Below are 230,686 nucleotides of genomic sequence, written 5' to 3'. Positions count from 1 at the left end.
GTCGCGATGCGAGCAGCTTGGTGGGCAAAGTGCTACTGCCACCTCCAACGAACAAGACAGGAGATGCCAGATTGAGATCGACGTTCACTCGGTCCCAGATCTATTGTTCATAAGGCATCACCAAATTGGACTATGTCGTTCTAGGAGGTTTAGTCGGTAAGATCTTTTTGCGACGCTTGTAAGGTGCGCTCTGCAGCATTCCAGCCACTACTCGAGCACCCATTACAGAGAGCAGTCCCATGACCGTCGGGGATGATGCCATTGGGACAGTCATCACGACAAGCGCCGCTCGCACATTATTGATCGCAGCCTTGCACTCGTATTTTGCGACAAGGCTTCGCGCGCGCTGACTGAGGAAACCCGGCGAGGAAGGTTGCGATGACTGCAACCTATGTCACCAATGGGGTGTCGAAGAACGGGGCAATTACACGGCCTGCGGTGACCTCAAGTATTAACCCTATGGCAGCCCAAAAGAGGATCGAACTGATTGTGAACAAGAATATCAATGCGATCCAGTCAAAAGCCACCTTAATTCGCGAGTTGCTCCTGAGTTTCAGGTTCTCTGCGTATCGATCTATTGTTATGCCGGTAAAAAAGAGTTTCGGAATACTAGCAGAATGAGAAGTCCACTGCGACTGAGCTTCGCAAGGGTTGTCATTGCCCGCGCCTACGCAGCGTCATGTTTTGTATCTAAGTGATTTTCTTTTCGCTCTTTCAGCAGGTTCGTCAACCAATCCGGGTCCATCTCGGGAACCGAACTTAGCAGCAGCTTTGTATAGTCCGGGAAGGGTTCGGATAGAACGGTATTCTTCAATCCCTGCTCGACGACTTGACCATTCAGCATCACAACAATCTCGTCCGAAATAGCCTCGACCGTGGCAATGTCTTGCGTGATGAACAGATAGGAAATTCCGCGCTCCTTTTGTAGGCGCATCAGCAATTGCAGTATGCCCTCCTGCACAATCTGGTCCAGTGCGGACGTCACTTCGTCACAAATAATCACCTCAGGGTCGGCGGCCAGAGCGCGAGCAATGCAAATTCTCTGTTTTTGTCCGCCGGACAATTCGCTGGGAAAACGATCATAGAAGTCTTCCGACAACTCGATGGCTTCAAGCAGTTCGATGACCCGGTCCTCCTGCGCCCGGCCCCGCAGACCATGATAAAATTCCAGCGGACGTCCAATGATTTCACCTACAGTTTGACGCGGGTTCATCGCGGTATCGGCCATCTGATAAATCATCTGAATTCTGCGCAGCTGATCACGGCTGCGATTTTTCAGTTCGTTTGGCAGGACCTCGCTATTGAACGTGACCTGCCCGCTTGTGGCTGGCAGCAAGCCGGTGATCACCCGCGCCGTGGTCGATTTACCAGATCCGGATTCGCCGACAATCGACACCGTGCGCCCCCGCGGCAGGCTGATTGACACATTGTGCAACACCTTGGCGCTCTTGCCATAGGCCGCATCCACACCGTCAATTTTAAGGATGATATCATCCGAAGTCTCGGCTTGTTTTTGCAACAGACGCACGGACCAGAGGGATTTGGTATACTCTTGCTCGGGCGCAGACAGCATTTTGCGCGTTTCCGCCTCTTCTACCTCTTCTCCATAGCGCAGCACCTTGATCCGGTCCGCCATCTGCGCGACCACCGCCAGGTCATGGGTTATGTAGATTGCGGCGGTATGAAATTCTTCGACGATCCGGCGCATAGCAGTCAGAACTTCGACCTGGGTCGTCACATCCAGCGCAGTTGTCGGTTCGTCGAAAATGATCAGATCGGGACGGGGTGACATCGCCATGGCTGTCATGATCCGCTGTAACTGGCCACCGGAGACCTGACGCGGATAGCGGTCACCAATCGTTTCGGGATGCGGAGGCATAAAGCGCGCGGGCATCCTCACGCGCGACATTCTCGGGTTGCAGTCCCTCGCGCACCGTTGCAGCAACGGTCTGATCCAACAACTTATGCGCCGGGTTGAACGACGCAGCCGCCGATTGGGCCACATAGGCTATCCGCGATCCCCACAGATGCTGCAGCGCGTGGTCGTCCAGATCCCGCAACTCCTGCCCCTTGAACCGGATCGAACCGCCCGTGATACGACAGCCGGGCTGCGTGTATCCCATAGCCGCTTTGCCCAGCGTCGACTTGCCCGCGCCACTTTCGCCTATCAGGCCCAGCACCTCACCGCGCTTCAGGGTCAGGTTGACACCTTTGATGATCGGATTCCACTTTTCGTCCGAGAACCCCTCGATACGGATGTCGCGCATATCCAGCAGAAGGTCAGTCTCAGTGTTCATCGCGTAATCCGCTTGTTTTGTGCAAGAACCAGTCGACGACAAAGTTGACCGCCACAGTGATCAACGCGATCGAGGCAGCGGGCAGCAGTGGCGTGATCCCGGCCTTGAAATCATATTTGGCGAACTGGATCAGGTTGGCGGTCTCGCGCACCATGGTGCCCCAATCGGCGGTGGGGGGCTGAATACCGACGCCCAGAAAGCTGAGCGCAGCGATGGTTAGGAACACGAAACAGAATCGCAGCCCGAACTCGGCCACCAGCGGAGGCATGATGTTGGGCAAAATCTCGCGACGCATTACCCAAGGCAGTTTTTCGCCGCGCAGCCGGGCTGCCTCGACATAATCCATCACTGCCACGTTCACCGCCACAGCGCGAGTCAGGCGGAACACGCGGGTTGAATCCAGAATCGCAATAATCAAAATCAACGACAGCGCCGACGAGCCGAAAATCGACAGCAGCATCAGCGCGAAAATCAGGCTGGGAATGGCCATAAATACATCTACGCCCCGGCTGATCAATTGATCCAGCCAACTGCGGTTAATCGCAGCGATCAGCCCCAGACCGCCTCCGATGAAGAACGCCAGCAGCGTAGTGACAAAAGCGATACCAATGGTGTTGCGCGCGCCATAGATCAGCCGCGACAGGATATCACGCCCGATCTGGTCGGTACCCAGCCAATGCTCGGACGACCAGGGTGCGTAAGGCGTCGGGAATACCTCGGCCTCACCATAAGGCGCGATGACCGGCGCTCCGATTGCCATGATTAGATAGAACAGGATCACAAACATGCCGAAAATTGCTGTCGGCGGCGCTTTCTTCAGCTCGATCCAAATACGCTCGCGCTTGCTGCGACGGGTCCGCACGCGACCCACCTCGGCGGCGGCTGAATATGTCTTGCTTGTCTGGCTCATTTTGGGTGCAGAAGCCTCGGGTTGGTGACGATTCCAATGATGTCGGCAATCAGGTTCAGAAGGACATATGTGGCGGCGAATATCAGGGCGCACGCCTGAACCACCGGGATATCGCGCGAGCTGACAGCATCGACCATCAGTTGGCCGACGCCGGGATAGACGAACACCACCTCGACCACGACCACTCCAACTACCAGATAGGCCAGGTTGAACGCGACCACCGTTGAAATTGGCGCCCACGCATTGGGCAGCGCGTGATGCAGAACCACGCGGCGGGCGTTCTCTCCTTTCAACCGCGCCATCTCGACATAGGGTGAAGCTAGAAGACTGATCAGCGAAGCCCGCGTCATACGCATCATGTGCGCGACGATTACAAGTGTCAGTGTAAGCGCAGGTAATATGCATTTGACGATCCGCTCGACCAGCGGCATCCCTGGCTCCACATTGGCCAACGACGGCAACACCGGCCATAGCGTTCCGAACAGCAAAATCAGGATATAGGCCACGAAGAACTCGGGGAACGAGATCGCCGTCAAGGTGCTGGCGCTGGCCAGCTTATCATAGCGCGAATTGCGCCACAGCGCGGTGGTGATACCCAGAAACAGCGCTAGCGGAACCGAGATCAGCGCCGCCATACCCGCAAGAAACAATGTGTTCCATAAGCGCGGTGCGACCAGTTCCACTACCGGACGTGATCGATCCACACCCGAACTCGCCCGACCTGAGAACGACGTTCCCAGATCCCCGGTCGCCAACGCACCGATCCAGTCGAAATATCGGATATAGGCAGGTTTATCGAGGCCAAGCTCGGCCCGGATCACCTTTCCTGTCCTCTCAGATGCAGAAACTGCAGAGCGGCCGGATTTCGCGTCGTATCTTCATATCAAGCGCTCTGGCTGCGGGCCTTGCCATTCCGGCGGCACTGAGCCTATCCGGACAAGCACTTGCGCAGGTCCCTAAAAAAGGCGGAGCGATCAAATTTGGCTTTGGCAGCGGTTCGACTACCGACTTTTTAGACCCAGCAACCTATGAAGGCACGATCAAAACCGCTGTCGCCTATCTGTTCGGCAACAACTTGGTCGAATTAGACGCAAACGGAAATTTAGTGCCCGAACTCGCGACCGAGTATTCCTCGAACGACGCAATCACTTGGGTATTCACCCTGCGTGAAGGGGTCGAGTTCCACAACGACCAAACCCTTACCCCTGCCGTTGTCATCGCCACAATCGACCACCACTGTGGCGAAGGATCGAAATCTGCGGTGAACGGTTTGGTTGCCCAAATCAAATCGATGCGCGCCGATGGCAACAACGTGGTGTTCGAGCTGGATCCGGCAAATGCCGACTTCCCATCATCCTGTCTGGCTATCACTTGGTCATTATGCCTTCGACCGATGGCAAATTGACCGACCCACAATCCGGAATTGGCACCGGTGGCTAATTCATTGAGGTGTACGAGCCTGGCGCACAGGCGAAGCCGCCGATCGCTTCAACGCCATCGTGGTCGAGGCCCGCGCAGAGCTGGACGACGCCAAACGCCGCACACTGTATGCCGAGGCGCAGACTTTGGTTCATGATGATGGTGGTGCGATCGTTCCGATGTTCGCCAATCATATCATGGGTGTTGCCAAAACCGTCGCCCAGGGCGAGATCGCCGCGAATTGGGAAATGGATGGTGCCAAAGCCCCTGAACGCTGGTGGCTTGCCTGATCGAGCGCTCGCCGTCTGACGGCCCGTTTCGGCAGATTTCGGGCCTGCTACGCCGAAAGATGTCGCTTGCAGGCCTTTCTGTCGTAATCCAGCTTGCTGCCGCTATCTTGAAACTGCACATTTCGCCCATGACACAGACTGACATTCCGAATCCTACGGACCGCCGCGCAACCGGCTGTGATCTTGTGATCCTTGCATAAAGCAGGGCCTCGGGCCTTTTGCTTTACGCTGCGATTACAGAAATTTCGGAAGACCTCATGACAACTCAAACGCTGCGCCTGGCCATCGATATTGGCGGCACCTTCACCGATACGGTCCTTGTCTCTGGCGAAGAGACAATCCTGGCCTCCACCAAGACCCTGACCACCCATCAGAACCCCGCCGACGGCGCGATGGAGGGCGCCGCGCGGGTGATGCAGCAATCGGGCCGGACGCTGGATCAGGTGACCGGCTTTATCCACGGCACCACCCTTGCGACCAATGCGCTGATCGAACGGCGCGGCGCGGTGGTGGCGACGGTGACCACCGAAGGTTTTCGCGACATCCTGGAAATCGCGTATGAGCGGCGCTATTCGCAATACGACATCAACCTCGAAAAGCCCGATCTACTGGTCCCGCGTGAACGCGCGCTGACCGTGCGCGAACGCGTCTTGGCGGATGGCGGCGTGCTGATCGCGCTGGAAGACGAAGCCATCGACGCGCTACTGGCCGATATCGACGCCAGCGGGGCCGATGCCATAGCGATCTGCCTGATGCACGCCTATGCCAACCCCGCCCACGAGCGCCGCCTGCGCGATGTGCTGGCTGAGAAGCGGCCCGGTCTGACCGTCTCGATCTCGTCCGAGGTCAGCCCCGAGGCGCGCGAGTTCGACCGGCTGTGCACCACCGTCGCCAACGCATATATCCAGCCGCTGATGCAGACCTATCTGACCCGTTTCGTCGACCGGTTCGAGGCCGAGGGCGTCACCTGTCCGATCCTGATGATGACGGCGGGCGGCGGCATGTGCACCGTGCGCACCGCCGCGCGTTTTCCGATCCGACTGGTGGAATCCGGCCCCGCCGGAGGGGCCATTCTGGCCGCCCGCATCGCCGCCCGCACCGGGCTGGATCAGGTGCTGTCCTTTGACGTTGGCGGCACCACCGCTAAGCTGTGCCTGATCGACAAGGCCCGCCCGCAGACCTCGCGCCAGTTCGAGATCGCCCGCGCCGCGCGGTTCATAAAGGGCTCGGGCATGCCAGTGCGCATCCCGGTGATAGAGATGATCGAGATCGGCGCGGGCGGTGGCTCCATCGCCGGGGTGGATCGGTTGGGGCGGCTGACCGTGGGGCCGAAATCGGCGGGGTCTGAACCCGGACCCGTGGCCTTCATGCGCGGCGGCACCGAGCCCACGGTGACAGACAGTGACATTACGCTGGGCTACATCGTGCCCGACACATTTGCCGAGGGGCATATCAAGCTGGACCCCGAAGGCTCCAAACAGTCGCTGAGCCAGTTGATCGGGTCGAAACTAGATCTCGATGCCGTTGGCTCAGCCGACGGCGTCAGCCGCATCGTCGACGAAAGCATGGCCAGCGCGGGCCGGATGCACGCGGTGGAATCGGGCAAGGATCTTGGACCGCGCACGATGATTGCCTTTGGCGGCAACGGGCCGTTACATGCCAGCCGGGTGGCACGATCCGCCGGGGTCAGCCGCATTGTAATCCCGCCCAATCCGGGCGTGGGGTCTGCCGTGGGCTTCCTGTTCGCACCCGTGTCGTTCGAAATCGTCCGCTCGCGCTATTCGCTGTTGGACAGCATGGACATGGATGAGATCAACGCTCTGTTCGACGCAATGATTTCCGAAGCCAAAGGCGTGGTTGCCCAGGGCGCGGGCGATGCCCCGACCGAAACCCACCGCACCGCCTTCATGCGCTACAACGGTCAGGGCCACGAGATCGAGATCACTCTGCCCGACCGGCATCTGACGGCAGACGATATTGCACCGCTGACCACCGCCTTTGAGGAAGAATATCGCAAGCAGTTCTCACGCCCGGTGCCGGGGATGCAGATTGAGATTCTCAACTGGGCGGTGCGCGTCGCGACCCTTGACAGCGCCGTGCCACCAGTGCCCGCTACACCTGCATTGACGACCTTCACCGCACCCGACACTCGCCCGATCACCTGCGATGTGGACGGCGCGCTGAAACAGGCCGCCTTCGTGGCGCGGGCCGATCTGAAGTCCGGCGACCATGTGCGCGGCCCGGCGCTGATCCACGAGCCGCAGACCACCACGCTGGTCTCGACTGATTTCTCGGCCCATGTGGATGCCATAGGAAACCTCGTCCTGGTTCAGGACCAGAAAGGAGGCGCATGATGACGACCGATCTTTCCCCCGCCCGCCTGCAAGTGATGTGGAACCGTCTGCTGGCGGTGGTCGAAGAACAAGGCCAGACCCTGATACGCGCCGCCTTCTCCCCCATCGTGCGTGAGTGCGGCGATATCTCAGCCGGGATTTTCGACGTCAATGGTCGGATGCTGGCACAGGCGGTAACCGGCACGCCGGGCCATATCAACACCATGGCCGAAGCGGTGCAGCACCTGCGCGCCGCCTTTCCGGTTCAGACCATGAAACCGGGCGATATCTACATGACCAACGACCCGTGGCTGGCCTCGGGGCATTTGAACGACTTCCTGCTGATGATGCCCGCGTTCAAGGATGGCAAGGTTGTGGGCTTCACCTCGTGCACCTCGCATCTGGTTGATCTGGGTGGTCTGGGCATGGGGCCGGAAGGCTCCGACATCTATGACGAGGGGCTGCTGATCCCGCCCTGCAAACTGGTCGAGGAAGGCATCCCCAACGCGCTGCTGCTGGACATCATCCGCGCCAACAGCCGCGAGCCCATCGCCAACGAGGGTGACATCTATGCCCTGATCGCCTGTTGCGAGGCCGGGGTGAACCGGCTGGTTTCGATGATGGAAGAGTTCGGCCTGACCGATCTGGATGCGCTGGGGTCCTATATCATCGACACTTCGCGCCGTGGCACGCTTGAGGCCATCGCCGAGGTGCCCGAAGGTATCTACAAAAACGTCCTGAAAATGGACGGCTATGAGAATGAGCTGGAACTGCACGCCGCGCTGACCGTCAGTAAATCGGGGATGCATGTGGATTTCACCGGCACCTCGGGCTGTTCGCGCAAGGGCATCAACGTGCCGCTGAACTATGCCACCGCCTATACGGTGTTCGCGCTGCGCTGCATCGTCGGCTCGGACATCCCCAACAATGCCGGATCGCTGGAGCCGTTCACCGTCGACGGCCCCAAGGGCTGCATCCTGAACGCACAGCGCCCGGTGCCGGTGGCGATGCGGCACACGCTGGGTCAGGTGACACCCGATCTGGTGCTGGGCTGTCTGCATCAGGCACTACCTGATGAAGTGCCCGCCGAGGGCGCAAGCTGCATGTTCGACCTGCCCATGCGCCACGCCCCCGAGGTGGCCCGCGATGGTGGGCGCGAATTCGCAGTGGAACCGGTACATAATGGCGGCACCGGTGCACGGCCGCATGCGGATGGTCTGTCAGCCACCGCCTACCCCTCGGGCGTGTTCGGTTCGCAGGTGGAGATCACCGAAAGCGTCGCGCCGGTGACCATCTGGCGACGCGAGCTGCGCGCGGATTCCGGTGGCGCGGGCAAGTATCGCGGCGGGCTTGGGCAGCGGATCGAGATGACATCGGCCAACGGCGCGCCCTTCATCGTGTTCCTGTCGGTCGAGCGGCTGAAATTCCCCGCCCTGGGCCGCATGGGCGGCCAGCCCGGCGCGCCGGGGCGCATCCGGTTCCGTGATGGCGACAGCGACATTCCCGGCAAGGGAGAGCTGCGGGTCGAAGGTGGCGATTACCTGATCTTCGACACCCCGGGCGGCGGCGGTTTCGGCGACCCGGCAGACCGTGATCGGGACGCGCTGGCGCTGGACCTCAAACGCGGTCTGGTCAGCGCCGAGGGCACCAAAACTTACGGAGGTGACGCATGATCCGTCCGGTTTCTTATGTCGGCGCCATGGGTGCCTATGCGCTGGCCGATCTGGGTGGAGAAGGCACCGTCTCGCTGGCGCAGAACGAAAGCGCCTTTCCGGCCAGTCCGTCCGCCGTGGCGGCCGGGCAGGCGGCGCTGGCTGATCTGACGCTATACCCCGATCCCGAATGGCCCGACATGCGCGCGGCCATTGCCGGGGTACACGGGCTCGACCCGGCGCGGGTGCTGTGCGGCGCGGGCTCGATGGAGCTGATCGGCTGCCTGATCCGCGCCTTTGCCGGACCCGGCGATCAGGTGCTGGGCACGCAATATGGTTATGCCTTCGTCGCTTCGGCCACAGCACAGGCGCAGGCCGAATACGTGGCCGCGCCCGAGGTCGATCTGACCGTCTCGGTCGATGCGCTTCTGGCCGCCGTCACCCCGGCGACCCGTATCGTGTTTGTCTGTAACCCGGGCAATCCCACCGGCACCCTGATCCCGAATTCCGAGATCCTGCGCCTGCGCGACGCCCTGCCCGGCGATGTGCTGCTGGTGGTCGATCAGGCCTATGCCGAGTTCGCCGACCAAGCCAACGATCCAGCAGAGATATTCGCGCTGGCTGATCGGGGGGATACCGTGATCACCCGCACCTTCTCCAAGGCTTACGGGCTTGCCGGGGCGCGCGCCGGGTGGGGCCATTTCCCCATGGGTATCGCCGGAGAGCTGCGCAAGCTGCTGAACCCCAATAACATCTCGATCGCCTCGCAGGCTGCGGCAGCGGCGGCGATGCGCGATCAGGCGCATATGCGGGACGTGGTCGCGAAAACGGCAACCATTCGCGATCGGTTCGCGGAGGACTGCCGCGATCTGGGGCTGATCGTGCCGGACAGCCACACCAATTTCGTGCTGATCCACTTTGCCTCGACCGAGCAGGCGCAACAGGCCGACGCTGCGCTACGGGCCGAGAAACTGCTGATGCGCGGTATGGGCGGCTATGGTCTGTCCGACTGCCTGCGCGCCACGATCTGCAACACACCGGTGATGGATCGCTGTCTGGCCGTTCTGAGAAAGGTAACGTCATGAGCCACGAAACGCGTACCCGGGCCAAGATCGGCGTTCTGGTGCCCTTCACCAACACCAACCTCGAGGCCGATATGGCCTTGATGCGCTGCCAGGACACCACCGTGCATTTCCAGCGCATGGGTGGTTATGATGTCGATGAAATCCCCGGTTCTGACCAGATGGCGGGGCTTGGGGCCTCGGACATCAGCCACGATTTGCGGATGATTTCGGGCGTGCGGCCAGATGTGGTGCTGTACGGCTGCACCTCGGCCACGCTGACCCATGGGCCGACTTTCGACGCCGATCTGGCGCAGCAGATCAAGGCCGGATCGGGAGCGCAATCGCTGACAGCCGCCGGATCGCTGATCGCCGCCATTCAGGCGCTTGGGGTGACGAAAGTGGGCTTTTCCTCGCCCTATCTGGGCGAAATCAACACGCAGGCGATGGAATTCATGGCCGCAAACGGCATCGAAACCATGCGTTGCGCCGATGTTGGCCGCGAGCTGGGCAATTACGGGCAGGGAGAGCTGACCCCGGACGAGGTTTACGACCTCGCCTGTGAGGCAGACCACCCGGACGCGCAGGCCATCGTGCTCAGCTGCACCGACATGCGCGCGGTCGAGGCGGTCGCGCAGATTGAGGACACGCTGAACAAGCCCGTGGTCACCTCGAACCAGGCAATGATGTTCTGCATGATGCGGGCGCTGGGTCTGCCACGCCACGAGGCGCTGCCGGGCCGGTTGTTCGATCTGCTGTAACCGAACCGGGGCAGCGGTCGACCCCCCTGCCCCGATATTCCATCAGGGTTCGCCGCTGCCGATCTCTTCCTTGCGTTTGGCGATATAGGCATCCAGCTCCTCACGCACGGAGGGGTCCATCTCGGGCATCTGATACTCGCGTAGCGCCTGCTGCCAAACCTCGGTGGCGCGTTGCAGGGCGTCCTTGGCTCCGGCCGCCTCCCAGTTTTCATAGTTCTGCCAGTCGGACAGCATCGGTTTGTAGAACGCGGTTTCATAGCGTTCCATCGTGTGATCGACGCCAAAGAAATGGCCGCCAGTGGGCACCGATTTGATGGTGTCCAGGCCCAGTTCATCCGTGTTAAATTTCATCGGTTTGAGGAATTCCATCATGTTCTGGATGATCTCGATATCCATGACGAATTTCTCATAAGATGCGGTCAGCCCGCCCTCAAGCCAGCCGGCGGCATGATAGACGATATTGGCCCCTCCCAGAACCGCGCCCCAGGTGGCCATCATCGTTTCGTATGCCGCCTGCAAATCCACCACGTTGGATGCATTTGCGTTCGATGTCCGGTACGGAATGCCATAGCGCCGCGCCAGCTGCCCGCCGACAATATTCGCCTTGGCATTTTCCGGTGTGCCAAAGGCCGGAGCCCCGGATTTCATGTCCACATTCGAGGTGAACGAGCCATACATGACAGGCGCTCCCGGGCTGACCAACTGCGTCAGCACCACACCGAACAGTGCCTCGGCGTTCTGTTGCGCCAGCGCGGCAGGCAGCGTGACCGGTGTCATGGCCCCCATCAGAGTGAACGGCGTGACCGTCACCGGTTGACCATACTCGGCCATCGCGATCAGGCCGTCACCCATGGCATCGTCGAACAGGCGTGGAGAGTTCACCGAAATGATTGTGATCACCCCCGGATCGCCGCGCAGGTCCTCAGGTTTCTGACCGCGCGAAATCGCCATCATGTTGATGCCATCCATCGCCCGCCCGCGCCCGATAGCGGTGCAGTGAAAGCTCAGGTCGCTATAGCTTAGGTTGGCGTTGTAGGTGTCCAGATGACGGTTGTTGGCGGGCATTTCGATCGGGGCCATCACCTGATTGCCGATCAGATGGATAGCGTTGAAATGATGCGCCAACCGGATGAAGTTGCAATAGTCATCATAATTACCCTGACGGCGGCCATTGATACAGTCATGTACGTTCGGCGGCCCGGCAACCAAACCAAAATTCACATGATCGCCGCCCAGCGTAATCTGTTTCGCGCGGTTGCGAGAGGTCAGCGTGAATTCCGAGGGCACCGTTTTCAACGCTTCGGCGACAATGGTTTCGTCCATACGGATGGTCTTGGTGTCGCGGTCTACGATGGCCCCCGCGCGTTCGAAAATGTCCATAACATTGTCGCCCATCACCCGGATACCGGCCTCGGACAGAATGCGCATCGAGGTTGTATGCAGCTGATCCATCTGTTCAGGGTTCAACAGCTCGAACGGCGGATAGCTGTTGCGCACCTGTTGCCAGAGCAGCTGTTCGATTCCCGCCGCCGCGCGCCCGGATTTGCCGCGTCGCCCGCCGCTGCGTCTGTCTCGTGCCATTGACCTAGTATCCCCGTTGTGGATTTACGATGTTGTTCAGCACCTCGCCCTTGCGATAGCGCATCAGGTTCTCGGAAAACATGCGGACCGATTTCAGATCCCAGCCGTCATAGACCGAGCTGCAGTGCGGTGTGACGATCACGTTGTCCAGTTCCCAGAACCTGTGCCCCTGAGGCAGCGGTTCGGTAACGAACACGTCCAGCGCCGCGCCTCTGATCCGGTTCTGTTCCAGCGCGGCCAGTAGAGGTGCTTCGTCAATTACCCCACCTCGCGAGACGTCGATTATCACCGTCGTCGGTTTCATGGCGGCAAAAGCCTCCGCCCCGACCAGACCGCGCGTGCTGTCCAGCAGTGGTACGCAAACGACGATAAAGTCAGCGCGTGGCCAGAGATCAGGCAAAGCCTCCATCCCGTGTACCTCGTCCACGTTGGGGGTCGGTTTCGGGCGGGCCCGTACACCGATTGTGTTCAGCCCCATAGCTTTGGACCGTGCCGCAACAGCCTCTCCGGTTTTGCCAAGGCCGATGATCAGCACCGTCTTGCTGTCGATGGGCTCGACTTTGCCGCCGATCCAATCCCGCCGCGCCTGCGCGGCACGAAAGCCCGGGAAATCCAGCGTGAAATGCAGCATCGCCCCCAGCGCATATTGTGCCATCATATCGGCGGCGACCCCGGCGGCATTTGTCACCGTTACCTCATCAGGGTTCCAAGGGTTCAGGTGATCGGTGCCCGAGCCGCCGACCGAAGCCCATTTGATTTGCGGGTTCTCGACCAGTGCTGCGCGTGGAAAGCCGGGGGTGCCCGCAAAGCGAACGGAATAGACAACCTCAGCCCCTGTATCCTCGATCAAACCCGTGAGCGCCTCGTAGCTGTCGCTGGTGTGGATCGGCAGATCGGGATGACCCTCAGCAAGAACCGCACGGGCAGCGTCGGGGTTATCGGTGTGCAAGATCACGGTGGGGGATTTCATGCGGGTACCTCCGGTTGGAACTCGGCGCTGGCAATGGCTACCGCGTTGGCGAAAAAAGCAGTGGCGGCGATGTCAAAAAGGACATCGAACCCCACACCTTTGCGGTCGTTGCGCCATGTGATTGCCTCGACATAGCCCACGCGGGTCTGGGCGATCTTTCCCACTGGAAAGGCACCGGGCGACAGGTCGACCGTGCAAATCTTGGCCAGCAGATTGAACAGGCGCGGGCCGGTCAGGTGCATCATGGCCCAGGTTTCCTCGCGCCAGGAATAATAGCCCTTTGGCGTGGCGGCGACTTGCCACCGGGCATACAGGTCGGCAGGCGCATCCAGTACCACCACCTCTTCCTGACCCAGACGCAGAAGGCCATCGGCGGTTTCGTTGACGTCTGACACCTTTAGGCCCCGCGATTGCAAAAACGCCACTGTGCCTCGGCCCTTGAGGCCAAAACGCGGCGTATGGGTCAGGTCCTGCAGGAAAATCTGCCCGGAAACCAGCGGTGTGTCTTCAGCAGCGCCCTTTGGGTCAAGCGGATAGGTTCGCATCATCACACCTCCTGCCGTTTGTTTTCAGGATCAAAAAAGGTTTGGCCGCGCACAGTTGTAACGACGCGCTTGCCATTGCGGCACTTCACCGTGACCTGCGATCCTTGTGTAGCGTCATCGCCATGCACATATGCCAGCGCGATATGGGTGTTCAGCGTCGGCGACCACAGGACCGAGGTCACATGCCCCACCGGTACATCGTCCCTCAGTACCAGACAGCTTTCCCCCGGTACATCTGGCCCGTCGAATGTCAGCCCGACCAGCTTGCGCGGCAGGCCTTTGTTTCGGCGCATCTCGGTTGAGCGCTTGCCCACGAAAAACGGCTTGGTCTTCGAGATCGCCCATTCGAACCCCAGCTCATCCGGCGAGGTCAGCGCGTCGGTGTCCTGACCAATCAGGATATGGCCTTTCTCCAACCGCAGAATCCGGCTGGCTTCCAGCCCGTAAGGGCGCAACTCGTGCGCGTGACCCGCCGCTATCACCGCATCCCACAGGGTGTTGGCATAGCTGGTCGGGCAGTGCAGCTCGTAGCTCAACTCGCCGGTGAACCCAATCCGCATGGCGCGCACCGGCACCCCGGCCACCATGCCGCTACGCCCGTCGAGATAGGCAAAGCCATCGCGCGAGAAATCGATGTCGCTGTCCAGCGCTTCGACCACGGAGCGCGCCTTGGGACCGGTAATGTTGAAGCCCGAGAAGGCCGAGGTGACGTTCAGCACATCCACATCCAACCGCCACTGCGCATTCCAGAACAACATATCCGAATAAACCCGCGCCACGGCCCCGGTGGTGGCGGTGACATAGAACAGATCCTCGGCCAGTCGATACGCCACGCCATCGTCGATCACCGTGCCCATTTCGTTTGTCATCAGGCAGTACCGGCAGCGGCCCACAGGCTGCTTTTTATAGGCCATGGTGTAAATGCGGTTGAGGAATTCGCCCGCATCCGGGCCACGCACCTCGAGCCCGCCCAGAGTTGAAACATCCAGCACGCCGACCCCATTGCGCACCGCATGCACCTCTTCTTCGATAAGGCGCTTGGCGTCTTGTTTGGGGCCGTAGAAATAAGGCCGCCACCACGCTCCGACCGGGCGCATGTCCGCCCCCAACCGGATATGTTCGTGATGCAGCGCGGTGCGCCTGTCTGCCGGGTGATGATGACCAGACAGCACGCCCAGCGTTTCGGGGCCAAAGGGCGGACGGGCGGTAGTCACGCCGATCTGCCCGATTGTGCGGTCGGTCGCCTTGGCCACCACCCGGGCGGTGGCCAGCGCCGAGTGCCGCCCTTGTGACGGCCCCATACCAACTGTGGTAAAGCGCTTGATCAGCTCCAGCTCGCGATAGCCTTCCTTAACCGCGTTTTGCAGGTCCTTGATCTGAATATCCTCGTCCCGGTCGACAAAATCCTTGCCCTTGGGATGCCCGGCGATTGCCGGTTCGAAATTCGTCAACGCAGCCTCGACATCTTCAACCTGCGCGATGTCGCGGGTTGGCAGCCCCAGACGAGTCAACGCCGTCTGTGCCGCGCGTTGCGCATCGGCCACCACCGCATCAGGCGCAAAGACCCCGGCAACACCCCCGGCAATGCCCAGCGGAGCGTCTGGCAGAGACAGGGAAAACCGCGCCGCCGTTTCATTGTACCCAAGGTTCGCGCCAGCATGACAGGGCAGTTGCCACATTGGCGCATAGCCGACCGAAATTACCAACAGATCGCAATCTAGCCAGTCGCCTCCGACCTTTACGCCGGTAACATGGGTCTTGCCACGCGCCTCGCCCACGGCGCCGTGAATGACACGCGTTCCCCTTGTTGCCAGTTGCTGGCCAAGCTCACTGCCGCTGCCGCCGGGGCGCGGATCAACCACAGCCGCCAGTTCTACGCCTGCGTCCAACAGATCCAGCGCCACCCGATAACCGTCGAGATTGGCGGCCAGTACCACCGCGCGCTTGCCCGGTTTCACACCATAGTGCCGCATAAGCCGTTGCGCGCCAGTGCCCAGCAAGATGCCCGGCAGGTCATTGTTTCGGAAGATCGCGGGCTGTTCGATGCAGCCGGTGGCCAGCAGAACCTCGCGCGCGCGCGTCTTGAACAACTTGTTGCCCCGGATCAGCGGCAGCCAGTTGTCCTCGAACCAGCCGTTCACCACTGTATCGGTCATGATGCGAAGGTTCGGCAGACTTTGCACTTTCGCCAGTAGGTCGGACAGCCTGTCGACATCGCGGCCATAGGTCAGCGCGCCGCCCAATACCGGCTCCTGCTCGGCCAGGATGACGTCAGCCCCGGCTTCGGCGGCTTCGATGGCGGCGGTCAACCCGGCCAGCCCCGCGCCGACGACCAGCAGGTCACAAAACAGGTTGGCCTTTTCGTAGTCTTCATTCGGTGCGTTGATATCCAGAACGCCCAGCCCAGCCTTCTTGCGGATCAGCGGCTCCCACAGTTTCAGCCAGCTATTGCGCGTCGGGCCCATGAAGGTACGATAATAGAACCCCACCGGCATGAATCGCCCCAGCTTGTCCATGAATGCGTCGCGGTCTCGCGCCAGTGATCCGTTGACGTTCTGCGCCTTAACTTGCAGCCCTGCCGAAATCGGATGCCGGTCGGCCTGCACGTTCGGGTCCGAGGGCAGTTGCACCAGCGTATCGGCCTCGGTGCCCGCCATCGACATCGCACCGCGCGGTCGGTGGTATTTGAACGAGCGCGACAGCATCCACTTCCCCTTCCCGGCCAAAGCCGAGGCGATCACATCACCTTCGTATCCCTGAAACGCCTGCCCTTCAAAGCTGAACGATACCGGCGCATCTCGATTGATCCTGTTGCCCCAGGGTGCGGGAAGTCGGGCCATCACCTTTGCTCCAGCTCTGAGGGGTCAAAAGTGCGGATCACCTCGTTCGTGGTGGCGTTGCGCTCGGCCAGAAAGAAATAGTTCGAGGGCACGTGCCGCCACCATTCCACCAGCGTTCCGCGTGAATTGTTGGCACGGAACAGGTGACGTGCCCAGTCCTGATCGCTGGTTGCATCCGGGTCGGGGTTGGCGCGCAGAGGGCCGAAGCTCTGGAATTCATTAATATTGCGGGGCCCGTTCATCGGGCAGATCAGGATCTTCATGTCAGTGGCTCGCGGCAGTTGCGCCCATTTCATTGAGCAGATCAAAGGTGGCGAAACGCTCCATTGTGAAGGGTTCGAGTATCGGCGCGACCTTCTGGTTGGCGATGGACTGCGCCATGTACTTGCCCGCCACCGGAGTGGCTTTGAACCCCCAGGTGCCCCAACCGCAATCTAGCCATAGGTTGGACAATGGGCTGGCACCCATGATGGGTGAGTAATCGGGCGTCATGTCGGTAATCCCGGCCCATTGTCGCAGCAAGCGCACCCTGTGCAGGAACGGGAACAAATGCACCGCGCCTTCGGCCAGTTGTTCCTTCATGTCCAGTGTCGAGCGGGTGGAATACAGCTGATAAGGGTCCGAGCCACCGCCGATCACGATCTCGCCTCGCGATGACTGCACCAGATAGGTGTGCAGGCTGACCGAACTGACCAGCGTGTGCAGCCACGGTTTCAGCGGCTGCGTGACCATCGCCTGCAACGGATAGCAACGGATCGGCAATTCTACCCCGGCTTTCATCGCCATATCGTAGTTCATGCCCCCGACAGCAATCATCACCTGCCCGGCACTGATATCACCGCGATTGGTGCGCACTTTTGTGATCTTGCCGCCGGCAGCGTCGAACCCTTCAACCTCGGTACGTTGATGAATTTCCACCCCGCGCCTACTGGCTTGCGCCGCATAGCCCCAGGCCACCGCATCATGCCGCGCAGTGCCTCCATCGGCGTGCCACAAACCGCCGATGATTTCCAACCGCCCGCCCTCATCCATATTCAGATGCGGAGACAGGTCCTTGACCGTCTGCGCATCAACGACCTCGATCCGGGTGCCCGCGTGTTTACCCATCTCGGCCCGCAGATGGAACGAGCGTAGCGTCGCCTCGGTATGCGCCAGCGTCAGTTGACCGCGCTGGCTGAACATAACGTTGAAATCCAGCTCTTCGCTCATCTCCCCGTAAAGCTGCACACCTTCCTTGTAGAACGCGATGCCCTCTTTGGTGATGTAGTTCGAGCGGATGGTAGTGGTGTTCCGCGCGGTGTTGCCGCCCGCCAGATAACCCTTTTCCAGCACAGCCACATTGGTGATGCCGTGATACTTTGATAGGTAGTGGGCACAGGCCAGTCCGTGGCCGCCACCACCTACGATGACCACATCGTAACTGGATTTAAGCTCTGGCGTGGCCGGAATGTCTCCGGTGACAGGGTAATCGGCGGATAGCCCGTATTTCAGCAGCCTTAGCGGCATTTTTGTTGTCCTGATTTCAGCGGTTGTCAGCGGCGTCATAAATCAGCGCGCCGAGATCCGAGAATTTGGCGTCCGGCGACTGCAACCCCAGAACCGCGTCGCGTATGGCGGCGGCACGGCTGACCCCCAGCAGTGGAGTGGCGAACTCCATGAACTTGGCGATCACTTCGTCACGGTCCATGGGTGCCTCGGGCCCGCCGCGCGCGTGGACGTCGCCCGACGCCAGTTCCCGCCCATCCGTCAGGGTCATGACGACATCAGCAACGCGGCTTTGAGGAAAGCGGTCGGAATGGCGCGCGGTCTCGACCACCGAGATACGGTCGACAATCGCCGCGACCAGCGGATCGGAGAGGCCCGCGCCGGTGATATGCTCGACCCCGATACGGCCGTGCGCCACCATCGTCGCCACAGCGAAGGGCAGCGAATACTGCGCCTTCGAAGTGTCATCCGGCATACCCTGAAACAGGCAGGCACTTTCGTGGAAAGTGTTCACCTGAATCGCGGCAATGTCCTGATGAGACGGGCCATATTCACGCATCAGCGCCCTGGTGGCGTCGATCGCTGCATGGGCCCAACGACAGATCGGATAGGGCTTCACATATTGATGTTCCATCTGCCAGAAGCTGCCCAGATCCCGCCAGTGATGCGCGACCTCATCCGCCTCTATGGTGATCGCCGGCGCGCCGGTAAATCCCTTCTCGGCCAGCACTGCCGAGGATACACCCACCAGCGCGCCCCAGCCCGAGCCGTCATGCAGCATGGTGGGGTTGGCAATCTCGCGCATCATTTGACTGCGAGGCCCGTGATATTCGGCGATGCCCATGGCCTGCCGCATCCGTTCTGCACTCAGCCCGCGCAGACGGGCGGCAACGGCCACAACTCCCAACGCGTTCCATGCGCCGGAAGTGTGGTAGTCGCTGACTGTGTCATGCAACGAAATCCCGGCGCGCCCGGCGATTTCGTATCCAATAGTTACGGTCGCCAACGCCTCGGGGCCGGAAAAATCCGCGACCGTTTCCGCCAAAGCCGCCAGAGCCGGCACAACGGCAACACCGATATGGCCCTTGGTGGGGTTATAGCCGTCATGGCCATCCAGATTATCGGTCTGAGTCGCAGCGGCATAAGCCGCTCCGGCAACGCTAACCTTGCGGCCATCGAACAGCATCCGTGCGCTGAGGCCCGGATCGCCCGCACCGTAAAGCGCCATAGCGCTGTCACGCGCGATCTGACCGGCCTGCATCGGTCCGGACCCGATGGTGATCCCCAGCGTGTCCAGCAGCATCAGTGCTGCCGCTTCGAGCGCGCTGTCGGGGAAATCCTGCACCCTTCGATTTAGCGCAAACTTTGCGATAGTTTGAAATGTGTTGGTCACGATGCCCTACAGATGAGGTTTCGGGTTCGGCCAAAACCTAAGTGTGTTTGCCCATCGCAGCACGAAAACAATACGAGGGCAATGGCCCCGGAAAATTTGTAGCTTTGGCTCCGCTCCATTGTAGCATATGAACCAGATCAATTCCCGCCGCGAAACAGGATTCCCGGCGCACCACCCATCCGCCCGCCCAGGAATATGTCGCCATGATGAATCTGCCCCACCTGATCTTCCTGCGCTCCTTCGAGGCCGCCGCCCGGTACCTCAGCTTTACCAGCGCGGCAGATGAGCTGAACTGCACCCAATCGGCCGTCAGCAACCATGTGCGTTCGCTCGAAGAGTTTTTGCAGCGGCCTCTGTTCGTGCGCCATGCCCGATCATTGTCGCTGACCGACGTGGGCGAGGCGTATCTGCCTTCAGTGCGGCATGCTCTGCATGAGATTGACGTGGCCACACAATCGGTCATCCAGCGGTCACACACCCGCAAAGTCGTCGTGTCTTGCCCGGTCAGCCTGGCCGAGAATTGGCTACCGGACGTAATCCGGGGCTTTAGCGACCAGCACCCGGATATCGACCTGACGGTACACGGCACCGTCTGGATTGATGTCGAGCCGAACGTCTCGGACATTTCGATAACGGTCAATCATATTGACGATGTGACGGTGGGCGCGCGGCAGCTGTGGGCCGAAAAGCTTGCGGTCGTGTGCGCGCCCGAATTCACAGTCAATGGCGCCCAGCTGACCGATCCGGCGCAACTGCAAGAGGCACCTCTGATCCATATTCTGGGTCGTCCAGCTTATTGGGAACGGGTCGCACGCCATTTTGATCTGGCAGACCTGAACCAGAAGGAAGGGCTGCGAACCAACGCTTCAAATCTGGCAATGGAGATGGCGGCGAAGTCGTTGGGCTGCGTCGCCCTGCCCCGCTCTCTGGCCGGGTCTTATGTGGACCGGGGGCTGCTGATCGAACCGTTCGAATTCGATTTGGACAGCCCATGGGCCTATTTCGTGCGTCTCAAGGAAAAACCCGTTTCACCGTCGGTCAGGCTGTTTCAGGACTGGCTGCTAAACGCCGCCGCCAGCATGAACCGCTGACCTGCAACGGGGCTGCTCAGGCAGCCCCTTCCAGTGCCGGTTTAACATCGCGCAGGCGGTTTCCATCCGGATCAAAGGGAGGCTCGGACAGGATTTTCGCTTTATGGGGCTTGCCAAGGATGAACACTTCGACCGTATCACCAGGTTGTGCGACCTCAGGGTTTATATAGCCAAGCGCTAGCGATTTGCCGACCGAATAGCCGTATGCACCGGATGTCACGCGGCCAACCGGGGTACCATCCGGGGTAAAAATCGGCTCACCGCCGGTCGCGTCGGCATCCTCGGAGACTTCGACCTCGAAGATTGACAGCACTTCGCGCGCGGCGTTGTCCTTGACCGACAGATACGCATCCTTGTGCAGGAAATCCTTGTCTAGCTTGATCAGGCCCGCCAGCCCGACCTCTTGCGGCCAGTATTCCTGCGAATACTCACGGCCCCATGAGCCATAACCTTTTTCGATCCGCAACGACCCCAGCGCGCGGCCGCCAACGGGGCCGCCATCCAGCAGCTTGGCCGCATCCAGCAGCGCAGCGTACAGGCGGGTCTGATCTTCTTCGGCGCAGTGCAACTCCCACCCTAGATCGCCGGTAAAGCTGACGCGGATGGCCAGACAGGTGACACCTGCAACCTCGATTGTGGCCGAGCGCATAAAGCGGAACGCCTCGTTCGACAGGTCTGCATTGGTCAGCCGCTGCAGCAGGTCACGCGCTTTCGGACCGGCGACGTTGAACCCTGCTATGCGGTCGGTGGCGACTTCGAAGGTTGTGTCCTTTGGCAGGTCGATCATGTTGAAAAAGCGTTGATGATAGCGCTCGGCCATGCCCGATCCGATCATCATGTATTCGTCATCGGCCACCTTGGTTATGGTGAAATCTCCAGCCACGCCGCCACGGACAGAGATCAGCGGCGTCAGGCAAGACCGCCCGATCACGGTCGGTACGCGGTTGGCGACCAAGCGATCCAGCCAATCTTGCGCACCGGGTCCTTTGATGATGTAGTTCGCAAAATTCGATATGTCGATGACGCCCACATTCTCCCGCAGCATCTGTACCTCACGTCCCACCGGCTCCCACCAGTTCTGGCGTGTGAAGCCGTTGGTTTCCTGCACGCCGGGCTGATCGGCGAACCATAGGGGATGCTCCCAGCCGCAGTTCAGACCAAAGACACAGCCCATGTCTTTCTGCATTTCAAAGGCAGGGCGGACTCGGGCGGGGCGACCTGCACTACGCTCCTCGTTCGGGAAGTGGATGGCAAAACGGTGGGTATACTGGTCCTCAACCCGTGCCTTGGTGAATTTTTTGTCGGCCCAGTCGCCGAAGCGGGCCAGATCCCATGCAAACATGTCGTATTGCGGCTCGCCCTCGATCATCCACTGCGCCGCCAGCAGGCCCAGACCACCCGATTGCGAGAAACCCGGGATCAGTCCGCCGCAGAGGAAATAGTTCTTCAGTTCGGGCACCGGACCCCACAAGGCGCTGGAGTCCGGAGACCAGATCATCGGCCCGTTGATCACCCGTTTGACCCCTGCGGTGGCGGCAACTGGCACACGTTCGGTAGCGCGGATCACGTTTTCCATGATCCGATCCAAATCGTCGGGGAACAGGTCATGGGCAAAGTCCAGCGGCGTGCCGTCCTCGGCCCAGAACTTCATGTCCTTCTCATAGGCCCCGATCAGCAATCCGTTGCCTTCCTGACGGAAATAGTACTCGCCATCCCGGTCTGCAATTGACGGAAGGCGACGGCCCAGATTAGCAACTTCTTCGATGGATTCAGTCACGAAATACTGGTGCTCGGTCGGTTGCAACGGCAGAGTCAGCCCCGCCAGCGCCGCAACTTCGCGGCCCCAAAGACCAGCGGCATTCACCACCCATTGCGTGTGAATATCGCCCTTTGCGGTACGCACGATCCAAGACCCGTCGGGTTGCTGATCCGTACCTAGTACCGGACAGAACCGTTCTATGGTTGCTCCCATGGCGCGGGCACCGGCAGCATAGGCGTGGGGCACGCCCGAGGGATCCACATTGCCGCCATCGGGTTCATACATGATGCAGCGGATATCGTCGAACTGCGCCAGCGGGTGCAGTTCCTTGGCCTGCTCGCGACTGACCTCGTGGAAGTTCAAACCATAGAATTTAGCCTTGGCTTCCTGTAGGCGCAGCTGATGCTCGCGTTCTTCGGTTTGCGCTAAATAGAGCGAGCCGGGCTGGAACACGCCGCAGCTCTGACCGGTTTCCTGTTCCAGCTCTTTATATAGATTCATCGTATAGTGCTGGATGCGGGTGATATTGTTGTTGTCATGCAGCCCATGAATGTTGGCCGCCGCGTGCCAGGTCGAGCCGCTGGTCAGTTCGTCCCGCTCTAGCAGGACCACATCGGTCCAACCCAACTTGGCGAGATGATACAGAATTGAACAGCCGGCTAGGCCACCGCCGATTACAACCGCTTGTGCATGCGTTTTCATGTGCTTCCCCTCTCAAATGCCTCAGGCGGCGATGGTTTTCATTGCACCCAGAAACTGGGCCACTTCGGCGACGCTGTTGTAGTGGCACATCGAAACACGCACGCAGCTGTCCATGCCAAGCGGTGTCAAGATGTTGCCCGAGTAGTGATCGGCCTTGCGCAAATGCGTACGGATGCCTTGTTCGTTCAGTTGCTTGACCACATCGACCGACGGCACGCCCTCGACCTGCAGTGACACCAGCCCCTCGCGTGCAGGGTTATCGACACCGCCCAGAATGGTCACCTTCTCCATCTCGGCCAGCCCAGGCAGGTTGCCGGTTCCGCGGATCATCGCATCAGTCAGCGCTTTTTCCTGCTCATGGATCGCCTCTCCGGCAGCGACGAATTTTGCGCGCCGGTCGGTGGCGTCGCTGACCTGTGCGCCCAGCCATTCGAAATAGCTGATTACGTCAGACATTGTAGCGTAAGAGCCGGTATCACGCGTCCCCATTTCCCAATTGTCGGCGGGGCCGTCGATCAAGCTGTTATGTGGCAGCTTGGTCAGCCGGTCAGAAATCCAGGCCACCCCGTAACCATGGCGCGAGAACACCTTGTAAGGCGAGATCACATAGCCATCGACATCATAGGCGGTTAGGTCGATCCGGCCATGCGCGGCGTGCTGGATACCGTCGATTATGATGAAGCAATTGGGCGCAACGGCGCGGATCTCGGCAGCCACAGCCGCTACATCCACGCCCATACCGGTCACCGGCGAGGTGTGCACGATAGTCGCAACCTTTGTGTCCGGCGTTACCTGCGCCGCATAAGCATCTGCTGTGACGGTGCCTGTGGCGTCGTCATGGACCACCAGAACATGATCTTGCCCGGCCACCCCGGCCCAACGCGCGCAAGCGCTTCGGGTCGCGGGATGTTCCAGCGTTGTGCCAAGTACCCGACCGGTGGCGGTGCCCAGACAGGCGTTCATGATCAATCGAAACAGCAGCTCGGTCCCGCTTTCGCCGACAAAGAACTGGCCACCGGGGGCGTTCATGAACACGGCCATATCTTCTTTGGCCTTGTTGATTACCCGCACCAGTTCGTGACTTCCCGGGTTGTCGCGGCCCTGATTGTCAGGGATCGCAGCATAAGCCTGCGAGGTGCCCACAACCGAATTCAGCGTCAGCGCCCCACCCGCGTTTTCAAAGAAAATACGCGGTCCCTGCTGCGGGCAGTGGTCAACCTGCGCAAATCGGGCACGGATTTGTTCAAGCAATTCTGGAGTGATCTTGGTCATCGGGAACCATTCCTGCGAAAATGTCATTCTGGCAAGATATATGCGCCCTTTTGCAAAACTACTCACAAAAAAACTTGGGGCATTGTGGGTGGAAATTGAGACCATCGAGCCAAGAGAGCTCAGCCACAAGAACAATATGGTTCGCGAATTTCAATTTCGTCGGCCCGATCACACCCTCACGCATGCCTTCGCTCGGTTGCGAAACCGCTAGTCAGGCCGACGGTTTGTAACCTGAGCGTTGTTCTAGAGACATCGCTTTGCAAAAGAAGTTTGAACTAATGCAGAACGGCCTGGATCCTACGAAGCTACTTATTGCAACTGTCTTGGACACCAATCGCAGTGGCCATGCAGTTTTAGTTTATCGCTCGAGTGAAGGCGATTTGATTCTGGACAATGTCACCAACAGGATCAAATCTTGGAAGGAAACGAGGTATCTTTTCCTACGAATACAGGACCCAAATCACCCTGATCGTTGGGTACAGGTTTCTAGCGGCTAAAGACAATGTGGCGCGCCCTAGAGACGCGCCACAATAAAATTTTGGTCCTGCGACTACTGGTTGTTTCGCGGCAACCCAAGTTTAGGACACTGCTTCAAACTTTGGTCAAGCTTTCGCAGCGTTGTACAAACGCGGAGTCACCAGACCTGTACTGTTCAAACCGCGCATTGCCTTGGCTGCCGCAAGCACTGCCAGATCAGCAATCGGCTCAATGACGATTACCAGCATATAAGCGCCGCCAAAGGACAGAACCGACGCCATGGTTTCTGCGCCGAAACCCTGGCCGTAGAAGGCCCAGAACCCAACCCATGCGACTACTCCTCCCTGATACGTCGCACTTAGGGCAAGAGCTTGGCCATATTTGAGGTCAACATATGCTGTGCCGGGTGCGATGATGCGGCTGGCCAGTGCCTGTAGCGCAAATAGCGGCACCAGCAGAGTGGTCAGGTTGATGAAGTACTGCGGAAGATCGAACGGGGCAAAAAACACACCCTGAATCAGGAGACCAGCTGCCAATCCAAAAGCCGCGGGTGCAGCACCGAGAAGCAGAAACAGCGTCGACCCCAGGATGAAGTGGACTTCAGAGACACCAACCGGGAAATGCGGCAGGACTTCGAAGAAAAGGAAAACCCCAACGGTGGCGAGCACCGAGCGCATAACAAAAGATGCAGGTCCATTCGCACGCAATGTGGAAAACGTTTCTTTCGCTGCGTAAGTAGCCGCACCTGCGGCGGTAACATAGGAAAGCGCGATTTTGGCACCATTCACGATGCCCGGTTCGATATGCATGTTTTTTCTCCCTACCGCCTCACCCGGCGGCTTGTCAGGTTGAATCGACCGTAAGGCCGACAGGTTCAGTCTGGGCATAGCCCGGCGCTTTACGGCAGGTCTCCTGACTCGCGGGTGCTCGCTCCGCCAACCTTCCCGGTTCCATTACGAACCAGTGGTGTCTTGGCATCGCTCTCCGCTCACAGTTGCGGGGGCAGTTACGGAATTGGCGCCATTGAAAACACCGAACCGTATTCCCTTTTAATCCTTTTGGCTTCCGCCATCAGGAACCGAAAACAATTCACCGCTACAATGGCGGCTTCGCCTGTGTCAATTGTCTTTGCGACCTATTCCAATGTAAACTCGACCGAAGCAGGATTCACGCAACCGGTCACTTGATCGACAGGGTAAACCAAGCGTTACCTGAAACCTCTTGAAGCTCTAGCTGCTAGAGGCTTTAAGAATCGGATTAATTCGCGATAGTGCGATCCAAATACGTTAAACTTGTGAACCAGGACGAGACCTATGCTTACAAGGCGCCATTTCATTCAATCCACCACAGCGCTGTTCTCGGCGTCTGCGGCCAGTCCATTGATCGCCAAAACCTGGCCAACCGCATCGCAGAAGACCTATTGGGACAGTCAGGTCACGCCAATTGGTTACGATCCAATGACCTCAAATCCGTGGGGTGTTCATGACCGTTTTTTACCAAGACGCGTCGCGGCAAATGATGGTTTGGTTCCAGGTGACATCCATGTGGATGCCGTCGCGCGCTATCTCTATCATATCGAAGAAGGCGGGACCGCAATGCGCTATGGCGTAGCGATCGCGCGCGGGAACCTTTACGAGCCCGGCACCTATGTTATCCGCCGAAAGGTCGAATGGCCACACTGGACACCAACCGCTTCAATGATCGAGCGCAACCCCGAATACGCGGAATTCCGGAATGGCATGGAGCCCGGGCCGAATAATGCTCTCGGCTCTCGTGCCCTTTATCTATACGTTGGAGACCGAGACACATATCTCAGAATTCACGGCACGCCTGAGCCAAGAAGCATCGGCGGTCGCGCAAGTTCTGGATGTGTGCGAATGATCATGGCTCATATCAATGACCTCTACCCAAACGTGAAAACCGGCTCGACCGCTTTCCTATACTCTGCCGAAGATAGCGTCACAGCCCGCTCATGAATATTGGGCAGCGTACAAGGACGTCGCTGCCCTCATTTCGATCAGGCGTCGCGCGCAATGCAGATCGGAGCGCCATTCGTCGCGCGCAATGGTACCAATGTCGTCTCGACGGGTCCGCTGTGCTCATACCAAAAGCAATTATCTTCTGGCAAAAGGCGTGCCGTGGTCAAATCCTGCGCCGGCCCTGCCAGCGCTACGACCGAATCTGGCACGTTGCCTGGTTCAAGTGCCTTGCTTTTGGCTCCGGTGAACTGGGCTGAGCAACCAGCCGTAATCGAGACTAACGTGATGGTAATTGCGATCCGTTTCTGCATTGATCTGTTCCAAATTTTTTGCGTCATCTGCAATTAGATTGCATCCACACGGCCGGCCCGCAAGACGAAATGAACTAACAATATCGCAGGCAAAGAACCCGGATGAAAAAAATATAAAAGGTATTGAAGCTCTAGTTACTGTAGGAACTATTTACAAAGGACCATAGAGATTCTTGAGGTCCAATCATGTCATCCGATACCCATAGCCACGACCATGGCCACGAAAACAAACATGGTCACCACGCATGCGGTAGTGGCGGGTGTGGCGACATCGCCCCCGCCGGTCCAATTCCTGAAGGTGGTAGAAGCTTTCAGGTCTCTGGCCTTGATTGCGCCGAAGAGGTGGCGATCCTGAACCGTGTCGTCGGCCCGAAAGCAGGTGGTGAAGAGCATCTCGCATTTGATGTGATCAACGGTCGGATGACGCTTCTTGAAAGTGCTTCCAAGTTATCTGACGAAGATGTCATGCTGCTGGTTGCGAGTACTGGTATGACCGCCAAACCATGGGATGACGGAAATGCCGCCCAGGACCAGGCGGCGCATATTGCACGTCAGCGGCGGTTCACCACTCTTAGCGGAGGGTTTTGGGCAGCAGGTTTTGGCTGGCACATTTTCGAAACCGGCATGGGCGGTGCGCTCGGGCTGTTCTCGGGACATGGTGAGGTTCCGATGCCTTTGCCCGAGGCAGCTTTGTTCGCAGTCGCGATCTTGTTTGGCGTCTGGCTGGTGTCCCCTAAGGCCTGGTCTTCGGCGCGTCGACTTTCGCCTGATATGAACCTTTTGATGGTTGTTGCCGTCGCCGGTGCCATCGCTCTGGGTGAGTTTTTTGAAGCGGCAACTGTAGCATTTTTCTTTTCGCTCTCTCTTTATCTGGAAAGCTGGAGTGTCGGACGTGCTCGGAACGCGGTGTCCGCGCTGCTTGATCTGGCCCCCCCGACGGTTCGGCTGGTTCGTGCTGACGGTTCTGAGGCAACGGTCCCGGCGGCGGATGTCTTTGTCGGTGACACCTTCATCGTTCGAGGTGGGGATCGCATTCCACTTGACGGAGAAGTCATCGAAGGGGCCGGTGCCGTTGACCAGGCTCCAATCACGGGTGAAAGCGCGCTGATTCCCAAAGAGCTGGGTGATGAGGTCTATGCCGGCACAATCAATGGTGAAGGCACCCTCAAAATACGTGCGACGAAAACAGCGTCAGACACCGTGCTTGCCAAGATCATCCGGATGGTCGGTGATGCTCATGCGCGCCGCGCGCCGGTTGAGCAGTGGGTTACAAAATTTGCGCGGATCTATACGCCCATCGTTATGGTCGTCGCAGTGGCCATCGCCCTGATCCCGCCGCTTGCATTTGGCGCATCGTGGGGCTTCTGGTTTTACAATGCGCTTGTTCTGCTGGTTATCGCCTGCCCCTGTGCGCTCGTAATTTCCACACCGGTTTCAATCGTTGCGGCTTTGACCGCTTCGGCCCGGGCTGGGGTTCTGATTAAGGGCGGCGCATATATCGAGGCCCCCGGGCGTACCACCGCACTAGCCATGGACAAGACAGGCACGATCACCATGGGTGAGCCTGAAGTGGCCAATGTCTATCCGCTGGGCGCCGCATCCGAGCAGGAGCTGTTAGCGAGCGCTGCCAGCCTCGAGGTTCGGTCTTCACACCCGCTGGCCCGCGCCATTTTGACCCGGGCAGAACAGACCGACATTTCGATATCGGCGGCTGAAGACATCCGAACCGTTCCCGGTCGTGGTCTGGAAGGCCGTACCGAGCGTGGAGATATCTGGCTTGGCTCTGACCGCTTCGCTGTCGAGAAAGGCTTTGGCGCGTCCATCCCTGCCGAGTTGCGCAACCAAATCGAGAGCGCGGGAAGCACACTTGTTGTTGTCGGGGATGAGAACGGGTTAACCGGTTTGCTTGAGCTGCGGGACCGCATTCGCCCCGAAGCCCGAAGCATCGTTGCCCGGCTTCATGCGCAGGGCGTGAAGTCAATCATCATGCTGACTGGTGACAACGAACAAACAGCGAGAGCGGTAGCAGCCGAAGTCGGCATCGACGAAGTTCGGGCCCAACTTCTGCCGGAGGACAAAGTCGCTGCGATTGAGGAACTGGCAGAACAGCACGAGATGGTTGCGATGATCGGCGATGGCGTCAACGACGCGCCTGCGATGGCTCGGGCACATTATGCAGTTGCGATGGGTGCAGTTGGATCTGATGCTGCTATTGAGACTGCAGACATTGCTCTGATGACTGATGACATCGGCAAAGTACCCTGGCTGATCGATCATTCACGTCGAACCATGTCGATCATCCGTCAGAACATCGGGTTCTCACTTGCGACCAAAGCACTGTTTGTGACCCTTACCGGTTTTGGATTGGCATCAATGTGGGGAGCAATCGCCGCAGATGTCGGAGTGTCCTTGCTGGTCGTAGCCAATGCCTTACGGCTTCTGAAAGCTCCGGAAGATCACACCGCCCAGACTGCGGCAAATACCCTTGGCTCGCAGGGAATAGGCGCTGCGACCACATAAGAGGGGAAGCCGGACTTCAAGGTGTCCGGCTTTCGCCTCGCTTACTGGCGCGTTACATCAAGCGCACAACTGTGATCGAAAGGAAAAACGCCACCAGGCCAAAAGCGATGGCATATCCTGCGGCGTACTGAAGAATATCAAGGCTGTTGCCATTCCGGCGCTTTGCCAGGACCCTACCCCAAACGGCGCCAACCAAGGCACCCGTGATTGCCATCATCTTACATCCTCTGATTTTGTTCATTTGCGGTGCAGTTCACTTCAGGCGTTCAAACCGTCAAACTGATAGCCGCGCGTCTGAAGGCGTTCTGAAAGAACTCTCACGAGTTAGCTTCGCGTTTCTTGGCAGTGAGATCGCCCAGCTGCTTCTCAAGCTGTGCCCGTGCACTACTTAATCGCTTTTGCGCTGCTTCGTTTTCTACCTTGTCATTCGCAGCGGCAGCAAGTCGATCGTCAGATAGCGGGTCTGTCGGGCGCCCGTCGACCAATACTTCATAATGAAGATTTGGGCCGGTCGCGGTGCCGGTCGACCCGACACGACCAACCACCTGGCCCGCCTCCACGCGCTGACCTTTGGTCAGACCATCGGCGGTTGCGCTAAGATGCGTGTATCGCGTGACCGTGTCCGATCCATGAGCGATTTCGACCACACGCCCATACCCCCCGCGCCAACCAATATAAGACACGCGGCCCGGGGCCGTCGCATGCACCGGAGTACCACGTGCGGCAGCAAAATCGACACCTGTATGCATCCGAACATTTCCGTAGACCGGATGTTTTCGCCGACCAAAGACTGAACTCAGGCGCGCGCCCTCGACTGGCTGCGAGAAGACGCGAAGAAGCTCACCATCGACATAGATTGTGGCGCGGCCATTTTCGGCATCTGGCCATGCTATTTCATAAAGTTGGTCATCAACCTCCAGCGCCGCAAAAATGAGTTCTGGCTGGCCTGTTCTCTCGCCATCGATGCTCTTTTCGCGCCAGAGAAGACGGAGAGCTTCACCACCTGTCAGATCCCTCCGAAAATCCACTGTCCCGCTCAGCATCTGCGCCAGATCCACCGCAAAACGAACCGGGATCTTTGCGCTACTCAACGCATTTGAAATCGAAGTTTCGATCTCTGTTTTGCGGGCCAGAATGACGGTGTCGGGTTCTGGCGAGACCACGCGCGTGGACAACGTTTCGCTGAGTAGCACCTCGATTCTTACACCATCTTCCACCGCAAGCTCCACGCTCTGCGGTTGATCCGCTGCGGTTGTAACGACTGTTATCGAGTGGCCCGGGCGCAAACGCTGCAAATCATATTCAGCGCCAAGCGCAAGTGCGATTTCGGCCCGATCGGTTGCGTTGATCCCGGCTTTAGACAGCAAACTGTCGAGCGTGTCACCCAACGCAAGTTCGCGTGTCCATGTCCGTGAAGGTGGTTCAACAGGTGGCAAAGGTTCCTCTGCCTGAATGGGTTCCGGTTGAGCAGGTCGAAACGAAACGGGGCTTGGAGCGAGTTCTGCTGATGGTACGTTCAGCAACGGAGCCGATGTGATCTGCGGTTCCGCAGGAAGCTTGGGCACCGGAAAGACCGTGGGCGCAGGCGCCGTCACTTCAGACCTGTTCGAGGCAATGAACACGATCGAAGCAATTGAGACGCTGCTGATCGCGATTGCCGAGGTTGCTAGAAACCGTGCGTTCATAATGTTTTATCCGCTCCACTTTTCAAAGCACGACGGATCTTGGGCACAGCGAATTCTCTCTGCTCATGATAGTCGATGGTGCTGACAAATTCGCCTGTGGGGCTAAACAGAAATACACTTGCAGTGTGATTCATTGTGTAGTCGCCATCTTCCATTGGAACTTTTTCATAAGTGGCGCGAAAATCGTCTGCGGCCTGAGCGATTTGGCCCGAAACGCCGACCCACCCTCGGACAGCGGGATGAAAGTAGCTGACATAGTCGGCCATAGATTCGACTGTGTCTCTTTCAGGGTCTACGGTTATGAACACGACGTTCAATTCATCCGCGTCATTGCTCAGATCATCCAGCCAGAGGGAAATATCCGAAAGTGTCGTCGGGCAAACATCCGGGCAGTAGGTAAAGCCGAAGAACACCATTGTTGCACGTCCGACGAGCGATTGCGGGGTGACGGTGGTCCCTTCGTGATCAACCATGCGAAAGTTCATATCTGACAACGCAAGGGGACGAAGGCGATCAGATTGAGCCGCTCCCGGCCCATCCACTTGCCACCATCCGGCAAAGAGTGTCAGCCCGATTGCACCAAGTCCAGCAGCCCCGAATGTGAGAACGCGTCGCCGCTGCATCAGTTCTCGGGGCCTCGCGCAGCAATACCAAATATCGGCACGTTGACGGTCTTTTCTGTACCATCAGCAAAGATCAGAGTCAGCGCAAAACTCTCGCCTTCAGTCATAGGGCGTTGCAGCCGCATGAGCATAGCGTGGAGCCCGCCCGGCTCAAGCGCTACGGAACCACCCGGCGCAATTTCCAGCTCGCCAGCTGGTGCCATGGAACTGACGCCCTCTGCATTGGTCGATGTCTGATGGATCTCGGGCATCATCGCAAGATCGGTGCGGATAGACGTCAGCGTGACGGCCTCATTGCCGGTGTTGCTGATCGTCATGTAAGCGACGCCAGGTCGGTTGGTGCCAATTGAAGCGCGCGACCAGGCATCTTCAACGACAACATCGCCGCCCCCTGCCAGTGCAGGTGCCGATAGAATGGCAGTGGTGCCGAATGCGGCAAGCACACCTGCCAGAAGTGTATTTTTTGCAGTGAGTCTCATAGTACCTCTCGCTACTGCTCAGCTTTGCAGTGCTGCAACTTCTGCAGCGACCAGGCGTCTCAATTCAGCCTCACCAAACGGATCCAGAGCTTTGCCATTGACGAAGAATGTCGGAGTTTGCCTTATACCGACCGCTTCGACATCAGCGCGATCCTGATTGAGAACACCAACTGTCTGGGGCGCAAGCATTTGTGCCTGCGCTGCCTCGGCATCCAGTCCCGCCGCTGCTGCAATTCGAATAATAAGACCAGGCTCAGGCGCACCATGCGCGGCCCATTTGGGCTGCTCTCGCAGCACGGCTTCCAGGACCGGTTCAAAGACCCCCTGCATGCGTGCCGCTTCAAGCACGCGGATCGCCTCCTCTGAGCCTTCGCCATGGAAAGGGGTGTACCGGATCACAACGCGCACGGCGTCTCCATGCTGAGCCATTATGTCCTTCACGACCGGATGAAAGGCACGGCAGGCTTCACAAGCCGGATCGAAAAATTCGACGATTGTAACCGGTGCGTCCTTTGGGCCGAGAACAGGCGAGTAGGAACGGATAAGTGTTTCAGCGATTTCGGGTGCAACAGGCTCGGTATTGCCTGAAGCAGCCGGACGGTTCACGTACCAGGAAGCGGCTCCGAATCCGGCACCACCGAATGCGAGAACGGACAAAATCAGGCCACGTCTGTTCATACTTGTTTCTCCTTGAGTGAAAGGGCGCACAGAACGCCGATTAGCGCGAATGAAACGAGCGCCATCAGCGGAATCGGGATGCCCAAAACAGTTTGATTTGCGTCCGTGCAGGACGGACCACTGGCCGAGCATGGTTGGATTTTTTCGGGGATTAGACCAGCATACAGGCCCATGTGCCACAAGGCGACAGCAGCGCCCCCCAATGCCAGTGCTATCCCATATCGGCCCACGTTCTGGTCCTGCCACCACAGGCCAAGCCCCAGTACGATCGCCAATGGGAACATGAACGCACGCTGGAACCAGCACAGCACACAGGGCGTCTGCCCCAGGATCTCTCCAATGAACAGAACAGAAAGAGAAGCAACCAAGGCAATCGCCCAGGCCAGGCCGAGAAGTGTATCTTTGAAAAACCGGGTCATGGTGCTCAGAGTCTCTGTTTCAGATCCGCAAGAATTTCTTCGGCAGGCGTGCCATATGACCAGGACTGGACGAATCCAGCGTCCTTGTTGAACAGAAACAGATGAGAGGTATGCCCCATCGTATATCCATCCGGCGCAGTGGCTTGTTCGATCCGTTCGTAGAATATCGGGAAGGTCTTGGACGTTTGCGCAATTTGTTCTGGCGTGCCTGTAAGCCCAATGATCCCCGCATCGAAAAGTGGTACATACTCGGCCAGGACGGCCGGAGTGTCGCGCTCGGGGTCGATGGATATGAAGATAGGTTGCACTTGGGTTGATTGATTTCCCAGACCTTCCTGCACTGCTGCCACCTCGGACAGTGTTGTAGGGCAAACGTCGGGGCAGTTGGTGAAACCGAAAAACACCAACATCCACTTGCCTGCAAAGTCGTTCTGGGTACGGACAACACCAGAGTGATCTGTCAGTTCGAACCTGGCTTCGAACGGAACAGACCCCTCCTCAATCCGCGCAGGTCTATATTCTGACCACAGCATCAAATAGGCAAATGCCGCCGTTGCGACACCAGCCAGTACCCATAAGATTTTTTGAAATACGGTCAGTTTCAAAGTTAGCCGTCCGCCTGTGATTCTTGGTTCAGAACGGCATGTACACCCTCTACCTGCTAGAGGTTCAAAGGGGATTTTGAGCCTGCGGCTGGGTGTCACAGGTCCACCGGCTGGAAGGTTCTATTGTGCGGCGTCAACCCGAGCCTACATAAGCTGTAGCTTTGTAAGGAGACCCAGATGCTGACGATCGGAACGCTTGGAAAAAAGACCGGAACCAAGGTTCAGACGATCCGCTACTACGAGCAGATCGGACTTATGCCGGAACCGGGGCGCACCGAAGGTGGCCAGCGGCGTTATGGCCATACCGAACTGGATCGCCTGGCTTTTATCCGTCACGCCCGCCAATTGGGGTTTTCGCTTGAGGCGATACGCGAACTGCTTGATTTGTCCGACGATCCGGATCGCCCATGTCATGAAGCCGACAGTATTGCGCGCCGACAACTCAAACAAATTGAGCAAAGAATGGCGCGGCTAGAAGCGTTGCGAACCGAGCTGGAGCGCATGGTGCATGAATGCAGTGGCGGCAACGCCTCGGATTGTCGTGTACTCGAAGTTCTACGCGATCATTCCGAATGTCTTACTGATCACGAAGACATCGGCGCGTAACCCTGGGCAGCGTTGTTGCGAACTGGAAATAGCCTCTTGAAGCTACAGTCACTGTAGCAATTACAAGTCTTTCTGAGTTGATTCGACGAGAGACCAAATGCTGAACCGAGACCCGTTGTTAACCGCCACACCTCTGCTTGATTTTGAAACACCCGCAATTTCTGGGCTCATAACGGAACGGCGCTGGCCCGATCTGCCTATCGGGGATCGAATTGGCGCTATTTATGATTTCGTTCGTAACGAGATTGCCTTTGGTTACAACCGTGCAGACGATATCCCGGCATCAGAGGTGCTCGCCAACGGCTATGGGCAATGCAATACCAAGGGTACGCTTTTGATGGCACTATTTCGCGGCAGCGGTATCCGATGCCGTTTACATGGCTTTACGATCCACAAAGAGTTGCAGAGGGGTGTGGTCCCCGAACTGATTTATCCGCTGGCGCCAGAAGAAATCTTGCATTCGTGGGTCGAAGTCGAAGTAGACGGTCGTTGGGTCAACCTCGAAGGATTTATTCTGGATCAGCCATACCTGGAGGCCTTGCAGCATAACTTTGCAGAAACAGAAAGCCTGTGCGGTTATGGGGCGGGTACCCGTTGTTTGAGCACCCCTCAGGTCGAATGGGAAGGTCGTGACACGTACATTCAGAAAACCGGAATCGTGAAGGATTTTGGCGTTTTTGATAGTCCGGATGCGTTCTATGCTGATCATGCGCAAAGTTTCGGCAGCATTCGGGGTTGGCTTTATCGCTTCATATTCCGTCACTGGATGAACGCACGCGTTCGATCCCTCCGCAATGGGAAGCTGAAGGCTCGAATGGCGGCCACGCATACACACGGAAATACATAGTGGGGCCTCAACTGAAGCGCTTTTGCAAGGCCGTATTCAGTGCCTCTGACAATAAAACCAAAACGATGATTGCCAACGTCACGGTCGCAGCCTTTTCATACTGAAACGACCGTACGTAGGTTTGTACATACAACCCGATGCCACCGGCACCGACAATGCCCAGTATCAGGCTTTCGCGCAGATTTAGCTCAAACCGAAATACGGTATCGCGCATGATCACAGGCGCCATCTGCGGCCAGATTGCCCAACGCAACTGTTGAATTCTGTTGGCCCCTGCGCTTTCAAGCGCCGCCACAGGAGCGGTGGCAACATTGTCGATGGCTTCTGCATAGAACTTTGCCAACATGCCGGTCGCGTGAAATGTGATTGCCAGTATACCGGGAAGCGGGCCCAACCCAACAGCGCCCACCATTAGCATAGCGACCAGGATCAGTGGGATCGACCGGATAACCGCAAGCAAGGCACGGACGGGACGCCAGATCGCTGTTGGTACCATAGTTTCAGAAGCCAAAACGGCCAGTCCCGCCGACAGGATCACGGCAAACAATGTTCCCAGAATGGCGATCCTCAGAGTCTCCGCCAGCCCGGTCAGAACCTCGCGCCAAACGGACAGGTCAGGTGGGATCATGCGCCCCAAAAACTCTGCCAGACGGGGTCCCGCGCCTGGCAGCTTGCCCAATCCCATATCCCCGCTGGTCAGCGACCACAGGATCGCCAGTACCAGTATGATCCAAATGACGGATCGACCCATCAACTGACTACCCGCAGCCCCGATGTGACACCGGCACCGTGATACAGTTCATCGATGTCCCCGCTGGTCAACTGAGCCGACGGTTTGTCGAACAATACCACGCCATCTCGCAGGCCTATGATGCGCTCAGCAAAGCGGCGTGACAGGTCGGGCTGATGCGAGCTGTAAATGACGCCGATTTCGCGACTACGTGCAGAGCTGGTGATCAAGCTCAGAATGCGTTCGGCGTGAGCAGGGTCCAAATTGCTGACGGGCTCATCCGCAAGGATCAACTCGGGTTCTTGTGCCAGACATCTGGCAATCGCAACGCGCTGCCGTTGTCCACCCGACAACTGATCGGCACGGCGGCTTGCCAGATCGGACAGCCCCGTATCCTGAAGCGCTCGTGTCACGCACATATGGTCCTCTTCCCGAAACCGACCCCAGAGTGAGGACCAGATATTCATCCGGCCCATCCGACCGTTCATCACATTCTGATAAACACTCTGCCGATCAACCAATGCGAATTCCTGGAAGACAAAGCCAGTATTGGCACGGTCCTCGCGGGATGGAATCCCAGTTGCCAAATGTGGCTTGCCCAGCACCTGTGCCTCGCCCTGCCATCCACTCAAACGACCATCCAACAACGCCAGCAACGTTGATTTGCCCGCACCCGAAGGACCGAGTAGCGCGACGCTTTCACCGGGCTGCACCGACAGCGAAACATCTGAAAGAGCTGCCGCACTGGCAAAGTGCTGCGATACCGCGTTGAGTGAAACTATAGGGTTCATTTCAGAAACCCATAGCGCCGCGCAGTCTCGCGCACGCCTTCGTAAACCGAAGGATCAGCAGGAAGATACCCGTCCGGGCCATAGAGGTAAGCCAGCAGGTGACGGTTCTCACTCTCGTTGAGGCGCAGCATGGTTTTAATGAACTTCGCCTGCAGCCCGGCGTCCAGATCAGGGCGGGCAATGATTGCGTGGCTGGGAATTTGTTCTGATTCCGCCAGCACCTTGACCTCGGCCTGCTGATCCGGAGTCAGATAGAGATCTGCATACTGGCTCGCGCCCGCAGCATCGACCAGCCCATTGGCCATGGCCTGCATCGCTTGCTGATATCCGCCAGCAAAGAATTTTTGCCCGAAAAAGCTGTCGGCATCGCCCGTGCCCGAGAACAGCCCGGCGCTCACAAACAGATCAAGGGGATAGATGTAACCGGATTCCGAGACCGGATCGGAAAAGGCGATGTCACGTCCCCGGAGATCTGCCAGCGTTTCGATTCCGCTGTCACGCCGCACGAAGACCCGGCCCGAATAGCTGGGTTGCCCGCGATAAACCTCGGACAATAGCGGTACGGCGCCGATCTGGTCTTCGGCCAACACAAAGGGCAACGCTCCCATGAACGAGATATCGGCATCACCGTTGCGCAGCGCCTCAACGGCAGCAGCGTGGTCGAACGTGACAAACCCCGTGACCGGGACGCCCATCTGCTCTGAAAGCCAGCCGGTGATGACGTTGATGTCACCCAACAGCTTTTCGGGGTTCTCCTGCGGGATGAAGGCCAGCTTCAGCCCCCGGTCAGTTGCAGCCATTACGGGCAGGGCTGCAGATGCGGCTGCAGCGACCAGAAAATTGCGGCGCGACAACATCAGAACATCCTCTCGTCAATTTCGGCCTGCATGGCCTTGAACAGTTCCCACTGGCGGGTGGCTTCGGTCCAGTTACCTTCGGCGCTGGCATCGCCAACCGCTCGCAGGATCGCGGCGAATTCGTAGATTTCGGGCTTGGCGTTCTGATTGACCATGACACTGGCATCCGCGGCCAGATCAGGAGCTACTGTGTCGATCAGAACCGCTATGTTTTCGGCATCCTGCATCGGCAGCAGGGTATCGAGCGTGCTGGCGAATGTTGTCAGCTCCTCCCAGGACAAGCGGAATACGCTGTTGCGACCCTCGAATACTTGATAGGGGTCTTCACCGTCTCCGACAGCTTCGACATAGGCCGTCAGATCTGCGCGCTGTGCTTCGTCCAACCCCAAATTTTTGGTGTCATTGAACCAGTCAACAACGCTGGCCAGCGTCGGCAGCGATCCGTCATGCATGTAAGGTGCAGTGAAATTGACGTTGCGCAGTGTCGGGGTTTCGAACGCGGTAGCCGTGCCGCCGGGGAATGGTGGTTCCGCGCTGCCGATGTCGTAGGTCAGACCATCGCGGAACTGACGGTCAGGCGTGTGACACGAAGCGCAGGATTTGTCACCAAGTCCGGCAAATTTGGTGTTGAACAGCACCTCCCCGCGCTTGGCGGCATCTGACGCCAGATCGGTCAGCTTGCCGGACCGGTCGATCTTTGGGTTGGGAAGAAAGTCGAACTGTTTGACATAGGCTTCCAGCGCATCCAGTTGGAACGGTGTTGGTTCCTTTCCGGCGAATTCAGTCACAATCACATTTCGGATGAAGCGACGTAGGCTGGGTTCGCGCCCGTCGCGGCCATAAGGTGCGGTAAAGCGGATGCCACGCATAGAAGGCGTGTCCAAGTGATCATCGGTCCGGTCATTGAACATTGGATTGAAGAACGAACCGTCCACATCCATCCCACCCGGATGGGATGACAGGCCCGGTATGAAGAAATCCCGGTTCACGTCGGAGCGGTTGTGGCAGGTCGAGCAGGCGATGCCTAACTCGCGCGCCGGGCCGCCGAAGATTTCAGGGCTGTCGAACAGCATATCGCCATAGGCCACCAGCGGTAGATTGGCTTCATCCTCACCCGCCTCTTCAAACTGAAGAACCAGCCGCGGCAGCTGCGCCTGATCTCCGATGTTCGACCCTGGCGGCAGCGTGGCGGGCATGGTGATTTGTTCGCCGGAAAGCACAACTGTTTCAGGCAGCGGTGTTAACTTGTCGCGTTGGGCATACTCGGATGGCAGATAGTTGGCACGAATATAGGCAGCGACAATGGCCTGAGCTTCCGCAAATTGGTCGGCATCCACCGTTTGTGCACCATTGCCCAGTACTCCTGCGCTGCCAAGGGTAGAGTTCAGAACCAGCCATGCCCGGCCCAGATCGCGAGCCGCCGACGCATCCGCAGCCTTGATACCATCTTCGAATGCGCGGAACAGAGCTGCCGCTTGTGCAACCTCGCGTGCCGCTTCAGGCTGACCCAACGCGGTCTTTGCGACATCCAGATGGCGCAGGATTCCCTCAGCAATGGCAATTGTGCTTGCTTCGAACAGCGCCTGGAGATCTTCGGCTTGCATAGCTTGGTTGATCGCAAGCGCCTCTTTGTCGGAAACGCGTGACAATGGAGCGACCTGAATGTCACTGACAGGTGCGGGCGAGGTCCAACTCCTCTCAATTTCATCCCAGGGAACCGGGGTTAGATTTCCCATGAACAAGGTCAGTCGATACGCGGCAGCGCGCGGAGCCCAAGGAGATTCTTCAATCGCCGTGGCATCGGCGATCACTGGCAATGCGCAAAGAAGTGTGGACGCTATTAGATATTTCATAGCTCTGTCTATTAAAATTAGCCTTGTCTAATTTATTGATGAAGGCATGCTCATTGTCAAGTTCGGCTTTCAGGTGCATACACTAGTGACTGGATTAACGACCTAATCGTGAGCCGATGACTGAAACGACACCGCAAGATTCAGATCGTAGTATTGATACCCAGGCGAGTGGATTTGAGGCTGTGCGACAGGCCCACCAAAGCGAAATGGTTGAAGACTACGTTGAACTTATTGCAGAGTTGATCCATCAGAATGGCTCGGCGCGCCCGGTCGAAATAGCAGAGCGGTTGGGCGTAACCCAACCTACGGTTTCGAAGAATTTGGCCCGTTTGAAACGAGAAGGTTTCATAGAACAAATTCCCTACCGCTCACTTCAACTGACCGATGCCGGGCGTCAATTGGCGGAAGCTTGTAGAAGGCGTCACCGGATTGTCGTGGAGTTCCTGATCGCCTTGGGCGTTTCACCGGAAGTCGCAGAGCATGATGCTGAAGGCATTGAGCATCATGTAAGCGAAGAAACTCTTGCAGTTTTTAAAGGATTCGTTGGGCGGACTGAGGAAACAAAGTAGAAGCTGGAAACTTCAATTTTACTGGCGAAATTTGGTATATCTAATTTCAAATAGACAGAGATTGTCTTAAGCTAAAGCTAGATAGTGACACTATCTGAGGGTGTGTGGCCCGGCGCGAAACAACGTGGTACCAGAAGATTGATACAGATGCCGACGCAGAGAACGCAAAGTAAATGAACCCTCAAAAAACAAGAAGCCAATTCGGTAGTCGATCTGGCCCAATTAAGAATCGGCGTTAAGATTTCCAGCGACAAAAAGCCCGACTACAGCAACTACCCTCAAACTGAACAGACGAACAAATTCTGTCGCAAACTCCATCCCCACCTGTCAGATCGAACGCAGTTCTGCTAACGTGGGCTGGAATATGACAGCAGCAGGCCGTGACGATCTCAATTAAGGGTGCGCATTTTTCGAAAGACGTGATTTTGCACGCGGTTTTCTTCTACCTACGCTGCGGTGTTTCATACCGTGACCTGGAGGAAATCATTGCGGAACGCGGCGTTAATCTGGATCTTGCAACACTGAACCGCTGGTTCAGTCAATATGCTGGTCTCATTTCGGACACAGCGCGTTATAGAAAGCATCCGTCGACGTTTGTGGCGAATGGATGAAACATATGTGCGGGCCAAAGGGAAATGGATATATCTTTATCGAGCGATCGATAAACACGGCAAGACCCTTGATTTCATGCTGTCCGAGCACCGGAACAAAGCTGCTGCGACGAGGTTTTTTGCCCGCGCACTTGAGGTGAACGGTCCACCGCGCAAGATCGTTATCGACAGTAGTTTTACCAACATGGCCGGCATCAAGGCAGTTAGTAATATACTCAAGAGCTTCAGTTGTCCAATCCCGATTGAGATGGTCAAGCGCAAATACCTCAATACCATCATTGAACAAGATCACCACTTCATCAAACGAAGGATCAGATTCATGCTGGGCTTCAAATCTTTCGCTTCGGCAGCATCTGCCTTGGCAGGTATAGAATTGGTCAAAATGATCCGCAAAGCTCAATTCACGCCCGGACTCTGTCCATTTCAGCAATTTATCCAGCTGGCGGGATAACCCGGGACCAAGCGCCACGTGGGTCTTACCGGTGTCGCTGGCGCCGAGAGCGATGACGTTCTCGCAGCGGTCGATCCATTCGCAGAGCGCCAGTTCCAGCACCTGCATCTTGTTGAGGCTCGGGATCGCGGAGAAGTCAAAGCTGTCGAGACTATTGGTCGCTGGGAACCGAGCCGCCTTGATCCGGCACTCAATCATCCGCCTTTCCCGGTCAAATAGTTCGAGCTCGATCAGCCGGGCCAGGAACTGAACATAGTCGCGGCCCTCGGAGGAACACTGCCGAGCCCGTTTGTCGTATTCCCGCAGGATGGTCGGCAGCTTCAGTTTTTTTAGTTGATGGTTCAGCAGGACCTGTGGCGTCTCCGTCATGTCGAAGCAACTGTTGTCAGGCACATGTAGCTGGCCAGAGATGTCGTCGCCACCTTGGCCTGCGGCAGGTACGGATAGACATTCAGATCGAGCCTCGGCGGCCGCCGCTCCACTTGACACAGCACCGGTTGTTTCACGGCATCAAACTGATCACCCCATCTGGATAGCCGTATTCACTGCAGCATGAATCTCCTCCATTTCGAAGCTTTCGAGCAGCCGTAGGACCTGCACGTATTCGCGCCTTCCGGCTTTCAGCATGCGTGTCTCCATAATCTTATTGAGAGCATCGAACCTTGGGAAGCTCCCATCCGGCTAGCGGAGCTGCCTGTTCGAAAACGGTTATGTTCTTCTCGATCAGCGGCAAGTAATGAACCGGATCGAAGACCATGTCCTCACGGTCGTAACTGCGAATTTGTCGCGCGATGACCTCACCACCACATCCGATCACCACCCGGTCAACATAGCCACGGATCCAGACATCTCTATGCCCGTAGGCGCCGGAAAGTAATAATCATTGGTTTTGTAACGTACCAACGCGAGCGAATTGACCCGGCCTGTTGCCTAGTTACAGGCTTCGAAGGGCGTGGTCGTTAAGGCAGCCATCACGTCCAGGTCATGCTGAAGCCGCTCGCCAATCGTCGCGGTATGCCCGCGCTTCTTATCCGCCTGTCGTTTTGGCACTGCCTCTCAAGCCTGTCGTTGAAGGCATCCCAGGTTGGAAAGTTCGGGATCGGCACCATGAAATTGCGCCGGGAATAACCACCAGCCCTTCGACGGATCCCTTGTCGTTGCCCATACCAGGACGCCCCGTTGCGGACCTGGATCACGTAGTGGGACAGCATTTCGCTTAACAGCCGCGCACGCCTGCGAGTTCCGTCGGGCTCGATCTTTGCTACAAGGCACCGGTCGTTATCGTAAAGGATCGACCGCGGAACGGCCCCGAAGAACCTAAAGGCACGGACGTGCCCGTCCATCCAGGCCTCGGCAGCCGCCGCAGGATAGGCGCGGATGTAGCAGGCATCGCTTTACGGCAGATCCAAGGCAATGAAGTGAGCCTTCTGCTCAATGCCACCGATCACCACCATTGCTTCGCCGAAATTGGCCTTAGCATAGCCGGATGCATGGTCAAGCGGTAAGAACATCTCGCGATGCTGTCGACCATGCTCCCGAACATAGTCCTTGATGATGGTGTAACCACCCTCATCCCGCTACTGTTCGAAGATCCGCTTGACCATATGCCGCTGTTTGCGCGGTCGCTGCCGATCCTCCGACAACCATTGATATTGGAAAATGCACGCCTTTCAAAGTGATCGTCACAGTTTGCTCCTGTCACGTCCCAGCCCGCGTTAACAGGGCTGCGTTCGATCTGACAAGTGGGAGCAGAGTTTACGACAGAACCACCGCCTGTTCAGCCCAGGAAACTTGCGAAGAAGAATGCCGCCGAAATCACATTCTCTTACTGCATGAAACTGCAGACCGACAGAATTAATAATAGTAGTTATTAGTACATTTTGCGCACTACTCACACACGATGCTCTCTATTGTCGATCATTCAACCGATCGCCGCGCTTTCTCTGGCAAGCCACGGCACGTTCATACCAATCATTGATAGGTACTCACCGCCACACCGTTGTATGCTCAAGTGCTATGAATATGTTACCGCACGCCAAGATAGTTCTCCTGATGAAAAGCAGCGGCGGTGCGCACGAAGATTGAGGCCGTGGCGTGGTCCCTGCCCTATCCCATAGACTGTGCATCAGTTCCGCCGTGACAAACTAAATAATTTGCAGATCACCTGCCCCAGTTTAACATCAATGCGGCGCGACGCCTTATATTAATTAACTGGACTTGATGTCATCGCCTCTGCTCGGAATGCAGCCGTCCGAAGCACAAAACAAGCGTTTGAGTCCGGGTGGTACGATCAAATGGTTCAGATGACCTCGTGAGGTTCTGACTCAAACAGCTGTCCAGTTTGTGCAAAAAAACGGCGCTGAAATTAACCAGCGCCGCGCTTCGGATCTATCTCGCTAAGCCGGTCTTACCCGTGGGTAAGATCGTCTTCTTCTCGCAGATCCTCGATCAAAGTGGCCACAGCACGTTCTAATTTAGCCCTATCGACACGGGTAAAGTCGAGATCATAGCGAAGTTCGATCCTTCCGCTGGATGCAGAACATTTTGCAATCCCTGCCCTGCCCCTTACCTGAAACGTTGTCTTCGCGCGGCGTGGTTTACCTACGGCTTCAGCCTTTGGCTTAGCGGCGGTCGCATTTTCGATTGTGAGAAAATCGCGAAGAATGGCCACTTCGCGCACGCTGTCGCGATTTGGTTCACTCACCAAAGCCGCACTGACTTGTCGGATCAATCCAGGATCAGAGTCGAGCTTTCGTTTGAGTTCAACGCCCACATTCCGTGGAATGTCGTTTGGGTGCATAAGAACCTTTTCCAACATGGCCAGCAAACTCGCAAACGCCCGTATATAGCTGCGCTTGGTATAGCTTGCAGATTTAAACAAGGTTGAAACCGCTTTGTCGACATCCGGACAATCATTGGCGGGGTCTTGCGCATAGGCACGCGCAAGCGCGCCCATTTCCGCAAACGAGATATCCTTTCGGATCAGGTTTTCATCGACCATGCGACGATAGCTATCATCCAGCTCTGCAACGTCAGAAACACCGGCCGGAATCGTCGCAAATCGCGCGTCGCCAGTTTCCTCAAGTAATGCGCGAAATGCCGATAATCTGCGCATTCCTTGAATTAACTCAAAGCGTCCATCGTTGCGACGCTCGACCCGGATCGGGTTCGAAAGACCCACATCCTGAATAGAAGCCTTCAACTCATCCAACTCAGGATCAGGGCCAGGCTTGCGGTCGCGCGTCAGGCGCTCGGTAACAACATCCGCCAATGCGATCTGTTCAGTAACATACCCTTCTGAACGTAGTCGTACAAGCTCGTGCGCTAACCTGTCATTTTCGACTCTGATTGCATCTTCGGTAGTTTGCTGGTCGCGTAGCGCATTAGCGTTCTCGGAGATTGCAGTAGCCATTGGTCCGCGCCTTTTCTCAAGCGCTTTATCCGGAACCTTGCCAACCGGGATTTCTTCCATCGCTGGCATATCGATATCGAACATTCTGCGTTTTCGGCTCATACGTCATCCTCCAGCTTGTCCCAGGCCGATAGCATGACGCCCCGGAATTCATCATAAACATTATCAAATGTCGAACGCGCGCGACGCCAAGTTTCCCTCGTCATCTCACGGTAATCCATCTCATAAACTGAACTCAGGAACCGACCAGATTGCTCGACCGCACGCGTCATCTCGACCGGGTGCTCGGCGAGGTGCTCACCAAAGACTTTGCGGAATGCGTCATACATCGCTGTGTGCAGTGGGTTCCCCGGTTCGTAGCGCGTAAGCAAAAACCGAATTTCGCAGAATGTCTTGGGTAAACCAATCTTACCCGTGGGTAAGGTCTTGTCGAAACCATAGGCCAGATCTTCGAGGGCTTCAGCCAACTGTCCAATGAATGAGGTGGTTGAATCGTATTCCCAGTATCCGGGCCCCGACGGGATATACAACATGTCTGCTGCGAACACCGCATTCATCGATTGGTATCCTATCGCAGGCGGGCAATCGAACAGGATCAGGTCATAAGCATCATTCGGTATTTGATCCAGATAGCGGGACACAGCTGCAAAAAAAGACCACTCAGGATTCAGGTGCCGATATTGTGCTGATGCGAATTCGACGAAAGCAGCGTTGGCGCAAGAAGGGATCGCATCAATCGTTGACCATGAGGTCTGCTTGATAAAATCAGAAATGCGCAGTTCGCCGAGGCCCATATCCGTTATAGAAGGTGGTAATTCTCGGCGGGGCAGGGCGGTTCCTGACTCCGCAGCCGCAGGGCGGTTATTCATGCGCTCGGTTTCACGGATTAGATCCCGCGCCATGATACCCCAGACGGTGAAATCTTCAGCAACATCGGTCAGACCCATCGAATGGCTGAGCGTCGCCTGAGGGTCAAAATCCACCACTAATACTCGGTAGCCGTCCAGAGCAGCGGCGTGCGCAAGATGCAACGCCACGGTCGACTTGCCGGCCCCCCCTTTGAAATTGGCAACAGCGGCCCGAACCGCCCGCTTGCCCGCAGGGCGTGGAGGAGTGAGCGCTTTGCGATTAACCTTAAGCCGCCGCCTGAGCTCATTTACCTCTTCCAGACTAAACCAACGCTGCCGCCCATCAGGCTCGACCTCGCCTCCCGGCAATGAAGGATCGGCGGCCAGCTTTCCTCGGAAAGTCGATTGGTTCACCTTAAAGATCAGTTCGGACACCTCCCAGCTTGAGAACCGCCTTAGCGTCTTCTCCATCTCAGGGCTGAAAGTCTGCTGGCGAATCCAGCCCTGCAATTTCAGGGACTGGGTGCGCAATGCATTCAGGTCTTCGTGCGTGTACATGCCTCAGTTCTCATTCTTCTGGACGTTATTTTTCTCTCTTTTGTTATTTACGCCCGATTTGCATATTTGGCAAAAGAAAATATTGTAAGGTTGTGATGTTACCCACGGGTAAGAAAATATGGCCGTATCTAGTGCTGACCGATTCGGAACGCTGCTGCTCTCTGCAATCGTCCTTACTTCGGATATCCTGCCAGATTTAGGGGGACACATCTCAAGCAAATACGGCATATAGGGGGACATTGTTGCTCCATAAGGGGACACCCAATATGTCCCCCATCACCATAACTTCACCTATTTCTTCTATTTTTTGATAGCTAATAGCACCTATCAAATAGCGTGATCTCAACGAACTCTTGACAGAATCGAAGTATTGGACGCTAATCAGTGAACAATCACGAAAAGCGTTGGGAAACGGCGCGATTACGGCGGGATCAACCCGCATGAGGCAAAAAAGAGCGGTGAGGAAACGGATGCGGGTGGCGAAACCGGTCGGGCGAAATGCGCCTGCACTGAAGTACGATATCTTGTCGGCGCTCGCCGTTCACGCCTTATCAGGTGACAAGCATCGTCATCGCAGTGTTCTTCGCATCATGACATTAATTACCACGCGCTATAACTGGCGCTCCAATGAACTGTCGATCGGCCGGGAAGAGATCGCTCGGTTGTGGTCCGTGAACGAACGCACAGTTAAACGTGAGATGGCTAAGCTGCGCAGCGCAGGCTGGATTGCGGTCAAACGACCCGCCGCTCGGGGTCGGGTTGCGGTTTATGAACTCGACCTCAAGCAGATCATGCTGGACACAATGGAAGCCTGGCCCGTGATCGGAACGGATTTCCAGGAACGAATGCAGCAGAAGCCAGAGCGCGATACCAATGTTGTGCCATTTCAGTCAAAGCCATCGATCCCGCCGCCGCAGGGTGAAGACGTTTGGGCACAGGTTCAATCGATCCTACATGAGCGTGACCCAGAACTTTGGTCCAGTTGGTTCAAGCATCTGAACGAAGCCGAAAGGGCAGGGGGCCTGGCGACTCTGATTGCACCAACGCGTTTTATGGCGGATTACATTGCACAGAAATGGTCGGGGAGGGTTTTGGCCGCTTATTCACGTGTAGACCCTTCGGTTCGAACAATTCGCATTGAAGCGGCAGAATAGGGCGCGGGCTTGCTCAACTGGCAACAGGCGACTATCTAGCGGAAACTGTTTATGAGCGCGTCAGATGTGACATAGCTCGATCCTGATCACAGTGGACATGTGCATTGCAAAAGATCAAATCAAAATTTGCGGCCGTATTGAGTGATTCCGTCCTGTGGCGACTGCTCTCCGAAAATATGCGCGAGCAAGCGGTCCCTTATACAATCGCGATCATCGCGATGGTATTTGTTGCGGCAACCACTGCAGGTATCGCCTTTATCATGCGTGATGTGGTGGATTCGCTGTTTGACAGTGAAAACTCAGCCAAGATTTTCGGCGTTTCGATGGCTGTATTCTCGATCTTCCTGGTCAAAGGGATTGCGACTTACGTCCAGATTGTGGCTCTGACCCGTGCCGGTAACCGGATCGTCTCGAAACAGCAGATCAAGCTTTACGACAAACTTTTGCGGCAAGGGGTGTCATTCTTCAATTTGACCGAAAGCTCGGATCTGTTGTTGAAGGTGACACAAACCGCCCAGGCTGCGCGCACGGTGATCGAGATCATGGTGACCACGGCGGTGCGCGATATGCTTACATTGATTGGTCTTTTGGCCGTGATGTTCTACCAGCAACCGATCTTGTCTTTGTTTACGCTTATCGTCGGCCCTTTGGCGATCTTGGGTGTTCGCATGCTGCTTCGCAAAGTGCGAGAGATTGCGGATATGGAGCTGCAATCGATGGGCGCGATCATGAAGGTCATTCAAGAAACCTCGGCTGGTATACGTGTGGTCAAGTCCTTCGGATTGGAAGAGCGCATGGCCCTCGAAATGAATTCGGCGGTGAAAAGCGTTGAGAAGCGCCGCAACAAGCTTGCGCGTTTGCAAGCTGCGACGAGCCCGCTGACGGATATCCTGGCCGGGTTTGCAATTGCCTCGGTCATCGGGTTGAGCGCTGGTAAGCTGTTTGGCGCTGCAGCGTCCACTCCGGGTGAACTGATGTCGTTCGTGACCGCTGTGATGATGGCCTATGAGCCCGCGAAGCGCCTGACGAAGGTGCGGGTGAAGATGGAGCTGGGTCTGCGCCGGGTGCAGATGTTGTTCAATATGTTGGACGAGCCTGAAACTCTGCCGGAAGAGGCCAATCCCAAAAGCCTGCCTGATGGTCCGCGAGAGGTGGTGTTCGACGCCGTCACTTTCGGCTACCGTCGTCGCGATCCGATCCTGAAAGGGCTTTCGTTGACGTTCGAAGCTGGCAAGACCACCGCTCTGGTTGGTCTGTCCGGCGGCGGCAAGTCGACCATTTTGAATTTGGCCCTGCGCCTTTATGACCCGAGCAGTGGTTCGGTATCGATCGATGGTCAGGATATCAAGTACGCCTCGTTCAAATCACTGCGCCAGAACATGTCGTTCGTCGGGCAAGAGACGTTTCTGTTTTCGGCCTCAATCGCCGACAACATCCGTTTTGGCCGTGAGGGTGCCTCGCAAGACGACGTGATCGAGGCTGCCAAGGCCGCGAATGCCTATGACTTCATCATGTCGCTTGAGAAAGGCTTTGACACTCTGGTTGGTGAAAATGGTGCCTTCCTGTCCGGTGGTCAAAAACAGCGCCTTGCGATCGCGCGCGCGCTTCTGCGCGACAGCCCGATCCTGCTGCTGGACGAACCAACTAGTGCGCTGGACTCGCGGTCGGAACATCTGGTTCAGGAAGCCTTGGGCCGCCTGACCGAAGGGCGTACGACAATCATCGTGGCTCACAGGCTTTCAACCATCATGCATGCGGACAAGATCGTGGTGATTGAGGCTGGTGAAGTTCTTGAGCAGGGCAGCGCCCAACAGTTGCTGAAGAAACCGGGGCCATTCAAAACCCTGTATGACCATCAGTACTCGAACGCCGTCAATGCCGAATGATCCCGACGTGATCCAACGGCCTGACATTACACCGGCGCGTTCGTCCCTGAGCGCGTCAGTGATCATCCCGACCTATCAAAGCTGGGACCAATTGCAGCTTTGTCTGGATGGGCTCGCCTCTCAGACACTGAACACAAACCAGTTCGAGATACTTGCAGTCAACAATGACCCGACCGACCCCATGCCCAACGGGTTTCGCCTGCCCGCCAACGCCCGCATTCTAAGTGAGGCAAAACCCGGCTCATACGCAGCGCGCAACCGAGGAATCGAAGAAGCCGCCTCGGAGCTGCTGTTTTTCACCGACTCCGATTGTCAGCCTGACCCGCTCTATCTAGAGGCCGGGTTGAAAATAGCCGAAGACCACCCCGAGGTTAATCGCTTTGGCGGCAATGTTGTGCTGATCCCGAACGGGCAGGATTGGAAGACGACCGAACTCTATGATGTTCATTTGGGGTTAGAGCAAAAAAAATGGGTGGAACGGGGGCGCGCGGTTACGGCCAATCTGATCGTACGGCGGGAGCTTATGGATCGCATCGGTCGGTTCAACGACACGGTGTTGTCCGGCGGGGACATGGAATGGAATGATCGTGCTCAATCTGCGGGCGAAGCGATTGTGTTTGCCGAAGACGCCATCGTTCGTCATCCGGCGCGCGACAGTCTTGAGGATCACATCACCAAAGCCCGTCGTATTGAGGGGGCTAGGCTACGCCGCAATGCCAAGCGCGGCATCGTAAATTACATCCCGCCTGTGCAGAAATTGATCCCTTCCTTCAAGACGTTAACAAATCTTCTGAGGAATCAGGATCTGTCAACCAAACAGGCTTTTGGTGTGTGGGGCGTTCACTATGTGATCCGCGTTGCAAAAATTACGGAAACCATTCGGCTTCTCTGGCTGCGGAGGCCTGACCAGCGGAAGTAGTGGCCACTGGCAATGATAAACCACTTTCAGACCATGACGCTACGCGGTCTGGTTCGGCTTAATTCAAGTTGATCCTTACCGTAGGACTCTTGGACAAGTGACTGCGGCACACTCTGTGTTCGCCGCTCGACCAACTAGCTTTGTTTAACATGGCGCTCTGGAAATCAATGTACTCTAGCTTTGAGCTTTTTCATCACAGCTGGTGGCACGATTAAAGTCGATCTCCGCGTTCGCGTATACTTATGGTCAGTACTTTGTTCATATCCGATCACGCTGATCCAGGTACCGATTGCACAGGGCGTTGACCGTTGTGTGCAGGATGATGGTAAGTACCGCCAACACGATCAGAGCGGCGAACATCAGGTCCGTTTTGGCACGTCCATTGGCCAGCAACATCAGATATCCCAGCCCACGCGACGCTCCGACCCATTCACCAATGACGGCACCGATGGGAGCATAGACAGCAGCCAGACGCAGGCCGCTGGCAAATCCGGGCAGAGCAGATGGAATACGGATGTGCCACATTACTCGGGCGGGCGACGCCCCCATGACCCGAGCCAGATCCAGCCAGTCGCGATTACTGCGCATCAGTGCATCAAAGAAAGACGAAGTGACCGGGAAATAAATGATCAGCAGAGCCATAGCGATCTTAGCCTCGAGCCCGAAGCCAAGCCACAGGGTCAGAATCGGTGCGAGGGCAAAGACGGGGATGGTCTGGGAAAACACCAAAATCGGTCGCACCAGCGCGCGTGCTAGCGGTGAGGCGGCAAGGCCGATGGCCGACAGCCCGCCCAGCACTGCGCCAAGGGCCAGCCCGATCAGCACTTCGGTCGCGGTGACCAGCCCATGCTCCAGCAGAAGGTTGCGGCTGTTCCAAATGGTTTCGGAAACCAGCGCTGGCGGAGGCAAGATAAAACGCGGCAAGCCGGTGGCCCAGACCACCAGTTGCCAAAGCGACACTGCCACTGCGACTGCAGCGATTCCTGCGGACCAACCTGTCATCGGGCAACCGGGAATCCTGCCCATGCGGCATCGAAAAAGGCGCGCTCTAGGGCCACGGCTTTTTCGAAGGTGGCGGCAACCTCGGTTTGCGCCTGGTCCGAAAGGGTCGGCCAGATCGCATCCAATTGCTCACGCAGATAGGCCACCACACTTTCGAACCCGTCGCCGGAGTGCAGGGTGATCCATTCACCCAGCCAGAACGGCAGATTATCGGCGCGGTTTTCGACCGGGCTAGCCCAATCCAGATAGACCCATTCCGCGACCACCAACACCGCCAGCATCCGCTCATAACGCCCTGATGCACGAGCCTCGTCCATCAGGGCTTGAAACGCCAGTGTTTCGGGTGCGGCTTCGCTTGCCTGCGGCACATCCAGCGCGCTGAATGCACGCAAAAAATAGGTGTTCTCCGGCCCGCAGATCTGACCTAGAAACTGTGCGCCCGGCACAGCATCGGCGAGGTTGGGTGCATGCGCCACTGCTGAGGCCAGCAGCCGCACAAAGCCTTCCACGAAAAGGTAATCCTGCTGTAAATAGCCAGCCATTTTGTCGTGATCGAGCATTCCGGTTGCCAGCGCATTGGTAAAGTCATGTGTCGTGGCCGCTGTCCAGTTGTCCTGGTTCAGCGCCCTGAGAGTTTCGCTTGCGCTCATCTGTTCGTCCTGAGTTGTTGAAGCAGCGCGGCCTGGATGCCCAGCACACCCGGATCATCAACAGGGCGCGGGATGCTGCCCATTGGAGTTTCGACCGGGTGCAGCCCGTCGCGCGTCATGATCATGATGTTCTGCCCCAGCCGCGCCACTTCGGCCGGGTCATGGGTGATAAGCAGCACCGTACGTCCCTTCAGCAGATGTGCGGTGAGGTCCTGCATATGCACCCGAGTCAGGGCATCAAGGGCTGAAAATGGTTCGTCCAGCAACACAATGGGGCGGTCTTCCATCAGGGTTCGGGCCAAGGCCACGCGCTGTCTTTGCCCACCGGAGAGCTTTCCCGGTTTCTTGCCCAGATGTGTGCCTAGCCCAACTTGCTCCAGTACCTGCTCGGCCCGGCCCCGATCGAATTTCTCGCCGCGCAATCGTGCCCCTATTGCCACATTGTCGAGCGCTGATAGCCAAGGCAGCAACAAATCACTCTGCGCCATTAAGGCCACCCGCCCGGCCAGCGCGCCACCGTCCGAGGCCCAGATTTCACCGTCCAAAGAAACATGGTCTCCCAGTCCGGCCAGCAGCTTGAGCACTGTGGATTTGCCCACACCACTGGCCCCCAGAAGACAGGTCCACCGCCCTGCATCAAGTCGCAGATCAATGCCGCGCGCGATGGATGTGTCGCCAATCGACAGTGATCCGCGCAGATATAGGGCGGGGGCCGGGCTCATGGCTGCGATGCCATGCCCCAAAAGCCGACCTCAAGCTCGGTCGCCTTGTGGAAGCGGTCGCAAAGATTTGCCCAACGTGGGCAGTTTTGCGGGTCATCCCCGATGCGCCGCGCTACCACGCCATCGATCAGCGCGCCAACATCGCAGCAGACCTGTTGGTAATCTTCCCCGCCATAAGTGTTGATCCAATCGGCATAGGTTTCCGACGTCTTTGTCGCCGAAAGCTCCGCCCCGATCACACCATAGCCCATGACGCAGGGGGCCAGTGTGGCCAGCAGATCAAGCATATCCCCTGAATGCCCGGCATCCAGCACATAGCGTGTATAGGCAAGATTAGCCTGACGCTCTTGCGTTGCAATAAGTTCTTCCTCGGAAATCCCAGCCTTGGCACAGATGCCGATATGCAGGGCAAGCTCGCCATTGATCAGTGCATTCACGGTCCCCGCGGCGAGGCGCATATCCGCGACGGTCTCGGCCTTGGTCACCACCAGCGCCCAAGCGCGGGCGAAATGGATCAGAAAGACATAATCCTGCTTGAGATAGTGCAGAAACGCTGCGCGCGGGAGGGTTCCATCACCCATGCCCCGCACGAATTCGTGGCGGGTATAGGCAGGCCAGGTTTCCCCGGCCGCCGCTCGCCACGCCTCAAATGAGGTACCGTAGTTCATTGTGCCCCCAGATCGACCGCGATTTTCGATACTGGGCGGGTGCCCTCGACCAGGCCGCTTCTGGCCAGAAATTCCTCGAAGCGGATATAGCGGCCTTCGTCCAGCGCCTCAGGACGCAAGGCAAAGCGGGGTAGGGTGTCGACCCAGGCCTTTGCATTCAGCTCGTCGTCCAGCTCTTCCGCGTAGCTTTTGAAAACCTCCCAGCTTTCATCCGGGTTGTTGACGATGTATTGCGTGGCCAGCTCGGTGGCGCGCAGGAAGCGGCGCACCTTGTCCTTGTCCATCAGCTCGGGGTTGGCGACATAGATCAGCTCGTCATATGTCGGCACGCCTTCTTCTTCGACATAGAAGCATCGGCCTTCGATGCCTTCGATTTCCATCTGGTTCAGCTCAAAATTGCGATAGGCACCGATCACCGCATCGACCTGTCCGGACATGACCGACGGGCTGAGCGAGAAGTTGACGTTGATCATTTCGATCTCGTTCAGCGCGACACCGTGCTTGCCCAGCATGGCACTCAGCACCGCTTCTTCTACGCCGGCAACTGAGAACCCGATCTTGCCGCCCTTTAGCTGGCTGATTTCCTGGATTGGGCCGTCCTTCAGCGTCAAAAGGCAGCTGAGTGGTGTCGCCACTAACGTGCCGACACGCATCAGCGGCAGACCTTCGGCTACCTGTAGGTGCTGGTTTGGTTGGTAGCTCACGGCGATGTCACCCTGCCCAGCGGCCACCAGTTTCGGTGGGGCCGAGGGATCAGCAGGCGGCACAATCTCGACCTCAAGATTCTGGTCTGCGAAATAACCCTTTTGCTGCGCCACGATGATCGGACCGTGATCAGGGTTCACGAACCAATCCAGCAGCAGAGTCATCTTGTCTTGTGCCAGCGCCGGTGTAGCCATCAGCATCGCCGCTACGGTCAGAAAATGTTTCAATTCGGTTTCCTCGTTTCAGTTGTTGTCACCTAGGGCCAGAAGTTTGATTTCGGGCCCGTTTTTCGTGGAAATCCGCATCGCCGCCTGCCAGGCCCGAAGACCGGAACGGCAGGCAAGGATGAGGCGTCTGTTGTTTTGCAAAAGGGGGTCACGCGGATCGATTTCATCGACACTGAGGCGCTGAGCCCCGGCCAGCTCCGGGCCAGTTTCATCTGCGGCGCGTAGGTCGATTACCAGATCGTCGGCCCGAAGCATCTCTTGCGCTATGAAGTCCGGCTCTGGTGCGGGATCCGGCGCGCCGTCAAAGCGAAAACCGCCAAAGCGCATGCTGGTGGCCTCATAGGTCACCAGACGCCCCATTGGCGTAAGGTCCCCGCTCAGCACCGCAACCGCGATCTGCGCTTGCAGACTGCCGATCATACCCACCGTCGGGCCAAGCACGCCATCGGCGTCACAGGAACCCAGCCTTGCAGGCAGATCCGGGAACAGCGCGCGCAGACCCGGAGCCTTGTGGCAGAAGCCCCCGACATAGCCCTCCGAGCCCACCACGCTGGCGCTGATCAGCGGCAAATCGGCATCAAGGCAAACATCCGAGGCCACATAGCTGGCGGCAAAACTGTCGGCACAATCCAGCACCAGATTGATGCCCTGACAAAGTTGCGAGGCATTGGCCGGATCAAAGCGGGTTTCGACCGGTTCGATCCGCACCTCATCATTCAGCGCCATCATTTCACGTGCTGCCACCTGCACTTTGGATTGCCCTATGTCGCGTTCACGGAACAGCGTTTGGCGGTGCAGGTTCGACAGGCTGATCTTGTCAGCATCAACCAAACGGATACGTCCCACACCGGCCCCGACCAGATATTGCAGCACTGGTGCGGCAAGCCCTCCTGCGCCAATCACCAGTACATGCGCGGTGCGCAGGTTTTCCTGCCCCGACGCGCCAAAGCCAAGTACAGCAATCTGGCGTGCATAGCGGCTCATAGGCAGATCCTTAGCCATTCGCGTACACGGGCTTCTGGGTCGTCCTTCAAGGTGATGTCGGTCACGGCGGACACGATGTCGGCCCCGGCGGCGAACGCACCCTGCGCGCGCTCGACCGACATGCCACCTATCGCCACAAGCGGAATAGGTCCGATCCGCGCCTTCCAGTCGGTCAGCTTTTCGACACCCTGCTGGTGCCATTTCATCTTTTTAAGAATGGTCGGATGAACGGGCCCGAGTGCCACATAGTCAGGCCGCAAAGCCAGCGCACGCTTAAGCTCTGCTTCGTCATGGGTTGAGACTCCAAGTTTCAATCCAGCAGCTCGGATCGCGTCAAGGTCAGCGGTATCCAGATCTTCCTGCCCTAGGTGCACCCAGTCGCAGTCTAGCTCAATCGCCAGTTCCCAATAGTCATTGACCACCAACAGAGCGCCGTGGTCGCGGCACAAATCCCGCGCCTCCGCCAACTGCGCGCGCACCGCATCCAGGGGATGTTCCTTGATGCGCAGCTGCACCAACCGCACCCCGAGCGGCAGCATTCGGCGCAGCCATGAGATGTCATCGAAGATCGGGTAGAACGACGGCAAGATCACAACATGGCCTTTCCAAAAACAGGGGTCGAGGGCGCGGCCATGTCGCGTGGTTCCATCGCATCGGCACCGAATGCCAAAGCCCCCGCTTCGACCGCGCGCGCAAACGCTTCGGCCATCGCCGCCGGATCACCTGCCTTAGCGACCGCCGTGTTCAGCAGCACCGCGTCATAGCCGATTTCGATGGCCTGTGCCGCCTGCGACGGCAGACCCAGCCCTGCATCGACCACCAGAGGCACCTCGGGGAAATGAGCCCGGACCGAGCGCAGGCCGTAGAGATTATTCAGCCCCAATCCGGTGCCGATCGGCGCACCCCAGGGCATCAGTACCCGGCAGCCTGCCTCGATCAGTTTCTCGCACAGCACCAGATCTTCGGTGCAATAGGGGAAGACGTCGAACCCATCGTCGGCAAGGATGCGCGCCGCCTCCACAAGGCCGAACGGGTCGGGCTGCAGAGTGTCGGCATGGCCGATCACCTCAAGCTTGATCCAGTTGGTCTCGAAAAGTTCGCGCGCCATCTGCGCCGTAGTGACCGCTTCGCGTACTGAGTAGCACCCGGCGGTATTTGGCAACACCTCGACACCCAAATTACGGATCAGAGACCAGAAATCCTGCCCGGCCCTTTCACCACCCGCCTCGCGACGCAGCGACACCGTGGCAATGCCTGCGCCCGAACGTCGAAACGCATCGGCGAGCACTGCGGGCGACGGATACTGCGCGGTGCCCAACATCAGGCGCGACGCTATTTCCTTGCCGTAGAATTCCGGCATGTCAGCCCCCCTGCCGCGGCGAAACCAGCTCGATCCGGTCCCCATCGGAAAGCATGTGCGCCGCACGTGTTGATGCCGGAACGAACACCTCGTTCACCGCCGTGGCCAGTTTGTCGTTGCCTTTGCCAAGTTCGATCAGAAGATCGGCAAGGCTGGGGCCCTTGGCCTCGGTGACCTCACCATTCACCATCAGTTTCATGTGGTTCTCCCCAGCGTTTCATACGCGCTTTTCGTGCCTTCGCAGTTCTCGTACCAAAGCGCGGGCTGCGTGCCGCAGGTCACCAGATCTGCCACCATCCCCGCCAACGCCGGAGCAAGCAGATAGCCATGCCGGAACAGCCCGTTCACCATGATGCGATCTTCGAAATGGCGGATGCGCGGCTGATTGTCCGCAAAGGCCGGGCGGGCATCGACGCCAATTTCCAGCAGCTCGGCCTCACCAAATGCCGGGTGCAGCGCATAGGCCGCATTCATTAGTTCCATCACGGATCGCAGGCTTGCGCGGGTGCGCTGCCCACTTTCGATCTGGGTTGCGCCCAACATGAATACGCCATCGCCGCGCGGTACAATGTAGAGCGGGAAACGAGGATGCAGCAGCCGCACGGGACGCGACAGCGACACATCCGGGCAGCGCACGATGAGCATCTCACCCTTTACCCCGCGCAAATCGCTCAGCCGATCCTGCGCGGCCAGACCACGGCAGTCGATGACCTGACCCAGCGTTTCGCTTGTGGTCAGAAACTCAACGCCCGAGGCCACCAGCTGCGCATGCAACCCGGTCAACATCGGGCGGGGATTGAGATGCGCTTCACTCGCGATGAACAACGCCTTGCCGAATTGCTCGGCCAGATGTGGCTCATGGAGGGCGATGCCCTCACGGTCCAGCCATTCCACGCCTTCGGCGCGCCGTGCAAACGTCGTCAGCTCGCTCTGATCCCGGCCCAGAGCGACAACCATGGTACCGTTCCGGTTCACATCCTGACCGAACTGCGCCCCCTGCTTTTGCCACCAATCCGCTGCTTTACGCCCGTGTTCCACAACGGGCTGTTCGGCGACTGCGCCCTCGCATTCTGGTGCCAACATGCCACCGGCCCACCAGCTGCAGGAATGCGTATTCACGGGACCTGCCGGGTCGATCATCCGTACGGAAACACCGCGTGACACCAGCTCGGCTGCAACGCAAAGCCCGGCAACCCCTGCACCCAGTATGGTGACAGCGCTCATGCCCACATCTCGTGAAAATGATGCACCGGGCCGTGTCCTTGTCCAATCTCCAACCCGTCGGCACGTTTTATTGCAGCGTGCAGCCAGCCATGCGCTCGCCGCACCGCAGTCTCAAGATCCATGCCCTGAGCAAGGCAGCCCGCAATTGCTGCGGAATAACTGCAGCCAGTACCATGCGTGTTGCGGGTCGCGATCCGCGGTGCCCCCAGCGTGACAACGAACCCTGACTTTGCCAGCACATCAAGGCACTCAATGCCATCGGCATGGCCGCCCTTGATTAGAACCGCCTTAGGACCTAGCGCTAGCAACGGCGCAACCAGTCCGGCACTGTCGCCCTTATGGGTTTGTCCCAGCAGCTTATCCGCCTCGGGCAGGTTCGGTGTCAGCAGGTCAGCGCGCGGCAGAAGATACCGCTTCAGCGCGGCAATCGCTTGATCTTCAAGCAGGGCGACCCCGGATTTCGCCACCATGACGGGGTCTAGGACGACAGGTCCGGAAAAACCTTCCGTTGCACGGGCCACTGTTTCAACCAATGATGGCGTGCCCAGCATTCCGATCTTGATGGCGTCTATGCGGATGTCGTCTAGGACCGCCTTGATCTGAGCCGCGACCACATTGTCGGGTACCGGATGTACTGCGGTCACGTCACAGGTATTCTGCGCGGTTATCGCGGTGACCACGCTGCAACCGAACACGCCCATTGCGCCGAATGATTTGAGATCCGCCTGAATTCCCGCGCCGCCCCCACTGTCGGAACCGGCAATCGTCAATGCAGTCGCAACCATGGCACATCCTTCGTTGTCATGGTCAGGATGTGCGTGGAAAGACCCAGAGCCTGCGAAGTGACACGAGTTGTGACACGGGGCGCCCGGTATGCCTGTTTCCTCCGCCGGTCCTAACCGGGTCAGGTTCAATGGGTTTGCATGTCTGCATCTCAGCCCCGAGGGGCACCCCAACAGATGGTTACCGATTATTGATGAGATCAGGTCTCGTCAACAGTTTTGTTGCACACCGTATGATGGGTGCGGCTTCGCTTTGAGCTTTGCAGTTAACTCGGGGTGTCGCCGGTGTCGCAAAATGGTGGTGTTTCCAGATGCTATGACCGGAAAACGGCACAATAAGACAGGGACATACAGCGCCGACATCGTGGTCGTTGACCCAGCCCCGCGATCCGAGATTGAAGGCAGAAACAGTTCTTTGAGGTCCTGTCACAAGTTCCCGTCCGCAGATGCACATAGTTGCAACGAATAAATTGCTATGGGCAAATTCAGGTCACAAGTCGGCTAAACGTTTCATTTCAGGGCGCTCAACTGCCTTGGCCAATTCGCATAGTTCGAAAATGCTCGTCTCAATGACGCGGTTCAGCCAAGATCTCGTGTGCAGGTCCAAACAACCCTCCAGGACAAATCGTCCAGCCGTAGAAAACCCGCGTTCGAAAGAATCCTTTTACAGGCCCGGACACCTTTGTGCCCATAAATGAGGCGATGGAATTCAATAACAATGGCTCGAATGCCCGACAGGTCCGCATTCCTCAAGAAATCCAGTTCCGCCCCCTCAATATCCATCACAAGAACCGTCGGAGCGAACTCTCGTTTCACCGCTTCGAAGTCCGCTTTAGCTACGCGCACTGATGTTGTTGATTCACCTTCATTATCAAAAACTGAAGACCCTAGATATGAAGCGTCAATATGAAACGGAATAGAGTCGGGATCCTTTGGATTGGCGCTTAGTATCGCATTCCGGACTTCGATCCGGTCTGAAAGCCCATTTAGGGCATGTAAACGACGGATGTGTGGAATTAGATTTGGATTGGCTTCAAAACTGAGAATAGCCTCTGGTTTGTTCTCGAGCGCGACAACACCACTCACGATACCCAGCCCGGCGCCCATTTCCAGAATACGATCCTCAGGTTGAACGACGCTCAAAGCGCCATCCATTTCCCAGCTTTCATAATTGTCCTGCTCGATCAGATTTATAATCGTTTCGTCCAGAAATGGCGATGAAGGTATCTTCAATCCACGGTACTGGATCGCAACATCAGGGTTCGTTTCGGTCATTCTTGCTCCATTCCAAGGATGAGCGGTCGGTAGAGCATGTTTTGCATAAGGTCAGACTATTTGCATCAAACATCATGTCGGTAATCTCGCATAGAGGTCCGACATATTCATCTTCAGAACATCGTTGAACCACTCAACCGACAAGTCAAACTCGTGGTCAGGATAATAGGAATCCAAACCCCGGAAAGGGCGGACCTGCACATCATCGAGAAGACCATGACCCCTTAGTCTTTCTTCGGTGTCCTTGTCGTATTTTCGGATAATGTCATGAAGCTCTTGAACAGCATTCAAAGAAGATGAATTTTTCAGGAATTGGACCTGTTCATAGCGGAAATCGTTGCTGCCCTTAGGTGATTCATATGTTCCCATATCATGATATCTCAGCAATTTGAGCATCCAGTGAATTTCGGTCAGTCCGTCAAAGTGACAAATGACCGATTGTTGAGAAACATGTCGCTTGATGTTGCCTCTCCACCGCTGTGGCGCATGAACACCTAACTTGATGTTCTTCCCCGTTCGGGTGGCGCTTTTTCCGAAACGATGCGCACAAAATCCTCTGTCGCTGTATTTGAGTCGTTCTTCTCCGAATAAGCTTCGGGCGACATAGCCGCGGGTGTGCTTAGGCTTCAGCATAAGACCACCAAAAAGTCCGGGTGTGGTGTCCTCGGTTGAAAACACACGCTCGCCATTAGGAATTGAAATCGTATCAACATCCGAGGGCAGGTCAGCAAGCTCTTGTGCAAAATCATCGGCTTGCAGATACTCGTCCGCATCGAGGAAAAGCATCCAATCGACTTTTGCTTCTCGATAGGCTTTTGTCGCTATCAGCCTTTGGCGTCTGAAACTGTTTTCTGGATAAGCACAGTCCCAGTTTCTTCGAAAAAACGTGTCATCCATCACTTCAACGCGACAGTTCGGTATCTGAGCCAGAAGTTGCCGCGCTTTCGGATCATCACCATCCAGAAAGATAAAGATCTCTTGCGCGCCGAGTGACGCATAATAGGAAGCAAATATAGCCACCAGCTCTGGCGGCTCTTTGACCATGGTAACGACACCCCAGGTGGCCATTTTCAAAGGATTCCTGTGTTTGGGAAGGGCCAAAATCGCTGATTGCACGTCTTTAGAGTCACCGGCTTCCTCTATTGCCCAGTAAGTCTGGATTTGTGGCAACCTTGATCGGTGAATTTTCCGCCTTAAGCAAGAGCATCCTGAGGTCTTATTGGACGATCCGATTTAAGACAGTTTGGGTGATCTTACGACCTTTGTCGGGGAGGACTGAGAAAACTGGACCAAAGTTGAAGTAACCAAACAATTACTGCTTATTGCGAGCCCCTAAAGTTTGATCGTTACCGCTCGTTCTTTTTCGCGAAACACAAAGGTGCGAGAATTCTGACTAACGGACCTGCGCTACAGACAGTTCATATTGGACGGTTGGGTCACCATCACAATTGCGCTTGTATCGGGATCATTAAACCAGTGGATCGAATACCGGAGCCATGCTAATGCGGAGCAAGCGAAAAATATAACGGGCATTGATCCAGCATGGAAATTTCTCCAGTAATTTCATCGTTTTGGCATGGATCCAGTCTGACTTTTTTCGAGCAACTCTGCCTCAAAAGCTTTGTGGATCACGGCCATAAGGTCAAGTTGTACTCTTTGAAAGAAATCACGAACACACCACCGGGCGTTGAAAATGCGGATGCACGTATTTTTTTGCCTGACCACCTGAAAATATGGCGAAACGAAAAGCGAAACAGCGCTTATGCCCCGTTGTCGGATTTTTTCAGGATCAACATGCTTCGGGAATCCGACGAAATCTGGATGGATTGCGATATGTTGTGTATGCAGCCGATCCCCGACATTCCGTATATTTTCGCAAAAGAGAAACGCTATTTTAACAATGCGGCTCTCCGGCTGCCGCACAGTTCTCCAACATTGCAGGGTATGCATGACTTTATGAACGGGTCCGAGATCGTGATCCCCAATGACTGGCCGTGGAAAAAAAATATTGATGTTTCCATCGGCAAGTCCAATGAAGACGGCTCTTTCTCGGTACCGTTGGAAAACCTGTCGCAGCTGCCATTTTATACGTTCGGGCCTCAGGCTATCTCTTATTTTTTGGGCAAAAACGGTGAAGTTAAACACGCCCTGCCACCCGAGTCATTCTATTCCCAAGAACCTACGGCCATGCGCTTGAATTATTTCCGGCCGCGGTTTTCCCGCATATCGCTCGATGAAAACGCGTTGGGGGTTCATCACATTGGCGGCTCAAGCATGCGCAAGAAATACAATATGGATGGTGGGTTTCCTTTGCCGCATCCCAACAGCCAGGTCGCCAAGCTATGCAAGAAACATGACATCGATCCCTCTAAGGCGATGCCACAGGATGTGCTGAAGTCTGTTGACCAAGATTAAAATGTCTGGGCAAGTCAGAAGCGCCAGTATGTGTCCAAGTTTCGGACGATCGGAATCAAAAACACTAGGCGTCATCTGCTAACACCGTAGTGCCAAGTTGTTCGGCAGACAGTTCCCCAACCGGCCACTGTATTGAGTACAACGTGCAACAACTTGGCAATCAAAGTAATGGCGGTCGCTTCAGGCAAGGATGATAAACTGCGACACTCTCAACATATTCGATTGTCTTCCTACGGACAGAGCCTTTACTTTTTCTGGCGTAGAAATTTCACTACGATTACTTGCAGCGGCGCAGGTACGGCCATATCAGAATACTGGGGTGAATAGGGCCGAATGTTATGAAGCCCGAACACAGATCTTGGATTAATCTGGGGTCCAGTTTATGGGATAGGCGAATGTCAAAGAAGCTGGCTACAGATCACAAGGATATTCGCCGATCATCTATCCCGGCCTTTAACACCAGAAGACCGACTAAAAGCATGTCTTTGTCGACCCGGTCGCTCTGACCGGGTGTGAACAAAGATGTCTACGCTTAACGATAATGATCTGAACCAACCTCCTCAGCCTGATCAAGGATGGTCACGTGAACTTGTTGCACTTGAGCGGGCTATTGTGGTTCCGCCCGCAGTCTCCGATACGGTGCAGGAAGCCGGTGTTCTGACTGAAGACCGGGAATATTGCGCGCATGGGGCGCTTTGGCGGGGAAAGCGTGCCATGACCACCCAACCGGTATCGCCAACAGACCCTTTGCCGCAATTGTCGGGTCGCTGGCTTTATGCCGGGCTGTTATGGGTACACTTTGGTCATTTCCTGGCTGAAAGCACCGCACGTCTTTGGCCGCTGCCGGCAATCGCGAAGGATATTGATGGGGTCCTCTTTACCCCCAAGCGACCCGCCAATGGGGGTGAAACACGCCCCATGCAGCATAGTTTTTTTGCGCTTCTGGGTATTGATCTGCCAATCAAAGTGGTGACCGAGCCAACTCAGGTAGAACATCTGCAGGTGCCCGGTCAGGGGTTTGGGCTGGGCCCGATTGTGGCGGGAACGCCTGAATATCGTGCCTTGATCCATCAAAATTTTGGCGCCGACGTTCCCCCTGATGGACCGGAGCGGCTTTATATCTCGCGCGCAGGTCTTGGAATACGGCGGGGTGGCGTTATCGGAGAAGAGTTTCTCGAAGAGAATTTGCGCCAGAACGGTTACGAGATTTTCTATCCGGAACAACACCCGATGGAAAAGCAGATCGCGCGTTACAAAGCCGCCCGTCAGATCGTTGCACTAGACGGGTCGGCACTGCATCTTTTTGCTCTGGTAGGCCGTCCAGATCAGCAGGTTGCAATGATCCCGCGCCGCACTTCTTCGGTGCATCACAATATCTCAGCTCAGCTAGCGGCCTTTTGCGGGCAAGAGCCTTTTGTCGCCAATGCCATTCGCACTGATTGGGTATTGGCTTCGCGCGGTCGCCCCAACCGCCATTCACTTGGAGAGCTTGACATGTCCAGATTGCATAAAATGCTTGCCGATGCAGGATTTGTCTCACCTGATCTGGCCTGGGAAGAAATGTTCTGGCGGCAGCGGCGGCGAACCATCCGAAAACTGGAAAAAGCCCTTGGCGACCAGCTGGTTCCCATCCATCAAGAGCCCGCTGACTAATGCAGCTAATCCTGGATATACGCGACACAGCTCGGGATCAGGCGCGCCAAGCCAATGGGGTTGCGTCTGTTTTGAGTATCGATAATGCGGATTTGCAGCAGCAACTGGTTACGTTTGCGCAGATTACACGGCGAAGACGTGCAAAGGCCGAGCCGCCCGATTTTTTGCCCGCACTCGCCAGTGCGATTGCTAATGAGCGACCGCGGTTCATGCTTTTGGCCATGCCAGGGCTAGCAGAAAACCTCACCACGGAAGTCTCTGTTGGTCGAGTCCACGAAGTTTTGGGGCAATTGGCGGCCGACATCCTGATTTTGACTGATCTTGATTCAGGATCTGATCGCGCCAGAATTTGGGCCACACAATTTGGTGCCGATGCGATAGTTAACCGGATTGAATGGCCAGATGATCTGACTGCGCAGCCTCCTGCATTCTCTACCCTGGCCTCCTCTGCAAAAGAAGAATCCACTCTAAAAGAAGTGCCGCCATTTGCCCGTCGCTTCTTGCCGCGCAATGACCTGACAAGTTTTGACGAAAGTCGACCCATGGGTGACACGGTGCCGGTGGACCTCAGGCCGCCAGAGGGTACCAGCGGCACGGTGCTGATCGGTTGCATGAAAAACGAAGGCCCTTTCCTATTGGAATGGATTGCATACCACCAATCGATCGGTGTGCATCACTTTGTTATCTATACCAATGGCTGCGAGGATGGCACGGATCTGATGCTGGATGCGCTGGCCAAAACCGGTCTGGTCACGCATGTCGACAACAACAAATGGAAGGGCAATTCCCCGCAACAGTGGGCTCTGAACCAGTCTGCAAAGCTCAAGGTGGTCAAACGTGCCGATTGGGTTATCCATATTGATGTGGATGAGTTTATCAACATCCGCTTTGGTAACGGGACACTGCCGGAACTTTATAAGCGCCTGCCCGAGGGGGTCAGCAATATTGCCATGACCTGGCGGCAATTTGGGTCGGCCGGGATAAAGACCTACGAGGACAGGCCGGTCATTGCGCAATTTGACCGATGCGCTCCGTCATATCTGCCCAAACCGCATACCGCTTGGGGCTTCAAGACCGCCACCAGGAATATTCGTGCCTATCGTAAACTAAGCTGTCACCGGCCAAATAAGCTGAAAGAAGCAAAAGCCGAACAGGTGCTATGGGTCAATGGATCGGGTCAGGATATCACGCACAAAGTGGCAAAGAATGGCTGGAGGTCCGATATCAAGACCATCGGCTATGAGCTGGTCCAGCTAAACCACTACGCACTAAGATCTGCGCAGTCTTTCTTGGTCAAGCGCCAGCGTGGACGGGCCCTGCATGTGGATCGCACTGTCGGGCGCAACTATTGGATACGGATGGATTGGAACCAGTATCAGGACGTCACTATCCAACGCAACCTGGCCAGATTGTCAGTGGCGATGGAAGCGTTGCTAGCCATTCCCCAGATTGCGCAGCTACACGAAAAAGCTGTTGCCTGGCACCAAGCTAAGATTGAGTTTTTGATGGATGAGCTCGAGTTTCGCAACCTTTATGACGAGATCACCGGCATCGAACTTGAGGATTTGCAACGGATCCGCGCCATCATAGATGCGGATATGCATAGCTGACAATGGAATACCCCATTTGATTTGAACCACCGTTATGATTGAAAAGCGGAGGATCGAGAATTTCGATCAAGAGACACGAGGCAGAGGAAATAGATCAGAAACTGCGACAAGTTGATGTGCTTGTTGGTTAGGGAATGATGCGTGCAGATGCGATCTGCGAGGTTCGCATAACGGAACAAACCTACTACCGGTGGCGTAAGCAATATGGTGGGATGGGAGCCGATCAACGAAAGGAACTCAAGCGTTTGCAGAAGGAGAATGAGCTTCTGCAGAAGGCCGTTTCTGACTGACGACAAGCCCTTTGTTCCAAACTGGCAAAGTGCGCGAATGGCAGGTAAGTGTAGCGTTTCTATGACTTACCATCCGATCCACCATGTCCGCACACACCGTCAAGCCGGCGTTGACAAGGGACTATATCACGAGTTGCTGTGTCGCCTCTGAAGTCTGCTACGAACCCAAAGCAACCGTCGATTTGGCGTCTATTCTTTTTGAGTTCGGCCCGTCGCGAACCTAATAATCCAGGCGCTCAATGCCAGGTAACGAATGGCGGTTGATCGGACAAAGCATCCTTTCACTGGAAGTAGCCCAATGGCAGTCATATGTTCATTGCGTCAGCTTTTAGATGAAAAACACACATTTTAACACCGCTTCAGTCTATTTTCAGTACAAGAAGCCAATCTATGCCAATTTTCGTGTGGAGTTCCTCACAATCAGTTCAGCCTGAAGAAGTTTCGATTTAGGAACGGCTTGGTTTTCCAACCACTCAACTATCGCTGCGGCAGTGGCTTCACCCATCCGTGTGACGGGCAAATGCACGGTCGTGATTTCAGGAAAGGTGCAGGATGAAGAGGGCAGATCGTCGATGCCAACAATTGACATTTCATGAGGCACTTTTACCCGCTTTCTTTGCAATTCAAAAAGAGAGCCCATCGCCAAGACATCGGAAAAACAGAGAATTGCAGAAAAGGCCGTGTCCCCTGCAAGAAGATTCTGTGTTGCGACGCAGCCACCTTTTATTGAAATTTCCGTTTCGTACATTTGCAGGGTGTGGTTCACATCCGGATTCTTCAAACCATCAAGCCGTGCCAGCGTCCTATCGTTGTTTTTTGTTGGCCCGTGAATCACGGCAATATTTCTATGCCCAGCAGACAGAAGAAAACTGAGAGCGGTGCAAGAAGCGCCGGCGTTATCATAACCGATGGTCGGAAAATGGTGGTCCCTTTCATAGTAGGAGGTGGCGATCACGGGGAGGCGTGTCCGTTCGATGATCTTTTCGAAGTCTTGACTGTGTGTGATGCCGGAAACAATCAGTGCTTCTGCACCAATATCAACCAGACCTTGCGCTTTATTCGTTTCTATGTCCGGGTCGCCATTGGTAGTTGCGACTACGAGTGACAAACCATTTAGTGCCAAACCTTTTTCAAGCGCCGCTAGAAATTTTGAGAATATTGCGTTGTCCAAAGTTGGAACCATGGCCCCAACGACTCGGGTTCTCCCGGAATTGATCGCACGGGCTGCAGCACTTGGTACAAAATGCAGCTTCGAAATAACATCAAGCACACGTCGGCGTGTGTCTTCAGACACGGTTTTCGGAGAATTCAGTACGCGCGACACCGTCGCAACAGAAACATCTGCTGCCTTGGCAACATCCCGAAGGTTCGCGCGCTTCTTATTTTTCTGCTCGGTCAATTCCTTTGAATTCCTTGGATATCCTCGATCTCGCGACAGTTAACTTGACACATGTAACTAGTTTCATCAAGATAATGTAACTAGTTACAATAAGCGACTCACTTTGGAATACGATGCGCGATTATTCGATACTACATGAGTTCAGCAATAGCGGTTACATGACGCCTGGACGCTTTTACCCAGGGTTTCAGAAGCCGTCGCACGGAAAAACATATACGCTAGGTCCGCGCGAAGTACTGAATGTTATCATGCGACCAGGTGATCTTCTGTCGGTGACAGGCAATTGGCCTAAAAACCAACTGCAAGTCATTGCTTTTGACGAAGTGGGCGGAGATGCGCTTGTGTCGCTAGCGCTTATTAAAGCAGGAGTTTTGGATTTCTCCAAAGTAGATGGCGAAAAACTGATCAATTGGATTGCAGCTCAGGGAGGTAAACCAGAATCCGAGATTGGTATCGCTTACCTTCCTGAAAACGATGATCTGATCGTTCTAAAAGCCAGTGCTACAATTTCTGCTTGGATCATGCGGGCTATGGATCGTGATCAACTGGCAACCGGGTCCAGAGGCGGATCAGTCAGTATCTCTCATCAAATGGCAAATGCCAGTAGTTCGATATTGCCCGAACCCCTGGGTGATGTGCGAAAAGAATTCACCGTAAAGCGCGGCACTGGATTGTCATATGAAGTTAAGCAAGGCGAAATAGTCCAAATCATTGATGTCGAGGGCCAACAATGCTCGGACTTTATCGCAATGCGAGCAGATAAACTCGAAAAAGGTGAGGAATGGCTGATCGACAGTACCGCAACTCGGTCTTTGGTCCGGCGCGCTTATCCTGGCCCTGGTATGCTCGACAAGTTTTTCGATAGTGACATGAACCCGCTTCTAAATGTCGTTCATGACACTTGCGGACGACACGATACTTACGGGTTGGCTTGCACCGCACGGGGATACGCTGAGCGAGGTTTTCCAGGCCATGTCAACTGTTCTGACAACATTTCTGAAACACTGGCGCAATATGGAGTTAGACGCCGCGCGGCCTGGCCTGCAGTTAATTTCTTCTGGAATACTTGGATTGATCAAAATTCCCACGAACTGCTGGTAGATGAAAGCTATTCGCGCCCAGGCGATTACGTCGCAATGCGGGCAATGGAAGACTTGGTATGCGCTTCCACGGCGTGCCCAGACGACATTGACCCGATAAATGGCTGGAATCCCACAGATGTGCACGTGCGGATCTACCATCCAGACACACCGATCCGCCGTGCGGTCGCCTACCGGGAAAAGGAAGATGCCCCCATGTCCATTAGTCAGGAATCGGCTTTTCACGAACGTCTGGAGCCACTGACCCAACATTTTGCGCCTGCACGGGACTTGTGGGCACCTGTTAGTTTTCCGTCATATGGAACATTGGGCGAGTACTGGGCCTGCAGAGAAGCGGTAACTTTGCAGGACATGAGCGGGTTGCGCAAATTCGACATCATTGGGCCAGACGCTGAGAAATTGTTGCAGCTTGCAACGACACGCAATGTTGCCAAGCTACCGGTGTGGCGCGGGGCTTATACGCTGATGTGTGATGATACCGGCGCGGTAATAGATGACGGCACTTTGTTCCGGCTCGCAAATGACCTGTTCCGCTGGTGTTGTGGCACCGAAGAGAGCGGACGAGCATTGCAGTCCTTGGCGGAGGAACGCGGGTTTCAGGTGCGAATCCATGATCTGCGGAATTCGCTGCCAAACCTGGCGTTGCAAGGGCCTAATTCCCGAAATGTACTGCGTAAAATCGTTTTCACGCAACCACATGTGCCCTCCCTTGAGCAGCTAAAATGGTTTGGCTGTACTGTTGCCCGACTAAATGGTCGCGAAGGGGCGCCTTTTATGCTGTCCCGCTCTGGCTACACTGGGGAGCTTGGATACGAGATTTTCTGCTCAAAGGCCGATGCTGTCGCCCTTTGGGACGCAATCATGGAGGCGGGTGAAGATTTCGGGATTACCCCGATGGGGTCAGCCGCCCTGGAGATCATCAGGATCGAAGCGGGCTTGGCGGCTGCAAATGCCGAATTTGCGCCAGGCATCGACGCATTCGAGGCCGGTCTGGGCTTTGCTGTTGATCTGACCAAAGCTGAGTTCATCGGCAAGGCAGCACTGGAGCGTAACAGGCAGAGCCCACGACAAGTCCTCAAGGGTTTAGTTTTAGAATCCGACGATATTCCCATGCATGGAGATGCGGTATTTGCAAAAGAAAGACAGGTCGGGGTGATTACCTCTGCAACCAAGTCTCCTTTGCTTGAGCACGGTATCGCGATCGCACGCCTTTCGGTGGAACACTCGAAAACTGAAAATAGGCTGGAAATCGGGCAGCTTGACGGGCGCATGAAACGCCTTGGTGCGAAAGTCACAGAAATTCCATTCATAGACCCGCAACGAAAGCGGGCGCGCGCATAAGAATTCAACTTACCAGCAGGAGAGTTACTATGAATATAAGCATGAAATCCCTGACAGTGTCAGTCTCGCTGGGCCTCTTGGCCCTGCCCGCCGCTGCGGCTGAAGAGGTAAAAATCGGAGTCCCATCCTGGACTGGTGCTCAGGCAATCGCACATCTTCTAGGCGCGGTTGTCGAGATGAGGATCGGAGGCACAGTCGAGTATGTACCCGGCAATAACGCTACGATTTTCCAGGCGATGGACCAAGGTAAGGGCGACATCGATGTTCACCCTGATGTTTGGCTACCTAATCAACAAAGTTTTACTCAAAAATACGTAGATGACGCGGGCACGGTCACCTTGTCGTCCAACCCTTACGAAGGTAATCAAGGTTTCTGTGTATCCAAGGACTTTGGTGAAGCGAACAACATCACCGATATTGCCGATCTGGGTCGTCCTGATGTTGCCGCACTGATGGATAGCGACGGCAATGGCCGTGGTGAAATGTGGATCGGTGCTCCAGGCTGGGCTTCAGCAAATGTAAACGAAGTCAAGGTGCGCGACTACGGCTTGTTGGACTTTATCGAACCGGTCCGTGCCGAAGAAAGCGTTAAAACAGCGCGTATCAAGGATAGCATCGCCAAGGGCGAGGGCTATGCATTCTATTGCTATAAACCTCATGCAGTTTGGTACATGTTTGACGTGGAAATGCTGTCGGAGCCCACATTTGACCCCGAAAAATATGTGATGGTGCAGCCGTCGGATGATCCCGATTGGTATGAAAAGTCGACAGTTGCCACCAAGGACGCGCTTAAGAACGTGCAGATCGCATGGTCCAACTCGCTGGTTGACCGTTCGCCGGCTATTGCTGAGTTTTTTGCCAACTTTCAGTTAACAGCTGATGATGTTTCAGCCTTTGCCTTCGAAATCAGCGCCAATGGCCGCGACCCGGCGGACGTAGCAAGAGAATGGGTCGAAGCGAACCCCGAGCGTGTGGATGGTTGGCTGGGTCTTTGAACCCAAGCTGAAGAAATGACCATGGTGGCAGTTCCATTTCGCTGCCACCCTGAGCCAACTAGGCCCATTCCGAGGCCGCTGGGGGACGCATGGGTGACGATACAGTTATTAAAATATCGAATGTCTGGAAGATTTTTGGAGCGAAACCCGAAGTCGCATTGCAGGCAATCCGTGAGCGTGGGCTGAGCAAAGCTGAGGTACTAGCTGAATTCAACTGTGTTGTCGGCGTGGCTGATGTCAGCCTTTCTGTGAACCGCGGTGAGATATTCTGTATCATGGGCCTGTCTGGCAGCGGCAAGTCCACGTTGGTGCGCCACTTCAATCGGCTTCTGGAACCTACCGGTGGCAAGATTGAGATCGAAGGAACCGACGTTATGGCACTGGGGCCGCAAGAGCTTCAGCAGTTCCGTAACAACAAAATCGGTATGGTGTTTCAGAACTTCGCTCTAATGCCGCACCGTTCGGTTTTGGACAACGTCGCCTTACCGCTGGAAATCAGACAAGTCAGCAAAAATGAACGTATGCGACAGGCTGCCGCCATACTGGACATCGTCGAGTTGGGGGCCTGGGGATCGAAATTCGCACACGAGTTGTCCGGTGGAATGCAGCAGCGCGTGGGTTTGGCGCGCGCATTGGCTGCGAACCCGGATGTGCTGTTGATGGATGAGCCGTTCTCGGCGCTCGATCCGCTCATTCGACGACAATTGCAGGATGAATTTATTCGGCTCAGTAAGATTTTGAAGAAGACTACCATCTTCATTACGCACGATCTGGACGAAGCGGTGCGTATCGGCAATAGAATTGCGATCATGCGCGACGGCAAAGTGGTTCAGATCGGCACTGCCGAAGACATCGTTATGAACCCTGCCGACGATTACGTGGCAGACTTCGTAGCGGGTATCTCGCGCCTCAAAGTGGTGCGCGCGCACGCAGTGATGCAACCAATTTCAGACTATGTAGCCACCCATGGCCCGTTGGACGCAGATGCACCGCGCGTCAATGAGGCGGAAAATCTTAGCACTCTGATCAATTTGGCGATTGACCACAGCAGCGCCATCCTGGTGGAGGACGGCGGCAGGGATGTGGGTTTGATTACCCGCGCCGATTTGCTGCGCACAGTAATCGAGGGGACGGAAGTATCATGAGCACATCCGACGCGAACCCTGATGGCGTAAACCCCCTGGAAGATACCGAAAGCGAAGCTGCTCTGGCCTATGCTGAAGAGCGGCGCGAGAACATTCGCACATTTGTACGTACTAACCCCGATTATTACATCAAAAACTTTGACAAGATCGGCGCGTCCGCTCGCTTTACGGCGACCTTCAATCTGATGGCCGGGATTTTCGGTCCAATCTGGTTCGGAGCGCGTGGCTTGTGGTCTTGGGCACTCCCATTCCTGATCATCGAAACACTCGCCTATGTTCAGATTGCCCGCGGTCTTTTTGGAGACCTCGCAGCCGACGCGATGGCTCGTATCGCTTCAATTGAAGGAACATTGGAGTTGCGTCGTCAGCAATTGGCTGCTGCGATCGAAGCAAATTCCGACAAGATTGATGTCTACCAGCGTACTGTCGAATCTCTTGAGGCCAATATCGGCGGTATACGAGCCGAAGCCGAAGCATTGGCCGCCCAAGGCCCCGCGATCATATTGTCGGGCCTTATTATTCTGTTGGTCATAAAAGCGGTGCAATCGGTTGTGGCAAACTGGGCGCTTGAGGCACGGTTTTCAGAATGGATTTCGGATCGTTCGATACGTTCAGCTATGCCTGTTTCAGAGATCGTGTTCAGCACAATTTTCATGGCGTTAATCGTAACAGCGGCAATGTTGCACTACAGCTTCCCCGGGCGTTTTTCATTGCTCAGTCACTTTCCAACAGATCCCGATATCCGTTTGACCGGCATCACTTGGGTGGAAGATTTCATCGCATTTTGTGTCCGCAACAGTGAAGCTTTTTTTGATGGGCTGACGATTGGCATCCGCGCGTTGCTCGATGCCTTGGAGGTCATACTTGTCCAGACTCCTTGGATTGTAATTGCATGCCTGATCATTCTGCTAACATGGCTAACGGCAGGTATCAGCACGGCCATCTATTCAGGAGCCTTCCTTGCCTATATGGGCCTTTTGGGCTTCTGGGAGGCGGCAATGACGACACTTGCTTTGCTAGGCACTGCTGCTTGTCTCTCAATCGTGATAGGCATTCCACTTGGAATGTTCGCCGCACGGCGCCCGCGTTTTTATGCTTTCATCCAACCAATTATGGATTTCATGCAAACCATGCCGGCGTTTGTCTTCATGGTGCCTGTGATCGCGTTTTTTGGCGTCGGCAAGCCCGCAGCCGTTATTGTCACGATGATTTTCGGCGGTACTCCTGTGGTACGCCTGACCGTACTGGGCCTGCGCGGCGTGCCTGAAAGCGTGCGCGAAGCGGCAATTAGTTTTGGCGCAAACAAATGGTACTTGCTCACAAAGGTCGATCTGCCCCTGGCTAGCCCCTCGATCCGGGCAGGAATCAACCAAACCATCATGCTGTCGCTCGCCATGGTCGTGGTAGCTTCGTTGATTGGCGCCAAGGGTCTGGGCGAAGACGTGCTTGAGGCGCTGCAATACGCCAATGTCGGGCAGGGAATCCTTGCAGGTTTTGCCATCCTATTTTGCGCCATGATACTTGACCGAATTGTGCAGGGACAGCGAAAGTGAGGCCGCTTGTCCTAGTCCATGGTTTCATGGGTGGAGGCGCGCAATGGGCACCGCAACAGCACCAACTTTCAGAAACCCAAAAGCTGATCACGATCGACTTGCCTGGGTTCGGACAGAATGCAGGCTTACCTAGCATCGACACGATCGGCGGATTTGCTGATTGGGTCCTGGAACATCTATTCCACCTTGGCGTCGAACAATTCAACCTCTTGGGACATTCGATGGGCGGAATGATCGCGCAGGAAATGATACATCGTGCCCCGCAACGGATAGGTGGGTTGATCCTTTACTCCACTGGCGCGGTTGGCATCCTGCCCGACCGTTTCGAGACAATCGAGGAAAGCAAACGGCGTGCCCAAACCGAGGGTTTCCAGGAAACAGCTCGCCGCATCGCTGCGACATGGTTCTTGGATGGCCGGTCTGCTGAAGCTTACTCAGACTGCGCTGAGATTGCAGCGCAATGTACACCGGATGCCATGCTCAAGGGGCTGGACGCAATGCGCGCTTGGCGCGCCGATGATTATCTCTCTGCCATCAAAGCTAACTCTCTGGTGATCTGGGGTGACATGGACCGCACGTATTCGTGGACACAGACCAAACAACTTTGGACGTCGATCAATCAGGCTGAGCTTTCCGTCGTTCCCGGCTGCGCCCACGCGGTACATCTGGAAAAACCCGATATCTTCAATGTTGTGCTGTCGGATTTCTTACGCCGGACTTAAAAAGATGCTTGTGCAGATAGCGTTGCCGATTTTAGCGTCTCTGCGGCGTAGAAGATATTGCACACCCGATCTTAAATGGCCGATATATCAGATTGGAGGAGTTGCCATCGCAGATGCAGCGAATGGCCGATACTAAGGGCTAAATCGCAGCAATGGCAACCATAGGTGAATGGTAATAACGGTCCGTTAATGTGTGAACCCAATAGAGGGCTTCAAGATCGGAAGCCGATTCTATTTGGGCACTCGTCCAAACTGACTGGACACGCAACGGGGATCACATGTGCGTTTCAAGATCATAGTCGATCCAGGCGAAACCGCGAGTGCGGGAGAGGTGTTTCTTATTCGCCCGCAGCGACGGCCTCGCCTGTCGAAAATAGCGCGGCAAGCATCGCCTCACTTCCAGCCAGCGCGCCCTTGCGCACGGTCGCAAGAACAAGTTTCCGAGCCGACGATTGTGGGGGACAAATACTTTTGACGTCGTCAGACCGGTACCGCAAAACATCGGGGACAGGCAGAAGCGTAAATCCCAGGCCTGCCGAAACACATTCCATAATCGCTTCAAGGTTATCAAGGACAATGGTTTCGGAATCCTTCGGTCTTTTGTGCTTAAGCATCTCTCCAGCAATGAGTTTTCCGATCCCGGTGTCGGGCATAAAATGAAAGAAGGGCTGCGCATTCAATAAACCCGCGAGGCCGTCTTTCAGCAATTTCTTATGGGCTGCAAAGGCAAAGGGTTCCTCTCGAAGCACCTCTTCCGCAAGCGTGTCAGGAACACCTTCTGCATCTGTAAGAAGGGCGGCATCAAGCTGACCGCTTACAACCTTTTCTTGTAGAACCTTGGACAGGCCGGTTTCGAATGAGAAGGTCGCTTGCGGTGCTTGACGTTTTGCGTTGTTCAGGAAGTTCGGCAGCAAGCGAACGGCAGCAGTTGTGACAAATCCTATTCGGAAATGCCCGACAAGCGTGTCTGTCGGGCGACAGATTTTGAGAAGGCTGTCTTCGTGCTGCAGGAGCGGGATCGATGCCTCGACGACGCTCCGGCCGATTGGCGTAAGTCGCGGTGGTCGTACGGTACGGTCAAAGAGGTCGACGCCAAGCTCCACCTCAAGCGCCTTCATCTGCATTGAAAGTGCAGACAATGTCATGTTTTGCTGCTCGGCCGCTTTCGCAAAGGAGCCGACATTCGAGACCCGTATGAGGGTTCTGAGAGAACGTGTCTGCATAAGTTAAGGTATATTGGATTAGATATCCATTTTTATTCGATTGTGTTGTATTACTGCAAGCGTATTCTGTTAAGAAACAGAGACGAGGGACACGCATGCCGCATCCGCTTGTGAACGTTGCGAAAGAACTGGCCCCAGAATTTGAGAAACGTGCCGCAGATTGGGACAGATCGCGCAGGTATTGCTGGCAGAATGTTGGCGAATTGGCCGATGCTGGCATCATGGGTATGACCATTGCAAAGAAATATGGTGGGCAGGGCGCGAGTTTTCTGGACGTCACCATGGTGGTCGAAGAGATCGCGAAAGCCTGCACCCTGACCGCCCGCATCGTTGTCGAGGGCAACATGGGCGGCATCAGTGCGGTCATGGGGTACGGCAATGATGAGCAGAAGGCTTTTTGTGCTCAGCATGTCCTGGCAGGAGATAAGCCTGCGATCTGCATAACCGAACCTGACTCGGGAAGTGCCGCGACCGAAATGCAGACTACCGCGCGGAAACAGGGTCGCACATACATCCTCAACGGGTCCAAGCATTGGATCACTGGTGGAGGGGTCTCGAAGCTGTACCTGATCTTTGCCCGCGTGCTCGATGAGGCAGGCGTCGATCAGGGGATTGGCGGTTTCATTCTGTTTGCCGACCCGATGTCAGGAGATACGCCCAAGGGGTTCACCGTGGTGGGTCGCGAATACACGATGGGCCTTTGCGGTATGCCCGAAGCAGAATTGCGGTTCGAGAATGTCGAGATCAACGAGAAATGGCTGGTCAAACCGCCTTCAGGATTGAAGCGTGGCTTTGCCGACCTGATGAACGCTTACAATTCGCAACGCGTCGGTGCGGGAGCAGTTGCTATGGGTGTTGCGGCAGGGGCACTTGAACATGCAAAACGCTACCTCGTTCAACGTGAACAGTTCGGGCGCCCGCTTGCAGAATTCCAGGGGCTTCAATGGATGCTGGCCGATATGGACACGCAAGTTCATGCAGCCAGGCTGCTGCTCCAAGAAGCGGCACGATCGCGTGGCCCAAACGGCAGTCAGTATCCCGATATGACCATGGCCGCCCGCGCCAAGCTTTTTGCGTCCGAGATGGCTATTAAGGTGGTCAGCGATGCGCTGCAGATGTTCGGCGCGCGCGGCTACAGCGATCGTGAACCTCTGGAGCGGATGTATCGCGATGTGCGCATGTTCACTATCGGCGGCGGGACCGCACAGATTCTCCGGACCCAAATCGCCGGAAATATTCTAGGCATTAAAACACCACAGACGCGGGACGGATATACGCGCCTTGCCGACATGGAGCGTTACGCGGCTGAATAGAAGACCCTATAAAAATTGAAAAAGGACTTTCGGGCCGCCGACTTTCTTGTGCCGCAGCCCTACGCGTCTGCGTGCCGTCACGCCTTCGGCATGCTCGGCCGACGGTTTTTTCGCGTTAATCTAGTTGCCTAGTTAGCCAACTTAGCTGCGCAAGAAAGGCGCTGTATTCATGCGCCAGAGAAGTTTGCGACCGAGCCAGCGAAACAAATGCAATTTTACGCTGCGTAAAATGGCGGGGCTATTTTTCGACAATAGTAAACTTCCTAAATGAGATTTGCCTAGGCAGGCAAGTTTAGCGTGTACGCCAAGCAATTACTTCGATTCCCGAAAGGAAAGCTGCGATGAAAAAGTTCATTTTTGTTGCTCTCATCAGTCTTACCGCATGCACTCAGTACCCGATGCAGAAGCCACTGATGGTTGACGGAACCAGGAATGCGAGCTTCTACACAGATGAGGCTGAATGCCGATTGATGGCCGCGAGTTTCAATCCTGGGCAGCGTAAAATGGATGCTACGTTCGGCGCTATTGATGGCGCGGTTACTGGTTGGGTTGTTGGCGAGAAGGAAGATGTCATCGGAGGTGCGATCGCAGGTGGCATAGTCGGATCTGTGCGCGGCCAGTACAATGACGAAATGGCGCGGCGTCATGTGCTTGTGAACTGCATGCAGGTGCGTGGTCACGGTGTGGTGGGCTAGTAATGGCTGCAGATTACTCAGTGGTTTATCGAAAGGGGCCTTGGCCTTGACTCAAAAAAGGGCCCGAACAGAGTTCGTAATTTGGGGTAAATTCTGACCAGAGAAGGAGTGCTCTGATGCCGAATAAACGTTTCAGTTGTAACAGTTAAAGAAACCTGCCTGATTGGGTGGGTGAACAGTGTCGCGCAGATCTTCCAAAGATGCGTCTCGATTGCCTTGCATGTTGGCGCATCGAATTGACATATCCCACCCAGAAGCGCGCTTCTTTCAGGCTACAGGTGATCAACTTCCGCATGTTGAGCACCGATGAGCAAAGTGTTTTGCAATGCCGAAACTATGTAAAAGGCCGTCCCAAAAAAACGCCAACTCTGACAAACCATCCCAGATATGGACCGGCAGCGACCGTTGGCCCGCTTGCGTGAAAGCTAGAAAATCGAACGACGATCTGATGATATAAAGTCAGCCATCTGACGTGGTTTACTTATTGCTGCGTACAAGGGTGATGCGATTCCAGATAACTGTGAAACCCACCGATGAATAGGTGTGCGGAAACTGGATAAGCCGGTCAAGAATCTGACAAACCAGCCTTCTGGAGGCTGGCCAACAGGTTCTCCTTAAAAGTGGCGTCAAGTTGCCAAATGGCAAGTATATCCGATGCAACAGATGAAAAATCTGGGCGTAGAACCAACAAGCTGCGTAGAGCCGCCTGGGCCTGTTCCCCATTTCCCAGTTTGCTGTGTAGCGCGGCCTGCCATAGATGGGTCCAGAAGAAACTTGGCATATCGATTTGTTCCAATTGTGCCAGCGCCGCTTCATAGTCGCCCCGGTCGAACTCGTAAAAAACCCGCGGAAACAGATACCACTGAGGATGCACAGGGTTCAGAGCGATTGCCCGGTCTACAGTAGCAAGTCCTTTGTCCCATTCGCCACTGAACGCCAGACGCATCCCGTAATGGGCCAGAATGTCGGTGTCATTCGGATTCAGGTCAATCGCCCGTTGCCCGGCCTCTCGGAACCCGGCAAAATCACCGAGCACGAACCGCATATTGGCCATCATCAGATGTCCCGCCGCCAGATTTGGGTCGATCTCGACCGCCCGGCGTGCTGCGGCATCGGCTGCGGCCAGAATCTGTTCGCGATTTCCGCCCAGCCCAAAACGTATCTGTTGCAGATACAGGTTCGACAGCACCGCCCAGGCCTCGGCATAATCCGGAGCCTTCTCGAGCGCGTTCAGGATGCAGGATTTGATTTCGGCATGGCGATCCAGATTGATGGTTACCTGATAGCTGTAATAACCAAGCACACAGTCAAAAGCATCGCGATTGTTGGGTGGAATTCTATCGGCATCTCGCATCGCGCCAAGCGTCAGTAGCCCGTATTTCCCGGCCAGTTTACCCATTACATCTCGGATAATGCTGTCCTGTACCGCATAGATCTCCTTGGAGGTATCGCTGACCTCATAGCTTTGCGACCAGATATATCTTCGGTCTTTCAGATCAATGAGGCGTGCGGACAGGCGCAAGGTGTCACCCCTGTCCATCACATTGCCTTCCAGCGCGAAATCCGCGTTGAATTCTGTACGCAAGCTTGCCGTATCAATCTCGGTTTCACCAGAATGCAGTGTGCTGCCAAGGGGCAAGACCCAGATGTCCCGGAACAGGATCAACTCGGTCGTCAACTGCCGGGTAAGACCATCGGCGAGGTACTCGGGGCCCTCTCCCAGAGTTTCAAAGGGCAGTACAGCCACGACGGGCCCTTTGGGCAAGCTGTGATTTGCCTGTTCCTCTGGCGTCCCTGAACGGGTCAATCCCCAGATTAGCCCAAACAATGCCAGGCCAAAGGCGACAGCCAGTCCAATCCCAGCGCGTCGTCGTCCGCTGAACCCGGCATTTGGCCGGGCGTCAGCAGGTGCCTGATCAGGGCTGGGCAGTGAAGATTTTGCGAACCGCGGCGCGTATCCTCCTTTGGGTATGGTGAGACGTATCGGATCGCCCCGACCGGGCCCGGCATAGTAGGTGTCAATCTCCTGCCGTAGTCGCCGCGCCTCAAGTCGGACAATCGGATCGACCTGCTGGTCGAAGCTTTCGTCGCGGTCAAAGACGGACATGGCAATCGACACGCCTTTGATCTGATCTGAACGACCGTCCAGATATTCCTCGATGATATAGTTCAGAAATGCGCGGCGTTTGGGGCTGGCGGTGAAATCCGGATGATCCAGGATACGTTGCATCTGTACCCGAATTTCGCGCTCGGTAGTATCCACTTCAATATCCCTCTGCCTCGGGAAAACCAAGGAAAACCATTATGTTGGCCTCGTTGATACATGCGTTTTTCGACAGGTGGCAACATGTTTGCACTTCTCGGGAAAAATTCTGCGGATAAGAGGGCCGCACTGCTGGTCGTACAGGCAGGCACCCGGCTTCCAAAAGATCGCGCATCTCGGCACTTCTGGACGTCAATGCACCGGCGGGACGAATTTCAACCTCGTGGTTCGTCCCGTCAGACCTCCTGCGCTGCGACCTCTTTTGAAGCGTTCATGATAGGAACCGATTATATATGCCACGCCGAACCACCTTACTCTTGACCGTCACCTTTTTGACGCTGACCTCAGGTCTTGCCGTCGCGCAGGATGATAGTCCTCAGCACTTTGACCCGAAGGGCAAGTTGCCCTCGGATTACACGATCGAATTCCAGCAAACCCAACGCAATAACCTGCCGTTCGATGACGAGCGTGACTTTGAAGAAAGCCGCAAGGGGCTAATTGCGGTTCCAGAATACCGCCAGATCAAAACCGAGGATGGCACCGTCGCCTGGGACATCGGCAGCTATGACTATCTGCTCGAGGGCAAAGAGTTCGACTCGATCCACCCGTCGTTGCAGCGTCAGGCGATCCTGAACATGAATTTCGGCCTGTACGAGATTCTCGACGACAGCATCTATCAGGTGCGTGGCTTCGATCTGTCCAACATCACTTTTATTCGTGGCGATACCGGCTGGATCATCTTTGACCCGCTGGCCTCCAAGGAAACTGCCGCTGCAGCGCTGAAGCTGCTAAACGACACCGTGGGCGAACTTCCTGTCAAGGCGGTTGTCTATTCGCATTCCCACGCCGACCATTATGGCGGTGTGCGCGGGGTGATCACCGATGAGGACGTGGCAAACGGCGTGGAGGTGATCGCGCCCGAAGGTTTCATGGAATATGCGGTTTCCGAAAACGTCTATGCGGGCAACGTGATGAACCGCCGTCTGTTTTTCCAATACGGCGTATTGCTGCCACGCAGCCCGTTCGGCCATGTGGATCAGTCCATCGGCAAAAACATCTCGGCTGGCACCACGGGCCTGATCGAACCGACCCGCTATGTCTCGGACGCGTATGAAGAGATCATCGTAGACGGCGTGCGTATGATCTTCCAGAATACACCGGGTACTGAAGCACCTGCTGAGATGAATACTTATTTCCCCGACCTCAAGGCATTCTGGGCGGCGGAAAACATCACTGGGACAATTCACAACATCTATACCTTGCGTGGCGCACTGGTGCGCGATGCGCTGAGCTGGTCCAAGCATGTCAATGACGCGCTGTACAAGTTTGGGCAGGATGCCGAGTTGATGTTCGCCTCTCACTCTTGGCCCCGTTACGGAAATGAGCGCATTCAAGAAGTGATGCGTGCGCAGCGTGACACTTACGCCAATCTTAACAACGGGGTGTTGAATCTGGCCAACAAGGGCGTGACCATCAATCAGATTCACAACGTCTATGACGTGCCGGAAAGCCTGCAGCAGCAATGGGCCGCGCGCAGCTATCATGGCTCGGTCGAGCATAACAGCCGGGCGGTGATAAACCGTTATCTGGGCTACTGGGATGCCAACCCCACCACGCTCACACCTCTGTCGCCAGAAGACAGCGCGCCGCTGTTTATCGAGATGATGGGCGGCGCCGAACCGATCCTGTCGAAAGGGCAGGAATTGGTCGACACCGGCAAATACCTTGAAGCGACCGAGATTCTGAACAAACTGGTCTACGCCGAACCACAGAACCAGGCCGCCAAGGACCTGTTGGCCGACGCGTTCGAGCAGATCGGGTATCAGAAGGAAAGCCCTTCGGTCCGCAACTCGTTCCTTGGTGCGGCGTTCGAACTGCGCAACGGTATTCCGCAGGGCGCTACCATCGAGACCACCGGTCCCGATACGATAAAGGCGATGCAGACCACGATGTGGCTCGACTTTCTGGCCATTCGCGTCAATAGCGCCAAAGCCACCGATATGGAGTTCACCATCAACCTGTCGATCCCCGACCGGGACGAGAACATCGTTGTCGAGATGAGCAATGCCACTCTGACTCATATCGTCGACCAGGTGGCGGAAGACGCCGATCTTTCGATCAGTCTGAGCCGCACGGACTTGGAAAAGGTCATGACCGGTGAGCGCAGATTGACCGAGATGCTCGCTGATGGCACCGCGCAGTCTGAGGGCAACGCCGAGATCGTAGCGCAACTGGCTTCGACCCTGGATCAATTCGATTTGGGTTTCGAGTTGATGCCCGGCACCGGTGCGCAGGATTTGACACCACCCGCCAATGATTTTGCCCAGCCCGGGTTAGCAAACTCGAGTGGCGGCTGAGGCGGGACCGTCCGATTGAAAGCTGGCTCAGGGTTTTGCTGCCCTGGGCCTCTCTCTTTCTGACTATTGGACCGGGAGAAGTTTTCGACCAGTAGTGCTGGTATCGGAGCAGCAGAATGCCCCGCCCGAACGACTGCTGGATTGTTACCGCCGTGCGTGGACTCTTTCATCCGTGGTGTCAATGCGGGATCAGAATCTTCAGCCTAAGAAAGCCAAAGCGCATGACGCAAAAATCAAACTGGGATGTTCTGAAACTTGCAATTTGTGAACATCAGCCAAGATATCAAACTACCTAGAGGTCCCGATCCGTAGATTTCAATTCACTCCTGGACCCCGTCCCGTACAACGATTCAAAGAACTGGCTGCTTAGCGCCGCGGGTCGGATGGGTATCTTCGAACTGGAGGAAGCTTCACAACCCAACTGTCGAATGTGAAGTGGTCAGACCTTAGCTGCGATATGCTATGATCGCTTCCAAATTTCGATAAGACACTGTGTGTCGCAAATCGAAGTATTTAGTGTAATCATTAATGTCTTTGCGGAAACGGCAGCCTTCAAAAAGATCATACGTAAGACCGTTCTGAGAACTACCTTAGCGAAACGAATACCTCAACGGGCTGTTTGGTCAGCCCGAACCCATATCTTGCGACACTTCTCAAGTCGTGAGACGAAACTGTATTTCAGGTTCATTGGACCGAAAGTAGTAACCTGATGTTAGAACAGTGGGACGATTAACTGGGCCAGAAATGCTTGTTCTCTGAAGAAGCACCCGTCACACTGTATTTTTCTTCAAGCCAAGGTACTAAATTTGGGTTAGAACGCACATTCTAACCAACGCTTCGCGACATTCTACAAACAGGAAATTCCTTGCCAAGTGGACTAGCCCCTGCCGAACTGATCGCAATCCTAATCGCCGTGACTGATGATCAGCCGCGTGTCATGACCTTGCGTGGCGGTAACGCGCTACCTTCGGGACCGTTCGAATCTTCACACCGCAGCTTACAAAGCGGCTTGCGGGCCTGGATTGAGGCGCAGACCGGCCATCCGGTGGGATATCTTGAACAGCTTTATACCTTTGCAGACAGGGATCGCGATCCACGCTCGGGTTATGCCGACAACTCTCAGCGTATCTCGATCAGCTATCTCGGTCTGGTGCGGGAGCAGGATACTACCGGTGCTGGACGTCCGGCATGGCGTAGCTGGTATCAGTACTTCCCATGGGAGGATCATCGTGATCGCAGCCCAGAAGAGCTACCGCAAATTATCAAACGTATCTCAGCTTGGGCAGGAAGTGATCCGCTAAAACTGCAGCGTGTGGACTATCTGTTTGGTTTGAATGGGAAGACTTGGAACGAAGAACTGGTTTTGCAACGTTATGAGCTGATGTACGAAGCAGGGCTTGTTGACACTCCTGAATTCGGTCGTCACATGGAAGCGGACAACCGTCGCATTCTCGCCACCGGCATATCTCGCTTGCGGGCCAAGATAAAATACTCTCCGGTGGTGTTCGAGCTCATGCCCGAAAGCTTCACCTTGCTGCAGTTACAGCGCACAGTCGAAGCGCTGTCTGGTCTACACCTGCACAAACCCAATTTTCGCCGCCAGATTGATCAGCAGGAATTGATTGAAGATACCGGCGAAATGTCCAGCGGCACCGGTGGTCGCCCGGCGCGCCTGTTCCGATATAGGCCGGCCATTCTAGAGGCTCGCATGCTGTCGGGCGTCAGATTACCTCTCTCCCGGTCCTGAACCTCGCTTGACATAATCTCGAATCGAGAATAAGCATGGCCTCAATATACTCGATTCGAGTATAAATGGAGAAGCCAATGAAAGATTTTCGCCTTCCAGACCTCTACGACCGGGTAAAGCAGATCATCCCGCAACCCGAATGGATGCTGTTTGAAGATGATCTGGAAGCCATCCTTGATCTCAAGCGTGAGAGGAATGCGGTCATCCTCGCCCACAATTACCAAACGCCGGAGATCTTCCACGGAGTTGCCGATATCGTGGGCGACAGCCTTGCGCTTGCGCGCGAAGCTGTGAAGGTTGATGCCGATGTCATTGTGTTGGCTGGTGTGCATTTTATGGCGGAAACTGCCAAGCTGCTGAACCCGGAAAAGACGGTACTGATCCCAGATTTGGGGGCGGGGTGTTCACTGGCAGATTCCATCACACCCGAGGATATTGCGCTTCTGCGCGAAGCCCATCCCGGCGTTCCGGTGATCACATATGTAAACACTTCGGCAGCGGTGAAGGCGGCATCGGATATCTGCTGCACGTCGGGCAACGCAGTAAAGGTGGTGGAATCCCTCGGAGTGCCGCGCGTGTTGATGATCCCGGACGAGTATCTCGCCAAGAACGTCGCCAAAGAGACCGATGTCGAATTGATCGCATGGCATGGACATTGCGAGGTGCACGAACTGTTTACTCCAGCCGATATACGTGAAATGCGCGAAGCGTGGCCGGGTGTTACGGTCCTGGCCCATCCTGAATGCCCGCCCGAAGTGGTTGCCGAAGCAGATTTTTCTGGCTCTACCGCAGTCATGTCGGATTTCGTCGGTGATAAAAAACCGACGCGGGTTTGCCTGCTGACCGAATGCTCGATGAGCGACAACGTGGCGCTGAACCATCCTGAGGTGGAATTCGTGCGCCCCTGTAACCTGTGTCCACATATGAAGCGCATTAGTCTGCGCAACATTCGCAGCGCATTGGAACTGGGCCATCACGAAGTCACCGTCGATCCGGCCATCGCCGAAGATGCGCGCCGCGCGGTAGAACGGATGCTGGCAGTGAAATGATCGGGCTCGAAGGGCTTCATGGTCGAACTGCCATCATCGGTGGCGGCATCGCCGGGCTGACGGCTGCGCTGGAACTGGCTCCACAACCCGTAGTACTAATCACCCGTGCAGGGCTGGGCCAGGAATGTTCCAGCGCTTGGGCTCAAGGAGGGGTTGCCGCCGAACTAGGCGCGGATGGTGATCCTGCGCAACACTTGGTCGATACTTTGCGGGCCGGCGACGGGTTGTGCGATGAAACCGTGGCGTCGGCCATTCTCTGCGAAGCGCAAAAGGCGATCACTGGTTTAGAGAAACATGGCGTTCGTTTCGATAGAACCGCCGACGGCAGATATGCCTTGGGGCGCGAGGCCGCGCATTCCCGCCGCCGCATACTGCATGCAGGCGGCGACCGCACCGGAGCCGAAATCGCATCGGCCCTTGCGCGTGCTGTGTTGCAATGCCAGTCGATCACTTGCTTGACCGGAGTCGAAGCCCGACGGGTGTTGACGCTAGACGGACACGTCACAGGCGTTCATCTGCAAAAAGATGCCCAAGCAGAGGTACTGCGCACATCTCAGGTCGTTATGGCGACAGGCGGTTGCGGCGGTTTGTTTGGTGTCAGCACCAACCCTTCAGGTAATTTCGGCCAGGGTGTCATGATGGCCGCCCGTGCCGGGGCAGCCTTGCGCGATATGGAATTTGTCCAGTTTCATCCCACAGCGCTGGATGCCAAGCAGACACCACTGGCATTGGTCAGTGAAGCCGTCCGGGGCGAAGGCGCAATTCTGATTGACCAAACCGGCAAGCGCTTCATGTCGCATATTCCGGGGGCTGAACTGGCCCCGCGCGACGTGGTGGCTCGTGCCGTGCATCAGGTCATATTGGAAGGTGGGCGAGTGTTTCTTGATGCTCGTGCCGCGCTTGGTGCCGAATTTGTCCAGCGGTTCCCTGGCATCCATGCATTGTGCGCAGCAAGCGGAATTGATCCGGCGCGCGATCCCATACCGATACTTCCGGCTGCGCATTACCACATGGGCGGTATCGCCGTTGATGAGTATGGAAGAAGCACTCTGTCAGGCCTTTGGGCCATAGGTGAATGCGCGGCCACTGGCCTGCATGGTGCCAATCGCCTTGCTAGCAATTCACTGCTGGAGGCGGTGGTGATGGGATGCCGCGCCGCAAATGATGTTGCCAAGGCAGAAATGAGAAACCTGTCATTTGTGCCTACAGTTACCGCTCTGCCTCGTTCTGACCCTAGCTCTGTCCGGCCTTTGGCTACAAAATTTCTGGGTTTGATCCGCGACGAGGTGGGATTGCGTCAAGTCATTTCAAAGTTATCTCCGTTGGTCGAAACCGCTGCCTGCGCTTCTGACCCGGCACTAGTCGCGCTTTCGATCGCGGTCTTTGCCGATCTGCGCCGAGAATCGCGTGGCGGACATTACCGAAGTGACTTCCCTAATCCTGAGGCGAACGCGCAATCTCTTTTGATGACTCTGACCGAAGTACTTGCTCATGCGAGTTTGAACAGTCAGGAACCCTTTTTGAGGACTGCTTGAGAAATGACTATCATGCCCCTAGCCCCGTTGCCCCGAACGATGCTGGAGCCGGTGATCCGCCGCGCACTTGATGAAGATTTGGGCCTCGCCGGAGATGTCACCTCTTCGGCTGTTATTCCTTCGGATCATGTTTCCGAAGTTGTGGCTTGCGCGCGTCAATCCGGATGTATTTCCGGTCTGGATTGTGCTGAATTGGCTTGTGAGCTGATAGATCCGGCGATCAAAGTAATCCGTCATGTCGAGGATGGTGGGACAGTCGCGCCCGGCACAGTGATCGCTACCTTCAAAGGGCCGTCGCGCAGTCTGCTGATTGCCGAACGTACGGCGCTCAACTTCTTGGGTCATCTATCGGGTATTGCAAGTGTGACTGCCGATATGGTTCGCCGCGTCGAAGGCACGCGTGCTGCCATCGTCTGTACCCGAAAAACAACGCCCGGTTTGCGGGCTTTAGAGAAATACGCTGTGCGATCAGGCGGCGGCATGAACCATCGCTACTCCCTAAGTGACGCGGTGCTGATCAAGGACAACCACATCGCTATAGCCGGGGGTGTCCGCCCAGCCTTGACGCGGGCCAAAGAGACAGTCGGTCATATGGTCAAGGTCGAGATCGAGGTCGACACGCTGGAGCAGCTGGCCGAAGTTCTGAAAATCGGTGTTGATGCGGTGCTTCTGGATAACATGGATCCAAGAACCTTAAGCGAAGCTATAGGCATGATTGATGGTCAAGCCATTGCCGAAGCTTCAGGCGGGATAACCCCAGATAATGTGCGGGCTGTGGCGAACACCGGTGTTAATTTGATTTCTATGGGCTGGATCACCCACAGTGCACACTGCCTCGATATTGGTCTGGATTTTGTGCTCTAACAGCACCAAGAGTAAACCAACAGTTACGACGCTCATTGCCCAAATTGTCGAAATCAACGGCCTTTCCAAAAGATTGCCAACGGCAAGAGCATCGCGCGTACCATAGGAATCAAGGCAATCAAAAGGTGCGCGGCGGCGCAGCCTGCCTGTTCAATCTTGTCACTCCGTTAGCCAGCTAAGCTGGGCAAGTTTTAAGTCGCATTCATTCGTCAGAGAGTTGGCGACCGAACCTTTCGTTCTCGCCCACACTCGATTTCTTATGCTGCTTAAATAAGCAGGCCATGACATCTCAATTCGGAGAAACCGCATCGTCGGCGTCATTGCCTCCGGACGTTTTACCCTCATGGCCGAAGAAAGTCGGATCAGTCTCAAAATCAGGCGCAAGGAACTCGGACATCTGGTCAGGGCTGTCTGTTTCTATATTATATATCAATAATTTATCCGGTTGGTCCTTAAAAAATTCGGGCACCTCCTGATGATGCCGGTCCCATTCTTCTGACCAATGATCAATTACCTGATCAACCGACTCGAAATTCATACCCTTACGATAACGCTCGGCATAAAACCCATTGCCATGGTTTCGGCGACTTGCGATCCACCTGTCTTTGTCTCGAGTGTTCAATATGAAATAGGAATTGGGATAATATGCCGCGAGTTGACGAAAATAACGGCAACCTTCAATCACGCGTGAGCCGCTCACCATCTGCATGTCGGTGTAGCCGACCCAACGGTCAATGCCATTGAGCGGCGCATAGCCATACTTAAGATTGTTAGCGAGCGCGCGGGCAAGATTGCCACGCTTGAAGTGAACCGTCGGAATGCCGTTGTTATCTAGAAAGGCGGAAATCGACCTTGTGCCGCACTTGTTGAAACCGACCTGAAATATCCGCCGCGTACGTCCTGCATGGGTAGACAGATATTCAGGATGGGTTTTTGATGATTGCGGCACGAAGTAAGGCTCCTACTCGGACTCTGCGGCGGCTTTCTGGTTCGCGCGCATGGCAACTGAAATAAGCTGACGGGCCGTATGCTCCGTCAGAGGTGTGGTTTGGCCAGCCATCATCAGGCGAGCAAAAAACGCGCGTTCAGGTTCTGACTCCAAAAGTTCCTTAAATCGCTTGTGCCGCCATTCGCAGGCCTTGTCATGTAGCTTCTTCAGTGTGGCATCTGATTTTAGCTCGGTAACCCGAGCAGCCCGTGCCGATTGGTAGTGGGAAATAGAGACGTCCTGATCGCTGTTAAAGTTGTAATCGACCCAATAATCCATGCCGATTTTCTCTTTGAAATGCACCCCACGTCCACGCGCACGTTTGAGCAGAAAGGAGTCCATCGCGCCCAAAGCATAATGGTTAAGCTGAACCCTCATGGTCGTATCTTGGGTATAGTTGGAAAATACCCGCTGGCGGCGATGATCGCCACCAAGCAAACGGCCTGATCCATCATACCAGCGCGCCTCATCCACGCGGGTCTGATCAGGCGAAATTGGCCGATGAATGCCTGGTTTACGGTAAATCCCGTTGTTGCGATAAAGCGTTTTGAACATCGAGGCGCGCCACGGCCAAAGGATGGGTTTGGGGGCGCACGAAGTGAACTGTTGGGTCACCGGCGCATCTTCAAAATAAACGATCCCTGCATTTCCGAATAGCCGCCAGGTGAGCGTGATCGCATCCGCCTCGGGGAGGCTATGGATGAGCGCGTTTAATGAGCCGTCGCCAATATGGATATTTACAAACTCATCAATATCGAGCGCCAATATCCAGTCTGCTTCTTTCAATAGAGGATGTTTGGCGGCTTGTTTCATAGCCTGCCACTGTACGCTCTTATCAGGCTTGGCTTCATGGCTGATATGAGTGATTTGCCCCATCTCTTCGAGTCGGTGCAACATCAGATCGGTGCCATCCGCGCAATCATTTGAGAAGATCAGAAAATCAGTGAATCCAACCATCTGATGATGGGCGAGCCATTCCAACAGGAACGCGCCTTCATCTTTGACCGTCAGGATCGCTAGCTTTCGTGTCATTCTATTCCTTTGATCCGACGCTTCAGTCTGGTCATCTGCCAGACCGCATGTCATGTGGTGCTCATTGAGAATAACGGTTTTGCGGATGTTCTGAACTGCGAATTTCGCGTAGGAACGAAAAAAGTACGGCGCGGCATCATGTTGCCAACTTGGGCGATTTCCAACTCGGTGGTAGGTGGATCTAAAAGGCTGAGAGTGAACCGGATAGATGCACTTATTGTTCAATTAGCCGTCTTAGCCCGACAGCTCCGTTTGCAAGTGCAGATCGGCGGTAAGACTTCAGTGCTACCTGCAGATCGCCGAGTTCTGCATCACTCGCCCCTGAAATGCGGGTCAGGCTTGCCTCCAACCCATTGTCAGCAATCAGCATTGGTGGTCGGTAACAGGCCTCTGACCAGCGGTCCATGACGATCGGCACACAGAATCCACCCGAAGAGGACAGGGCAGATGTGATCTTGATCCGTTGATATTGTTCATAGTCAAATGGCATGAGCGGATGTATCACCTGAGCGCCCGCCAGTGCGTTAAAATACGCGGCATGCCCCACCTGCCCGCTGTCGTCCAAAGGCACGCACGTAAAACGCGCGTCAAGCTTTCGGTCCTGGATCTCACTTTCAACCTTGGCGCGATCTCCGCCTCCTGACGGCAGAATGAAATGTAGATTCTGAAAGGCGTCCGGTCGATTGCCAAGAAGATCCAGCAGGCCAGGGTAATCACGTGTCCGCATGTTAACGTTGCCGGGGATCACGACCTGACGCGGCTGGCCCAACTTTGGTTCCGGATCATCGATCCAATAAAACGGCTCCAACGTCGCGATCCTGTCCATATGGGCTTTGCCCACCCGGCTGATCCATTCAGCCGTGACATGTGCACTCAGGCTGATGTAGCGCGCATTTGGCATCTGAAGCGTCTCGCGCAGGGGTGCCATATGGTTGAACTGATCCAGATTATGCAGGACCATGATCAATGGCTTCTTCACTCCATGCGCCCAGCTTGCCGCTTTTGGACGACTCAAAGAGGCCATCAGGACGAAGTCATGTTCGGCCGCTTCAATTGCAGCCATAGTAGACTTGATATGTTTTGGTGCATCCGCAGCCCGGTAATCCGGTGTGCTCAAAGGCACATACTCAACATCAAATTCCAATCCCGGCACCAAGGCCATGATATCTCCGCGCAGCTTTAAGATCCGGCGATGCAGAAAGATTCGTGGTCGGTACCCGTTGGCATTACAGGCGGCCACCAAGCTGGGGATGACTTCTTCATGGCGCGGTTCAAATTGTACAATTGCACAGCGCTTCATAGTTTCTTCCTGTTGCCTGGGTTGCCTCGGGCCCTCGTTTTCGGTTTGACCCTGTGGAAGTTGTCTATCGATAGCTACACTTGCCGTCTACATCCAACGCCGAACAGGCCGGATCTCAGACCAGTTTGTTTGAGCGGAGGTATCCGGTGTGATGGTATTTCCCAGCGTTGCGGTTTCGTTCACTATTCCGATAAAAAGCGGGTTTTAGCAGATCATCACAATCTGGGTCTGTAACTCCGCGGGTCTCGCGTAGATGACTGGCGTGTGATTTAGGGAATAAGGGCTCAAGACGCGCTTTATGTGCGCCAGCCAACCAATATAAGTCAGACATCTTCACCGCTCGATTTCGAACCGTGAATCGCGCTAGCAAGGTCCGTTCGCTGGGTCGGGATTTGCTGCAGGGTTGCTCTATCAAAGCTTGGTCGTAATGGGCTTGGGTTTCTGCCGAACAGAAGCGGTTTAAGCCCTATCTTCTGTAGGTTTGAAGCGAATGATGACGCAGCATTGTCAAAACGTGAAGCGAGAAGTTTCCAATCTCTTAGTTTACAAGCGGGATATCAATGCAGTTTCTGCACCTGCTATGTCGATTGCGAGCTGCGATGCGGGTGGGAAATCAATGGGTTCTGGTTTTGGGTCCACGTGTTTCGATGCGGCGTTTGCCTGCGATGTTGTAGTAGGGGATCTGGTCCAGATCGCAGAGAAAGGTGCCTGGAGCGGCAACGGCTTTCACGTCGCTTGCGATGGGTTGGAAATCCGCCCGGAAATGTGTGGTGCTTTTGACACAGATCACTGAATAGGATGTGGGATTCAGGCCGATATGGGTGAAATGAGCGCGGTCTAGGCATTGGTTGCGCACACTGGTGACGACCAAGTCTATCTTCGCGCCAGACTCTATCATCCTCAGAGCGGCCGTTTTGCCAAGCGTCGCGATGCCGCCTCCGTACATCTCACCTGAGTATCGGCAGATGCCATCTCCGATGGCCAGAACTTCGAACTTTGCCTCAACGGGGTGGAGCCCGGGCAGACCTGATTTTCCGCCGATGGCCAGGTTCAGTTTTGCGCCTTGGCCTGCACGATGCGCTTTCTCTGCGCTTTCGGCGTCGTGGAAGAGACCCATCAAAACCTCCTGCGCTTCCCCCTCGATCAAAGCGGCCAGAAGTCCGGTGGTATCGGATGTGCCGCCTGCGCCTGCGTTGTCCTGTACATCCGCTAACACGAGCGGTTTGTCGCGATGCGAACGACAGGCCAGAACGGCTTCGTCCAACGACAACATAGAGCAGTCCACATCAGGTTCGCGGGCCAGAAAAAGGTCGACTATTTGATCTACTGCGGCGGTCGCTTGCGCGGCACTGGTCGCGTAGGCAACGCAGGACGGACCAGTATCGGGATAATCTGCCGCTGTAAAACCCAGTGCGATTTCTGCATAGACATGGGCCTGTTCGAACCGGGTGGGCAACTGATAAATCTCATCAAACGGTGCGGCCCAGGTGTATTGCGCATGCAATGGGATCAGATAGGGCACCTGCCGGAAGGCTTTGTGCAGCTTTTCTCCTGCCAGTAGCCTTTGCAGAACCGGTACGCATCGTGCACCGGTTTCGCCCATATCGAGGTGCGGGTACGTGCGGAAAATTGCCAGATAGTCCGCCTGCGAGATCATCTGGTCAGAGATATTGGCATGCAGGTCCAGGCTCGCCACGACCGGAACGTCCTGCCCTACCAGATCACGTACTCGGCGCAACAGTTCTCCCTCACCATCGGCAAGGCTTTCAGTCACCATGGCACCGTGCAGGTCGAGATACACTCCGTCCAGCGGTCCCGCGCCGCGAAGGCCATCCAAGATCATAGTACATATCTTCTCGAACGCGTGATCCGTGACATGAGCGCTAGGTTCTGCCGCACACCACAGGATTGGGAAAAGCTCGAAACCTGCCTGGTTCGCGGCGGAAGAAAACCCGGCGATGGGTAGGTTCATGCCTTTGGTGTCTGCGATGACACGCGCGCCATGCAACATTTCGGGCCAGGAATCTGCCATCTCGAACTCGGGCAGACCCGCTTTGGTCGCTCCGAAGCAGTTGGTTTCGTGTTGAAATCCGGCAATGGCAATGCGTTTCGCTGTCATTCTAAAACTCCAGTTCTTTTCTGGATTTGGTGGCGCCAAACACAATCTGTCCTCGCCGGATGGTTGCAACAATTGATGTGTCGAGCAGCCGTTCAGGATCATCTAGGGGATTGCGAGAAAGGATGGCGAAATCTGCCAGTTTTCCGGGCTCAATCGAACCGCGCTGATCTTCTTTAAACACTTGCCACGCCGCATCGATGGTTTGTGCCCGTAGCGCAGACAGTACGCTGACCTTTTCCTTTTCACCCAGTTGCCGGCCGGATGCAGTCAGTCGATTCACCGCGCAATGCGCCAGATGGATGGGCCGCGTTGGCGTAACCGACGCGTCATTGTGGATCGTATAGCGTACACCGTATCGTTCCGCAGTTGCGGCTGGCGAAATCCGTTCAGCGCGTTCCGGGCCGAGGAAGGTATCGTAGTGTCGGTCCCCCCAGAAATGCACATGTGCTGAAAAGAAGCTGACAGTTATTCCAAGCCGCGCCATGCGGTCCAGTTGATCGTCGCGCAGAACCTGGCCGTGGATGATGGTATGGCGGTGATCGTCTCGCGGATGCGCTAACAAGGCCTTGTCCACCGCATCGATGAACATCTCGGCCCCGGCATCCCCGTTGCAATGGCAGTGGATCTGAAACCCCATAGCGTGTAGGCGGAGAACCTCGGTATCCATGTCGACCTGCGTGGCATAGATCATGCCACAGGGGTGATCGGGGTCCAGCGACTTGTAGTAGGGCGCAGACAGATAGGCAGTCTGCAATTGGAATGCGCCATCGGTAAACAGCTTGCGCGCACCCAGCGTAAAATGTGGGTTTCCGGGCCAGTTATCGTCGATCCAGCCCTGGCTCAGAGCCGGTTCCAGATCGGCAATTGGCAACAATTCCAAATCAATGCCGGGATCCTGATCGGCAGGAAGGCTGGTAAAGTGGTCGAGCATAACCTGCGATGCCCAAGCGTTCTGTGCATAAGTTACTCCGTGGGACAAATACTCATCACGGCAGGCGTTGAACCCTTGCCAGAACCTGTCCCGGTCGATCAGAAAATCAGTGTCGCCCATTTCGCCCATGGCCGACAGCCCTTCGACCAGCCCCGTCAGGGCGCCGGTATCGGGGTCGCGGCCATAACGCCCTCCGGCCGGGTCCGGGGTGTCGCGATTGACGCCATGCAGCTTCAGCGCCATCGAATTGGCCACGCCATTGTGACCCGAAGCATGCAGAACCCAGATTGGATGCGCCGTTGAGACATCATCCAGTTCGGCCCGGGTAGGCATGCGGCCTTCTGAAATGGCGGTGTTGTCGAACAAAACGCCCATCACCCAATCGCCCTCGGGCGTCTCTTCGGCTCGGCAGCGCAGCTTTTCCAAAGCTTGCGCCATATCCATACACACGCCGCGTGGAGGTGATGCAAGATCAACCCGAAACAGCTGGATGAAGCCGGGATCTGGGAAGTGGCCGTGCGAGTCGATGAAGGCTGGGATCAGGGTCTGGCCAGCTAGGTCATATACACCCGCATCGGATGACATCCGCCGACGCAGCGTTGCTTCGTCCCCCACCGCAATGATGACATCGTCCCGCACCAACACCGCCTCGGGTCGGGAATTGTCGGCGTCCATCGTCAGGATGGGACCGCCGAAATAGAGTGTTTCCCTCATCCTTTAGTGACCCGGAGCAGGCGCACCCGACAAGGGTGCGAGACAGCGCAGCCCGTGGCCCGCCGCAACCTCCCATTGCGGTGTCTGTGTGCAGATGTCTTTGGCAAACGGGCATCTTTCGCGGAACTCACAGCCCGACGGACGTTGCAAGAGGCTGGGCGGCTCACCTTTGAGCGCGATCCGTTCAAGGCGCGCATCGGGGTCCGGCTCGGGGTTGGCGCTGAGCAGGCAGCGGGTATAGGGGTGGCGCGGATCGTCGAAGATCGCCTCTGTCGTGCCTTCCTCGACCAGTCGACCCAGATACATAATGCCCATGCGGTCTGCCACGTGGCGCACCACGTTCAGGTTGTGGGTGATGATCACCATCGCCAGGCCCAGGCGTTCCCGCAGGTCATTGAGTAGGTTCAGCAGCTCACCCTGTACCGAGACATCCAGCCCCGCCGTTGGTTCATCCGCCAGGATCAGTTTCGGCTCCAGCGCCAAAGCGCGGGCAACACCAACCCGTCGTGCCTGGCCACCGGACAATTGATAGGGGTAGCGGTCCGCGAAATGCACCGGCAGGTTCACCATTTCCAGCAGACGCTTGGCTTCGGCATCCAGATCGCGATCTTTCATGCCCTGAATGCGATAGGGTTCCGTGATCAGGCTTCGAATTGTCAGGCGTGGTGACAAGCTGCCCACAGGGTCCTGAAACATCATCGCCATGTCTTTGCGCAGCGGACGCATTACCCGTTCCGGCGCGCCTCGTATCTCTTGCGTGTCAAACACGACCGAACCGGCCTGCGCCGGGGCCAGGCCCGCAATCGCACGGATGACAGTTGTCTTGCCCGAACCGCTTTCGCCGACAAGCGCATAGGTTTCGCCAGCTTCGACCTCAAAGCTGACGCCCGCCAGCACGTTGACCGGGCCATAGCTGGTTTGCAGGTCTTGGACATTCAGCAGGCTCATGTCACGGCCTCCTCATGGTTCAGCCAGCAGGCGGCGTGATGCCCTTCTTTCAGACGATCCAAGGGCGGAACGTCCGTTGCGCAGCGTGGCATCGCCTGATCGCAGCGGTCGCGGAAAATACAGCCGCCGGGCAGGTTGGCCAGATCGGGCACTTCGCCCGGAATAGTTGGCAGAACCCGCGCGCGTTCCTTGATATGGCCGGGATCGCAATCAATCAGACGGCGTGTGTAAGGGTGCTTGGGATTGTGAAAAATCTCGCGCACCTCGCCGCTTTCGACCACGGCGCCTGCGTACATTACCACTACGCGATCACAGAGTTCCGCGATCACACCCAGATGGTGCGAGATGAACAGGATGGCGCAATCGAACTCGCGCTGCAGCTCTTGCAAGCGCTCAATGATTTGCACCTCAAGCGTGGCGTCCAGCGCGGTGGTCGGCTCATCCGCGATCAGCAGGTCGGGTTCTGAAATCAACGCCATGGCAATGGCGATCCGCTGTCGCATTCCGCCAGAAAACTCGTGCGGAAACTGCTTTAAGCGCGCTTCAGGGTCCGGAATTCCAACAGCCCCCAGCATCTTTGCCGCATTGGCCAGTTTTACCTGCCTGCTTGTCTTTGATCGATGCTGAATATCGACCATCTGCTGGCCAATGGTTAGAACCGGATTGTGGGTCTGCATCGGGTCCTGAAAGATGATTGAGATATCGGCCCCGCGCAGATCACGCATCCTGCGTTCAGGCACTTGCAACAGATCCTGCCCCTTAAAGCGTATTTCGCCTTGCCGGAACCGCGTATTCGGTGCGGTCAGCCGCAGGATCGACGAGATCAAGGTTGATTTTCCGCAACCAGACTCACCGACAATACCCACGATCTCACCTTTGCGGATGTCAAAGGTGAGATCCCGCAATGCCTTGAGATCTCCGCGTGCCGTTTCATAATCGACGCTGAGGTTCTCGATTTCCAGAAGAGTTTCGGTCATCGCTGTTTCCTCAGTTTGGGATCAACCACGTCGCGCAGCGATTCCCCTAAAAACGTAAAGCCCAGGGTTGCCAGAATGATCGGCAGACCGCCGCCCACCACCAGCCAAGGTGTCTGTCGGATCAGGGAATACCCGTCCTTCAGAAGTGCGCCCCAACTGGGGGTTGGGGGCTTCACGCCAAGCCCGAGAAAGGACAGCCCCGCCTCAAGCGCGATTACCGTCGGGATGTCCATAGCAGCCAGGACGGCCAAAACCCCCACGATATTTGGTAGCATGTGCACACCCAAGATGCGGGCCATGCTGGCCCCCATCGACCGCTCGGCCAGAATGAACTCGGAGTTGCGCAACGTCAGGGTCTGCGTTCGCGCCACACGGCCATAGGTTGGGATCGAAGTCGCCATCACCACGAACACAACCGTTTGCAAACTGGGACCGACCAGGGCCACAACGGCCAGCGCGAACATCACGGTTGGGAAGGATCGGATGGTGTCAAAGAACAACATCAACAGGTTGTCGAGCCATTTTGGCCCATACCCCGCAATCATTCCCAAGGTTAGGCCAATTGCCATAGCACCAAAGACGGCAGGCAAGGCGACTTTCAACGCAACCTGACCGCCGGCAATCACGCGGGAAAACGTATCGCGGCCAAGTTGGTCCGTACCCAGAAGGTGCTCGGCAGACGGGCCTTGCAACCGGGCTTTGATATCCATGGCCACAGGATCATAGGGCACAATCCAATAGGCGAAAATCGCACAGAAGACGATGGTGCCGACAATGACCAAACCAATCAGACCCAGAGGGTCGCGGGCGACGCCGACAATGATCTGACCAAGTTCAGAACGAGATTTTTCCATTTCGGCTTTCCTCAATGCGCTTGTCTAGCGCGTGGGTCGAGCCACGCATTGATCAGGTCCGCCAGTGCGGTCGACACGACGAACAAACCGGTTGAGATCAGAACCGAGCCCATGACAATCGGGTAATTGCGGGTGGTTATGCTGTCGATCACCAGCTTGCCCAGACCCGGGCGCGCGAACACTATTTCGGCGAATACGGCCGAGCTCAGCAGGAAACCCATGCCGACGCCGATCACCGTGACAACCGGAAGAATGGCGATACGCAAGGCATAAACCATCACCACGCGGCGCTCTGCGATACCGAAGGCTCGTGCGGTCCGAACGTGGTTTTCGCCTAAGACTTCCAACATCGAGGCGCGCACCAACCGCGCGATGTAGCCCACCCAGCTTAGCCCGATGGCAAAGGCGGGCAAAACGAGGTGATCAATGCGACCCCAGAAGCCTTCGCCCGCGCCGATGGCTGGAAACCACTGAAGATGCACGGCAAAGACCAATAGCGACAGAAGTGCTACGACAAAGGCGGGTGCTGCAACAAAACTGACCGAAATCGCCGCCGCAATTCGGTCGATCAGAGTGTTCGGATGGGCGGCGGCATATGCCCCAAGCGCAATTCCCAAGGTGGCGGACCACAGGATCGACGCAAAGATCAGTTCCAGAGTGTAGGGTAGCTGCTGAAACACGATATCTGTCACGGATCGGCCCGAGAATACGTCGATTCCCAGATCGCCACGGACCAGGTTTCCATAGAATATGACCAGCTGTTTCCAGATTGGTTGATCCAGCGCCAACGCAGCGGTGAGCTGGGCCTGAAGCTCAGGTGTTGCGCGTGGCCCCAACATGATCTGGACCGGGTCCCCGGGGACGGCGCGGATCATCAGGAACATGACGGTAACCGCCACGAACAGGATAAGCAGCGCTAGCCCGAAGCGGCGGGTTGCAAACTTCAACATGAAAAGCTGGCTCCTTGTGGATGGGTGGCGAGCTGTTTTGTCCGGCGGGCGTCAAACCCCGCCGGACATAGCCGACCTTGGGGAGGTCAGGTCGCCTTGCCGAAATACCGCAGCAGTGCCAGACCGTCGGGTCTTAGCGCGGGGGTGACACGAGCCGAATGAATCACCGGTGTCGCCTCGTGGGTGATAAAGCGGTAGGCACCACTTTCTTCCATCAGATCCTGCGCCCGCTGATACATCTCAGCGCGTTTGGCCACATCCGCTTCCTTGAATGCCGAGTTGTGAATTTCGTCAAATTCAGCGTTGCTGAACCGCTCCCAGTTCCAGATGCCGACCTGTTCGGTGGTGAACCAAGCCGTCGCATAATATGGATCGGGGGTCATCGAGAAGCGGTTCAGAACCAGTTGCAGGTTCTCGTTGTCTCCGCTTGCCCAGAATGCACCGGATTCCAGTACGTTGACTTCGACCGTGATCCCGATCTGCGCCAGAGTTGCCTGAATGATCTGAGCCGTCGTTGTGAAAGTGGTCTTGTTCAGCGTGTCCAGCGTAAGCGTCACATTGGTCTCGCCAGATTCCGCCAGCAATTGCGCCGCTTTCTCGAAGTTTGCCGCCGGAGGGACCAGAGATTGTGGGCGGTGGCCCGCAAGGCCAGGTGCGATGATGCCTGTCGAGGGTTCAGCGGCTCCAAAATAGGCCGCCTCTAGGATGCTTGGTACGTCGACTGCATGTTGAATCGCCTGACGCAGTTTTGGGTTCTGAAGCTTGGGGTGATCCAGATTCATGCCCAACCAGACATAGAACAGTGAGGGTTTCTCGACCAAAGATCCGCCGTTCGGAACACCGGCCCGATAGCGTTCAACCGATCCCAGCGAAACCCGAGTCATGTCCAGTTCGCCCGCCTCAAAGGCGATCTCGGCGGTGTTTTCGTCGTCGATCGGCAGGATTTCGATTGTGTCCCATGTTGGTGCGTCACCCTTCCAATCCGGGTTGCGCTTAAGCACGGTTTTTTCTTTGGGTGACCAGCTGTCCCGCAGATAAGGGCCGGATTCAGCGACCGGATCAGCCCCGATGCGGCCCCCTGCGGCCTCGACCGCAGCTTTCGAGACGATGTTGCCGGTTATGTAGGGCAGGGCGATCGACCAAATCGGAGCAAACGGCTCGTTCAGAACGATGGTACCTTCGCGTTCGCTGCTCACTTCGACATGGCTGAACGGACCCAAATCGGGCTTGTTCGGGCTTTCGGTCGCATCGTCCACGATGCGCTCCATGCTGAATTTCACGTCTTCAGCGGTCATCGCACCGAAGCCATTGGTGAAACCGATATCATCGCGTAGGGCGAACTTGATATGGGTCGGGTCAACCTGCTCGATCATCGCCGCCGCATCCAGCTGCCAACCCCATTCCTCGCCGGGCTTGTATTGGATCAACTTGTTGTAAATCGAGGCATGCACTTCTTCTTCGACAACACCGACGGAATGTGCGGGGTCCATGTTCTGGGCATCACCATAGGCGCGCACCCGCAACACCCCGTCATCAGCGGCGAAGGCGCGATTGGCCCAGCTTGCAGGCAGCGCGGATGCCGCCCCAAGCGCAGTTGCCCCTTTCAAGAAGCCCCTGCGCCCGACATTTGCTTTTGTCCATTCGATTTTCATGATGTTCTCCCTTGGGTCAGATCGTTTACAGAAGCCTGCGCGGGATGGTTTTGTTCCATTCCTTTGTCAGAACTTCTGTTTTGTCCGCGCCTTCGGTGGCGCGCAGTTTTCGATGCAGATAGAAATTCTCGACGTCACAGGTCATCGCGTTTTCGGTGCTGATCTCGACCTGCCATTCGTCCCTCTCAAACGTGAAACGCCAGCCCGCCTTGAATTGCGCGGTCGCTGGGTCATCGGGATGGATCGCATAGCGCATGGCGACGTGGCTTCCGACGATCAGGCCGTGGCCGGGGTCCTGTGCTTTGCCGTAGTCGTCGAATGTCTCAAGTACGACGGTTCCGTCCGCTTCGATGCGCCGTTCGGATCGGCCCGACGGCGCGCGCAGCTCGGTGCTTTGCAACGTCGGATAATCCTGCGCTGGTCCGGGATGTGCAGGATCAGCTTCCTCAGACATCGTCCGAACCGGCAAATACAGCGCCGAACCTTGCAGTTGTAACGTCACCTCTGCCGCTTCTGGCGCGGGCCAAACGATAGGCCAGTAAGCGGTAGACAGCGCAAGACGCAGGATATGACCGGGTTTCACGCGATGCGCGCACTCATTTAGTGCGATTTCCGCACTGTAGACCTGACCGGGAACCAACGCTTCAGGGGTCTCGTGGCTCTTGTAGTGCGTCAGGTTCAGCGCCCGATAGGTGATCCGCTGAGAAACCCCATCCGGGGCGACATCACACAACCGCGCTATCAGTTGGACTACCGGTCTGTCCACGGTGAAGGACAGTTTCAGTCGCGCCCGTCCAAGCAGTTCAAGCGGTTTGTCCAGCGGTGCCGTATCGAAACAAAGCGACAGTGCGTCATCGGCTGCTTGATCTTCGGCCAACTCATTGTCGATCCGCATGCCCGGGCAGAAATACCCGCCAGCCTGTCCGATATGGGCTGGATTCGATACGGTTGTCTCGGCCGTAATGGCGACGTCGGAGAACCCACCCAATCCCAAATGCCAGACTTCATCACTGACATTGGGCGACGGCCATTCTGTCTCGGCGATCCAGCGGCCCTGCCTGGGTTTGTTCTTTTTGCTCGGGCCAAAATGATCCTGCATATAGGTTCGGTAGGCGGGCAGGTCTTCGGCGCCATTCTGCTGCCCCTTCAGCCAGCGATCAAACCAGCCGATCACCTCGGAATGGAAATCCCCTGCCTCCAGTTTCGAGATATGCGGATAGCGGTGCTCCCACGGTCCGATCAGCGCCTTTGACGGCACGGCCAGATTTGCTGCCAGCGCTGGCGGAGCGTTGACATATGCATCCGACCAACCCGTTATCGCAAGAACCGGAGCTTGAATCGCCGACCAATCCTCGCAAACCGAGCCATGTTTCCAGAACGCGCTGCGCGTTGGATGACGCAGCCAATCGGCTGCTGAGAATGGTACATTCTCAAGTCGGGCAAGCCAGACTTCTCGCCAATCAGATCGCAGCTCGGGGTCTGCGGGCCGTGTCAAATAGGCGAACATCTGACTGCCCCAGTTAATATTGTCGCTTAACAGGCAGCCGCCCATGAAATGTATGTCATCGGCGTACCGATCCACGGTCGAGGCAACACTGACCACCGCCTTGAGCTCGGGCGGATGGCGAAAGGCCAGCTGCAGCCCATTGAATCCTCCCCAGGAGATACCGATCATCCCAATGTTTCCGTCGCACCAGATTTGTGCGGCGATCCAACTCAGAACGGCTTCACCATCGCGGAGTTCCTGTTCCGAATACTCGTCGTCGAACTGCCCCTCGCTATCACCGGTTCCGGCAATGTCGACGCGGATGCAGGCGTATCCTGCCTCGGCAAATACTGGATGAGTGGTTGCATCTCGCGGCGCAGTTCCATCCCGCTTGCGATAGGGGAGGTATTCCAGAATGGCGGGTGACGGCCCGGTTTCGGGCAACCAAATTCGTGCAGCCAGTTTCCGACCATCCGGCAGTGGGATCCAGGTGTTTTCGATGATTTTTGTGGACATTCGGAGCGAGGTCCCGTTGTTGCGTTTGGTACAGCCAACCCGCATTCCGAAAATTATTGAACTGAGCTACTTTACGCGCTTTTATTCAATCTTTAGCATTATAGCGTCAAAACGCGAAAGAAATGACGCTTATGTCCGAAAGTTTTTCCGCAAATTTACGGTCTTTGTGCGCCGAGCGAGGCAATATCTCGCAAGTCTGTCGAGAAATCGGCCTGAACAGGCAGCAGTTTAATCGCTACCTCAACGGCGAAAGCTTGCCATCAGCCCACAACCTGCGCCGTATCGCTCGGTATTTCGATCTGCCTGAGGCGCAGCTTTTTGCGCCTCGGACAGATTTTGAAGAAACTTTGAAAGACTCGATCGTCCGTCGGAAAGAAACTCCTGCCAGCTTGTTTGTTAAGCCGTACAGTGATCAGGTGAAGAATCTCAGACGCTATGTGGGCTTCTATCATTCTTTCTTTTGCACCCCGTCTTGGCAGGGGCGCATTTTTTGTTCTCTGATCCGACTTAAGGAGGTGGATGGCGTCGTGACGATCCGCTCGCACGAAAACGCCACGTCCCCGGACAAAAGCGTTCGGCAGATTTCGCGCTACGAAGGGCTGGTTGCCCTGCGCGGTAACAGGATCTTCGCCACCGAACATGAATGCGGCAAGGAAGGAAGCATTGCGCAGACCATCCTTTATTCCGCACATCGCCAACAGCTAAAATACTTGCGTGGCATGACAATGGGTGTGGCTTGGCGGCCGTTTCCACACCCTTATGCGGCGAAAACAATCTGGAAACGGCTTGATGAGCGCATTACCGCCCGTGAAGCGCTCACTGCCTGCGGTGTCTATTCAGAACAGAGTAAATCAATCGACCTGGCGGTCCGAAAGTACCTTTTGGGATCAGGCGATGCCCATTTTTCAGCGATACCAACAGAACTTGCCAATTGAGTGATGCATTTTGAAATCGCCGTTTAGTGGCGCCATTTTCGCACGGGGCGGATCCTGTTTGTGACTCAGAACCTTGTGATGACCGTCGCACCGATTGAGGTAAACTTATCCATCCCTATCAAGGCCTTGGGTGCGTCTTCCAGGCTGATTTTTTCCCCCACCAACCGCGCCGGATCCAACTTGCCATTTTTAATCATGTCGAGCATCGCGCCATAGCGATGCGCCTGCATCCCGTGCGAACCAAGCAATTCGATCTCTTGTCCTACGATCTTTGGCATGGGTACTGCTGGCGAAGCGTGATCACCCAGCATCAGACCGACCTGAATGTGCTTGCCGCGCGGACGCAGGCAGAGGATCGAGTTGGTCATAGTGACGGGATGACCCAAAGCGTCGATTGACACATGGGAGCCGCCTTTGGTGATTTCGCGGATCGCTTCGGGAACATCAGCATCTGTACCGTTAATGGTCGCAACTGCACCCAGTTCTTGCGCAAGTTCGAGTCTGGCTTCGTCTAGATCAACCCCGATGACATTGGCCCCGACGGCGGCAGCAATCATAACGGCTGACAGACCGACCCCACCGCAGCCATGTACGGCAACCCATTGACCGGCCGAGACCCTTCCTTGATCGACGACCGCGCGGAATGAAGTGGCAAACCTGCAGCCAAGGCTGGCGGCGGTTGCAAATTCCATGGTTTCAGGCAGCGCGACCAAATTAAGGTCAGCCTGATGAATTGGCACATATTCCGCGAAACTGCCCCAATGGGTAAAGCCGGGTTGCTCTTGATACAGACAGACTTGTTGATGCCCTGCGTGACATTCGCTGCACGTTCCGCAGCCGCAGACGAAAGGCACGGTTACCTTGTCGCCAACTTTCCAGTTCTTTACATCCCGTCCGACGGCTTCGACCACGCCAGCCAACTCATGACCGGGTATGTGAGGCAGCTCGATATCACTGTCATGCCCCATCCACCCGTGCCAATCGCTGCGACAAACGCCAGTGGCTTCGACCTTCAGAACAACGCCATGAGTATCGGGTGCAGGGTCGTCGACTATGACAACCTTGGGGGTTTGTTGGAACTTCTCGAACAGGACAGCCCTCATAGTGTGCTCTTTCATTTTTTCGAAAAGTTGTGTGAACCTAAACCAACTCAGCCGAACTGATCCAGCCTTAGGGATGAACCCAAGTTGTGGCATTTTAGCACTATTTTAACCAAATCCAGTTTTAGACAAATTTAAGAAATCCACTCTCCTTAAACTTGCGCATATCTTTCTTTAGGTGGTGATGGGGAAATTCCCAAAAGCAATGTGTTGCTTTTGGGTGCAGCTCTTCTTTGCCTTCTGTGCTGGTGAATTGGGTTGTAGGGTCTCAAGGTGTCAAAGTTTTCAAACCTGCTGTTTGCGCTTTCTATTTTTCTATTTAATTCAACACCTTTGTTTGCCGCGCCGACTGCAGATTCAATTGTTGGAGACACTGTTAACAACCCTGTGACTGGTCTGGATACGACAGTCACTGCACTGATCGTGGATCCCGCTTCAACACCTACAGCCGGGACGACGGCTTTTGTTGAGACGGCGGATGGCTATGTGTTTCTCGTCAAAGATGCCGGCGATACAATTTACAACTCCGACAATCCCCCACTGGCATTTGAGATTGTATCCATAACGGGAACAACGGCTCAGATCAGTAATTCTGGTGCGACCGGAACGGCCAGCTTGTCCACTCAGCTGACCCTGTCTCAGTACAACAGCAACTTCAACAGTTCGGGTACTCCTGGCTCTGTCACCCCGCCGGTGAACGTCTCCGGACCCAACGGTGTGAGCCAGGTCGTTTACGGGCGAGATGGCAGCAATGGGCGCGATGGTGCGCTTGTTGTGCCACCAAGTTCAGGCGGAAACGGTGCCGATGGCCCAACCCAGACACAAACCCTGAGCGGGAATGTCAACGCAACCAGCAATGTCGGTTGGCAAGTGGGTAGCGTTGGCGGTGACGGTGGTCAGGGCGGCGACTCGTATCTGAGCTTTTGGGACGGGCGCGATGGCGGCGACGGCGGGGAAGGCGGCACGGTTAACGCAACACAATCCTCCAGCAGCACGATCCAGACATCGGGCGACGGCTATGACGGTATATTTGCCTTCAGCCGCAGCGGCGAGGCTGGTGATGGCGGCAGCGGCTTCGCGGCTCCGGGTGGGGGCACCGGTGGCCACTCGGCAGATGGTGGCGATGTAACAGTTACGCAGCGGGGTGACATTTCTACGTCCGGCGACTCGGCTGATGGCATCTATGCGCTGAGCGTTTCGAACAATGGCGGTAATGGTGGGTCACAATGGGGGCTGGTTGGCTCGTCCGGTAACGGAGGCTATGGCGGTAGCGGTGGCACCGTAACGGTAAACACGGCCTCAAGCGGTAGCATCTTGACGACCGGCGACTACGCGAACGGGATTTACGCCCAATCCATCGGCGGTTCGGGGGGGTCAGCGGGGACAAGTGGCAACTTGTTGGTTTCGCTCATTGGCGGGGCCGATAATGGCGGAAATGGAGGCAGGGTTAACGTCTCGCACGGTGGCGCGATTGAAACACAAGGTGATTTCGCGCGCGGTATTGTTGCCCAGTCCATCGGCGGCGGCGGTGGTTCGGGCGGAACTGCAGGCGGCCTGGTATCACTTTCTCTTGGTGGTGTGGGCTCGAACGGCGGTAGCGGGGACTCGGTGAATGTCACTGTGCAAGGTTCGGGAAGCATCCTGACTTCGGGCATTGGGGCTGACGGTGTCATGGCGCAATCCATCGGCGGCAGCGGCGGAACCGGTGCAAACTCCTATGGGCTTGTTGCGATTGGTGGCACAGGATCTCGGGGCGGAACGGGCGCTGCGGTAAGCGTCAGCAACTACGGGCGTATTGTAACCGAAGACGACAACGCCCGCGGGATTATCGCGCAATCCATCGGCGGCGGTGGCGGTGATGGTGGCTCGTCCGGTGGAATGGTCTCGGTCGGTGGCAATGGCAGCGGCGGTGGCAGCGGGTCCACTGTGACGATCGTGAATGACGGGATCATCACCACCTCGGGTGATGATGCGATGGGTATTCTGGCCCAGTCGATCGGTGGCGGTGGCGGCAATGGTGGTTCGTCCGGTTCGGTAGGTGCGTTTGTCGGGGTAGCCATCGGTGGTGATGGCGGGGCCGGAGGGACCGGTGGCAATGTCAACGTAACCTTATCCAACACCGATGGCAGCCAGCCGTCGGCTATCCGGACTTCGGGCGCGCGCTCGGCAGGTGTATTTGCACAATCCGTCGGCGGCGGTGGCGGCAACGGTGGCGGAGCGGTCTCGGTTGCGGTTGGCGCATTTGGCGCGGCATCGGTCTCGGTTGGTGGGTCCGCTGGCAATGGTGGCAACGGTGGGACGGTCACGCTTAGCGGCAGCGGTTCAGCTTCTGTACAAACCGGTGGTGACGACTCGGTTGGGGTGATGCTGCAATCTGTTGGCGGTGGTGGCGGCAATGGTGGCTATGCCGTATCTGTCGCAGCGTCAGGCGGCCCGGTATCGGGTTCGCTGGCTGTTGGGGTTGGCGGTGACGGTGGTACGGGCGGCACGGGTGGTCCGGTCACGGTTGGCCAGTTCGATGGTAGTGGCGTCGCAACGGCAGCTGGGTTTGAAGGCACTCTCGTCACGACCGGAAACCGATCGACAGGCATGCTGTTCCAGTCCGTCGGCGGGGGTGGTGGCAATGGTGGTTTGGCGGTCGCTGCGACCGGTGGCGCCTCGGCACTATTTTCAGGCAACGTATCAGTTGGAATTGGCGGCAAGGCCGGCAGTGCGGGCAATGGTGGACTTGTTCAGGTCTATACCAATGCTGACGTGACCACGACTGGCACAAGCTCCAGCGCGATCATCGCCCAATCCGTGGGTGGCGGTGGCGGTAATGGTGGTGGAAGCATCGCGGCCGGTATCAGCGCAAGCGGAGGCGCTGCGGTCGGGATCAACGTCGGTGTCGGCGGAGATGGTGGTGGTGCCGGTATCGGTGGCAACGTCACTTTGCGTGCCGGTGGGACCTCAATCGAAACCAGTGGCGCATTCTCCAGCGGTGTCGTTGCGCAATCCGTTGGCGGCGGCGGTGGTAATGGTGGTTATGCCATCGGTGCCAGTGCCGATATTGCGGGCGGCGCTGCCGGGTCCATCAGTGTAGGCCTCGGCGGTAAAGCTGGCGGTGGAGGTGCGGGCGGTACAGTGACGGCCCAAGTTGATGCGGATGTCACAACCCGTGGGGACGATGCCGGTGCGGTCGTGGTGCAATCCATCGGCGGTGGCGGTGGCAATGGCGGCTTCAGCGTCGCTGCTGGCTTGGCGGCCGGCGGTGGCGGTGCCGGAACGATTGGAGTCGGACTTGGCGGCGACGGAGGCAGCGGCGGCATAGGCGGTACGGTAACCGGCGTGCGCGTCAACGGCGACGTTCGGACCGAAGGTGCACGCTCGACGGCTGTCGTTATTCAATCCATCGGCGGTGGCGGTGGTAATGGTGGTTTCAATGTCACCGCCGGAGTGGCAGCGGCAGGAGCCGGTGCTGGGTCAATTGGCGTCGGGCTCGGCGGCAACGGCGATACAGGCGGCAATGGCGGCGTGGTTGAAGGCCAGGTTGCAGGAAACGTCACAACAGTGTCCGAAGGTTCAGGCGGCGTAGTTTTCCAATCCATCGGCGGCGGTGGTGGCAATGGTGGCTTCAACGTGACGGCCGGTGTTGCTGGTGCGGGGGCAGGTGGCGGTGCCGTCACCGTAGGCCTTGGTGGCGACGGCTCAGGAGGTGGAATCGGTCAATCGGTGACCGGTCGAGTCACAGGCACCGTAAGCACCGGTGGCGCGGACTCAACTGCCGTTCTGGCACAGTCCGTTGGCGGCGGCGGTGGCAATGGTGCTTTTAATGTTAGCGCGTCACTTGCAGGGGCTGGGGTTGCGAGCGGTGCAGTTTCAGTTGGCCTTGGCGGCGACGGAGGTACGGGCTCGACGGGTGGCACAGTCAATCTGACGACCACAAATACGATTGTAACTGTCGGGGACCGTTCTTCAGGCGTCGTCGCCCAATCCATCGGCGGTGGTGGCGGCAATGGTGGGTTTAATATCTCGGGGACCGGGGCCGGTGCAGGTACTGCAAGCGGTGCGGTCAGTGTCGGGCTTGGTGGAACGGGCGCAGGTGGCGGTAATGGCGGGTCGGTTACGCTAAGATCCAGTGGGACAATTCTGACGCAAGGTGACTCGGCGACAGCCTTCCTCGCGCAGTCCATCGGCGGTGGCGGAGGTAACGGCGGGTTTAACGTCAGCGCATCGGTTCAGGGATCGGGCACTGCAGGGGCTGGCGTCTCGGTCGGATTGGGTGGCAACGGCGGCGGTGGCGGCGATGGCAGCACGGTCGATGCTACATCGAATAATGCGGTTGAAACGCAGGGGGATCAGTCCTCGGGCGTCGTAGCGCAATCCATCGGTGGCGGAGGCGGCAATGGTGGGTTCAACGTAGCCCCGGTTCTGTCGGGCGCAGGTACAGCCAGTGGTGCGGTGAGTGTAGGACTGGGTGGTTCAGGTGATACCGGCGGCAATGGCGGCATTGTCACGCTGACGTCGAATGGCACCATCCTGACGGATGGCTTCGCCTCTAGCGGGTTTGTTGCGCAGTCGCTTGGCGGTGGCGGTGGTAACGGCGGGTTCAATGTCTCGCCCACCGTGTCCGGGGCTGGAACGGGTGCGGGATCGGTTTCGGTTGGTCTGGGCGGCTCAGGGTCCGCCGGGGGTGACGGCAGTTTGGTGACGGCCAGCACAACAGCTAATGTGGTGACCCGAGGGGATGCTTCGGTGGGTGTCCTCGCGCAGTCCGTTGGTGGCGGCGGTGGTAATGGTGGCTTCAATGTCTCACCGGCTTTGGCTGGGGCCGGTACCGGATCGGGCGCGATCAGCGTTGGCCTGGGTGGGTCCGGTGGCAGTGGCGGCACGGGGGGTGTTGTTGGCCTGACGGTTGCCAATAGTGTTCAAACCGAAGGTGCGCAGTCCAGCGCAGTTGTGGCGCAATCAATCGGCGGCGGCGGCGGCAATGGCGGGTTCAACGTTTCTGCTTCCGTCGGTGGCGCAGGTACGGGTTCTGGCGCTGCGGCAGTTGGCTTGGGCGGTCGCGGAACTGGTGGCGGTGACGCCTCGGCGGTCACGGCGAATGTAACCGGGAATCTGATCACGCAAGGTGAAACCTCCAGCGGTCTCTTGGCACAATCTGTCGGCGGTGGCGGCGGTAATGGTGGCATGAACGTCTCGGTTGCAGTGGCCGCGGCGGGCACTGGCTCGGGTGGGGCATCCGTGGGTCTTGGTGGCGCGTCCGGTACCGGCGGCAACGGAGGCACAGTTGAAGCCACATTGAACGGAAACGTCTCGACACAAGGCGATGAATCCGGCGGGGTGATCGTGCAAAGCCTTGGCGGCGGTGGTGGCAATGGAGGCATGAATGTTTCCGCCACAGTCACTGTCGCAGGAACCGGCAGCGGTGGTGCGTCTGTTGGTCTTGGTGGCAGCGGTGGCGACGGGGGCGACGCGGATACGGCCGAAGGCACGGTCGTTGGCAGTGTTACCACTACCGGTGACAATTCTGGCGGCGTCTTGGTGCAATCTGCTGCGGGTGGCGGCGGCAATGGCGGGCTGAACGTATCAGCAGCCGTGAACATCTCGGGGACCGGGGGTGGCGCCGTCGGGGTTGGCATCGGTGGCTCGGGTGGCGATGGCGGTGCTGCGAGCGCGGCGACGGGGTCGGTCACCGGCGATGTCACTACAAGTGGTGAGAACGCGACGGGCGTTCTGGTCCAATCCGTTGGCGGCGGCGGCGGTAATGGCGGCGTCAACATTTCGGGCGCTCTGAGCATCGCACGCACTGGATCGGGTGCGGCAGGTATCGGCGTGGGCGGCTTCGGCGGCAGTGGCGGGACCAGCGGGGTAGTCGACAACATGTTCTCTGGCAATGTGAGCACCTCGGGTCCGCGGTCGGCTGGTATTATCGCACAAAGCCTTGGCGGAGGTGGCGGCAATGGCGCCACAAACATTTCCGGGGCCATTTCTGTAGCCAGCAACTATTCCGGGGGTTTGGGGATCGGCGTCGGCGGCTTTGGCGGGGACGGTGGTGCGGCAGATAACGTCACGCAGCGGGTCACCGGAGATGTCATGACAACCGGTGATGACTCGGTCGGCATTCTGACGCAAAGCCTCGGCGGCGGTGGTGGCAACGGCGGCACCAACATCTCGGCAGCGTTGTCTCTGTCCCGATCAGCCAATGCGTCGGTCGGCATCGGTGTGGGCGGCTTTGGCGGCGGCGGCGCTGATGCCGGAGCGTTGGTGCAATCGACAATCACCGGCGGAGTGACCACGACCGGCGATCGCAGCACCGGGATCCTGACACAGAGCCTTGGCGGCGGTGGTGGCAACGGCGGCACTAATATCTCGGCCTCGTTGGGTATCAGCCAGGAAAATGGCGGCTCGGTCAGTTTGGGCGTTGGCGGCTTCGGTGGCGGGGCGGGTAACGCTGGTGAAGTGAACAGCACATTGCGCTCAAGAACGGACAGCAGTGGCACAACTTCGGTGGTAACCACTGGCGTAGACAGTATTGGTGTCATAGCCCAGTCGGTCGGCGGCGGCGGCGGTAACGGCGGTCTGAACGTTTCTGGCGCTGTCAATCTCACCGGCAAATCCGGTGCAGCGGTTGCCCTGGGACTTGGTGGCTTTGGTGGCGGTGGTGGCAATGCCGATGCGGTCACGTTGGATGTTCAAAGCGATGTAGTGACGGCGGGTGACGGGTCGCATGGTCTGTTTGCGCAAAGCCTTGGTGGCGGTGGCGGTACCGGGGGCGTGAATATTTCGGGCACTCTGGCGCTGACTAAACCATCGGGGTCGGACACGATCTTTTCGGTTTCAGCGGGTGTTGGCGGCTTTGGCGGGGCCGGTGGTGATGCAAGCGATGTCGATCTGGACTATACCGGCAATGTACAGGCCGTACCGATGGTCGAGCAATCGGATGGCACTTTCGCCGTTGATGAAAGCAAAGGGGCCAGTGGCATCATTGCCCAGTCGCTTGGTGGCGGTGGCGGTGACGGCGGCACGAACGTCTCGGGCGGCCTCGCGATAAGCGGCAAACCCGGTGCGGGTCAGACGGACAGCAGTAAATCCTATGCGGTTGTCGTGGGCGTTGGAGGTTTTGGCGGCGGCGGTGGAGATGCCGGAAATGTTGATGTGAACATTGGCGCGGGCAGTACGATCACAGCTCACGGCACTGGCCAATCCGGCCTGCTGGCCCAATCCGTTGGTGGCGGCGGTGGCAACGGTGGTCTGAACGTGTCAGGCGGGATCGTATCCGACAGCTCTCTGATCGTGGGCGTCGGTGGTTTCGCAGGCGATGGCGGTCAGGCCGGAGACGTCACGGTCACCTCGCAAGCGGATATTACGGTTACAACGAACCCGGACGATATCTCGATCCCCAACACAACGACGTTCGAAGACAAATTGCGCGATTTCCTGGGCGACTCGATCGTTGATGAGACCGAGGAATTGGCGTCGAACTTCGGGTTGGAACGCCTGTTCATCGACATGGGTGTCTTCAACGAAGAAAAGCCGGATACTGACGGTTCGGCGGGTCTACTGGCGCAGTCCATCGGCGGCGGCGGCGGCAATGGCGGTCTGAATGTCTCGGGTGGAATTGCGCTCAGCAAAGATGGCAAGATCCCTTCGGTTACGTTTGGCGTCGGAGGCTTTGGCGGTGACGGCAATGTCTCGGGCAATGTGGGCGTCAATCATGCGGGAACTGTGTCAGTCGCCGGCAACTGGAAACATGGAGTTTTGGCCCAGTCGATCGCAGGCGGCGGTGGCAACGGTGCTTTGAATGTGACCGGGCAGCTGAACTATGGCGACTCCAACAACTCGGACGGCAAAACGGATCTGAGCATTGTGGGCGGCCTTGGCGGCCACGGAGGTACTGGTGCGGATGCGGGTGACGTGTCGGTCACTCAGACCGGCAACATCGCAACAAATGGCTATCACGCGCGCGGAATCTTTGCCCAGAGCATCGGTGGCGGCGGTGGTACCGGCGGCATTAATGCGACCTTTGTTGGTACCAAGGACAGCTCACCTATCGCGATGGGGATCGGCGGCTTTGGCGGCGGTGGCGGCGATGCGGGTGACGTGACCGTCGCGCGTGGCACAGCGGCCCTTGCTGCGGGGACAATCACGACCGATGGCGTTGGATCGCACGGTATCGAGGCGTCGAGCATTGGCGGCGGCGGCGGCGATGCGGGGATCAACGCAGTTGTGGGTATCAGCAAGACCACCGGCAACCAAAGCAACGGCGGCACAGGCGATTCATCCGATCGTAAGACACCGACCAATACCGGCGTCGATGACTCGGTCATCGCCAACTACAACGCGGTTTTGGATGAGCTTGAAGGCAAGGTGAACCCTGCAGATTCCTCTGGCAATAAAACCGGTGTGTCAGCGGTGGTTGCCATCGGTGGCGATGCAGGTACGGCAGGGGACGGTGGCGAGGTCGATGTTGATCACTATGGTGATATCGTCACCTTGCAAGATGGCAGCCACGGTGTTTTTGGGCAATCCATCGGTGGTGGCGGCGGCAACGCCGCCTTGAACCTCGGCATGACCTATGAGCTTGCCTCCGACGCGACCAACAAAGGCTTTGGCTTGGCCATTGGCGGTGGCACGGGTGAGGGCGGCATCGGTGGTTCGGTGGATGTGCGCAATACAGGCGACATCGCGACCTCGGGCGCAGATTCCCATGGTCTGTTTGCGCAGTCCGTTGGCGGCGGCGGCGGCAATGCTGGCTACAACTCGGCATCGACGTCGGTTGATGGTGGCAATGTAAACATCCAGATCGGCCGCACGGGTGGAACCGGGGGCAGCGGCGGGGACGTCTTTGCCAGCTCGAACGGCGCGATCAGCACGACGGGCAACCGGTCTTATGGCTTCTTTGCACAGTCCATCGGCAATGGCGGGGGTAACTCGTCATCAACTTCGGTCAGCATCGGCACCCCGAAATCCGGCGACAGCAAAGGCAACAAAGCCAGCCTGTCAGTCGGGCTTGAAGGCGGTACGGGTGGTGCAGCAGGCGATGTGACTTCTGTAGTGGCGGGCACCGTCGTCACGCAGGGCGATGACGCACATGGCGTATTTGCGCAGTCAGTTGGCGGCGGCGGAGGCAATGGCGGTAAGGCCAGCAACTCGGCTGGCAAGGGCACGTCAATTGCCTTGTCCATCGGTGGCACTGGTGGCACCGGAGGCGTTGGTGGCACGGTGGACGTGACCAACACTGCCCAGATCGCAACGTTCGGAGATCGTTCGATTGGGCTGATGGCGCAATCCATCGGTGGCGCAGGCGGAACTGGCGGCATGGTACAGGCCGGACAATCGAACCTCGATACCATCAAAGCTGTGGTCAACCCGTCCACAGTCGGCACCACAGCATCGATCAACATAGGCGGTACCGGTGGGGACGGTATGACCTCGGACATCGTGACCGTAGTGAGCGACGGAATAATCAGCACCGCAGGCACCATGGCCCATGGTATCTTTGCGCAGTCCGTCGGAGGAGGCGGCGGCATGGGTGGTGTCGTGGAAAACCGCATCATCAGCCTTCGTAAAGAGATTGGAAACACCGCGACCTTGTCCATCGGCGGCAACGGCGGCTCGGGTGCGATGTCGGCGGCGGTATCTGTGACCAACCGGGACGTGATCCTGACCACGGGCGACAAGTCGGTGGGTATCTACGCGCAATCGGTCGGCGGTGGCGGTGGTGATGCACAGCAGGTTCGAAACATTATTCTGGGCCGGTCCTCGGAGGGGTCTACGACAAACGCGATCCTTATTGGTGGCACCGGCGGCACCGGTGGTTCTGGCAGTACAACCACTGTTGTGAACGAAGCCGATGGTACGATCGTGACCAGCGGAGCCGAAAGCCACGGTATCTTCGCGCAGTCTGTCGGCGGTGGCGGCGGCAATGGCGGATCGACAATCTCGGTCGATGGTCGCTATGGCGGGGCCGAGGCGAGCACTCGGCGGGCGTTGCAGTTTGGCCTGGGTGGCTCGGGTGGTTCCGGTGGAACCGGAGGCAACGTGGCCGTCACAAATGCGGGTACGATCATCACCATTGGTGCAGGTGCGCATGGCATCTTTGCTCAATCCGTTGGTGGCGGCGGCGGCAATGGTGGGAGTTCGATTACAGGGACGCTGCGGCTAAAGACTGGGGACAGCAGCTCTCCGACCGCGCAGTTGAACATCGGTGGTTCGGGTGGCAGTGGCAATGCTGCCGGAAACTCGGTTGTCACCAATACCGGCGACATCCGCGTTGATGGCGAAGGGGCCTACGGTATCTTCGCGCAATCCGTTGGTGGCGGTGGTGGCAATGGTGGATTGGCCGTTGCGATGGATGTGAATGACCTCAAAAACACAATGACCGGCCGGTCATACTCGAAGATCGCCATTGGCGGTTCTGGTGGCGACGGGGCGGATGGTGGAGATGTCACGGTCAACCATACCGGTACCATTGTCGTGAACGCTGAAAACGGGTTCGGTATCTATGCCCAATCCGTAGGTGGCGGCGGCGGTAATGCGGGATATTCGGTATCGTCGCCCTTGGTCTCGGCGCTGGACTACACGATCTCTCATGTGTTGGGCGCGCGAGAAGGGACCACCGGATCGGTGGGAACCGCGACTGTCAATTCAACCGGTGACATTCTGGTGAATGGTGCAGGCAGCGAGGCCATCTTCGCACAATCCGTCAATGGCGGCGGCGGCAACTCCGAAACATCGGTCGACTTTACGACCGCGACGGCAAGCGCGGGTGGAACCAGCACTGTTTATATCAGTGACATCTCGCTGGGCGGTGATGATGTTTCGGGCACGGCGGGCAGCCAGGTTGCCCAGTCGCACGTCGGTAACATAGCGACCACCAGTGACCGCTCGACAGGTCTGATGCTGCAGAGTGTTGGCGGCGGTGGTGGCACATCGGCCAACAACATCAGCCTTCAGGATGGCGACGGTATCGAGATTGATGCGCGCCTGGGCGCGATTGATACGAATGATGCAGCAGGTGGCGATGTGTTCGGCAGCCGGACTGGCGATGTCGGCACTGATGGTGCGTTTTCCTCGGCAGGTACGGCGCAATCTATTGGCGGCGGCGGCGGTAAGCTGGTGCTCAACAGCACGGGCCCGGCTGATACCAACAGGTTTGCTTCGGTAATCCTGGGGTCCGATCCAAGCTTCCGCAACAGTGGCGGTGATATCGATCTTGATCTGAATGGAGATGTCTTCACCAGCGGTGACCGGTCCTTTGGCCAAAGCGTTCAAAGCATCGGCGCGGGTGGTGGTGAAGCTGTCGTTGCTGGTCTTGGAGGCGTCGATGTGACCCTCGGGGCTCAGGACGATTCAACTGGAGATGGCGGCAACGTCGATTTCACCAATACCGGTGACGTAAACACAAGTGGTACCGGATCGCATGCGTTCGTGATCCAGAGCATCGGCGGCGGCGGTGGTCTTGTCACGACAGACCTGGACCCCAACCAGGTGACCGTAAAACTGTCAGCAGCGAATGGCGGGGACGGCGGGGACATTCTGTTCTTGCAAACTGGTAACACGGTCACCAGTGGAGAGAACGCGATCGGTGTCGCCGCGCAGTCGTTGGGTGGCGGCGGCGGCATCGTCGATTCCATATTCCGGGGTGCCGCAGGTGGCGCCGGGTCGGGCGGTGCTATCGACATGACCCTGACCGGCAATGTCTTGTCGGTCGGCGACGGTGGCATTGGTGTCTTTGCACAATCCGAAGGCCGTGACGGTGCAGACACCATTATGCTTGGGTTCGATGGTGTTGTCATGGGCGGCACCGGGCAAGCGAACTCGGTTGCCTCGATCATTGTCGAAGGAGGTACCGACAACACGCTGACCCTATCAGAAGACACGGTGCTGATCGCGGGCAATAACCAACTGGTGAACGGCGGCGATGGCAATGAACAAATCACGCTGTCCGGACGCGCGCTTGGGAACCTGAACCTTGGTGACGGGACGAATGGCCTGACCGTGGAAGATGGTGCAACCTTCTATGCATTGGATACCGTGAATCTGGGCGACGCCGGGCTCATGCAGGTGGATGGCAACTTGGTTCTGGGCGCAAATTGGGGCGTCGACGGAGGCCTGACGGCTTCTGTTCAAGCGGATGATTTTTCCTTCACCGAAAATGTCAGCCAGACCACGAACGTGACCGGAAGTCTGGCCTTTGGCGGCACTGCGACTTCAACGTTCGACGTGTATTTCCGAACCACTGGCATATCGGGTGGAGACAGCGATCTTATCAATGTCACCGGGGATGCCACCATTGGTGGTACATTGGTGCCGCGGTTGAACACGCTCGAACGCGCATTGCCGCTTGTCATCATCAATCCCGATGGAACGGCCGCAGATGCTGGCACGACCATCCAGGACACTGTGGTTCTTGATTACTCCATTGGTTTGAACGGGGCGACGTCGGACGGCAGTTCGATCGATCTGGTGATCACACCAGACTATTCGACGCCTAGGATGAACTCCAACCAGACCGCGATCGGTGACTATATCAATGATGTCCTGAACGGGCGGGGAACGTCCGAACAGGGCGAGCTTTTGGCGCTGATCGGGAACATGCAATCCGAGGCCGATGTGATCGCGGCCATTGAGAGCTTGTCGACAGCGGACTACGCCGCAGATGCGGTGGATGCGTATTTTGGCACGCGGGTATTCGCGGATACGCTGCAAAACTGCGAACGCTACACCAATTATCAAGCCGGGGATGATCCGCGTAACTGTATCTGGTTTACCGGCGGCCGCTATTTCTTCGACCGCGAGCAGACCGGGATTTACAACGATCTGAACGTCAATAACACCAATTGGTCGGCGGGTGTCCGTCTACCGGTGGGGGATGAGTTGTATGCAGGGTTTGCCCTGGGCTACGACCAGATCAGCCTGCAGAACGGATCGCAATACAATGCATCTGGCGATCGGTTCAATCTGGGTGCATCGCTGACCAAATACACAGGCGCGTGGGAGTTTGCGGCCATGCTGTCGGCAGGTTGGTCAAACTACGATACAAGCCGTGCAGGTGGGATCCGGGGCGTTTTGCCCAATGGCACAATTGTGGACACCGTTGGTGTCAGCGAGATCAAGCACAAGATGAACCACCAGAACCTGCGGCTCAGCCTGGCGTATGATCAAAGACTTGGCGCTGGTGGAGCGTACCTGCGCCCCGAACTGGCCATCGATGCGACGCGGTTGGCGACGGAAAGCAATGGCGATGCCACTTTGTCAGGTATCGTCTTGCAGGACGACAACGAGATGATCTATTCGCTGACGCCGTCGATTGAGATCGGGACCGAGCAGATCCTGAGCGCCTCGCAGAAACTGCGTGCGAGCCTGCGCGCCGGTGCCATCCTCTCGTCTGACGACACGGTGTCGGTAACCGCTGGCTTCAGTGGGGCCAGCGCCGCCGACGGAGGGTTCGTGAATACCAGCTATATCGGTGACGCCCACGGCGTCGTGTCCGCGCGGTTGGGATTGTTTGCTTTGGATGACAGCAGCTTTATCAACCTGAGCCTGGACCATATGTTTGGAGACTCAACCGAAGCCCTGCAGGTTGGCATTGGCCTTGGGATACAATTCTAGTTTATGAGGAACAGCAGTATGAAAACTTGGATCTACGCTTTGGTGGCGTCGTTCGGTTTGACAACTCAACTTGGCGCACAGGAAAACGAAGCGCCATTGTGGTCGGTCAACTGCAGCAATCAGGTCAACGGAACTGAATTGATTTGTGAAATGACCCAGACCATTATCTTAACCGAGAACAATCAAAGGCTTGCCTCGATTGCGTTCGTCAAACCTGCCGGCAGAGACGAGATCGAAGCGGTGCTGACACTGCCATTTGGCCTGCTGTTCTCTGAAGGGCTGATTGCTAAAGTGGATGATGCCGAGATCGCGCGGCTGGATTTTCTAACCTGCGAAGCACAGGGTTGTTTTGCCCGTTCTCCTGTTTCTCAGGACTGGATGTCAAAGATGCGCGCTGGCAATCTGTTGAGTATTGAAAGCGTAAACCGGGTCGGCGATCCGATTTCCTTTGGTTTCGATCTGGCGGGATTTAGCAGAATATCCGATATGCTGCCGTAATTGCCTGGCCTTCCTTCCAGAAGGCCGCACAGGCCTTCTTGGTTAGCAACGCGTAGAAGGGTCTGACCAGAGCGTTCATTTTGTGATTGCACTCGCAACGAGCGGAGGCTGCGGCGTAGGGCTATGTGATGGCTTTGGATTTCCGAGATGCGAGCGTTCGCGCCGACTAGTTCTCAGAGACACTCCCGGTCGGCGATGTCGAGGGTGCGGTCCAGAATCGCCAGCCCTGTAATCAGGTCGTCTTCACTGATGTTGAGCGGTGGGGTCAGGCGGATCACGTTCGAGAAGAATGACAGGTAGAGGCCTTCGTTCATCGCAAAGCTCATCATCTCGCTCATGGGTCTGGCGTCTTCGCCTTTGGCGGCAAATGGCACCAGCGGTTCGCGGGTGTCGCGGTTCTTGACCAGTTCGATGCCATTGAACATGCCCTTGCCGCGAATATCCCCGATCGAGGGGTGTTTCTTTGCCAGCTTGTGCAGCTCTGCGCGCATCTTTTCCCCCATCGCGGTGGCATGGGCCAGCGTGCCTTCTTCCTGCATGGCTCGGATCGCGGCAATGCCAGATGCGCAGGCCAGCGGATGGCCGGCATAAGTCAGGCCTCCGGGCAATGGGTAATCGCGCAGCCAGTCATGCAGCTCGGTACTGACGGACATGGTGCCAAGCGGCACGTAACCCGAGTTGATGCCCTTGGCCGAACAAATGATGTCCGGCTGAACACCCCAGTGATCGACGGCGAACCATTTTCCCGTCCGGCCAAACCCGGCCATGACTTCATCCGCGATCAGTAGGATGCCGTATTTTTCGCAGGTTGCCTTGATCGACTGCAGATATCCGTCGGGTGGCACGATGATCCCGTTTGTGCCGACAATAGGTTCCAGAATGACAGCGGCCACGGTGTTAGGGTTTTCATACATCAGGATTTCTTCCAGATGCGGCCCGCCTTGGGCGACCGGGCACTGGGCCGGGTCTTTGTGGCCAGTTGGTAACCGATAGACGTAAGGATCAAGCATCCGCACGATGCCCGGCATATCGGCGCGGGTCAGATGGTGGCGCGGGTCGCCGGTCAGCGATAGCGTGCCACCGGTTGCCCCGTGGTAGGAACGGTAGCGGGCAATGATCTTTGTCCGACCGGTGTAATGCCGCGCCAAACGGATCGCGGTTTCATTGGCGGCGGACCCTCCTGTTGTAAAAAAGGTTGATGAGATGTTGGCAGGCGTGATCTCGGTCATGATTGCCGCGAGTTCTGATCGAACATCCGAGCCCATGGCCGGGCCGATATAACAAAGCTTGTCCGCCTGATCCTTAATCGCTTGTACGATCTTGGGGTGCTGATGACCCATATTGGCGTTCACAAGTTGGCTTTGGAAATCGAGGTAGCGTTTACCTTCGCTGTCCCAGAACCAACTGCCCTGAGCACCTGTTATGACGCGCGGGCGGCTGCCCTGTTTCGACCAGCTTTGCAGATAATGATCCGCATGCATGTCTTTGACCCATTCGGGATCATGGGAGGGGTAGGCGTTGCTGAAGTCTTCCATAACAGGCCTCTTGGCGTGCGGGGTTGGGATCAATCGATGATGGTTACTGGCTGGCCCAAAGCGTCTGCATCAGGCCTGACGCCAAGGCCGGGGCCTTCGGGTGGGGCGATGCGACCGTTCCGGCGGCTAGGTGCATTCGGATCGAGACATGGTTTGACATAGTGGGACAGATCGCATGTATTCATGATGCCGTGCGCTGGGGTTGAGGCCGCAAGATGCAGCGAGGCGGCCGTCGTAACATCGCTGCCCCAGGTATCCTCGATGCACATCTGCGTGCCAAGCGACAGGCAGAGATCGCGGATTTGACGCATCGTCGAAAGGCCGCCCATCTTCGACAGTTTCAGCGCAGCAGCATCCATGCAGCCAGCGCGGTGTCCTGCCAGAACCGAATGAATGTCACAGGCGCTTTCGTCCAGCTTCATCGGCAGACCAGTCGCGGCGCGGACCTGGGCGCATTCCTCAATCGTGGCGCAGGGTTGTTCCAGCATTATGTCCAGATGCGAGACAGCGCGGCCAACTCGTGTAGCGGTCAGCGTATCTGACCCGCAATTCCAGTCTCCATAAACCAACGGGCCATCACCTACAGCCTCGCGCACCTGAATCAAACGAGCAACGTCGGCTTCCCAGTTGTTGTCCGCGCCCAGCTTCACCTGAAACTGTCGCATGCCCTGATCAAAGGCATCGCGCGCCATGCGCGCCATTTCATCCGGCGCGATACAGGTGATCGAGTGATACAGCGGCAAATCCGCGACCGCCCGCCCACCAAGCAAAGTGTAAAGCGGTAGGTCGGCTGCCTGTGCGGTCAGATCCCAAAGCGCTGTATCGATCGCTGACTTGGCGTAGCCATGCCCGATCAGATGCTTATTAAGGCGCTCCATCAGCGCTTCGGGACCAACCGGGTTAGCGCCGATGACAACGGGTGCCATCTCTTCAAGCGCTGGAGCCACGCCCTTGGCATAGGCGGGTAAATAATGCGGGATCGGACAAACCTCTCCCCAGCCCGATGCGCCGGTGTCGGTATCCAGGCGGACGACCACGGAAACCGTCGTATCGCAGGTCTTGCCCTCGGCCATGTAATAGGTGTCATGCGAGGTCAGCGGGACTTCCCAGGCGGTGATGCGAGTAATCTTCATCAGGCGGTTTCCATCAGGCGCAGGATTCGTAGGTTGCGACAGGTGGGCCAAGGCTGTCAAAGTCCGGCGTCACCCCAAGCCCCGGAGTATCTGTGGCATAGAGTTTACCGTCCCTTACTGTGGGGCCGCCAATCCCGGTGTTTCGTGTGTTGTAGTTCATCAGATCGGTCGAGTTGATCAGCATCTCTTGGGGTGTTGAGGCCGCAAAATGGGCAACTGCGGCGGTGGTGATCTGACCGCCCCACGTGTCCTCGGAGACAACCGGAATACCGTGATCAATCAGGAAATCACGCACCCGGCGGGCTTTGGACAGGCCGCCCAGGTTAGAAATCTTCAAGCAACAAATTTCGGCACCCCGATCGTTCACGATGCGTCGGGCCATTTCAATCCCGGTGACGCATTCATCCAGTTTCATTGGTTGCTCGGCTACGCGGCGCACCTGCTGGCACTCGTGGTAACTGTGGCAGGGTTGTTCGAGGATAAAGTTCAGATCGCGGGTTGCGCGGGCCACACGGATAGCGTTGTCAACGCGCCAACCCTGATTGGCATCTGCCATAGCCTTTTCACCGGGTTTCAGCAGGGGCACGCCTTCGCGGATACGGTCGATATCGGTCACCCAGTCGCCACCTACCTTGATCTGGAACTGCCGGTATCCCGCTGCGCGGTGCTGCTCCATCTCGGCGATGGTTTCTTCCAAGACAGGCTTTTGCGGCACAACCCGGTACATCGGCGCACCATCGGTGAGTTTGCCGCCCATCAGCATCCAAACAGGTTGTCCGGTGGACCGTCCCAGAATATCCCAACACGCTGCATCAAAGGGCGCTTTGGCGTAGCCGTGACCTTGGACCGTGCCATCCATCAACCGTTCGATCTTGGACAGCTGGCGGGGATCTTCCCCCAGCAAGCGCGGGGCGACGAGGCGGGCAAAGGCCTCGACGCCTTCGGAATGGGCGATCATGTAGTTCTCGCCGCATGGGGCAAACTCGCCGCAGCCCTGTAGACCCGCATCCGTGTCGATCACCACTACCGAAGACATCGACGTTGTGATCGCGTTGCCCGCGCCCCAGCCGTATGATCCGCCGACATAGGGCAGGGGGGTTTTGAACACACGGATACGGGTTATCTTCATGGCGTCACCATAGGGCTTCCGCGATGGCCGATGCTCTGGTTTTCAGATCACGCCAGTTCACGAACTGCGTCCGTGCGTGGGCGTTCGGATTTCGGATCATAGGCTGCTTCGCCGAGGACACGCCCTTTGCGGGGTACACCAGCGATAACTACTTCGATCTCTGTGCCCGGAACATTCACGTGTGGCTTGACGTAAGCAAAGGCGAGGATTTTGCCGACGCTGTGGCCATAGGCGACCGAGGCTGTTGCACCGACAACCTCGCCTTTGATCCGAATAGCCTCGCCCCCATGACCATCTTCGACCCCATCCGGTTCGATCTCCAAATAGGCGCAAATCCAAGGCATCTCGCCCGCCTCAGACTGAGCGGCACTGGCGCGCGTTGCTTCGACACCCAGATACTCTTTGTCCAGCTTGAAGAACCGGCTGACATTGGCCTCTGGAAGCGTGACCTCGTTGGTCAGTTCTCCAGCACCGGGGAATGCTTTTTCCATGCGCAGGCTGTTCATCGCAAACGAGCCGTAGTTTTCGATGCCAAATTCCTCGCCGGCAGCCCACAGTGCGTTGTAGACGTCAACGCAGGTTTCATCCGGCATATGGAATTCCCAACCCAACTCGCCCGCATAGGACATGCGAAAGGCCCAGACCTTGTGCCCCGCGATGGTGATTTCCTGAGCCGACAGCCAGCGGAACCCGGCGTTGGACAGGTCCGCGTCGGTGCATCTGGCCAGTACCTCGCGGGATTTTGGCCCGTTCAGGGACAAAGCCGACCAATCTTCAGAGAGCGTTTTGACAAAGACGGTCTCTCCCGCGAGGTTCTGGTTCAAGTGATCGACAAGGCGCTGTTCAAAGAACGCCGCGCAGACCAGATAATAGCGGTCTTCCGCCATGCGAACGATGGTCGTCTCAAGCTCGATACGGCCCCGGCGGTTCAGAAAGTGGGTCAAGGTGATCGAGCCATCTTTCTGTGGCATCTTGTTGGCCGTCAGACGGTCAAGATAGGCATAGGCATCGGGGCCTGAAACTTCGACTTTGGTGAACGCGGTCACGTCCATGATACCAACACGCTCACGCACGGCTTGGCATTCCAGCGCAACCATGTCGAAGACTTCGTTGCGGCGGAACGAATAGTGGTCACGCTGTTCAACACCATTGCGCGCGAACCATCGCGGGCGCTCGTGGCCAAAAACCTCTTCATAGACCGCGCCCTTTTCCTTGAGGATTTCATACAGCGGCGAGGGTTTGATCGGACGCCCTTCAAGACGATTGAAATGCGGAAAGGGGATCTCGTGCCGCAGCTTGTAATCCTCATGCGCCTTGATGACCTGCCAGTCTTTCTTGGCATAGCTGCCAAAGCGGCGCGGATCATAGTCACGCATGTTGATATCGGCAGCACCGTGTACCATCCATTTGGCCAGTTCACGGGTCAGACCAGGCCCCCAACCGATGCCGATCTGCGTGCCACAGCAGCACCAGTAATTCTTGACGCCGGGTGCGGGGCCGACCATCGGGTTGCCATCTGGCGGGTGGCTGATTGCACCATGAACTTCGCGGGTGATGCCCAGTTCAGAAAAGATCGGCATCCGTTCCAATGAGTTTTCCAGCCAAGGCATGACACGGTCATAATCCGCCTCGAACAGCCAGTTTTCGTACTCCCATGGGCATTCATCATGCCAGACAGAGTTCGAGTTCTCCTTTTCATAGATCCCGATCAGGCCCTTTTTCTGTTCCATGCGGATATAGCCCGAAACCATCTTGTCATCGCGGATCACCGGCAGCTCGGTCTTCAGGTCTCTGAATTCAGGCACATCTTCAGTGACAAAATAATGATGGGTCATCGAGGTCATGGGTAATTGCAGGTTCGACCATTCGCCCATCTGACGGGCATAGGTGCCGCCTGCATTAACGACGTGTTCGCAGGTGATGGTGCCTTGTTCGGTTTCCACCACCCATTCACCTGCATCGTTCTGGGTGATGTTGGTCGCGCGACAGTGGCGGAAAATCTTCACACCTTTCTGACGGGCCCCAGCTGCCATCGCCATAGTCACGTTCGAAGGATCAACGTGACCGTCATCTGGCGTATAAAGCGCACCAATGACACCGTCGAGGTTATAGTAGGGGTGTTTGTCAGCTATGAAGTCAGGCCCTACCAACTCGATATTGAACCCCAGCGCTCGGCCAACTGATAATGTGTGGCGAAGCCAGTCCATCTCATCCTCGGTATAGGCCAGACGGAATGAACCGCAGCCATGCCATGTAACCGCCTGACCGGTTTCTTCCTCAAGTGTCTTGGAATAAAGGCCAATGTTATAGTCGACCATTTTGCCCAGCCCGTAGGAACTGGTGGAGTGAGTAATCTGACCAGCGGCATGCCAGGTGGAGCCCGAAGTTAACTCGGCCTTTTCCAACAGCACCGTGTCTTCGCCCCAACCTTCATGGCCCAGGTGATAGGCCAGTCCGCAACCCATGACGCCACCGCCGACAATGACGACCTTTGCGCGTGCAGGCAGTTCCTTTTTAGACATCGCAACTTCCTGTTTCCGAGACATGGAATTCTGTGGACTTCCTATTGCTACATATGTACCACTGTCAATTAAAAATGGCACAAATGTACATACCGAGGTAAGCAATGTGCGGTACAGATGTTTCAAGTGGTATTCTGACGCGTACGGATGTTACGAATCCTGACGCGATCTTTTTGACTGAAACACCAGCCCGGCTTGTATCAGGAGAAAAAATATGACTGTCCTGCCAACCCACTCGCTCGAGGCCCGGTACTATACGGATCCTGACATATTCGACAAAGAGATGAACGGCCTGTTGTGCAGAACTTGGCAATACGCTGGTCATGCGGCAGATATCCCAAATGTAGGCGATTACTTTGCGTTCGAAATCGCTGGTCAGAACCTTTTTGCCATTCGCGGACGCGACAATCTTGTCAGGACTTTCTACAACGTGTGCCAGCATCGTGCGCATGAAATGGTGACCGGAACCGGAAATACCCGTGTAGTGGTCTGTCCCTATCATCAGTGGACCTATGAGCTGACTGGCGGCCTGCGGTCTGGACCGAACATCAAGAAAGTTCCCGGTTTTGATCGCGCGAAAATCTGTCTGACCGAAGTACGGACCGAAGACTTCCTCGGGTTCATCTTTGTCAATTTGGACGATAACGCGGCAACGATGGACGAATGGTATCCCGGCGTCCGGGACGAGTTGTCTGAGTTCGTGCCGAACACTAACGCTCTGGCCCCCTTAGAGTGGGTGGAAATTCCCGAAAACTGCAATTGGAAGGTTTCGATCGAGAATTACTCGGAATGCTATCACTGCCCAACTAATCACCCGACCTTTGCCGAAGGCGTGATCAAACCGGAAACCTATGACATTCAGCCCGATGTGTCGGGAGGTTACGTGCTGCGTCACACGACCGAGTGCCAAAGCCTCGAAAAGATGACCTATCCGATTGATCTGGAAAGCAACAAGCACGCGGGCGACTATCAAAGCTGGTTCCTGTGGCCGATGTTCTCGTTCCAATGCTATCCGGGAAATGTTCTGAACACCTATCATTGGCGGGCAAATACAGTGGACAGCTGTACCGTCTGGCGCGGGTGGTACACAGAAGGCGGTCATGAAAGCGACGTGATCCGTGGCCTTGCCACTCAGGATCGCGAAACGACTGTGGCCGAGGATATTCGGTTAGTGGAATCCGTTCACCGCGGCCTGAAATCCAAAGGGTACAAACCGGGACCGCTGGTGCTTGATCCGGCCTGTGGCGTCATGAGCGAGCATTCCGTTGCGAAGCTTCAACAATGGATGCGCGAGGCGATTGAATAACGTTACGTGCTGTGGATGGGCCAGATAAGACATCACCGAAGCCAACGCTGTGCCAAAGGGCACACCCGACCAGAACGACGCGATCGAGCCCCTTGCCTTCGGTGGTGGGGTTGGTTGTAAGTCAGGGACGGCGGCTTTAGCGGAATATCGAGCCAGGACCGACTAAGTTGCAGATCGGTCGTTTCACCTGAGGAGAGAATGATGGACGACAACCTGTTTGAACATGGCCTGAAGCAGCGCAAGTCGACGCTGGGCGCCGAGTATGTTGAGAAGAACCTGGCAGCGGCGGATGATTTTACCCGCTCATTCCAAGAGAACATGACTGCTTGGTGCTGGGGCTTCGGCTGGGGGGATGACACGATCGATCACAAGACCCGTTCGATGATGAACCTCGCTATGATTGGGGCACTCGGCAAGATGCATGAATGGGAAATCCACTGTAACGGCGCGTTGAACAATGGTGTCACCAAAGAGGAAATCCGATCAATCATTCATGTGATCGGCATTTATTGTGGCGTCCCGCAGTCTCTTGAATGCTTCCGTGTCGCTCGCAAAGTCCTGACCGAACGTGGGCTGCTGGACTGATCTGATCCCTTCGCGAGATCTTCAGAAGGAACGACACAATCAGCGAGATTGCGCGTCTGCAGTTCGCGCGGTCTGCTGACACCTGCCTAAGCCGGGTCTGGCACCTCACCTTGCCAATGGTCCCCCATCGCGACGATGCATGAAGTGCCGTTGGCGTAGTTCTGAACGATCATCCAGTCTCCGCTTGTGCGTTTGACCCAAACCTCCAGCATCGTTTCGGGATCGCGCAAACCCATGCCCTGACGTTCGGCCCCCAGAACCTGTTTCAGTGTCTGTGCCATCCGCGCGCTGTCATCACAGCTGACATCCGCCATTTTAGACTGCGCAGTAGAAGGCACCACAAGGCATAGAAGAAGAAGGCTGGCATGAAGACGGGTCATAGGTGAAGGTTAGTTCTTTCTGCGCTCAAGCGTAACAGTTTTATGACGCCCTGTGGATAAAACTCGCGCAGAGTCCTGCGAGAAACGCCACACACTGCAGAACCAGGCAATCATCGCGCCTGTCACAAATCTTTCGCGTAGATGTAAACGAAACGATTCAAAAGCGTCACGAAGCTTTTGATTTGACGTTCTATCCGCCTCGCAACGATGGGGGCGATATGCTGAGAATTGAAAAGCTGACCAAAAAGTTTGGTGACAAACGGGCCGTGGATTCGGCGAATATTGTTGTCGACAAGCCAACCATGATCGGGATTATAGGCAGCTCCGGGGCTGGAAAATCCACGCTTTTGCGCATGGTCAACCGTCTGAGCGATGCAACGACCGGCACAATTACTTTTGAAGGCGAAGAGATCTCTGCGCTTCGCGGTGCTGCCAAACGCGAATGGCAATCGCGCTGTGCGATGATCTTCCAGCAGTTCAATCTTGTACCGCGCATGGATGTCGTCTCGAACGTTTTGCATGGCACGCTGAACAGGCAATCGACCTTTTCGACGATGTTCAACCTGTACCCGCGGTCGGATATTCATAAGGCGATTGAAATTCTGGATCGGCTAGGCATTGCCGAGCAAGCACCCAAACGAGCCGAAGCCTTATCAGGCGGCCAGCAGCAACGCGTCGCCATCGCCCGCGCGCTGATGCAGGACCCGAAGATCATTCTGGCGGATGAGCCGATTGCCTCGCTGGACCCAATGAATGCACAGGTTGTGATGCAGTCGCTGCGGGCCATTCACGAAGAAGACGGCCGAATGGTCATTGCTAATCTGCACACGTTGGATACCGCGCGTCGCTACTGCGACCGGGTCATCGGAATGCGTGATGGTCGGATTGTGTTCGACGGCACCCCTGCGCAGCTGACCACGGGCGTAGCGCGCGACATCTACGGTGCAGGCGCGGACTTTTCCGAGGCCGCAACCTCGACCGAGATCGAAACACTGGACAGGCCCGAGGTCCGCGAAGCGGAAGCCTACGTCTGAGCCATTTCCCCCCCGCGTCCGTCGCGGGCCACCTTCATCTAACCGAACGGAGAAAATGATGAAAAAGACCCTCGCACTGTCGTTTGCCGCCACGACTGTATTGAGCACTGCTGCTCTTGCCGAAGAAATCACCGAGTTTCGCATTGGCATCCTCGGTGGTGAAAATGCCCAGGACCGCATGAACTCGTACCAGTGTCTTGCAGACTATACCTCTGAGGCGTTAGGCGTTGAGACCAAGCTATTCGCCCCGGCGGACTACAACGGTGTGATACAGGGCCTGTTGGGCGGTACACTCGACATGGCATGGCTGGGTGCCTCTTCTTACGCGGCCACCTATCTGCAAGACCCCGAAGCAGTTGAGCCCGTTCTGATCAAGGTCAATGTGGATGGTTCAATCGGGTATCACTCGATTGGGTTCGCCCGCAAGGATAGTGGCGTCACCTCACTGGACGACATGAAAGGCAGAGTGTTTGGGTTTGGAGATCCGAACTCGACCTCAGGTTATCTGATCCCGTCGATCGAAATCCCGCAATACAAAGAAGGTATCACCATGGAGTCGGGTGAGTATTTCGGTGAGGTCAAATTCACTGGTGGCCACGAGCAGACGATCGTCGCTGTGAATAATGGCGACATTGATGGTGGTGTGACCTGGGCCGATGGTCAGGGCAACTGGGAAGATGGATACAATTCTGGTGCCCTGCGCAAAGCGGTTGACGCAGGTCTTGTCGACATGAACGACATGGTCCAGATCTGGAAATCGAACGTTATCCCCGAAGGCCCTGTGGTTCTGCGCAAGGCGTTGCCTGCCGATGTCCGTGCGACCATGACAGATCTTGTCGATGGCCTGCACGAGCGTGACCCCGATTGCGCTTATGGTGTGGCGGCAGGCGAGACGCTGGGTTTCCAGCCGGTATCGCATGACACCTACATCTCGATTGTTGAGGCCCGCAAAGCCAAAATCGGTGGCTAACGCGCGCACATGACGTTTCCGGCAACCCATTGGGGTTGCCGGTCTTTATTCATTCGGGGCTCGGGATGGCAGATTTATCAATCGGTGCGGCGCCAGGCGGCGTTGAGACCATTCAATCCAGCTATATGGCACAAGTTCACAAGCGCAGGCTTTATGGCGGGCTGACGCTGCTGATCTTTGTGGTCCTGATGGTATCAGGTTTCAACATTGCGGATTCCCGAAACGCGGGTGGGTTCTGGGACGGATTGCATCAGATCGGTGATTACCCGGCGGATGTGCTGTCTGAAGCTTGGGAAAAGCGGGCCGATCTGCCTGGCCTGATCGTGAAGTACATCCCTGCACTGGTTGAGACGGTGAACATTGCCGCAGTTTCCACGTTGATCGGGGCCATCGGTGGTCTGATCCTGTCGCTTCTTGGCACACGCGGGCTGGCGAAATGGCCGGGTCTAATCCCGGTCTTCCGGCGTATCTCGGATGTTATGCGCGCAGTGCCGGAAATCGTTATCGCGCTTGTGCTGATCTTTGTCCTTGGCGGCGGGCCGGTGCCGGCGATGATCGCCATCTCAATCCACACCGCTGGGGCGCTTGGCAAAATGTTCTCGGAAGTGTCCGAAAACGCGGATCTGAAACCGGTTGAGGGGTTGGCTTCGACCGGGGCGACTTGGTCGAAACAGATGATGCTGGGTATCCTGCCACAGGTCGCGCCAAACTATATCAGCTACACGTTGCTGCGATTTGAGATCAATATTCGCGCTTCTGCCATCCTGGGCTTCGTCGGCGCGGGAGGGTTGGGTTACGAACTGCGCAATGCCATGGCTTGGGGTCCGGGTCGTTTTGACGAGGCCGGCGCGATTTTCATCCTGCTATTCAGCACCATCGTATTCTTCGATCAGGTGTCCAGCCGCTACCGCAACCGTCTGACCGAAGGGCAGGGCCAATGACCACAATTGATTGGAACTTCGGGCTGGACGGGGCCAAGCTTGACGCCGAAAAGCTATTTCAGCGTAAACGATTGATCGGTTTTAGCATCCCTGTCGTGATCCTCGTTTATCTCACCTACATCTTCTTTGCCTTCGACCTGCCGGGCCTTGCGCAACGTGCCAATCTGGACAACGCCGTTACACTGGCTTCTGATAGCTGGTCACACAAAGTGCATGTCACACGCAATAATCAGAGCGGTGAAGTGACCTATGCTGTTGAGGGCGAGCGTAAGGGCACTTATCCCGAGGGTAAACGTCCCGACTGGGTATCGGGTGAAGAGGTGACGACGATCGATCTGGGCCGCAATCATATCGTGCGGTTCCTGTCTGACAACCGGACCGAGATTGAAATACCCGACTTCCAGCTGATCGAAGTGCAGGCCAAGGGACGCCGCCTGACGACAAATCTGCCCTCTGAACTGCCCGACTGGATTTCCGCATCTGAACGGCGTGTTGGCGTCACAACGCCTGAGGGCCGGATCACCATGACGGGCGCTCGGACTGAAGTGTTCAACTATTTCCCGGGTTGGGAGCTGTTCTGGTTCACGCTTGACAGTCCCTACCACGGCCATGGGATTGGAGAGATCCTGTTTGGCGCGCAGATCGATCCAAGCCGTTCGAATATCGCAGGCGCAATCTCTGACTGGTGGAACAACGCGATGTGGCGGCATAAGGATGTGGCCTGGGCCATCGGAGAAACGATCCTGATGGCATTTCTGGGTACGATGGGTGCCGCGATGATCGCGCTGCCATTGGCCTTTCTCGCCGCCAAACGGTTTTCGCCGATCATGTTGCTTCGCGCCGCAACGCGCCGTCTTTTCGACTTTGTGCGCGGTGTGGACGCATTGATCTGGACTGTGGTTCTGGCTCGGGCCTTTGGCCCCGGACCATTGACCGGCGCGTTGGCGATTCTGATTACCGACACGGGCACGTTTGGCAAAATCTTCTCGGAGGCGTTGGAAAACGTTGATCAGAAACAGATCGAGGGGGTGTCCTCGACCGGGGCTAAACCGCTACAGCGATACCGGTTCGGGGTGATCCCGCAGGTTGTTCCCGTGCTGCTGGCCCAGATTCTATATTTCCTCGAGTCCAATACACGTTCGGCAACGATCATCGGTGCGATCACCGGTGGCGGCATCGGACTGATGCTGACGCAAGCCATCCAGACGCAGAAAGATTGGGAAGAGGTCGCCTATTACATTGTCCTGATCATCATCATGGTGATGTTCATGGATTGGGCCTCGGGCTGGTTGCGCGGCAAGCTGATCGGGCGGAAAGACTGATGGCGCGGCTTTCAGCGGAACAGCCCTGCATTCACCCCGAATGTGAGATTACCGAAAGCACGTTCGGGGCCTATGTTGAAATCGGCAAGGGCAGTCGCGTCGTACATACAAAAATGGGCGACTACAGCTATTGCGATCGTTATGCCGACATCGCCAACGCGAAGGTCGGTAAGTTCGCCAACATCGCCGCGTTTTCGCGGATCGGCGCGACTGATCACCCGCTGCACACGGCGTCCTGTCACCATTTCCTGTATCGCTCGAACGATTATTGGGACGATGCGGATCGGGACGAGGTGTTTTTCAGTCACCGCAAATCCCGAATTGTCCATATCGGGAACGATACATGGATTGGCGCAGGCGCGATGATAAAGCCCGAGGTCACACTGGGTGACGGGGCTGTTGTGGCTGCGGGTGCCTTGGTGACGAAGGATGTAGACCCCTACACAATTGTTGCCGGTACACCTGCAAGACCCTTGCGACTGCGTCAGCCACGACACATCGCCGATCGGTTGATCGCATTGGCCTGGTGGAATTGGTCTCATGACAAGTTGCGGTTGGCGCTCGACGATTTCCGTGCTCTGACGGCTGATGCGTTTCTGGAGAAATACGAGCCTTAACTCTCAAGGGTCAGTGTCACCCGATCTCCAACAAACCAGGTTCGGCCAAATTCAACCGGTTGTCCCTTTTCGTCCACATTCACCCCGGATGATCTGAGAAGCGGGTCCCCTTCAGAGACCTGCAGATGTAGCGCTTGGGTGGCCGTCGCGCGCGTGGCCGTCAGCCGGGTTGAGGCCCGAGTATAGTCAGTGACGCCCGACCTGTTTAACGCCTCGGTAACGCTGCTGGTCTCTTGCAGCGCAGCAGTGATGCCAGGCAGGCGCTCAAGGGGAAACATGCTTTCAAACACGGCAATCGGGTGCCCGTCCGCCAATGAGAGGCCGTGATACGCACAGATCTGATCACCGGGTGAAACGGTCAGTGCGGTGGCCTCGCCCTCGGTCGCTGCCCGTTCTTCAACATGAAGCACCCTCTTTTCTGGTCTGCGACCAGCAGCGATGAGGTTTTCATGGAATCGCACCCGCGAGCCGATGGGGTAATCGGTGGGCGTGGCTGCCACAAAAGCGCCCGCGCCCCGGCGCGTTCGGATTAGGCCCTCATCCACAAGGGCCGAGATGCCGTGACGCACCGTATGGCGGTTCACACCGAACCGCTCTGCCAGTGCCGCTTCGGTTGGCAGCTTATCACCCGGGCCATAGCGCCCTTCGGCCATATCGCTGCGAAGTGCGTCGGCGATGGCCTTCCAGATCGGGGTTTTGGTGGGAGTGTCACGCAAGTTTCACAAAATTCCTCTGTCTGACGGCGGCAAATATGATAAGATGTGTATAGTTGTATAGTATATGGAAAAGTTGTCGAGATGAAAGACACTTTTGATGAAAACGCGGACCGGAAGGCTTGGATGAGCCTGCTGGCCAAAGCGCCGGAGGGACGCGTGGCCGCCCTGTTGGATGCAGCGATGCCTCGCCCCGGCTTCACATGGCTGCGTGCTCCTGAGATTGGCAGCACCATGGTTCGGGCTCGCGCAGGTGGGACTGGTGCGCCGTTCAATCTGGGCGAAATGACGGTAACACGCTGTGCGCTGACTCTGGGAGCGGGCGAAGTCGGACATGCCTATATACAAGGCCGTCGGAAAGAAGATGCCGAAGTCGCCGCGCTAGTTGATGCACTGATGCAGACAGATGTGTCTGATCTGTTGCGCACAAAAGTGCTGACCCCTTTGCGAGATGAGCTGACCAATGCAAAGGCCGCGCGTGCCGCCAAAGCCGCAGCCACTAAGGTTGATTTCTTCACCATGGTACGAGGAGAGGATTGATGCAGTCAGAAGCCCTGATCGGCGGTTTCAAGGATCCCGCGATCCAATCTGCCCACGCCTTTCGCAGCGTGATGGAAGCAATGGCGCGTCCCGGTACCGTGCAAGAGATTTCTGGCGCAGTTCCTCCGGCCCCAATGTCACCAGCAGCGGGTGCGGTGTTGTTGACGCTTTGCGACACTGAGACGCCGGTTTATCTGGCAGGTGCGCTGGATTGCGACGCCGTACGCAGCTGGCTTGCATTCCACACCGGCGCACCGCTGACCGGCCCGTCGCATTGTATGTTTGCCATTGGTGCGTGGTCGGATCTTGGACCATTGAACGCATACCCGATCGGGACGTCCGAATATCCGGATCGCTCTGCCACGTTGATCGTGGAATGCCCCGAACTCATCGCTTCAGGGGCGACTCTGACAGGTCCGGGCATCAAGGATAAAGCCGCGCTTTCATTGTCCGAGCTTGAGGCGTTTCAGCAAAATCAGATGCTATTTCCCCTAGGGCTCGACTTCATCTTCACGAATAGCAGCCGCCTAGCGGCTTTGCCAAGAACGACCGAGGTGTCCTGATGTATGTCGCAGTAAAAGGCGGTGAGCGCGCGATTGAGAACGCCCACGCCTGGCTTGCCGAAGAACGCCGTGGTGATACCGATGTGGCGGAACTGAGCATCGCGCAAATCCGCGAACAGCTTAGCCTGGCGGTCAATCGTGTCATGGCCGAAGGCTCGTTGTTCGATCCTGATCTGGCCGCACTTTCGATCAAGCAAGCACGAGGCGATCTGATTGAGGCCATCTTCTTAATCCGCGCCTATCGAACCACGTTGCCACGCTTTGGCGCATCCGCGCCTGTTGATACCGCGGCAATGGCTTGCGACCGGCGCATTTCGGCAACCTTCAAGGATTTGCCGGGCGGGCAGGTGCTTGGGCCGACCTTCGACTACACTCATCGCTTACTGGATTTCAAACTGGCTGCTGATGGTGAGGTGCCCAAAGCCCCAGCGCGCGAAGCTGAACTGGGTGAAGTGCCGCATGTCACGGATTTCCTCAATCGCGAAGGCCTGATCGAGGAAGCGCCGCATGACGATACGCCGCCACCTGATCTGACCCGCGAGCCGATTGAAATGCCCGCCGATCGCGCCCTGCGCCTTCAGGCGCTGACCCGCGCGGATGAAGGTTTCACCCTCGGTCTGGCGTATTCCACACAGCGCGGATACGCGCGCAATCACGCCTTTGTTGGAGAGCTTCGGATCGGGTCCGTTCCGGTGGAAATGGAGATCCCTGAGCTCGGCTTTGCCATCGAAATCGGTGAGGTCGTTCTGACCGAATGTGAAACGGTTAACCAGTTCAAGGGCTCCAAAACCGAGCCGCCGCAATTCACCCGAGGTTATGGGCTTGTGTTTGGTCAGACGGAACGCAAGGCGATCTCGATGGCTTTGGTCGACCGTGCGCTGCGGTGGGAAGAACTGGGTGAGGATAATGTTGGCGCACCTGCTCAGGATGCCGAGTTTGTTCTCTATCACGCGGACAACATTCAAGCGACGGGGTTTCTAGAGCATATCAAGCTGCCGCATTACGTCGACTTCCAGTCTGAACTGGAACTGGTGCGCAAACTACGCCGCGAGGCTGGCGCGAATCAGGTGCAGGAGGCTGCGGAATGAACGCCTATAACTTTGCTTATCTGGACGAGCAGACCAAGCGGATGATCCGCCGTGCAATTCTGAAAAGTCTGGCGATCCCGGGCTATCAGGTGCCGTTTGCCTCGCGCGAAATGCCCATGCCGTATGGCTGGGGTACGGGCGGTGTGCAGGTCTCGGCCGCTGTGTTGACCCCGGATGACGCGTTCAAGGTGATCGATCAGGGCTCGGACGATACCACAAACGCGGTCTCGATCCGCACCTTCTTTGAGCGCACTGCGGGGGTTGAAACAACCACAACGACAAGCGACGCCTCCGTGATTCAGACTCGCCACCGGATTCCCGAGGAGCCGCTGCAAGAAGGTCAGATCCTTGTCTATCAGGTGCCTATCCCCGAGCCGTTGCGCTTTCTGGAACCGCGAGAGAGCGAAACCCGCAAGATGCACAGCCTTGAGGAATACGGGCTGATGCATGTGAAGCTGTACGAAGATATCAGTCGTCATGGGCATATCGCGACGTCGTATGCTTACCCGGTGAAGGTCGAAGGCCGCTATGTAATGGACCCGTCGCCAATCCCGAAATTCGATAACCCAAAGCTTGGTGATATGGCTGCGATCCAGCTGTTCGGAGCTGGGCGTGAACAACGGATCTACGCGCTGCCACCCTACACGCAGGTTGTCTCACTGGATTTTGAGGATCATCCGTTTGAGGCGTCCAAGGCCGACCAAGCCTGCGGCTTGTGCGGTGCCGAAGACAGCTATCTGGACGAGGTAATCATCGATGACGCGGGTGGGCGGATGTTCGTCTGCTCGGATACCGACTATTGCGAGGCGCGCCAGGCGGCGGGTCACAAAGGAAAGGACGCCGCATGACACCTTTGCTGTCTGTTCGGGACATCACAAAGCGCTATGGCCCAAACATTGGCTGTGCTGATGTGTCATTCGACCTCTATCCCGGCGAGGTCATGGGGATCGTTGGCGAAAGCGGGTCAGGTAAGTCGACACTGCTGAATTGCATGGCCGGGCATCTGACCCCGGATGCCGGAGAGGTTGTGTTCGACACCCGCGCAAAAGGTCCGCAGGACACGGTAACGATGTCCGAGCCCGAGCGCCGGATGCTGAGCCGTACCGATTGGGCCTTTGTCCACCAACATGCACGCGACGGGTTGCGCATGGGCGTCAGTGCCGGTGGGAATGTAGGTGAACGGCTGATGGCCGTTGGAGAGCGTCACTATGGCGACATACGTGACAAGGCCACGGATTGGCTGCAACGAGTGGAGATCGATGCCTCCCGTGTGGATGATCGCCCGACGACCTTTTCGGGCGGGATGCAGCAGCGCCTGCAGATTGCACGAAACCTCGTGACCGGTCCTCGGCTGGTGTTTATGGATGAGCCAACGGGCGGTTTGGACGTGTCCGTTCAGGCGCGGTTGCTCGACTTGTTGCGCGGGTTAGTTCGCGACATGGGCTTGTCGGCGATCATCGTCACTCATGATCTGGCCGTGGTGCGCCTGCTGGCAGATCGGTTGATGGTGATGAAATCGGGCCGCGTGGTCGAGGCAGGCCTGACCGATCAAGTGCTGGATGACCCGCAACACGCCTATAGCCAACTTCTTGTCAGTTCCGTTTTGCAGGTGTGAGCAATGATTGAGCTTAATAACGTCTCAAAGACTTTCACCCTCCATAATCAAGGCGCGGCCGTGATTGAGGTTTTGAATGATGTATCCTTCTCGGTCTCTCCGGGCGAATGCGTAGCGCTGACGGGCGCGTCTGGAGCGGGCAAGTCCACCCTCATGCGTATGATCTATGGCAACTATCTGGCCCGAAGCGGAGAAATTCGCATCGGTGATGTGGATATCGTGCAGGCAGAGCCTCGGACAGTTATCGCCCTGCGCCGCGAGGTTCTGGGTTATGTCAGCCAGTTTCTTCGCGTGGTTCCGCGCGTGCCCACCGTCGATGTGGTGGCCGAGCCGCTGCGGGCTGTGGGCATTTCCGCTGCTGACGCGAAGGCGCGGGCTGAAGCTCTGTTGCGGCAACTGAACATTCCTGAGCGGCTCTGGACCCTTTCACCGACTACCTTCTCGGGTGGTGAACAGCAGCGTGTCAACATCGCACGCGGGTTCGCCCATTCTTATCCCGCGATGCTGTTGGATGAGCCGACTGCCAGTCTGGATGCGGCCAATCGCGAGGTTGTTCTAAGGCTCATCGAAGAGGCAAAGGCGCGTGGTACTGCAATCATCGGCATCTTTCACGACGAAGCGGCTAGGGCGCGCGTTTGTGATCGCGAAATCGACGCCAGTCAGTTTTCGCCCGAGGTCGCGGCATGACCCGGGGTCGCCTCATCGCTGTGGTTGGCCCGTCGGGGGCTGGCAAAGACAGTGTGATGCTAGGGCTTTGTGACTTGTTGCCCGATTTGCATTTGGTGCGCCGCGTCATCACCCGTGCACCAGAGTTGGGCGGGGAAGACTATGACGCCGTCGAACTCGCCGAATTTGAAGAAATGGCGGTGAATGGTGCCTTTGCGGTGCATTGGGTTGCTCATGGGCTTTGCTACGGGATACCGGTTGCTGTCAAAGATCGGCTGAGTGATGGCGCAGATTGTCTGGCAAATTTCTCCCGTAAAGCTCTGCTCGAGGCCGCAGAAAAATTCCCACGCTTCATTGTCCTGAATATCACCGCGAAGCCGGAAACTCTTGCTCGGCGTTTGGCGACTCGCGGCCGAGAAAGCGATAGTGAGATTGCAAATCGGCTTGCTCAGGCAGAAAAACCCTTGCCCGATGGGTTGGACATTATCACCATTTCCAACGATGGCCCACTGGCCGAGACGGTTGCGCGCGCCGCAGGGGTCCTTCAACCAGCGAGCGCGTACCGATGAATAAGCTCGAAACGCCCATCAATGCGCTCGCCGCACAAGGCAATTTGGTCGATGACGAAGGGCTCGGGCAAGGCTGGCAAATGGCGGCGCAGCGCCTCGGTCCATACAGGAATATCACCATTCGGCAGCCGACCTGTCAGCGTCATGTGAAACCGAAACTCGTCCATCACATAGGGATAACCCCACTCGATCAACAGTGCGTCCTGACGTTGGCTCAGCCTTGCACCGCGCCGCCGCTCAAGTTCAGCCTCGTTGGTTGGGGCGCGAAACGGGTCAAGCTCACGTACACAGGCCGCAGCAATTCTTTGCAAGCCGCTAACATCGCCCTGTGGGGTCAAGGCGAGAAACCGGCCCAGCCTCGTCAGACTCAGCCCTTCACAGCTCGAAGGCGCCAGGCCAGCGGCCATCTCAGACGCCGCCGCTTTCAGGGCTTCAAGCGAATAACCTCCGGCCAGTTGAAAGGGTGGTTTCAGCGTTCCGTGAAAGCCGTATTTGCGCGGTGTCATCGTAACGTCATGCAAATCGGGCAGATCGGGCTGAGGCACTTCGCAGCCCTGCACGACATCCCATCCCAGCCAGCGCGCGCCGAACTGTTCCAATGGTCCTTCGGGCGGCACGTAGTAGATTGCAAATCGAGAGTATGACATGAATTCCCCTTTTCCCGCGCCCTCTTTGGCAAAGGCTTGTGACAGCGATATGTCAGATAATCTGTGCCTTGCGAATGCCCAGCTTGTTATGCCCGATCGGGTAGTAACCGGTTCGGTGACAATCGAACAGGGCGTCATTTCCGAGATCACCGAAGGGGATCATGTTCCGACCGGCGCAGTCGATTGTGCAGGTGATTACATCCTTCCGGGACTGGTCGAGCTGCACACCGACAATATCGAACGTCATATCGAGCCTCGCCCGGAAGTGGACTGGCCTCATCTTCCGGCCCTGATCGCGCATGATAGCGAGCTGGCCTCGACCGGAATCACAACCGTGTTCGACGCCATGCGAGTAGGTTCCATTCACAGCGGCAAGGGCCGTTACATCGATTATGCCCGCAAACTGGCGGACGAACTGTTGTCGGCGCGCGCCGCAGGCTATTTCAAGATCAGCCATTTCCTTCACCTGCGGGCCGAGATCTGCTCGGAGACACTGCTTGAGGAATTGGCGACCTTCGGGCCGGAAGACAGGGTTGGCATTGTCAGTCTGATGGACCACACGCCGGGTCAACGCCAATTCAGCGATCTGAGTGCATTGAAGACCTATGTCGCCAAAAAGCGCGGTATGACCGACGCCGATTTCGTTGCACATGTCGAGAACCTGCGTGGTCTGCAGCAGCGTTTCGGAGAAAAGCACGAAGCCGGTGCAGTGATCGAGGCCGCCCGTCTTGGCGCCGCGCTTGCCAGCCATGACGATACCACGGCGCAGCATGTCGAAAAATCGTCCGAAAATGGTGTGGCTTTCGCCGAGTTCCCAACCACGTTCGAGGCGGCCGAGGCCTGCCGTACCCGCAACATCGCCGTCATGATGGGTGCCCCGAATCTGATCCGTGGCGGCTCGCATTCCGGCAATGTCGCGGCTGAAGATCTTGCAAAGGCCGATCTTCTGGAAATTGTGTCTTCCGACTATGTGCCTTCTGCGCTACTGCTGTCGGCTTTTCATCTTGCCAGTGTTTGGGACGACCTGCCACGTGCTGTGGCCACGGTTACACGTAATCCTGCAATGGCTGTCGGTCTTGATGACCGTGGCATCCTGAATGTAGGTCTGCGCGGTGACGTTCTGCGTGTGCGTCGCATGGGTCAAACACCAGTTTTGCGCGGTGTCTGGAGCCAAGGCAACAAGGTTGGATGAGTTGTGATTGGTTGAATCAAACTTGCCGAACAGAACATGGCTGGCGGCCGAAAGCTCGCGGATTATCAGATGGGATCTGCGCCCTTGCTCCGCTTGATTTTTCTGGACCCGCATCTTGATAAACTGATGTCGTGCCAGAACATTAAACTCGTAAAGAATATGGTTACTTTTTTACCGCACTTTCTCCTGTAACGCAAAATGCGGGCAACAAGTTCCACGATTAACTGACTGGAAATTTGTTGCTTATCTCAGAGTTGAAATCAGGAGCTTTGGCGGGATGAGGGCATGGTTGTCGGTTGTGATAGCCACTATTATTTTGGCGGGCTGCAGTCAGGATTTACAGGGAACCAAGTCCTTTGATCCCGGGGCGACACCAGCCCCCGCTCCCTTATCGGGGGGGAATAATCTGAAGGGAAATGTCGCACGCACTGAATTCGCTGAGTTGGTGCGAAGGTCTGTCGCGACATCGCCCACTACCGCAGCCGGAGCCGCCAGCGTTCTGGCTTCGAAATCCCGCATTGATGCCGAGCAAGGCGCGTTCCTGCCGCAGATCGAGGCCGAGACATCCCTGACGTCCGATGGGGATACAGTACCGATCCTGCGGCTTAGCCAGATCATCTATGATGGTGGCAAAGTCTCGGGTCGTGTGGGTTTGCGTCAGATTGAAGCCCGGCAGACCTGGTTAAACGAATTGTCTGAGCTGAGCGCGCTGAGCTTCGAGGCCATCGAAACCATAATTGATCTGGATCGAAATCGCCGCCTCGAAGAACAAGCCCAGCAGAATCTGGATCGTACGGACGTTTTGGTCAGCGACCTCCAGTCCCGCTTTGATGCCGGGGCCGGGTCGGTGGCAGATTTGCTGGCGGGGCAGGGGCGGAAGTCTAACGCCGAGACAGAATTAGCGCAGGCTCAGACGGATGTGGAACTGGCGACGGCAACATGGGTCGAAGTCTTCGGAACGCGACCCGACATAATTCCGACCATCCCCCCCGCACCCATTCTGGCAGCGGCCACCTCGCAGCAAATGGTTGCACGCAGCCCGCGTCTGCGTACTCAGGTCGCCTTCAGTCAAGTGCGTGCGCAAGAGGTTGTGGTTGCTGAACGAGCGACCCGCCCAACACTCTCTGCGATTCTTGAGACAGATTTCGACCAGGGTAGTATCGACGACGGTGTGCAGGCCCGATTGGGTGTAACGGTCCCGATTTACCAAGGGGGATCCGCGCGCGCCAATGTCGAAACCGCAAGGGCGAATCTTCAACAAAGCCGGGCTGATGAAGAAGAATTGCGGCGCGAGTTGCAACGTAATCTCTCCCAGGCCTTGGAAGAGACCAATTCAATCCAGCGACGGCTCGCCACAGCCCGGCGCGCTGTCGAGATCAATGAGCAAGCGCTGGATGCAGCTCGTGGACAGTTTGATATCGGGCGCAGCACGCTGGTACAGATATTGGATGCGTTGCGCGAGTTGAATCTTGCGCAGGTTCGGGTGATCCAGCTTGAGGCCCAGGCACGTCGTGCAGAATATGCCGTGCTGGCGGTCACGGGCGATATCCTGGACGCGTTGGGTGTTGCACAGCCGACCGATCCAACCTTGTGATATCCGTCATGAACCCGACTGCGACTAACCCGCTGAATACGCACCTCCGACTTCTGACAGAGCATTTGGGTCTTGGGTTGTCCGAGGTGGATATCTTTCGGGTGTTCTAGGGCAATGAAGTCGCCTAGGCGGTCAGCGCAGTGGAAACGGTGGGCTAAAGGCGGGTTTCGGGAAAGCGCGGTTGCTGAAACTGGAGCCGAACTTGTTTCTGGTCCTGGCGTTTGATGCAGCTGTGCAATCTTTCGCGTTTCTGGATCGAGAAGACACCAACGCTTTCTTGTGATCGATGCCAGCAGCGGATTCAGCGATCCTCAGATCTGGCGGCGACAGGAAACACGACTGCGCAAGACACGCTGGATATTGCGCGCATAATGCTCGCGCCGTTCGGACGAGGACCGCTCTGCCCCGCAAGGCCAATGGTTTTGGTCTGCGTTTAGCGATCTGCGCGTGGTCTACATTCAGAATATGTTGGCGGCGTTGGTGATAAGTGTGCTTGGGCCGACGACGTCGCTGTTCACCATGGTCGTTCATGACCCCATTCTGCCAAACGAAGTGGTTGATAGCTTGCTGGCTCTGGTCGTCGGGGTTGGCCTTGCACTGTTGTTCGATTTCCTGATCAAGAACCTGCGGACACGGTTCATCGATACAGCGGGAAAATGGGCGGACCTGAAGATCACCGAACGGCTGTTCAATCAGTTGATGGTGCTTATAATGAAAGCCCGGGGCGGGCAGAATGGACGCATGGCCTCGATCCTTCAGGACTTTGAAGTCGTGAGGGATTTCTTTACGTCTGCCTCGCTGGTTGCTTTGGTCGATCTGCCCTTCCCGTTCGTATTCGTGGCGTGATCTAGGCGATTGGCAGGCCGCGACAGGCGATTGCGATCGCGTCGCGCGCGAGACTTGAGGCTCAGATATCCGGACAAGAATTTGATCTTCCCGACCGTACAGGTGTGGAGGCGGCGTTTCTGGAGGAATAGATTGGCGTGATCCAACCTCTGGTCGAGCGCGGCATCGAAAGTCCGCTGGCGATGATTGACTTGCGCCGGCAGCTTAGCCGCCAAATTGGACAGCTTAGAGAGGCCGGTAGCCGAATACTGATGACTTTGTTGGAACGATGAGCGGAGAACTCTGTCTGATTTCAGCCTGGCCAGAACCAACTCCCAACCAGGCTGTTGATTGAGTCAAAGGCACTCAGACAGTGTTTTGGCCAGATTGCGGATGAGTTGCGGGTACAGATTTACTCCGGGTTCCAGATCAGATCCCAGCGGGTCCATGATGCCGGTTTTAGCTTCGGTGCCGTCGAGAACGGTTGCGACAATTCCGGGGTTGAACTGGGGTTCAGCCATGACACAATCCACACCTTCGTCGCGGATACGCCCCTGAATTTCGGCGATCCTTGCCGGGCTTGGATCGGTCGCATCGCTGAGGGAAATTGCACCCGAGGCCGGGAAGCCAAAGGCATCTTCGAAATATTGATAGGCATCGTGGAACACGATGAAGCTGCCACCTTTGACCGGCGCCAGCGTTTCGGCCACTTCCGCAGACAAAGCAGCCATTTCTTCACGCGCAGCTGCCGCATTTGCAAAATAAGCACCTGCGTTGTCTGGGTCAGCCGAAGAAAGCTGCGCCGCGATCGTTTTCAGCCAGATTTCTGCGTTGACCGGAGAGAGCCAGGCGTGCGGATCATGTTCGCCATGCGCGTGGCCCTCATGGTCGTCATGTCCGGCGTGGTCCTCATGATCATCGTGGTCATGCTCATCCGCATGCTCTTCGTCATGATTATGATCATCATGCTCTTTGTCCTCGGCATGATCCTCGTGATCGTGGTCATCGTCTTTTGCATGATCGTCGTGGTCGTCGTGATCATGACCATCATCCTCAGCATGGTCGTGATCGTCATGATTGTCATCCCCATGATCTTCGTCGTCGCCATGGTCATGCGCTTCGAACAAAGCACTTTCACGGAAATCGAGCAGAACCGTTCCGTCCGACTCAAGCAACACCGTAACAGTCGCCCCGTCGCTGAGCGTCTCGACAGCGCCTTCCATCCACGGGGTCAGGTCCTCGCCAATCCAGAATACCAGATCTGCCTCTTGCAGTGCGGCTGCTTCTGACGGACGAAGTTTGTATTCGTGTGGCGAGGCACCGGGCTGCACTATCAATTCAGGCGTTCCTACCCCCTCCATCACCCGGGCCACGAGTGAGTGAACGGGTGCGATGTCAACCGCAACCTTGGGTGCATCCGCCATGGCGGTTCCGCCCATCAATGCAGCGGTAATCGATAGTGGGAGCAGCTTTCTGGACATCAGACCCTCTGTGTGATTTTATAACGTTACGAGCGGCATATATGATATGGTATAACATGACAAGTGAGATGCACTCCATTTCGGTTGGTGAAGATGCGCCGGTAGGATTTCAGGAGCATGATCACAAGAATTGCGTCGAAACGGCGTTGGCCACAGCGGATGCTCGGTGCAGGGAAGAAGGGTTGCGGCTAACCCCTGTGCGGCGAAAAGTTCTTGAAATGCTGTTGCAAGATCACAAGTCGCTTGGGGCTTACGCTATACTTGATCGTTTGCGCGAAGCCGGTTTTGGCTCGCAGCCGCCGGTGGCTTATCGCGCGCTGGATTTTCTGGTCCAGTACGGGTTCGTCCATAAGATTGAACGTTTGAACGCCTTTGTGGCCTGCTCTCATCCCGGAGAGGTCCATTCCCCGGCCTTCATGATCTGCAGAAAATGCGACGCTGTCGCCGAAGCTCAGTCGGCACCGTCCAATGGCGTCCTCGGCGCAGCCGCGCGCGCGGCGGGTTTCGAAATCGAGCGAACCGTTGTAGAAGCCGAGGGACTCTGCCCAGACTGCACCGAGAAGGCGTAGACATGACCCTGATCACCGTTGAAAATCTCAGCGTGCGTTATGGCGCGAATACCGTTCTGCGCCATGTCGGCATGACGATTGAGGCTGGTGAAATCGTGACGATCGTTGGTCCAAACGGATCGGGAAAGACCAGCCTGTTGCGTGCCGTCATTGGCGCGACCAAGCCTGCGGAAGGTAAGGTTACACTGAAGCCTGGGCTAAAAATCGGGTATGTCCCCCAAAAACTGCACATTGATCCGACCCTGCCGATATCAGTCGAAAGATTCATGCGTCTGACGGATCGTGTCTCTAGGCTTCAATGTACAGAAGCGCTTGAAACTGCTGGGGTGCCGGATCTGCTAAAGCGCCAAATGTCGCAATTGTCAGGCGGACAGTTTCAGCGCGTTTTGCTGGCGCGAGCGTTGATCAATCGGCCCGACGTTCTGCTTTTGGACGAAGCCACTCAGGGTCTCGACCAACCGGGGTCGGCGGCGTTTTATCGTCAGATCGAGGAGGTCCGGCGTGAAACCGGATGCGCCATACTGATGATCAGCCATGAATTGCACGTGGTCATGAGCGCGTCGGACAGGGTGATCTGTCTCAATGGTCATGTGTGCTGCCAAGGGTCCCCCGCAGTCGTAGCTTCGGCCCCGGAATATCGGGCCCTGTTCGGAACGGGTACCGGAGGCGCACTGGCCCTCTATCGCCATGATCACGACCATGATCACGATCACGATCACTGTGAAACCTCTCAGGAAGCCGCAGAATAATGCTGGATGATTTCATGACGCGCGCGACGTTTGCAGGTGTTGGCGTTGCTTTTGCTGCGGCACCACTGGGGTGTTTTGTTGTCTGGCGTCGAATGGCCTATTTCGGGGATGCCACCGCCCATGCGGCAATCCTGGGTGTCGCTTTGTCGCTGACGTTTCAGTTGTCCGTCTTTACTGGGGCGCTAGCTGTTGCACTTGCGATGGCACTTACCGTGACACTGTTGTCCGGACGTGGTTACGCGATGGATACACTGCTGGGCGTTCTAGCACATTCTGCACTTGCCTTCGGTCTAGTCGCCGTATCTTTCCTGTCCGGTGTTCGCATCGACCTGATGGCCTATCTCTTCGGTGATATTCTGGCCGTGTCACGCACCGATCTGGTTGTGATCTGGGGGGGCGCAGCGCTTGTCGTGGCCCTGATCGTATGGCGCTGGTCGCAGCTATTGACAGCGACCATGAATGAAGAGCTGGCCTATGCCAGCGGCTTTGACCCCAAGCGAGAGCAGTTGATCCTGACGCTGTCTCTGGCAGTTACAGTGGCCGTGGCGATAAAGGTCGTAGGTGTTCTACTGATTGCTGCAATGCTGATCATCCCGGCGGCGGCTGCGCGCAGTTTGGCCAGATCTCCGGAAGCGATGGCTTTGATTGCGGCGGCGATTGGTGCATTTTCCGCAATCGCCGGGCTACGGGCTGCTTACATATTTGATACGCCTGCAGGGCCATCCATTGTTTGTGTTGCTGCAGTAGTGTTCGCGTGTTTCAGCCTGATCGGATGGCAAACGCGGCGTGGAGCCTAGGGCATCTGCAAAGATCAATGCGGTCGCGTCGACACGGTCACGAATTCAATTTCGTCTGACAGGATGACCCGTACCCCATGTGGGAGCTTGGCGTCGAAGCTGAGCGTGTCACCTTCTGACATCTGGAACTCTTCGGTCCCACAGCCATAGATGGCGCTGCCTTCAATCATGTAGATGAAGACGTAGCCTTCGTGCTGATAGTTAGGCAACTTGCGTTGGTCTTGTTTTGAGATGCGGATGCGTGCGGATTGGAATGACCCGCTAGGCCCGCTGTGTTTGCCGAGCAGTAGATAGTCATGGGCATGGTCTGGTGTGATACGCCGCGACGGCAACCCGGTTCCCGCCTGAACGTGATGCACATCCGAGGTCGTGTCGGTATGGCTGAACAGCGCCATCAGAGAGACAGATAGTGCATCTGCCAACGCGTGTAAGGTACTAAGGGACGGCGAAACATGACCATTTTCGATTCGGCTGATCATGGGCGCGGAAACCTTTGACTGCGCAGCAAGTTCGGTCACCGTGAGCTGACGTTCCTGTCGCAAACGCTGCAGGGTTCGCCCGATCTCAAGTTCTGGTTCTGTTTTCTTGTCCTGCATCGGGCCGCTTTGACATTCCTTCTTCCAGTTAAAGTAGCTGTGGCCTGAATTGCAGGATAGTAAAAGTGTGTTCTGACAAAAAACAAGCTTAGCTGAGCGATTGGCGCAAAACTGCGCCAATGCGATGAAGGCAGCGGTGTTTTGAACTTATTTTCCTTTCCAGACCGGATCACGCTTTTCAGCGAAGGCCTTTGCGCCTTCAAGCTGATCCTCGCTGGAATAGAGGATATCGACGGTGCGCAGCTGGCGCTTGGTGATGCGGTTCATGGCGTCCTGAAATTTGCTGTCTTCAGCTTCGCGCACGACCTCTTTGATTGCAGCATAAACCAGCGGAGGACCCGAGGCGAGCAGACGCGCCAATTCCCAGGCACGATCCAACAGTTGATCGGCAGGCAGGACTTCATTGACCAAGCCCCAACGCTGACCTTCTTCGGCATCGAACCAGCGTCCAGTCAGCAATAGCTCCATCGCGATGTGGTAGGGAATGCGTTTGGGTAGCTTGACGCTCGCCGCATCTGCAACGGTTCCGGATCGAATCTCAGGTAGGGCAAAAGTTGCGTGTTCAGCGGCCAGGATCATATCGGCGGAAATCGCAAGCTCGAGTCCGCCACCACAGGCAATACCATTGATGGCCGCGATGACCGGTTTGTTCAGATCGCGTAACTCCTGCAAACCGCCAAAGCCACCGACACCATAATCTCCATCTACGGCATCGCCTTCGGCGGCTGCCTTCAGGTCCCAGCCAGGGCAAAAGAATTTATCACCTGCTCCGGTCAAGATCGCGACGCGCAGTTCGGGATCATCGCGAAACTCGGCAAATACCTGCCCCATGATGCGGCTGGTAGCTAGATCGATTGCATTGGCTTTTGGCCGATCCAGCGTCACTTCGAGAATTGCGCCGTCACGGCGGGTCTTGATCGGGTCCATTTCTCAGGCCTTTCTGATGAGCGCATCCACCGCCACCGCCCGGGTGGGCGTGCAGAGAAGCGGGTTGATTTCGACCTCGCCGAGCGTTTCGGCATTTTGCATTACATAGTCTTGAACGGCCTGAATGGCGGCAACGATTTCATCCATATCAGCCGCTGGTTGGCCGCGATAGCCTGACAGCAGCGGCGCGACTTTCAACTCGCCCAGTGCCGCGCGAATACTGCTGGACGTTGCCGGGATCAAAAGCGAGGTGGTGTCGCGCAGTATTTCGGTCAGGACACCTCCGGCACCCAGAGTCAGCACAAAGCCGTGGGCAGGATCCCGCACGACGCCGACGAGTATTTCTGCCACCGCACCTGTGATCATCTCTTCGATCAGAATCTCTTCGGTTCCAATATCCGCTGCCACACCCGCCACATCGGCAGCCTGTACCCCCAGCCGTACAGCGGAATGTTCAGACTTGTGGGCAAGGCCGACACCTTTGACGGCAAAGGGCGCTTCCATCTCGCGCGTCGCGCTTAGGGCTTCTTCGGCGCCTCGGACAGACCTGTTCTGAGGAATGCGCAAACCATGCGCGGCCAGAGCCTGCTTCGCCTCGGCTTCGGTCAGCGTCTGCGTCGCATCTAATGTGCCCGGCAGGCAGATTGGCGTGTCCGAAGGCGCGGCGACTTGAGCCGCCGCGCGTGTAGCGGCAAGCGCTTCACGAAGGCCAATGAAGGGAACTACACCGCCTTCTACCAGGGATTGCGCAGTGTTTTCAGGGAACAATTCGGGCAGTGTAGAAACCACTGCGAAGCGCGCGCCCGTTTCTGCCCGCACCTTTAGTGCCGTGCGTGTCGCGGCAGCCCAATCCGTTGGATCGGTGGTCGGGTAGTCGACGATCGAGAAGGTCATATCCAGGTCGTCGCCTGTCATCCCGGCCCAAGCTTTCGCCATCGCATCTTCATCGCGCCAGATATAGGTGTGGTAATCGAGTGGATTGCTTAGTGCGACCATCGGACCAAGCGCATCGCGCAATCGGGTTTGCTTGTCTCTGGACAGTTCTGGAAATCTGAGGTCAGTGCCGATCGCCATATCTGCGATCAGGCTGGCCTCGCCGCCCGAGCAGCTGATCGAAGCAATGTTGCCCCCCGGCAAAGGCCCATAACAATGCAACAATTTCAGGGTTTCCAGAAACTCGGGCAGCGAGGACAGGCGCGGGATGCCCAGCCGGTTTAGCAAAGCCTGCGCACCCGCATCGCTCCCTGCCAGTGAGGCGGTATGAGAAACTGTTGCTGCTTGCGCCTGTTCGGATGCACCCACCTTAAGTGCGATCAGAGGCACGCCTTTCCGATGTGCCTTGGCAGCAAGGGCCTCCCATTCGCGGATATCCTTGAAGCCCTCGATATGTAAACCGACGGCAGTGACCCGTGGATCATCGATCAGCGACATCGCGATCTCAGCCTGACTGGTCTGCGCCATGTTCCCGCAAGTCACCATATAGGCAATCGGCAGAGCTCGTTTCTGCATAGTCAGGTTGATCGAGATGTTGGAGCTCTGGGTCAGAATGGCAACGCCTCGATCTACTCGAGCAGCTCCATGCTGATCGGGCCACAATAGCGCACCATCAAGCGCATTGATAAAGCCATAGCAGTTTGGCCCAAGAATGGGCATGCTGCCTGCTGCATTGATCAACTCTGATTGCAGATCTCCTCCTGCCTGATCCTCGGCTGCAGCTTCCGAGAAGCCAGAGGCAAAGCAAACTGCGCCGCCGCTGCCCATGTCTGACAGAACCTGAACGGCCTCAACAGTGGCGTGACGGTTGATGCCAACAAAGGCCGCGTCCGGGGACGATGGCAGGTCTTCAATCCGTGCGTAGGCCTTGTGCCCGGCAATTTCATCCGCCTTGGGATGGACAGGCCAGATTTTCCCTGCGTAGCCCATGCGTTCCGACTGCAGGATAACCTGCTGGCACCACGCGCCGCCGCCGATCACCGCGATGGATTCCGGGCGTAGAAGACGGGAGATATCCTTGCTCATTCGGTCCTCAGGCACCAAGGGGCCGCAGCAGATCACGACTGATGATATGCCGCTGGATTTCACTCGTACCATCCCAAATACGTTCTACACGCGCATCCCGCCAGAACCGTTCGATCGGGAAGTCATCCATCAGACCCATGCCACCATAGATTTGCAACGTCGTATCCGTGACCTTTGCCAGCATTTCCGAAGCATAAAGCTTGGCCGAGGCAATCTCGCGATTTGAGGGCAAGTCCTGATCCAGTCGCCATGCGGCCGCGAGCGTCAGCCAGTCAGCAGCGTCGATCTCGGTGATCATGTCGGCGATCTGAAAGCCGACACCCTGAAACTTACCGATCGGCTGGCCGAATTGCTTGCGCTCAGCCGCGTAGTTCAGCGCATAATCAAAACAGCGCCGCGCGCGCCCGACCGAAAAAGCAGCAACCGTCAGGCGCGTTGCATAGAGCCACTCGTTCATCACGGCGAAACCGCCATCGACCTCGCCCAGAACCTGTGTGTCAGGCAGGCGGCAATTGTCAAAATACAGGATATAGTTCTTGTAGCCTTTGTGGCTGACTGAATTGTACCCCTCGCGCACTTCAAAACCCGGCGTACCACGATCTACGAGGAATGTAGTGATCCGCTTTTTAGGGCCTTTGGGAGTTTCATCCACACCTGTTGCGATGAATACGATGAAGAAATCCGCGTGCTCCGCGCCCGAGATGAAGTGTTTCGAACCGTTGACGACCCAGTCTCCTCCATCGCGTACGGCCTGACATTTCATGCCCCGAACATCTGAACCCGCGTCAGGTTCGGTCATAGCCAGAGCATCCATCTTTTCGCCACGCACGGCAGGCAACAAATAGCGTTCACGTTGGTCGGCGTTGCAGGCCATCAGGATATTCTGCGGGCGACCGAAGAAATGGGTCAATGCCATCGAACCTCGGCCGAGCTCGCGTTCGACAAGAGTGAAATCAAGATGCGAGAGACCTGCGCCACCAACTTCTTCGGGGAAGTTACAGGCATAAAACCCCAGTTCGATGCATTTCCGCTTGATTTCGTCTCCCAGCTCTTGCGGCACCTGTCCGGTGCGTTCGACCTCAGCTTCGTGGGGGTAAATCTCGTTCTCAACAAAGCTCCGCACTGTTGAGACGATCATTTCCTGTTCTTCGGTTAAGCCAAATTGCATGACGCGTTCCCCTGATGTCTGATTGGCAATGAAACGTAATTGCCTGACACGATGACATGCAGTAATCGTACGATATCATGCCGAGTTAGAAAAATTTGACCCAGATCTATAACTTTTTGCTGTTCGACGGGTTCTCGAACCTTTGCCTCGCCAACATGGTTGAGCCATTGCGCGCGGCGAACACTTTGGCGGGGCAGGATCTCTATGCCTGGCAGTTTTATTCACCCCATGGTGCGCCAGTCCAAAGTTCCAGCGGGTTGCAGGTCGCGCCTCATGGAGCGATGGGCATTGAGGCGGGTGATGCTTTGGTTGTCATGCCGTCTTATGGGTATCTGGAACACTCGGTTCCCGATACTCATCGCGCTTTGCGCAGGGCCGCAACCCGTCATCGCAAACTGGCTGGTCTGGACACAGGGAGTTGGTTGCTCGCGCGCGCGGGACTGTTGGAAGGGCATCGCGCGACCATTCACTGGGATGAACTTTTCCGGTTCGAAGAAACTTTTACCGATGTCGAGGTCGTGCAGGAACGTTTTGTGATCGACCGGAACCGGATCACCTGTTCGGGCGCGATGGCTGCTTATGATCTGGCGACTGCGCTGATTCTTGCGGATCACGGGCCGCTGTTGTCGATGGAGGTGGCACATCTTCTGATGAATCGTGGTGAACCAAGTGCTGCTTCACCACAGATGAAATCCGAAGACAGGCTGGTGAATCGGGTGCTGGGCGTCATGCAGGGCACGTTGGATGCGCCAGTAATGATAAAGGATATCGCTCGTCAGCTCGGGTGCTCTCAAAAGAAGATTGAGACCCGGGTTTTGTCCGAGCTGGGTGTAACACCGCAGGCGCTCTATCGTCGCCTGCGTCTGAATTTGGCGCGTAAACTTGCGGTCGAGACTCAGCAGTCCGTGGCCGAGATCGCCAGCCGCTGCGGGTATGAGAACCCAAGCGCAATGACGCGGGCGTTCCGGATGCAATTCGGGCAGACACCAACAGCCTATCGAAACGGGGAGTAACTTTGGGATTAGCCTCGCACGCGTGAGAGGTCCGGGTCATACGGGGATGGCGCAATCACCTCGGCCGCGATCAATTCTCCGCACAGGTCAAGCTGCATTCGGCTGCCGGGTTCGGAAAATTCCGGAATCACAAAGCCGTAAGCAAGGTTTAGCCCTGTTCTGTGGCCCCAGTCACCTGACGTGATTGTGCCAATAACCATGTCGTCCGACATCAGGGAGGCTCCACCATGCGCCGGTGCTTTGGTTGCATCGATTTTCAGGCTTACCAGTTTCTTTTGAGGCCCGTTCTCAAGGCGTCTCTGCAACGCGTTTCGGCCAATGAAATCGCCTTTGGTCAATTTTACGAACCGATCCAAACCGGTCTCAAATGGGTCGAACTCTGTGAGCAGATCGGCTTTCCAGTGCAAGAACCCTTTCTCCATCCGCATGGACTCGACGGCGCGAGCACCAAATAATTTCAAGCCATGCGTCTCGCCAGCTTTTCTGAACGCCAGATAGGCCGCGTATAGTGAGGCGTTCGGGACATGTATCTCGTAGGCCAGTTCCCCTGAGTAGCTGATATTCAATACAGTTGCTGGCGCGAACCCGACAAAACACTCGCGAACTGACAGCCAGGGAAAGGCTTCTCGCGACCAGTCTCCTCGAGCACAAGCGGACAGCACGTCGCGCGATTTGGGTCCGGCCAGCACTAATATTGTCTGATCATTGGTGAGTGAGCGGATTTGCACATCTTCGCCATCATGCAGATGCGCCTTTAGCCAGTCCATATCATGGTATTCGCTGGCGGCGGCGGACCCGTACCAGACCCGTGCCGGGCCGCGATCACTCGCGGGAAGGTTGGCGATGGTGGCCTCGGCTTTGACCATCCCGTGGTGGTTCAGCAGATAACCAAGGCCGACCCGCCCGTCGCGTTTTGTCACCGCGCCGCACATCATCCGATCCAGAAACCGATGCCGATCGGTTCCAGTGATTTCCAGCCGGTTGAAGCCGTTCACTTCGGCCAGTCCGACATTTTCTTGAAGGTTTCTGATTTCCGCTGCCACGACGTCAAAGGTCTCATCAAAACTGAAACTCAGCGTTGGGTGAAAATCTGGTGCAGGCTTGATGTAGTCGACCCGCTCCCAACCGTTGACCACTGTAAATTCAGCCCCTTCTGCTGCGAGGATCGGGGTCAGCGGTGTGGTTTTGGCGGGGCGACCGGCAGGCCGGTGTTCGTGCGGGAAATGAAAGCGGAATTCATTCTGGTAATCTTCGATGGCTTTCAGCGCGGTCAGCTCCACATTTGTGTGGCCGGTAAACCGACGCGGATCAAGGCACCACGTGTCATAACAGGCCTCGCCGTGAAGGATCTGTTGGGCCAGCAGCCAGCCATGGCCACCCCCTTCGCCCAAACCCGCGCGCAGACCGATGATGCAGAAAGCATTGCGCTTTCCGGGGATTGGCCCGACCAAAGGTGCGCCGTCAATTGTGTAGGTGATCGGACCATTCACCACTGTATGAATACCGACATCCATCAGTGCAGGCATGCGTGCGAAGGCACCTTCCAGCACATCCGTCACGCGGTCCAGATCGTCAGGGCACAGCGCGTTCACAAAATTCGGATCGATCCCGTCCATGCCCCAGGTTTTGCAATCCTGCTCGTAGAAGCCGACCAGCAAGCCGTTCTTCTCCTGCCGACAATAATAGTCGCTGATCGGACAGCGCAGCAGGGGCATCCGATGGCCTGCGTCGCGGATCGCTTCGATTTCTTCTGTCAGAAAATACTGATGCTCCATCGAAGCGACAGGGTGGTGCACGCCCATCATCGCGCCCACTTCGTTGACCCGATAACCACAAGCGTTAACTACGATATCGCAATCAATATCGCCGTGTTCCGTGCGAACCGTCCAGGTATCGTCCTTGTGCTGTGTCAGTCCTGTGACCGGAGTATTGCGATAAACCTCGGCCCCGGCTTTGCGCGCACGGCGCGCCAGAGCTTGGCACAGTTGAGCCGGATCGATGTCGCCATCTAACGGATCCCATAGCCCACCGAGAAGGTTGTCGGTGGAAATCAACGGGTGCCGGCGGGCGCATTCCTCTGCATCTATGACCTCGAAATGCACATCCATTCCGCGCGCCATAGACGCAAAATGGTGGTACCCCTGCATCTGCTCAGGCGTATTTGCAAGCCGGATGCCGCCGTCACCGTGATGGTAGTTGATAGGATAGTCCGGATCCTCGGCCAGTTCCTTGTACAGGTTGATCGAGTGGGTCTTCAGACCAACCATGGTCTGGTTCATGCCAAAATTGGTCACCTGCGCGGCCGAATGCCAAGTTGTGCCGCTGGTCAACTCATCGCGCTCGACCAGCACCACATCGGACCAACCTTCACGGGTCAAGTGATACAGAGTCGAGCAGCCGGCGATACCGCCGCCAATGACGACCACTTTAGTGCGCGATTTCATCAAGGACCCTCCGGTACGTAGTTTTTGGGGATTAGCCTGTTCTGTCAGTTGGTTCACAAGCGGCTGGATATTGTTACGTAAAAAATCGAAAATAAAAGCTCATTAACTCGTAGTAATTCGAATGCGGTTGAAATTGGCTTTAGACGTTTAGTTGAATTGATCAACCTGATGCGGTTGGAGGATCACAAATGGCTGCGCCGCAGGCGAAAAGGTCCGGTCGAAAAGGACGTATCGCACAGCGGGCTGAAAAGCCTGCGCTCGACCCCTGTCCGCCAGGTCAACCGGGAGGCGCTTACAAACCCTTGACTGGGGTTGAGCTTGAGCGGATTTACAACACGGCTCTGGATCTTCTTGAGAAGCTGGGGATCGGTGAGGTGCCGGATCGCTTGCGTTCTGATTTGTTGGCGGTTGGGGCGCAAGATAGCGGGGAGGGGAGGATACTTTTTTCGCCTCAACTTGTGGAACAGGCGATTGATCAGGCCGCCAAGACCTTCGTTCTGCACGGGCGTGATCCAGCCCGATCCATCGAAGTTGGCGGTAATCGCGTCTATTTCGGAACCGGAGGGGCGGCGGTTCAGACGCTTGATCTGCGCAGTGGTCGCTATCGGCCTTCAACCTTGCAGGACTTGCATGATTTCACGCGTCTTCAAGATGTCTTGCCAAATGTCAGCTGGTTCACCCGCTGTTGCGTTGCAACCGATCTGGAGGAAACCTTCGATCTGGATGTGAACACCGTCTATGCGCTGTTGAAGAATACCTCCAAGCCCACCGCGACGTCTTTTACATTGGCGCAGCACGTTGCGCCAATTGTTGAGATATTGGATATCGCAGCCGGGGGACCCGGTGAATTCGCAAAACGCCCGTTCATGAAAGCACATATAAGCCCGGTGATCTCGCCGATGCGCTACGGCGAAGACGCAGTGGATGTGGTCTACGCCTGCATCGAACACAATATTCCGATTTCTTGCATCACCGCTGCTCAGGCCGGCGCGACTGCACCAGCGACCTTGGCTGGTTTTCTGGCGCAGTCATTGGCAGAAACTCTTGCGAGTCTGGTAATGGTCCACGCGATCCAGCCCGGGTTTCCTATGGTCTTTTCGAATTGGCCACTGGTGATTGACCTTCGGACCGGCGCGTTCTCAGGTGGCAGCGGAGAGACGGCTGTCCTGAATGCAGCATCTGCACAATTATCAAATTGGCTTGGGCTGCCTTCAGGTGTGGCCTGTTCGATGTCTGATGCCAAGGCGATCGACGCTCAATACGGGATGGAAAAGGGACTGACCTCAATGGCGGCAGCGCTGGCAGGTGGTAATCTGATCTATGAAAGCTCGGGCATGACGGCCTCGTTGCTGGGTGCAAGTTTTGAGGCGTTCGTGCTGGATGATGAGATGCACTCGTACACCTACCGCGCTTTGAGGGGGATAGAGGTGACACACGAGAATCTGGGCTTTGACGCAATCTGCGAAGCAGTTCTGGGCGAGGGCCATTTTCTGGGTGGTCAGCATACTTTTGCGGCCATGGAACGGGATTACTTTTATCCCTCACTCGCAGACAGGGACGAGCCGCGAACCTGGGCAGAAAACGGAGCGCAAGATGCCTGGAGCCGCGCGCGACATCGGGCGCAAGAAATTTTGCAGACCCATACGCCAAGATACCTGTCAGACGAACAGGATCGGCAAATCCGAGATCGCTTCAACATTCTTTGAAGGCTGATCCAGTGCTATTCGATAAGTTTGAAACTATCCGTCAGCCACGGGATATCATCGCGCAGTGGGGAAATGATGCGGTCATTGATCAATGATCGGGTTTTGGCATCCACAAGCTCAATCACTGATCTTGAACAATCCGGCGTCGCGACCAGCGCCAGTGTGCGTGCAAAGCTCTTGCCCGGAAATGGGTGCATGCACAGCCTTGATTGGAACCGCTTTGCCCGAGAATACAGCAGCGGCGTCGTGATGGTCCAACCCGCACCGGAGGACACCATCGACATCAGCGTCTGATTGTTGCTGCATTCAAACCTGTGAGAGGACGAAATCCCCATCCGGCGTAATTGGGACTCGATCTGGCGCGCGATGATCAGATTGCCGGAATATCGTAGAAACGGCAATTTGGTTCGTCCCTCAACAATGTCTTGCAAAGACTTGTCATTCACCGCAGGCAAAACGATCACAAATGGATCGCGCAGAAGGGGGCGATCCTGCAGATCGCGCATACGTTCGCTAGGAGTAGTGGAAATCCCCAGATCCAACTGCCTGTCGCGCAGCATGTCGATAATCGCGTGGCTGGAATCTGTATGGTACATGAAATCGCAGGCAGGCATGTTCGTAAACAAGTAGACTGCCAGTTCCGGAATGATGTCGCTGTCGAAATCCTCGATCGTGCCGAAACGCAGATAACTGGCCTCGGTAATACTGCCCGCAGATGCCTCTGCCTTGGCCTTTCGGATCAGGTGCAGCGCATCGTCGATATTGCGCAGGAAGACCCGGCCCTTCGGGGTCAGAACCATGGGTCTACGGGTGTGGTTGAACAGCTCAACGCCCAGATGGTCTTCGAGATTGCGCAGGTGATGGGAAACGGTGCTGATCGTCAGCCCTGTTTCCTTGGCAGCCGCCTGTAGCGAGCCCTTTTGCGCACATATCTGAAACAGTTCCAGCCATTTGAGACTGAGGTCTTTGGGAGCAGACTGACGCGGCATTCCGGTGCTTTCGTGAGATCAGGGCATTCCCGGCAAATCTACGCAGATAATGAGAGCTTTGATATCAGAATCTTGGAATTCTGGCTCAATTGCCGAGCACTCAGGTCTCAGAGCTTTCCAAAAAGCCGCGCGCGGTCTGTGCAGCATCCGCGATATGGCTTTCGACTGCTTTTCGGGCTTTGGCAGGATCTCTACTGAGGATGGCATCATGGATGGCAGTCATGTGGCTCATCCCAGAACGCTCTCGATTCCGCGCTGCGAGGGTCAAGGCCCGCAGGCGGCTGATCCGGCCGTTCAGACGTTGCACGACCTCCCAGGCGATGCTGTGCCCAGCCTGTAGAAAAATCAGTTCATAGAAGCGAGTTGTGGCCTGTAGCAGATTTGACCATTCGGTGTCATTCTGCGCCCCGCCCACTGCTTTCAATGCCTTGCCCAGATCCTTTGCGAAACCTGTCTCATGCGCTTGTGCACAGGCGGCGGCGGCTGAGCCTTCTAGCTGTAAGCGGATGTCATAGATTTGCCGCGCTTGGTCCCAGCTGAGGGTCGAGACGATTGGCCCGCGGTTGGGGATAATCTCAACCAAACCTTCGGCTTCCAGAAACCGGATCGTCTCGCGGATGACGGTGCGGCTGACACCAAGCTGATCGCAAAGCGGGCGTTCAACAAGCCGCTCACCGGGGGCAAAATGCCCGGCGATGATCGCTTCGCGCAGGCGTGCTTGCACGATATCCCGCAAGGTTTGCGGTGCTTTTTCGATCTTTTGAAGGGTGGAGTCGGTGTTCATCATCGACGCTTTCATATCTGTGGTACGGATCCGGAACAAGTATGATTGACATATCGTAATATGGTATACCATATTCTCGACCAAAGGCTTGCCAAAGGAATCACCATGTCCGCCGAAATTCGAAAAACGCTTCTGCATGTCGAAGACACTCTGATCGAGGGTGGTAAGTTGGCGGACACTCCGCTGAAGCTAATTGCCGCAATGGCTGTCATTCGGAACCCGTGGGCTGGTCAGGGATTTGTCGAGGATCTTGGCCCTGCAATCCGCGAGTGCGCCCCTGGACTGGGGGAGTTGCTGACCAAAATGATTTTGGATGCTTCAGGTGGCGGCGACCGGGTCGAAGCCTATGGAAAATCCGCGATTGTGGGCTTGAACGGAGAGGTCGAGCATGCGTCGGCCCTGATCCACACGCTGCATTTTGGCAATCATTATCGCAAAGCAGTCGGCGCGAAATCCTACCTTTCCTTCTGCAATACGCGCGGCCCTGCCAATGCGCCGCTGCTGATCCCCTTGATGGACAAACATGATGGGGGTCGTCGCTCTCACTACCTTACGATCCAGACTTCGGTCGTAGATGCACCTGCGGCAGATGAGATTCTGATTGCACTGGGTGCATCGATTGGAGGGCGGCCGCACCACCGGATCGGGGATCGCTATCAGGACATCGAGGAACTTGGTCATGACGTTGACAACCCTGCAGCTGTCTAACTCGGGCCGATCAGTCGCGTTCAGAGAGGCGGGCGAAGGGCAACCGGTCTTTATGATCCATGGCGTTGGCATGCAATCTGCGGCCTGGGGCCCTCAGTTTGACACGCTGAGCCAGCATTGCCGTATAATTGCGGTTGATCTGCCGGGGCATGGAGGCAGTGACCGTCTGCCATCTGGAAGCCAATTGCCGGATTTTGTCGGCTGGATGCATGATGTTGTCGACGCATTGAATCTGGCTCCGGTCGCAATCATCGGGCATTCAATGGGGGCACTGATTGCCGCCGGCTTTGCGGCAGAGTACCCCGATATCACTAGCCGTGTTGCTATGTTGAACGGCGTCTTCTGTCGCGATGCCTCAGCCCGCGCCGCAGTCATCCAACGGGCCGCTGACATCAGCGCGGGTCGAGTTGATCTGGAAACGCCGTTGTCGCGCTGGTTTGGTGACAGTCCGGGTGATCTGGCTGCCCGTGCGCAGGTGGCGTCGTGGCTTGGGTCTGTGGACCAAAGAGGCTACGCCACCGCCTATTCCGCTTTTGCGCGGGGCGATGCCACTTACGCCAGCAAGATGAATCTGATTTCGTGCCCGTTTCTGGCGCTCACCGGCGACGGAGACTCGAACTCAACCCCGGCTATGTCACAAGCTATGGCCGCAGCAGTTCAAAACGGTCGGGCCGTTGTGATCCAAGGCCACCGACATATGGTGAACTTGACAGCACCCGATGAAGTAACAGCGCATCTGGTTGAATGGCTCGGCCAGCCCGCCGAAGAAAGGATTGCGCAATGACCTCGATCGATCCCCGCACGCTGCGAAATGCATTTGGAGCGTACATGACGGGCGTCACCGTGGTTACTTCGCATGATACCCAAGGTAACCCGATCGGGTTTACTGCGAACTCGTTCACATCCGTCTCACTAGACCCGCCGCTTGTGCTGGTATGTCTCGCCAACAGTTCAAAGAACTATGACGCATTGATTGCCGCCGACGGGTTTGCCGTCAATATCCTGTCAGAGACACAGATCGAGGTATCCAATACCTTTGCCCGGCCCGTCGAAGACCGGTTTGCCAGCGTCGAGTGGCGGCGTGGACCTGCGGGATCGCCGTTGATCGATGGGTCGTCGGCCTGGTTTGACTGCGCTATGCACAAAACCGTCGAAGCGGGGGATCATGTGATCCTGATCGGCGAGGTCAAAGCCTTCGACAATACTCCGGCACCCGGTCTCGGATATGTCAGGGGGGCCTATGTAACGCCATCAACAGCGGCTGGCGCCTTGATGCAGGACACCGGCCTGATCGTCTCAGCCTTGATCGAACGCGCAGGTGAGGTTCTGTTGATCGATGCCGGTGACGGCGCGCTTGCACCGCCTGAGGTGGCGGTTGGATCAGAGGGCGTTTCGGCTGCATTGGACAAGCTAATCGATGCCACCGGGCTGACCGCAGAGCCGGGCTTTGTTTATTCGGTTTACGAAGATGCAGAGAAAAAGCGTCAACACATCGCGTTTCTGTGTCAGGCCGCAGATGGTGAGCCGAAGAAAGGTAATTTCGTCCCGCTGGATATCGTATCCTTTGGCACTGTAACCGACTCGGCGACCCGAACCATGCTGGAACGATTGTCCGAGGAATCCCGTCTGGGAGATTTTGGCATTTACTACGGAAACAAGAACAGCGGCGAGGTTCGCCCGATTACACGAGGAGGTCACTGACATGCGGTTTTCGCTTTTCGTTCATATGGAACGCACCTCTCCCGATCAGGACCAGCAGGAGCTGTATGAAAACTTCATAGAACTGGCCAAGATCGCTGATGCGGGCGGCATGCATGCGGTCTGGACCGGCGAACATCACGGGATGGATTTCACCATCTCGCCGAACCCGTTCCTGAATATCGTCGATCTGGCACGCCAGACCAACAATGTGCGTCTGGGAACCGGAACCGTTATCGCTCCGTTCTGGCATCCGATCCGGCTGGCCGGAGAGGCCGCAATGACGGACATGATCACGAATGGCCGTTTGGATCTGGGCATCGCGCGTGGCGCCTACAGCTATGAATACGAGCGGATGGTGCCGGGGCTGGACGCCTGGGAGGCAGGCCAGCGTATGCGCGAGCTTGTTCCGGCAGTACGGGGTCTTTGGGAGGGCGATCATGCGCTGGACGGAGAGTTTCATTCTTTCCCGGCAACCACATCTTCGCCCAAGCCTCTGCAACAAAACGGTCCACCGATCTGGGTTGCCGCGCGCGATCCCAACAGTCATGAGTTTGCGGTATCGAACGGTTGTCACGTGCAGGTCACCCCTTTGTGGCAGGGCGACGAAGAGATCACCCGGCTGATGGATACGTTCAACGCAGCCTGCGCCAAATTCCATGACGTCCCGCGCCCCGAAATCATGCTGTTGAACCACACCTACATCGCCTCGGACGAGGCGGATGCCCGTCGCGCGGCGGAAGAGATCAATCGCTTTTATTGCTATTTCGGCGCGTGGTTCAAAAACGAACGCCCAGTGTCGCAGGGACTGATCCAGGCGCTGAGCGATGACGACATCGCTAACCATCCCTTCTATTCGCCCGAGGCGATGATCCGGGACAACGTGATCGCCACGCCCGACAAAGCAATCGAACGCATCAAGGGCTATAGCGATCTTGGATATGATGAGTATTCTTTCTGGATCGACAGTGGGATGAGCTTTGAGCGCAAGAAAGCCTCGCTAGAGCGGTTCATCGCGGACGTCATGCCCGCCTTCGCCTAAGGAGAGAAAATGCGGCAGTTTCAGCACTATATCGGCGGCACGTTTTCGGATGGGACCGCGCAGTTCGACAGCCTTGATCCCGCGACGGGCACCGTTTGGGCGAAAATGCCTGAGGCCCGAACACATGATGTGAACGCCGCGGTTGAGGCTGCGTGTTCAGCGCTGAATGCCCCCGAATGGGCGACCATGACAGCAACGGCTCGTGGTAAACTGTTGTACCGGTTGGCCGATCTGGTCGCCGAAAATGCTCAGACCTTAGCCGAGCTTGAAACGCGCGATACCGGCAAGATCATTCGCGAAACCTCTGCTCAGATCGCCTATGTCGCGGACTACTACCGTTACTATGCCGGATTGGCGGACAAAATCGAAGGGGCGCACCTGCCGATCGACAAGCCCGACATGGAGGTTTGGCTGCGCCGCGAACCAGTTGGTGTGGTGGCCGCCATAGTGCCGTGGAATTCGCAACTGTTCCTGTCTGCGGTCAAGATTGGCCCGGCGCTTGCCGCCGGTTGCACAGTCGTTCTGAAAGCATCCGAAGATGGTCCGGCCCCGATGCTGGAATTCGCGCGTATTTTCGATCAGGCAGGCTTCCCGCCCGGAGTTCTGAACGTCATCACCGGCTTCGGGCCGGAATGCGGCGCCGTTCTGACCAGTCACCCGGATGTCGATCATGTTGCCTTTACAGGCGGCCCGGAAACCGCGCGCCATATCGTGCGCAACTCGGCTGAAAACCTCGCTTCGACTTCGTTGGAACTGGGCGGAAAATCCCCGTTCATCGTGTTCGAAGATGCCGATATCGAAAGTGCTGTGAACGCGCAGGTCTCGGGGATCTTTGCTGCGACCGGGCAAAGCTGCGTGGCGGGATCGCGATTGGTAATCTCTGACAAGATCAAAGATGAGTTTCTGGCCCGGCTCACCGAAAAAGCGGGTGAGATCGTGATCGGGGCGCCCGATGACCTAAAGACCGAGGTTGGCCCGCTGTGCACTCAGGCTCAGCTTGTGACTGCTGCAGATCTGGTTGCTGCTTCCGTCTCGGCAGGGGCTACCGTGATAGCGGGTGGGCAACCTTTGGACCGTGAGGGGCACTATTTTCCACCGACAATCATTGATTGTACGGACGCGCCTGATGCGCCCTGTCTGACGCGCGAAGCCTTTGGTCCGATCCTCTCGGTCGTCAGTTTCGGGACCGAAGCGGAGGCGGTACAAATAGCCAACAACACCGCGTTTGGGCTGGCGTCGGGTGTCTTTACCAAAGACTTGACCCGCGCACATCGAATGATCCGCAGAATTCGGGCTGGCATTGTCTGGGTTAACACATATCGCGCGGTCAGCCCGATTGCTCCATTCGGAGGTCATGGACTGTCGGGCCACGGGCGCGAAGGGGGCCTGCAGGCGGCGCTTGATTACACACGGGTCAAATCGGTCTGGTTGCGCACAAGCGACGATCCGATCCCCGATCCGTTCGTGATGCGGTGAATCTGACCAATCAACAGGATCCTTGGGCCAGATTTAGCACACTTTAGACAATCGCATCTCTGCCGCGCGTGCGTGGCCTTCCATGCCTTCCATCCGACTGATCCTAGCAGTGCGTTCAGCAAGCTCGTGCGAGGCTTGCGCTGTGCAGCGCTGCCAAGTCACCGTTTTGGTGAATTTATGCACTGACAGACCGCCGGTATATCGGGCCGCTCCGCTTGTTGGCAAAACATGATTTGGCCCGGACGTCTTGTCGCCGAAGGGCACTGTTGTTTCGGCACCCAGAAACAGCGATCCATAGGTGGTCAGTTGGTCCAGCCACCAATCCAGGTCCTCGGCGATCACCTGCAGATGTTCGGGCGCGTAGTTGTTGGCGACCCTGGCAGCCTCGTCGCGGCTGTCGCAAAGAATGATCTCGGCCCGGTCGCGCCATGCCGTGCGCGCTGCACTAGCGTTCGGCTCGGGAAGACTTTCGATCAGGGCATCGGCGCGTGCGATAACGCCCTGGGCCAGAGCTTTATCAGTGCTGACCAGCCAGACAGGGCTATCGACGCCGTGCTCGGCTTGGCTCACCAAATCCCAGGCGACGGTCTCGATCGATGCTGTGTGATCGGCAATGACCAAGGTATCGGTTGGACCTGCAAACATGTCGATGCCAACCTTACCAAACAGCATCCGTTTCGCCTCGGCGACATAGGAGTTTCCCGGACCGACAAGAATATCAGCTGGCCGCGCACCAAAAAAGCCATGGGCCATCGCAGCAATCCCCTGAACTCCGCCCAGATTCAGGATCAGATCTGCACCGCTAAGGTCCATCGCATAAACTATTGCATCAGGGATGCCCGCACCGGGACGCGGTGGCGAGACCGCCGTGATGTGGGACACCCCAGCCACCTTTGCCGTGGTAATCGTCATCAACGCACTTGCGATATGGCTATACCGACCACCAGGAACGTAACATCCCGCGCTCGAGATCGGGATCTGTTTCTGACCTGCGATCAGGCCGGGCATCACCTCGAGCTCACATTCGCTCACCGTGGTCATCTGCGCTTCGGCAAATCGACGGATATTGGCATGGGCAAAGCGGATGTCGTCTTTGACCTGTTCAGGCACGCGGTCACATGCGGCTTTGCGCGCTTCATCAGTCAACACGAACTCTCCCGTCCAGCCATCGAGCGTTCCGGCATAGCGCCGAACGGCCTCTTCGCCCTCGCGCTCGATATTGGAGAGCATGATTGCGACGATATCGCGGATATCCGAATTTTCTGCATCGGGGCGGGGCAGGGCGGTTTTCAGATAAGAGACGGCCATGGGAAACCTCAACGCGTCAGAGAGTGGGAGTGGATAGCGCCCGCCAGAATATCGACGGTGTCGATGATCGGAACGCTTTTGGGCAAGTCGCGGGTGAGCAGAGAGAATTCGGAGCAGGCCACAAACAAAAGCGCGGCACCCCTGCCCGAAAGGGCGTTAGCAGCGTCGGAAAGTGTGCTGAGCGCAACGTTGGTTGGCCCTTCAGATTTGATGTGGCGGATCGTGCCGAGCATCCTATCTTCATCCTCGGGCCAGATTGCGGTAAATCCAGCGCGGTTCAGGGGGGCGTCAAAAATTCCGACCTTTCGCAGCGCTGGTGAGGCAAGAATTCCGACCTGGCTGCCCGAAGGCAGGTGCTGCACCGCTTGATCCACGGACAGGTCTACCATGTTCAGAAAGGGGATCGAGACGGCGTCCTCTATCTGCGCCGCATAGTGGTGTGCGGTGTTACACGGCATCGCGAGCGCGGTTGCCCCTGATTGCTCCAATCCTCTCGCCATATCGGCCAGAACCGGCCCGGGATCAGACCCGTTGCCCTCGATCAGGTGCGCGATGCGGGAAGGCACCTGTGGGTTCATGTCAATCAGTAGTGGCAGGTGATCGGCATCATCCGCCGCCTGTACCGTGGATAACACGCGCTGCTGCAACAGAATTGTCGCCTCGGGGCCCATTCCGCCCAATATGCCGGTGACGCGGGGTTTCATGCGAAGACCTGCTTGCTGGAACTTATCACCGTGATTTACAGATTGACCCAGCGGTCGGTGTGATCGAAAGCGAAATCATAACCGAACAGGCCAACCGAGCCTCCGGTATGCAAGAACACCACACGCTCATCCTTGAACGAGCCCTTGCGCGCCAGATCGATCAAACCGGCGGCCCCTTTGGCGGAATAGACCGGGTCGAGCAGAATGCCTTCCAGTTCGGCAAACATGCGGATCGCCTCAATGCCGCTTTCGGTCGGCAAGCCGTAGCCGTCGCCTACATAGTCGGTATTGGCCATCACATCCTCGCGCCGCACCACGTCCGGGCTACCCAATTTCTCGGCCGTGTTGCAGGCTAGATCATAGACCATCTGCTCTTGCTTGGGCTGCGGTGCGCGGGTGCCAATGCCAAGAACCGGAATGCCCGTATTCATGGCGCAAAGCCCGGTGACCAGCCCGGCTTGCGTGCCCGAGGAGCCCGTCGCATGCACCACTCGATCGATTTTGAGACCGGCGTTATTGGCCTGGCTCACAAGCTCTAGCGCGCAGTTCACATAGCCAAGCGCTCCGGTCGGGTTCGAACCTCCGCCCGGAATGACATAGACGTTGTGACCTTCTTCACGCTTCTTCGCGGCCGAACGCTCCATCTCGGCGGGCATGTCGTGGCCGCCGGGAAACTTCTCGGTGGTTGCGCCGTGCAGATGATCCAGCAGGACGTTGCCATTGTTGTTGTAGTTGGCGTTGTTATAGCTGGTGCGGTCTTCCAGTAGGATATGACATTTCAAACCCAGCCGGGCAGCGAATGCAGCGGTTTGACGCGCATGGTTCGATTGCGTTGCCCCTTGTGTCATCACCATGTCTGCGCCTTGTTCGAGCGCTTCGCCGAACAGAAACTCTAGTTTGCGGGTCTTGTTGCCACCCGTCGACATGCCGGTGCAGTCGTCTCGCTTGATCCAAAGATCGATTCCCAGAGCCTCGGACATACGATCCATCCGTTCAAGCGGTGTTGGCAGATGGGCAAGAAAAACACGGGGAAAACGGGAAAGATGCATCAAGCTGTCCTGATCTGGGCCCGGCACATGGTTCAAGACCGGTAGGTCTTGCCAACATGGGCCGCTGGGTAGGTTTCTGGGTTTAGAATGCCGCCTGTAGTCAAGCCGCAAGGTCAGGCCTAATCACAGCGGATGGGGCGCGTCGGTCAAGCGCACTGTACCCGGTTTCGAAAAAGCCGGAAAATAACTTCGATATTGCGCTTAGATTACCTGGCAGCTCATTCGGGGGGTGCGGGAATGGTTCGAAAGTCGTCATTCAACCACGGAAACCGCGAATTCATAGGCTCGGTCACATGACGACGGATCAGGTTTTGCAGGGTGTTGTGTATCAGTCGGGTGGTTGTCGACGGATAGATATTGGTCGTGAACAACGATACGGTACGCGCAAAGCTTTTGCCCGGGAAAGGTAATGCGCGTGCATCTTTGTGGAATCGCCGTGCGCGATAGTAGCTGGCGGCAGTCGTGATCGTCCAACCACTGCCCCCGGCGACAAGTCCGATAATTGACTGATTGCATTCAAGTTCGAACCGGTTGGGTAGGTTAATCTTGCTGCGGGTTAGCTGAATTTCGATGAGTCTGCCTATGGTGTGATCACGCGAATATCGTAAAAGCGGAAGCGGACTGTCTGATTTGGTCAGTTCCTCGACCGGTCCGTCATATGCAGGCGGAAGAATGACGATAAACGGATCTCGAAGTAGCGGGAATTCGATTAACCCCTCAAAGTGCTCAGGAGGTCGGGTCGCAACCCCTGCATCCAGCTTTTGAGACTGCAGTTTGTCAAGAATCTCATGGCTGGGGCGGGTAAAGTGGCGAAAATTGCACCGCGGCAGGCTTGCAGAGAGATGACGGAAGAGTTCTGGCGCGACCCGGCTGTCAAAATCGTCAATCAGGCCCAGACGCAAATCTGTTGCATGTTGCCAACTGCCCGAGCGAAGCTCGGCCTCGCCCCGTTTCAAGGCGATCAGGCCGTCATGCACATGTCGTGAGAACACCGTGCCTGCGGGTGTCAGACCCATGGGTCTGCGGCTGTGGTCCACCAAATCCACATCCAGCGCCTTTTCAAGACTGCGCAAATGATTGGAGACCGTACTGATTGACAAACCGGTTTCAGCTGACACCTTTTGGATTGAACCCAACTTGGAAATAAGTTGGAAGACCTCCAGCCACCTGAGACTGAGTGCTTTCTTTGTCATCGGATGCTCCCAAACCAGCGAACTATCAGTAAAAAGCGAAACAAAGTTTCGCTTTTTACGCAACCAGTATTTTGATTTACTAATTCAATGCGTAAGGACTATGGTTTTTCTACTGTTCCAGAGTTCGGACGTTTCAAGAGCCGACAAGTGGAACCAGCAGGGAGAAAATAGTCAAAATGATCAAGAAATATCTGCTCACAACAGCATATGCCGGGATTGCGGCCGTCACCGCTTCACAAGCCGCCGCGCTTGATGAACTGACGGTTGCATATTTCCTCGAATGGCCGATGCCGTTCCAGTATGCGAAAGCAAACGGAACCTACGAAGAAGAACTGGGCGTCAAGATCAACTGGGTGTCCTTCGACACTGGCACCGCCATGTCAGCTGCGATGGCCTCGGGTGATGTACAGATCGCGGTCAGCCAAGGTGTACCACCGTTTGTGGTAACCACTTCGGCCGGTCAGGATATCCAGATCGTCGATGTGGCGGTCAGCTATTCAGACAACGACAACTGCGTTGTTGCCGAAGCGCTTGAAATCGACAAGGGCAACGCGGGTGAACTGAACGGCAAGAAGGTCGGTGTTCCGATCGGTACAGCTGCGCATTACGGTTTCCTGTCGCAAATGTCTCACTTTGGTGTCGACATCGGTTCAATGGAAATTGTTGACATGGCTCCTGCCGATGGCGCCGCGGCGTTTGCCCAGGGCAACCTCGACATGGTTTGCGGCTGGGGTGGCGCGCTTCGTCGTATGACCGAGCATGGCAACATTCTGCTGACCGGTGCTGAAAAAGAAGAGATCGGTATTCTGGTGTTCGACGTCACTAGCGCTCCGGCAAGCTTCATCGAAGAAGAGCCCGAGCTTCTGTCGAAGTTCCTTAAGGTTACCGCAGATGCCAACGCCAAGTGGAACGCAGGCGACAGCAAAGATGAAATGCTGCCGGTGATTGCAAAGGATGCTGGTATGGATCCTGCAGACGCTGAAGCCACAATCGCGACTTTCACCTTCCCGTCAGTTGAAGACCAGCTGTCCGAGAAGTGGCTGGGCGGTGGCGCGCAAGACTTCATGCAGGGTGTTGCAAACGTGTTCGTGTCGGCAGGCAGCATCGAATCCGCTCTGGATTCGTATGATGGTGCCGTTAATGCAGGCCCGCTGACAGCTGCGAATAACTAATCACGCAGGACATTTCATGCGACCGGCCCCGGTTTCGGGCCGGTCGACAGCTATGAAAGCAGGAAGGAGGCAGGATGCCTGAACTGGACATCGTAGAATTGTCCATGCGCTTTGACTTACCCAACGGCTCCTCAGTACAGGCCCTACAAGATGTTTCACTCAGCCTTAAAGAGGGTGAGCTGATGTCTGTCCTTGGCCCGTCGGGCTGTGGTAAAACGACGTTGCTGAACATCGTTGCAGGATTTCTGGCGCCGACATCTGGCAAGATTGAACTGAACGGCCATCTGGTCAAAGGCCCTGATGCTGAACGCGGGATGGTGTTTCAGAAGGGCGCGTTGTTCGAATGGATGAACGTGCGGGAAAATGTCGAGTTTGGCCCGCGTATGAAAGGCATGCCCAAAGCCGAGCGTGACCAGATTTCCGACCATCTGCTTGAGGTCGTGGGGCTGCAGGATTTCAAGGACAAGGCGGTTTATGAACTATCGGGTGGGATGCAGCAGCGTGTTGCGTTGGCGCGGTGCCTGGCAAACGAGCCGGACGTCATCCTGATGGACGAACCGCTGGGTGCTTTGGATGCGCTGACCCGTGAGAAAATGCAGGGCCTTGTCCTGAAGCTTTGGAAAGAAACGGGCAAGACGATCATCCTGATCACCCACTCGGTCGAAGAGGCCTTGTTGCTGGGTGAGCGTTTGATTGTCATGGCCCCCAGACCGGGGCGCATTCACCGCGAATACAATCTGCCTTTTGCTGAACGCGGTGTGAATGCCGATCTGCGTGATGTGAAGAAATCCGAAGGTTTTGCGGAAAAGCGCGATGAGATCCTCTCGATGATCTGGGAGATGGAAGAAGAAATTATGGGTCGGACGGAGCAGGCATCATGATTGTACTTCTCTTCTATATCGGCCTGTTCGGTGGCGCGTTTTTCATCGTCTACGCGTTACGCCGCGGTTTGCAATCGCGTCAGGATTTCACAAGCTTGAAAACTGTGACTTTCGGCGACGAAAGTGCCGTACGAGCGGATAGGGCTGCATCGATAATCTCAGTTCTCGTGATCTTTGTAATCTGGGCGGCTTTCACCGGCTCGAAGTTGTTTCCGATCCATGTGCCGGGCCCATTTGTAGGTGATACGCAATTCACCTATACGCTCGAAAACGCGGATGGCAGCACGGATGAAGCCACGATTTTTGTTCGCGTTCCAGCCTTCGGTGAGGAAGCAGAGAAATTCGAGGTCGAGCCCGGCAGCGGATTTGCCAAAGACGATGCGGTTGCTGCTGCTGCGGGCCGCTCATCGACGATCCTGTTCGACAAGAACGATGATGCCAAACGTAATGAGGGTGCAAAGATCGTCGCGATCAACGGCACACCTATAGGTGAAGGCCAAAAGGTTGATACAGGCGATGGTACCGTAACGCTGACCGGGAAAGGGGCGATCAGTTTCACCCCCAAACAGGGCTTGCAGATGAACCCCATCTGGCTTCCAGCCCCTGAAACCGTTGTGGCCCGGTTCTTTGAGATTGCGAATGAAGGCTACCAGAACTTCTCGCTTTGGGAGCACCTGGGCTGGTCGCTGTTGCGCGTGATTGCTGGGTTTATCGCAGGTGCGCTTGTGGGGATTCCGCTGGGTTATGCAATGGGCCTATCCGGTTGGTTCCGCGGCTGGTTCGATCCGATTGTCGAGTTCATGCGACCGGTGCCGCCACTTGCGCTGATCCCACTGGTGATCATCTGGTTCGGCATCTGGGAGACCGGCAAGATCGTTCTGCTGTTCCTTGCGGCCCTTTGGATCATGACCATCGCCGCGCGGGCTGGTGTGTCCGGTGTGAACATCTCGAAAATCCACGCAGCGTATTCTCTGGGGGCGTCGAAATGGCAGATCATGCGCCATGTGATCGTGCCCAACTCGCTGCCCGAGATTTTCACCGGTGCACGTGTGGCCATGGGTGTCTGTTGGGGAACTGTTGTTGCGGCTGAACTGGTTGCCGCACAAAAGGGCGCCGGCATGATGATCATCGCCGCATCCAAATTCCAGCTGACCGACATTGTCATTATGGGGATCGTCCTGATCGGGGTGATCGGATATGGAATCGATATCCTGATGCGCAAGGCCGAGAACTGGCTGGTGCCATGGAAAGGCCGCAGCTGATCGGTCTTTCCGATACTGTGGTAACAAAGCGGCCCCCGAGCAATCTCGGGGGCCTTTTGTTTCAGCTGCGATTAAGAACGCGGCGTTGGACCTTGCTGCTGTCTTAGCTTGAACACGGCATCGGTCTGTATACCTTCAGAGCTCCTGTGCCCAAGGCGGGTTTGCCCCCGCTCGGGATACGGTGACGGCAGCGACCTTTGCACCGTATTCAAGCGCGTCGCGAAGACTGCTTGTGGGCAAAGTGCGCAAGGCGGGCTTGTTGAGATGACCGGTTTGGCTCAGCGCGGCCAGCACACCTGCGTTGAACGTATCGCCAGCACCAACAGTATCCACAACCTTAACTTTCTGGACGGGTACGGATACGTCCGTTCCATCAGAAAGATAGCCTGTCGCGCCATCCCCCCCTTTGGTCACGATTGCGATCGCTGGTCCTGCACGAAGCAGCAGTGGAATTTTCTCGGCATGGCTTTCGGGGCCCGGTATAATCCAATCAAGGTCTTCATCGGAAACTTTAATGATGTCGGTCTTTGCGATCATACGGTTCAAGCGGGTCCGGTATCGCGTCTGATCCTTGATAAAGCTGGGTCGAATATTGGGGTCCAGCATTACGGCACGATCCGCGCCATGACGATCAAGTGTGGCCGCGTAGGCATCGGCACAGGGTTCGCAAGCCAGGCTGATCCCTCCGAAATACAGTGCGGAAACGCCCGGTAGTTGATCCGGCATGTCTTCGGGCCGCAGCATCCGGCCCGCCGTATTCTCATCGACAAAACTGTATGTGGCGTGCCCATCCCGCAACTGCACGAATGCAAGTGTCGTAGGACGGTCCGAGCGGATAACGTGCGAGGTCGCGACATGGCTGATCTGCAAGGCGGCGATCAACTGCTCTCCGAACATGTCGGTAGATAGCCCTGACAGCAGCCCCGTTTGTATGCCCAGACGACCCAGTGCAATCGCGGTGTTGAAGATTGCACCACCGGAATGTGGGACAAACCCTTTGCCGCCAGAAACCGTTGGTTCGGCGATCATATCGATCAGAGCTTCTCCACAGCACAGGATCATTCTGCTATCCCTCGGCCTGCTTGAAAATGCGCGGCCAAATTACCGTGCCAAGGCATTCTTACAGAAATTGTTAGCGCCAACAATGCCAAACTCATCCTGTTCTGACACATACAGGTTCATCGATTGCCGCAATTCATCGAACCGACCTCCTGCGTTGAAGGCACGCAGAAAATCCTGACCAAACAGCCAGCGGTTCTTTTCGGCCACCCCGCCAACAAGAAACACACCTCCGGAGGGGATAAGAGCAACAGCAAGATCGCCCATTATGGCGCCCAGATGCTCGGTGAACATTCGAGCCGCCTTAACAGCGCAGGCATCCGAGCCGTCCTGAGCATCCTGCAGAATGTCTTTTGCCGAACGTATCATGCCGTTGGGCTGACCTTCGGCCATTCCGATCGCCTGATAGAGAACCGGTAGGCCAGTTCCGCTCAGGAACATCTCGGCCTCGATGGTGAGCGTATCGTCAAAAAAGCACTCGGGTATGATCTTGCGCGCTGCGCGGAAAACCTCGACCTCGTCAAGATGGCGCGGGGACAATCCAACATGGCCGCCCTCGCCGGAAACGGTGTGAAAATGTCCTTCGGAGTAGAGCAGGGCGCCCACGCCCAGCCCGGTTCCCGGCCCGACAACTAGCCGTGTCCCCAGTGGTGGAGCGGGTGAGCCCTGCAATACCTCAACATCATTCTCGGTAATCTCGGCGACTGACCATGCGGCAGCCGTGAAATCATTGATGACATAGGTATGGTGCGCGCCGGTTGCTCGGGCCAGAGCGTCTTCGGAAAGATCAAGATTGGCATTGGTCAGGCGAATGGTGCCGTTCTGGACCGGCCCCGCCCCGGCAGCAACGACCGCGCGCGGTCTTGTTCCGACCTCGTCGCACAAGCTGTGTAATGCGTCTTGCAGGTCGCTTACGGAGCCGGTGGGGTGTTTGCGAAGATCGGTCAGCGCCCCCTCGGTTACGACGCCCAATCTTGTATTTGTGCCGCCGATATCAGCCACCAGATTCCAATGTGCGTGTAACCCTCCCTTGGGTCTAACCCATGAGGCCGGCTGGGCGTCACTTGTTTGGATTGTCTGCAACGCCTCGACGTCGGTCCCGGACTGAACGAAAATGCCGTGTACCAAGGTGTCGGATTCAAGCGCGTCATGTACGCGCGCCAGCGAATGCACAAAGTCATGACCCGCATCGGCGGCTACGGTCACGAATGAAGGCAGCGATTGCTCATGTGTTGTGCGCATGAGTATGTCTATGTCAGCGCCCTCTTTCACGACTACGCTGCACCAATCAATCGGCTCGGCGATGATGGAAAAATCATCCCGCCAATTTTCGGGAAAGTGGCAGGCCAATCGATCCAGCAAAGACTGCGGGTATTGCCCGTTGGTTATCGTATCAAGGATGAGCGGATCGACCTCTACACCCAGATTGGCCATCCCATAGCTCCGCATTTCCTGACGCGCCGCGCCCTGTGCAAGCAATTGATGGTGCAGGCTGCGGGCATTAGTGCGAGGGTCGCGTTCGATTCCGACGGACGGGTTCAAGGTAGAGATGTTGAATATCCGATCACCCATCCGAGCGACGACTGCCTCAGAAAACGCTGCAAAATAGTCGGCCATTACTCGATTGCGCCACCCGCCGATATCCTCCAGCGCTGGGGGGATATCGTTGTGATCCAGCACGATGCATGGCCGAATGCTGTGTGCCAAAAGCTGATCAATTCGCTGCTCGCTCTGATCCAATGCGCGTGCATCAGAAATGCGACCGTCTGGCATGATGTGCTGCCAACGGACTGTAAAGCGGTGCATGTCTAGCCCAGTTGCCGGTTCTGCAGGGGAAGCCGCACCAAACAGAAAGCCATTGGGAAAGTCAGAACGGGTATATTTCATTGTCGCAACCTGTTGGAGCCATGACCAGCGTCTCGCCATCTAACAGGTTATGTTAGCGGTATCTAGATTAACGTTTATATGAACCGCGCGTCCTGAACAGGACATCACATCCCTCGACCTGCTGGCCGTCCCATGTCACTGAATGCGCATTATAGTTGATCAGCACTTCGTGCGACTGCGTCTCGCGCCGCCGCAGCCCTTTGGGCATCGGATGGAGCGCCAGATCCGTTTTCTGGGCCGCCATGGCTATGACGCGATCCCAAAGGGCCTCATCGGGGAACCCCGCCAAATACCAAAGACCGGCACCGCCATGCAACGCCGCAGTGCCATCTACGAAAGAAAGCAATTTTTGCGCGGAGCCTGACAAGCGCTCAACCCAATGTTCCGCAGCACCACCCCCTTCGACAATACGGGTTGCGCCGGGTGGCAAAGTTTCGATCAGATCGACATGGCTGCTGAGGCCATCAAGACCTGGGCGCCCCGAATCAGGGATCTGAAAATCTTCGGTGATTGCCCCGCTGCGCGGTCCCAGAACGGCAAGATCACATCCTTGTAGTAGCCTTTGTTCAAGATCGCCTAGGGCAGCCAGGCCCGGTGCTAGGATCAGATTATAGTGCTCCTTGCCGACCTCGTTCTGAGGCACGAAATCCACCGACAACCCAGCGCGCCGCAACGCGCGGTAGGCAGAGAATACGAGCCGGAAATAATCGAACCCCGCGCCCTGAGGCTGCGTTGTCCAGGCCCAGTCAGATGCATAATCGAAGACGATCGCAACCTGCGCATGGATAGGCTGAACCGTGCCTATCGCGGCCAGATCATCGGCGGTCTGACGCGCCTCGGCCAAACCGGGTGCTTCGTCGCCATGCGGGGTAAGTAGACCGGCATGCATCTGTTCCTGCCCGAACGGTGCTTGCCGCCAGCGGAAATAGCTGACCACTTCGGCCCCATGGGCCACCGCCTCAAGCGACCAGAGACGCACCATGCCGGGCAGGGGTGCCGGGTTGTAGGGGGCCCAGTTCACTGGACCGGGTTGCTGTTCCATGATCCACCAACGGCCTCGACCGACGGCGCGGTATAGGTCGTGGTGAAAGGCCTGCATGTCCGGATCACCCTGCTGCAGAAATGCAGTCTTGTGCGGCTCGTCCACTTCCAACCTATCCGACAGGAAGCCAATCGGATAGCTGTCCCACGTCGCGATGTCCAAATCCCTGCCTACATCGAAATGATCGAATTCCAGCACACGCCCCATGTAATTGTGCAGCAATGGTTGATCCGTTAGCGGCCGCAGCGCATCGACCTGGGCCTTGTTGAACGCCATCACTTGATCCGAACTGAACCTGCGAAACGCCAAGACGTGTGCCGGGTTGGGCTCGGTCACGGTCTGGTTCGGCAGCTCGATCTGATCAAAGCTGTTATATTCCATCGACCAGAACACATTTCCCCAGGCATCGTTCAACGCGTCGATCGAGTTGTATCGGTTCGCCAGCCAGCGGTGAAAAGCATACAGCGCCGCAGCACTATAGCTGAGCGTCGTATCGTGACAGCCATATTCGTTATCGATTTGCCAAGCAGCGATATGCGGGTTGCGGCCATAGCGCTGACCCATGATCTTCGTGATCCGCTTGCATTCGTCGATATAGCCGGTGTGACTAAAGCAATAATGTCTGCGTGAGCCGAACTTGCGTAGATTGCCATCAGCATCCACAGCCAGCATGCCGGGATGCTTGTCCAGCATCCATCGCGGAGGTGTTGCCGTCGGGGTGCCCAGCACAATCTTCAGCCCAGCCGCACCCAAGGTTTCAATCGCGCGATCCAACCAGTCGAATTGCAGGTCTCCAGCAGTGGGTTCCATTCGGCTCCAGGCGAATTCGCCGATCCTGACCCATTTCAAGCCAGTCTCGACCATGCGCGCGGCGTCCTGAGCCCAGTTCTCTTCGGGCCAGTGTTCAGGGTAATAGCAAACGCCAAGTTCCGGCTTCATAGTGTAACTCTGTGTTCAGCTTGACCTTGCGCCACATTTGGCGCGGTGAGTGTCATGCCATTCGTCGGCGTTCTTGCAAGGGTGTCCGCGTCCAGCCCTTGGCGGGCGGTGGTGCAGAACAGTGTAGTCAGGTTATCACCACCAAAACTCGGGCACGAAGTGTGTTTGGCATCGAAGACGACAGCTTTCAGGAACTGACCGCTGGGCGTATAGGCTGCGACCCGGCTGGCACCCCATTGGGCGATCCAGATGTTTCCGGAGCGATCAACCACAGCGCCGTCCGGGTTCAGATCTTCGCTGCGCAGGTCAAGGAAGACCGCCGCTTTGCCTATGGGCCAGCCTGTCTGCGCGTCCAGTTCCCAACGCATGACCAGCTTGGTGGCGGTATCGCTGTAATAGGCGCAGGATTGGTCCGGCGCAAAGCAGATTGCATTTGAGATGGTGATATCTCGGACCAATGGCCGTAGCTCGCCATTCCAATAGCGATAGATCGAACCTGCGCCTACTTCTGCCTGTTTGCCCATGGTGCCAATCCAGAACCCGCCCCAAGGATCGGCGCGCCCATCATTGGATCGAGTCACCGGATTGTCGACCTCAAGCGGGGCGATCAAATCTTTGGCTCGACTCTCAAGCCCAAATCGCCACAGGCCGGTTTCCGACGCGATCAGCAAAGTGTCACGGTCTACCCATCCTGCGGCTGAGACATGTTCATCGAACGCCCAGCTACGCGCTTGTTCATTTTCTCGCGTCATCAGTCGTTTGCCGATGATATCGAACCAGAAAAGCTGTTGCCGTTCAGGGTGCCACAATGGCCCCTCGCCCAATTCGCAGGGGCGGTCGTCATAGACCTGACTCATCCAACGGCCTCATCATAGGCAGCAACGATTTGCCGGGCACGGTTTGCTATTTCTCCAACTGACATTCCGGGCTTATAGAGCGCAGATCCAATTCCGAAGCCGTCGGCGCTGGCCTCGATCCAGGCTCCAAAGTTCTCGGGGCCCGCACCGCCCACCGCAAAGACCTGAGCACCCGGCGGCAAAACAGGGCGTAGCGCAGCCAACCCTGCAAGACCGGCAAGCGAACCGGGGAAAAGTTTTAACCCTGTAGCCCCAGCCTGGAGCGCTGCGAAGGCCTCGGTCGGCGTGAACACACCCGGCCAGCTTTGCAGCCCAAGCGCGACAGAGCGTTGGATTACGGACACATCGCAATTCGGCGAAACGATCAATCTACCTCCGACATCAGCAATCGCGTCAACTTGATCAGGGGTTAATACAGTGCCTGCTCCGATAAGCGCGCGGTCCCCGATCTCCGAGGCGAGAACTCGGATACTTTCCAGCGGATCGGGAGAATTCAGCGGAACCTCAATCCGGTCTATGCCCGCTTCCAACAGGGTGTGACCGACCGGTAGCGCCTCGTCAGGGTTCAGCCCACGCAGGATGGCGATGATGGGGCGGCTCATGCGGTTTGCCTCGTTAATGTTCGGGCCTGCGACAGACCCGCAAGTGTTGCGATTGTGGCGTCTGCGGTTTCGACCATGGCACCTTGTTGTCGCAGGGCGGTCGCGTAGGCCTTGGTCAGACTTTCCGAGCCGATGATCGCCAATTGTTGGCCCAGCCAATAGGGCCGCGATGCGGCAAGCTCGGCGCCAATCAGGAACCCTGAAAGACGGGCGCGCGCAACGCTCTTGCTTTGACCGTGCAGCAAATCAGCAGCCCGTAGCCCGAATAGGCGCGCTGCCAGCTGCTCGGGTTTCGACAGCATGTCGGCAACCGCTTCGGTAAAACTCACGTCGTCCCAGCCCTCGTCAATTGAATGCTGCAGAACGGATTGCCCGCGCAGCAGATCAAACAACTCGCCGGTCATGAAGGTTCGGAAACTGACCACCTCTCCGGCACTGATCTGGGCCCATTTTGTATGCGTCCCGGGTAGGCAAATCACACCGTCCCAATTCTGATGCGTGCTGAGGAACCCCGCAATCTGCGTCTCTTCCCCGCGCATCACATCGGGGGGGCTGTTCTGTCTCAGCCCAGGAACGACGAAGGCCCGAATACGCGGATCGGTGTTTGGAACGCGAAAGGGTACGACCGGAATAGGCTCGGATGGAACCGCAGAATACGGGGCCTCGACCCAACCCTGTCGTGCCCCAACCATTCCGCAGGCGATCACATCTACCGGTTGCCCGGGCAGCCAATCTTCGATCAAAGCTAGCAGGGCTGCCTGAAAACCTCCGCCGGCTGTGCGGGACATACCATCTGACGACGCGGCCTGTGCCAAAACGCTATCACCTTGCATGGCCCATGCCCGCAGATGAGATGTTCCCCAGTCAACAGCGATCCACTCGACATTCATAGCGTCACCCCGTTCCTACCACGCCGCCGTCAACCACCATGCACTGCCCGGTCATTGCACGGCTTGCGCTTGAAGCCAGAAACAGGGTTGGTGCGATCATGTCTTCGGGCGTCAGATGCTCTTTCAGGCTCTGGCGATCCATATGCGCAGCCAGATCTTCGGGTGTGGCCCACATGTCCAGCTGTTTCTGTGTCAGAACCCATCCCGGTGCCAGCGCGTTGACGCGAATTTTATGTGGCCCAAGTTCACGCGCCAACGAGCGTGTCATGCCGGTGATTGCCGCATTTGAACTTGTATAGATTGGATAACCTGCGTTCCCCATCAGGTAACTGATCGAACTGAAATTGATGATCGAACCGCCTTTGTCCTTCATCTGTCGCGCGGCTTCCTGACAGGCAAAATAGTAGGCCTTTAGGTTGACTTCGATCATCCAGTCCCAGAACTCGGTTGTAGTTTCTTCAAGTGAGTGCCGCTTGTCATTCGCGGCGTTGTTGACCAGCACTTTAATCGAGCCATGGGCTTCAGCTGCTTTGGCCATGGTGGCGTGCAACAGCTCGGTATCAGTCATGTCACCCTGTAGGAACAAGGGGGCGCGGCCGTGCTTGTCACGCATCTGTTCGACAAATTCACCGGCATCTGACCGACCGATAAAGGCAACTTTAGCCCCTTGGGCCATGAACCCGTCAGTCAACGCTGCACCAACGCCCGAACCGCCGCCGGTGATATAAACAGAGGCTCCGTTGAGGTCTTGAAATGTAGCAGGTTGATCCATCAGTGGCTCTCTCTCGTCACTAGGCGCGTGTCTTTGCCCACAAGGAAATCAAGGTCCGCGCCGCGATCAGCCTGCAACACGTGGTCGATATAAAGCTTCGCATACCCGCGCGAGTAATGCGGATCGTCCGGTTGCCACAGGGCGCGGCGGGCGTCCAGTTCCTTTTCGTCGACCAGCAGCTGCAGCTCGCCCTTGTTGGCGGACACGCGAATACGGTCACCGGTTTTGACCAACGCCAACGTACCACCGGCCTGAGCCTCAGGGCTGACATGCAGGATAACTGTCCCGAATGCAGTACCAGACATACGCGCGTCCGAGATCCGGATCATGTCGCGTACGCCGTCTTTGACCAGCTTGGCCGGGATCGGCATGTTCCCAACCTCGGGCATCCCTGGATAGCCCTTGGGCCCACAACCTTTGAGGACCAGAATGGTCTCAGGTGTAACTGGTAGGTCGTCGCGGTCGATATTGGCTTTCAGATCTTCGATGCTTTCAAAAACGTATGCTTCGGCCTCGGTTTCCAGCAGTGCATCTGTGGCCGCCGAAGGCTTCACGATTGCCCCGTTGGGCGCAAGATTGCCGCGCAGAACCCGCAGGCCTGCGGCGGGTTTTACCGGATCGTCAAATGGGCGGATGACGTCTGTGTTGAAACACTCAGCCCCTTCACAGTGGGCCGAGATGTCCTTGTTCAGAACTGTTCTTGCCGGGCGCAGGAAAGGTTTGAGTTCGCTCAGAACCACTGGCACACCGCCTGCATAACAGAAATCCTCCATCAGGTATTTGCCAGAAGGCATGCAATTGACCAGCAGGGGGATTTCCGATCCGATTTCAAAGTCTTTCAACGTCAGGTCGACACCCACGCGACCTGCAAGTGCCAACAGGTGGACCACTGCGTTTGTCGATCCTCCGACGGCTGCATTGGCGAGGATGGCATTCTCAAACGCCTCCCTGGTCAGGATATCTGATGGCTTGAGGTCCTCGTCCACCATCTCGACAATGCGCTTGCCGGTCAGATGCGCCAGTGCCATGCGGCGGGCATCAACGGCAGGCAGGGCGGCGTTGGTGGGCAGCGACATGCCCATCGCCTCAACCAATGAGGCCATGGTACTAGCGGTGCCCATAGTCATGCACACGCCCGCGCTACGCGACATGCCTGATTCAGCGTTCATGAAATCCTGAAGTGTCATTTCTCCGGCACGAACAGCCTCGGAAAACTTCCAGACATCTGTGCCCGAGCCGATATCCTGACCCCGGTATTTGCCGTTCAGCATCGGGCCAGAGCTAACCACGATGGACGGCAAATCGACCGAGGCTGCACCCATCAGCTGCCCCGGGGTGGTCTTGTCGCATCCACCCAGCAGGACAACGCCGTCGATACCATAGGCGCGGATCGATTCCTCGACATCCATCGCCAGCAGGTTGCGAAACAGCATGGCGGTGGGTTTCATCTGGGTCTCGCCCAGCGACATAACGGGGAATTCCACTGGAAAGCCGCCGGCCTCCCACACGCCCCGTTTCACGCCTTCGGCCAGATCACGAAGGCCCGAATTGCAGGGCGTCAGTTCCGACCATGTGTTACAGATGCCGATGATGGCGCGCCCGTCAAAAGCGTGATCCGGAAAGCCCTGGTTTTTCATCCAGGACCGGTGAATGAACCCGTCCTTATCGAGTTTTCCGTACCAATGCTGTGAACGGCGTTTCTTGGTCATTATTGGCTCTGTCTGTCTGGCGTTGGAATTGAGTGTTTTTTGAGAAGACGAAGATCAAGCTGCGCGGGCAGGACGGCACCAATCTGGCAGCCAATCGCCATGGGCAGAAAGCAGATCGGTGACGAGGCTGCGAATTTGGCGCAGATCCAGCTCGGCCGCAGTATGGGGATCCATCATTGCGGCGTGATAGATGTATTCGGGGTTTTCTTCGGTCAGCGCGCGAACCGTTAGCTCTTGTACGTTGATCTGGGTCCGCATCAACGCGATCAGTTGTGGCGGGATATCCGTGACCACGGAAGGTTGGACGCCATTCGAGTCAACCAGACACGGCGTTTCAACCGCTGCACCTAGGGGTAGTTGCGGAATCTGACCCGTATTTGGCAGGTTGCCGTAAGCTGTGTACGGCGTGTCTGTCACGATTGCGTTCATAAGGTCGGCGGCGAATTCATGGCTTCGGGTTACTTCAATGTTCCGACCATCTGTCAGGGTCTTGGCCTGTTCCTTCCAATTGGCCACCTGCTCGACACAGCGGGTCGGGTATTCGTCCAGCGGTATGCTGAACTGTTCGATCAGGTCATTGCGACCGTCTTTGATGAACCAAGGAACGTATTCTGCAAAATGCTCGGAACTTTCGGTGCAGAAGTATCCAAGATGGTCCATCACTTCGTACCGGACTTTGTTTGGACAGCGCGGCATTAGCAGCGGAGGCTTGGGTAAATGCCCGGCGCGATAGCCCTGACGCAAAGCCGGATAAAGATCGCGGCCTTCATGCTCGAGCTTGAGGAAGAACGCGACGTGATTGATGCCGGCAACTTTGTAGCGAAAGTCCGCCTTGGGCAGGTCTAGATCATGCGCCAGTTCTTCGACCGTGTTCTGGACAGAATGGCACAGGCCGACATGTTTCAGATTAGGGAAGCGCTCAGCCAGAGACCAGGTGTTGATGGCCATCGGATTCACGTATTGCAGCAGCGTTGCGTTGGGGCACAACTGCATCATGTCCTGCGCGACGCCCCACAGAACGGGCACAGTGCGCAGGCCGCGCATAATGCCACCAACACCCAGCGTATCGGCGATAGTCTGACGCAGGCCATATTGTTTTGGGATTTCAAAATCTGTCACCGTGCAAGGCTCATACCCGCCAACCTGAAAGGCAGTGATCACGAAATCTGCGCCGTCCAGCGCCGCGCGACGATCCGTGTGGGTTGAGACGGTTGCACCCGTGCCGACTGAGCGGATCATGGCCTTGGCCACAGCTTCGCTTTCGGCCAAGCGCACCGGATCGATATCCATCAGCGCAAAGTGGCTGTCTGCAAGGGCAGGGGTGAGCAGGGCGTCGCCCACGATGTTCTGCATGAAGATCGTGGAACCTGCACCTACAAAGGTGATCTTGGTCATGAGGTAAACCTCTGGTTTGACGTTATTTTACGGCACCGAGGGTCAGGCCCGCGATGAAGTGTTTCTGCATCAGGAAGAACATGGCAACCGGCGGCAGGGCTGCCACTATAGAACCGGCACTCATCAACTGATAAGCAGCGCGAAATTGCGCGTTAAAGCTGGTGATCCCGGCTGTCACGGGCTGGCTTTCGGCCCCTTGGGTCAGGACAACAGCCCAGAAATAGTCGTTCCAGATGAAGGTGAAAATCAGGACACTGAGTGCGGCGATGGCCGGTTTCATCAGTGGTAGAACGACGTACCAGAAGATTCGCCATTCGCTAATGCCCTCGACCCGTGCGGCCTCGATCAGTTCGAATGGCAGGGCGCGGATGAAGTTGCGCATGAAGAGCGTGCAGAACCCGGTCTGGAAGGCGATGTGGAATAACACAAGCCCTGTTTTAGTGTTGTAAAGGCCCAACTCCAGCGTGAGATCGCGCACAGGGACCATCAGGATCTGGAAGGGTACGAAATTGCCCGCCACAAACATGAAGAAGATCCAGAGGTTCGATTTGAATTTGTAGATCCCCAGCGCGAAGCCTGTCATGCAACTGAGTGCAACGGCCCCGATTACCGTTGGTACGGTGATCAGGAACGAGTTCATCAAGTAACGTGGCATATCCGAATTGAAAAAGACCTGACCATAGTTGAACGCGCCCTCAAAACTGGACGGCATCCCCCAGTAATTCGCATTGGTGAAGTCTGCGGCAGGTTTGACCGAGAAAAGCGCGACCGCCAAAAGGGGCCCCAGCCATAGTAGCAGTGCCAGAGGCAACATCGCCTGATAGGTGATCTGCGCTGCGCGGGGTTGTTTTTCGATCGGTTTGGGAAACATCTCAGTGCCCCCTTTCTTCGCGGTACATCGACCACAGGAAGTAGGCGATGAAGCAGAGCATAATCAGGAACAGGATCACAGCGATAGCTGCGCCATATCCCATGCGGAAGCCGTATTCGGACAGCGCGACCTCGAACATGTAGTAGGCCAGCACGCGGGACGAGCCAAAAGGACCGCCCTGTGTCATGATCGAGATCAGGTCAAAGCTGCGCAGCGCGCCGATGATTGTCACAACGAATGCGATGAAGGTTGCCGGGCGCAGCTGCGGCAGAATAATGTGCCACAGCATTCGCCCACCTTTTGCGCCGTCCAGACGCCCGGCTTCGATCTGTTCGGGGTCGACCGCGTTCAGGCCGGTGAGGTAGAGGATCATGCAATAGGCCGTTTGTGGCCATAGACCTGCGAAGATGATGCCATAGGTTACGAAGCGCTCATCCCCCAGCACGTTCAGTGGACCGAGGCCAAAGAGGCTTAGGAATTCGTTTAGAAGGCCAAAGGTTGGATCGTAGAACCATGTGAATACTAGCCCAACGACGACCTGAGAGATGACGAAGGGAAAGAAGAACAAAGACTTGTAGAGGCGGATGCCCCAGACCGTCTGGTTCAGGAACAGTGCAATAAACAAGCCTGCAGGGATTGCGGCCAGATACAGGATCAGCCAGATCAGGTTGTTCTTGAGCGAGATGTAGAAAGCGTCGCGGTCCACCCATTCCCAATACAGATCTTCATAGTTGCGAAAGCCGACATATTCAGCTGCACCTAAACCGTCCCATTCATAAAGAGACAGATTGAAAGACTGAAAGACCGGGATGATCACATAGACCATGAAGAACAACAGACCCGGAGCCAAAAACAGCCAGGGCGCGATGCGCTGTTGGTTTCTGTGGAACCAGCTTTCTTGCTCGGGGGCGTCAACGGCAGCGGTCATGGGCATCTCGGATCTGGTGGGTGAAGGCGGGCTGAAGCCCGCCCTACTATTGTGCAAGGTGTAGGCCGGGCTTCAGCCCGACCCTGGACAAGATTTAGTTGTCGTAGATGCGCTCGCGCGCACGTTCCAGCTTGGCCAGAATCTTGTCAGCGTTGTCCGGCTTGACCATGAATTCCTGGAAGCCTTCCATCGACACTTTTGCCATTTCCGCTGGTGCGTCGCGGTCCCAGAACTGTGCAACACCGCCGGGGCTGTTAGACGATAGCATGACAAAGCCCTGCTGCAGGAACTTGTCGTCGTCCACTGCGGATTGCGCGTTCACAGGCAACTGGCCGAGGTTTGCACCGTTGTTGATTTCGGTCTGTTCGTCCGCAGAGACTGCGAAACGCAGGAACTCACGCGCGGCTTCCTTGTTCGAGGCATTGGCCGGGATATGGAACGTATCGGTCGGCGCGTCTTCGGCCAGTTCAACATCGGGGTTGATGGCGACAAACTGATAGAAGTCCAACTGATCGTCGGTCAGGCCTGCTTCACGCAGCGGAGCCACAGCGAAGTTACCCATCAGATAGGCGGCGGCCTCACCGTTGACCATAAAGGGCAGGGCTTCTTGCCAGCTATAGGTCTGGTGGTTGTCAATGAATGCGCCCATGTCGATCAGCTGTTTCCAGTTGGCGAAGGTCTGCTTAACCCGGTCGTCTTCCCAGCTGATCTCGCCATTTGCGAGTTGATTGTGGAAGTCGAACCCGTTGGTGCGCATGTTCAGGTAGTCAAACCAGCCACCTGCTGTCCACAGGAACTTGGTGCCGATGGTATAACAGGCGCGTCCGGAATCGACGATCTTCTGGCAATTGGCCAGTTCTTCTTCCCAAGTGGTCGGCTCGGTCAGACCCAGCTCATCAAAGATGTCTTTGCGGTAATAAACGCCCCATTGATAATAGGTGTACGGAACGCCCCACTGTTTGCCATCAATGGTCATCGCACCTTTGGTCGACGCCAGATTGTCGGCGATTTCAGGTTCAGCCCACAGGTCCGAGACGTCTTCGAAAAGACCCGCTTCAACATAAGGCTTCATCCGGTTGGCTGCATACCAGGTGGCAACGTCTGGCGTGTCAGCCGTCAGGAAGTTGCGAATCTGGGTCTTGTAGGCCTCACGGTCGATCACGGTGGTTTCGATTTCCAGACCGGGATGTTCGGCCGCGAATCGCTCGATCATCGCTTCCATCGTCGCGCGCGGCGCCGGGTTGGACGTATCGAGGAAGATTCGCAGCTCGCCGGTCAGCTCTGCCGCGACGGGCGCAGCAAGTGCCACACTGGCAGCCAAAGCAGCCGCTGTGCGCTTGAACATGGAATGCATAGTTTCCTCCCTTAAGCTTCCATATTGGTCTCAAATATTGAAACCTTGTTTTATATATTGAAAACTACACATCGACTCGGCTACTCTTGTCAAGACCCTCGTGCCCAAAGCCGAGGGAAAGTGGAGGAGAACAGGCACCCGTGGCAGGTGACGGAACAATAGGAAAAGCATGTGACGTGCTGGAACAAGTCGCGGCCTTCGAACGCCCGGTGCGGTTCGGGGAATTGCTGGAACGCAGTGAATTTCCCAAGGCGACGCTATACCGTTTTCTGCAGTCGCTAACCAATCAGGGCATGCTGCATTACGAACCGGAACGGCAGACTTATTCGCCAGGTATGCGATTGGTGCGACTGGCGCATTCGGCATGGACGCATAGCTCATTAGCTCCAATTGCGCGGCCTTTCCTGGACGCTCTCAGCGCCGAGACAGGGGAGACCGTGCACTTGGCGCAACTTGATTCCGGGCAGGTGCTTTATGTGGATAAGCGCAACGCGCAACGACCAATTGAGATGTATTCCGAGGCCGGCAAGGTCGGCCCGGCCTATTGCACAGGCGTTGGCAAAGCGATGATGGCCTATTTGGACGAGGCACAGTTGGAAAAGACGATCTCGCAACAAAGCTTTCATCGGTTCACTGACAAGACCTTGGCCTCGGATAAGGCATTGCGGGCTGATCTCGTTAAGATCCGCAGCCGTGGTTACGCAGTTGATGATGAAGAGCATGAGCCCGGCATCATCTGCATTGCCTGCCCGATTCTGACTGACGGGGGCCGCATGTTGGGGGCCCTATCGGTGACAGGATCGACTGGGCGAATGGATTTCGAGCAATTGCAATCTTGGGTGCCGCGCGTCCGGCGCGTCGCTGAACAGATCGGCACAGAAGCACAGGCGTGGCGGTTCCCCGAGGGCCAACAGAATAGGATGCAAGCAACATGACAGGTGTAACCCTGAAAGGCGCGATCAAACGGTATGGCCAGACGCAGGTCATTCACGGGATTGATCTGCAGATTGAAGATGGTGAGTTTTGCGTGTTCGTGGGCCCCTCGGGCTGCGGTAAGTCCACGCTGTTGAGGATGATCGCGGGTTTGGAAGAAACCTCGGACGGGGAAATCCATATCGGCGCACGTGAAGTCACGCATGTGGATCCTGCCAAACGCGGAGTGGCGATGGTTTTTCAAACCTATGCGCTCTATCCCCATATGACCGTGGCCGAGAACATGGGATTTGGTCTGCGGATGAACGGTGTTGCCAAGGCCGAGATCGATCAGAAGGTTCAGGAAGCGTCAAATATTCTGAAGCTCGACCAATATCTGAAACGCAAACCCAAAGCGTTGTCCGGCGGTCAGCGTCAGCGGGTCGCGATCGGGCGTGCCATTGTGCGCGGCCCCGAGGTGTTCCTGTTCGACGAACCGCTCTCGAATCTGGATGCAGAACTTCGCGTGGAAATGCGGGTTGAAATTGCGCGGCTTCATCAGGAAATCGGCGCGACGATGATCTATGTTACGCACGATCAGGTTGAGGCGATGACCATGGCCGACAAGATTGTGGTATTACGTGACGGTCGGATTGAGCAAGTGGGAGCCCCCATGGACCTGTATCGCGACCCCGACAATAAGTTCGTGGCGGGTTTCATCGGGTCTCCTGCAATGAACTTCCTTGAGTGCGATGTCGTGGACGGCATGGTGCGGCACCCAGCACTTACTGATGATGTCCCGGTCACCGAGAGCGTTCCCAAAGGAGCGACGAAAGTAACATTGGGTATTCGCCCCGAGCATATTCAGGTGGATCGAAACGGTGACACCTGCACAGTTGATCTGACCGAAGCGCTCGGTGGTGTTTCATATTCTTATCTGCTGACGCCAAATGGCGATAAGCTGATTGTGGAAGAACGGGAAGACCAACGCAGTACGAAGGGTGACCGCATCGGGCTTTCGGTTCGTCCTGAGCGTGCGATGCTGTTCGATCCCGAGACGGGTCAGCGGCTGCGATAAGGCTTGCCAGACCGGATCTGTTTTGCATGACTGCGCATTATCCATCGGCTTTCCGGAGGCTTTATGCGCAGTTCCAAAACCATCCATGTAATCTCGGCCCATGCTGAAGGCGAAGTGGGCGACGTTATCGTCGGTGGTGTCGCTCCGCCTCCGGGAGAGACGATATGGGACCAAAGGACCTTTATCGCTGAAGACCAGACATTGCGGGATTTCATGCTGAATGAACCTCGCGGCGGTGTCTTTCGCCATGTGAATCTGTTGGTTCCACCAAAAAAAACCGAGGCCGATGCAGCGTTCATCATCATGGAACCGGAAGACACGCCACCGATGTCAGGCTCCAACTCGATTTGTGTCTCAACGGTTCTGTTGGACAGTGGCATTCTTCCGATGCACGAGCCTGAAACCCATCTGACATTGGAAGCCCCAGGAGGGTTGATCCGCGTCCGCGCCGAATGCCGAAATGGCAAGGCCGAACGTATCTTTGTGCATAATGTGCCAAGTTTCGTCGACAAGCTGGATGCCCGGATCGAGGTTGAGGGCATCGGGACGTTGCGCGTGGATACCGCGTTTGGTGGCGACAGTTTTGCAATTGTCCATGCCGCCGATTTGGGTTTCGAGCTAACCCCTGATGAAGGAGCTGATCTTGCAAGGACTGGCGCGCGTATCACCGATGCCGCCAATGAGCAGCTAGGCTTCGATCACCCCACTAAAGACTGGAGTCACATTTCGTTTTGCCAGATTGCAGGCCCGCTCGATCGTCAGGGCGATATTCTCATCGGACGAAATACTGTCGCCATCAAACCGGGTAAGCTGGATCGTTCACCTTGTGGCACCGGTGCTTCAGCCCGGATGGCGGTTTTGCTGGCCAAGGGAGAAATGACGATGACCGATCGCTACCACGCGCGTTCAGTCATCAACAGTGAATTTCGCTGCCGTATCGTAGAGCGGCATGATCTGAACGGCCGCGTGGCGATCACCCCGGAAATCTCGGGGCGAGGCTGGATTACGGGTACGCACCAGCACATGCTCGACCCCGATGACCCATGGCCTGGCGGCTATCGCCTAAGCGACACTTGGGGGGCATAAGCCGGGGCCAAATTCGACCCCGTACTTTTCTTAGGTTTCAGCCTTCGAGACTGAACATCAATCGTGCGGTCACCGGTACGGTGCGGGTGATGCTGGGTAGTTGTGCCAACTCCATCAGCTTGTCTACGCCTGCCGAAACGCCCGCATCCTCGGTGCTGATGAACACCATGTCGTTGGTTGAAACCATGACGGCATCTTCGGCCACACGCAGGACAAACATATCGGTGTAGAATTCCACCTCGGTCCCCGCCAGAGCCAGCTTCGCATCCACCTCAATCGTATTACTGGCACCCACATCCAGCTTCGACACTTGGTCCATATCAATATTCGCGCTCAAGGTTGCGGTCGCGGCTTTGCGAAACACATACTCGATCATCCGTTCGTTACGGATGTCGATATTCGTTTCGACCGACGACAGATCGATATCGATACTAACCTTGCCATCTTCGCTGACATGACCCGAAAGGTCGGTGAAAGAATTGACCTCTCCAACATCATCGATCTTGACCGTTCCATAAGCCAGATGAGACGCATCCGGGTTTAGTGTCCAATCTGCAGCCAGACCCGGGCCTGCAATAATAGCCGACGCAATCGTGATTGTTTTGAACAGAAGTTTCATTTCTTTCCTCCAGGATCTATGACAGTTCTGACCAAGCGGGCCCGGTCCCATGTCAAAGCAAACACACACAGGTCGCGTTTTATTCGATGAGTGTTGAGATGAGCACCGAACAAGCCGTGCGCGGCGCAATCCAGACCCACTCGAAACGGGTCTGGCGGTTTGGGCTGGCTTTGTCGGGTGCGTCGGACGTTGCGGATGATCTGTTGCAGGCGACGGCATTGCGTGCGTTGGAGAAGCACCACCAGGTCACCTCGTATGAACGGCTGGACAGTTGGCTGATGACGATCTGCCGTTCAATCTGGCTGAACGAGATACGGGCGCGATCCGTAAGAAAGGCGCAGGCGCTTTCAGTCACGCCCGAGGCGGAATTAGTCGCGACAGGGCCTGATTCAGAAACGAATATTTTCGCCGCTCAGGTGTTTACTCAAGTGATGCAGCTGCCAGAGGCGCAACGTGAAACGGTGATGCTTGTGTTTGTCGAAGGCTACAGCTACCGCGAAGCTGCGGATATGCTGGACGTACCCATCGGCACAATCATGAGCCGGCTTTCCAATGCCCGGCAGAAACTGAAAACCGTTATGCAGCACGATGCGGCTGACACCGTGCAACGGAGTGGCAAATGAAGTTTTCCGACGAAACACTTCTGGCCTATCTGGAAGGCAGCCTCGATGAGGCCGAAGCCCGCGCCATCGAAGACGCGGTGGCCGAGGATTCTGCACTCGAACACCGTCTCATGGCGCTCGACCCATTTGCCCAGGTTGTGCAGCAGGCTTTTGAAGGCATTCCAACTGAGGCGCCTTCGATCGATCTGCCCATTCCGAGCGCTCAACAATCCAATGCCGGACCGCTCCGTTTGCTGGCGGTCGCAGCCTCAGTTGCTGTTATTGCTGCGTCTGCAACATTCTGGGCCACGCGACCACAGGCATTGGGCTGGGCGGAGCAGGCTGCGATCTATCAATCGCTTTATTCACCGGACACGATTGCCGATCTGGACAATTCTCAGCAAACGCTGGACGCGCAGTTTGTTCAGGCCGAGGCTCAGTTGGGTCGTTCACTGAACCGGGACGTGTTGGAAACTCTGCCGGGCCTTGATCTGAAACGTGCTCAGGTACTGTCGTTCAAAGGTAAACCTTTGGTGCAGGTGGTCTTTGCTGACGCCCAGGGTAATCCGGTGGCGTTTTGTGTGATCCGGCAAGGCGCGGGAGCACCGGTCAAGGATGTGAACCTTGCGGTGCTCAGTGGTCTTGCGACAGCGACATGGGCGAATGATGGCTACGGCTATATGCTGTTGGGTGGAGATGCGCAAACAGACCTGAGTGGAGAACTAAGTGTTTTGACCGAGGCGTTCTCAGGCTGAGCGACAAGAATCCGCAAAACCACTTGTGAACCGCGGTAAATGCCCGAAGAATACCCGACATGAAGCCGAACCCTCAGATACCGGACCCGGATGATGAGGCCTTGGAAGAAGGGCCGCGCAGCATCTATGACGCCGATCCGCCGGAAGACGACGATTTGTGGTTCCTTCCGCCCGACGGCGAAGAAGACCCGGGAGAATTTCTGCCCTCTGTACCGAGACCGGACCAGCGTTTGCTGTTTGACCCAAGGGACTGGAGTGCGGCCCAATCCGAGTTATCAGCTGAACTTGCCGATCTGGCCGTGACATTTGGAGCTCTGGATGAACGTTTGCGCGCGGGTCCCAAGGGGTGGGGTCACCGTCTGGCCCTGATGGAGGTCTCGGATCTGGGCTGGTGGACGGGCGATCGGATCAGCGTCGACCGCCTTGCGCTTTGGACCGGTTTGCGGATCGGAGCAACCGGTGATGATGTGCAGGCTTTGTATCGGGCGGGATGGGCAGTGAGGCGGCTGTCGTCGGGTGCTGCGCCATCAGAGGGCGGCTGGGATGCGGGGCTGACCGCTTTTCTAGACCGTCAGGCCCAAGGTTTCGAAGATACACCCGAAGCAGTGATTGATCTGGCGGAAACCATGCGAAATGTCGCCGGTTTGCACCCGGTTACCCAGGCCGCCATCGGATTTCACGCGTGGCGCGCGTTGTCTCCTGGCATAGGACAGGATACCGAGGCCGCGGTCATCGCGGCCCGTCATGCCTCCGCGATGGGTCGAGGTGGCGCATTGTTCATGCCGCTTTCTCTGTCGGGCCCAGGTGCATTGCGGGGGGCAGGATCGTTGGACGAGAAACTTTCGGCCTGGATTCAGGGGGCAGGTCAGGCCTCACTTGCGGCTTTGCTGCATTTGGACCGGATCAGCGCTTGGGAAGAGCGCGCCCGCGACGCCATTTCGGACCTAAGCGGTCGAACCCCACCCGTGCTGATTGATGCATTAACGGCTTGGCCGATGGTTTCCGCCCCGCTGGCCGAAGAATTGACCCATGCCTCGCGTGCAGCGGCACAGCGAAATCTGGACAAATTCAGCGATAGGGGGCTGATCCGCGAAGTAACCGGGCAGGGTCGATATCGCGTATGGACGGCGGCCTTGTAACTGGCATTGATCTGTCGCTTTCACAAAGAGTGAAATGATAGGGTTGTTAGCTGGGTTCCTGGTATCGATCTTGGTACAGGATAAGACAGATCTTTGCGTGTTGTCTGGATCGGTCAGAAACCAATTTGCAAGAACGATAACCGTCCGGGCGATGGCCCGAACGGTCTTTATTCAGTACCAACGTCCGACTGCGATCACTGTTGGCGCTATACTGGTAGCGTCCAAGGATGGAGCCATCACCTGATACGTCGCTTGAGTTTCTGAAGGTGCGTCAAACCCCATAAATCGGCCAATACCGCCGCCGTTCCCGCTGAGAGCGGGAGAACTGCTGTCAGCAAAGGCAATAGGGAAATCCCAATTGGCGGTACCGCTGGCGAACATACTACCAGTTGCGGTCGTGCAGGCCACAGCACTTAGAACGGCGGTGCAAATCTGGGTTCCGTCAGCAAAGCGCGTGTAGTCACCATTTGCATTGCTGCCCCTCTCGATCACCGCTCCGCTGGGTACGCCGCTGCTTTCGGATACGGTGCCCAGCACATTGCCCGGTCCGTACCCGTAATCTGCCCGCATCAGGCGACCCGAGGTGGTGTCATCGGCGCTGCTTTGCACAGCCGCTCCGCTGGCTGTTCCGGTTGTGGCGTCAAACCGCAAAGCATCGACCCAGCTTCCGCCATCCTGCGAGACCTTGATTGAAAAATTTGTATCGCCGGATAGGCCCATTTCGGCATGGCCGGTCCAGTTCGATTGAAACAGCAGCGAGGCAGTATCACCGGCACCAGCCTTGTTGATCTTGAGTTGGTGGCCAGCGCCCTCATGCGTCAACAAGGTGGCAGGGCTACGTACGGCCAGACGGTTTGTGCTGTCTGATCCGGTTGCGATGCCGATCCCGGAAAGGTTCTGTGTATTGACCGGCGGGTCGATCCACGCCGACCCGTCCCAGACTTTCAACAGCCCTGCATTTTGATCCCAAGCCCGCCAGCCCATGTCGGGCGTCAAGAAATGCCACCCGTTGTCCAACCAAGCCGCCAGTTTTCCATCCTGTCCGGACCATGCCCCGGTCGGAGACGTGCCCAATGCATAGGTTTCACCCTGATCAGGAGCAGCTGGTGGGATCGTCGCGTTAACGGACGCAACGCTTAGCTGCACCACCAGATCTAGCGCAAGCAGCGCTTCGTTATGGGTCACATGTTTTTGGGCCTGCGCGGGTTGCAGATAGGGCAGATTTAGACGGGGAGAGTTCTGTGGCATGGGCATCCTCCTGTGGTGTCGGTCCGATGATGATTGCGCGCCACACTGCCGTGATGTGCGTAAATCCCGCCTGACCCAGCCGAACGCCCAGGTTTCGAATTTTTAAGATTTGGTCTCAGATATATGGAGACATCTGCCTTGCAGATGCCCCAAACTTGGATCAGTTCTTGAAATCAGATCTCAGTCACGCGCGTAGACATCTTCGTAGCGAATAATGTCATCTTCACCCAAATAGGTCCCGGTCTGCACCTCGATAAGAACCATTGGCACTTTGCCTGGGTTTACCATCCGGTGCACGGCCCCGAGCGGCACATAGACGGATTCATTCTCAGACACGAGCTGTACCTTGTCGTCAATAGTCACCTCGGCGGTGCCTTCCACGACAATCCAATGCTCGGACCGATGGTGATGCGATTGCAAGCTCAGCGAAGCGCCGGGATGGACGTGAATGCGTTTGACCTGAAACCGATCGCCGATGACGAGGCTTTCGAACCATCCCCAAGGGCGATGATCAACGGGCAATGCTTCCGCCTGCTTGGCGCCTTTTGCCTTCAATGCTGCGACGGCCTGCTTGACGTCTTGCGCCCGGTCCATGCTGGCGACCAAAACCGCGTCAGGCATAGCCACGGTGATTACGTTCTCTAACCCCATTGCAACAACTTCTTGCGCGGGCGATTCAGAACGCACCAGCACGTTGCGACAATCTATGGCGGTCACTTCGCCGGCAGTTGCAACGCCGTCCGTATCGGGGTTGCTCAGCTCTTGTACGGCAGACCAGCTGCCCACGTCTGACCACCCGGCGGCATAAGGGACAACGCTGAGATTGTCGGCCTTCTCCATAACCGCATAGTCGATAGAGATGTCCTGAACTGTCGCCCAGGCCTCGGGATCTAACCGCAGGAAGCCCAGATCACACTGCGCCTGTTCAACCGCCTTCTTAACGGGCGTTATTAGATCATGTGCATGCTGGCTGAACGCCTCAAGGATATCTCGGACCGCGAACAAAAAGATGCCCGAGTTCCAAAGATAACTCCCTTCAGCCACCATAGCCTTGGCGTTTTCAAGATCGGGTTTTTCAACGAACCGGTCAAGTTGCACAGAAGCGCCTGACGAGTCCGGTGCTTGGGCGAGCTTAAGGTAGCCATACCCGGTTTCGGGTCGGTCGGGTGTGATCCCAAACGTCACCAGATCTCCACGCTCGGCTATTGTGCGGACCCCTTCGGCGACGGCCGCATGAAAGGCCGCACTGTCTGGAATGACGTGATCCGACGCGGCTACCAGCATCATCCCGTCGGGATCAATGGATGAAAGGTGCAGGGCAGCTGCCAGCACCGCAGGTGCGGTATTGCGTCCTTCGGGTTCGATCAAGATCGGACCCGGATCGATCCCTATGGCCATCAACTGTTCAGGGACGACAAAGCGGAAAGCCTCGTTGGTCAGGATCAGAGGTTTGGCGTAAGGCGTGTCGGTCGGGCCTTTCAACCGCTCGGCACATTGCTGCAGCAGGCTGGTTTCACCAATCAGCGGAACAAACTGTTTGGGGTAGCTTTTACGCGACAATGGCCAAAGCCGAGCACCTGACCCGCCACATAGAATTACAGGATAGACTGTGCTCATAATGTCTGCCCCTTCTGAACCATAAAGCTTAAATTACTGAATTGAATACAGAATGGCTGACACGGCTAGGCCTACTGCGCGGCCCGATCAGAGGCCACGACTTCATGCAGATATTGGTTTAGGTCGTCGCGCAGATCATCGCGAGCCAATGCGAACGAGACCGTTGCCTGCAGAAAGCCAGCCTTTGAACCACAATCGAACCGCTGTCCGTCAAACTTGTAGCCAAAGACAGGGACACCATTGCCAATATCCTCAGCAATTGCGTCGGTCAGTTGGATTTCGCCACCACTTCCCTTCTTTTTCTGGTTCAGATTGTATAGAACCGAAGGACCCAAGATGTAACGACCGATCACCGCAAGATTGGATGGCGCGTCCTCTGGTCTCGGTTTTTCCACCATTCCTTTGGCACGGACAACCGTTCCAACATTCTGGCCGGTATCCAGAATACCGTAGGAGCTGGTTTTTTCGTTGGGAACTTCCATTGCGGCGACCATGTTGCCGCCGGTTTCCTCATAGGCTTCGACCATCTGCTGTAGGCAGGGTTTGTCGGCGGCAATCACATCGTCGGGCAGCATCACGGCAAAGGGTTCATCCCCGATCAGTCGACGGGCGCACCAGACCGCATGCCCCAATCCCAAAGCCTTGTGTTGACGGATATAGGCAATCGCTCCGCTTTCCATATTGGTTGCGTTCAAGACTTCAAGCAGTTCGTCTTTGCCCTTAGACTTGAGGTCCTGCTCCAGCACGAGATTGTGATCGAAATAGTCCTCAAGTGCTGATTTTCCGCGCGATGTCACGAAGATGAATTCAGTGATCCCGGCCGCACGCGCTTCGTCGATGGCATATTGGACCAGCGGACGATCAACCAATGTCATGATTTCCTTTGGCACCGACTTTGTCGCCGGAAGAAACCGAGTGCCCATTCCCGCTACGGGAAATATCGCCTTGGTGACTTTGCGTACCATATTACCTCACTAATTCTATATATTGCCGACGACTCTCGGTGATGCCGGAGCCCCCACATATAATCTAAAATCCTACCAATCAATCACACCCGGCTGGTCTGCTACGGGTTCGCTGGAATCTGCCATTAACTTAAGGGCAGAGTCAAAACGAAACACGACCGAAAGCGGGATCACCGAACCAATCCACTAATCACTTGTTCTATGAAGTAAAAAACGCGCCCCTTAGATCGGGGCGCGTAAGATTATGCATTGGCCATAATCGCCTCAAGCGGATCGTGTTCGGCGACGAAGTGATCCGGGGCAATCTCACTGAGTTGAGGTACATAGTCGGTCTCACCCATAGACAATCTGCTGGGCAAAAAGCGCAAAGCTGCTTTCGGATCCATGGGAGAAGGCAATTCTCCCGGTAGTTTAAGCCTTTGGCGGCTGCGCTCGACATCCGGATCAGGGATCGGAACCGCCGAAATCAGGGACTGAGTGTAAGGATGTTTCGGTTCGGAACAGATCACTTCACCATCGCCCAATTCAACGATGCGGCCCAGATATAGAACCATGATCCGGTTCGAAACCGCGCGTACCACAGACAAATCGTGGCTGATGAAGATCATCGATAGGCCAAACTCTTGTTGCAGTTCACGCAACAATCCTACGATCTGGGCTTGAATGGACACATCCAGCGCAGAGACTGCCTCGTCACAGATAATCAGTTTTGGTTTGTTGATCATGGCACGCGCGATTCCAACACGCTGGTTTTGCCCCCCGGACAGCTCGTGCGGATACCGGTTGATCATGTTGGCCTTCAAGCCAACACGCTCCATCATCTCTGCGACCAGCTCTTTGCGTTCCCGCTCGGTCAGATCCGGGCGATAGGTTTTCAGCGGTTCTGCGATCGAGGCCGAGATCGTCATCCGTGGATCAAGGCTCGCCAGCGGGTCCTGAAACACGATCTGCAAGTCCTTGCGGTACTTGTTCAACTCGGCCCGTTTCAGCCCGACGATCGGATGCCCCAGCCAGCTGACATTGCCCGCGCTGGGTTCGATCAGTTGCAGCACAGCCCGGGCCAGCGTGGATTTGCCACAGCCGGATTCTCCAACAACACCTAGGGTCTCGCCCTTTCGGATGTCGAAACTCACGCCATCAACGGCTTTCAGCGGTACCTTGTGCCCAAAAAGACCTCCCGAGACATGGATGGGGAAATGAACCTTGACGTCATCCACTTTCAGTAGCGGTTCTCCCGTCTGCGTAAGAGCTTTCGGAGCATCGCCCGCATCAATTCGCGGCATAGCCTCAAGTAGCGTTCGGGTATAATCATGCTGAGGAGAACGAAAGACTTCGCGCGTGTCACCGGCCTCCACAAACTCACCCATACGCATGACTTGAATATTGTCGCACATGCGCGCAACAACACCCATGTCATGGGTGATCAGAGCTATGGCCGTACCTTCATCCTTTTGCAACCGTACCATCAGGTCCAAAATGTCGGCCTGAACGGTCACATCCAACGCAGTAGTCGGCTCATCCGCGATCAAAAGTTTGGGATTACACAGCATCGACATGGCGATCATCACACGCTGACGCATGCCACCAGACAATTCATGTGGATATTGATCCAGCCGCCGTTTCGCTTCAGGGATGCGAACGCGATTCAGCCAGTCAAGGCAACGTTGGCGGGCAGCCGAGCCTTGCAAACCTTCGTGAACCTGTAGCACTTCGCGCATCTGCTGGCCGACCCGCAGATGTGGGGTCAGGGCGGTCAGCGGATCCTGAAAAATCATGCCGACGTCTGAGCCACGAATCTTGTTGATTTTGTTCACAGGTAGATTCAGGATCTCCTGACCATTCAGCAAAGCAGAACCAGACGCATGGCCAGCGGAGGGCAACAGCCCCATCGCTGCCATGAACGTCTGGCTTTTGCCCGAGCCACTTTCGCCGACGATGCCCAGACATTCGCCGGGATTGATGTCGAAACTGATGCCTTTTACAGCTTCAACCACGCCGTCAGGTGTATCAAATCGGACGCTCAGGTCCTTCACGGAAAACAGACTCATATCAGCGATCCTTCGGGTCCAGAGCGTCGCGCAGCCCGTCACCGATGAAGAACATGGTGATGATGATGGCGACATAAAAAGTAAGTGGGAACATCAGCTGCCAGAGCGTACCATACGCCATGGTGCCAGCCCCTTCGGCGATCAGGCGGCCCAACGATGTGTAGGGTTCTGAGATTCCGAGGCCGAGGAACGAGATGAAGCTTTCCGTCAGGATCATCTCGGGCACCAGTAACGAAGCGTACACGATCACAACGCCCAACAGGTTGGGCAGAATGTGACGGTACATGATGGTAAATTCGCTGACACCGGCGGCGCGCGCGGCTTCGATAAACTCGCGGTTCTTGAGGGTCAGGGTTTGCCCCCGGACAATCCGCGCCATCGTCAGCCAACCGACCGCGCCCAATGCGATGAACAGCATAAAGAAGGACCGTCCCGCCACGACTAGCAGCAGAATGATGATCAGTGTTGCCGGAATTGCAAGCAGGATATCCACGAACCGCATCATGGCGCTGTCGGTGCGCCCGCCGATATATCCGGCGGTGATGCCATAGCAGGTGCCGACGATCAGAGCGGTCGCGGCCCCGATCAAACCGACCAGCAGCGATGTGGTGGTGGCCTGAATGACGCGGCTGTATAGGTCGCGCCCCAAATCATCGACGCCAAAATAGTGTCCGGTTTCCATGGACGGCATACCCATGCCGCGCACGTCCCCCATGACGTTCCAGTCGATCTCTTCATTGTTCCAGACTGCGAAGTAAGGGCCAACAATCGTGAACAACACGATCAGACCCAGAATGAAAACGCTGGCCATAGCGGCCTTGTTGCGGACAAAACGTATCCGTGCGTCCTGCCAAAGCGAGCGCCCCTGAATGACCGTGTAATCAGTGATTTCCTCGGCCAGATGGGCGGCTTTTTGTGATTTTCCAAGCATTGCCTGCCCCTCAGTATCGGATTTTTGGATCGAACCAGGCATAAGCCAGGTCGGTCAGAAGGTTCACAACCACGGTCAACGCGCCGTAAAGAATGGTGACCCCTAGCAGCACAGCATAGTCGCGAGACAAAGCCGAGCCGACATAGGCCTGCCCCAGACCACCGGTTGAGAAATAGATGTCGACAAAAACCGAACCGGTCAGAACGTAGACAAAAACCGGCCCGAGGTACGAGACAACGGGAAGCAATGTCGGCTTAAGCGCATGGCGCCAGATCACGGTTCTTGTCGGCAATCCCTTGGCCCGTGCAGTTCGAATGAAGTTCGAGTTCAGAACCTCCAGCATCGATGAACGCGTAATCCTTGCGATCGATCCCATGTAGGAGGTCGCCAACGCAATCACCGGCATCACCAGATACTGCCATTGACCGCCATGCCAGCCGCCACCCGGCAGCCACCCCAGCCACAGGGTAAAGGTCAGGATCAGGATCGGCCCCATGATGAAGTTAGGAAGCGCCTGAGCGGCGATACCCAGACCCACCGCAAAGTAGTCAATCCAGCTATTGTGTTTGATTGCAGCGGCAATTCCCAGCGCGACGCCAACGGATGTTGCCACCAGAAAGGACAACGAACCATAGGTTAGCGAAATCGGGAAACCCTGCGCGATGATGTCGTTCACATCCCGATCCTTGAATTTGAAGGACGGTCCGAAATCAAAATGCACCACGATGTTGTACAGATAGTCCCAAAGCTGTTTCCACAGCGGTTGGTCCAATCCATAACGCGCCTCGATATTGGCCAGAACCTGCGGCGGCAATGGCCGTTCCGAGGTGAATGGCCCGCCAGGCGCGATGTGCATGAGGAAAAAGCAGGCGACGATCAATAACAGGATCGTCGGAATAGCGACCAGCAGCCGCTTTAAACTGTAGGCAAGCATTTCATGCCCCCGTGTTTATTGGCCCTGCCCCGGATGTCTCCGGGGCAGGGCGTGGTTCAAAGACGATTATTCAGCGAGCTTGTAGAGGTTTTTCGAGTACCAGTTCTGCTCGACGTTGTTCACCGGCCAGTTGCCTACATCGCTGTCCATCATATAGACGCCTGCGTAGTGATAGATCGGGATCACAGGCGTTTCTTGGGCGATGATGCGTTCAACTTCGGTGTAAAGCGGAGCCGGATCGTCCGAGGTTTTGGCCTCGGCCAGCAGCTCATCAACGCGCGCGTTGGCATATTTGCCGTCATTATAGCCCGAGTCCGACTGCAGTAGGTCCAGGAAGGTTGACGCCTCGTTGTAGTCTCCGCACCAAGCACCACGTGCCAGCTCAAAGTTTTGGTTGCCGCGCTCCTCGAGGAAGACTTTCCACTCCATATTTGCCAGTTCGGCGTTCACGCCAAGCTTCTGCTTCCACATCTGGCTCAGCGCAACGGCGACCTTCTTGTGGTTTTCCGCGGTGTTATAAACCATCTGGAAGCTCAGAGGGTTGTCAGGCCCATAACCTGCTTCTGCTAGAAGCTCCTTCGCCAACTCGTCGCGTTCGGCTTGGGACATGGATGCCATTTCAACGGCCGGTACGGTGAAGCCTGCGGTTGCTTCGGGGGCGAAAGTGTAGGCTTCGGGCTGACCGCCTGCCATCACTTTTTCGGTGATAATCGCACGATCAACGGCCAGTGACAGGGCTTGGCGGACGTTCGGGTCCTTGAAAGCCTCGGGGCCACCATCAGATAGGTTGAAGGTGTAATAATAGTTGCACAGGCGTGGGAAGCTGATGGCTTCTACAGGGTGCTCTTCCTTCAGACGTGGGTACTGGCCGGCTGGAATTTCGGTGCGGTCCAGTTCGCCAGCCAAATAGCGGGTCAGGGCGACGTTTTCATCATTGATGACCAGCGCCACGACCTTGTCGATGATGGTGTTATCGTTGTCCCAATAGGCGGTGTTGCGTTCACGTACCGAGCGTTCCTGCGGCAGGTGCTCGGTCAGAACATAAGCGCCGTTCGAGACGATGTTTTCCGGTTTGGTCCAGGCGTCACCAAATTCTTCGATCACTTTCTGCGGTGCCGGGAAGGTTGTCGAATGTGTGGTCATCTGCGGGAAATAGGGCAGGGGGGCGCTCAGGCGGACTTCCAGCGTTTTGTCGTCGATGGCTTTGACACCCAACTCATCTACCGGTTTTTCGCCCGCGATGATCTCGGCAGCGTTTTCGATCGACATCAGTTCCATGAACCAAGCATAGGGCGACGACAGTTCGGGATCGACGGCGCGCTTCCAGGCATACACAAAGTCACCTGCGGTCACCGGATCACCATTCGACCACTTCGCTTCATCGCGCAGGGTAAAGGTGTAAACGTCCTTGGTATCGTTGACCGAGAATTCGGTGGCGACACCAGGAACCAGGTTACCGTCCTCATCCTGATTCATCAGGCCTTCAAACAGATCGCGAACAATTTCTGCACCCGACACATCTTCTACGACTTGCGGGTCGACCGAGCTGTGTTCATCGAGAATCCGATAGGTGAAGGTCTGATCGTCGGCCAGGGCTTCTCCGGTTTCGGGATGTGTACCGGCAGCAATTGCAGCACCGGTAATGATGGTCGAGGACAACAGTCCTGCCAAAGAGGTTCTGATTATTTTGTTCATGTGTTTACTCCCATTTAGTATGGTTTCGAACGTCCAAACCGCATTCGCGGTGGGCGCTTGTCTGCCATTTTGTCTCCGGCAATTGTCTGGACTTTACCTTGATCTAGATCGTGCCAAGATCGATAATTTCGGCATTCATGCATCAGGCAATGTCGGAGATCCGAATGCGAAAGCTATCTTTCACTGCCCATGAACCTGTCAGTTTTGAAGCAAAGGTAAAGGGTTTTGCGGTGGGTGAAGACCACAAAGGCTGATTAGAACCGCAGCCGGCGGAGGTGTTAAAATTTTATTTTGAAACGCTTCGTGGCAGTGACATTTTCGTGAAGCTCAACATATCACCGTGGGTGAATGTGTTCGCAGTGATGCTCGTAAATGGCGAATCAGTACGCTGCTACGGCTTCAGAACGGCCTTCAATGAGGCATCGGGGAAGCAGGTTGGTGTGCTTCCAGAAGCCTCTTGCCAGCGCCCGATCGAGCGTCGGGTTTTGTATCCGGGCAGGCCATCGACGCCACCGACGTCATGACCCTGTTGAACAAGCACCTGCTGCATGCTGGCGACATCTGAACGATAGAGATTGCCGACATCGCCCCAACGACCCCGAAAATCGCCAACTCCGTATTGGATGCGATCACCGACATGTCCCACAAACAGCGCATAAAGGTCGCTGGTGTTATAGTCTTTGAGGACATAGAAATTGGGCGTTACGATAAAGGCCGGACCGCTACGACCGGCAGGCATCATAAGATAGCCCTCGGCATCAAGTTCATGTGCAGGAAAAGGTTTGCCGGAAACGCGATTTACGCCCATGGCGACCCAATCGCGGATCAACCGCCCCTGATCAGGGCCCTCCAACGCGCAAGAAACGGTCGTGGGTAGGATAACTTCGAACCCCCAGTCGCGGCCTGTCACCCATCCGTGCTCGTCAAGATACGCGCCGATCGATGCAATCGTGTCCGAGGCTGAGCCCCAGATATCAGTTCGGCCATCGCCATCGCCATCGCGCGCGTAAGTCAGAAAATTTGTGGGCATGAACTGAGGCTGCCCCAAGGCACCCGCCCAACTGCTTTTCAGTGCGTGGCCTTGGCCGTGACCGGATTCAGCGATCTGTAGCGCAGCAATCAGTTCAGCCGTGAAATACTCGGCACGCGTACTCATAAACCCTTTGGTGCCCAGCACCTGAAACGCATTATGGCGGATCGGGACTTGTCCGTATCCGCTTTCGCGGCCCCAGATGGCCAGTATGATACGGACGGGTACACCGGTTTCTGCCTCGACACGCGCCAGTGTACCCGCATGGCGCCTAGCCATCTTGCGACCGACGGAGGTGGCACCCTGAACTGATCCGGCATTAAAATAACGACCAGGTGAGCCGAACTCGGCCTGCCGTTGTTGCTTGGGTGTCTTTTTAGAGCTGCCCGGCGGAACCAAGTCAGGAAGGTCCCAGTTTAGTGTTACCCCGTCAAAGGCACTTTGGAATGTGCGTTTCGAAACGCCCTTTGCTTTTGCCTGAGGCCATATGGCTTGTTGCAGCCAGTTCTGGAACTGACGTTCAACCTCAGCGCGATCTTGCGCTGCCGAGGGGGCGGCAAGACAAACCAGGGAGACTATAGCAAGAACCAAACGCATATGATTGGTCTCGCGCGCGCTTGACCTCATGTCAACAGCGGCGCCGCAGGGTGATTTTGGAAAAGTTCTTGAGAAAATCCGTGACTCTGCCGATAGTTGCCGGGAAACCCCGCCGCAAGAGGATCATCAGGTGTGACCTTGTCTCGGATACATTCAGTCGCTGTGCCAGCCTTGGTGATCTTTGTTGCTCTGTTGTTGACGGCTGAGTCTGCCGGGGCGAGTGATAGCTTCATGGACCCCCAAGGCCCGATTGCAGCGGTGCAAAAGACACACCTTTTGCGCGCGACGGCTCTTATCCTGATCGCTGTGATACCGGTTCTGGCTCTGGTGCCGCTGATTGCCCTGCGTTATCGCCGACGTAAGGGTGGAAATGCTGCATACACGCCGCATTGGGATTTTTCGGCGAAGCTTGAATTTGTGATGTGGGGCGTCCCGGTCGTGATCGTGATGATCCTGTCTTTCTATCTCTGGAAAGCGACACATCGTCTTGACCCTTATTCGGCCCCTTTTGGAGAAGAGCCTGCCCTAAATGTGCAGGTGGTTGGCCTCGATTGGAAATGGCTGTTCATCTATCCAGATCATGGCATCGCAACGGTGGGAGAACTGGGCATACCGATCAAACAGCAAGTTGCGATGACGCTGACCACAGACACGGTGATGCAGTCGTTCATGATCCCGGCGCTGGCGGGGCAAATCTATGCCATGCCGGGGATGACGACTCGGCTACACCTGGTGGCAGACTCGCCTGAAACGATGCAAGGCGAGAACACACAGTATAATGGCCGAGGATTCACAAAGCAGAAATTCCTGGCGCAAGCCATGCAGCCCGAGGATTTTCAGGCATGGGTCGCCAGCGTAAAAGCGCATGGCATACCGTTGACCGAAAGCACTTATCGGACGTTGGCGATGCGTACGGATCGGGATGAGGTGCAGGCGGCATTGGGCACCGAACTCATGCCGCTGAATGCGCTTTATTTCACGCTGGAAGAGGGCGACCTATTCCATTCGATCCTGCGTCGTTATCACAGCGGCGAGCCTCTGCAGTTGGATCAGCAACCCGGAACGGCTGAATACGGGCAGGAGGCAAGCCAATGACAAATGCCGAGACCGGTTTCTTCGGTCGCCTGGGCTGGGATGCCTTTCCCATCGCTGGACTGATCCAGAACCCTGGCGCAAATGAGATCATTGCAAACGCTGCTGCTGCTATTGTGATCGTGGGCGTAGTGGTAGTGATTGGCATCCTGACGTGGTTCCGGTTGTGGGGTCCGCTCTGGCGCGATTGGCTGACCAGCGCTGATCACAAGAAGATCGGCATCATGTACATTGTCTTCGCCATCGTCATGCTGGCGCGGGGCGTCTTGGAAGGCGTGGTGATGCGGGCCCAACAGGCGGCGGGACCGGGGGACGGATTCCTGGAACCCGAGCATTTCGCGGAACTGTTTAGCACTCATGGCACCATAATGGTGTTCTTCGTCGCGGTACCTTTTGTCTTTGGCGTCGCTAATTACATAATTCCGCTCATGATAGGCGCGCGCGACGTGGCCTTTCCGGTGATGAACCAGATCGGGCTTGGTCTGACCGTCTCGGCCGGGCTGATGCTGATGGTCTCGCTGGTGGTGGGCGAATTCTCAACAGGTGGTTGGACCGCCTATCCGCCCTATACCGGGGCCGCGTTCAATCCCGGCGTTGGGCCGGATTACTGGATCTGGGCCATCGTGGTCTCGGGCGTGGGCACAACACTGACTGGCATCAACTTTGCCGTCACGATCTACAAGCTGCGTGCGCCGGGGATGAAGTTCATGCGGTTGCCCATGTATTGCTGGACGATCATTTGCAGCTCGATCCTGATCATCTTTGCTATGCCGCCCCTAGGCGTTGCCGCGTTGCTGCTGGCCGCGGATCGCTATCTGGATTTTCACTTCTTCACCAATGACCTTGGCGGCAACATGATGAACTATGCCAACCTGTTCTGGCTGTTTGGCCACCCCGAGGTCTACCTGTTGGTCCTGCCTGCATATGGAATCTATTCTGAGGTCTTTGCCACCTTTTCGGCCAAGCGTCTCTATGGTTACAACTCACTGGTCATCGCAACAATGTCGATTGCGGTCATGTCCTTCACGGTTTGGTTGCATCATTTCTTCACCATGGGGCAAAGCGCTCTGATCAACGCGGTGTTCGGGATTGCCACGATGCTGATCGCCATTCCGACCGGGGTTAAGGTCTATGACTGGATGGCGACTCTGTACCGTGGGCGCATTCGATTCTCGGTCCCGATGCTTTATGGCCTTGCGTTCTTGATGTTGTTCGTCATCGGCGGCCTCAGCGGAGTGGTTCTTGCCAATCCAACCGTCGACTATCAGGTCCATAATACGCTGTTTCTGGTTGCGCATTTCCACAACGCGTTGCTACCCGGTGTGCTGTTCGGGTTGCTAGCCGGCTATAACTACTGGTTTCCCAAGGCCTTTGGGTTCCGTCTAAACGAGTTCTGGGGCCGCGTTTCGGTTTTCTGCTGGACGGTTGGGTTTCTGCTGACCTTCATGCCGCTCTACTTCGTTGGTCTGATGGGCATGCCCCGCCGGTCGTTCAGTTGGGAGGATCCCAGCTTTCACCCCTACATGATCACCGCCGCCATAGGATCGCTGGTGATTACTTGCGGGTTGCTTTCGATCCTGGTCCAATTGTGGGTCAGTATACGCGACCGAGAACAGACCCGCGCACCGGTCGGTGATCCTTGGGACGGGCGCACGCTGGAATGGTCGATCCCGTCTCCGCCGCCGCCCTACAACTTCGCTATTATTCCGCAGGTTAGTGACCGCGATGACTTTGCTGCAGCTAAGGAGCGCGGACAAGCCTATCCTGCACCCGCGGCCTACGAAGATATCGAGATGCCGCGCAACACCGGCATCGGGTTTATCCTCTGCGTGCTCAGTGGCATCTGGATGTTCTCTCTGGTCTGGTGGATCTGGTGGCTGGCAGCACTGATGACCATCGCGATGATCCTCGCCATTATCATCTGGAGTTTCGACACCAGCACCGAGGTCATCATCCCCGCCGAAGAGGTCCGCAAAGAACACGAGGCGTGGTTGGCGCTGGTCCACAGCAACGCCGCTGTGGATCGCGATCATGAAAGTACACCGGAAAATCGCGGCCTCGCCCGCCCGGATATGGAGGCCGTGACATGAGGCGCGCACCCAAGCACAGCTATCCGGGGATAAACCTCGGCGAGGACCACGCCAGCGCCCACAAGGCGACCGAGGTCGTCACTTTCGGCTTCTGGGTCTTCCTGATGAGCGATCTGGTCTATTTCGGCCTGATGTTCGCGATCTATATCACCATGATAGACGCGCAAGCCGGCGGTCTAGGCCCGCATGAGCTGTTCGACCTGAAAAGCATCTTTGCCCAGACTCTCATTCTGCTGACCAGCAGTTTGACCGTCGGGTTGGCGATGTTGGCGCTGAAATACAACCTGCCTCGGGCACGGATCGTGCTGTGGTTCGGAGTGACTCTGTTGCTGGGGCTCAGTTTTCTGGTTTTGGAAATCCGTGATTTCATGAACATGGCAGCCCAAGGCGGTATCCCACAGCGTAGCGGGTTTTTGTCGGCCTTCTATGGTCTCGTACCGCTCCACGGCTTGCATGTTGCAGCCGGGTGTCTGTGGCTAATCGTGCTGGGTATTCAGCTGCGTATGTCCGGGCTGACCGATCTGCTGATGTCGCGTATGGTGCGGTTGGCGCTATTCTGGCATTTCCTCGATCTTATCTGGATCGGCATAATAACCATCGTGTATTTCGGAGGGCTGGCCTATGGATAAACGATCCGAGATGCATCACCGCGAACGGCGGCGTTACGTGATTGGCTATGGTGGGTCACTGCTGCTCACGCTGGTGGTATTTGTGATCGCCTATCATTTCGGTATTGAAACACCAGGCGTCTATATGACCATCGGCCTTCTGGGGTTGGCACAACTGGTTGTTCAACTGATCTATTTTCTACACATCGACCGCCGCCGCAGCAGCCGAGAGGATCTGGACCTGGTTCTGTTCTCGACACTTGTTCTGCTGATTATCATCGGCGGGACAGTTTGGATTCTGGGCAATCTGGCCATGCGCATGCATATGCAGGTGATGTGAGGTCGCTCGATTAGGCACCGAAAAGGAAGCTGCTTATGAAGTCATTCAAGGCAATTGCCGCCGCTGGGATCCTGGTCACGATTGCTGTTGGATTGTTCCTTTTCTGGCGGCATGAAGAGCGGTATCCGTCAACAAAAGACGCCTATATCGGCGCGAATATCATCTATGTGGCCGCACAGGTGACCGGGCAGGTTTCAGACGTTGCAGTGGTCGAAAACCAGCCGGTCAATGCAGGCGATTTGCTGTTCTCGATTGATCCGACACAGTTCCAAGCCTCGGTCGATCAGGCCAAAGCTAATCTGGACAGTGCCATTCAGCAGGCTGACTCCTTCTCGAACCAGATCACTGCTGCACAGGCCGCTGTCGAAAGCGCCAACTCTTTCTACGAAACCGCGCAGAGCAATCTTGAACGCGCCCGAGCTTTGTTTTCGGACGGGGACCTCGCGCAGGCCTCGCTGGACCAAACTACATCCGAATTCGCACAGGCTTCGGCCCGGTTGACCACCAGCCGGTCCGAGCTTTCCGCGTTGCAAAGTGGCCTCGCGGCCCGGCAGGACAACGTTTTGTCCTCGCAGGCTGCGTTGGAAATCGCGCAGGCCGATCTTGTCTGGACCAAGGTCTATGCCGCAGCCGATGGCTGGATCTCAAATCTGACGCTGCGCCCGGGGTCGTCTGTCTCTGCCAATGCGCCGCAATTTTCCATTGTCGAGTCGTCTGACTGGTGGGTCGATGCAAATTTCAAGGAAACATCACTGCCACGCATCCGACCCGGTCAGCCGGTCACAGTGCAGGTGGATATGCTTCCAGACACGACCCTGACCGGCAAGGTTGCGTCGATCGGTCGAGGCTCGGGCGATACGTTTTCGTTGTTGCCGTCCGAAAACTCCAGCGGCAACTGGGTCAAGGTCACTCGACGGTTTGCGGTGCGGATCGAGCTTGATCCAACCGACGCCCCGCTGCGTGTTGGAGGCAGCAGCAAAGTTACGGTGGATACAACCGGAACCAGCCAATGACTGATGCCGGCCACATCAATCGCGTGATTGTCGTGGCCGTCGTGCTCAGCGCTATTCTCGAAGTTCTGGACAGTACCATCGTCAATGTTGCGTTGCCGCATATTCAGGCGGCTTTTGGGGCCACAACCGATCAGGCGACATGGATCTTAACCAGCTATATCGTCTCAGCCGTTGTGGTCATGCCGCTGACCGGGTTTGTCGCGCGTCGGGTCGGGCGGCGCAGGCTGATCCTGACTGCGGTCACGGGTTTTGCCACAATGTCTGTCATGTGCGGCCTGTCATGGAGTCTTCAGACTATCGTCGCGTTCCGCCTGGCGCAGGGGATGTTCGGCGCGTTCCTGATCCCGTTATCGCAGTCCATCCTGTTTGACGCCTTTCCGCGTGAAAAACGGGGACAGGCCATGGCGGTCTTTGGCTTGGGCGTGGTGGTCGCACCGGTGTTGGGCCCAACTGTAGGTGCAGTCCTGACTGAGTATTTTTCGTGGCGAATGGTGTTTTTCGTCAACCTTCCGGTCGCCGCCATGGCCCTGCTGCTTTTGGCGGGCGAGTTGCCGGACGACAAAACCGAAGAGGTGCGCATCGACTGGAAAGGCCTGGCGCTGCTGGCAGTTGGCATTGGATGCCTTCAATTCATTCTTGACCAAGGTGAGACCAAGGACTGGCTGTCATCGAGGATGATACAGCTGGCGCTGATCGCTTCGGTTCTTGGGGCGCTGGGGTTCATAGTCCATTCTCTGACATCCCGGCATTCTGTCGTTGATTTGCGCCTTTTTGCGGATCGCAACTTTGCCCTGTGCAACCTGGTGATAGCGGGGTTCGCGATCTCATTGTTTGGCGGGATCGCCATACTGCCAACCTTTGTGCAAAGCCTGCTCGATTACCCCGTGATCGAATCCGGTCATTTGTTCATACCGCGCGGGATCGCCGCAGGTGCATCGATGGTGCTGACCGGGGCCGTACTGGTCACCCGGTTTGATCCACGAGTTTTAGCCGGGTTGGGGATGCTGTTGACAGCAGTGGGGAATTTCATGTTGGGCACGCTCAACCTCGACGCCGGTTTCTGGCAACTGGCTTGGCCGGGCTTTGTCAGTGGTCTGGGGATGGGGCTGGTGTTTGTGCCGATGTCTATTCTGGCATTCGAGAGCATCAGTAAATCAAGGCAGGATGAGGCCTCGGGCCTATTCAACGTCACCAGGCAGCTTGGCTCTTCGGTAGGTATTTCATTGGTGGGGACTTGGGTCGTGCGAGGCCTGCAAACCAATACGGCAGTGCTCAGCCAGAATGTGACACCCTACAATCCTGCTGCACAGGCTTATCTTGCGCCGCTGGGGCTGACACCCGATAGCGCCCAGGGTGCCTCCATTCTGGGGCAAGAAATTTCTCGACAGGCCGAGATGATCTCGTACCTTACTGTATTCAACAATCTTGGACTGCTGGCGTTGGCCACGATCCCACTGTTGTTCTTCTGCCGCGCGCCCAGGCCCGATCAAAGGGCTGCAGCACCCGTTCACTAGCGCGTCAGAACAAGGCCCATCCATAGCGCGAACCAGCACAAGACGAGGCTGAGAACGATGTTACCGGCGGCAAATACGATCGTCCGTTCACGGTGCAATTGCAGCGATTGATAGGCGAAGCTTGAGAATGTGGTGAAGCCGCCGCAAAACCCGAATACAAGGCGTTTTTCCTCTTCGCCCATTTCCGCAGAGCCACCCAGATAACCAATCCAAAGACCCAGCAGAAGGCTGCCCAGAACATTCACGATCAGGGTCGAGTACGGCAGATCATGCGTCACCCGAAGCGCCAGCCAATGCCGCAGTACAGCCCCCAATCCTCCGCCCAATGCGAACATGGCATGTAGATACAAGGTCGTCATTCCGATGTTTCCCGGGAATGATGCCGCCGACCCAGCGCTTCCCCAAGAACCGCCGCCGTAAGACCAAATGCGATCTCCGCGCTTACGGCGATAATCACAAACCAATTCCCGGTTTCTGCCAGTCTTTCCAGCTCGGCGACGAATGAGGAAAACGTCGATAGCCCACCGCAAAATCCGACGGCCCCTAGATGCAGGACGTGGGCGTGGACACGATTTCGAATGGCATAGAGCCAACCTAGAACGAAACAGGCCGCAACATTGATGCCGAAAGTCGCGGTCAGGAACGGAGCGCCGGGGATCTCCAGCGAAAATAGCTCGCGCAGCAACGACCCTGCAGCACCCCCCACAAAGACGGCTGTATACATCAGGGCGCGATGCCCGAATACAGGCGCTGTTTTCGACACTGCGGTTGATCCTGCTCTGACCAGCGTTTCATTTTGCATACAGACTGCTTTTGCTTGGTTCAACCGGCCTCGCTAACCCAACCGTTATCTTTGTTTGATTAGCAAGGGCTTGCGCAAACAGGTCAATTTGTTCCACGTTCTGGATGAAGAGCAGGGTCATGGACCCAATACCCATTCAAGGTCACGCTGTCACAGCGCTACTCAGGGAGATAGGAAATGATTGTTCGCAGGCTTTACTATTTCCTCAGCTATGTCTGCTTGCCTTTGACTTTGCTTTGGGGTTTTTTCTGGCCACCCGCTCACTGGTTGCTGATCATACTGATCCCCTATGCGGTTGTCGGTCTCTACGATATGCTGACAACCAAGCATAATGTGCTGAACAACTACCCGGTACTGGGTCACTTCCGATATATGTTGGAGTTTGTCAGCCCTGAAATCCGGCAGTATTTCGTTGAAACCAATGAAAGCGGGCGGCCCTATAATCGGATCATCCGCAGTCTGGTCTATTCCCGCGCCAAGGGGCAGGTGGATACTCAGGCGTTCGGTACTCAGTACGATATCATGACGGTAGGTTATCACCGCGCTGATCACTCGCTATCCCCCAAGCACGTTGAAGAGAGCGAAGAACGGGTGATATTGGGCGGCCCTCAATGCGACAAACCCTACAATGCGTCGCGTCTGAACGTATCAGCAATGAGTTTCGGTGCACTCAGCGCCAACGCAATCCGTGCTTTGAATGGCGGTGCAAAAGATGGGGGTTTTGCGCATAACACGGGCGAAGGCGGACTGTCCCCCCACCATCTGGCAGAAGGTGGAGACATCATCTGGCAAATCGGAACAGGATATTTTGGATGCCGCACGCCTGATGGTGGGTTCGATAAGGACCTGTTTGCCGAAAAGGCCAAGAAAGATGTCGTCAAAGCGATCGAGATCAAATTGTCGCAAGGGGCGAAGCCGTCTCATGGCGGGGTCCTACCGGCAGCAAAGGTGGATGAAGAAATCGCCGAGATTCGTGGGGTTCCAGTACATCAGGATGTGATTTCCCCACCTATTCATTCGGCCTTTGATGGACCGACTGGATTGATGCATTTCGTTCAGCATCTGCGAGAGATGTCAGGTGGCAAGCCCGTAGGCTTCAAACTGTGCATCGGTCGTCGATCCGAGTTTATGGCGATTTGCAAAGCGATGTTGGAAACTGAGATTCTGCCTGACTTCATCACGGTGGACGGCGCGGAAGGGGGCACTGGCGCTGCCCCGGTCGAGTTCACCAACCGATTGGGGATGCCGCTCAACGAGGCACTGATATTTGTAAACAACTGTCTGCGCGGTATCGGGGTCCGCGACAAGGTGCGGGTGATCTGTTCGGGCAAAGTGGCCACTGGGTTCGATATGGTCGAGAAATTCGCTTTGGGTGCGGATATGTGTAACGCGGCGCGGGCGATGATGTTTGCGGTGGGGTGCATTCAGGCGCTGCATTGCAACACCAACAGGTGCCCTTCGGGGGTGGCGACGCAAGATCCGATCCGTGGGCGGGCGGTGAATGTGCCACAGAAAAGACAGCGCGTGCATCGGTTTCATGACGCGACGCTTGAAAGCTTCCGCGAGATATTAGGGGCTATGGGCAAAGCAAAAGTTTCCGACCTGCGCCCTGCCGACATCCGGCGCCGAAATGCGGATGAACGAGAGCGGTCTTATGCCGAGCTATACAGCTTTCTGGATGACGGCTCTCTGTTGGGCAAGACCATCCCTGAAGAGTTCGCCGCTGACTGGCAAGTCGCCTCAGCGAGCCAGTTCTAGCGACCGCTAGCTAGGTGTTGATCGCGGGTTATTGAGCGTATGCGTATGGATTTTGCGGATGCTCCATTCCACGGCATCCCGCATTGTCTTTCCCAAGGCGATATCAAAGGCCTCAACCAGTTCGGGTGTTTTATCGCTGGTCGCCAGCACTGCTTCCTGGAATGAGCTTGAAGCGATGATCTTGTCCTCATACTCATCGATAATCTTAATATTGATGCGCACTTCTACGCGGACCGTCTTCGTGTCTTCGGTTTCGCTGATGACGATGCCCTGAAATTCGCGCAGATCAGGCGCGATCACATAGTCCGCTCTCAGGCCTACGGTCGAACGTCCTACGGCCGCGACCTTGCCCGAATTTTCGTAGCTTTCGACCATCAGCGCCTGCACAATTAACGGCGCGCGATCCACCCATCGGGCCCGCGGCAGATACTGTACCTGAAGCAAGGTGGGCTGCACGGCGATCTGATCGGTGTTCACGGCCGCCGTCGCTGTGGGCTCTTCGACAACGATCTGTTTTTGGATTCGCGGCAGCGATGACGAGAACGTGCTTTTGGGTGTCAGCAAATACAAGTCATTGGGCTTAGAAGCCTGCCGCAGCGTGCCCAAGCCCGTGCAGCCCGTCAAAGCGGCCAAAACCAGAGTCAATATTAAGGGCCGTATCATTGACGAAACTCCGATGCTTGGGTGCCTAACAAAAAGCGGGCCGGGTCGCGTTCGACCTTGTCGACCAATCTATCCAGACTGATGACTAGACGCTGTGATTCCTCGATGAACCGGATGAACTGAGGCAACCCAACGCGCAAGAAGTCCGAAACCTGACGGCGGTTGTCCTGAACGATCCCGTCGATGGTTCCCAGCAGATCCGACGCCGATTGGGAGGCGCTGAGAACATCGTCGGAAATCTTGTCAATCTTTTCGGTGATATTCGAGACGGTTTCCGCAACCTGATTGGCCGCCTTACTCACATCTTCAGCGACAGGTGAGATATCCTCGTCCATCACGCGGTTTGCCGAGTCAAACGCCCTCTCTGCTGAATCGAGCGCCCCTTTGGCTGAATCCATAGTCGATGTAACCGATTCAAGGGTGGTGTTTGCATTCAGAACAGTCTCGCTGATTACCTCAAGCGTAACGCTGCCTTCATCTGACAGCCGAGTCAGCCTTTCGGCCAGGATTGACCCGCGTTCGATAAAGGGCCGGATATCTTCCTGAATCACGCTTTCAGCACTGGCAATGGCGTTATTTGCAGTCTCTAGCGTTGTTTTGGCGGATTCTGAGGTTTCTTTGATGCTCTTCAGCGTGTCCGTTCCTGTGCTCAACGTCGTCTCGGCCGTATTCGCCAACGTATCCAGTCTCTTGGTAAATTCTCCAACGTCTTTGGCCGCACCGCCCAAATCGGACGAGAGCGACTGGAAATCCGTCAGAGTTTTATCCAGCTTGCCCGACGCTTCTGCCAGATTGTTCAGGATATCCGACACCGCCTTTCGGTTTTTGTCATCAACAACCGAATTGAGGTTCTCCAACAGGGTGACCGCCTTTTCCAGAACCTCTGGCGCACCCTCAAGCAAGGATTGAATCGAACTGCGCTTGCTTGGGATGACACTATTCTGGGCCAGCCTTTCTGCGGTTGGGGACCCGCCGGAAAGCTCAACATAAGCAACCCCTGTCACACCCAGAGATTGCAACTGTGCGATGGTTTCTTTGGTAACAGGGATGTCGGCATCAACCTCAAGCCGCACTCGCACCTTTGACGGGTCATCTTTGTCCAAGTCCAAGGAAACCACCTGACCCACGGGCAAGCCGTTGTAATTTACGCCACCTGCAGCCGACAGGCCCGAGACATTGTCGAACAACACATCATAATAGGCGTATTGCCGGGTCACTTCGAATTTGGCGAGCCACAGAAAGAACCCGAAGGCACCAAGGATGCCCGCCAGGGTGAACGCACCGATCAGGATGTAATTCGCTCGGGTCTCCATCGCCTCTACCTGTCCTGCCCCTTCTGTTGTGCCGCACGGGCGCGGGGGCCTGTGAAATATTCCTGAACCCAAGGATGGTCGACCTTGGTCATCTCTTCTATCGGACCTTCAACCAGCACGCGTTTTTCCGCAAGTACCGCGACGCGATCACATATGGCATAAAGGCTGTCCAGATCATGCGTTACCATGAACACGGTCAGCCCCAACGTGTGCTGAAGTTCCCCGATCAGTTCATCATATGCGGCGGCCCCGATCGGGTCCAACCCGGCAGTTGGTTCGTCCAGAAAAACGATTTCGGGGTCCAGCGACAGGGCGCGGGCCAACGCAGCGCGTTTACGCATTCCGCCGGACAGTTCCGAGGGGAACTTGCTGCAACTTAGTTGAGGCAAGCCAACGAGACTGATCTTCAGCCCACCTAGTGCGGCCATCAATTTTTCACTGATACCCGTGTGCTCGCGCAGAGGCGCCATCACGTTCTGCAATACAGTCAGTGAGGAAAACAGCGCACCGTCCTGAAATGCCACGCCCCAGCTTCTTTCGATCCGCTGACGTTCTTCTTCGGGGCCATTAAGAACATCGACGCCAAGAACCTCAATACTTCCCGACTTGGGCTTGTTCAGCCCGACGATCGTACGCAAAAGCACGGACTTCCCAGTGCCCGATCCACCGACAACACCCAGCACTTCACCGCGCCAGACATCGAGGTTGAGGTTGTCGTGGACCACTTGCTCGCCGAACTGGTTGGTTAAATTGCGCACACGAATAACGGCCTCGCGTTTCGTGTCGGATTGGGGCTTGTCCTGAAGCGCGGCTCCATCCATGTCAGATCCCCAACTCTGAGAAGAAGATCGAAAACAGGGCGTCGATGGCGATGACCATAAAGATCGATTGCACGACCGAGGCCGTCGTCCGCTGACCAACGCTTTCGGATGAACCTTTGACCTGCATAGCCTGCCAGCAGGCAATGACACCGATCACCAGTGCAAAGAACGGTGCCTTGATCATCCCGACGGCAAGCTGTGCGACGCCGGTATTTTCCTTCAACCGGGTCAGGAACATGCCGGGGCTGACACCGAGGTCGATCCAACTCATCAACGCTCCGCCGATCAGGCCAGCCATATCGGCAACAAAGCCAAGAATGGGCAACATGATCAACAGCGCCAGAACACGGGGAATGACCAGAACTTCAATCGGATCCAACCCCAGGGTGCGCATCGCATCAATCTCTTCCTGCACCTTCATCGAGCCAATCGAAGCCGTAAAAGCCGAACCGGAGCGACCAGCGACGATGATCGCTGTCAGCAGGATACCAAGCTCACGCAGGATCGAGATGGAGATCAATTCGACAACAAAGATCTCAGCCCCGAACTGTTTCAACTGCGTCGCGCCCTGAAAGGCCAGAACGACGCCGATCAGGAAACCCATCAAGGACACAATCGGCAGCGCCTTGAAGCCGACTTGCTCCATCTGTGACACCAAGGCAGCACGACGCAGTCGCCATGGCATGATCAGAGTCCGGACCAATCGATGCAGAGTAAGGCCAAGAAAGCCGATGATTGATAATGTGTCCTGCCAGGCGCCAAAAGTTTTTTGCCCAATCCGGGCAACCCAATTCACAAAGCCATGCGGCGGCAGTTCTTCTCCTGTAACCTCGGATATGTTGTGCGATACTGTTTCGATCAATGACGAATGCGCAGGGGCCAACCCTTCGAGCTGGACCTGAGCGCCCTCGCTTCCCATCCGCTGCACCAGATTGGCGACTAGCCAGGCCCCTCCGGTATCCAGCGATTCCACCTGCGACATGTCCACAATGACATCTTGGCCGTTGGGCTTTTGGGCAGCAAAACCCGCTTCGACACGATCCAACGATTGAGTGCGCAGATCTCCGGCAAGGCGGATACAAACGCCGGTTGCGCTGGTCTCGGAAATAATCGTCGGCCGTGTCATAGCGGTATGTGATGGCAAACACCGGGTCGCTGCAATGGATTTGTTCGAACCCCTCAGGATTTTGCGCCCGCGCATTGCGGTAGAGCGACAGTGAAGCCCATGGTTCCGATTCTGGAGCAGGCAGAGCGGGCGAGCCATGCGTTTCGCGTGTTTGCATTGTGGCGCAGGCTCAGTCAGGGTGTTCTGAATGAGGGCGGACAAGCAGAACTATTAATATTCAGATAATTATAGACAAATGTCCTTTGTAAGGTATCGTGAGGCCGAAGTTTTCCTGTTGCGGTTGTGTGTTCGAACAGGCGGCTTGGTCGGGCAGCAAGTGGGCCAATTGGGCGCTTCTTCACCTTGTCTCCGGCTTTTGCCTCAAATGCCTGTCAGGCGCGGATTGAGAGGTGATTGATGGTCGATTGGCTGGTGCATATTCTTCAAAACTACCCTGAATTGGCGGTGTTCCTGTCCATCGGTATCGGCTTTCTCGTTGGTCCCTGGAAGCTGATGGGGTTCAGTCTGGGCACGGTCACGGCAACGTTGTTGGCGGCGGTGGTGATCGGGCAGGCCCAGATTGAAATCGACTCGGCGGTCAAATCGACTTTCTTCATCTTGTTCATCTTTGCTGTGGGCTACGGTGTCGGACCTCAGTTCATCCGCGGCCTGAAAGCAGACGGCGCGCGCGAGGTGTTCTTTGCGCTCAGCGTGCTCGCACTTTGCCTTGTAATCCCGATCATCGCAGCCAAGGTCGCTGGTCTGGAACTTGGCTATGCCGCGGGGCTTTATGCCGGATCGCAGACTATTTCAGCGGCGATCGGTGTTGCCACCGACCAAATCGGCCAGCTGGGCCTGTCGGCGGAACAGGCCAAAACCTATGCTAACCAGATTCCGATTGCCTATGCGGTGACCTATATTTACGGCACAATCGGGTCGGCCATCATTCTGGCCAAGATCGGCCCGCGTCTGATTGGCGTCGATCTGGTCGCGGCCTGTAAGGAATATGAGGCTAAACTGGGTGGCACGACGTCGGTCGAAACCGGTGATGGCATCGTCTCGGCATATCGCGCGATCGAGGCGCGGGCCTTTGAGATCCCAGAAGGTAGCGATCTGCTGGGGCAACCGGTCAAAAATCTGATGCCCGGTATCCGCATCTATGCCGAACGCCTGAGACGTGACGGGAAGATCATAGAGGTAGATGATAACACCGTATTGCAGGCCGGAGATGTTGTGATGTTCTCAGGCCGCCGCGCTGATCTGGTGGGTTTGCTTGAGACCAATCTTACAGAAGCTGACGCGCCTGATCTGCTGAGCATACCGTCAGAAAAACTGGATGTTCTGATCACCAGCAAAGAGGTTCATAACAAGACGCTTGAAGAGCTAAGCAAACTGTCGATCGCGCGGGGCATTTATGTCTCGAAACTGATGCGAAACATGCAGGATTTGCCGCTGCTACCCGGGACCGTCGTGCATCGTGGTGACATCGTCACAATTCAGGGCAGCAAGCGGCATGTCGAGGCCGCAGTTGCCCAGATTGGCTATGCCGACCGCCCGGTAGACACCACGGATCTGGCTTTTGTAGGCTGGGGGATTTTCATCGGCGGCATCATTGGAACACTGTCAGTCATGATGGGTGGTTTCCCGATCAGCCTTTCCACTACCGGAGGCGCGCTGCTGGCTGGGCTGGTGCTGGGTTGGCTGCGTACGGTGCACCCGACCTTTGGGCGCATCCCGGGTCCGGCGCTTTGGTTGATGAACACTCTGGGTCTGAACGTGTTTATCGCGGTGATAGGGATCACCGCTGGGCCGGGATTTGTCGCGGGACTGCAACAGGCCGGTATTGCGCTGCTGCTATGGGGAATCGTCGCGACCTCGCTACCAATGATCTTTGCAGTTTACGTCGGGCATTACGTGTTCAAATTCCACCCGGCCATTCTGTTTGGTGCCTGCGCAGGTGCGCGCACCACCACTGCCGCGTTGGGTATGATCCAGGAAGCCGCGCAAAGTCGCATCCCGGCGCTTGGCTACGGAATGCCGTATGCGATCGGAAATACACTATTGACCATCTTCGGGATGGTCGTTGTTTTGATCCTAAGCTGATTTGGAGAGGTTCACGTTATGGATAGAGTAGCGCTGCACGATTACGAAGCACTCAGCCCGTTTCAGATCAAGGATGAGCTGATCAAACTGGCCTCGGCCGAGGCGCGTAAGGCCAATAGCGCTTTCCTGAACGCGGGGCGCGGCAATCCTAACTGGGTTGCCACCCGTCCGCGTGAGGCGTTCTTTGCCCTTGGTCAATTTGCCATAACTGAATCCAAACGTGTGATGGATCACCCCGCTGGTTTAGGCGGAATGCCGGCGCAAAAAGGTTGCCATGGACGGCTGCAAAGCTGGGCGTCTGATAATTCCGAAACGCCGGGCGTCGATACGCTGCTTGAGCTCGCGGCGCATGCCATATCCGCGTTTGATTTCGATGCGGACGAGTTTGTGCATGAACTGACGGATTCGATCATCGGTGATAACTATCCGGTGCCTGACCGCATCCTGAAACACAATGCCACCATTGCCCATGAATACCTGATGTGGTCCATGTGCCGAGGTCACCGGCCTGACGCTCAGTTCGATCTGTTCGCAGTCGAAGGCGGCACGGCGGCGATGTGTTATATCTTCAAGTCTCTCAAAGCCAATCGGCTGCTGAACCCGGGTGATACGATCGCGTTGTGTACACCGATCTTCACCCCCTATCTGGAAATGCCAGAGCTTGAGGATTACAGCCTTGAATCCGTCCATGTGGAAACCGACGAGGAAGACGGCTTCCAACTGACGGATGCCGCAGTGGAAAAGCTGAAAGATCCCAAGGTAAAGGCGTTCTTTCTGGTCAACCCGGGCAATCCGTCTTCGGTTGCACTAAGCACCGCATCACTGCGCAAACTGGCGGATTTGGTGGAAAACCACCGTCCCGATCTGATCGTGTTGACGGATGATGTCTATGGCACCTTTGTGCATGATTTTACCTCGGTCATGGGCCATCTGCCACGCAACACGATCGGGGTGTATTCCTATTCCAAGTACTTTGGCTGCACCGGCTGGCGTCTTGGCGTGATTGCTGTCGCGCAAGACAACATCTTCGATCTGAAACTGGCGGATCACCCGGATGAGATCAAACAGGCCCTGGACAAGCGCTATGGCACGCTTAGCCTGACACCGCGCGACATTCGCTTTATCGACCGGCTTGTGGCCGATAGCCGCGATGTGGCCCTGAACCACACAGCAGGCTTGTCGCTGCCGCAGCAGGTGATGATGACGCTGTTTTCACTCAGTGAATTGGTCGACAGCAAGAAAATCTATCAGACCGCCTGCATGGAGCTGGTTCATCGCCGTTTCAAACTGCTGACCGAAGCGATGGGCATCGAGGTGCAGGCAGGTGAGCATTATGACGCCTATTACGGCATCATCGATTTCGAATACTGGTTGCGAAAATATGTCGGTGAAGATGTCGTGGCTTGGATCAAGCAGAATGTTCACCCATTGGATATTGCGTTCAAATTGGCGGAAGACTATGGGATCGTTCTGCTGAACGGCAGCGGATTTGATGCTCCGGACTGGTCGGCACGCGTGTCCTTTGCGAACCTGCCGGACGAGGCTTATTCGCAGATCGGAACAGCCGTTCGATCGGTGGCACGTGGCTATGTGCAAGCCTACCGCGCCGCGAACAATTTGCCGCTGCACGGATAGGTAAATCTCCCTACACCTGCGCCTGAACTGGTGATACCCATGGGCGCAGGGGAGGATGAATTTGGACATTTCCGAACAGCGCATCAAGGCGATGACCACGGCTGGCCTGAACCTGATCGGTCAGGCGCTGTCAATTTATGACAGCCAATTGCGTCTCGTGGTCAGCAACCTGCGGTTTCAGGAAATGTTCGACCTGCCAAACGAACTTGTCGAGCCGGGGGCTCTGTTTCGCGACACCATATATTTTCTCGCTAGCCGCGGGGAATACGGTTCGGTCGGCGATGTTGACGAGATGGTCGAGCTACGCGTTTCGCAGGCCCTCGCGTTCGAGCCGCATTATATGGAGCGGACCCGGCCCAATGGTCAGGTGATCTCGGTCGAAGGTGCACCTTTGCCCAATGGGGGTTGGGTGGCCGTCTATACCGACATAACTCGCACGAAGCGGGTAGAAGATTTGCTGCGTGCCCGTTCAGAAGAACTGTCTGACCAACTTCTGAGCCATGCCGAAGAGCTTTCTGCAACCAACCGCAAACTGGCCGCAACCATCACAGCGCTGGAAGAAGCCAAGCGTCAACTGACCGAGATCGAGGCCCGCACGCGGATGACGACCGAGATGATGCCGGCTCATATCGCGCATCTGGATGCCGATGGACGATACGATTACTCAAACCGCCGCCTCAGTTCGGTCATGCCCGGCCGTCCGTCTGACATTCTGGGCCTTCATATATCAAAGGCTTTGGGGTCATCTGCCTATGACCGGGTAAAGCCACATCTGGAACAGGCCTATGGAGGCCAACCTTCGGTTTTCGAGTTTACCGAAGATCAGGATTCACGCCGCATTCGGGTATCATTCACCCCGGACAAAGCGGGTGGCGTTTATGTCATGTCGGTGGATATCACCGAAGAAACTCAAGCCCGTGTCGCCCTTCAGCAAACGCGGCGCAGAGCCATGGCGGCGCAGATGACAAGCGGGCTTGCCCATGACTTTTCTAATTTGCTGACCATTATTCTGGGCATGCAGGCGCGATTAGAGAGGATGGATCTACCCAAGGAAGCCGATCAGCTAGTCACGGCTACGCAACAAACTGCCCGACGCGGGGGGCAACTGCTGAATCGCATCGCAGACATGACCGGCAATCGCACGCCTCAACCTCAGGCGACGGATATGCGCGGTTTACTTGAGGATTTGCGAATCCTTGCCACCCCGTCCTTGCCGCGGGGCATGGGGTTGTCGGTGGTCAATACTCTACCCGACAAGGTGCTGATGCTCGATCCCGGCATGGTTCAGGATGCACTGCTGAACCTGGTTCTGAATGCGCGGGATGCTTGCGGCACATCGGGCCAGATCACGATCACTGCGCATGCAATCGGGACAATATGGGTTGAGATCACGGTGTCGGACACTGGCCCGGGGTTTACCGGGGAAGCATTAAAGAAGGCGTTAAACCCATTCTTTTCCACCAAAGGCAGCGATGGCTCGGGGTTGGGACTTCCAATGGTCTACGACACGGTAAAGCTGGCGGGCGGTGACCTTAATTTGCGCAACACGCCTTCTGGTGCTTCGGTCGTGATACGTTTGCCCTACCGTCCTGCCCCGTCCGCGCAAGCGGGTCTCGTATTGTTGGTTGAAGACAGCGATGAACTGCGCAGTCAGTTCCGGGACATGCTGGTCGATTTGGGGTGTTCGGTGATCGAGGCAAGCTCGGTCGATGAAGCTTTGACCTTGACGTCGGAAATCGGTGATATCGCGCTGGTTCTATCAGATATTAAGCTGGAGGGCGAAGGCACTGGGATCGACATTGTCGACCGCCTGAATGGTGCGTTGCCCTGTATACTGATGACGTCGCTGCCGCTAAATGACCCGCTACATCATCAGGCATTGACCCGTGCACCTGTCCTAAGCAAACCATTTACATCGTCGCAATTGTCGGCGTTGATCCGAACCGAGGCCGCCTGAATGACACAACCTTTGGTGACCATTCTCGATGACGAACCTGAAATCCGCCGTATCCTAACGGAAGCGCTGGAAGATGCCGGGTTTCAGACTCAAACCTTTTCACGCGCCCGTGAGTTTGAAGCTTCGCTGAAAAGGGTCACTCCGGATCTGTGTTTGGTGGATTTATCATTGCCGGATACCGACGGTCTTGCACTTGTGCACAAACTTGCGCTTGAGCAAGGTGCTGCCGTCATCATCATTTCGGGCCGCGCTCAGGTACAGGACCGGGTAACGGGATTGGAGCTTGGCGCAGATGATTACATCACCAAACCATTTGATCCAGCCGAAGTAATTGCTCGGGTCCGCGCCCGGCTACGCTCTACTGGACCAGCAACGCCGAATTCAGACATAGCCGAATTCAATGGTTGGACCGCACAGTTTGATCGATATGTCTTGATCAATGCCGATGGCGTCGAGACACCTTTCAGTCATGCCGAAGGTGAGGTTCTGCGATTGTTTCTTGAAAGTCCCAAACGCCTGATCAGCCGCGCGCGCATGCAGGACATGTTGGGTGGCGGGGCAGGTGACAGCTTTGACCGCGCTATGGATGTTCGGATTTCCCGCTTGCGAACGAAGCTGGGCGAAGATCCCAAAAGCCCGCGCCTTATTAAAACGATATATGGTGCGGGATATATCTTTCTTGGTGACGTGACCTGGTCTTAGTCGTCGGTCCCCCCCCGACGCCTAAGATGTCTATCGGCTGGCGCTTTGCTATCTGCTGCCCATCTGTCGTTCTCTTCAATCGCGCAGCGCCTCGTCTTTTATCTTCAGAACAGGTTGGATCAGATAATCCAGAACTGACTTTCGGCCTGACAGAATATCGACCTGAGCGATCATTCCTGGGATGATTTCAACCGCTGTCCCACCCGCATCCAACATCGTGTCTGACGTCTGAATTTCGACGACGAAAACCTCTTCTTCACTTCGTTCCGAGCGAGTGATGGTGTCGGCACCGATGCGAACGATCTCACCATCCAGACTGCCGTACCGCGAAAAATCGTAGGCCGTGATCTTGATTTTGACCTTTTGCTCTGGGTGCAGGAAGGCGATGTCTTTGGGTCGAACATAGGCTTCCACCAACAATCGGTCGTCCAACGGAACAATCTCAATCAGTTCCTCACCGCTTCGGGCCATCCCGCCGATCGTCGTCCGGTGAATCCGGTTTACGACACCCCGTACGGGGGCCCGGATCAGCGCGCGAGACGCACGGTCACGCAAAGAGGGCAGGGCAGGTTGCAAGGCGGCAAGCTCTGCCGAAACCAAAGCCAGATCAGTTAGTGCGGCACTACGAAACCGACTGCGCGTCGCGCGGACCTTGTCACCCACTTCATCCAGCCCGGCCTTCAACCGGTTGATCATCGCCTCTGCTCTGACCTTGCGGCCTTTCCATTCCGCCTCGCTACGGCGCAGGGCCAAAAGGGTTGTTGCCGGTTCCATCTTCTGTTCGACCAATGGCACCATCATAGCGCGCTCATCGGCCAACACATTCAGGGTCTCGGTTGACGTGACCTGGTCAACCAATCCCTCTTCGTACTCGCGTTGCCGCTGTTCGCGCTGTCGAGAGAGAATTGCAATCTCCGCTTCAAGTTCTGCTTGCCGACCGTGGTACAGCGCAGTCTCCGACCGCACGACGTCTGGCGCGCCAGTCAGAAGATCGTCGTCGAACTCAAGCTCAGCCCCATCGATTTCGGCACGTAGTCGTTGTGCGCGGGCCATCAAACCAAAGGCACGCTGTTGCTCTTGGCTCAACTCTCGTTCGATCTGAGTAGTATTCAGCTCCATCAGCAATGTACCAGCCTCAACCACCAGACCCTCGCGCACGTGAACGGACCGCAAAACACCGGGTTCGGTCGCTTCGATCACCTGAATATCGCCGGATGGCACGATACGCCCATCTGCCCTCACGACATCGTCGAGTTCAGTTAAATGAGCCCAGGCGACGGCGCTTATCAAACAACTGAGTATCAGGAGCAGCAGCAATGATCCCCGCAGCGGTGACCCTCCACGCATTTCACGGGCGAGGCTTTTCAGATCAGGATGCCGCGACATTCAGATGCCTCCCGTGTTTGCGAACTGTCTGCGTCAGGATGTTTTTGGGTCCGTCCATCGCAATTTTGCCATCCTCAATCACTATGACCCGATCAACCAGTTCCAACAGGCTGGTTCGGTGCGTCACGATGATCATCGTGGTATCTGGCGTGGTCTTTTTAAGGCGGCGTATAATTTCGGATTCGGATTTGACGTCCATCGCGCTCGTAGGCTCATCCAGCAGCAGAACAGGAGGATGCCCGATAAGCGCCCGGGCCAATGCAATCGCCTGCCTTTGACCACCTGACAATCCTTCTCCTCGTTCGGCTACAGGCTGATCATAGCCCCGTGGGTGCCGCGCGATAAAATCTTCGACACCTGCAATGCGCCCTGCACGGATCAGTTCATCATCACGCGGGCGCACCGACCCGCTGGCAATGTTTTCCCGGACGGTACCGGAAAACAGCCAGATGTCTTGCAAGACTGAACCAATATTTCGCCGCAAGTCGCCGGGATCAATCTGGCGAATGTCCAGCCCGTCCAACATCACCGAACCCACACGCGGTTGGTAGAGGCCCAACAGCAGTCGCGCAATCGTACTCTTGCCCGACCCAATCTGGCCCAGGACAGCGACTTTTTCACCGGGTTCGATTGTAAATGAAACACCTTTCATCGCATCTTCCGTTTGATCAGGATATGCGAAATGAACATTGTTAAACGTTATCCGCCCGGAAAACTCGGATCTGCTGATCCAAGATTTGCCTTCAGGCCGCTCGTTGCTCGCCTGCATTAACGTGTCCAGATTGCGGTAGGCACTGCGTGCCTGATTGACACGTGTCAGGGTTTGCGCCAATTGTCCCAGCGGTGCCAGGGCACGGCCGGTCAGCATCACCGACGCAACAAGTGCCCCCATGCTCGTCTGGCCATCCGTGATCAGAAATACACCATAAAAGACGATAAGAACTTGCGCGGCCTGCTGAGTAAATCCAGTTAGGTTCAGGGCAAATTGAGTAACGGCCCTGCTGCGTGATCCGTAGTTTGACTGGCGTGCAATTGCACCTTCCCACCGCATTCGCATCTGCCGACTGGCGGCGGTTATCTTGATGGTTTCCAAGCCTGATACAGCCTCAACCAGAACAGATTGCTTGGATTGTCCGTCTGCAAAACTTTGTTCAGCAAGACGCGACAGGATCGGTTGAACAGCCAGTCCGCTGAGAAGAACGACTGGTACAGCGAGTGCCGGTACAAGCGCCAGCGGGCCGCCCACCATATAGATCGCGAATATGAATACCGCGATGAATGGCAAGTCTACGACAGCGACGAGTGTGGCAGAAGTAAAGAATTCACGCAAAGTTTCGAATTCGCGGATGGTACTGGCCATTGCACCCGTTGAGCCCGTTCGGGACGACATGCGAATATTCAGCACCTGGTCAAATACTCGCCGTCCCATGGACATGTCAGCATTCTGGCCGGCGCGATCTATGAACCCCGCGCGAAGGAGCTTCAGCGCGAAGTCAAAAAGAAGCGCCAACCCCACGCCAAGCGTCAAAGCAATCAGTGACTCGGTCGCCTCGTTGGGCAAGACCCGGTCGTAGACGATCATGATAAAGACTGAGGTCGTAAGTCCCAGAACGTTTGCCATCGCCGCAGCCAGCGCCACCTGAACGTAAGACCAGCGGTTTGCGGAAAGGGCCGACCAGAACCAATGACCCCGCTGATCCGCTTGATCTGCGTTAACCTCGTCGCGGTGCAAGGGTCGAAACAACAATGCATAGCCCGTGTAGACTTCGCCCACGCCGCTTTCGGGAACCTCTCCGATACCGTCATCCAAAGCGGGGTCGTAAAGCAATAGATCGCCATTGCGCGTGCGCCCGTGGTACACAACGGCGCGATCGCCTTCCAACAACAAGATCGCAGGTGCCAGCGATGCATCAAATGCCGACAGCTTTCGCGCACCAAACCCGACCTGCAGGCCTGCTCGTTGTGCCGCGTGCATCGCATCGCGCACGGTCAACTCACCTGTATCGCCAGATTGGCAGGCGTTCAGTGCTGCAACTGTCAATGGCCGCTCAAGTGTCGCCGCGACATTCAACAAGCAAGCTTCCAATTCGGTCAGAGTTGCACGATCAACATTCATAGCGACTTATCCAGCGTGTCCATCGTGAACCCCGGAAAACCCAGAATGGTCTCGGTTCGGATCGATGAGGTGTAATTGGCCAAAGCGAAGTTCTGTTCTGCCAGAATCAGCCGTTCCTGTAGCTGCATGTCGTTGCGTTTCGTACCCGACACTCGGGATCTCGCAGTCAATACATCCATTCTAGGTTCATGACCTTCCGATACCCGCCAGTAAGGGGGCGCTTCACTACTATTGGAGTTCGTCTGAACGGGCCGCGCTATCAACCCCAATAAGGCCTGAGCCAAGAATGCACCGCCAGCGGCATTCTGGTAAGCTTGGATTGTCCTTGTTTTGGACCCACTTCGTGCCACAATCGAACTGCTCTGAACAGCCTGTCGCACTTGTTGGTCAAAAGCGTTCTTTGAAAGCTGTTTTGATCGTGCTGTTGCGCTTGCTCCGGTCGTTCCTCGCGTTAAAGATGTCTCGACATCGGCTAGGTTGGGCGTTGAGGTGCAGACTGAAACTGACAGTAACCCCGCTGTTATGCCAAGGATTCCAAGCCCGAGCTTAACCCATTGCATGGATCGCGCCCTCCTTGCATTGTCCGCGCCGAACCTCTTCAGCAAGTGCAGTCATGAATCCGCCAAAGGTGTCGTTTTGTTCTGAACTCCTCGTGCCTGATTGGCTCTGTGCACTGGACAGCCAAACGCAATGCGACAGGGATACTTGATGAGCGTGAATCAACCGTAGCGCGCCGCTGGAAAGCAGGGCCAATTTATAAGACTCGGGCAATCGTTCCAGCAGAATTGGATCAACGCCCCAGTAACCCTCGGTCAAAGTGACGCCATTCTGTTCGTCCAGTGGTACAAGCAGACCCATTTCAGCGATCAAAGAGCAGACTTGGTCCGTTTTGTTTGCCGAGGCCAGGCGATTTTGCAGAAAGCGGCGCACACGGCAGAGATCCTGCGTCAAAAGTCCGTCCACTGTAAAAAATGGTTGGTCCTTAGGGTCATGTGTTACCAACCCTGAATCCTCGTCGACAAACAGACGTGACCGAGAGTCGCCCTTTTTTGAAGCTTCTGCCTGGAATGGAAAGCAACGCAACGCTGAGGGCACATAAGGCGCAAGCCAGCGACCGTTTTGGTCGACGAAAGGCGGTGCCATTTCCGGGATGACTGAGAATAGTGCGACGGGAGAAAAACCTGTTTGGTTTGACAGGAACACAATCGGAAAAGATGTGGCAATTTGCGGAACTTCTGAGATGACGATAGGACAGGCGTCCATCTCTGCAACAAATTGGTATGATGTGAACCGGCGCCAGAATCGATTCCTGTGCCGTACAAGGCTGACTGGGAAAAGGCCGTTCTCTGCCATGTGATCCTCTTGTTCTGAAGAGGCGAGGCTACATTTGTGCATCGCCCCAAGCTACGTGCGCCGTTTAGGCTGAAGTGCCAGTTGGGTCAGTGATCAGGATGTTGTCGTCGGACAAACTGCTCAGATTGGAAAGGCCTTCGAACTGTGCAAGCGCTTCGACCGACGCCGAATCTGGGCCAGAGTAGTCAACCTTGACCAGAATGCTGTCAGTGCCGTCCGTTGCCAGCAGATACATCTCATCACCTGATTGAGCACCATTCAGGTTTTCGGCTGCGCTGGTGATTGTATCCAGATCAAGGTCCGAAAGCGTGGTCTCCAGCCCGACGAACCCGGTGTTGGCACCAATTGTGCTGCCGGCCACCAAGGTCTCGACACCGGTCCCGTCGCCGCGAAGCGATGTGGTATTCAACCCCTGGAACATCAAGGCGTCAGAAACGCTGGCTGCTGGGCCCAGTGTGAAACCATTGATCGTATCAATGCCATTTGAAGATGGGTCAGCTTCGAAAACGATGACGTCTCGACCCGCCCCGGACACATCTATGGTGTCGTCGCCCTGGTTGCCGCGGATGACATCATCAACATCCGAGCCCGTAATGGTATCATTCCCACTGGTGCCGAGATGGAGCTGTGATGGCCCTCCGTCTGGAGTGGTCAACGTCAAGACGATGGGTTGGTTCGCGTCCTGAACTGTCATGGTAAATGTCACCACAGGCTGCGATAAATCCCCATAGCTCGTGGCCGCGCCTGCGAAACTGATTGCGGAACCTCCATTCGGGTTAGCCAGAAAGAGATTGAAGTCAGGGTTTTCTGTCTCGGAGCCGCTATCGTAGGTCGCCACCGAAGGATCGAACCCCAGCTCGGCGGTAAAGGCCAGACCGCTTGAGATATCGCGATCGGAATCTGCGTAGACCTCGAACGTCACTGTCGTTCCGCTGCGACCGGCTTCAACGATGGTGTAGGCCGCCGGAACATGAGCAATTGCCTGTTCGGACACCGGATCAGGATCGGGGCCGCCTGCGACAGTCGCCTGTGCCGCGAAATCGAGGGCGTCTCCCGCTTCAATCGAGGCAAAGCTTGCAGCAGGCGCGGACAGGGTCCAGCTCCCATCGGCCGCAACCGTCGCCGAACCAAGCGAGACCGAGTTAAGTGTAACATCGACCGCTTGTCCGGCTGACAGGCCTGCGGAACTGCCTGATACGGTCATTCCAGTGTTTTGTGCATCGCTCAGCGACACGGCACTATTAGCACCCACATCATCGATGTAGAGGATAGGTTTGAAATCCGTGGCCAACATGGTTGTCGCATCGGTTGCCGGGTTTCCTGCGGCGTCTTGAACCGATGCCGTGACCGCAAAATTGCCTCCATCGGCCAAACTGGCCAAATCCGCCGAAGGAATGCTTGTGCTCCACAAGCCACCAGAAACCACCGCACTGTAGGTCTGGCTATTAAGGCTAATCGTTACAATCTGCCCGTCCTCGGCATTTGTTGTCCCCGACACATTGAGGTCTGTTCCCTGTTCAACGATATCCAGAACCGATCCAACCGAAAGCGGGTTCAATGCAATTGTTGGTGCGCTGAGGTCGGTGCTGAAACTGGTCGTCGCAGCATTCGTGTTGCCAGCCGCATCCGTGATTGAGGCGTTCACGTCATACCTTTGCCCGTCCTGCAGGCCGCTCAAGTCTGCAGCCGCAGCTGTGAATGTCCAGATGCCACCGTTTACTATGGCGATTCCGCCGGTCAGAACCGCACCTCCGGATTGGATGATCTGTACCGAAACTTGCGTACCATTGGCCGCATCAGAAGTTCCCGAGACCACCAGATCCGTTGCTTGTTCGGTCAGGTTGACTACTGCTCCATCTGACAGTGATGATATGGCGAGCGACGGGGCGGAGAAGTCCGTGTCGAAGCTGTTGGTCGCCTGTATCGCCAGATTACCGGCGGCATCCGAGACATCCGCTGTCACGCTGATCGTAGCCCCATCGGGTAGCGCCGCCAAATCCGCCGAGGGGACACTCACCGACCACCCCCCGGTTGAGGCCTGTCCAGTGTAGGATTGGCCGTTCAGATTTACGGTGATTGTCTGACCATCTTCAGCGGATGTAGTGCCCGTAATGGTCAAGTCCGTACCACGTTCCGCAGCATTCAAAACCGCTCCGCCCGAAAAACTGTCGATACTCAGAGTTGGGGCGGTGACATCTTTGGATAAGTTGACGCTGGCTTGCGGGGCGACAAGGCCGTCCGCGTCCGTCACGTCGCCCGTGATATTGAAGTCTCCACCATCGGCAAGCGCTATGAGATCGGCGCTAGGGATTGTCACATTCCAACTGCCGCCCGAGACCGAGTCGGTATAAGTCCGCCCATCAAGGGTTACTGTTACCTGCTGCCCGTCGGTTACGTTCCCTGTTGCCCCGCTTACGACCAGGTCAGATCCGGTTTCGACCGCATTCAGGATAGCCCCGACCGACAAGGGAGTGATTGCAATTGATGGGCCCGTAAGATCGACCGGAACGGATACCGATATCGGTGTTGCCGAATTGCCTGCTGTGTCGCTGACGGCAACTGAAACGGATGCGGGCACACCGGTAGTCAAACCAGACAAATCGGCATTCGGGATCGTCACTGACCAACTGCCGCCCGATACAGAACCCGTGTAATCCTGACCGTCGAAAGATACATTGACCATCTGGCCGTTTTCAGCTGTGGTCGTGCCCGACAAGACAAGATCCCCAACGACATCGGCCAGATCTATTGAACCGCCACCCACTGGGATTAATGTCAGATCAGGCGCGGTCAGATCAGTTTCAAAACTTCCATTGGCCTGAGCTGCTGGGTTCCCTGCGCGATCCAATACATCAGCCGTCACCGTGACGCTTGACCCGTCTGGCAGCGTGGTAAGATCTGAAGCGGGCACCGAAACGCTCCAGCCGCCGCCCGAAACGGTGCCACTATAGGATTGCCCACCAATCGCTACCGTTACGGTCTGCCCATTCTCGGCATCCGTTGTGCCAGAGATTTCGAGATTTGTACCTTGTTCTGCAGCATTCATTACCGCACCCGCCGAGAATGTATCGATGGTCAGGACCGGCGGAATGGTATCAACGTCGAACCTTGCGGTTTCAGCCGATAGCTCCATCCCGCTACCATCCAGATGGCGCACAGAAACATCCGAGATCCCCTGAGGCAGGGCCGCTGCCTCGGCCTGCGTCAGTGAAACGCTCCAGCTTCCGTCGCCTGCAGGAGTGACTGATTTTGTCACCGATCCGATGGTAACTTCGACAGTCGTTGTTCCTTCCGGCGCTGTTGTTTGGCTGCTGAGATTGCTCAATGCGTTTGATTGCAGCTCAGCCAGGTTCAGGCTGGGCGGTCGAGGAGGTGAGGGGGTAACGGTGGGTTCGGCATCAGTTTCATCGTCGCTGTCTCCACCGCCGCCGCCTCCGCCACCGGCAGCTGCAGCACCGGCTATTCCCAACCCGCCCAAGGCCAGCCCGGCACCGCTTACGCCACCTGCGGTCGCTGCGGTCGCACCTGCGGCCTCTGCGGCTAGACCTAATTGTGCAATTTCGCCGACGACTTCATCTGCAACCATTATGGTGCCGTTTTCCAGAATCTGTACGTTCTCGGCAGAGACAACAATCGTCCGCCCATCTGTCAGTTTCAGCTGCACGTCGCCATTCGAAAGCAGCTTTGCCACCCGAACGCCCGGAATTGACTCAGCAAACTGATGAGACGCAAGCTGTTCATCGGTGGCCTGCGCAAGAGCTGGTAATGCGAATAGTGTCGAGCCAAGGCCACCAGCAACCCCGCGTCCTACCCATCGCTGAAGTTTTTTGTCGAACCATTTGCGGATATGGCGCGTACGTTGCGCATCGGGCCCGGCGTCCGTGGTCGATTTACTGGTCGAAACGGTATCTTTGGTCATTTTGCCCTCTCATTAGATGGACGCTGGTCGTTGCGTGATATGCTGTTTTCGGCCGATCTGGTCTGTGGTTTGATCTTCTGAGCCATTCGACCGCTGCGAAAAATTTGAGTTAATCTGGAACTGAAGTCCTTGTTTTCACCACATTTCTGTTCTGGTTCAGAACCGAACATCGTTTCATCCTGTATGTGTTGCCAGGGGTGGCAGGGGGTAACGGGCGATGATGCTTCAGTTCGAAAGAGTGGTGGCAACGGGGACCGCAGCGCTCGATTCAGGTATCGGCGATACGGCTTTAAAAACGTTTAACGGGGAAACGTATCTTTACAGCACGAGCGGATCCGGGGGAGGGCTCGTGTCTTGGCACCTTGTGGAGGGGGCTGGCCCACAAGAACAGGACCAACAATATTTCGATGCCTCGATTGCCCATCAGGTCGGGCGCAGCGGAACCCCGATTCATCTGGCGGGCAATAATCAACTGGTCCTCGATGTCGATACCGCCACAGGACTTGTGGGTTATGAACTAAACGCGGATGGCACTATCGGTGCCTTGCAAGAAACCGATGCCTTGACGGGCGGCGGAGATATCGCTGCAGCGGTTCAGGTGACGATTGGGGCTGGTGACTTGCTTGCGCTTGCGCATGAGGACACAGGCCAGATCGGCACCTATATTATCAATGGTGATGGATCGCTGAGCCCGGCGCATAGCATCAACGCGTCTGCCAGTACGCTTCAGACCCTGCAATCGGGGTCGAATCATTTCATTGTCGGCGCAGATGCAACCAGTGGAACAATCTCGGCATATTCGATCGATCAAGTCAGTGGCGTGCTCTCTGAGGTTGCCGGTAATGACGATATCCAGACGCTGGGCATCAGTTCTCCTACGGCGGTTGAGACAATTCAAGCCTATGGAAAGTCATGGATTGTTGTGGCCGGATCGCAAAGCAATTCGCTAAGCGTTATGGAATTGGACGCCAGCGGGCGGTTAAAGCCGACGGATCATATTCTGGACACCCTGCATACCCGGTTTGGGGCCGTACAGGATCTTTCAGTCCTTGAGGTTGATGGGCGGGTTTTCGTGGTGGCTGGGGGCGGGGATGATGGGATCACGCTGTTTACAATGACGCCGGACGGGCAGCTCATCCATATGGATAGTTTTGCAGATACCCTGGACAGTGGATTGCAAAATGTCCAAACGATCAGCGTTGCGCCTATGGGGGATGAGCTGCAGATATTTGTATCATCTCAACAGGATGCAGGGCTCACTCAGTTGAGCGTATCGATTGCCGACCTTGGAATTGTTGTCGAAGGCTTCGGTACAGTAACCGGTACCGCGCAGGACGACATGCTAAAAGGCGGTATACTGGACACTATTCTGGACGGCGGAGCAGGGGACGATATGCTGATTACGGGCACCAGTTCCACGACCATGACGGGTGGTGCTGGCGCGGACATCTTTGTGATCCGTCAAACAAGTGGCCCGACTTTGATCACGGACTTTCAGGCTGGCACCGATCGTTTGGATCTGACCGATTATCCTTTTCTGCGCACCCCAGCGCAGTTGGATTTCACTTCCACCGCTCAAGGCGCCCAAATCGCTTATCGCGACGAAACGATAGAACTTGTTTCAGCTAATGGCACGTCCCTGACAACTGAGCAGGTATTCGGCGCAGGGTTTGGTGGTCCCGATCACATTCCTGTCAATCTGGGTAGCGGGCCGGATAACAACTCATCAGACGGGGTAGCTGGTGGGTTCACGCTGAATTCGACGACTCCAAACGCAGCGTTGGGAAATGCTGAAATCCGGTTCACCCCAGACGGAGGGTCTGCAATTGTTGCGCAGGCAAATGCACAAGGTGAATTTGATCTGGATCTACCAGACGGCGCGTTTTCCGGCCAATTGGACATCATCAAATCGTATTCA

188 protein-coding genes, 5 pseudogenes and 2 riboswitches (1 of these 195 cut by a window edge) are annotated in these 230,686 nt (G+C 56.6%); of the genes and pseudogenes, 85 read left to right on the top strand and 108 right to left on the bottom strand.

The window, feature by feature from the left end:
* Positions 1-378: 378 nt before the first annotated feature.
* The gene (locus ACR0I1_RS10810) at positions 379-621 is read left to right on the top strand and encodes a hypothetical protein (RefSeq protein WP_480706412.1); all 243 of its coding nucleotides are present in this window, start codon (positions 379-381) and stop codon (positions 619-621) included.
* Positions 622-667: 46 nt separating this feature from the next.
* Here ACR0I1_RS10810 and ACR0I1_RS10805 read toward each other — a convergent pair.
* From ACR0I1_RS10805 to ACR0I1_RS10795, 3 genes and pseudogenes are all read right to left on the bottom strand, one after another.
* A pseudogene (locus ACR0I1_RS10805) lies at positions 668-2,297 on the bottom strand (ABC transporter ATP-binding protein).
* Positions 2,287-3,207: an ABC transporter permease gene (locus ACR0I1_RS10800; protein WP_170611900.1), complete on the bottom strand. Its 921-nt coding sequence runs from the start codon at positions 3,205-3,207 to the stop codon at positions 2,287-2,289. Before ACR0I1_RS10800 ends, ACR0I1_RS10805 begins: the two are co-directional and overlap by 11 nt.
* On the bottom strand, positions 3,204-4,028 hold the full coding sequence (locus ACR0I1_RS10795) for an ABC transporter permease (RefSeq protein WP_480586088.1): 825 nt from the start codon (positions 4,026-4,028) through the stop codon (positions 3,204-3,206). Before ACR0I1_RS10795 ends, ACR0I1_RS10800 begins: the two co-directional genes overlap by 4 nt.
* Positions 4,029-4,045: 17 nt before the next feature.
* On the opposite strand from ACR0I1_RS10795, the gene ACR0I1_RS10790 reads away from it, so the two are divergent.
* From ACR0I1_RS10790 to ACR0I1_RS10765, 6 genes are all read left to right on the top strand, one after another.
* On the top strand, positions 4,046-4,612 hold the full coding sequence (locus ACR0I1_RS10790) for an ABC transporter substrate-binding protein (RefSeq protein ID WP_480706409.1): 567 nt from the start codon (positions 4,046-4,048) through the stop codon (positions 4,610-4,612).
* A 94-nt stretch (positions 4,613-4,706) separates the two neighbouring features.
* Positions 4,707-4,916 (top strand): hypothetical protein, encoded by a 210-nt coding sequence (locus ACR0I1_RS10785; RefSeq protein ID WP_480439034.1) that lies wholly within the window; start codon positions 4,707-4,709, stop codon positions 4,914-4,916.
* 257 nt (positions 4,917-5,173) lie between these two features.
* Positions 5,174-7,270: a hydantoinase/oxoprolinase family protein gene (locus ACR0I1_RS10780; RefSeq protein ID WP_480706407.1), complete on the top strand. Its 2,097-nt coding sequence runs from the start codon at positions 5,174-5,176 to the stop codon at positions 7,268-7,270.
* Complete coding sequence (locus ACR0I1_RS10775; RefSeq protein ID WP_480706405.1) at positions 7,270-8,922, top strand: hydantoinase B/oxoprolinase family protein; 1,653 nt, start codon at positions 7,270-7,272, stop codon at positions 8,920-8,922. The genes ACR0I1_RS10780 and ACR0I1_RS10775 overlap by 1 nt, the downstream gene beginning before the upstream one ends.
* The gene (locus ACR0I1_RS10770; protein WP_480706403.1) at positions 8,919-9,986 is read left to right on the top strand and encodes a pyridoxal phosphate-dependent aminotransferase; all 1,068 of its coding nucleotides are present in this window, start codon (positions 8,919-8,921) and stop codon (positions 9,984-9,986) included. The genes ACR0I1_RS10775 and ACR0I1_RS10770 overlap by 4 nt, the downstream gene beginning before the upstream one ends.
* Positions 9,983-10,723 carry a maleate cis-trans isomerase family protein gene (locus ACR0I1_RS10765; protein ID WP_480706401.1) on the top strand — a complete coding sequence of 247 codons (741 nt, stop codon included), beginning with the start codon at positions 9,983-9,985 and terminating at the stop codon, positions 10,721-10,723. Before ACR0I1_RS10770 ends, ACR0I1_RS10765 begins: the two co-directional genes overlap by 4 nt.
* A 42-nt stretch (positions 10,724-10,765) precedes the next feature.
* Here the strand turns inward: ACR0I1_RS10765 and ACR0I1_RS10760 are convergent, their stop codons facing one another.
* Genes ACR0I1_RS10760 through ACR0I1_RS10730 form a run of 7 tightly spaced genes read right to left on the bottom strand, consistent with a single transcriptional unit; the run spans position 10,766 to position 19,537 of the window.
* The gene (locus tag ACR0I1_RS10760; RefSeq protein WP_480706399.1) at positions 10,766-12,304 is read right to left on the bottom strand and encodes a trimethylamine methyltransferase family protein; all 1,539 of its coding nucleotides are present in this window, start codon (positions 12,302-12,304) and stop codon (positions 10,766-10,768) included.
* Positions 12,305-12,308: 4 nt separating this feature from the next.
* Positions 12,309-13,274 carry a D-2-hydroxyacid dehydrogenase gene (locus tag ACR0I1_RS10755; protein WP_480706397.1) on the bottom strand — a complete coding sequence of 322 codons (966 nt, stop codon included), beginning with the start codon at positions 13,272-13,274 and terminating at the stop codon, positions 12,309-12,311.
* The gene (locus ACR0I1_RS10750; protein ID WP_480706395.1) at positions 13,271-13,819 is read right to left on the bottom strand and encodes a hypothetical protein; all 549 of its coding nucleotides are present in this window, start codon (positions 13,817-13,819) and stop codon (positions 13,271-13,273) included. Before ACR0I1_RS10750 ends, ACR0I1_RS10755 begins: the two co-directional genes overlap by 4 nt.
* 2 nt (positions 13,820-13,821) lie before the next feature.
* Positions 13,822-16,659: a 2Fe-2S iron-sulfur cluster-binding protein gene (locus tag ACR0I1_RS10745; protein ID WP_480706393.1), complete on the bottom strand. Its 2,838-nt coding sequence runs from the start codon at positions 16,657-16,659 to the stop codon at positions 13,822-13,824.
* Positions 16,659-16,922, bottom strand: coding sequence for a sarcosine oxidase subunit delta (locus tag ACR0I1_RS10740; RefSeq protein ID WP_170511596.1), 264 nt, complete (start codon positions 16,920-16,922; stop codon positions 16,659-16,661). Before ACR0I1_RS10740 ends, ACR0I1_RS10745 begins: the two co-directional genes overlap by 1 nt.
* Position 16,923: 1 nt before the next feature.
* Entirely contained in the window at positions 16,924-18,165 is a 1,242-nt protein-coding gene (locus ACR0I1_RS10735; RefSeq protein ID WP_480706391.1) for an FAD-dependent oxidoreductase, read from the bottom strand.
* Positions 18,166-18,181: 16 nt separating this feature from the next.
* Positions 18,182-19,537 carry an MmgE/PrpD family protein gene (locus ACR0I1_RS10730; protein ID WP_480706390.1) on the bottom strand — a complete coding sequence of 452 codons (1,356 nt, stop codon included), beginning with the start codon at positions 19,535-19,537 and terminating at the stop codon, positions 18,182-18,184.
* A 203-nt stretch (positions 19,538-19,740) separates the two neighbouring features.
* Between ACR0I1_RS10730 and ACR0I1_RS10725 the strand changes: the two genes are divergently transcribed.
* Entirely contained in the window at positions 19,741-20,628 is an 888-nt protein-coding gene (locus ACR0I1_RS10725; protein WP_170423129.1) for a LysR substrate-binding domain-containing protein, read from the top strand.
* Positions 20,629-20,644: 16 nt separating this feature from the next.
* On the opposite strand, the gene ACR0I1_RS10720 is transcribed toward ACR0I1_RS10725, so the two are convergent.
* Together ACR0I1_RS10720 and ACR0I1_RS10715 are read right to left on the bottom strand one after the other, a co-directional pair.
* Entirely contained in the window at positions 20,645-23,089 is a 2,445-nt protein-coding gene (locus ACR0I1_RS10720; RefSeq protein WP_480706388.1) for a GcvT family protein, read from the bottom strand.
* Between the two features lie 21 nt (positions 23,090-23,110).
* A complete protein-coding gene (locus tag ACR0I1_RS10715; RefSeq protein WP_480706386.1) occupies positions 23,111-24,361 on the bottom strand; it encodes an aminotransferase class V-fold PLP-dependent enzyme in 1,251 nt (416 codons plus the stop codon).
* 257 nt (positions 24,362-24,618) lie between these two features.
* Between ACR0I1_RS10715 and ACR0I1_RS10710 the strand changes: the two genes are divergently transcribed.
* Positions 24,619-24,858 carry a transglutaminase-like cysteine peptidase gene (locus tag ACR0I1_RS10710; RefSeq protein ID WP_480706384.1) on the top strand — a complete coding sequence of 80 codons (240 nt, stop codon included), beginning with the start codon at positions 24,619-24,621 and terminating at the stop codon, positions 24,856-24,858.
* A 105-nt stretch (positions 24,859-24,963) separates the two neighbouring features.
* Here the strand turns inward: ACR0I1_RS10710 and ACR0I1_RS10705 are convergent, their stop codons facing one another.
* Positions 24,964-25,647, bottom strand: coding sequence for an energy-coupling factor ABC transporter permease (locus tag ACR0I1_RS10705; RefSeq protein WP_170392744.1), 684 nt, complete (start codon positions 25,645-25,647; stop codon positions 24,964-24,966).
* A gap of 76 nt (positions 25,648-25,723) precedes the next feature.
* Positions 25,724-25,936: riboswitch (cobalamin riboswitch) on the bottom strand.
* 215 nt (positions 25,937-26,151) lie between these two features.
* On the opposite strand from ACR0I1_RS10705, the gene ACR0I1_RS10700 reads away from it, so the two are divergent.
* Positions 26,152-26,814 (top strand): L,D-transpeptidase, encoded by a 663-nt coding sequence (locus tag ACR0I1_RS10700; protein ID WP_170402530.1) that lies wholly within the window; start codon positions 26,152-26,154, stop codon positions 26,812-26,814.
* A gap of 41 nt (positions 26,815-26,855) precedes the next feature.
* On the opposite strand, the gene ACR0I1_RS10695 is transcribed toward ACR0I1_RS10700, so the two are convergent.
* Positions 26,856-27,128, bottom strand: a complete 273-nt coding sequence (locus ACR0I1_RS10695; protein WP_170392939.1) for a hypothetical protein — start codon at positions 27,126-27,128, stop codon at positions 26,856-26,858.
* Positions 27,129-27,314: 186 nt separating this feature from the next.
* Here ACR0I1_RS10695 and ACR0I1_RS10690 point away from each other — a divergent pair, with 186 nt between their 5' ends.
* Positions 27,315-29,648 carry a heavy metal translocating P-type ATPase gene (locus ACR0I1_RS10690; protein ID WP_480706381.1) on the top strand — a complete coding sequence of 778 codons (2,334 nt, stop codon included), beginning with the start codon at positions 27,315-27,317 and terminating at the stop codon, positions 29,646-29,648.
* A 52-nt stretch (positions 29,649-29,700) separates the two neighbouring features.
* Here the strand turns inward: ACR0I1_RS10690 and ACR0I1_RS10685 are convergent, their stop codons facing one another.
* From ACR0I1_RS10685 to ACR0I1_RS10655, 7 genes are all read right to left on the bottom strand, one after another.
* Entirely contained in the window at positions 29,701-29,889 is a 189-nt protein-coding gene (locus tag ACR0I1_RS10685; RefSeq protein ID WP_480706379.1) for a hypothetical protein, read from the bottom strand.
* Positions 29,890-29,965: 76 nt separating this feature from the next.
* Positions 29,966-31,333: a peptidoglycan DD-metalloendopeptidase family protein gene (locus ACR0I1_RS10680; RefSeq protein ID WP_480706377.1), complete on the bottom strand. Its 1,368-nt coding sequence runs from the start codon at positions 31,331-31,333 to the stop codon at positions 29,966-29,968.
* Positions 31,330-31,956: an SCO family protein gene (locus ACR0I1_RS10675; RefSeq protein WP_480706375.1), complete on the bottom strand. Its 627-nt coding sequence runs from the start codon at positions 31,954-31,956 to the stop codon at positions 31,330-31,332. Before ACR0I1_RS10675 ends, ACR0I1_RS10680 begins: the two co-directional genes overlap by 4 nt.
* A complete protein-coding gene (locus ACR0I1_RS10670) occupies positions 31,956-32,435 on the bottom strand; it encodes a copper chaperone PCu(A)C (RefSeq protein ID WP_480706373.1) in 480 nt (159 codons plus the stop codon). Before ACR0I1_RS10670 ends, ACR0I1_RS10675 begins: the two co-directional genes overlap by 1 nt.
* Before the next feature lie 18 nt (positions 32,436-32,453).
* Positions 32,454-33,113, bottom strand: a complete 660-nt coding sequence (locus tag ACR0I1_RS10665) for a DsbA family protein (RefSeq protein WP_480706371.1) — start codon at positions 33,111-33,113, stop codon at positions 32,454-32,456.
* Positions 33,110-33,532 (bottom strand): disulfide bond formation protein B, encoded by a 423-nt coding sequence (locus tag ACR0I1_RS10660; RefSeq protein ID WP_480706369.1) that lies wholly within the window; start codon positions 33,530-33,532, stop codon positions 33,110-33,112. Before ACR0I1_RS10660 ends, ACR0I1_RS10665 begins: the two co-directional genes overlap by 4 nt.
* A 5-nt stretch (positions 33,533-33,537) precedes the next feature.
* Entirely contained in the window at positions 33,538-34,137 is a 600-nt protein-coding gene (locus tag ACR0I1_RS10655; protein ID WP_480706368.1) for an SCO family protein, read from the bottom strand.
* Positions 34,138-34,314: 177 nt separating this feature from the next.
* Here ACR0I1_RS10655 and ACR0I1_RS10650 point away from each other — a divergent pair, with 177 nt between their 5' ends.
* A complete protein-coding gene (locus ACR0I1_RS10650) occupies positions 34,315-34,743 on the top strand; it encodes a MerR family transcriptional regulator (protein ID WP_170637694.1) in 429 nt (142 codons plus the stop codon).
* A 97-nt stretch (positions 34,744-34,840) separates the two neighbouring features.
* Entirely contained in the window at positions 34,841-35,590 is a 750-nt protein-coding gene (locus ACR0I1_RS10645; RefSeq protein ID WP_480706366.1) for a transglutaminase-like domain-containing protein, read from the top strand.
* A 7-nt stretch (positions 35,591-35,597) separates the two neighbouring features.
* Here the strand turns inward: ACR0I1_RS10645 and phnE (ACR0I1_RS10640) are convergent, their stop codons facing one another.
* The 4 genes from phnE (ACR0I1_RS10640) to ACR0I1_RS10625 are packed head-to-tail and all read right to left on the bottom strand — an operon-like array spanning position 35,598 to position 39,821.
* Positions 35,598-36,341 carry a phosphonate ABC transporter, permease protein PhnE gene (gene phnE, locus ACR0I1_RS10640; RefSeq protein WP_480706364.1) on the bottom strand — a complete coding sequence of 248 codons (744 nt, stop codon included), beginning with the start codon at positions 36,339-36,341 and terminating at the stop codon, positions 35,598-35,600.
* Positions 36,341-37,111 carry a phosphonate ABC transporter ATP-binding protein gene (locus tag ACR0I1_RS10635; RefSeq protein ID WP_480706362.1) on the bottom strand — a complete coding sequence of 257 codons (771 nt, stop codon included), beginning with the start codon at positions 37,109-37,111 and terminating at the stop codon, positions 36,341-36,343. Before ACR0I1_RS10635 ends, phnE (ACR0I1_RS10640) begins: the two co-directional genes overlap by 1 nt.
* Positions 37,108-37,968, bottom strand: coding sequence for a phosphate/phosphite/phosphonate ABC transporter substrate-binding protein (locus ACR0I1_RS10630; protein ID WP_480706360.1), 861 nt, complete (start codon positions 37,966-37,968; stop codon positions 37,108-37,110). The genes ACR0I1_RS10635 and ACR0I1_RS10630 overlap by 4 nt, the downstream gene beginning before the upstream one ends.
* A complete protein-coding gene (locus tag ACR0I1_RS10625) occupies positions 37,968-39,821 on the bottom strand; it encodes a cytochrome c peroxidase (protein ID WP_480706358.1) in 1,854 nt (617 codons plus the stop codon). Before ACR0I1_RS10625 ends, ACR0I1_RS10630 begins: the two co-directional genes overlap by 1 nt.
* A gap of 116 nt (positions 39,822-39,937) precedes the next feature.
* Between ACR0I1_RS10625 and mntR the strand changes: the two genes are divergently transcribed.
* Together mntR and ACR0I1_RS10615 are read left to right on the top strand one after the other, a co-directional pair.
* Complete coding sequence (gene mntR / locus ACR0I1_RS10620; RefSeq protein ID WP_480706356.1) at positions 39,938-40,390, top strand: manganese-binding transcriptional regulator MntR; 453 nt, start codon at positions 39,938-39,940, stop codon at positions 40,388-40,390.
* Between the two features lie 380 nt (positions 40,391-40,770).
* Positions 40,771-41,452: pseudogene (locus ACR0I1_RS10615) on the top strand (IS6 family transposase).
* On the opposite strand, the pseudogene ACR0I1_RS10610 reads toward ACR0I1_RS10615, so the two are convergent.
* From ACR0I1_RS10610 to ACR0I1_RS10595, 4 genes and pseudogenes are all read right to left on the bottom strand, one after another.
* Positions 41,447-41,821, bottom strand: a pseudogene (locus ACR0I1_RS10610) (ATP-binding protein); the annotation flags it as partial. The pseudogenes ACR0I1_RS10615 and ACR0I1_RS10610 sit on opposite strands and share 6 nt — an antisense overlap.
* Positions 41,818-43,098 (bottom strand): annotated as a pseudogene (gene istA / locus ACR0I1_RS10605) (IS21 family transposase); the annotation flags it as partial. The pseudogenes ACR0I1_RS10610 and istA, both read right to left, overlap by 4 nt.
* 761 nt (positions 43,099-43,859) lie before the next feature.
* The gene (locus ACR0I1_RS10600) at positions 43,860-44,966 is read right to left on the bottom strand and encodes a ParB/RepB/Spo0J family partition protein (protein WP_223118550.1); all 1,107 of its coding nucleotides are present in this window, start codon (positions 44,964-44,966) and stop codon (positions 43,860-43,862) included.
* On the bottom strand, positions 44,963-46,270 hold the full coding sequence (locus ACR0I1_RS10595; RefSeq protein ID WP_480706354.1) for an AAA family ATPase: 1,308 nt from the start codon (positions 46,268-46,270) through the stop codon (positions 44,963-44,965). The genes ACR0I1_RS10600 and ACR0I1_RS10595 overlap by 4 nt, the downstream gene beginning before the upstream one ends.
* 470 nt (positions 46,271-46,740) lie before the next feature.
* Here ACR0I1_RS10595 and ACR0I1_RS10590 point away from each other — a divergent pair, with 470 nt between their 5' ends.
* From ACR0I1_RS10590 to ACR0I1_RS10580, 3 genes are all read left to right on the top strand, one after another.
* The gene (locus ACR0I1_RS10590; RefSeq protein WP_480706352.1) at positions 46,741-47,424 is read left to right on the top strand and encodes a DnaA N-terminal domain-containing protein; all 684 of its coding nucleotides are present in this window, start codon (positions 46,741-46,743) and stop codon (positions 47,422-47,424) included.
* A gap of 137 nt (positions 47,425-47,561) precedes the next feature.
* A complete protein-coding gene (locus ACR0I1_RS10585) occupies positions 47,562-49,310 on the top strand; it encodes an ABC transporter ATP-binding protein (RefSeq protein WP_480436466.1) in 1,749 nt (582 codons plus the stop codon).
* Complete coding sequence (locus ACR0I1_RS10580) at positions 49,300-50,229, top strand: glycosyltransferase family 2 protein (protein ID WP_480706350.1); 930 nt, start codon at positions 49,300-49,302, stop codon at positions 50,227-50,229. The genes ACR0I1_RS10585 and ACR0I1_RS10580 overlap by 11 nt, the downstream gene beginning before the upstream one ends.
* 258 nt (positions 50,230-50,487) lie before the next feature.
* Here the strand turns inward: ACR0I1_RS10580 and ACR0I1_RS10575 are convergent, their stop codons facing one another.
* From ACR0I1_RS10575 to ACR0I1_RS10515, 13 genes are all read right to left on the bottom strand, one after another.
* Positions 50,488-51,231 (bottom strand): ABC transporter permease, encoded by a 744-nt coding sequence (locus ACR0I1_RS10575; protein WP_480706348.1) that lies wholly within the window; start codon positions 51,229-51,231, stop codon positions 50,488-50,490.
* The gene (locus tag ACR0I1_RS10570) at positions 51,228-51,881 is read right to left on the bottom strand and encodes a TenA family protein (RefSeq protein WP_480706346.1); all 654 of its coding nucleotides are present in this window, start codon (positions 51,879-51,881) and stop codon (positions 51,228-51,230) included. The genes ACR0I1_RS10575 and ACR0I1_RS10570 overlap by 4 nt, the downstream gene beginning before the upstream one ends.
* Positions 51,878-52,603, bottom strand: coding sequence for an ABC transporter ATP-binding protein (locus ACR0I1_RS10565; protein WP_480706344.1), 726 nt, complete (start codon positions 52,601-52,603; stop codon positions 51,878-51,880). The genes ACR0I1_RS10570 and ACR0I1_RS10565 overlap by 4 nt, the downstream gene beginning before the upstream one ends.
* The gene (gene tenA / locus ACR0I1_RS10560) at positions 52,600-53,271 is read right to left on the bottom strand and encodes a thiaminase II (RefSeq protein WP_480706342.1); all 672 of its coding nucleotides are present in this window, start codon (positions 53,269-53,271) and stop codon (positions 52,600-52,602) included. Before tenA ends, ACR0I1_RS10565 begins: the two co-directional genes overlap by 4 nt.
* Positions 53,268-54,176, bottom strand: coding sequence for an ABC transporter substrate-binding protein (locus ACR0I1_RS10555; RefSeq protein WP_480706603.1), 909 nt, complete (start codon positions 54,174-54,176; stop codon positions 53,268-53,270). The genes tenA and ACR0I1_RS10555 overlap by 4 nt, the downstream gene beginning before the upstream one ends.
* Before the next feature lie 42 nt (positions 54,177-54,218).
* Positions 54,219-55,187, bottom strand: a complete 969-nt coding sequence (locus ACR0I1_RS10550) for a HesA/MoeB/ThiF family protein (protein ID WP_170395061.1) — start codon at positions 55,185-55,187, stop codon at positions 54,219-54,221.
* Positions 55,184-55,780: a thiamine phosphate synthase gene (locus ACR0I1_RS10545; RefSeq protein ID WP_170465689.1), complete on the bottom strand. Its 597-nt coding sequence runs from the start codon at positions 55,778-55,780 to the stop codon at positions 55,184-55,186. Before ACR0I1_RS10545 ends, ACR0I1_RS10550 begins: the two co-directional genes overlap by 4 nt.
* Positions 55,777-56,547 carry a thiazole synthase gene (locus ACR0I1_RS10540; protein WP_480706340.1) on the bottom strand — a complete coding sequence of 257 codons (771 nt, stop codon included), beginning with the start codon at positions 56,545-56,547 and terminating at the stop codon, positions 55,777-55,779. The genes ACR0I1_RS10545 and ACR0I1_RS10540 overlap by 4 nt, the downstream gene beginning before the upstream one ends.
* A gap of 1 nt (position 56,548) precedes the next feature.
* Positions 56,549-56,746 carry a sulfur carrier protein ThiS gene (gene thiS, locus ACR0I1_RS10535; protein WP_170647007.1) on the bottom strand — a complete coding sequence of 66 codons (198 nt, stop codon included), beginning with the start codon at positions 56,744-56,746 and terminating at the stop codon, positions 56,549-56,551.
* Entirely contained in the window at positions 56,743-57,771 is a 1,029-nt protein-coding gene (locus tag ACR0I1_RS10530) for an FAD-dependent oxidoreductase (protein WP_480706338.1), read from the bottom strand. Before ACR0I1_RS10530 ends, thiS begins: the two co-directional genes overlap by 4 nt.
* Positions 57,768-58,556: a bifunctional hydroxymethylpyrimidine kinase/phosphomethylpyrimidine kinase gene (thiD, locus tag ACR0I1_RS10525; RefSeq protein WP_480706336.1), complete on the bottom strand. Its 789-nt coding sequence runs from the start codon at positions 58,554-58,556 to the stop codon at positions 57,768-57,770. The genes ACR0I1_RS10530 and thiD overlap by 4 nt, the downstream gene beginning before the upstream one ends.
* A gap of 79 nt (positions 58,557-58,635) precedes the next feature.
* A riboswitch (TPP riboswitch) is annotated at positions 58,636-58,736 on the bottom strand.
* 396 nt (positions 58,737-59,132) lie between these two features.
* A complete protein-coding gene (locus tag ACR0I1_RS10520) occupies positions 59,133-59,828 on the bottom strand; it encodes an FkbM family methyltransferase (protein ID WP_170407497.1) in 696 nt (231 codons plus the stop codon).
* Positions 59,829-59,900: 72 nt separating this feature from the next.
* The gene (locus ACR0I1_RS10515; RefSeq protein ID WP_480706334.1) at positions 59,901-60,896 is read right to left on the bottom strand and encodes a glycosyltransferase family 2 protein; all 996 of its coding nucleotides are present in this window, start codon (positions 60,894-60,896) and stop codon (positions 59,901-59,903) included.
* Positions 60,897-61,370: 474 nt separating this feature from the next.
* Here ACR0I1_RS10515 and ACR0I1_RS10510 point away from each other — a divergent pair, with 474 nt between their 5' ends.
* The 4 genes and pseudogenes from ACR0I1_RS10510 to ACR0I1_RS10495 form a co-directional block, all read left to right on the top strand.
* Complete coding sequence (locus tag ACR0I1_RS10510; protein ID WP_480706332.1) at positions 61,371-62,243, top strand: glycosyltransferase family 32 protein; 873 nt, start codon at positions 61,371-61,373, stop codon at positions 62,241-62,243.
* A 522-nt stretch (positions 62,244-62,765) separates the two neighbouring features.
* Positions 62,766-63,896: a glycosyltransferase family 61 protein gene (locus tag ACR0I1_RS10505; RefSeq protein ID WP_480706330.1), complete on the top strand. Its 1,131-nt coding sequence runs from the start codon at positions 62,766-62,768 to the stop codon at positions 63,894-63,896.
* Between the two features lie 92 nt (positions 63,897-63,988).
* Complete coding sequence (locus ACR0I1_RS10500; RefSeq protein ID WP_480706328.1) at positions 63,989-65,506, top strand: glycosyltransferase family 2 protein; 1,518 nt, start codon at positions 63,989-63,991, stop codon at positions 65,504-65,506.
* Positions 65,507-65,565: 59 nt separating this feature from the next.
* Positions 65,566-65,793: pseudogene (locus ACR0I1_RS10495) on the top strand (transposase); the annotation flags it as partial.
* 391 nt (positions 65,794-66,184) lie between these two features.
* On the opposite strand, the gene ACR0I1_RS10490 reads toward ACR0I1_RS10495, so the two are convergent.
* Positions 66,185-67,195, bottom strand: a complete 1,011-nt coding sequence (locus tag ACR0I1_RS10490) for a LacI family DNA-binding transcriptional regulator (protein WP_480706326.1) — start codon at positions 67,193-67,195, stop codon at positions 66,185-66,187.
* 113 nt (positions 67,196-67,308) lie between these two features.
* Between ACR0I1_RS10490 and ACR0I1_RS10485 the strand changes: the two genes are divergently transcribed.
* The 5 genes from ACR0I1_RS10485 (at position 67,309) to ACR0I1_RS10465 (ending at position 74,051) form a co-directional block, all read left to right on the top strand.
* Positions 67,309-69,636: a DUF1989 domain-containing protein gene (locus ACR0I1_RS10485; RefSeq protein WP_480706324.1), complete on the top strand. Its 2,328-nt coding sequence runs from the start codon at positions 67,309-67,311 to the stop codon at positions 69,634-69,636.
* Positions 69,637-69,665: 29 nt separating this feature from the next.
* On the top strand, positions 69,666-70,631 hold the full coding sequence (locus ACR0I1_RS10480; protein WP_170611809.1) for an ABC transporter substrate-binding protein: 966 nt from the start codon (positions 69,666-69,668) through the stop codon (positions 70,629-70,631).
* Positions 70,632-70,720: 89 nt separating this feature from the next.
* Complete coding sequence (locus ACR0I1_RS10475; protein WP_170801754.1) at positions 70,721-71,776, top strand: quaternary amine ABC transporter ATP-binding protein; 1,056 nt, start codon at positions 70,721-70,723, stop codon at positions 71,774-71,776.
* Complete coding sequence (locus ACR0I1_RS10470; RefSeq protein ID WP_170635906.1) at positions 71,773-73,329, top strand: ABC transporter permease subunit; 1,557 nt, start codon at positions 71,773-71,775, stop codon at positions 73,327-73,329. Before ACR0I1_RS10475 ends, ACR0I1_RS10470 begins: the two co-directional genes overlap by 4 nt.
* Positions 73,326-74,051 (top strand): alpha/beta fold hydrolase, encoded by a 726-nt coding sequence (locus ACR0I1_RS10465; protein WP_170423485.1) that lies wholly within the window; start codon positions 73,326-73,328, stop codon positions 74,049-74,051. The genes ACR0I1_RS10470 and ACR0I1_RS10465 overlap by 4 nt, the downstream gene beginning before the upstream one ends.
* Positions 74,052-74,389: 338 nt before the next feature.
* On the opposite strand, the gene ACR0I1_RS10460 is transcribed toward ACR0I1_RS10465, so the two are convergent.
* Positions 74,390-75,274 carry a LysR family transcriptional regulator gene (locus tag ACR0I1_RS10460; RefSeq protein ID WP_480706322.1) on the bottom strand — a complete coding sequence of 295 codons (885 nt, stop codon included), beginning with the start codon at positions 75,272-75,274 and terminating at the stop codon, positions 74,390-74,392.
* A gap of 95 nt (positions 75,275-75,369) precedes the next feature.
* On the opposite strand from ACR0I1_RS10460, the gene acdA reads away from it, so the two are divergent.
* On the top strand, positions 75,370-76,587 hold the full coding sequence (acdA, locus tag ACR0I1_RS10455) for a 3-sulfinopropanoyl-CoA desulfinase (protein ID WP_480706320.1): 1,218 nt from the start codon (positions 75,370-75,372) through the stop codon (positions 76,585-76,587).
* A gap of 341 nt (positions 76,588-76,928) precedes the next feature.
* Entirely contained in the window at positions 76,929-77,282 is a 354-nt protein-coding gene (locus ACR0I1_RS10450; RefSeq protein WP_480706318.1) for a hypothetical protein, read from the top strand.
* Positions 77,283-77,847: 565 nt separating this feature from the next.
* Here ACR0I1_RS10450 and ACR0I1_RS10445 read toward each other — a convergent pair.
* Positions 77,848-79,545, bottom strand: a complete 1,698-nt coding sequence (locus ACR0I1_RS10445) for a tetratricopeptide repeat protein (RefSeq protein WP_480706316.1) — start codon at positions 79,543-79,545, stop codon at positions 77,848-77,850.
* A 293-nt stretch (positions 79,546-79,838) separates the two neighbouring features.
* Between ACR0I1_RS10445 and ACR0I1_RS10440 the strand changes: the two genes are divergently transcribed.
* The 5 genes from ACR0I1_RS10440 to nadC all read left to right on the top strand — a co-directional run bounded on the left by ACR0I1_RS10440 (position 79,839) and on the right by nadC (position 87,097).
* Positions 79,839-81,902: an alkyl/aryl-sulfatase gene (locus ACR0I1_RS10440; protein WP_480706314.1), complete on the top strand. Its 2,064-nt coding sequence runs from the start codon at positions 79,839-79,841 to the stop codon at positions 81,900-81,902.
* A gap of 865 nt (positions 81,903-82,767) precedes the next feature.
* The gene (locus ACR0I1_RS10435; protein ID WP_170509435.1) at positions 82,768-83,649 is read left to right on the top strand and encodes an NrtR DNA-binding winged helix domain-containing protein; all 882 of its coding nucleotides are present in this window, start codon (positions 82,768-82,770) and stop codon (positions 83,647-83,649) included.
* A 77-nt stretch (positions 83,650-83,726) separates the two neighbouring features.
* The gene (nadA, locus tag ACR0I1_RS10430) at positions 83,727-84,698 is read left to right on the top strand and encodes a quinolinate synthase NadA (protein ID WP_480706312.1); all 972 of its coding nucleotides are present in this window, start codon (positions 83,727-83,729) and stop codon (positions 84,696-84,698) included.
* On the top strand, positions 84,695-86,233 hold the full coding sequence (locus ACR0I1_RS10425; protein WP_480706310.1) for an L-aspartate oxidase: 1,539 nt from the start codon (positions 84,695-84,697) through the stop codon (positions 86,231-86,233). The genes nadA and ACR0I1_RS10425 overlap by 4 nt, the downstream gene beginning before the upstream one ends.
* A gap of 12 nt (positions 86,234-86,245) precedes the next feature.
* Positions 86,246-87,097: a carboxylating nicotinate-nucleotide diphosphorylase gene (gene nadC, locus ACR0I1_RS10420; protein ID WP_170394237.1), complete on the top strand. Its 852-nt coding sequence runs from the start codon at positions 86,246-86,248 to the stop codon at positions 87,095-87,097.
* A 289-nt stretch (positions 87,098-87,386) separates the two neighbouring features.
* Here nadC and ACR0I1_RS10415 read toward each other — a convergent pair whose 3' ends face one another.
* The 11 genes from ACR0I1_RS10415 to ACR0I1_RS10365 all read right to left on the bottom strand — a co-directional run bounded on the left by ACR0I1_RS10415 (position 87,387) and on the right by ACR0I1_RS10365 (position 101,564).
* Positions 87,387-88,046, bottom strand: a complete 660-nt coding sequence (locus ACR0I1_RS10415; protein ID WP_480706308.1) for a sulfotransferase — start codon at positions 88,044-88,046, stop codon at positions 87,387-87,389.
* Between the two features lie 12 nt (positions 88,047-88,058).
* Positions 88,059-89,342, bottom strand: coding sequence for a glycosyltransferase family 2 protein (locus tag ACR0I1_RS10410; protein ID WP_480706306.1), 1,284 nt, complete (start codon positions 89,340-89,342; stop codon positions 88,059-88,061).
* On the bottom strand, positions 89,332-90,417 hold the full coding sequence (locus tag ACR0I1_RS10405; RefSeq protein ID WP_480706304.1) for a hypothetical protein: 1,086 nt from the start codon (positions 90,415-90,417) through the stop codon (positions 89,332-89,334). Before ACR0I1_RS10405 ends, ACR0I1_RS10410 begins: the two co-directional genes overlap by 11 nt.
* Before the next feature lie 613 nt (positions 90,418-91,030).
* Complete coding sequence (locus tag ACR0I1_RS10400; protein ID WP_170512070.1) at positions 91,031-92,536, bottom strand: M81 family metallopeptidase; 1,506 nt, start codon at positions 92,534-92,536, stop codon at positions 91,031-91,033.
* 1 nt (position 92,537) lies between these two features.
* Entirely contained in the window at positions 92,538-94,181 is a 1,644-nt protein-coding gene (locus ACR0I1_RS10395) for an amidohydrolase (RefSeq protein ID WP_480706302.1), read from the bottom strand.
* A gap of 3 nt (positions 94,182-94,184) precedes the next feature.
* Complete coding sequence (locus ACR0I1_RS10390; RefSeq protein WP_480706300.1) at positions 94,185-95,129, bottom strand: oligopeptide/dipeptide ABC transporter ATP-binding protein; 945 nt, start codon at positions 95,127-95,129, stop codon at positions 94,185-94,187.
* Positions 95,126-96,106, bottom strand: coding sequence for an ABC transporter ATP-binding protein (locus ACR0I1_RS10385; protein WP_170561648.1), 981 nt, complete (start codon positions 96,104-96,106; stop codon positions 95,126-95,128). The genes ACR0I1_RS10390 and ACR0I1_RS10385 overlap by 4 nt, the downstream gene beginning before the upstream one ends.
* On the bottom strand, positions 96,103-96,960 hold the full coding sequence (locus ACR0I1_RS10380) for an ABC transporter permease (RefSeq protein WP_170512064.1): 858 nt from the start codon (positions 96,958-96,960) through the stop codon (positions 96,103-96,105). The genes ACR0I1_RS10385 and ACR0I1_RS10380 overlap by 4 nt, the downstream gene beginning before the upstream one ends.
* 11 nt (positions 96,961-96,971) lie before the next feature.
* Positions 96,972-97,910, bottom strand: coding sequence for an ABC transporter permease (locus ACR0I1_RS10375; RefSeq protein ID WP_170422950.1), 939 nt, complete (start codon positions 97,908-97,910; stop codon positions 96,972-96,974).
* An 86-nt stretch (positions 97,911-97,996) separates the two neighbouring features.
* On the bottom strand, positions 97,997-99,562 hold the full coding sequence (locus tag ACR0I1_RS10370; protein ID WP_170509482.1) for an ABC transporter substrate-binding protein: 1,566 nt from the start codon (positions 99,560-99,562) through the stop codon (positions 97,997-97,999).
* A gap of 25 nt (positions 99,563-99,587) precedes the next feature.
* Positions 99,588-101,564 carry a CocE/NonD family hydrolase gene (locus ACR0I1_RS10365; protein ID WP_480706297.1) on the bottom strand — a complete coding sequence of 659 codons (1,977 nt, stop codon included), beginning with the start codon at positions 101,562-101,564 and terminating at the stop codon, positions 99,588-99,590.
* A 131-nt stretch (positions 101,565-101,695) separates the two neighbouring features.
* On the opposite strand from ACR0I1_RS10365, the gene ACR0I1_RS10360 reads away from it, so the two are divergent.
* Positions 101,696-102,499: a helix-turn-helix domain-containing protein gene (locus ACR0I1_RS10360; RefSeq protein WP_170407624.1), complete on the top strand. Its 804-nt coding sequence runs from the start codon at positions 101,696-101,698 to the stop codon at positions 102,497-102,499.
* A 65-nt stretch (positions 102,500-102,564) separates the two neighbouring features.
* On the opposite strand, the gene ACR0I1_RS10355 is transcribed toward ACR0I1_RS10360, so the two are convergent.
* Complete coding sequence (locus ACR0I1_RS10355) at positions 102,565-103,602, bottom strand: zinc-dependent alcohol dehydrogenase family protein (RefSeq protein ID WP_480706295.1); 1,038 nt, start codon at positions 103,600-103,602, stop codon at positions 102,565-102,567.
* A 384-nt stretch (positions 103,603-103,986) separates the two neighbouring features.
* Between ACR0I1_RS10355 and ACR0I1_RS10350 the strand changes: the two genes are divergently transcribed.
* Both ACR0I1_RS10350 and ACR0I1_RS10345 read left to right on the top strand, forming a co-directional pair.
* Complete coding sequence (locus ACR0I1_RS10350) at positions 103,987-117,198, top strand: hypothetical protein (protein ID WP_480706293.1); 13,212 nt, start codon at positions 103,987-103,989, stop codon at positions 117,196-117,198.
* Between the two features lie 18 nt (positions 117,199-117,216).
* On the top strand, positions 117,217-117,696 hold the full coding sequence (locus ACR0I1_RS10345; protein ID WP_170407630.1) for an invasion associated locus B family protein: 480 nt from the start codon (positions 117,217-117,219) through the stop codon (positions 117,694-117,696).
* Positions 117,697-117,869: 173 nt separating this feature from the next.
* On the opposite strand, the gene ACR0I1_RS10340 is transcribed toward ACR0I1_RS10345, so the two are convergent.
* The 4 genes from ACR0I1_RS10340 to ACR0I1_RS10325 are packed head-to-tail and all read right to left on the bottom strand — an operon-like array spanning position 117,870 to position 124,015.
* Positions 117,870-119,231, bottom strand: coding sequence for an aminotransferase class III-fold pyridoxal phosphate-dependent enzyme (locus tag ACR0I1_RS10340; protein WP_480706291.1), 1,362 nt, complete (start codon positions 119,229-119,231; stop codon positions 117,870-117,872).
* A gap of 29 nt (positions 119,232-119,260) precedes the next feature.
* Positions 119,261-120,364 (bottom strand): mandelate racemase/muconate lactonizing enzyme family protein, encoded by a 1,104-nt coding sequence (locus ACR0I1_RS10335; protein WP_480706289.1) that lies wholly within the window; start codon positions 120,362-120,364, stop codon positions 119,261-119,263.
* 13 nt (positions 120,365-120,377) lie between these two features.
* On the bottom strand, positions 120,378-121,493 hold the full coding sequence (locus tag ACR0I1_RS10330) for a mandelate racemase/muconate lactonizing enzyme family protein (RefSeq protein WP_480706287.1): 1,116 nt from the start codon (positions 121,491-121,493) through the stop codon (positions 120,378-120,380).
* A 47-nt stretch (positions 121,494-121,540) separates the two neighbouring features.
* On the bottom strand, positions 121,541-124,015 hold the full coding sequence (locus ACR0I1_RS10325; RefSeq protein WP_480706285.1) for an FAD-dependent oxidoreductase: 2,475 nt from the start codon (positions 124,013-124,015) through the stop codon (positions 121,541-121,543).
* Between the two features lie 214 nt (positions 124,016-124,229).
* Here ACR0I1_RS10325 and ACR0I1_RS10320 point away from each other — a divergent pair, with 214 nt between their 5' ends.
* Entirely contained in the window at positions 124,230-125,321 is a 1,092-nt protein-coding gene (locus tag ACR0I1_RS10320) for an aromatic ring-hydroxylating oxygenase subunit alpha (protein ID WP_170394282.1), read from the top strand.
* Between the two features lie 198 nt (positions 125,322-125,519).
* Entirely contained in the window at positions 125,520-125,906 is a 387-nt protein-coding gene (locus ACR0I1_RS10315) for a carboxymuconolactone decarboxylase family protein (RefSeq protein WP_480436495.1), read from the top strand.
* An 86-nt stretch (positions 125,907-125,992) separates the two neighbouring features.
* On the opposite strand, the gene ACR0I1_RS10310 is transcribed toward ACR0I1_RS10315, so the two are convergent.
* Positions 125,993-126,286 carry a hypothetical protein gene (locus tag ACR0I1_RS10310; protein WP_170646977.1) on the bottom strand — a complete coding sequence of 98 codons (294 nt, stop codon included), beginning with the start codon at positions 126,284-126,286 and terminating at the stop codon, positions 125,993-125,995.
* Positions 126,287-126,504: 218 nt separating this feature from the next.
* Here ACR0I1_RS10310 and phnC point away from each other — a divergent pair, with 218 nt between their 5' ends.
* The 5 genes from phnC to ACR0I1_RS10285 all read left to right on the top strand — a co-directional run bounded on the left by phnC (position 126,505) and on the right by ACR0I1_RS10285 (position 131,170).
* Complete coding sequence (gene phnC / locus ACR0I1_RS10305; protein WP_170394291.1) at positions 126,505-127,320, top strand: phosphonate ABC transporter ATP-binding protein; 816 nt, start codon at positions 126,505-126,507, stop codon at positions 127,318-127,320.
* A gap of 58 nt (positions 127,321-127,378) precedes the next feature.
* Positions 127,379-128,290, top strand: a complete 912-nt coding sequence (phnD, locus tag ACR0I1_RS10300) for a phosphonate ABC transporter substrate-binding protein (RefSeq protein ID WP_170611738.1) — start codon at positions 127,379-127,381, stop codon at positions 128,288-128,290.
* A gap of 65 nt (positions 128,291-128,355) precedes the next feature.
* Positions 128,356-129,231 (top strand): phosphonate ABC transporter, permease protein PhnE, encoded by an 876-nt coding sequence (gene phnE / locus ACR0I1_RS10295; protein WP_170407651.1) that lies wholly within the window; start codon positions 128,356-128,358, stop codon positions 129,229-129,231.
* The gene (gene phnE, locus ACR0I1_RS10290) at positions 129,228-130,553 is read left to right on the top strand and encodes a phosphonate ABC transporter, permease protein PhnE (RefSeq protein WP_170407654.1); all 1,326 of its coding nucleotides are present in this window, start codon (positions 129,228-129,230) and stop codon (positions 130,551-130,553) included. Before phnE (ACR0I1_RS10295) ends, phnE (ACR0I1_RS10290) begins: the two co-directional genes overlap by 4 nt.
* Positions 130,553-131,170, top strand: a complete 618-nt coding sequence (locus ACR0I1_RS10285) for a DapH/DapD/GlmU-related protein (RefSeq protein WP_170407658.1) — start codon at positions 130,553-130,555, stop codon at positions 131,168-131,170. The genes phnE (ACR0I1_RS10290) and ACR0I1_RS10285 overlap by 1 nt, the downstream gene beginning before the upstream one ends.
* Here ACR0I1_RS10285 and phnF read toward each other — a convergent pair.
* Positions 131,167-131,886 carry a phosphonate metabolism transcriptional regulator PhnF gene (gene phnF / locus ACR0I1_RS10280; RefSeq protein ID WP_170509522.1) on the bottom strand — a complete coding sequence of 240 codons (720 nt, stop codon included), beginning with the start codon at positions 131,884-131,886 and terminating at the stop codon, positions 131,167-131,169. The two genes, ACR0I1_RS10285 and phnF, sit on opposite strands and share 4 nt — an antisense overlap.
* Positions 131,887-131,967: 81 nt before the next feature.
* Between phnF and phnG the strand changes: the two genes are divergently transcribed.
* From phnG to phnN, 7 genes are read left to right on the top strand one after another with little or no spacing between them, the layout of a single operon-like run.
* Positions 131,968-132,423, top strand: coding sequence for a phosphonate C-P lyase system protein PhnG (gene phnG / locus ACR0I1_RS10275; protein WP_170394307.1), 456 nt, complete (start codon positions 131,968-131,970; stop codon positions 132,421-132,423).
* A complete protein-coding gene (phnH, locus tag ACR0I1_RS10270; RefSeq protein WP_480706280.1) occupies positions 132,423-132,986 on the top strand; it encodes a phosphonate C-P lyase system protein PhnH in 564 nt (187 codons plus the stop codon). The genes phnG and phnH overlap by 1 nt, the downstream gene beginning before the upstream one ends.
* Entirely contained in the window at positions 132,986-134,074 is a 1,089-nt protein-coding gene (locus tag ACR0I1_RS10265; RefSeq protein WP_480706278.1) for a carbon-phosphorus lyase complex subunit, read from the top strand. The genes phnH and ACR0I1_RS10265 overlap by 1 nt, the downstream gene beginning before the upstream one ends.
* Complete coding sequence (locus ACR0I1_RS10260; RefSeq protein ID WP_480706276.1) at positions 134,071-134,922, top strand: alpha-D-ribose 1-methylphosphonate 5-phosphate C-P-lyase PhnJ; 852 nt, start codon at positions 134,071-134,073, stop codon at positions 134,920-134,922. Before ACR0I1_RS10265 ends, ACR0I1_RS10260 begins: the two co-directional genes overlap by 4 nt.
* Positions 134,919-135,689, top strand: coding sequence for a phosphonate C-P lyase system protein PhnK (gene phnK, locus ACR0I1_RS10255; protein WP_170394315.1), 771 nt, complete (start codon positions 134,919-134,921; stop codon positions 135,687-135,689). The genes ACR0I1_RS10260 and phnK overlap by 4 nt, the downstream gene beginning before the upstream one ends.
* Before the next feature lie 3 nt (positions 135,690-135,692).
* Positions 135,693-136,376 (top strand): phosphonate C-P lyase system protein PhnL, encoded by a 684-nt coding sequence (gene phnL / locus ACR0I1_RS10250; protein ID WP_170818200.1) that lies wholly within the window; start codon positions 135,693-135,695, stop codon positions 136,374-136,376.
* Entirely contained in the window at positions 136,373-136,924 is a 552-nt protein-coding gene (gene phnN, locus ACR0I1_RS10245; RefSeq protein WP_480706275.1) for a phosphonate metabolism protein/1,5-bisphosphokinase (PRPP-forming) PhnN, read from the top strand. The genes phnL and phnN overlap by 4 nt, the downstream gene beginning before the upstream one ends.
* Here phnN and ACR0I1_RS10240 read toward each other — a convergent pair.
* Positions 136,900-137,571 (bottom strand): DUF1045 domain-containing protein, encoded by a 672-nt coding sequence (locus ACR0I1_RS10240; protein WP_170512023.1) that lies wholly within the window; start codon positions 137,569-137,571, stop codon positions 136,900-136,902. The genes phnN and ACR0I1_RS10240 overlap by 25 nt on opposite strands.
* On the opposite strand from ACR0I1_RS10240, the gene ACR0I1_RS10235 reads away from it, so the two are divergent.
* From ACR0I1_RS10235 to ACR0I1_RS10225, 3 genes are all read left to right on the top strand, one after another.
* On the top strand, positions 137,570-138,763 hold the full coding sequence (locus ACR0I1_RS10235) for an alpha-D-ribose 1-methylphosphonate 5-triphosphate diphosphatase (RefSeq protein WP_480706272.1): 1,194 nt from the start codon (positions 137,570-137,572) through the stop codon (positions 138,761-138,763). The two genes, ACR0I1_RS10240 and ACR0I1_RS10235, sit on opposite strands and share 2 nt — an antisense overlap.
* 445 nt (positions 138,764-139,208) lie before the next feature.
* Positions 139,209-140,357 (top strand): TolC family protein, encoded by a 1,149-nt coding sequence (locus ACR0I1_RS10230; RefSeq protein ID WP_170801719.1) that lies wholly within the window; start codon positions 139,209-139,211, stop codon positions 140,355-140,357.
* 447 nt (positions 140,358-140,804) lie between these two features.
* On the top strand, positions 140,805-141,203 hold the full coding sequence (locus ACR0I1_RS10225) for a 6TM ABC transporter family protein (protein WP_480706270.1): 399 nt from the start codon (positions 140,805-140,807) through the stop codon (positions 141,201-141,203).
* A 335-nt stretch (positions 141,204-141,538) separates the two neighbouring features.
* On the opposite strand, the gene ACR0I1_RS10220 is transcribed toward ACR0I1_RS10225, so the two are convergent.
* Positions 141,539-142,663, bottom strand: coding sequence for a metal ABC transporter solute-binding protein, Zn/Mn family (locus tag ACR0I1_RS10220; protein WP_170646963.1), 1,125 nt, complete (start codon positions 142,661-142,663; stop codon positions 141,539-141,541).
* Between the two features lie 56 nt (positions 142,664-142,719).
* Between ACR0I1_RS10220 and ACR0I1_RS10215 the strand changes: the two genes are divergently transcribed.
* From ACR0I1_RS10215 to ACR0I1_RS10205, 3 genes are read left to right on the top strand one after another with little or no spacing between them, the layout of a single operon-like run.
* Entirely contained in the window at positions 142,720-143,232 is a 513-nt protein-coding gene (locus tag ACR0I1_RS10215; RefSeq protein ID WP_170801717.1) for a Fur family transcriptional regulator, read from the top strand.
* Positions 143,233-143,234: 2 nt separating this feature from the next.
* The gene (locus ACR0I1_RS10210) at positions 143,235-143,981 is read left to right on the top strand and encodes a metal ABC transporter ATP-binding protein (RefSeq protein ID WP_480568576.1); all 747 of its coding nucleotides are present in this window, start codon (positions 143,235-143,237) and stop codon (positions 143,979-143,981) included.
* The gene (locus tag ACR0I1_RS10205; protein ID WP_480706267.1) at positions 143,981-144,778 is read left to right on the top strand and encodes a metal ABC transporter permease; all 798 of its coding nucleotides are present in this window, start codon (positions 143,981-143,983) and stop codon (positions 144,776-144,778) included. The genes ACR0I1_RS10210 and ACR0I1_RS10205 overlap by 1 nt, the downstream gene beginning before the upstream one ends.
* A gap of 14 nt (positions 144,779-144,792) precedes the next feature.
* On the opposite strand, the gene ACR0I1_RS10200 is transcribed toward ACR0I1_RS10205, so the two are convergent.
* The 4 genes from ACR0I1_RS10200 to ACR0I1_RS10185 form a co-directional block, all read right to left on the bottom strand.
* Positions 144,793-145,374, bottom strand: a complete 582-nt coding sequence (locus ACR0I1_RS10200) for a helix-turn-helix domain-containing protein (protein ID WP_480706265.1) — start codon at positions 145,372-145,374, stop codon at positions 144,793-144,795.
* A gap of 147 nt (positions 145,375-145,521) precedes the next feature.
* A complete protein-coding gene (locus ACR0I1_RS10195; RefSeq protein ID WP_480706263.1) occupies positions 145,522-146,301 on the bottom strand; it encodes a carnitinyl-CoA dehydratase in 780 nt (259 codons plus the stop codon).
* Positions 146,302-146,304: 3 nt separating this feature from the next.
* Positions 146,305-148,320 (bottom strand): acetate--CoA ligase family protein, encoded by a 2,016-nt coding sequence (locus ACR0I1_RS10190; RefSeq protein ID WP_480706261.1) that lies wholly within the window; start codon positions 148,318-148,320, stop codon positions 146,305-146,307.
* 7 nt (positions 148,321-148,327) lie between these two features.
* Complete coding sequence (locus tag ACR0I1_RS10185; RefSeq protein WP_480562055.1) at positions 148,328-149,488, bottom strand: acyl-CoA dehydrogenase family protein; 1,161 nt, start codon at positions 149,486-149,488, stop codon at positions 148,328-148,330.
* A 95-nt stretch (positions 149,489-149,583) separates the two neighbouring features.
* On the opposite strand from ACR0I1_RS10185, the gene ACR0I1_RS10180 reads away from it, so the two are divergent.
* Entirely contained in the window at positions 149,584-150,501 is a 918-nt protein-coding gene (locus ACR0I1_RS10180) for a GlxA family transcriptional regulator (RefSeq protein WP_480706259.1), read from the top strand.
* Between the two features lie 8 nt (positions 150,502-150,509).
* Here ACR0I1_RS10180 and ACR0I1_RS10175 read toward each other — a convergent pair whose 3' ends face one another.
* Positions 150,510-152,945, bottom strand: coding sequence for a GcvT family protein (locus tag ACR0I1_RS10175; protein ID WP_480706257.1), 2,436 nt, complete (start codon positions 152,943-152,945; stop codon positions 150,510-150,512).
* Positions 152,946-153,133: 188 nt separating this feature from the next.
* On the opposite strand from ACR0I1_RS10175, the gene ACR0I1_RS10170 reads away from it, so the two are divergent.
* A complete protein-coding gene (locus tag ACR0I1_RS10170; protein WP_170646954.1) occupies positions 153,134-154,651 on the top strand; it encodes a trimethylamine methyltransferase family protein in 1,518 nt (505 codons plus the stop codon).
* Between the two features lie 14 nt (positions 154,652-154,665).
* Here ACR0I1_RS10170 and ACR0I1_RS10165 read toward each other — a convergent pair whose 3' ends face one another.
* The gene (locus tag ACR0I1_RS10165) at positions 154,666-155,640 is read right to left on the bottom strand and encodes a LysR family transcriptional regulator (protein WP_480706255.1); all 975 of its coding nucleotides are present in this window, start codon (positions 155,638-155,640) and stop codon (positions 154,666-154,668) included.
* Positions 155,641-155,740: 100 nt separating this feature from the next.
* Positions 155,741-156,427, bottom strand: a complete 687-nt coding sequence (locus tag ACR0I1_RS10160; RefSeq protein WP_480706253.1) for a GntR family transcriptional regulator — start codon at positions 156,425-156,427, stop codon at positions 155,741-155,743.
* 102 nt (positions 156,428-156,529) lie between these two features.
* Here ACR0I1_RS10160 and ACR0I1_RS10155 point away from each other — a divergent pair, with 102 nt between their 5' ends.
* From ACR0I1_RS10155 to ACR0I1_RS10135, 5 genes are read left to right on the top strand one after another with little or no spacing between them, the layout of a single operon-like run.
* Positions 156,530-157,132, top strand: coding sequence for an amino acid synthesis family protein (locus tag ACR0I1_RS10155; RefSeq protein WP_480706251.1), 603 nt, complete (start codon positions 156,530-156,532; stop codon positions 157,130-157,132).
* Positions 157,104-157,916 carry an alpha/beta fold hydrolase gene (locus tag ACR0I1_RS10150; RefSeq protein ID WP_480706250.1) on the top strand — a complete coding sequence of 271 codons (813 nt, stop codon included), beginning with the start codon at positions 157,104-157,106 and terminating at the stop codon, positions 157,914-157,916. The genes ACR0I1_RS10155 and ACR0I1_RS10150 overlap by 29 nt, the downstream gene beginning before the upstream one ends.
* The gene (locus ACR0I1_RS10145) at positions 157,913-158,833 is read left to right on the top strand and encodes a flavin reductase (RefSeq protein WP_480706248.1); all 921 of its coding nucleotides are present in this window, start codon (positions 157,913-157,915) and stop codon (positions 158,831-158,833) included. Before ACR0I1_RS10150 ends, ACR0I1_RS10145 begins: the two co-directional genes overlap by 4 nt.
* A 1-nt stretch (position 158,834) precedes the next feature.
* Positions 158,835-159,872 (top strand): LLM class flavin-dependent oxidoreductase, encoded by a 1,038-nt coding sequence (locus ACR0I1_RS10140; protein WP_170407735.1) that lies wholly within the window; start codon positions 158,835-158,837, stop codon positions 159,870-159,872.
* A gap of 9 nt (positions 159,873-159,881) precedes the next feature.
* Complete coding sequence (locus ACR0I1_RS10135; RefSeq protein ID WP_480562043.1) at positions 159,882-161,348, top strand: aldehyde dehydrogenase; 1,467 nt, start codon at positions 159,882-159,884, stop codon at positions 161,346-161,348.
* A 33-nt stretch (positions 161,349-161,381) separates the two neighbouring features.
* Here the strand turns inward: ACR0I1_RS10135 and hisD are convergent, their stop codons facing one another.
* From hisD to ACR0I1_RS10115, 4 genes are all read right to left on the bottom strand, one after another.
* Positions 161,382-162,656 (bottom strand): histidinol dehydrogenase, encoded by a 1,275-nt coding sequence (gene hisD / locus ACR0I1_RS10130; RefSeq protein ID WP_480706246.1) that lies wholly within the window; start codon positions 162,654-162,656, stop codon positions 161,382-161,384.
* Between the two features lie 8 nt (positions 162,657-162,664).
* Entirely contained in the window at positions 162,665-163,360 is a 696-nt protein-coding gene (gene cuyB, locus ACR0I1_RS10125; RefSeq protein ID WP_170663516.1) for a cysteate racemase, read from the bottom strand.
* 35 nt (positions 163,361-163,395) lie between these two features.
* Positions 163,396-164,409 (bottom strand): D-cysteate sulfo-lyase, encoded by a 1,014-nt coding sequence (cuyA, locus tag ACR0I1_RS10120; protein WP_170663515.1) that lies wholly within the window; start codon positions 164,407-164,409, stop codon positions 163,396-163,398.
* A 218-nt stretch (positions 164,410-164,627) separates the two neighbouring features.
* Positions 164,628-165,602: a LysR family transcriptional regulator gene (locus ACR0I1_RS10115; protein ID WP_480706244.1), complete on the bottom strand. Its 975-nt coding sequence runs from the start codon at positions 165,600-165,602 to the stop codon at positions 164,628-164,630.
* Positions 165,603-165,778: 176 nt separating this feature from the next.
* Between ACR0I1_RS10115 and ACR0I1_RS10110 the strand changes: the two genes are divergently transcribed.
* From ACR0I1_RS10110 to ACR0I1_RS10100, 3 genes are all read left to right on the top strand, one after another.
* On the top strand, positions 165,779-166,774 hold the full coding sequence (locus tag ACR0I1_RS10110) for a taurine ABC transporter substrate-binding protein (RefSeq protein WP_170394406.1): 996 nt from the start codon (positions 165,779-165,781) through the stop codon (positions 166,772-166,774).
* 74 nt (positions 166,775-166,848) lie between these two features.
* Complete coding sequence (locus ACR0I1_RS10105; protein ID WP_170394409.1) at positions 166,849-167,655, top strand: taurine ABC transporter ATP-binding protein; 807 nt, start codon at positions 166,849-166,851, stop codon at positions 167,653-167,655.
* Positions 167,652-168,917 (top strand): ABC transporter permease, encoded by a 1,266-nt coding sequence (locus ACR0I1_RS10100; protein WP_170394412.1) that lies wholly within the window; start codon positions 167,652-167,654, stop codon positions 168,915-168,917. The genes ACR0I1_RS10105 and ACR0I1_RS10100 overlap by 4 nt, the downstream gene beginning before the upstream one ends.
* A gap of 135 nt (positions 168,918-169,052) precedes the next feature.
* On the opposite strand, the gene ACR0I1_RS10095 is transcribed toward ACR0I1_RS10100, so the two are convergent.
* From ACR0I1_RS10095 to ACR0I1_RS10040, 12 genes are all read right to left on the bottom strand, one after another.
* Positions 169,053-169,979 (bottom strand): carbohydrate kinase family protein, encoded by a 927-nt coding sequence (locus ACR0I1_RS10095; protein ID WP_480706241.1) that lies wholly within the window; start codon positions 169,977-169,979, stop codon positions 169,053-169,055.
* 39 nt (positions 169,980-170,018) lie between these two features.
* Complete coding sequence (locus ACR0I1_RS10090) at positions 170,019-171,863, bottom strand: family 1 glycosylhydrolase (RefSeq protein ID WP_480706239.1); 1,845 nt, start codon at positions 171,861-171,863, stop codon at positions 170,019-170,021.
* 67 nt (positions 171,864-171,930) lie between these two features.
* Positions 171,931-173,844, bottom strand: coding sequence for a beta-galactosidase (locus tag ACR0I1_RS10085; RefSeq protein WP_480706237.1), 1,914 nt, complete (start codon positions 173,842-173,844; stop codon positions 171,931-171,933).
* Positions 173,841-174,701: an SMP-30/gluconolactonase/LRE family protein gene (locus ACR0I1_RS10080; RefSeq protein WP_480706235.1), complete on the bottom strand. Its 861-nt coding sequence runs from the start codon at positions 174,699-174,701 to the stop codon at positions 173,841-173,843. Before ACR0I1_RS10080 ends, ACR0I1_RS10085 begins: the two co-directional genes overlap by 4 nt.
* Positions 174,698-175,303 carry a 2-dehydro-3-deoxy-6-phosphogalactonate aldolase gene (locus ACR0I1_RS10075; RefSeq protein ID WP_480706233.1) on the bottom strand — a complete coding sequence of 202 codons (606 nt, stop codon included), beginning with the start codon at positions 175,301-175,303 and terminating at the stop codon, positions 174,698-174,700. The genes ACR0I1_RS10080 and ACR0I1_RS10075 overlap by 4 nt, the downstream gene beginning before the upstream one ends.
* A complete protein-coding gene (locus tag ACR0I1_RS10070) occupies positions 175,300-176,193 on the bottom strand; it encodes a 2-dehydro-3-deoxygalactonokinase (protein WP_480706231.1) in 894 nt (297 codons plus the stop codon). The genes ACR0I1_RS10075 and ACR0I1_RS10070 overlap by 4 nt, the downstream gene beginning before the upstream one ends.
* Before the next feature lie 4 nt (positions 176,194-176,197).
* Positions 176,198-176,965 carry an SDR family oxidoreductase gene (locus ACR0I1_RS10065; protein WP_170511963.1) on the bottom strand — a complete coding sequence of 256 codons (768 nt, stop codon included), beginning with the start codon at positions 176,963-176,965 and terminating at the stop codon, positions 176,198-176,200.
* Positions 176,965-178,674 carry an IlvD/Edd family dehydratase gene (locus tag ACR0I1_RS10060; protein ID WP_480706229.1) on the bottom strand — a complete coding sequence of 570 codons (1,710 nt, stop codon included), beginning with the start codon at positions 178,672-178,674 and terminating at the stop codon, positions 176,965-176,967. Before ACR0I1_RS10060 ends, ACR0I1_RS10065 begins: the two co-directional genes overlap by 1 nt.
* 54 nt (positions 178,675-178,728) lie before the next feature.
* A complete protein-coding gene (gene melA / locus ACR0I1_RS10055) occupies positions 178,729-180,069 on the bottom strand; it encodes an alpha-glucosidase/alpha-galactosidase (protein ID WP_170663509.1) in 1,341 nt (446 codons plus the stop codon).
* 22 nt (positions 180,070-180,091) lie between these two features.
* A complete protein-coding gene (locus ACR0I1_RS10050) occupies positions 180,092-180,940 on the bottom strand; it encodes a carbohydrate ABC transporter permease (protein ID WP_170394442.1) in 849 nt (282 codons plus the stop codon).
* Between the two features lies 1 nt (position 180,941).
* Positions 180,942-181,868 (bottom strand): carbohydrate ABC transporter permease, encoded by a 927-nt coding sequence (locus ACR0I1_RS10045; RefSeq protein WP_170394445.1) that lies wholly within the window; start codon positions 181,866-181,868, stop codon positions 180,942-180,944.
* A gap of 94 nt (positions 181,869-181,962) precedes the next feature.
* Positions 181,963-183,222 carry an ABC transporter substrate-binding protein gene (locus ACR0I1_RS10040; RefSeq protein WP_170394448.1) on the bottom strand — a complete coding sequence of 420 codons (1,260 nt, stop codon included), beginning with the start codon at positions 183,220-183,222 and terminating at the stop codon, positions 181,963-181,965.
* A 140-nt stretch (positions 183,223-183,362) separates the two neighbouring features.
* Between ACR0I1_RS10040 and ACR0I1_RS10035 the strand changes: the two genes are divergently transcribed.
* From ACR0I1_RS10035 to ACR0I1_RS10025, 3 genes are all read left to right on the top strand, one after another.
* Positions 183,363-184,157: an IclR family transcriptional regulator gene (locus ACR0I1_RS10035; protein WP_480706226.1), complete on the top strand. Its 795-nt coding sequence runs from the start codon at positions 183,363-183,365 to the stop codon at positions 184,155-184,157.
* Positions 184,154-185,212: an ABC transporter ATP-binding protein gene (locus tag ACR0I1_RS10030; RefSeq protein ID WP_480706224.1), complete on the top strand. Its 1,059-nt coding sequence runs from the start codon at positions 184,154-184,156 to the stop codon at positions 185,210-185,212. Before ACR0I1_RS10035 ends, ACR0I1_RS10030 begins: the two co-directional genes overlap by 4 nt.
* Before the next feature lie 63 nt (positions 185,213-185,275).
* The gene (locus ACR0I1_RS10025; protein WP_480706222.1) at positions 185,276-186,298 is read left to right on the top strand and encodes a trans-3-hydroxy-L-proline dehydratase; all 1,023 of its coding nucleotides are present in this window, start codon (positions 185,276-185,278) and stop codon (positions 186,296-186,298) included.
* Positions 186,299-186,335: 37 nt separating this feature from the next.
* Here ACR0I1_RS10025 and ACR0I1_RS10020 read toward each other — a convergent pair whose 3' ends face one another.
* Positions 186,336-186,917: a YceI family protein gene (locus ACR0I1_RS10020; protein ID WP_480706220.1), complete on the bottom strand. Its 582-nt coding sequence runs from the start codon at positions 186,915-186,917 to the stop codon at positions 186,336-186,338.
* A 98-nt stretch (positions 186,918-187,015) separates the two neighbouring features.
* Here ACR0I1_RS10020 and ACR0I1_RS10015 point away from each other — a divergent pair, with 98 nt between their 5' ends.
* From ACR0I1_RS10015 to ACR0I1_RS10005, 3 genes are read left to right on the top strand one after another with little or no spacing between them, the layout of a single operon-like run.
* Positions 187,016-187,540 carry an RNA polymerase sigma factor gene (locus tag ACR0I1_RS10015; protein ID WP_255612221.1) on the top strand — a complete coding sequence of 175 codons (525 nt, stop codon included), beginning with the start codon at positions 187,016-187,018 and terminating at the stop codon, positions 187,538-187,540.
* Entirely contained in the window at positions 187,537-188,274 is a 738-nt protein-coding gene (locus tag ACR0I1_RS10010; RefSeq protein WP_170596179.1) for a hypothetical protein, read from the top strand. The genes ACR0I1_RS10015 and ACR0I1_RS10010 overlap by 4 nt, the downstream gene beginning before the upstream one ends.
* Positions 188,275-188,333: 59 nt before the next feature.
* Complete coding sequence (locus ACR0I1_RS10005; protein WP_480706218.1) at positions 188,334-189,413, top strand: helix-turn-helix domain-containing protein; 1,080 nt, start codon at positions 188,334-188,336, stop codon at positions 189,411-189,413.
* A gap of 171 nt (positions 189,414-189,584) precedes the next feature.
* On the opposite strand, the gene ACR0I1_RS10000 is transcribed toward ACR0I1_RS10005, so the two are convergent.
* The 8 genes from ACR0I1_RS10000 to ACR0I1_RS09965 all read right to left on the bottom strand — a co-directional run bounded on the left by ACR0I1_RS10000 (position 189,585) and on the right by ACR0I1_RS09965 (position 200,478).
* Positions 189,585-190,661, bottom strand: coding sequence for a DUF2793 domain-containing protein (locus tag ACR0I1_RS10000; RefSeq protein ID WP_480706216.1), 1,077 nt, complete (start codon positions 190,659-190,661; stop codon positions 189,585-189,587).
* A gap of 180 nt (positions 190,662-190,841) precedes the next feature.
* Complete coding sequence (locus ACR0I1_RS09995; protein WP_480706214.1) at positions 190,842-192,278, bottom strand: mannose-1-phosphate guanylyltransferase/mannose-6-phosphate isomerase; 1,437 nt, start codon at positions 192,276-192,278, stop codon at positions 190,842-190,844.
* 71 nt (positions 192,279-192,349) lie between these two features.
* Entirely contained in the window at positions 192,350-193,243 is an 894-nt protein-coding gene (gene galU, locus ACR0I1_RS09990) for a UTP--glucose-1-phosphate uridylyltransferase GalU (RefSeq protein WP_170394477.1), read from the bottom strand.
* A 242-nt stretch (positions 193,244-193,485) separates the two neighbouring features.
* The gene (locus ACR0I1_RS09985; RefSeq protein WP_170818178.1) at positions 193,486-195,291 is read right to left on the bottom strand and encodes an ABC transporter ATP-binding protein; all 1,806 of its coding nucleotides are present in this window, start codon (positions 195,289-195,291) and stop codon (positions 193,486-193,488) included.
* Position 195,292: 1 nt separating this feature from the next.
* Positions 195,293-196,222: an ABC transporter permease subunit gene (locus ACR0I1_RS09980; protein ID WP_170509646.1), complete on the bottom strand. Its 930-nt coding sequence runs from the start codon at positions 196,220-196,222 to the stop codon at positions 195,293-195,295.
* Between the two features lie 10 nt (positions 196,223-196,232).
* The gene (gene oppB / locus ACR0I1_RS09975) at positions 196,233-197,156 is read right to left on the bottom strand and encodes an oligopeptide ABC transporter permease OppB (RefSeq protein WP_170422826.1); all 924 of its coding nucleotides are present in this window, start codon (positions 197,154-197,156) and stop codon (positions 196,233-196,235) included.
* A gap of 66 nt (positions 197,157-197,222) precedes the next feature.
* Positions 197,223-198,851, bottom strand: coding sequence for a peptide ABC transporter substrate-binding protein (locus tag ACR0I1_RS09970; protein WP_170407804.1), 1,629 nt, complete (start codon positions 198,849-198,851; stop codon positions 197,223-197,225).
* 391 nt (positions 198,852-199,242) lie between these two features.
* Positions 199,243-200,478, bottom strand: coding sequence for a lytic murein transglycosylase (locus tag ACR0I1_RS09965; RefSeq protein ID WP_223118474.1), 1,236 nt, complete (start codon positions 200,476-200,478; stop codon positions 199,243-199,245).
* 132 nt (positions 200,479-200,610) lie between these two features.
* Between ACR0I1_RS09965 and ACR0I1_RS09960 the strand changes: the two genes are divergently transcribed.
* Genes ACR0I1_RS09960 through ACR0I1_RS09935 form a run of 6 tightly spaced genes read left to right on the top strand, consistent with a single transcriptional unit; the run spans position 200,611 to position 207,135 of the window.
* A complete protein-coding gene (locus ACR0I1_RS09960; RefSeq protein ID WP_480706210.1) occupies positions 200,611-201,573 on the top strand; it encodes a cytochrome ubiquinol oxidase subunit II in 963 nt (320 codons plus the stop codon).
* Positions 201,570-203,660: a cbb3-type cytochrome c oxidase subunit I gene (locus ACR0I1_RS09955; protein ID WP_480706208.1), complete on the top strand. Its 2,091-nt coding sequence runs from the start codon at positions 201,570-201,572 to the stop codon at positions 203,658-203,660. Before ACR0I1_RS09960 ends, ACR0I1_RS09955 begins: the two co-directional genes overlap by 4 nt.
* Positions 203,657-204,289, top strand: a complete 633-nt coding sequence (locus ACR0I1_RS09950) for a cytochrome c oxidase subunit 3 (RefSeq protein WP_480706206.1) — start codon at positions 203,657-203,659, stop codon at positions 204,287-204,289. Before ACR0I1_RS09955 ends, ACR0I1_RS09950 begins: the two co-directional genes overlap by 4 nt.
* Positions 204,282-204,608, top strand: a complete 327-nt coding sequence (locus ACR0I1_RS09945; protein ID WP_255612219.1) for a cytochrome o ubiquinol oxidase subunit IV — start codon at positions 204,282-204,284, stop codon at positions 204,606-204,608. Before ACR0I1_RS09950 ends, ACR0I1_RS09945 begins: the two co-directional genes overlap by 8 nt.
* A 35-nt stretch (positions 204,609-204,643) precedes the next feature.
* Positions 204,644-205,621, top strand: coding sequence for an HlyD family secretion protein (locus ACR0I1_RS09940; RefSeq protein WP_480706203.1), 978 nt, complete (start codon positions 204,644-204,646; stop codon positions 205,619-205,621).
* Positions 205,618-207,135, top strand: coding sequence for a DHA2 family efflux MFS transporter permease subunit (locus ACR0I1_RS09935; protein ID WP_170663497.1), 1,518 nt, complete (start codon positions 205,618-205,620; stop codon positions 207,133-207,135). The genes ACR0I1_RS09940 and ACR0I1_RS09935 overlap by 4 nt, the downstream gene beginning before the upstream one ends.
* Here the strand turns inward: ACR0I1_RS09935 and crcB are convergent.
* Both crcB and ACR0I1_RS09925 read right to left on the bottom strand, forming a co-directional pair.
* The gene (crcB, locus tag ACR0I1_RS09930) at positions 207,132-207,494 is read right to left on the bottom strand and encodes a fluoride efflux transporter CrcB (RefSeq protein ID WP_480706201.1); all 363 of its coding nucleotides are present in this window, start codon (positions 207,492-207,494) and stop codon (positions 207,132-207,134) included. The genes ACR0I1_RS09935 and crcB overlap by 4 nt on opposite strands.
* A complete protein-coding gene (locus ACR0I1_RS09925; RefSeq protein ID WP_480706199.1) occupies positions 207,491-207,937 on the bottom strand; it encodes a fluoride efflux transporter FluC in 447 nt (148 codons plus the stop codon). The genes crcB and ACR0I1_RS09925 overlap by 4 nt, the downstream gene beginning before the upstream one ends.
* Before the next feature lie 177 nt (positions 207,938-208,114).
* Between ACR0I1_RS09925 and ACR0I1_RS09920 the strand changes: the two genes are divergently transcribed.
* Positions 208,115-209,695, top strand: a complete 1,581-nt coding sequence (locus ACR0I1_RS09920; protein WP_170635839.1) for an FMN-binding glutamate synthase family protein — start codon at positions 208,115-208,117, stop codon at positions 209,693-209,695.
* Between the two features lie 6 nt (positions 209,696-209,701).
* Here the strand turns inward: ACR0I1_RS09920 and ACR0I1_RS09915 are convergent, their stop codons facing one another.
* Genes ACR0I1_RS09915 through ACR0I1_RS09900 form a run of 4 tightly spaced genes read right to left on the bottom strand, consistent with a single transcriptional unit; the run spans position 209,702 to position 213,618 of the window.
* Complete coding sequence (locus ACR0I1_RS09915; RefSeq protein ID WP_170596158.1) at positions 209,702-210,358, bottom strand: ABC-type transport auxiliary lipoprotein family protein; 657 nt, start codon at positions 210,356-210,358, stop codon at positions 209,702-209,704.
* Positions 210,355-211,671, bottom strand: a complete 1,317-nt coding sequence (locus ACR0I1_RS09910; protein WP_170394518.1) for an MlaD family protein — start codon at positions 211,669-211,671, stop codon at positions 210,355-210,357. The genes ACR0I1_RS09915 and ACR0I1_RS09910 overlap by 4 nt, the downstream gene beginning before the upstream one ends.
* A gap of 5 nt (positions 211,672-211,676) precedes the next feature.
* A complete protein-coding gene (locus ACR0I1_RS09905; protein ID WP_170394521.1) occupies positions 211,677-212,492 on the bottom strand; it encodes an ABC transporter ATP-binding protein in 816 nt (271 codons plus the stop codon).
* A 1-nt stretch (position 212,493) separates the two neighbouring features.
* Positions 212,494-213,618 carry an ABC transporter permease gene (locus ACR0I1_RS09900; RefSeq protein WP_170422810.1) on the bottom strand — a complete coding sequence of 375 codons (1,125 nt, stop codon included), beginning with the start codon at positions 213,616-213,618 and terminating at the stop codon, positions 212,494-212,496.
* Between the two features lie 396 nt (positions 213,619-214,014).
* Between ACR0I1_RS09900 and aspT the strand changes: the two genes are divergently transcribed.
* The 4 genes from aspT to ACR0I1_RS09880 are packed head-to-tail and all read left to right on the top strand — an operon-like array spanning position 214,015 to position 219,994.
* On the top strand, positions 214,015-215,700 hold the full coding sequence (gene aspT / locus ACR0I1_RS09895) for an aspartate-alanine antiporter (RefSeq protein ID WP_480706195.1): 1,686 nt from the start codon (positions 214,015-214,017) through the stop codon (positions 215,698-215,700).
* A gap of 18 nt (positions 215,701-215,718) precedes the next feature.
* On the top strand, positions 215,719-217,335 hold the full coding sequence (locus tag ACR0I1_RS09890; protein WP_480706193.1) for a bifunctional aspartate transaminase/aspartate 4-decarboxylase: 1,617 nt from the start codon (positions 215,719-215,721) through the stop codon (positions 217,333-217,335).
* 55 nt (positions 217,336-217,390) lie between these two features.
* Positions 217,391-219,292, top strand: a complete 1,902-nt coding sequence (locus ACR0I1_RS09885; protein ID WP_480706192.1) for a PAS-domain containing protein — start codon at positions 217,391-217,393, stop codon at positions 219,290-219,292.
* Positions 219,293-219,994: a response regulator transcription factor gene (locus tag ACR0I1_RS09880; RefSeq protein WP_480706190.1), complete on the top strand. Its 702-nt coding sequence runs from the start codon at positions 219,293-219,295 to the stop codon at positions 219,992-219,994.
* A gap of 75 nt (positions 219,995-220,069) precedes the next feature.
* Here ACR0I1_RS09880 and ACR0I1_RS09875 read toward each other — a convergent pair whose 3' ends face one another.
* From ACR0I1_RS09875 to ACR0I1_RS09855, 5 genes are all read right to left on the bottom strand, one after another.
* Positions 220,070-221,380, bottom strand: a complete 1,311-nt coding sequence (locus ACR0I1_RS09875) for an HlyD family type I secretion periplasmic adaptor subunit (RefSeq protein ID WP_480568685.1) — start codon at positions 221,378-221,380, stop codon at positions 220,070-220,072.
* Positions 221,364-223,496, bottom strand: coding sequence for a type I secretion system permease/ATPase (locus ACR0I1_RS09870; RefSeq protein ID WP_480706187.1), 2,133 nt, complete (start codon positions 223,494-223,496; stop codon positions 221,364-221,366). The genes ACR0I1_RS09875 and ACR0I1_RS09870 overlap by 17 nt, the downstream gene beginning before the upstream one ends.
* Positions 223,493-223,648 (bottom strand): hypothetical protein, encoded by a 156-nt coding sequence (locus ACR0I1_RS09865; protein WP_170561501.1) that lies wholly within the window; start codon positions 223,646-223,648, stop codon positions 223,493-223,495. The genes ACR0I1_RS09870 and ACR0I1_RS09865 overlap by 4 nt, the downstream gene beginning before the upstream one ends.
* A 394-nt stretch (positions 223,649-224,042) precedes the next feature.
* Entirely contained in the window at positions 224,043-224,849 is an 807-nt protein-coding gene (locus tag ACR0I1_RS09860; protein WP_480706185.1) for a SapC family protein, read from the bottom strand.
* A gap of 64 nt (positions 224,850-224,913) precedes the next feature.
* Positions 224,914-228,768, bottom strand: a complete 3,855-nt coding sequence (locus tag ACR0I1_RS09855; RefSeq protein WP_480706183.1) for an Ig-like domain-containing protein — start codon at positions 228,766-228,768, stop codon at positions 224,914-224,916.
* Between the two features lie 349 nt (positions 228,769-229,117).
* On the opposite strand from ACR0I1_RS09855, the gene ACR0I1_RS09850 reads away from it, so the two are divergent.
* On the top strand, positions 229,118-230,686 hold the 5' portion of the coding sequence (locus ACR0I1_RS09850; protein ID WP_480706181.1) for a M10 family metallopeptidase C-terminal domain-containing protein. 345 nt of this gene lie beyond the right edge of the window; the window shows 1,569 of its 1,914 coding nt (coding positions 1-1,569); its start codon is at positions 229,118-229,120; the stop codon falls past the right edge of the window.

It is taken from the genome of Ruegeria sp. B11 (genome assembly GCF_056539785.1).
Note: the sequence above shows the minus strand (reverse complement) of the source record. Positions and strands in the feature narration are given on the sequence as shown.

Coding starts and splice junctions, on each gene's coding strand:
- ACR0I1_RS10810 (WP_480706412.1), top strand. CDS start 379: ATGACTGCAACCTATGTCACCAATGGGGTGTCGAAGAACGGGGCAATT.
- ACR0I1_RS10800 (WP_170611900.1), bottom strand. CDS start 3,207: ATGAGCCAGACAAGCAAGACATATTCAGCCGCCGCCGAGGTGGGTCGC.
- ACR0I1_RS10790 (WP_480706409.1), top strand. CDS start 4,046: ATGCAGAAACTGCAGAGCGGCCGGATTTCGCGTCGTATCTTCATATCA.
- ACR0I1_RS10780 (WP_480706407.1), top strand. CDS start 5,174: ATGACAACTCAAACGCTGCGCCTGGCCATCGATATTGGCGGCACCTTC.
- ACR0I1_RS10775 (WP_480706405.1), top strand. CDS start 7,270: ATGACGACCGATCTTTCCCCCGCCCGCCTGCAAGTGATGTGGAACCGT.
- ACR0I1_RS10770 (WP_480706403.1), top strand. CDS start 8,919: ATGATCCGTCCGGTTTCTTATGTCGGCGCCATGGGTGCCTATGCGCTG.
- ACR0I1_RS10765 (WP_480706401.1), top strand. CDS start 9,983: ATGAGCCACGAAACGCGTACCCGGGCCAAGATCGGCGTTCTGGTGCCC.
- ACR0I1_RS10760 (WP_480706399.1), bottom strand. CDS start 12,304: ATGGCACGAGACAGACGCAGCGGCGGGCGACGCGGCAAATCCGGGCGC.
- ACR0I1_RS10755 (WP_480706397.1), bottom strand. CDS start 13,274: ATGAAATCCCCCACCGTGATCTTGCACACCGATAACCCCGACGCTGCC.
- ACR0I1_RS10750 (WP_480706395.1), bottom strand. CDS start 13,819: ATGCGAACCTATCCGCTTGACCCAAAGGGCGCTGCTGAAGACACACCG.
- ACR0I1_RS10745 (WP_480706393.1), bottom strand. CDS start 16,659: ATGGCCCGACTTCCCGCACCCTGGGGCAACAGGATCAATCGAGATGCG.
- ACR0I1_RS10740 (WP_170511596.1), bottom strand. CDS start 16,922: ATGAAGATCCTGATCTGCCCGATGAACGGGCCCCGCAATATTAATGAA.
- ACR0I1_RS10735 (WP_480706391.1), bottom strand. CDS start 18,165: ATGCCGCTAAGGCTGCTGAAATACGGGCTATCCGCCGATTACCCTGTC.
- ACR0I1_RS10725 (WP_170423129.1), top strand. CDS start 19,741: ATGATGAATCTGCCCCACCTGATCTTCCTGCGCTCCTTCGAGGCCGCC.
- ACR0I1_RS10720 (WP_480706388.1), bottom strand. CDS start 23,089: ATGAAAACGCATGCACAAGCGGTTGTAATCGGCGGTGGCCTAGCCGGC.
- ACR0I1_RS10715 (WP_480706386.1), bottom strand. CDS start 24,361: ATGACCAAGATCACTCCAGAATTGCTTGAACAAATCCGTGCCCGATTT.
- ACR0I1_RS10705 (WP_170392744.1), bottom strand. CDS start 25,647: ATGCATATCGAACCGGGCATCGTGAATGGTGCCAAAATCGCGCTTTCC.
- ACR0I1_RS10700 (WP_170402530.1), top strand. CDS start 26,152: ATGCTTACAAGGCGCCATTTCATTCAATCCACCACAGCGCTGTTCTCG.
- ACR0I1_RS10695 (WP_170392939.1), bottom strand. CDS start 27,128: ATGCAGAAACGGATCGCAATTACCATCACGTTAGTCTCGATTACGGCT.
- ACR0I1_RS10690 (WP_480706381.1), top strand. CDS start 27,315: ATGTCATCCGATACCCATAGCCACGACCATGGCCACGAAAACAAACAT.
- ACR0I1_RS10685 (WP_480706379.1), bottom strand. CDS start 29,889: ATGAACAAAATCAGAGGATGTAAGATGATGGCAATCACGGGTGCCTTG.
- ACR0I1_RS10680 (WP_480706377.1), bottom strand. CDS start 31,333: ATGAACGCACGGTTTCTAGCAACCTCGGCAATCGCGATCAGCAGCGTC.
- ACR0I1_RS10675 (WP_480706375.1), bottom strand. CDS start 31,956: ATGCAGCGGCGACGCGTTCTCACATTCGGGGCTGCTGGACTTGGTGCA.
- ACR0I1_RS10670 (WP_480706373.1), bottom strand. CDS start 32,435: ATGAGACTCACTGCAAAAAATACACTTCTGGCAGGTGTGCTTGCCGCA.
- ACR0I1_RS10665 (WP_480706371.1), bottom strand. CDS start 33,113: ATGAACAGACGTGGCCTGATTTTGTCCGTTCTCGCATTCGGTGGTGCC.
- ACR0I1_RS10660 (WP_480706369.1), bottom strand. CDS start 33,532: ATGACCCGGTTTTTCAAAGATACACTTCTCGGCCTGGCCTGGGCGATT.
- ACR0I1_RS10650 (WP_170637694.1), top strand. CDS start 34,315: ATGCTGACGATCGGAACGCTTGGAAAAAAGACCGGAACCAAGGTTCAG.
- ACR0I1_RS10645 (WP_480706366.1), top strand. CDS start 34,841: ATGCTGAACCGAGACCCGTTGTTAACCGCCACACCTCTGCTTGATTTT.
- phnE (WP_480706364.1), bottom strand. CDS start 36,341: ATGGGTCGATCCGTCATTTGGATCATACTGGTACTGGCGATCCTGTGG.
- ACR0I1_RS10635 (WP_480706362.1), bottom strand. CDS start 37,111: ATGAACCCTATAGTTTCACTCAACGCGGTATCGCAGCACTTTGCCAGT.
- ACR0I1_RS10630 (WP_480706360.1), bottom strand. CDS start 37,968: ATGTTGTCGCGCCGCAATTTTCTGGTCGCTGCAGCCGCATCTGCAGCC.
- ACR0I1_RS10625 (WP_480706358.1), bottom strand. CDS start 39,821: ATGAAATATCTAATAGCGTCCACACTTCTTTGCGCATTGCCAGTGATC.
- mntR (WP_480706356.1), top strand. CDS start 39,938: ATGACTGAAACGACACCGCAAGATTCAGATCGTAGTATTGATACCCAG.
- ACR0I1_RS10600 (WP_223118550.1), bottom strand. CDS start 44,966: ATGAGCCGAAAACGCAGAATGTTCGATATCGATATGCCAGCGATGGAA.
- ACR0I1_RS10595 (WP_480706354.1), bottom strand. CDS start 46,270: ATGTACACGCACGAAGACCTGAATGCATTGCGCACCCAGTCCCTGAAA.
- ACR0I1_RS10590 (WP_480706352.1), top strand. CDS start 46,741: ATGCGGGTGGCGAAACCGGTCGGGCGAAATGCGCCTGCACTGAAGTAC.
- ACR0I1_RS10580 (WP_480706350.1), top strand. CDS start 49,300: ATGCCGAATGATCCCGACGTGATCCAACGGCCTGACATTACACCGGCG.
- ACR0I1_RS10575 (WP_480706348.1), bottom strand. CDS start 51,231: ATGACAGGTTGGTCCGCAGGAATCGCTGCAGTCGCAGTGGCAGTGTCG.
- ACR0I1_RS10570 (WP_480706346.1), bottom strand. CDS start 51,881: ATGAGCGCAAGCGAAACTCTCAGGGCGCTGAACCAGGACAACTGGACA.
- ACR0I1_RS10565 (WP_480706344.1), bottom strand. CDS start 52,603: ATGAGCCCGGCCCCCGCCCTATATCTGCGCGGATCACTGTCGATTGGC.
- tenA (WP_480706342.1), bottom strand. CDS start 53,271: ATGAACTACGGTACCTCATTTGAGGCGTGGCGAGCGGCGGCCGGGGAA.
- ACR0I1_RS10555 (WP_480706603.1), bottom strand. CDS start 54,176: ATGCTGATGGCTACACCGGCGCTGGCACAAGACAAGATGACTCTGCTG.
- ACR0I1_RS10550 (WP_170395061.1), bottom strand. CDS start 55,187: ATGAGCCGCTATGCACGCCAGATTGCTGTACTTGGCTTTGGCGCGTCG.
- ACR0I1_RS10540 (WP_480706340.1), bottom strand. CDS start 56,547: ATGCCGGAATTCTACGGCAAGGAAATAGCGTCGCGCCTGATGTTGGGC.
- thiS (WP_170647007.1), bottom strand. CDS start 56,746: ATGAAACTGATGGTGAATGGTGAGGTCACCGAGGCCAAGGGCCCCAGC.
- ACR0I1_RS10530 (WP_480706338.1), bottom strand. CDS start 57,771: ATGAGCGCTGTCACCATACTGGGTGCAGGGGTTGCCGGGCTTTGCGTT.
- thiD (WP_480706336.1), bottom strand. CDS start 58,556: ATGGTTGCGACTGCATTGACGATTGCCGGTTCCGACAGTGGGGGCGGC.
- ACR0I1_RS10520 (WP_170407497.1), bottom strand. CDS start 59,828: ATGACCGAAACGAACCCTGATGTTGCGATCCAGTACCGTGGATTGAAG.
- ACR0I1_RS10515 (WP_480706334.1), bottom strand. CDS start 60,896: ATGGCCACCTGGGGTGTCGTTACCATGGTCAAAGAGCCGCCAGAGCTG.
- ACR0I1_RS10510 (WP_480706332.1), top strand. CDS start 61,371: ATGGAAATTTCTCCAGTAATTTCATCGTTTTGGCATGGATCCAGTCTG.
- ACR0I1_RS10505 (WP_480706330.1), top strand. CDS start 62,766: ATGTCTACGCTTAACGATAATGATCTGAACCAACCTCCTCAGCCTGAT.
- ACR0I1_RS10485 (WP_480706324.1), top strand. CDS start 67,309: ATGCGCGATTATTCGATACTACATGAGTTCAGCAATAGCGGTTACATG.
- ACR0I1_RS10480 (WP_170611809.1), top strand. CDS start 69,666: ATGAATATAAGCATGAAATCCCTGACAGTGTCAGTCTCGCTGGGCCTC.
- ACR0I1_RS10475 (WP_170801754.1), top strand. CDS start 70,721: ATGGGTGACGATACAGTTATTAAAATATCGAATGTCTGGAAGATTTTT.
- ACR0I1_RS10470 (WP_170635906.1), top strand. CDS start 71,773: ATGAGCACATCCGACGCGAACCCTGATGGCGTAAACCCCCTGGAAGAT.
- ACR0I1_RS10460 (WP_480706322.1), bottom strand. CDS start 75,274: ATGCAGACACGTTCTCTCAGAACCCTCATACGGGTCTCGAATGTCGGC.
- acdA (WP_480706320.1), top strand. CDS start 75,370: ATGCCGCATCCGCTTGTGAACGTTGCGAAAGAACTGGCCCCAGAATTT.
- ACR0I1_RS10450 (WP_480706318.1), top strand. CDS start 76,929: ATGAAAAAGTTCATTTTTGTTGCTCTCATCAGTCTTACCGCATGCACT.
- ACR0I1_RS10440 (WP_480706314.1), top strand. CDS start 79,839: ATGCCACGCCGAACCACCTTACTCTTGACCGTCACCTTTTTGACGCTG.
- nadA (WP_480706312.1), top strand. CDS start 83,727: ATGAAAGATTTTCGCCTTCCAGACCTCTACGACCGGGTAAAGCAGATC.
- ACR0I1_RS10425 (WP_480706310.1), top strand. CDS start 84,695: ATGATCGGGCTCGAAGGGCTTCATGGTCGAACTGCCATCATCGGTGGC.
- nadC (WP_170394237.1), top strand. CDS start 86,246: ATGCCCCTAGCCCCGTTGCCCCGAACGATGCTGGAGCCGGTGATCCGC.
- ACR0I1_RS10405 (WP_480706304.1), bottom strand. CDS start 90,417: ATGAAGCGCTGTGCAATTGTACAATTTGAACCGCGCCATGAAGAAGTC.
- ACR0I1_RS10400 (WP_170512070.1), bottom strand. CDS start 92,536: ATGACAGCGAAACGCATTGCCATTGCCGGATTTCAACACGAAACCAAC.
- ACR0I1_RS10395 (WP_480706302.1), bottom strand. CDS start 94,181: ATGAGGGAAACACTCTATTTCGGCGGTCCCATCCTGACGATGGACGCC.
- ACR0I1_RS10390 (WP_480706300.1), bottom strand. CDS start 95,129: ATGAGCCTGCTGAATGTCCAAGACCTGCAAACCAGCTATGGCCCGGTC.
- ACR0I1_RS10385 (WP_170561648.1), bottom strand. CDS start 96,106: ATGACCGAAACTCTTCTGGAAATCGAGAACCTCAGCGTCGATTATGAA.
- ACR0I1_RS10380 (WP_170512064.1), bottom strand. CDS start 96,960: ATGGAAAAATCTCGTTCTGAACTTGGTCAGATCATTGTCGGCGTCGCC.
- ACR0I1_RS10375 (WP_170422950.1), bottom strand. CDS start 97,910: ATGTTGAAGTTTGCAACCCGCCGCTTCGGGCTAGCGCTGCTTATCCTG.
- ACR0I1_RS10370 (WP_170509482.1), bottom strand. CDS start 99,562: ATGAAAATCGAATGGACAAAAGCAAATGTCGGGCGCAGGGGCTTCTTG.
- ACR0I1_RS10365 (WP_480706297.1), bottom strand. CDS start 101,564: ATGTCCACAAAAATCATCGAAAACACCTGGATCCCACTGCCGGATGGT.
- ACR0I1_RS10360 (WP_170407624.1), top strand. CDS start 101,696: ATGTCCGAAAGTTTTTCCGCAAATTTACGGTCTTTGTGCGCCGAGCGA.
- ACR0I1_RS10355 (WP_480706295.1), bottom strand. CDS start 103,602: ATGAGGGCTGTCCTGTTCGAGAAGTTCCAACAAACCCCCAAGGTTGTC.
- ACR0I1_RS10345 (WP_170407630.1), top strand. CDS start 117,217: ATGAAAACTTGGATCTACGCTTTGGTGGCGTCGTTCGGTTTGACAACT.
- ACR0I1_RS10340 (WP_480706291.1), bottom strand. CDS start 119,231: ATGGAAGACTTCAGCAACGCCTACCCCTCCCATGATCCCGAATGGGTC.
- ACR0I1_RS10335 (WP_480706289.1), bottom strand. CDS start 120,364: ATGAAGATTACTCGCATCACCGCCTGGGAAGTCCCGCTGACCTCGCAT.
- ACR0I1_RS10330 (WP_480706287.1), bottom strand. CDS start 121,493: ATGAAGATAACCCGTATCCGTGTGTTCAAAACCCCCCTGCCCTATGTC.
- ACR0I1_RS10325 (WP_480706285.1), bottom strand. CDS start 124,015: ATGTCTAAAAAGGAACTGCCTGCACGCGCAAAGGTCGTCATTGTCGGC.
- ACR0I1_RS10320 (WP_170394282.1), top strand. CDS start 124,230: ATGACTGTCCTGCCAACCCACTCGCTCGAGGCCCGGTACTATACGGAT.
- ACR0I1_RS10315 (WP_480436495.1), top strand. CDS start 125,520: ATGATGGACGACAACCTGTTTGAACATGGCCTGAAGCAGCGCAAGTCG.
- ACR0I1_RS10310 (WP_170646977.1), bottom strand. CDS start 126,286: ATGACCCGTCTTCATGCCAGCCTTCTTCTTCTATGCCTTGTGGTGCCT.
- phnC (WP_170394291.1), top strand. CDS start 126,505: ATGCTGAGAATTGAAAAGCTGACCAAAAAGTTTGGTGACAAACGGGCC.
- phnD (WP_170611738.1), top strand. CDS start 127,379: ATGAAAAAGACCCTCGCACTGTCGTTTGCCGCCACGACTGTATTGAGC.
- phnE (WP_170407651.1), top strand. CDS start 128,356: ATGGCAGATTTATCAATCGGTGCGGCGCCAGGCGGCGTTGAGACCATT.
- phnE (WP_170407654.1), top strand. CDS start 129,228: ATGACCACAATTGATTGGAACTTCGGGCTGGACGGGGCCAAGCTTGAC.
- ACR0I1_RS10285 (WP_170407658.1), top strand. CDS start 130,553: ATGGCGCGGCTTTCAGCGGAACAGCCCTGCATTCACCCCGAATGTGAG.
- phnG (WP_170394307.1), top strand. CDS start 131,968: ATGAAAGACACTTTTGATGAAAACGCGGACCGGAAGGCTTGGATGAGC.
- phnH (WP_480706280.1), top strand. CDS start 132,423: ATGCAGTCAGAAGCCCTGATCGGCGGTTTCAAGGATCCCGCGATCCAA.
- ACR0I1_RS10265 (WP_480706278.1), top strand. CDS start 132,986: ATGTATGTCGCAGTAAAAGGCGGTGAGCGCGCGATTGAGAACGCCCAC.
- ACR0I1_RS10260 (WP_480706276.1), top strand. CDS start 134,071: ATGAACGCCTATAACTTTGCTTATCTGGACGAGCAGACCAAGCGGATG.
- phnK (WP_170394315.1), top strand. CDS start 134,919: ATGACACCTTTGCTGTCTGTTCGGGACATCACAAAGCGCTATGGCCCA.
- phnL (WP_170818200.1), top strand. CDS start 135,693: ATGATTGAGCTTAATAACGTCTCAAAGACTTTCACCCTCCATAATCAA.
- phnN (WP_480706275.1), top strand. CDS start 136,373: ATGACCCGGGGTCGCCTCATCGCTGTGGTTGGCCCGTCGGGGGCTGGC.
- ACR0I1_RS10235 (WP_480706272.1), top strand. CDS start 137,570: ATGAATTCCCCTTTTCCCGCGCCCTCTTTGGCAAAGGCTTGTGACAGC.
- ACR0I1_RS10240 (WP_170512023.1), bottom strand. CDS start 137,571: ATGTCATACTCTCGATTTGCAATCTACTACGTGCCGCCCGAAGGACCA.
- ACR0I1_RS10220 (WP_170646963.1), bottom strand. CDS start 142,663: ATGTCCAGAAAGCTGCTCCCACTATCGATTACCGCTGCATTGATGGGC.
- ACR0I1_RS10215 (WP_170801717.1), top strand. CDS start 142,720: ATGACAAGTGAGATGCACTCCATTTCGGTTGGTGAAGATGCGCCGGTA.
- ACR0I1_RS10210 (WP_480568576.1), top strand. CDS start 143,235: ATGACCCTGATCACCGTTGAAAATCTCAGCGTGCGTTATGGCGCGAAT.
- ACR0I1_RS10205 (WP_480706267.1), top strand. CDS start 143,981: ATGCTGGATGATTTCATGACGCGCGCGACGTTTGCAGGTGTTGGCGTT.
- ACR0I1_RS10200 (WP_480706265.1), bottom strand. CDS start 145,374: ATGCAGGACAAGAAAACAGAACCAGAACTTGAGATCGGGCGAACCCTG.
- ACR0I1_RS10195 (WP_480706263.1), bottom strand. CDS start 146,301: ATGGACCCGATCAAGACCCGCCGTGACGGCGCAATTCTCGAAGTGACG.
- ACR0I1_RS10190 (WP_480706261.1), bottom strand. CDS start 148,320: ATGAGCAAGGATATCTCCCGTCTTCTACGCCCGGAATCCATCGCGGTG.
- ACR0I1_RS10185 (WP_480562055.1), bottom strand. CDS start 149,488: ATGCAATTTGGCTTAACCGAAGAACAGGAAATGATCGTCTCAACAGTG.
- ACR0I1_RS10175 (WP_480706257.1), bottom strand. CDS start 152,945: ATGAAATCGCGCACTAAAGTGGTCGTCATTGGCGGCGGTATCGCCGGC.
- ACR0I1_RS10170 (WP_170646954.1), top strand. CDS start 153,134: ATGGCTGCGCCGCAGGCGAAAAGGTCCGGTCGAAAAGGACGTATCGCA.
- ACR0I1_RS10165 (WP_480706255.1), bottom strand. CDS start 155,640: ATGCCGCGTCAGTCTGCTCCCAAAGACCTCAGTCTCAAATGGCTGGAA.
- ACR0I1_RS10160 (WP_480706253.1), bottom strand. CDS start 156,427: ATGATGAACACCGACTCCACCCTTCAAAAGATCGAAAAAGCACCGCAA.
- ACR0I1_RS10155 (WP_480706251.1), top strand. CDS start 156,530: ATGTCCGCCGAAATTCGAAAAACGCTTCTGCATGTCGAAGACACTCTG.
- ACR0I1_RS10150 (WP_480706250.1), top strand. CDS start 157,104: ATGACGTTGACAACCCTGCAGCTGTCTAACTCGGGCCGATCAGTCGCG.
- ACR0I1_RS10145 (WP_480706248.1), top strand. CDS start 157,913: ATGACCTCGATCGATCCCCGCACGCTGCGAAATGCATTTGGAGCGTAC.
- ACR0I1_RS10140 (WP_170407735.1), top strand. CDS start 158,835: ATGCGGTTTTCGCTTTTCGTTCATATGGAACGCACCTCTCCCGATCAG.
- ACR0I1_RS10135 (WP_480562043.1), top strand. CDS start 159,882: ATGCGGCAGTTTCAGCACTATATCGGCGGCACGTTTTCGGATGGGACC.
- hisD (WP_480706246.1), bottom strand. CDS start 162,656: ATGGCCGTCTCTTATCTGAAAACCGCCCTGCCCCGCCCCGATGCAGAA.
- cuyB (WP_170663516.1), bottom strand. CDS start 163,360: ATGAAACCCCGCGTCACCGGCATATTGGGCGGAATGGGCCCCGAGGCG.
- cuyA (WP_170663515.1), bottom strand. CDS start 164,409: ATGCATCTTTCCCGTTTTCCCCGTGTTTTTCTTGCCCATCTGCCAACA.
- ACR0I1_RS10115 (WP_480706244.1), bottom strand. CDS start 165,602: ATGACAAAGAAAGCACTCAGTCTCAGGTGGCTGGAGGTCTTCCAACTT.
- ACR0I1_RS10110 (WP_170394406.1), top strand. CDS start 165,779: ATGATCAAGAAATATCTGCTCACAACAGCATATGCCGGGATTGCGGCC.
- ACR0I1_RS10105 (WP_170394409.1), top strand. CDS start 166,849: ATGCCTGAACTGGACATCGTAGAATTGTCCATGCGCTTTGACTTACCC.
- ACR0I1_RS10100 (WP_170394412.1), top strand. CDS start 167,652: ATGATTGTACTTCTCTTCTATATCGGCCTGTTCGGTGGCGCGTTTTTC.
- ACR0I1_RS10095 (WP_480706241.1), bottom strand. CDS start 169,979: ATGATCCTGTGCTGTGGAGAAGCTCTGATCGATATGATCGCCGAACCA.
- ACR0I1_RS10090 (WP_480706239.1), bottom strand. CDS start 171,863: ATGAAATATACCCGTTCTGACTTTCCCAATGGCTTTCTGTTTGGTGCG.
- ACR0I1_RS10085 (WP_480706237.1), bottom strand. CDS start 173,844: ATGAAGCCGGAACTTGGCGTTTGCTATTACCCTGAACACTGGCCCGAA.
- ACR0I1_RS10080 (WP_480706235.1), bottom strand. CDS start 174,701: ATGAGTCAGGTCTATGACGACCGCCCCTGCGAATTGGGCGAGGGGCCA.
- ACR0I1_RS10075 (WP_480706233.1), bottom strand. CDS start 175,303: ATGAGCCGCCCCATCATCGCCATCCTGCGTGGGCTGAACCCTGACGAG.
- ACR0I1_RS10070 (WP_480706231.1), bottom strand. CDS start 176,193: ATGAATGTCGAGTGGATCGCTGTTGACTGGGGAACATCTCATCTGCGG.
- ACR0I1_RS10065 (WP_170511963.1), bottom strand. CDS start 176,965: ATGGATCAACCTGCTACATTTCAAGACCTCAACGGAGCCTCTGTTTAT.
- ACR0I1_RS10060 (WP_480706229.1), bottom strand. CDS start 178,674: ATGACCAAGAAACGCCGTTCACAGCATTGGTACGGAAAACTCGATAAG.
- melA (WP_170663509.1), bottom strand. CDS start 180,069: ATGACCAAGATCACCTTTGTAGGTGCAGGTTCCACGATCTTCATGCAG.
- ACR0I1_RS10050 (WP_170394442.1), bottom strand. CDS start 180,940: ATGTTTCCCAAACCGATCGAAAAACAACCCCGCGCAGCGCAGATCACC.
- ACR0I1_RS10045 (WP_170394445.1), bottom strand. CDS start 181,868: ATGACCGCTGCCGTTGACGCCCCCGAGCAAGAAAGCTGGTTCCACAGA.
- ACR0I1_RS10040 (WP_170394448.1), bottom strand. CDS start 183,222: ATGCATTCCATGTTCAAGCGCACAGCGGCTGCTTTGGCTGCCAGTGTG.
- ACR0I1_RS10030 (WP_480706224.1), top strand. CDS start 184,154: ATGACAGGTGTAACCCTGAAAGGCGCGATCAAACGGTATGGCCAGACG.
- ACR0I1_RS10025 (WP_480706222.1), top strand. CDS start 185,276: ATGCGCAGTTCCAAAACCATCCATGTAATCTCGGCCCATGCTGAAGGC.
- ACR0I1_RS10020 (WP_480706220.1), bottom strand. CDS start 186,917: ATGAAACTTCTGTTCAAAACAATCACGATTGCGTCGGCTATTATTGCA.
- ACR0I1_RS10015 (WP_255612221.1), top strand. CDS start 187,016: ATGAGCACCGAACAAGCCGTGCGCGGCGCAATCCAGACCCACTCGAAA.
- ACR0I1_RS10010 (WP_170596179.1), top strand. CDS start 187,537: ATGAAGTTTTCCGACGAAACACTTCTGGCCTATCTGGAAGGCAGCCTC.
- ACR0I1_RS10005 (WP_480706218.1), top strand. CDS start 188,334: ATGAAGCCGAACCCTCAGATACCGGACCCGGATGATGAGGCCTTGGAA.
- ACR0I1_RS10000 (WP_480706216.1), bottom strand. CDS start 190,661: ATGCCACAGAACTCTCCCCGTCTAAATCTGCCCTATCTGCAACCCGCG.
- ACR0I1_RS09995 (WP_480706214.1), bottom strand. CDS start 192,278: ATGAGCACAGTCTATCCTGTAATTCTATGTGGCGGGTCAGGTGCTCGG.
- galU (WP_170394477.1), bottom strand. CDS start 193,243: ATGGTACGCAAAGTCACCAAGGCGATATTTCCCGTAGCGGGAATGGGC.
- ACR0I1_RS09985 (WP_170818178.1), bottom strand. CDS start 195,291: ATGAGTCTGTTTTCCGTGAAGGACCTGAGCGTCCGATTTGATACACCT.
- ACR0I1_RS09980 (WP_170509646.1), bottom strand. CDS start 196,222: ATGCTTGGAAAATCACAAAAAGCCGCCCATCTGGCCGAGGAAATCACT.
- oppB (WP_170422826.1), bottom strand. CDS start 197,156: ATGCTTGCCTACAGTTTAAAGCGGCTGCTGGTCGCTATTCCGACGATC.
- ACR0I1_RS09970 (WP_170407804.1), bottom strand. CDS start 198,851: ATGAACAAAATAATCAGAACCTCTTTGGCAGGACTGTTGTCCTCGACC.
- ACR0I1_RS09965 (WP_223118474.1), bottom strand. CDS start 200,478: ATGCGTTTGGTTCTTGCTATAGTCTCCCTGGTTTGTCTTGCCGCCCCC.
- ACR0I1_RS09955 (WP_480706208.1), top strand. CDS start 201,570: ATGACAAATGCCGAGACCGGTTTCTTCGGTCGCCTGGGCTGGGATGCC.
- ACR0I1_RS09950 (WP_480706206.1), top strand. CDS start 203,657: ATGAGGCGCGCACCCAAGCACAGCTATCCGGGGATAAACCTCGGCGAG.
- ACR0I1_RS09945 (WP_255612219.1), top strand. CDS start 204,282: ATGGATAAACGATCCGAGATGCATCACCGCGAACGGCGGCGTTACGTG.
- ACR0I1_RS09940 (WP_480706203.1), top strand. CDS start 204,644: ATGAAGTCATTCAAGGCAATTGCCGCCGCTGGGATCCTGGTCACGATT.
- ACR0I1_RS09935 (WP_170663497.1), top strand. CDS start 205,618: ATGACTGATGCCGGCCACATCAATCGCGTGATTGTCGTGGCCGTCGTG.
- crcB (WP_480706201.1), bottom strand. CDS start 207,494: ATGACGACCTTGTATCTACATGCCATGTTCGCATTGGGCGGAGGATTG.
- ACR0I1_RS09925 (WP_480706199.1), bottom strand. CDS start 207,937: ATGCAAAATGAAACGCTGGTCAGAGCAGGATCAACCGCAGTGTCGAAA.
- ACR0I1_RS09920 (WP_170635839.1), top strand. CDS start 208,115: ATGATTGTTCGCAGGCTTTACTATTTCCTCAGCTATGTCTGCTTGCCT.
- ACR0I1_RS09915 (WP_170596158.1), bottom strand. CDS start 210,358: ATGATACGGCCCTTAATATTGACTCTGGTTTTGGCCGCTTTGACGGGC.
- ACR0I1_RS09910 (WP_170394518.1), bottom strand. CDS start 211,671: ATGGAGACCCGAGCGAATTACATCCTGATCGGTGCGTTCACCCTGGCG.
- ACR0I1_RS09905 (WP_170394521.1), bottom strand. CDS start 212,492: ATGGATGGAGCCGCGCTTCAGGACAAGCCCCAATCCGACACGAAACGC.
- ACR0I1_RS09900 (WP_170422810.1), bottom strand. CDS start 213,618: ATGACACGGCCGACGATTATTTCCGAGACCAGCGCAACCGGCGTTTGT.
- aspT (WP_480706195.1), top strand. CDS start 214,015: ATGGTCGATTGGCTGGTGCATATTCTTCAAAACTACCCTGAATTGGCG.
- ACR0I1_RS09890 (WP_480706193.1), top strand. CDS start 215,719: ATGGATAGAGTAGCGCTGCACGATTACGAAGCACTCAGCCCGTTTCAG.
- ACR0I1_RS09885 (WP_480706192.1), top strand. CDS start 217,391: ATGAATTTGGACATTTCCGAACAGCGCATCAAGGCGATGACCACGGCT.
- ACR0I1_RS09880 (WP_480706190.1), top strand. CDS start 219,293: ATGACACAACCTTTGGTGACCATTCTCGATGACGAACCTGAAATCCGC.
- ACR0I1_RS09875 (WP_480568685.1), bottom strand. CDS start 221,380: ATGTCGCGGCATCCTGATCTGAAAAGCCTCGCCCGTGAAATGCGTGGA.
- ACR0I1_RS09870 (WP_480706187.1), bottom strand. CDS start 223,496: ATGAATGTTGATCGTGCAACTCTGACCGAATTGGAAGCTTGCTTGTTG.
- ACR0I1_RS09860 (WP_480706185.1), bottom strand. CDS start 224,849: ATGGCAGAGAACGGCCTTTTCCCAGTCAGCCTTGTACGGCACAGGAAT.
- ACR0I1_RS09855 (WP_480706183.1), bottom strand. CDS start 228,768: ATGACCAAAGATACCGTTTCGACCAGTAAATCGACCACGGACGCCGGG.